Annotated in this window: 204 protein-coding genes, 3 tRNA genes, 2 pseudogenes and 1 riboswitch (2 of these 210 running past the window's edge); of the genes and pseudogenes, 119 read left to right on the top strand and 90 right to left on the bottom strand. The window is 72.2% G+C overall.

The window, feature by feature from the left end:
* Positions 1-91, top strand: partial view of a VOC family protein gene (locus FHS39_RS02300; RefSeq protein ID WP_184346044.1) — the final stretch only. The gene continues 695 nt to the left of window position 1, outside the view; the window shows 91 of its 786 coding nt (coding positions 696-786); its start codon lies off the left edge, out of view; the stop codon is at positions 89-91.
* 21 nt (positions 92-112) lie between these two features.
* Here FHS39_RS02300 and FHS39_RS02295 read toward each other — a convergent pair whose 3' ends face one another.
* Positions 113-754: a TetR/AcrR family transcriptional regulator gene (locus tag FHS39_RS02295; protein ID WP_184346043.1), complete on the bottom strand. Its 642-nt coding sequence runs from the start codon at positions 752-754 to the stop codon at positions 113-115.
* Positions 755-891: 137 nt separating this feature from the next.
* On the opposite strand from FHS39_RS02295, the gene FHS39_RS02290 reads away from it, so the two are divergent.
* Positions 892-1,287 carry a nuclear transport factor 2 family protein gene (locus FHS39_RS02290; RefSeq protein WP_184346042.1) on the top strand — a complete coding sequence of 132 codons (396 nt, stop codon included), beginning with the start codon at positions 892-894 and terminating at the stop codon, positions 1,285-1,287.
* A gap of 7 nt (positions 1,288-1,294) precedes the next feature.
* Here FHS39_RS02290 and FHS39_RS02285 read toward each other — a convergent pair whose 3' ends face one another.
* Together FHS39_RS02285 and FHS39_RS02280 are read right to left on the bottom strand one after the other, a co-directional pair.
* Positions 1,295-2,161 carry an alpha/beta fold hydrolase gene (locus FHS39_RS02285; RefSeq protein ID WP_184346041.1) on the bottom strand — a complete coding sequence of 289 codons (867 nt, stop codon included), beginning with the start codon at positions 2,159-2,161 and terminating at the stop codon, positions 1,295-1,297.
* A gap of 86 nt (positions 2,162-2,247) precedes the next feature.
* The gene (locus FHS39_RS02280; protein WP_184346040.1) at positions 2,248-4,617 is read right to left on the bottom strand and encodes a DEAD/DEAH box helicase; all 2,370 of its coding nucleotides are present in this window, start codon (positions 4,615-4,617) and stop codon (positions 2,248-2,250) included.
* Positions 4,618-5,134: 517 nt separating this feature from the next.
* Here FHS39_RS02280 and FHS39_RS02275 point away from each other — a divergent pair.
* Positions 5,135-5,881 (top strand): ferritin-like fold-containing protein, encoded by a 747-nt coding sequence (locus FHS39_RS02275; RefSeq protein ID WP_045931985.1) that lies wholly within the window; start codon positions 5,135-5,137, stop codon positions 5,879-5,881.
* Positions 5,882-5,932: 51 nt separating this feature from the next.
* Here the strand turns inward: FHS39_RS02275 and FHS39_RS02270 are convergent, their stop codons facing one another.
* From FHS39_RS02270 to FHS39_RS02255, 4 genes are all read right to left on the bottom strand, one after another.
* Positions 5,933-6,208, bottom strand: coding sequence for a hypothetical protein (locus tag FHS39_RS02270; RefSeq protein ID WP_184346039.1), 276 nt, complete (start codon positions 6,206-6,208; stop codon positions 5,933-5,935).
* 204 nt (positions 6,209-6,412) lie between these two features.
* Complete coding sequence (locus FHS39_RS25215; RefSeq protein WP_045931987.1) at positions 6,413-6,640, bottom strand: DUF3107 domain-containing protein; 228 nt, start codon at positions 6,638-6,640, stop codon at positions 6,413-6,415.
* A 179-nt stretch (positions 6,641-6,819) separates the two neighbouring features.
* Positions 6,820-7,458 carry a TetR family transcriptional regulator gene (locus tag FHS39_RS02260; RefSeq protein WP_184346038.1) on the bottom strand — a complete coding sequence of 213 codons (639 nt, stop codon included), beginning with the start codon at positions 7,456-7,458 and terminating at the stop codon, positions 6,820-6,822.
* 175 nt (positions 7,459-7,633) lie between these two features.
* On the bottom strand, positions 7,634-7,858 hold the full coding sequence (locus tag FHS39_RS02255; protein ID WP_045931988.1) for a hypothetical protein: 225 nt from the start codon (positions 7,856-7,858) through the stop codon (positions 7,634-7,636).
* Positions 7,859-7,996: 138 nt separating this feature from the next.
* On the opposite strand from FHS39_RS02255, the gene FHS39_RS02250 reads away from it, so the two are divergent.
* The 12 genes from FHS39_RS02250 (at position 7,997) to moeZ (ending at position 21,741) form a co-directional block, all read left to right on the top strand.
* Entirely contained in the window at positions 7,997-8,980 is a 984-nt protein-coding gene (locus FHS39_RS02250) for an alpha/beta fold hydrolase (protein ID WP_184346037.1), read from the top strand.
* Positions 8,981-9,104: 124 nt separating this feature from the next.
* Positions 9,105-10,214 carry a DUF3152 domain-containing protein gene (locus FHS39_RS25210; protein WP_425507725.1) on the top strand — a complete coding sequence of 370 codons (1,110 nt, stop codon included), beginning with the start codon at positions 9,105-9,107 and terminating at the stop codon, positions 10,212-10,214.
* A 79-nt stretch (positions 10,215-10,293) separates the two neighbouring features.
* Positions 10,294-10,386: an Ms4533A family Cys-rich leader peptide gene (locus tag FHS39_RS25785; protein ID WP_343069317.1), complete on the top strand. Its 93-nt coding sequence runs from the start codon at positions 10,294-10,296 to the stop codon at positions 10,384-10,386.
* A gap of 150 nt (positions 10,387-10,536) precedes the next feature.
* Positions 10,537-12,252, top strand: a complete 1,716-nt coding sequence (locus tag FHS39_RS02240) for an ABC transporter substrate-binding protein (RefSeq protein WP_184346036.1) — start codon at positions 10,537-10,539, stop codon at positions 12,250-12,252.
* Entirely contained in the window at positions 12,249-13,256 is a 1,008-nt protein-coding gene (locus FHS39_RS02235; RefSeq protein WP_343069316.1) for an ABC transporter permease, read from the top strand. The genes FHS39_RS02240 and FHS39_RS02235 overlap by 4 nt, the downstream gene beginning before the upstream one ends.
* On the top strand, positions 13,253-14,242 hold the full coding sequence (locus FHS39_RS02230) for an ABC transporter permease (RefSeq protein WP_045931991.1): 990 nt from the start codon (positions 13,253-13,255) through the stop codon (positions 14,240-14,242). The genes FHS39_RS02235 and FHS39_RS02230 overlap by 4 nt, the downstream gene beginning before the upstream one ends.
* Positions 14,239-15,858, top strand: a complete 1,620-nt coding sequence (locus FHS39_RS02225; RefSeq protein WP_184346035.1) for a dipeptide ABC transporter ATP-binding protein — start codon at positions 14,239-14,241, stop codon at positions 15,856-15,858. The genes FHS39_RS02230 and FHS39_RS02225 overlap by 4 nt, the downstream gene beginning before the upstream one ends.
* A gap of 161 nt (positions 15,859-16,019) precedes the next feature.
* Entirely contained in the window at positions 16,020-17,552 is a 1,533-nt protein-coding gene (locus FHS39_RS02220) for a DUF3492 domain-containing protein (protein ID WP_343069315.1), read from the top strand.
* Positions 17,549-18,667 carry a hypothetical protein gene (locus FHS39_RS02215; RefSeq protein ID WP_184346033.1) on the top strand — a complete coding sequence of 373 codons (1,119 nt, stop codon included), beginning with the start codon at positions 17,549-17,551 and terminating at the stop codon, positions 18,665-18,667. Before FHS39_RS02220 ends, FHS39_RS02215 begins: the two co-directional genes overlap by 4 nt.
* A 145-nt stretch (positions 18,668-18,812) precedes the next feature.
* Positions 18,813-19,727, top strand: a complete 915-nt coding sequence (locus tag FHS39_RS02210; RefSeq protein ID WP_045931994.1) for an NAD-dependent epimerase/dehydratase family protein — start codon at positions 18,813-18,815, stop codon at positions 19,725-19,727.
* On the top strand, positions 19,715-20,476 hold the full coding sequence (locus FHS39_RS02205) for a spherulation-specific family 4 protein (protein ID WP_184346032.1): 762 nt from the start codon (positions 19,715-19,717) through the stop codon (positions 20,474-20,476). The genes FHS39_RS02210 and FHS39_RS02205 overlap by 13 nt, the downstream gene beginning before the upstream one ends.
* Positions 20,477-20,562: 86 nt before the next feature.
* The gene (gene moeZ / locus FHS39_RS02200; RefSeq protein WP_045931995.1) at positions 20,563-21,741 is read left to right on the top strand and encodes an adenylyltransferase/sulfurtransferase MoeZ; all 1,179 of its coding nucleotides are present in this window, start codon (positions 20,563-20,565) and stop codon (positions 21,739-21,741) included.
* A 72-nt stretch (positions 21,742-21,813) separates the two neighbouring features.
* Here the strand turns inward: moeZ and FHS39_RS02195 are convergent, their stop codons facing one another.
* From FHS39_RS02195 to FHS39_RS02165, 7 genes are all read right to left on the bottom strand, one after another.
* Positions 21,814-23,358 carry an alpha/beta hydrolase gene (locus tag FHS39_RS02195; protein ID WP_184346031.1) on the bottom strand — a complete coding sequence of 515 codons (1,545 nt, stop codon included), beginning with the start codon at positions 23,356-23,358 and terminating at the stop codon, positions 21,814-21,816.
* Positions 23,359-23,387: 29 nt separating this feature from the next.
* Positions 23,388-23,639 (bottom strand): hypothetical protein, encoded by a 252-nt coding sequence (locus FHS39_RS02190; RefSeq protein ID WP_045931997.1) that lies wholly within the window; start codon positions 23,637-23,639, stop codon positions 23,388-23,390.
* 187 nt (positions 23,640-23,826) lie between these two features.
* Positions 23,827-25,389: an alpha/beta hydrolase gene (locus tag FHS39_RS02185; protein ID WP_184346030.1), complete on the bottom strand. Its 1,563-nt coding sequence runs from the start codon at positions 25,387-25,389 to the stop codon at positions 23,827-23,829.
* A gap of 100 nt (positions 25,390-25,489) precedes the next feature.
* Positions 25,490-27,424: an ABC transporter permease gene (locus FHS39_RS02180; protein WP_184346029.1), complete on the bottom strand. Its 1,935-nt coding sequence runs from the start codon at positions 27,422-27,424 to the stop codon at positions 25,490-25,492.
* The gene (gene modA / locus FHS39_RS02175) at positions 27,421-28,164 is read right to left on the bottom strand and encodes a molybdate ABC transporter substrate-binding protein (protein ID WP_184346028.1); all 744 of its coding nucleotides are present in this window, start codon (positions 28,162-28,164) and stop codon (positions 27,421-27,423) included. The genes FHS39_RS02180 and modA overlap by 4 nt, the downstream gene beginning before the upstream one ends.
* A 2-nt stretch (positions 28,165-28,166) precedes the next feature.
* Complete coding sequence (locus FHS39_RS02170; protein ID WP_045932001.1) at positions 28,167-28,559, bottom strand: TOBE domain-containing protein; 393 nt, start codon at positions 28,557-28,559, stop codon at positions 28,167-28,169.
* Positions 28,560-28,628: 69 nt separating this feature from the next.
* A complete protein-coding gene (locus FHS39_RS02165) occupies positions 28,629-31,349 on the bottom strand; it encodes a flippase-like domain-containing protein (protein WP_184346027.1) in 2,721 nt (906 codons plus the stop codon).
* 178 nt (positions 31,350-31,527) lie between these two features.
* Here FHS39_RS02165 and FHS39_RS02160 point away from each other — a divergent pair, with 178 nt between their 5' ends.
* The 5 genes from FHS39_RS02160 to nudC all read left to right on the top strand — a co-directional run bounded on the left by FHS39_RS02160 (position 31,528) and on the right by nudC (position 41,521).
* Positions 31,528-31,899: an MGMT family protein gene (locus FHS39_RS02160; RefSeq protein WP_184346026.1), complete on the top strand. Its 372-nt coding sequence runs from the start codon at positions 31,528-31,530 to the stop codon at positions 31,897-31,899.
* A gap of 222 nt (positions 31,900-32,121) precedes the next feature.
* Entirely contained in the window at positions 32,122-35,616 is a 3,495-nt protein-coding gene (locus tag FHS39_RS02155; RefSeq protein ID WP_184346025.1) for a UvrD-helicase domain-containing protein, read from the top strand.
* Positions 35,617-35,674: 58 nt separating this feature from the next.
* Entirely contained in the window at positions 35,675-39,100 is a 3,426-nt protein-coding gene (locus FHS39_RS02150) for a UvrD-helicase domain-containing protein (protein ID WP_184346024.1), read from the top strand.
* Positions 39,101-39,147: 47 nt separating this feature from the next.
* Positions 39,148-40,548 (top strand): dipeptidase, encoded by a 1,401-nt coding sequence (locus FHS39_RS02145; protein WP_184346023.1) that lies wholly within the window; start codon positions 39,148-39,150, stop codon positions 40,546-40,548.
* 43 nt (positions 40,549-40,591) lie between these two features.
* Positions 40,592-41,521, top strand: coding sequence for an NAD(+) diphosphatase (gene nudC / locus FHS39_RS02140; RefSeq protein WP_184346022.1), 930 nt, complete (start codon positions 40,592-40,594; stop codon positions 41,519-41,521).
* Between the two features lie 40 nt (positions 41,522-41,561).
* On the opposite strand, the gene FHS39_RS02135 is transcribed toward nudC, so the two are convergent.
* Positions 41,562-41,804, bottom strand: a complete 243-nt coding sequence (locus FHS39_RS02135) for a mycoredoxin (RefSeq protein ID WP_184346021.1) — start codon at positions 41,802-41,804, stop codon at positions 41,562-41,564.
* Between the two features lie 216 nt (positions 41,805-42,020).
* Between FHS39_RS02135 and FHS39_RS02130 the strand changes: the two genes are divergently transcribed.
* The 5 genes from FHS39_RS02130 (at position 42,021) to FHS39_RS02110 (ending at position 45,815) form a co-directional block, all read left to right on the top strand.
* A complete protein-coding gene (locus FHS39_RS02130; protein ID WP_343069312.1) occupies positions 42,021-44,225 on the top strand; it encodes an ATP-dependent DNA helicase UvrD2 in 2,205 nt (734 codons plus the stop codon).
* A 147-nt stretch (positions 44,226-44,372) separates the two neighbouring features.
* The gene (locus FHS39_RS02125; protein WP_184346020.1) at positions 44,373-44,678 is read left to right on the top strand and encodes a hypothetical protein; all 306 of its coding nucleotides are present in this window, start codon (positions 44,373-44,375) and stop codon (positions 44,676-44,678) included.
* Positions 44,679-44,810: 132 nt separating this feature from the next.
* A complete protein-coding gene (locus tag FHS39_RS02120) occupies positions 44,811-45,173 on the top strand; it encodes a WhiB family transcriptional regulator (protein WP_184346019.1) in 363 nt (120 codons plus the stop codon).
* A complete protein-coding gene (locus FHS39_RS02115; protein ID WP_184346018.1) occupies positions 45,170-45,496 on the top strand; it encodes a hypothetical protein in 327 nt (108 codons plus the stop codon). The genes FHS39_RS02120 and FHS39_RS02115 overlap by 4 nt, the downstream gene beginning before the upstream one ends.
* A 100-nt stretch (positions 45,497-45,596) precedes the next feature.
* Complete coding sequence (locus FHS39_RS02110; protein WP_425507724.1) at positions 45,597-45,815, top strand: hypothetical protein; 219 nt, start codon at positions 45,597-45,599, stop codon at positions 45,813-45,815.
* Between the two features lie 20 nt (positions 45,816-45,835).
* On the opposite strand, the gene FHS39_RS02105 is transcribed toward FHS39_RS02110, so the two are convergent.
* Together FHS39_RS02105 and FHS39_RS02100 are read right to left on the bottom strand one after the other, a co-directional pair.
* Entirely contained in the window at positions 45,836-47,200 is a 1,365-nt protein-coding gene (locus FHS39_RS02105; RefSeq protein WP_184346017.1) for an ABC1 kinase family protein, read from the bottom strand.
* Positions 47,193-48,371, bottom strand: coding sequence for a ThiF family adenylyltransferase (locus FHS39_RS02100; protein WP_184346016.1), 1,179 nt, complete (start codon positions 48,369-48,371; stop codon positions 47,193-47,195). The genes FHS39_RS02105 and FHS39_RS02100 overlap by 8 nt, the downstream gene beginning before the upstream one ends.
* Positions 48,372-48,712: 341 nt before the next feature.
* Between FHS39_RS02100 and FHS39_RS02095 the strand changes: the two genes are divergently transcribed.
* From FHS39_RS02095 to FHS39_RS02080, 4 genes are all read left to right on the top strand, one after another.
* A complete protein-coding gene (locus FHS39_RS02095) occupies positions 48,713-49,309 on the top strand; it encodes a SprT-like domain-containing protein (protein WP_184346015.1) in 597 nt (198 codons plus the stop codon).
* A gap of 106 nt (positions 49,310-49,415) precedes the next feature.
* Positions 49,416-51,119, top strand: coding sequence for a TerD family protein (locus FHS39_RS02090; RefSeq protein ID WP_184346014.1), 1,704 nt, complete (start codon positions 49,416-49,418; stop codon positions 51,117-51,119).
* Positions 51,120-51,154: 35 nt separating this feature from the next.
* Positions 51,155-51,838 (top strand): AIM24 family protein, encoded by a 684-nt coding sequence (locus FHS39_RS02085; RefSeq protein WP_184346657.1) that lies wholly within the window; start codon positions 51,155-51,157, stop codon positions 51,836-51,838.
* A 16-nt stretch (positions 51,839-51,854) separates the two neighbouring features.
* A complete protein-coding gene (locus tag FHS39_RS02080; protein ID WP_184346013.1) occupies positions 51,855-52,613 on the top strand; it encodes an AIM24 family protein in 759 nt (252 codons plus the stop codon).
* 71 nt (positions 52,614-52,684) lie between these two features.
* Here the strand turns inward: FHS39_RS02080 and FHS39_RS02075 are convergent, their stop codons facing one another.
* Together FHS39_RS02075 and FHS39_RS02070 are read right to left on the bottom strand one after the other, a co-directional pair.
* Positions 52,685-53,212: an NUDIX domain-containing protein gene (locus FHS39_RS02075; protein WP_184346012.1), complete on the bottom strand. Its 528-nt coding sequence runs from the start codon at positions 53,210-53,212 to the stop codon at positions 52,685-52,687.
* Complete coding sequence (locus FHS39_RS02070; RefSeq protein WP_184346011.1) at positions 53,209-54,663, bottom strand: zinc-dependent metalloprotease; 1,455 nt, start codon at positions 54,661-54,663, stop codon at positions 53,209-53,211. Before FHS39_RS02070 ends, FHS39_RS02075 begins: the two co-directional genes overlap by 4 nt.
* A 204-nt stretch (positions 54,664-54,867) precedes the next feature.
* Between FHS39_RS02070 and FHS39_RS02065 the strand changes: the two genes are divergently transcribed.
* From FHS39_RS02065 to FHS39_RS02050, 4 genes are all read left to right on the top strand, one after another.
* On the top strand, positions 54,868-55,992 hold the full coding sequence (locus tag FHS39_RS02065; RefSeq protein ID WP_184346010.1) for an NAD-dependent epimerase/dehydratase family protein: 1,125 nt from the start codon (positions 54,868-54,870) through the stop codon (positions 55,990-55,992).
* Between the two features lie 78 nt (positions 55,993-56,070).
* Positions 56,071-56,529, top strand: a complete 459-nt coding sequence (locus FHS39_RS02060; RefSeq protein ID WP_184346009.1) for a molybdenum cofactor biosynthesis protein MoaE — start codon at positions 56,071-56,073, stop codon at positions 56,527-56,529.
* Positions 56,530-56,679: 150 nt separating this feature from the next.
* On the top strand, positions 56,680-56,853 hold the full coding sequence (locus tag FHS39_RS02055) for a hypothetical protein (RefSeq protein WP_184346008.1): 174 nt from the start codon (positions 56,680-56,682) through the stop codon (positions 56,851-56,853).
* Between the two features lie 75 nt (positions 56,854-56,928).
* On the top strand, positions 56,929-58,020 hold the full coding sequence (locus FHS39_RS02050; RefSeq protein WP_184346007.1) for a YlbL family protein: 1,092 nt from the start codon (positions 56,929-56,931) through the stop codon (positions 58,018-58,020).
* An 18-nt stretch (positions 58,021-58,038) separates the two neighbouring features.
* Here the strand turns inward: FHS39_RS02050 and FHS39_RS02045 are convergent, their stop codons facing one another.
* Entirely contained in the window at positions 58,039-58,623 is a 585-nt protein-coding gene (locus FHS39_RS02045; protein ID WP_246469757.1) for a PPA1309 family protein, read from the bottom strand.
* Positions 58,624-58,767: 144 nt separating this feature from the next.
* Between FHS39_RS02045 and FHS39_RS02040 the strand changes: the two genes are divergently transcribed.
* From FHS39_RS02040 to FHS39_RS02025, 4 genes are all read left to right on the top strand, one after another.
* A complete protein-coding gene (locus FHS39_RS02040; protein WP_184346653.1) occupies positions 58,768-61,650 on the top strand; it encodes a UPF0182 family membrane protein in 2,883 nt (960 codons plus the stop codon).
* Positions 61,651-61,694: 44 nt separating this feature from the next.
* A tRNA-Met gene (locus FHS39_RS02035) sits at positions 61,695-61,768 on the top strand.
* 285 nt (positions 61,769-62,053) lie between these two features.
* Complete coding sequence (locus FHS39_RS02030) at positions 62,054-64,027, top strand: tetratricopeptide repeat protein (protein ID WP_184346006.1); 1,974 nt, start codon at positions 62,054-62,056, stop codon at positions 64,025-64,027.
* Between the two features lie 93 nt (positions 64,028-64,120).
* Positions 64,121-64,194 (top strand) — tRNA-Met (locus tag FHS39_RS02025).
* Between the two features lie 100 nt (positions 64,195-64,294).
* Here FHS39_RS02025 and FHS39_RS02020 read toward each other — a convergent pair.
* The gene (locus FHS39_RS02020; protein WP_184346005.1) at positions 64,295-64,711 is read right to left on the bottom strand and encodes a Fur family transcriptional regulator; all 417 of its coding nucleotides are present in this window, start codon (positions 64,709-64,711) and stop codon (positions 64,295-64,297) included.
* A gap of 162 nt (positions 64,712-64,873) precedes the next feature.
* Here FHS39_RS02020 and FHS39_RS02015 point away from each other — a divergent pair, with 162 nt between their 5' ends.
* Positions 64,874-66,358, top strand: a complete 1,485-nt coding sequence (locus FHS39_RS02015; RefSeq protein WP_184346644.1) for a catalase — start codon at positions 64,874-64,876, stop codon at positions 66,356-66,358.
* Positions 66,359-66,421: 63 nt separating this feature from the next.
* Here the strand turns inward: FHS39_RS02015 and FHS39_RS02010 are convergent, their stop codons facing one another.
* Together FHS39_RS02010 and hisN are read right to left on the bottom strand one after the other, a co-directional pair.
* A complete protein-coding gene (locus FHS39_RS02010; protein WP_184346004.1) occupies positions 66,422-66,823 on the bottom strand; it encodes a CBS domain-containing protein in 402 nt (133 codons plus the stop codon).
* A gap of 144 nt (positions 66,824-66,967) precedes the next feature.
* Entirely contained in the window at positions 66,968-67,762 is a 795-nt protein-coding gene (gene hisN, locus FHS39_RS02005; protein ID WP_184346003.1) for a histidinol-phosphatase, read from the bottom strand.
* Positions 67,763-67,898: 136 nt separating this feature from the next.
* Between hisN and FHS39_RS02000 the strand changes: the two genes are divergently transcribed.
* Positions 67,899-68,585, top strand: coding sequence for a TetR/AcrR family transcriptional regulator (locus FHS39_RS02000; RefSeq protein ID WP_184346002.1), 687 nt, complete (start codon positions 67,899-67,901; stop codon positions 68,583-68,585).
* Here the strand turns inward: FHS39_RS02000 and FHS39_RS01995 are convergent.
* From FHS39_RS01995 to FHS39_RS01980, 4 genes are all read right to left on the bottom strand, one after another.
* Complete coding sequence (locus FHS39_RS01995; protein WP_184346001.1) at positions 68,551-68,874, bottom strand: DMT family transporter; 324 nt, start codon at positions 68,872-68,874, stop codon at positions 68,551-68,553. The two genes, FHS39_RS02000 and FHS39_RS01995, sit on opposite strands and share 35 nt — an antisense overlap.
* Positions 68,875-68,961: 87 nt before the next feature.
* The gene (gene rsgA / locus FHS39_RS01990; RefSeq protein ID WP_184346000.1) at positions 68,962-69,969 is read right to left on the bottom strand and encodes a ribosome small subunit-dependent GTPase A; all 1,008 of its coding nucleotides are present in this window, start codon (positions 69,967-69,969) and stop codon (positions 68,962-68,964) included.
* A 17-nt stretch (positions 69,970-69,986) separates the two neighbouring features.
* Positions 69,987-71,333 carry a 3-phosphoshikimate 1-carboxyvinyltransferase gene (aroA, locus tag FHS39_RS01985; protein ID WP_184345999.1) on the bottom strand — a complete coding sequence of 449 codons (1,347 nt, stop codon included), beginning with the start codon at positions 71,331-71,333 and terminating at the stop codon, positions 69,987-69,989.
* 40 nt (positions 71,334-71,373) lie between these two features.
* Positions 71,374-72,087, bottom strand: a complete 714-nt coding sequence (locus FHS39_RS01980) for a M50 family metallopeptidase (RefSeq protein WP_184345998.1) — start codon at positions 72,085-72,087, stop codon at positions 71,374-71,376.
* 42 nt (positions 72,088-72,129) lie between these two features.
* On the opposite strand from FHS39_RS01980, the gene FHS39_RS01975 reads away from it, so the two are divergent.
* From FHS39_RS01975 to def, 8 genes are all read left to right on the top strand, one after another.
* Entirely contained in the window at positions 72,130-72,954 is an 825-nt protein-coding gene (locus FHS39_RS01975; protein ID WP_184345997.1) for an SOS response-associated peptidase, read from the top strand.
* Positions 72,955-72,971: 17 nt separating this feature from the next.
* A complete protein-coding gene (locus FHS39_RS01970; protein WP_184345996.1) occupies positions 72,972-73,637 on the top strand; it encodes an alpha/beta hydrolase family protein in 666 nt (221 codons plus the stop codon).
* A gap of 72 nt (positions 73,638-73,709) precedes the next feature.
* On the top strand, positions 73,710-74,555 hold the full coding sequence (locus FHS39_RS01965) for a sigma-70 family RNA polymerase sigma factor (protein WP_246469755.1): 846 nt from the start codon (positions 73,710-73,712) through the stop codon (positions 74,553-74,555).
* Positions 74,552-74,875, top strand: coding sequence for a mycothiol system anti-sigma-R factor (rsrA, locus tag FHS39_RS01960; protein WP_184345995.1), 324 nt, complete (start codon positions 74,552-74,554; stop codon positions 74,873-74,875). The genes FHS39_RS01965 and rsrA overlap by 4 nt, the downstream gene beginning before the upstream one ends.
* A gap of 204 nt (positions 74,876-75,079) precedes the next feature.
* On the top strand, positions 75,080-76,432 hold the full coding sequence (locus tag FHS39_RS01955) for an HD-GYP domain-containing protein (protein WP_184345994.1): 1,353 nt from the start codon (positions 75,080-75,082) through the stop codon (positions 76,430-76,432).
* Entirely contained in the window at positions 76,429-77,712 is a 1,284-nt protein-coding gene (locus FHS39_RS01950; protein WP_246469753.1) for an HD-GYP domain-containing protein, read from the top strand. Before FHS39_RS01955 ends, FHS39_RS01950 begins: the two co-directional genes overlap by 4 nt.
* Positions 77,713-77,976: 264 nt before the next feature.
* Positions 77,977-78,963, top strand: coding sequence for a hypothetical protein (locus FHS39_RS01945; protein ID WP_184345993.1), 987 nt, complete (start codon positions 77,977-77,979; stop codon positions 78,961-78,963).
* Positions 78,964-79,040: 77 nt separating this feature from the next.
* On the top strand, positions 79,041-79,679 hold the full coding sequence (gene def, locus FHS39_RS01940; protein WP_184345992.1) for a peptide deformylase: 639 nt from the start codon (positions 79,041-79,043) through the stop codon (positions 79,677-79,679).
* Between the two features lie 33 nt (positions 79,680-79,712).
* Here the strand turns inward: def and FHS39_RS01935 are convergent, their stop codons facing one another.
* The 8 genes from FHS39_RS01935 to FHS39_RS01900 form a co-directional block, all read right to left on the bottom strand.
* A complete protein-coding gene (locus tag FHS39_RS01935; protein WP_184345991.1) occupies positions 79,713-80,972 on the bottom strand; it encodes a sigma-70 family RNA polymerase sigma factor in 1,260 nt (419 codons plus the stop codon).
* Positions 80,973-80,990: 18 nt separating this feature from the next.
* A complete protein-coding gene (locus tag FHS39_RS01930; protein ID WP_184345990.1) occupies positions 80,991-81,419 on the bottom strand; it encodes a YciI family protein in 429 nt (142 codons plus the stop codon).
* A gap of 113 nt (positions 81,420-81,532) precedes the next feature.
* Positions 81,533-82,549 (bottom strand): ribonucleotide-diphosphate reductase subunit beta, encoded by a 1,017-nt coding sequence (locus FHS39_RS01925; RefSeq protein ID WP_184345989.1) that lies wholly within the window; start codon positions 82,547-82,549, stop codon positions 81,533-81,535.
* A complete protein-coding gene (locus FHS39_RS01920; RefSeq protein ID WP_184345988.1) occupies positions 82,549-84,939 on the bottom strand; it encodes a ribonucleoside-diphosphate reductase subunit alpha in 2,391 nt (796 codons plus the stop codon). The genes FHS39_RS01925 and FHS39_RS01920 overlap by 1 nt, the downstream gene beginning before the upstream one ends.
* 165 nt (positions 84,940-85,104) lie before the next feature.
* Positions 85,105-85,242, bottom strand: a riboswitch (cobalamin riboswitch).
* A gap of 165 nt (positions 85,243-85,407) precedes the next feature.
* Positions 85,408-87,039, bottom strand: a complete 1,632-nt coding sequence (gene mctP, locus FHS39_RS01915; protein WP_184345987.1) for a monocarboxylate uptake permease MctP — start codon at positions 87,037-87,039, stop codon at positions 85,408-85,410.
* On the bottom strand, positions 87,036-87,302 hold the full coding sequence (locus FHS39_RS01910; RefSeq protein ID WP_184345986.1) for a DUF3311 domain-containing protein: 267 nt from the start codon (positions 87,300-87,302) through the stop codon (positions 87,036-87,038). Before FHS39_RS01910 ends, mctP begins: the two co-directional genes overlap by 4 nt.
* Before the next feature lie 109 nt (positions 87,303-87,411).
* Complete coding sequence (locus FHS39_RS01905) at positions 87,412-88,395, bottom strand: radical SAM/SPASM domain-containing protein (RefSeq protein WP_184345985.1); 984 nt, start codon at positions 88,393-88,395, stop codon at positions 87,412-87,414.
* 145 nt (positions 88,396-88,540) lie between these two features.
* Positions 88,541-89,308, bottom strand: a complete 768-nt coding sequence (locus FHS39_RS01900; RefSeq protein ID WP_184345984.1) for a GntR family transcriptional regulator — start codon at positions 89,306-89,308, stop codon at positions 88,541-88,543.
* A gap of 245 nt (positions 89,309-89,553) precedes the next feature.
* Between FHS39_RS01900 and FHS39_RS01895 the strand changes: the two genes are divergently transcribed.
* The 5 genes from FHS39_RS01895 (at position 89,554) to FHS39_RS01875 (ending at position 95,470) form a co-directional block, all read left to right on the top strand.
* Positions 89,554-90,825, top strand: coding sequence for an extracellular solute-binding protein (locus FHS39_RS01895; protein ID WP_184345983.1), 1,272 nt, complete (start codon positions 89,554-89,556; stop codon positions 90,823-90,825).
* Positions 90,826-90,931: 106 nt separating this feature from the next.
* Positions 90,932-91,909, top strand: a complete 978-nt coding sequence (locus FHS39_RS01890) for a carbohydrate ABC transporter permease (RefSeq protein ID WP_184345982.1) — start codon at positions 90,932-90,934, stop codon at positions 91,907-91,909.
* Positions 91,906-92,736, top strand: coding sequence for an ABC transporter permease subunit (locus FHS39_RS01885; protein ID WP_184345981.1), 831 nt, complete (start codon positions 91,906-91,908; stop codon positions 92,734-92,736). The genes FHS39_RS01890 and FHS39_RS01885 overlap by 4 nt, the downstream gene beginning before the upstream one ends.
* Before the next feature lie 10 nt (positions 92,737-92,746).
* On the top strand, positions 92,747-94,240 hold the full coding sequence (locus FHS39_RS01880; RefSeq protein WP_184345980.1) for a glycoside hydrolase family 3 protein: 1,494 nt from the start codon (positions 92,747-92,749) through the stop codon (positions 94,238-94,240).
* 324 nt (positions 94,241-94,564) lie between these two features.
* Positions 94,565-95,470, top strand: coding sequence for a hypothetical protein (locus tag FHS39_RS01875; RefSeq protein ID WP_184345979.1), 906 nt, complete (start codon positions 94,565-94,567; stop codon positions 95,468-95,470).
* A gap of 5 nt (positions 95,471-95,475) precedes the next feature.
* Here FHS39_RS01875 and nagB read toward each other — a convergent pair whose 3' ends face one another.
* Together nagB and FHS39_RS01865 are read right to left on the bottom strand one after the other, a co-directional pair.
* Positions 95,476-96,261: a glucosamine-6-phosphate deaminase gene (gene nagB, locus FHS39_RS01870; protein ID WP_184345978.1), complete on the bottom strand. Its 786-nt coding sequence runs from the start codon at positions 96,259-96,261 to the stop codon at positions 95,476-95,478.
* Positions 96,262-96,341: 80 nt separating this feature from the next.
* On the bottom strand, positions 96,342-97,088 hold the full coding sequence (locus tag FHS39_RS01865) for an SDR family oxidoreductase (RefSeq protein WP_184345977.1): 747 nt from the start codon (positions 97,086-97,088) through the stop codon (positions 96,342-96,344).
* Positions 97,089-97,169: 81 nt separating this feature from the next.
* Between FHS39_RS01865 and FHS39_RS01860 the strand changes: the two genes are divergently transcribed.
* Positions 97,170-97,766 carry a TetR/AcrR family transcriptional regulator gene (locus tag FHS39_RS01860; RefSeq protein ID WP_184345976.1) on the top strand — a complete coding sequence of 199 codons (597 nt, stop codon included), beginning with the start codon at positions 97,170-97,172 and terminating at the stop codon, positions 97,764-97,766.
* 321 nt (positions 97,767-98,087) lie between these two features.
* A complete protein-coding gene (locus FHS39_RS01855; protein ID WP_184345975.1) occupies positions 98,088-99,557 on the top strand; it encodes a sensor histidine kinase in 1,470 nt (489 codons plus the stop codon).
* 121 nt (positions 99,558-99,678) lie between these two features.
* On the opposite strand, the gene FHS39_RS01850 is transcribed toward FHS39_RS01855, so the two are convergent.
* Both FHS39_RS01850 and FHS39_RS01845 read right to left on the bottom strand, forming a co-directional pair.
* Positions 99,679-99,936 carry a WhiB family transcriptional regulator gene (locus FHS39_RS01850; RefSeq protein WP_004937597.1) on the bottom strand — a complete coding sequence of 86 codons (258 nt, stop codon included), beginning with the start codon at positions 99,934-99,936 and terminating at the stop codon, positions 99,679-99,681.
* Between the two features lie 322 nt (positions 99,937-100,258).
* Positions 100,259-101,227 (bottom strand): diacylglycerol/lipid kinase family protein, encoded by a 969-nt coding sequence (locus FHS39_RS01845; RefSeq protein ID WP_184345974.1) that lies wholly within the window; start codon positions 101,225-101,227, stop codon positions 100,259-100,261.
* An 81-nt stretch (positions 101,228-101,308) separates the two neighbouring features.
* Here FHS39_RS01845 and FHS39_RS01840 point away from each other — a divergent pair, with 81 nt between their 5' ends.
* Positions 101,309-101,770 carry a hypothetical protein gene (locus FHS39_RS01840; RefSeq protein ID WP_184345973.1) on the top strand — a complete coding sequence of 154 codons (462 nt, stop codon included), beginning with the start codon at positions 101,309-101,311 and terminating at the stop codon, positions 101,768-101,770.
* Positions 101,771-101,799: 29 nt separating this feature from the next.
* Here FHS39_RS01840 and FHS39_RS01835 read toward each other — a convergent pair whose 3' ends face one another.
* The 4 genes from FHS39_RS01835 to FHS39_RS01820 form a co-directional block, all read right to left on the bottom strand.
* Positions 101,800-102,738 (bottom strand): RNA polymerase sigma factor SigF, encoded by a 939-nt coding sequence (locus FHS39_RS01835; RefSeq protein ID WP_343069309.1) that lies wholly within the window; start codon positions 102,736-102,738, stop codon positions 101,800-101,802.
* A gap of 16 nt (positions 102,739-102,754) precedes the next feature.
* Positions 102,755-103,171, bottom strand: a complete 417-nt coding sequence (locus tag FHS39_RS01830; RefSeq protein ID WP_184345972.1) for an ATP-binding protein — start codon at positions 103,169-103,171, stop codon at positions 102,755-102,757.
* Positions 103,172-103,369: 198 nt separating this feature from the next.
* Positions 103,370-103,915: a GNAT family N-acetyltransferase gene (locus FHS39_RS01825; protein ID WP_184345971.1), complete on the bottom strand. Its 546-nt coding sequence runs from the start codon at positions 103,913-103,915 to the stop codon at positions 103,370-103,372.
* A 38-nt stretch (positions 103,916-103,953) separates the two neighbouring features.
* Positions 103,954-104,214, bottom strand: a complete 261-nt coding sequence (locus FHS39_RS01820) for a UBP-type zinc finger domain-containing protein (protein ID WP_184345970.1) — start codon at positions 104,212-104,214, stop codon at positions 103,954-103,956.
* A 62-nt stretch (positions 104,215-104,276) separates the two neighbouring features.
* Between FHS39_RS01820 and FHS39_RS01815 the strand changes: the two genes are divergently transcribed.
* On the top strand, positions 104,277-105,875 hold the full coding sequence (locus FHS39_RS01815; RefSeq protein ID WP_184345969.1) for a Na+/H+ antiporter: 1,599 nt from the start codon (positions 104,277-104,279) through the stop codon (positions 105,873-105,875).
* Here the strand turns inward: FHS39_RS01815 and FHS39_RS01810 are convergent.
* Complete coding sequence (locus FHS39_RS01810) at positions 105,851-106,798, bottom strand: 1-aminocyclopropane-1-carboxylate deaminase/D-cysteine desulfhydrase (protein WP_184345968.1); 948 nt, start codon at positions 106,796-106,798, stop codon at positions 105,851-105,853. The genes FHS39_RS01815 and FHS39_RS01810 overlap by 25 nt on opposite strands.
* Before the next feature lie 46 nt (positions 106,799-106,844).
* On the opposite strand from FHS39_RS01810, the gene FHS39_RS01805 reads away from it, so the two are divergent.
* Entirely contained in the window at positions 106,845-107,756 is a 912-nt protein-coding gene (locus FHS39_RS01805) for a glutaminase (protein WP_184345967.1), read from the top strand.
* 239 nt (positions 107,757-107,995) lie between these two features.
* On the opposite strand, the gene FHS39_RS01800 is transcribed toward FHS39_RS01805, so the two are convergent.
* Complete coding sequence (locus FHS39_RS01800; RefSeq protein WP_184345966.1) at positions 107,996-108,934, bottom strand: beta-ketoacyl-ACP synthase III; 939 nt, start codon at positions 108,932-108,934, stop codon at positions 107,996-107,998.
* Positions 108,935-109,134: 200 nt separating this feature from the next.
* Positions 109,135-109,329: a Sec-independent protein translocase subunit TatA gene (tatA, locus tag FHS39_RS01795; RefSeq protein ID WP_184345965.1), complete on the bottom strand. Its 195-nt coding sequence runs from the start codon at positions 109,327-109,329 to the stop codon at positions 109,135-109,137.
* A gap of 232 nt (positions 109,330-109,561) precedes the next feature.
* On the opposite strand from tatA, the gene FHS39_RS01790 reads away from it, so the two are divergent.
* A complete protein-coding gene (locus tag FHS39_RS01790; RefSeq protein ID WP_425507723.1) occupies positions 109,562-110,998 on the top strand; it encodes an LCP family protein in 1,437 nt (478 codons plus the stop codon).
* A gap of 89 nt (positions 110,999-111,087) precedes the next feature.
* Positions 111,088-112,443 carry a hypothetical protein gene (locus FHS39_RS01785; protein WP_184345963.1) on the top strand — a complete coding sequence of 452 codons (1,356 nt, stop codon included), beginning with the start codon at positions 111,088-111,090 and terminating at the stop codon, positions 112,441-112,443.
* Between the two features lie 19 nt (positions 112,444-112,462).
* Here the strand turns inward: FHS39_RS01785 and mgtA are convergent, their stop codons facing one another.
* Together mgtA and FHS39_RS01775 are read right to left on the bottom strand one after the other, a co-directional pair.
* Positions 112,463-115,087: a magnesium-translocating P-type ATPase gene (gene mgtA, locus FHS39_RS01780; RefSeq protein ID WP_184345962.1), complete on the bottom strand. Its 2,625-nt coding sequence runs from the start codon at positions 115,085-115,087 to the stop codon at positions 112,463-112,465.
* Positions 115,071-115,469, bottom strand: a complete 399-nt coding sequence (locus tag FHS39_RS01775; protein ID WP_184345961.1) for a metalloregulator ArsR/SmtB family transcription factor — start codon at positions 115,467-115,469, stop codon at positions 115,071-115,073. The genes mgtA and FHS39_RS01775 overlap by 17 nt, the downstream gene beginning before the upstream one ends.
* Positions 115,470-115,611: 142 nt before the next feature.
* Between FHS39_RS01775 and FHS39_RS01770 the strand changes: the two genes are divergently transcribed.
* Complete coding sequence (locus FHS39_RS01770) at positions 115,612-115,875, top strand: GlsB/YeaQ/YmgE family stress response membrane protein (RefSeq protein WP_184345960.1); 264 nt, start codon at positions 115,612-115,614, stop codon at positions 115,873-115,875.
* Between the two features lie 25 nt (positions 115,876-115,900).
* Here FHS39_RS01770 and FHS39_RS01765 read toward each other — a convergent pair whose 3' ends face one another.
* The 4 genes from FHS39_RS01765 to sodN all read right to left on the bottom strand — a co-directional run bounded on the left by FHS39_RS01765 (position 115,901) and on the right by sodN (position 118,236).
* Positions 115,901-116,566, bottom strand: coding sequence for an HAD family acid phosphatase (locus FHS39_RS01765; protein ID WP_184345959.1), 666 nt, complete (start codon positions 116,564-116,566; stop codon positions 115,901-115,903).
* Between the two features lie 123 nt (positions 116,567-116,689).
* On the bottom strand, positions 116,690-116,902 hold the full coding sequence (locus FHS39_RS01760; RefSeq protein WP_184345958.1) for a DUF5133 domain-containing protein: 213 nt from the start codon (positions 116,900-116,902) through the stop codon (positions 116,690-116,692).
* 132 nt (positions 116,903-117,034) lie between these two features.
* Positions 117,035-117,649: a DUF3592 domain-containing protein gene (locus tag FHS39_RS01755; protein ID WP_184345957.1), complete on the bottom strand. Its 615-nt coding sequence runs from the start codon at positions 117,647-117,649 to the stop codon at positions 117,035-117,037.
* 191 nt (positions 117,650-117,840) lie between these two features.
* Positions 117,841-118,236 carry a superoxide dismutase, Ni gene (sodN, locus tag FHS39_RS01750; RefSeq protein ID WP_184345956.1) on the bottom strand — a complete coding sequence of 132 codons (396 nt, stop codon included), beginning with the start codon at positions 118,234-118,236 and terminating at the stop codon, positions 117,841-117,843.
* A 145-nt stretch (positions 118,237-118,381) separates the two neighbouring features.
* On the opposite strand from sodN, the gene sodX reads away from it, so the two are divergent.
* On the top strand, positions 118,382-118,837 hold the full coding sequence (sodX, locus tag FHS39_RS01745) for a nickel-type superoxide dismutase maturation protease (RefSeq protein ID WP_184345955.1): 456 nt from the start codon (positions 118,382-118,384) through the stop codon (positions 118,835-118,837).
* On the opposite strand, the gene FHS39_RS01740 is transcribed toward sodX, so the two are convergent.
* Entirely contained in the window at positions 118,738-119,370 is a 633-nt protein-coding gene (locus FHS39_RS01740) for a CGNR zinc finger domain-containing protein (protein ID WP_184345954.1), read from the bottom strand. The genes sodX and FHS39_RS01740 overlap by 100 nt on opposite strands.
* A gap of 223 nt (positions 119,371-119,593) precedes the next feature.
* Here FHS39_RS01740 and FHS39_RS01735 point away from each other — a divergent pair, with 223 nt between their 5' ends.
* Positions 119,594-120,076 carry a hypothetical protein gene (locus FHS39_RS01735; protein ID WP_184345953.1) on the top strand — a complete coding sequence of 161 codons (483 nt, stop codon included), beginning with the start codon at positions 119,594-119,596 and terminating at the stop codon, positions 120,074-120,076.
* Between the two features lie 77 nt (positions 120,077-120,153).
* Here FHS39_RS01735 and FHS39_RS01730 read toward each other — a convergent pair whose 3' ends face one another.
* From FHS39_RS01730 to FHS39_RS01720, 3 genes and pseudogenes are all read right to left on the bottom strand, one after another.
* Positions 120,154-120,915: an amino acid ABC transporter ATP-binding protein gene (locus FHS39_RS01730; protein ID WP_184345952.1), complete on the bottom strand. Its 762-nt coding sequence runs from the start codon at positions 120,913-120,915 to the stop codon at positions 120,154-120,156.
* A pseudogene (locus FHS39_RS01725) lies at positions 120,912-121,862 on the bottom strand (amino acid ABC transporter permease); the annotation flags it as partial. The pseudogene FHS39_RS01725 and the gene FHS39_RS01730, both read right to left, overlap by 4 nt.
* 412 nt (positions 121,863-122,274) lie before the next feature.
* A complete protein-coding gene (locus tag FHS39_RS01720) occupies positions 122,275-123,240 on the bottom strand; it encodes an ABC transporter substrate-binding protein (RefSeq protein ID WP_184345951.1) in 966 nt (321 codons plus the stop codon).
* A gap of 596 nt (positions 123,241-123,836) precedes the next feature.
* On the opposite strand from FHS39_RS01720, the gene FHS39_RS01715 reads away from it, so the two are divergent.
* The 3 genes from FHS39_RS01715 to FHS39_RS01705 all read left to right on the top strand — a co-directional run bounded on the left by FHS39_RS01715 (position 123,837) and on the right by FHS39_RS01705 (position 127,563).
* A complete protein-coding gene (locus FHS39_RS01715) occupies positions 123,837-125,045 on the top strand; it encodes a malic enzyme-like NAD(P)-binding protein (RefSeq protein WP_184345950.1) in 1,209 nt (402 codons plus the stop codon).
* A gap of 153 nt (positions 125,046-125,198) precedes the next feature.
* The gene (locus FHS39_RS01710; protein ID WP_184345949.1) at positions 125,199-126,161 is read left to right on the top strand and encodes a zinc-binding dehydrogenase; all 963 of its coding nucleotides are present in this window, start codon (positions 125,199-125,201) and stop codon (positions 126,159-126,161) included.
* Positions 126,162-126,168: 7 nt separating this feature from the next.
* The gene (locus FHS39_RS01705) at positions 126,169-127,563 is read left to right on the top strand and encodes a cellulase family glycosylhydrolase (protein ID WP_184345948.1); all 1,395 of its coding nucleotides are present in this window, start codon (positions 126,169-126,171) and stop codon (positions 127,561-127,563) included.
* A gap of 43 nt (positions 127,564-127,606) precedes the next feature.
* Here FHS39_RS01705 and FHS39_RS01700 read toward each other — a convergent pair whose 3' ends face one another.
* Together FHS39_RS01700 and FHS39_RS01695 are read right to left on the bottom strand one after the other, a co-directional pair.
* Positions 127,607-128,518, bottom strand: a complete 912-nt coding sequence (locus FHS39_RS01700) for a PadR family transcriptional regulator (protein WP_184345947.1) — start codon at positions 128,516-128,518, stop codon at positions 127,607-127,609.
* On the bottom strand, positions 128,518-129,351 hold the full coding sequence (locus FHS39_RS01695; protein ID WP_184345946.1) for a DUF4097 family beta strand repeat-containing protein: 834 nt from the start codon (positions 129,349-129,351) through the stop codon (positions 128,518-128,520). Before FHS39_RS01695 ends, FHS39_RS01700 begins: the two co-directional genes overlap by 1 nt.
* Positions 129,352-129,485: 134 nt before the next feature.
* Here FHS39_RS01695 and FHS39_RS01690 point away from each other — a divergent pair, with 134 nt between their 5' ends.
* The gene (locus FHS39_RS01690) at positions 129,486-130,286 is read left to right on the top strand and encodes a hypothetical protein (protein WP_184345945.1); all 801 of its coding nucleotides are present in this window, start codon (positions 129,486-129,488) and stop codon (positions 130,284-130,286) included.
* 32 nt (positions 130,287-130,318) lie between these two features.
* On the opposite strand, the gene FHS39_RS01685 is transcribed toward FHS39_RS01690, so the two are convergent.
* Positions 130,319-130,498 (bottom strand): DUF6104 family protein, encoded by a 180-nt coding sequence (locus tag FHS39_RS01685; protein ID WP_184345944.1) that lies wholly within the window; start codon positions 130,496-130,498, stop codon positions 130,319-130,321.
* A 137-nt stretch (positions 130,499-130,635) separates the two neighbouring features.
* Between FHS39_RS01685 and FHS39_RS01680 the strand changes: the two genes are divergently transcribed.
* The 7 genes from FHS39_RS01680 to fxsT all read left to right on the top strand — a co-directional run bounded on the left by FHS39_RS01680 (position 130,636) and on the right by fxsT (position 142,184).
* Entirely contained in the window at positions 130,636-131,019 is a 384-nt protein-coding gene (locus FHS39_RS01680) for a CU044_2847 family protein (protein WP_184345943.1), read from the top strand.
* Positions 131,016-133,157 carry a VMAP-C domain-containing protein gene (locus FHS39_RS01675; protein WP_184345942.1) on the top strand — a complete coding sequence of 714 codons (2,142 nt, stop codon included), beginning with the start codon at positions 131,016-131,018 and terminating at the stop codon, positions 133,155-133,157. The genes FHS39_RS01680 and FHS39_RS01675 overlap by 4 nt, the downstream gene beginning before the upstream one ends.
* Positions 133,158-133,314: 157 nt before the next feature.
* On the top strand, positions 133,315-134,319 hold the full coding sequence (locus tag FHS39_RS01670; RefSeq protein WP_184345941.1) for an AAA family ATPase: 1,005 nt from the start codon (positions 133,315-133,317) through the stop codon (positions 134,317-134,319).
* Between the two features lie 6 nt (positions 134,320-134,325).
* Positions 134,326-137,406 carry an SAV_2336 N-terminal domain-related protein gene (locus FHS39_RS01665; protein ID WP_184345940.1) on the top strand — a complete coding sequence of 1,027 codons (3,081 nt, stop codon included), beginning with the start codon at positions 134,326-134,328 and terminating at the stop codon, positions 137,404-137,406.
* Positions 137,407-137,511: 105 nt separating this feature from the next.
* Positions 137,512-137,784 carry a hypothetical protein gene (locus tag FHS39_RS01660; protein ID WP_184345939.1) on the top strand — a complete coding sequence of 91 codons (273 nt, stop codon included), beginning with the start codon at positions 137,512-137,514 and terminating at the stop codon, positions 137,782-137,784.
* A gap of 26 nt (positions 137,785-137,810) precedes the next feature.
* Positions 137,811-139,124 carry an aKG-HExxH-type peptide beta-hydroxylase gene (locus tag FHS39_RS01655; protein WP_184345938.1) on the top strand — a complete coding sequence of 438 codons (1,314 nt, stop codon included), beginning with the start codon at positions 137,811-137,813 and terminating at the stop codon, positions 139,122-139,124.
* 60 nt (positions 139,125-139,184) lie between these two features.
* Positions 139,185-142,184, top strand: coding sequence for an FxSxx-COOH system tetratricopeptide repeat protein (fxsT, locus tag FHS39_RS01650; RefSeq protein ID WP_184345937.1), 3,000 nt, complete (start codon positions 139,185-139,187; stop codon positions 142,182-142,184).
* Positions 142,185-142,297: 113 nt separating this feature from the next.
* Here fxsT and FHS39_RS01645 read toward each other — a convergent pair whose 3' ends face one another.
* The 4 genes from FHS39_RS01645 to FHS39_RS01630 all read right to left on the bottom strand — a co-directional run bounded on the left by FHS39_RS01645 (position 142,298) and on the right by FHS39_RS01630 (position 149,060).
* On the bottom strand, positions 142,298-146,116 hold the full coding sequence (locus FHS39_RS01645; RefSeq protein WP_184345936.1) for a multifunctional oxoglutarate decarboxylase/oxoglutarate dehydrogenase thiamine pyrophosphate-binding subunit/dihydrolipoyllysine-residue succinyltransferase subunit: 3,819 nt from the start codon (positions 146,114-146,116) through the stop codon (positions 142,298-142,300).
* A 249-nt stretch (positions 146,117-146,365) separates the two neighbouring features.
* Positions 146,366-147,469, bottom strand: a complete 1,104-nt coding sequence (locus FHS39_RS01640) for a HAMP domain-containing sensor histidine kinase (protein ID WP_184345935.1) — start codon at positions 147,467-147,469, stop codon at positions 146,366-146,368.
* Between the two features lie 47 nt (positions 147,470-147,516).
* Positions 147,517-148,254, bottom strand: a complete 738-nt coding sequence (locus FHS39_RS01635) for a response regulator transcription factor (RefSeq protein ID WP_184345934.1) — start codon at positions 148,252-148,254, stop codon at positions 147,517-147,519.
* An 89-nt stretch (positions 148,255-148,343) separates the two neighbouring features.
* Complete coding sequence (locus FHS39_RS01630; protein ID WP_184345933.1) at positions 148,344-149,060, bottom strand: spermidine synthase family protein; 717 nt, start codon at positions 149,058-149,060, stop codon at positions 148,344-148,346.
* A 223-nt stretch (positions 149,061-149,283) separates the two neighbouring features.
* On the opposite strand from FHS39_RS01630, the gene FHS39_RS01625 reads away from it, so the two are divergent.
* The 4 genes from FHS39_RS01625 (at position 149,284) to FHS39_RS01610 (ending at position 156,530) form a co-directional block, all read left to right on the top strand.
* Entirely contained in the window at positions 149,284-150,111 is an 828-nt protein-coding gene (locus FHS39_RS01625; protein ID WP_184345932.1) for a rhomboid-like protein, read from the top strand.
* A gap of 111 nt (positions 150,112-150,222) precedes the next feature.
* Positions 150,223-152,619 (top strand): endopeptidase La, encoded by a 2,397-nt coding sequence (gene lon / locus FHS39_RS01620; RefSeq protein WP_184345931.1) that lies wholly within the window; start codon positions 150,223-150,225, stop codon positions 152,617-152,619.
* Positions 152,620-152,658: 39 nt separating this feature from the next.
* Positions 152,659-153,537 carry an MBL fold metallo-hydrolase gene (locus tag FHS39_RS01615; protein WP_184345930.1) on the top strand — a complete coding sequence of 293 codons (879 nt, stop codon included), beginning with the start codon at positions 152,659-152,661 and terminating at the stop codon, positions 153,535-153,537.
* Positions 153,538-153,719: 182 nt separating this feature from the next.
* Positions 153,720-156,530, top strand: a complete 2,811-nt coding sequence (locus FHS39_RS01610) for a M4 family metallopeptidase (protein ID WP_184345929.1) — start codon at positions 153,720-153,722, stop codon at positions 156,528-156,530.
* Positions 156,531-156,604: 74 nt separating this feature from the next.
* Here the strand turns inward: FHS39_RS01610 and FHS39_RS01605 are convergent, their stop codons facing one another.
* Positions 156,605-157,450 (bottom strand): lysozyme, encoded by an 846-nt coding sequence (locus tag FHS39_RS01605; RefSeq protein WP_184345928.1) that lies wholly within the window; start codon positions 157,448-157,450, stop codon positions 156,605-156,607.
* A gap of 221 nt (positions 157,451-157,671) precedes the next feature.
* Here FHS39_RS01605 and FHS39_RS01600 point away from each other — a divergent pair, with 221 nt between their 5' ends.
* Positions 157,672-158,166: a MarR family winged helix-turn-helix transcriptional regulator gene (locus FHS39_RS01600; protein ID WP_343069304.1), complete on the top strand. Its 495-nt coding sequence runs from the start codon at positions 157,672-157,674 to the stop codon at positions 158,164-158,166.
* Between the two features lie 7 nt (positions 158,167-158,173).
* On the opposite strand, the gene FHS39_RS01595 is transcribed toward FHS39_RS01600, so the two are convergent.
* Positions 158,174-158,947: a protein phosphatase 2C domain-containing protein gene (locus FHS39_RS01595; RefSeq protein ID WP_184345926.1), complete on the bottom strand. Its 774-nt coding sequence runs from the start codon at positions 158,945-158,947 to the stop codon at positions 158,174-158,176.
* Between the two features lie 166 nt (positions 158,948-159,113).
* On the opposite strand from FHS39_RS01595, the gene FHS39_RS01590 reads away from it, so the two are divergent.
* From FHS39_RS01590 to FHS39_RS01570, 5 genes are read left to right on the top strand one after another with little or no spacing between them, the layout of a single operon-like run.
* Positions 159,114-161,759, top strand: a complete 2,646-nt coding sequence (locus FHS39_RS01590; RefSeq protein ID WP_184345925.1) for a nitrate- and nitrite sensing domain-containing protein — start codon at positions 159,114-159,116, stop codon at positions 161,757-161,759.
* Between the two features lie 26 nt (positions 161,760-161,785).
* Entirely contained in the window at positions 161,786-162,319 is a 534-nt protein-coding gene (locus tag FHS39_RS01585; RefSeq protein WP_343069303.1) for a roadblock/LC7 domain-containing protein, read from the top strand.
* Positions 162,316-162,747, top strand: coding sequence for a DUF742 domain-containing protein (locus FHS39_RS01580; protein ID WP_184345923.1), 432 nt, complete (start codon positions 162,316-162,318; stop codon positions 162,745-162,747). Before FHS39_RS01585 ends, FHS39_RS01580 begins: the two co-directional genes overlap by 4 nt.
* Entirely contained in the window at positions 162,728-163,360 is a 633-nt protein-coding gene (locus FHS39_RS01575) for an ATP/GTP-binding protein (RefSeq protein ID WP_184345922.1), read from the top strand. Before FHS39_RS01580 ends, FHS39_RS01575 begins: the two co-directional genes overlap by 20 nt.
* Positions 163,361-163,368: 8 nt before the next feature.
* A complete protein-coding gene (locus FHS39_RS01570; protein ID WP_184345921.1) occupies positions 163,369-164,634 on the top strand; it encodes a styrene monooxygenase/indole monooxygenase family protein in 1,266 nt (421 codons plus the stop codon).
* 7 nt (positions 164,635-164,641) lie between these two features.
* Here FHS39_RS01570 and FHS39_RS01565 read toward each other — a convergent pair whose 3' ends face one another.
* The 4 genes from FHS39_RS01565 to FHS39_RS01550 all read right to left on the bottom strand — a co-directional run bounded on the left by FHS39_RS01565 (position 164,642) and on the right by FHS39_RS01550 (position 168,068).
* Positions 164,642-165,790 (bottom strand): C40 family peptidase, encoded by a 1,149-nt coding sequence (locus FHS39_RS01565; RefSeq protein WP_343069302.1) that lies wholly within the window; start codon positions 165,788-165,790, stop codon positions 164,642-164,644.
* Between the two features lie 110 nt (positions 165,791-165,900).
* Positions 165,901-166,206 carry a hypothetical protein gene (locus tag FHS39_RS01560; protein WP_184345920.1) on the bottom strand — a complete coding sequence of 102 codons (306 nt, stop codon included), beginning with the start codon at positions 166,204-166,206 and terminating at the stop codon, positions 165,901-165,903.
* A gap of 62 nt (positions 166,207-166,268) precedes the next feature.
* Positions 166,269-167,006: a TetR/AcrR family transcriptional regulator gene (locus FHS39_RS01555; RefSeq protein WP_184345919.1), complete on the bottom strand. Its 738-nt coding sequence runs from the start codon at positions 167,004-167,006 to the stop codon at positions 166,269-166,271.
* 111 nt (positions 167,007-167,117) lie between these two features.
* A complete protein-coding gene (locus FHS39_RS01550; RefSeq protein ID WP_184345918.1) occupies positions 167,118-168,068 on the bottom strand; it encodes an AurF N-oxygenase family protein in 951 nt (316 codons plus the stop codon).
* A 195-nt stretch (positions 168,069-168,263) separates the two neighbouring features.
* Between FHS39_RS01550 and FHS39_RS01545 the strand changes: the two genes are divergently transcribed.
* Together FHS39_RS01545 and FHS39_RS01540 are read left to right on the top strand one after the other, a co-directional pair.
* Complete coding sequence (locus tag FHS39_RS01545) at positions 168,264-169,385, top strand: ferritin-like domain-containing protein (protein WP_184345917.1); 1,122 nt, start codon at positions 168,264-168,266, stop codon at positions 169,383-169,385.
* A gap of 163 nt (positions 169,386-169,548) precedes the next feature.
* The gene (locus tag FHS39_RS01540) at positions 169,549-170,352 is read left to right on the top strand and encodes a polysaccharide deacetylase family protein (protein WP_246469751.1); all 804 of its coding nucleotides are present in this window, start codon (positions 169,549-169,551) and stop codon (positions 170,350-170,352) included.
* 65 nt (positions 170,353-170,417) lie between these two features.
* Here the strand turns inward: FHS39_RS01540 and FHS39_RS01535 are convergent.
* Positions 170,418-170,489 (bottom strand) — tRNA-Arg (locus tag FHS39_RS01535).
* Between the two features lie 121 nt (positions 170,490-170,610).
* On the opposite strand from FHS39_RS01535, the gene FHS39_RS01530 reads away from it, so the two are divergent.
* From FHS39_RS01530 to FHS39_RS01410, 25 genes are all read left to right on the top strand, one after another.
* On the top strand, positions 170,611-171,102 hold the full coding sequence (locus FHS39_RS01530) for a response regulator (RefSeq protein WP_184345916.1): 492 nt from the start codon (positions 170,611-170,613) through the stop codon (positions 171,100-171,102).
* Between the two features lie 70 nt (positions 171,103-171,172).
* Positions 171,173-171,994 (top strand): ArgS-related anticodon-binding protein NrtL, encoded by an 822-nt coding sequence (gene nrtL / locus FHS39_RS01525; RefSeq protein WP_184345915.1) that lies wholly within the window; start codon positions 171,173-171,175, stop codon positions 171,992-171,994.
* A gap of 14 nt (positions 171,995-172,008) precedes the next feature.
* Complete coding sequence (lysA, locus tag FHS39_RS01520) at positions 172,009-173,403, top strand: diaminopimelate decarboxylase (protein ID WP_184345914.1); 1,395 nt, start codon at positions 172,009-172,011, stop codon at positions 173,401-173,403.
* A gap of 134 nt (positions 173,404-173,537) precedes the next feature.
* Complete coding sequence (locus tag FHS39_RS01515; protein ID WP_184345913.1) at positions 173,538-174,839, top strand: homoserine dehydrogenase; 1,302 nt, start codon at positions 173,538-173,540, stop codon at positions 174,837-174,839.
* Between the two features lie 35 nt (positions 174,840-174,874).
* A complete protein-coding gene (thrC, locus tag FHS39_RS01510) occupies positions 174,875-175,966 on the top strand; it encodes a threonine synthase (RefSeq protein WP_184345912.1) in 1,092 nt (363 codons plus the stop codon).
* A gap of 336 nt (positions 175,967-176,302) precedes the next feature.
* The gene (gene thrB / locus FHS39_RS01505) at positions 176,303-177,217 is read left to right on the top strand and encodes a homoserine kinase (protein ID WP_184345911.1); all 915 of its coding nucleotides are present in this window, start codon (positions 176,303-176,305) and stop codon (positions 177,215-177,217) included.
* Between the two features lie 422 nt (positions 177,218-177,639).
* Positions 177,640-179,682 carry a transcription termination factor Rho gene (gene rho / locus FHS39_RS01500; protein ID WP_184345910.1) on the top strand — a complete coding sequence of 681 codons (2,043 nt, stop codon included), beginning with the start codon at positions 177,640-177,642 and terminating at the stop codon, positions 179,680-179,682.
* Positions 179,683-180,003: 321 nt separating this feature from the next.
* The gene (locus FHS39_RS01495) at positions 180,004-181,119 is read left to right on the top strand and encodes an LCP family protein (protein ID WP_246469748.1); all 1,116 of its coding nucleotides are present in this window, start codon (positions 180,004-180,006) and stop codon (positions 181,117-181,119) included.
* Positions 181,120-181,273: 154 nt separating this feature from the next.
* Positions 181,274-181,498, top strand: coding sequence for a 50S ribosomal protein L31 (gene rpmE, locus FHS39_RS01490; RefSeq protein WP_184345909.1), 225 nt, complete (start codon positions 181,274-181,276; stop codon positions 181,496-181,498).
* Between the two features lie 103 nt (positions 181,499-181,601).
* Complete coding sequence (prfA, locus tag FHS39_RS01485; protein WP_184345908.1) at positions 181,602-182,681, top strand: peptide chain release factor 1; 1,080 nt, start codon at positions 181,602-181,604, stop codon at positions 182,679-182,681.
* A gap of 61 nt (positions 182,682-182,742) precedes the next feature.
* Positions 182,743-183,588 carry a peptide chain release factor N(5)-glutamine methyltransferase gene (gene prmC, locus FHS39_RS01480; RefSeq protein WP_184345907.1) on the top strand — a complete coding sequence of 282 codons (846 nt, stop codon included), beginning with the start codon at positions 182,743-182,745 and terminating at the stop codon, positions 183,586-183,588.
* Between the two features lie 53 nt (positions 183,589-183,641).
* Positions 183,642-184,289, top strand: a complete 648-nt coding sequence (locus tag FHS39_RS01475; RefSeq protein ID WP_184345906.1) for an L-threonylcarbamoyladenylate synthase — start codon at positions 183,642-183,644, stop codon at positions 184,287-184,289.
* A complete protein-coding gene (locus FHS39_RS01470) occupies positions 184,286-184,939 on the top strand; it encodes an arsenate reductase/protein-tyrosine-phosphatase family protein (RefSeq protein WP_184345905.1) in 654 nt (217 codons plus the stop codon). Before FHS39_RS01475 ends, FHS39_RS01470 begins: the two co-directional genes overlap by 4 nt.
* 97 nt (positions 184,940-185,036) lie before the next feature.
* Complete coding sequence (locus FHS39_RS01465) at positions 185,037-186,371, top strand: serine hydroxymethyltransferase (protein WP_184345904.1); 1,335 nt, start codon at positions 185,037-185,039, stop codon at positions 186,369-186,371.
* A 112-nt stretch (positions 186,372-186,483) separates the two neighbouring features.
* Positions 186,484-187,800, top strand: a complete 1,317-nt coding sequence (locus FHS39_RS01460) for an MraY family glycosyltransferase (protein ID WP_343069301.1) — start codon at positions 186,484-186,486, stop codon at positions 187,798-187,800.
* Positions 187,801-188,044: 244 nt separating this feature from the next.
* Complete coding sequence (locus FHS39_RS01455) at positions 188,045-188,482, top strand: Cg1360 family ATP-synthase-associated protein (protein WP_184345903.1); 438 nt, start codon at positions 188,045-188,047, stop codon at positions 188,480-188,482.
* Positions 188,483-188,746: 264 nt separating this feature from the next.
* On the top strand, positions 188,747-189,559 hold the full coding sequence (gene atpB / locus FHS39_RS01450; protein ID WP_343069300.1) for a F0F1 ATP synthase subunit A: 813 nt from the start codon (positions 188,747-188,749) through the stop codon (positions 189,557-189,559).
* A 76-nt stretch (positions 189,560-189,635) separates the two neighbouring features.
* The gene (gene atpE, locus FHS39_RS01445; RefSeq protein ID WP_087926250.1) at positions 189,636-189,887 is read left to right on the top strand and encodes an ATP synthase F0 subunit C; all 252 of its coding nucleotides are present in this window, start codon (positions 189,636-189,638) and stop codon (positions 189,885-189,887) included.
* Positions 189,888-189,928: 41 nt separating this feature from the next.
* Positions 189,929-190,492 (top strand): F0F1 ATP synthase subunit B, encoded by a 564-nt coding sequence (locus tag FHS39_RS01440; protein WP_425507722.1) that lies wholly within the window; start codon positions 189,929-189,931, stop codon positions 190,490-190,492.
* On the top strand, positions 190,489-191,304 hold the full coding sequence (locus FHS39_RS01435) for a F0F1 ATP synthase subunit delta (protein ID WP_184345901.1): 816 nt from the start codon (positions 190,489-190,491) through the stop codon (positions 191,302-191,304). Before FHS39_RS01440 ends, FHS39_RS01435 begins: the two co-directional genes overlap by 4 nt.
* A 120-nt stretch (positions 191,305-191,424) precedes the next feature.
* Positions 191,425-192,999: a F0F1 ATP synthase subunit alpha gene (atpA, locus tag FHS39_RS01430; protein WP_184345900.1), complete on the top strand. Its 1,575-nt coding sequence runs from the start codon at positions 191,425-191,427 to the stop codon at positions 192,997-192,999.
* A gap of 2 nt (positions 193,000-193,001) precedes the next feature.
* The gene (locus FHS39_RS01425) at positions 193,002-193,946 is read left to right on the top strand and encodes a F0F1 ATP synthase subunit gamma (protein ID WP_184345899.1); all 945 of its coding nucleotides are present in this window, start codon (positions 193,002-193,004) and stop codon (positions 193,944-193,946) included.
* Entirely contained in the window at positions 193,947-195,389 is a 1,443-nt protein-coding gene (gene atpD, locus FHS39_RS01420; RefSeq protein ID WP_184345898.1) for a F0F1 ATP synthase subunit beta, read from the top strand.
* A 113-nt stretch (positions 195,390-195,502) separates the two neighbouring features.
* The gene (locus tag FHS39_RS01415) at positions 195,503-195,877 is read left to right on the top strand and encodes a F0F1 ATP synthase subunit epsilon (RefSeq protein WP_184345897.1); all 375 of its coding nucleotides are present in this window, start codon (positions 195,503-195,505) and stop codon (positions 195,875-195,877) included.
* A gap of 118 nt (positions 195,878-195,995) precedes the next feature.
* Positions 195,996-196,445, top strand: coding sequence for a DUF2550 domain-containing protein (locus FHS39_RS01410; protein WP_184345896.1), 450 nt, complete (start codon positions 195,996-195,998; stop codon positions 196,443-196,445).
* A 147-nt stretch (positions 196,446-196,592) separates the two neighbouring features.
* Here FHS39_RS01410 and FHS39_RS01405 read toward each other — a convergent pair whose 3' ends face one another.
* From FHS39_RS01405 to FHS39_RS01395, 3 genes are all read right to left on the bottom strand, one after another.
* Complete coding sequence (locus FHS39_RS01405; RefSeq protein WP_184345895.1) at positions 196,593-198,635, bottom strand: glycoside hydrolase family 18 chitinase; 2,043 nt, start codon at positions 198,633-198,635, stop codon at positions 196,593-196,595.
* Between the two features lie 109 nt (positions 198,636-198,744).
* The gene (locus FHS39_RS01400; protein WP_184345894.1) at positions 198,745-199,443 is read right to left on the bottom strand and encodes a response regulator; all 699 of its coding nucleotides are present in this window, start codon (positions 199,441-199,443) and stop codon (positions 198,745-198,747) included.
* Complete coding sequence (locus tag FHS39_RS01395; RefSeq protein ID WP_184345893.1) at positions 199,440-200,624, bottom strand: sensor histidine kinase; 1,185 nt, start codon at positions 200,622-200,624, stop codon at positions 199,440-199,442. The genes FHS39_RS01400 and FHS39_RS01395 overlap by 4 nt, the downstream gene beginning before the upstream one ends.
* Before the next feature lie 148 nt (positions 200,625-200,772).
* On the opposite strand from FHS39_RS01395, the gene FHS39_RS01390 reads away from it, so the two are divergent.
* Positions 200,773-201,312 carry a hypothetical protein gene (locus tag FHS39_RS01390; protein ID WP_184345892.1) on the top strand — a complete coding sequence of 180 codons (540 nt, stop codon included), beginning with the start codon at positions 200,773-200,775 and terminating at the stop codon, positions 201,310-201,312.
* Positions 201,313-201,316: 4 nt separating this feature from the next.
* Here FHS39_RS01390 and FHS39_RS01385 read toward each other — a convergent pair whose 3' ends face one another.
* From FHS39_RS01385 to FHS39_RS01375, 3 genes are read right to left on the bottom strand one after another with little or no spacing between them, the layout of a single operon-like run.
* The gene (locus FHS39_RS01385; RefSeq protein ID WP_045932241.1) at positions 201,317-201,889 is read right to left on the bottom strand and encodes a cob(I)yrinic acid a,c-diamide adenosyltransferase; all 573 of its coding nucleotides are present in this window, start codon (positions 201,887-201,889) and stop codon (positions 201,317-201,319) included.
* A gap of 44 nt (positions 201,890-201,933) precedes the next feature.
* On the bottom strand, positions 201,934-202,689 hold the full coding sequence (locus FHS39_RS01380; protein WP_184345891.1) for an ABC transporter permease: 756 nt from the start codon (positions 202,687-202,689) through the stop codon (positions 201,934-201,936).
* Between the two features lie 12 nt (positions 202,690-202,701).
* Positions 202,702-203,490: an ABC transporter ATP-binding protein gene (locus tag FHS39_RS01375; RefSeq protein WP_184345890.1), complete on the bottom strand. Its 789-nt coding sequence runs from the start codon at positions 203,488-203,490 to the stop codon at positions 202,702-202,704.
* A gap of 79 nt (positions 203,491-203,569) precedes the next feature.
* On the opposite strand from FHS39_RS01375, the gene FHS39_RS01370 reads away from it, so the two are divergent.
* The 4 genes and pseudogenes from FHS39_RS01370 to FHS39_RS01355 form a co-directional block, all read left to right on the top strand.
* The gene (locus FHS39_RS01370; RefSeq protein ID WP_184345889.1) at positions 203,570-204,196 is read left to right on the top strand and encodes a TetR/AcrR family transcriptional regulator; all 627 of its coding nucleotides are present in this window, start codon (positions 203,570-203,572) and stop codon (positions 204,194-204,196) included.
* A 199-nt stretch (positions 204,197-204,395) separates the two neighbouring features.
* Entirely contained in the window at positions 204,396-205,244 is an 849-nt protein-coding gene (locus FHS39_RS01365; RefSeq protein ID WP_045932244.1) for a 3-hydroxyacyl-CoA dehydrogenase family protein, read from the top strand.
* Between the two features lie 141 nt (positions 205,245-205,385).
* Entirely contained in the window at positions 205,386-205,742 is a 357-nt protein-coding gene (locus FHS39_RS01360; RefSeq protein ID WP_184345888.1) for an STAS domain-containing protein, read from the top strand.
* Positions 205,743-206,017: 275 nt separating this feature from the next.
* Positions 206,018-208,615: pseudogene (locus FHS39_RS01355) on the top strand (ATP-binding protein); the annotation flags it as partial.
* A 72-nt stretch (positions 208,616-208,687) separates the two neighbouring features.
* On the opposite strand, the gene nucS reads toward FHS39_RS01355, so the two are convergent.
* Positions 208,688-209,350: an endonuclease NucS gene (gene nucS / locus FHS39_RS01350; protein ID WP_045932247.1), complete on the bottom strand. Its 663-nt coding sequence runs from the start codon at positions 209,348-209,350 to the stop codon at positions 208,688-208,690.
* Positions 209,351-209,562: 212 nt separating this feature from the next.
* On the opposite strand from nucS, the gene FHS39_RS01345 reads away from it, so the two are divergent.
* A complete protein-coding gene (locus tag FHS39_RS01345; RefSeq protein ID WP_184345886.1) occupies positions 209,563-209,955 on the top strand; it encodes an SCO5389 family protein in 393 nt (130 codons plus the stop codon).
* A 79-nt stretch (positions 209,956-210,034) separates the two neighbouring features.
* Here FHS39_RS01345 and FHS39_RS01340 read toward each other — a convergent pair whose 3' ends face one another.
* A complete protein-coding gene (locus FHS39_RS01340; RefSeq protein WP_184345885.1) occupies positions 210,035-211,060 on the bottom strand; it encodes an LLM class flavin-dependent oxidoreductase in 1,026 nt (341 codons plus the stop codon).
* Positions 211,061-211,262: 202 nt separating this feature from the next.
* Between FHS39_RS01340 and FHS39_RS01335 the strand changes: the two genes are divergently transcribed.
* On the top strand, positions 211,263-211,595 hold the full coding sequence (locus tag FHS39_RS01335; protein WP_184345884.1) for an ATP/GTP-binding protein: 333 nt from the start codon (positions 211,263-211,265) through the stop codon (positions 211,593-211,595).
* A gap of 38 nt (positions 211,596-211,633) precedes the next feature.
* On the opposite strand, the gene FHS39_RS01330 is transcribed toward FHS39_RS01335, so the two are convergent.
* The 8 genes from FHS39_RS01330 to mce form a co-directional block, all read right to left on the bottom strand.
* Positions 211,634-212,536, bottom strand: a complete 903-nt coding sequence (locus FHS39_RS01330) for an ABC transporter permease (protein WP_184345883.1) — start codon at positions 212,534-212,536, stop codon at positions 211,634-211,636.
* Complete coding sequence (locus FHS39_RS01325) at positions 212,533-213,693, bottom strand: ABC transporter ATP-binding protein (RefSeq protein ID WP_184345882.1); 1,161 nt, start codon at positions 213,691-213,693, stop codon at positions 212,533-212,535. The genes FHS39_RS01330 and FHS39_RS01325 overlap by 4 nt, the downstream gene beginning before the upstream one ends.
* 103 nt (positions 213,694-213,796) lie before the next feature.
* Positions 213,797-214,681 (bottom strand): hypothetical protein, encoded by an 885-nt coding sequence (locus FHS39_RS01320; RefSeq protein ID WP_343069297.1) that lies wholly within the window; start codon positions 214,679-214,681, stop codon positions 213,797-213,799.
* A 3-nt stretch (positions 214,682-214,684) separates the two neighbouring features.
* Positions 214,685-215,467, bottom strand: coding sequence for an ABC transporter permease (locus FHS39_RS01315; protein WP_184346623.1), 783 nt, complete (start codon positions 215,465-215,467; stop codon positions 214,685-214,687).
* A gap of 2 nt (positions 215,468-215,469) precedes the next feature.
* Positions 215,470-216,447: an ATP-binding cassette domain-containing protein gene (locus FHS39_RS01310; RefSeq protein ID WP_184345881.1), complete on the bottom strand. Its 978-nt coding sequence runs from the start codon at positions 216,445-216,447 to the stop codon at positions 215,470-215,472.
* A 148-nt stretch (positions 216,448-216,595) separates the two neighbouring features.
* Positions 216,596-217,534, bottom strand: a complete 939-nt coding sequence (locus tag FHS39_RS01305) for a coiled-coil domain-containing protein (RefSeq protein ID WP_045932255.1) — start codon at positions 217,532-217,534, stop codon at positions 216,596-216,598.
* A 124-nt stretch (positions 217,535-217,658) separates the two neighbouring features.
* Entirely contained in the window at positions 217,659-222,644 is a 4,986-nt protein-coding gene (gene scy / locus FHS39_RS01300; protein WP_221462261.1) for a polarized growth protein Scy, read from the bottom strand.
* Between the two features lie 161 nt (positions 222,645-222,805).
* The gene (gene mce / locus FHS39_RS01295) at positions 222,806-223,246 is read right to left on the bottom strand and encodes a methylmalonyl-CoA epimerase (protein ID WP_045932257.1); all 441 of its coding nucleotides are present in this window, start codon (positions 223,244-223,246) and stop codon (positions 222,806-222,808) included.
* A gap of 182 nt (positions 223,247-223,428) precedes the next feature.
* Between mce and FHS39_RS01290 the strand changes: the two genes are divergently transcribed.
* Both FHS39_RS01290 and meaB read left to right on the top strand, forming a co-directional pair.
* A complete protein-coding gene (locus tag FHS39_RS01290) occupies positions 223,429-224,640 on the top strand; it encodes an acetyl-CoA C-acetyltransferase (protein WP_184345880.1) in 1,212 nt (403 codons plus the stop codon).
* Positions 224,641-224,680: 40 nt separating this feature from the next.
* Complete coding sequence (gene meaB / locus FHS39_RS01285) at positions 224,681-225,634, top strand: methylmalonyl Co-A mutase-associated GTPase MeaB (RefSeq protein ID WP_045932259.1); 954 nt, start codon at positions 224,681-224,683, stop codon at positions 225,632-225,634.
* Between the two features lie 42 nt (positions 225,635-225,676).
* On the opposite strand, the gene FHS39_RS01280 is transcribed toward meaB, so the two are convergent.
* The 4 genes from FHS39_RS01280 to FHS39_RS01265 form a co-directional block, all read right to left on the bottom strand.
* Positions 225,677-226,153: a MarR family winged helix-turn-helix transcriptional regulator gene (locus FHS39_RS01280; protein ID WP_184345879.1), complete on the bottom strand. Its 477-nt coding sequence runs from the start codon at positions 226,151-226,153 to the stop codon at positions 225,677-225,679.
* Between the two features lie 93 nt (positions 226,154-226,246).
* Positions 226,247-227,017, bottom strand: coding sequence for an AIM24 family protein (locus FHS39_RS01275; RefSeq protein ID WP_045932261.1), 771 nt, complete (start codon positions 227,015-227,017; stop codon positions 226,247-226,249).
* Positions 227,014-227,664, bottom strand: coding sequence for an AIM24 family protein (locus FHS39_RS01270; protein ID WP_045932262.1), 651 nt, complete (start codon positions 227,662-227,664; stop codon positions 227,014-227,016). The genes FHS39_RS01275 and FHS39_RS01270 overlap by 4 nt, the downstream gene beginning before the upstream one ends.
* On the bottom strand, positions 227,664-227,734 hold the final stretch of the coding sequence (locus tag FHS39_RS01265; protein WP_184345878.1) for an AIM24 family protein. The gene runs 568 nt beyond the window's last position; the window shows 71 of its 639 coding nt (coding positions 569-639); the start codon falls outside the window, past its right edge; the stop codon is at positions 227,664-227,666. Before FHS39_RS01265 ends, FHS39_RS01270 begins: the two co-directional genes overlap by 1 nt.

Genomic DNA, 227,734 nt, shown 5'->3' with positions numbered 1-227,734 from the left:
GCCGGTCCACGGCCGGGTGGGCCGCGAGGCGACGCTCCGCGACCCGCAAGGCGGCCTGTTCACGGTCACCGAACGGGGCGACGGCTGCTAGGCCGCACACTCCGCCATCGGGTCAGAGGCCGCGTTCGACCATGTCGATGACGCGCCGGCCCGCGTCGTGGGCCTGGGTGGGGTGGAGGTCGCGGAGGGGGCCGTCGATGAGGAGCACGGCGAGGCCGTGGACCGCCGACCAGGCGAGGAACTCGGCGCCGGGGCGGCGGTCTTCGGGCAGGACGCCGGTCTCCACGAGGTTGTCGAGGGCGGCGCCGAGGAGTGCGTACGGCGTGAGGCCGCTGCCTCCGGCGGCGGTGTCGTCCTCGGCGTGGGCCAAGTCGCCGGGGACGTGGAAGGCGGTCCGGAACAGGCCCGGCTCCTCCTGGGCGAAGCGGAGGTATCCGGTGCCGACCGCGCGGAAGCGGCCCCGGGCGGCGGCCGCCGCGTCCGCGGCCGGCGGCAGGGCGGCCTGCTCGGCCTCGATGGTCCGGGCGACCCGGGCGATGGCGGCCTGTGAGACGGCGTGCAGCAGGGCCGCGCGATCGGCGAAGTGGCGGTAGGCGGCGTTCGGCACGACCCCGGCCTGCCGGGTCACGGCGCGCAGCACCACGGCTTCGGGCCCGCCCTCCCGGGCCAGTTCCAGCCCGGCCTTGATCAGCGCGTTGCGGAGGTCGCCGTGGCGGTAGGTGTCCCGCTTCGGCTTCTCGCTCTCTGCCGTCATCGCCAACTCTCCATGTGGACGGCGTCCACTTCTCTCGTCTAGGCTGTCGTGCGATCGAACCGGGGGGAGCGGATCACTGCGCCCTCCGAATGTGGACATCGTACACAAGGGTATTTCCCCGAACCGGAGGCCAGACGATGACCGTCACCACCCGCGATCTCTTCGAGCGCTACCACTCCTGCTGGGAGGCCCGCGACCCCGACCGGATCGCCGAACTCCACACGGACGGCTCGGTGTTCCACCTGCACTCGGGCCAGGACCCCGTGCGCGGGCGGGCAGCCATCCGCGAGGCGGCGGCAGGCATGTTCGAGTTCGTCCCCGACCTGGCGTTCGACTCCGTCTCGCTGCGCGTCGGGGAGGACTTCTGGGTTGCCCAGTTCAAGCTGACCGGGACGTCTGCGGCCGGCGCCATGGTCGACGTCGACCTCATGGACTACGTCCTGGTCGAGGGCGGGGCGGTGAAGGAGAAGCACTCCTACGTCGACGGAGCGGCGATGCAGGCCGCGCTGGCGCCCGCCGAGGTCGACGCGTAGGGGGCGCTTACGCGAGCCCGTTCCAGAACCGGACGAGCGCCTCGGCGGTCGCGGTCGGCCGCTCGGCGTTGGGGGAGTGTCCCGCACCCCGGATGACCGTCCGCAGCGCGGACAGCTCCTTCGCCATCGCGTCGATCTCCGGCACCGGCCAGGCGTAGTCCTGCGCGCCGGAGATGACGTGCTTGGGCAGCGGCACCCGGGCCAGTTCGGCGGTGCGGTTCGGCTCGACGGTCAACTGGTGCCCTGTGACGATGAGTTGTGCGGGAGCCGTGGCCAGCCAGCGGCGGTGCAGGAACTCCCTGAGCTCCGGAGGAGTGTCCGCGGCGGCCGAGTTCTCCGCGTCCATCCGCTGCATCTCCTGCCACACCTCCTCCATGCTCATAAAGCCCAGCGCCTGCCCGAGCATGCGGGTACGCGCCTGCTGCGACTCGGAAATGGCGGCCGGACCGCTGCTCATGACGGTCAGTGAGCAAAAGGGCGAGGCGTCGGTGAGCACGGCGGCACGGGCGATCTGCCCTCCGAGCGAGTGCCCCAGCAGGTGCAGGCGCTCACCGCCGCTGCGCAGCGCTTGCGCCTGCGCCAGCACGTCCCGCGCCAACTCGCGCTGTGCGTAGGCGGCCTCGTCGGCGGGCCCGTCGCTCTCGTGCTGCCCGCGCCCGTCCACGGCGACGGCGCGGTAGCCCGCGGCCGCCAGGGGCTCAAGGAGGGAGATGAAGTCCTCCTTGCTCCCGGTGAACCCCGGCAGCAGCAGCACGGTCCCACGGGCCCGCTCGGCCGCGGGGAGCGCGTCGTGCACGGCGAACTCACCGCGGTCGGTGACGAGCTGGTAGGCGCGGGCGCACGCGGGGAGGGTGAGGATGGGCGGCTTGCTCATGTGATGAGAGTAAAGGGGGCGGGGGAAACAGCGACGGCCGGTCACCCCGCGTGGGGGTGACCGGCCGTTACGCCGTTACGCCGACCTCAGCTCTCGGCGGCCGCAGCCTTCTTGACCGTGCGGGTGCGCTTGGGCTTGGCCTCAGCGGCTTCGGCACCGTCCACGGCCGCGACGGCCTTCTTGGCGGTGCGGGTGCGCTTGGGCTTGGCCTCGGCCGTCTCGACGGTCTCGACCGGCGCCACAGCCTTCTTGGCGGTCCGGGTGCGCTTCGGCTTGGCCTCGGCGGCCTCCGCGGTGTCCACGACGGCCTCGGCCTTCTTGGCGGCCGTGCGGGTGCGCTTGGGCTTCGCCTCGGCGGCCTCCGCGGTCTCGACCGCCGCGACGGCCTTCTTCGCGGTGCGGGTGCGCTTGGGCTTCGCCTCAGCGGCCTCGGCAGCCTCCGCCGTCTCGACGACGGCCGCGGCCTTCTTGGCGGTCCGGGTGCGCTTCGGCTTCGCCTCCGCGGCCTCCACGGTCTCGACGACCGCCTCGGCCTTCTTCGCGGCGGTACGGGTCCGCTTGGGCTTGACCTCGGCGGCCTCTGCGACCTCAGCCGTCTCGACGACGGCCGCGGCCTTCTTGACGGTGCGGGTGCGCTTCGGCTTGGCCTCGGCGGCCTCGGCGGTGTCCACGACAGCCTCGGCCTTCTTGGCGGCCGTGCGGGTCCGCTTCGGCTTGACCTCCGCGACCTCGACCGTCTCGACGGCCTCGACCGGCGCAGCAGCCTTCTTGACCGTCCGGGTGCGCTTCGGCTTCGCCTCCACGGCCTCTACGGTCTCCACGGCCTCAACCGCCTTGACCGTCTCGACGGCCTCGACGACCTCAACCGGCGCGACAGCCGCGGCACGCGTGCGGCGGCGACGTGGCACCTTCGGGGCCTCGGGCTCCACGGGCAGCTCAGGCGCGGCCGTCACCACGGGCTCGACGACGGCCACCGGCTCGACCGGCGCCACGGCCTCCGCCGCAACCGCCGCGACTGCGGCACCGGCACCGCTGCGCGTGCGGCGGCGGCGCCGCGGACGCACCGGCGTCTCCGGAGCACCGGCCGCAGCCGGAACCGAAGCGGAAACCGCCTCCACGGCCTCGGGCGCAACCGCAGCCGACGCCTCGGCCGAGAGCCCACCGCGCGTACGGCGCCGCTGGCGCGGCGTCCGCGTGCGCGCCGGGCGCTCCTCCGGCGCGGCGGCGGCCTGGGTACGGCCACGGGGACCGCGCCCGCGGCCGCCCGTCTCGCCCAGGTCCTCGATCTCCTCCGCGGCCAGTCCGGCCAGGGTCCGCTCGGCGCGGGGCAGGATGCCCTTCGTGCCCGCGGGGATGTTCAGCAGCTCGTAGAGGTGCGGGGACGTGGAGTACGTCTCCTCCGGCTCGTCGAACGGCAGCTCCAGCGCCTTGTTGATCAGCTTCCAGCGCGGGATGTCGTCCCAGTCGACGAGCGTGACGGCCGTACCCGACTTGCCCGCGCGGCCGGTGCGGCCGATGCGGTGCAGGTAGGTCTTCTCGTCCTCCGGCGCCTGGTAGTTGATCACGTGGGTGACGTCGTCCACGTCGATGCCACGGGCGGCGACGTCGGTGCAGACCAGGACGTCGACCTTGCCGTTGCGGAAGGCGCGCAGCGCCTGCTCGCGGGCGCCCTGGCCCAGGTCGCCGTGGACCGCGCCGGAGGCGAAGCCGCGGCGGGTGAGCTGCTCGGCGATGTCGGCGGCCGTCCGCTTCGTACGGCAGAAGATCATCGCGCGGTTGCGGCCCTCCGCCTGCAGGATGCGGGAGACCATCTCCGGCTTGTCCATGTTGTGGGCGCGGAAGATGTGCTGCGTGATGTTGGCGTGCGTCTGGCCCTCGTCGTCCGGCGAGGTGGCGCGGATGTGCGTGGGCTGCGACATGTAGCGACGCGCGAGCGAGATGACCGCGCCCGGCATGGTGGCCGAGAAGAGCATGGTCTGGCGCTTGGCCGGCAGCATCGTGATGATGCGCTCGACGTCCGGCAGGAAGCCCAGGTCGAGCATCTCGTCGGCCTCGTCGAGGACGAGCGCCTTGACGTGCGCGAGGCTCAGCTTCTTCTGGCCGGCGAGGTCGAGCAGTCGGCCGGGCGTGCCGACGATGACGTCGACGCCCTTCTTGAGGGCCTCGACCTGGGGCTCGTAGGCGCGGCCGCCGTAGATCGCCTGGACGCGGACGTTGCGGACCTTGCCGGCGGTGAGGAGGTCGTTGGTGACCTGCTGGCAGAGCTCACGGGTGGGGACCACGATGAGCGCCTGGGCGGCGTCGGTCAGCTGCTCGGGCTTCGCCCGGCCGGCCTCGACGTCGGCGGGGACCACGACGCGCTCCAGCAGGGGAAGGCCGAAGCCCAGCGTCTTTCCGGTGCCGGTCTTGGCCTGGCCGATGACGTCGGAGCCCGAGAGGGCGACCGGGAGCGTCATCTCCTGAATGGGGAACGGATGGACGATGCCGACGGCTTCGAGGGCTTCGGCGGTCTCTGACAGAATCCCGAGGTCTCGGAAAGTGGTCTTCAGGGTATTGCCTCTTCTGTGAGACGCGGCGCGAAGCGGCGAAGGGGGTCGTACGCGTTGATGTACTGACCGCGCCGGGTACTGACCCGGCCATGGGGGCCAGGGGGCGCGGGACCACTGCCTTCGCTCTTGCACACGTGCCGCGAGCGGATCCCTCCAGGTGTGCGTACGTCTCGTACGGCGCACCGCGCGGAGGGCGGTCGGTTTTGTGGAAGCCGATCGGGCCACCGACCGGGCATCCGCTGGAGCCCTGGAGACTCGCCTCCAGAAGACACAGCATGGGTGCGGCCCGCCGAATATTCGACCGGCCTTTTAGCACTGTACCCCGGAATCGCGCATCTGTGTCCGGACAATCCTGTGTCCGGTTCGCGAGGAAGTGGCTGACCAGGGGCTTCCTCCCGTTGCGCGGCGGGCTATCGTGCCCTTCATGGAGACGCCCGACACGCCCCAGAACGCCACCGAGCCCGCCGCCGAGCCCACCGGAATCGCCGCCCAGGACTGGGACCAGGCATCCGCCGACCCGCAGTACCGCGCGGCGGTCGTCGACCTGCTCGGCGCCCTCGCCTACGGCGAGCTGGCCGCCTTCGAGCGGCTCGCCGAGGACGCCAAGCTGGCGCCGACGCTGGACGACAAGGCCGCCCTGGCCAAGATGGCCGCCGCGGAGTTCCAGCACTTCCAGCGGCTGCGGGACCGGCTGGCGGCCATCGACGCCGAGCCGACGGGCGCGATGGAGCCCTTCGCGGCGGCGCTGGACGAGTTCCACCGCCAGACGGCGCCCTCGGACTGGCTGGAGGGCCTGGTCAAGGCGTATGTGGGCGACTCGATCGCCAGTGACTTCTACCGAGAGGTGGCGGCCCGGCTGGACTCCGACACCCGGGCGCTGGTGCTGACCGTGCTCGACGACACCGGGCACGCGACGTTCGCGGTCGAGAAGGTGCGCGCCGCGATCGAGGCCGAGCCGCGGGTCGGCGGGCGGCTCGCGCTGTGGGCGCGGCGGCTGATGGGCGAGGCGCTCTCGCAGGCGCAGCGCGTGGTCGCCGACCGTGACGCGCTGTCGACGATGCTGGTGGGCGGCGTGGCCGACGGCTTCGACCTGGCCGAGGTCGGGAAGATGTTCTCCCGGATCACCGAGGCGCACACCAAGCGGATGGCCGCGCTGGGTCTGGCGGCGTAACCGCCGCCGCGTCCCGGCCACAGCGCGCCCCCCGGCTCCGTCGGGCCCGTCTCAAGCCGTGGCTGATCGGCGGGCCGGGCCCGCCGGCCGCAGCAGCAGGGACACCAGGATGAGCGTCACGCCCAAGGAGGCCAGCAGCGTGGCCACCACATGGCCCGGCCCCAGCACCGAATGGGCCAGCAGGGCGCCGAACAGCCCGGCGCCCGGGCCCGTGGCCAGGACGAGCGGCCGGGAGCGGAACCGGCCGAAGCGCGCGGGAAGCCAGCGCAGGGCTCCGTAGGAGACGGCGAGGCCGATCAGGACCGAGCCGAGCGCTTCCAGGATCATGGGCATTCCCTCCCGTGCGATGGCCGAGAAGCCGGGGTGCAAATCGGTCGTAGCGGTCTTACCCCGGGACCGTGCGGAGCAACCCTCGCTCCGGATCTTCGTGTCGGGTGGGTGCCGGACACCCTCCGACACCCGGTACGACAACGGCGGGGCCCGGTGAATTCCACACCGGAGCCCCGCCGTTCACGTCTGGTCGACGATGGGTCACATCGCGCCGAAACCGACCTTGCGGACGGTGGGCTCGCCGATCTCCACGTACGCCAGCCGGTCGGCCGGCACCAGGACCTTGCGCCCGCGGTCGTCCGCCAGGCTCAGCAGCTGCGCCTTGCCCGCGAGGGCCTCGGCCACGGCGCGCTCGACTTCCTCGGCAGACTGCCCGCTCTCCAGAACGATCTCGCGGGGCGCGTGCTGCACGCCGATCTTGACCTCCACGGCCTGTCCTCCGAAGGTTGCGGCCCCCGGGGCGTGGCCCGGGGGAGGGGTGCGCGGCCAGCCGCGCCGTACGTCCCACACATTAGCCCGGTACGGGGGCGCACCGGCCCGGACCGGGCACGCTGGCAGCGAACACGGGCCCGGCGGCCAGGGCTCGGCGGCCCGGGCTCGGCGCCGGCTCAGTGCTGCTCGTGCGCGACCTTCGGGAAGCCCGCGATACCGCGCCAGGCCAGCGAGGTCAGCAGCTGGACGGCGGTGTCGCGCGGCACCGTGCTCCCGCTGGCCAGCCAGTAGCGCGCGACCACCTGGGAGACGCCGCCCAGGCCCACGGCCAGCAGCATGGCCTCGTCCTTCGACAGGCCGGTGTCCTCGGCGACGACCTCGCTGATCGCCTCCGCGCACTCCAGCGAGACCCGCTCGACGCGCTCGCGCACGGCCGGCTCGTTGGTCAGGTCGGACTCGAACACCAGTCGGAAGGCGCCGCCCTCCTCCTCCACGTAGGCGAAGTAGGCGTCCATGGTGGCGGCCACGCGCAGCTTGTTCTCGGTGGTGGAGGCGAGCGCGGTGCGGACCGCATGCAGCAGGTTCTCGCAGTGCTGGTCCAGCAAGGCCAGGTAGAGGTCGAGCTTGCCCGGGAAGTGCTGGTAGAGCACCGGCTTGCTGACGCCGGCGCGCTCGGCGATGTCGTCCATCGCCGCCGCGTGGTACCCCTGCGCCACGAAGACCTCCTGGGCCGCGCCCAGGAGCTGATTGCGTCGGGCTCGGCGCGGCAGGCGCGTGCCTCGCGGGCGCGCCTCGGTCTGCTCGATGGCTGTCACGCCGCCTCCCAATTCGTTTCCGTGCACGGTGTGCACCGCGCCCGCCATCGTACTTTTGGGTAACCGGGCCGTGCGTGGTCGGAGCGGAGAATTTCATGTGGCGGACGCTGTGGGAAGCCGACAAATCCCCGGCAATCCACCCAGGACTGCCCAGGCTGCCCCCGGTTCTCGCGGCTCAGCGGTAGTCGTCTTCGTCCAGCTCCACCACCCGGGCCTGCTCGGCGCGGTCCGCTTCGTTCGCAGCGGCCGGGTCGAAGTGGTGCAGCGGTTCGTCCCGGTGGGGTGCGACATCGGCGTGCTGCTCCTGGGCGTCGGCCTCGGGGGCCTCGACGTCGAACTCCGGGTCCTCCGTCTCGTCGTCTTCTTCGAACGTGTCCGGATCGGTCGGGTCGACAGGCATGCGGGATCCCTTTCCAGCATCCAGGATGGCGCCCTCTACTCCTTGGTACGAGCGTAGGAGACGCAGACCCGCGCCGCCAGGCGATCTGTGATCGCCGCCACAAGGGTTCCGGCGTGATCGTCTCGTAACATTGCCCGCATGTCATCGACCGAGTCGCCGGATGCCCGTGCCGTACCGGTGGTGCCGCCCACGCGGTCGTCGCTGGTCAACGAGGGGGAGGAGCTGCGCACGGTGGCCCTGCCCGGGCTGACGCTGGCCCTCCGGTCGCGCCGGCCCCGGCGCGCGGACCTGCCGCCCGCGCTCTTCGTCCATGGCCTCGGCGGCTCCTCGCAGAACTGGTCCGACCTGATGCCGCACCTGGCGGGCGACGTCGACGGCGAGGCGCTCGACCTGCCCGGCTTCGGCGACTCGCCGCCGCCGGGCGACGGCGACTACTCCATCACCGCCTATGCGCGGGCGGTGATCCGCTATCTGGACGCGAGCGGCCGCGGGTCCGTCCACCTCTTCGGCAACTCGATGGGCGGCGCGATCACCACCCGCATCGCGGCCGTCCGGCCGGACCTGGTCCGTACGCTCACCCTCGTCTCGCCCGCCCTGCCCGAGCTGCCGCCTCGCACCGCGCTGCCCACCGGGCTGCTCGCGATGCCCGGCGCGGTGGCGCTGTTCGCCCGGCTGACCAGGGAGTGGACGGCCGAGCAGCGCGCCCGCGACGTGCTCGCCCTCTGCTACGGCGACCCCGCCCGGGTGACCCCGGAAGGCTTCGCCGCGGTCGTCGCCGAGTACGAGCGGCGGCTGGAGCTTCCCTACTTCCGGGAGGTCATGGCCCGCTCGACGCGCGGCATCGTGGACGCGTACACGCTCGGCGGACAGCACTCGCTGTGGCGTCAAGCGGAAAAGGTTCTTGCCCCGACTCTGCTCGTGTACGGCGTGCGCGACCGACTTGTCTCGTACCGTATGTCCCGCCGCGCGAGCAAGGCCTTTCGCGACTCGCGGCTGCTGACGCTGGTGGAAGCGGGGCACGTCGCGATGATGGAGGACCCTGGCGCGGTGGCTCGCGCCTTCCGCGAACTCCTCGCGGACACCGCCACGACGTCTGAACGGAGCGCCCCGCCCCGTGGGTAAACACAGTGCACGCGCCGACCGGCCCCCTCGAGAGCCCGCCGCTGCCGCCCCCGGTACCGGCCGCAGACGCGCCCCCGACGCCCGGGGGGCCGCGCAGGCCCCCGGCCCCGGGCGACGGCGGGCCGTGGACCGGGACGACGGCGTGCACGCCGGGCCCACCGGAGCGGAAGCCACCCGGCCCTCGGCCCGGGGCGCCCACCCCGAGCAGCGCGATCCGGTGGCCGGCCGGCGCCTCATCGGCGCCCAGCGCGCCCACGCGGCCCCCGGGGCCGCACCGCACGGACCCACCCGCTACACCACGGGCCAGGCGTCCTTCCCCCTCCAGGCAGGCGGCGACGGCACCCCGGCCGCGCCCCGGCCCCGCGTCCCCGGCCAGCGCCGGGCCGCCGCGGGCTCCGGTCCCCGGGGAACTGGGAGCGGCATGGTGAGGACCGTGACCGGAGTGGCCGCGGCTCTGGTGACGGCGGTGCTGGCCGTCGTGGTGGCCGGACAGGTGGACGAGGGCTCGGACGGCAAGGCGCAGGCCCGCTCCATGGACGCCGACCGGCGGACGGAGCAGGACGCCGCTTCCCGCTCCGACAGCCGGCCGACGCCCAAGGGCGCAGCCGTGGTCCCCGCCACGTACGAAGAGAAGATGGCGAAGAAATACCCCCTGGATGCCACGGCGGGGGCGTCGGGTGAATTCCTGCCCGTGCCGGGGCACGACAAGGCCCCCGGTAAGGGTGAAGTTCTGCGTTACCGCGTTGACGTCGAGAAGGGGCTGTCCCTCGACGGCGGTCTCTTCGCCGACGCCGTGCACCGCACGCTCAACGACGACCGCAGCTGGGCCCACGACGGCAAGCGCACCTTCGAGCGGGTCTCCTCCGGCGACGCCGACTTCGTCATCACCCTGGCCAGCCCGCGCACCACGGCCGCCTGGTGCGCCAAGTCCGGCCTGGACACCACCGAGGACAACGTCTCCTGTGACTCCGCCGCCACCGACCGGGTGATGATCAACGCCTACCGCTGGGCGCAGGGTTCACAGACCTACGGCGACCGGATGCACGACTACCGGCAGATGCTGATCAACCACGAGGTCGGGCACCGGCTCGGCCACGACCACGAGTCGTGTGCCAAGGAGGGCGCCCTGGCGCCGGTGATGATGCAGCAGACGAAGTTCCTCACCACCGACGGAGCGACCTGTCGCCCCAATGCCTGGCCCTACCCGGACGCAAACACCGGTCCTGCGTCCTGAATCTCTCATCCTGAGACGATTCGTCTCTCCATTCGAGACGCTTTTGCCACTGGTTGAAAATTCGTCCAGTCTTCTGGGCATGTCGCACCACCACGCCCCCGCGAGCGCCGGCTTCGAGCTGGCGCTGATCGGCGTGGCCGCGCACGCGGTTGCCGACATTCTCTGTCGCTGATCACCGCCCATTCCCCGCGCACGTCGCGCCGTCACAGCGCCGCGTCCCCCGGGGGCGGTGCCGCGCGCGCCTGCGCCTGCTTCCCTGCCGCCTTCCGTGGATGCCTGCTGCTCTCCTTCCCCCGCATTCCCGCGAAAGGCTCTACCTGTCATGCGTCAACTGCCCCTCATATCCCGCCGCGTGGCCGCGGCCGCCGTCAGCGTGGTCCTCCTCGGTGGCGCCGCGGCGTGCGGGCCGAAGCAGGGCGGTGACGCTCAGGGCGGCGGCGGGGCGCCGAAGAAGGGCGGCACCCTCACCGTCCTCAACAGGGCGCCGCAGAAGCAGTTCGACCCTGCCCGCCTCTACACCTCCGGCGGCGGCAACATCCCCTCGCTCGTCTACCGCACCCTCACCACGCGCCACCGCGCGAACGGCGCCGAGGGCACCAAGGTCGTCCCCGACCTCGCGACGAGCACCGGCACCCCCAGCGACGACGCCAAGGTCTGGACGTACAAGCTCAAGGACGGGCTGAAGTACGAGGACGGCTCGCCCATCACCGCCGCCGACATCAAGTACGGCGTCGAGCGCTCCTTCGCGCCCGAACTCTCCGGCGGCGCCCCCTACTTGCGCGACTGGCTGATCGGCGGCGACACCTACCAGGGCCCGTACAAGGAGAAGAAGGGCCTCGACTCGATCGAGACGCCCGACGCGAAGACCATCGTCTTCCACCTCAAGAAGTCCGAGGGCGACTTCCCGTACTTCGCCACCTCCACCCAGTTCGCGCCCGTGCCCAAGGCCAAGGACACCGGCGCCAAGTACGCCGAGCACCCCGTCTCCTCCGGCCCGTACAAGCTGGTGAAGAACACCGGTGACGGGGAGCAGATGCTCCTGGAGCGCAACCCCGGCTGGTCGGAGGAGACCGACAAGGAGCGGCACGCCTACCCCGACCGGATCGAGGTGAAGTCCGGCCTCTCCTCGGCCGTCATCAACCAGCGCCTGTCCACCGGCTCGGGCGCCGACGCGGCCGCCGTGACCACCGACACCAACCTCGGCCCGGCCGAACTCGCCCAGGTCACCGGCGACAAGAAGCTCGCCGACCGGGTCGGCACCGGCCACTTCGGCCAGACCGACTACCTGGCCTTCAACCCCAAGGCCAAGCCCTTCGACAACCCCAAGGTGCGCGAGGCGATCTCCTACGCCGTCAACCGCACCAGCGTCGTCAACGCCGCGGGCGGCTCCTCGCTCGCCGAGCCCGCGACCACCTTCCTGCCGGACCAGAAGTCCTTCGGCTTCACGCCTTACGACCACTTCCCGGCGGGCGCCACCGGCAACCCCGCCAAGGCCAAGGAGCTGCTGAAGGAGGCAGGTTACGGCGACGGCCTGGAGATCACGCTGACGCACTCCACCGCCCAGAACTTCGAGACCAGCCCCGAGGTCGCCACGGCCGTCCAGGCCGCGCTCAAGGAGGCCGGGATCAAGGTCAAGCTGGAGGGCCTGGAGGACAACGACTACGACGAGAAGATCCACAGCGTCGACAAGCAGCCCGACCTCTTCCTCGCCCACTGGGGTGGCGACTGGCCCTCCGGCGGCCCCTTCCTGGCCCCCATCTTCGACGGCCGCCAGATCGTGAAGGACGGCGCCAACTTCAACACCGCCCGGCTCGACGACCCCAAGGTCAACGACGAGATCGACGCGATCAACAAGATCACCGACCATGACGCGGCGGCCGCACGCTGGGGCGCCCTCGACAAGTCGATCGGGCAGCAGGCGCTGACCGTGCCCCTCTTCCACCCCGTCTACAAGCGCCTGTACGGCAAGGACGTCAAGAACGTCGTCATCAGCAACTGGACCGGCGTCCTCGACATCTCGCAGGTCGCGGTCAAGTGACGAACACCCTGACGCTCCCGGAACCGGAGGCGGAGGCCGCACCGGCCCCCGCCTCCGGGGCCCGGCAGGTGCGGCGGCGGCTGCTCGCGCGCAAGTCCGCGCTCGCGGCCGCCGCCGTGCTGGGCCTGCTCGTCCTCCTCGCCCTCGGTGCGCCGCTGCTGGCCGCGCTGGAGGGCCAGGACCCCAATGCGTACCACGACACCCTCGTCGACTCCGCGCGCGGCGGCGTGCCGTTCGGCGGCTTCGGCGGCATCAGCGCCGAGCACTGGCTGGGCGTCGAACCGGGCACCGGCCGCGACCTGTTCGTACGGCTGCTGTACGGCGCCCGCATCTCGCTCACCGTCGCCCTCGGCGCCACGCTGGTGCAGGTCGTCGTCGGCGTCGCGGTGGGGCTCGGGGCCGCGCTCGGCAACCGCTTCACCGACAGCCTGCTCAGCCACGTCACCGACGTGATGGTCGCCATGCCCCTGCTGGTCTTCGCCATCGCGCTGGTGGCCGTCGTCCCGGCCGACTTCCCGCGCCCGGTTCTGCTCGTCGTCGCCATCGGCCTGCTGGCCTGGGGCGGCATGGCGCGGCTGGTACGCGCCCAGACACTGAGCCTGAAGAAGCTCGACTTCGTCTCGGCCGCCCGGCTGACCGGCGGCTCGTCCTGGCGGATCGCCCGGCGCGAGCTGCTGCCCTCGCTCGCCGCACCCGTGATCACCTACGCGGCCATCCTGCTGCCCACCAACATCGTGCTCGAAGCGAGCATGTCCTTCCTCGGAGTCGGCGTGAAGCCGCCCACCCCCTCCTGGGGGCAGATGCTCTCCACGGCCACCACCTGGTTCCGCGCCGACCCCCTGTACGTGCTGCTGCCGGCGCTGATGCTGTTCGTCACCACGCTCGCCTTCACCGTCCTCGGCGACGGGGTGCGCGCGGCGCTCGACCCGCGCGAGGCGTCCCGGCTGCGCGTCGGCAGGAGCAGGCGCACGTCCCGTACGAGCGGCGCGGGAGGCGCACAGTGACCGGATACTTCCTGCGGCGCGCCCTCGGCGCGGTCGTCGTCGTCCTCGTGCTCTCCGCCGTGGTCTACGCGACCTTCTACATCGCGCCCGGCGACCCCGCCCGCCTGGCCTGCGGCCCGCGCTGCAACCCCGAACAGATCCGCCAGGTCCGCGAGCAGCTCCAGCTCAACGACCCGGTGTACGTGCAGTACTGGCACTTCCTGCAGGGGATCGTCGCCGGGCACGACTACTCCACCGGCACCGGCGTGCTGCACTGCGACGCCCCCTGCTTCGGCCTGTCGTACCAGAACAACCAGCAGGTCACCGACCTCATCATCCAGCGGCTGCCCGCCACCGCCTCGCTCGCGACCGGCGCCATGGCCGTGTGGCTGCTGCTGGGCACCGGCACCGGCCTGCTCTCCGCCCTGCGGCGCGGCGGCGCCACCGAGCGCGTACTGACCTGGCTCACCCTCGCCGGGACGGCCACCCCGGTCTTCATCAGCGGCCTCGGCCTGCTGATGCTCTTCTGCGCCTACCTGGAGTGGCTGCCCTTCCCGTCCTACGTGCCGCTGACCGACGACCCCGAACAGTGGGCGTGGAACATGCTGCTGCCGTGGGCCGCCCTGGGCCTGCTCGAATCCGCCAAGTACGCCCGGCTGACGCGCAGTTCCATGCTGGAGACGCTGGCCGAGGACCACATCCGCACCTTCCGCGCCTACGGGATCGCCGAGCGGTCGCTCATCGGGCGGCATGCCCTGCGCGGCGCGCTGGCGCCCGTCATCGCGCTGTCGGCGGCCGACTTCGGGTCGATGTTCGGCAACGCGATGCTCACCGAGATGATGTTCGGCCTGCCCGGCATCGGGCAGCTGCTCGTGACCTCCACCCAGACCATCGACCTGCCGGTCGTCGTCGCCGTGGTGATGGTCACCGGGACCGCCGTCGTCATCGCCAACATCGCGGCGGACGTGCTCTACGCCGTCGCCGACCGAAGGGTGGCCCTGCGATGACGAGCGAACCCCTGGTCGCGGTCGACGGCCTGACCGTCGCCTTCCCCACGGCGGGCGACGGCGCCGTACGCGCCGTGGACGGCCTCTCCTTCGCGCTCGCCCCCGGCGGCGCGCTCGGGATCGTCGGCGAGTCCGGCTCCGGCAAGAGCACCGCGGCCTTCGCCCTGCTGGGGCTGCACCACGGCACGGGCGCCCGCGTCACCGGCTCGGTGCGCATCGCGGGCCACGACGTGCAGGCGGCCGAAGACGCCGAACTGCGGAGGCTGCGCGGGCCCGTGGCGGCCATGGTCTTCCAGGACCCGCTGTCCTCCCTCGACCCCTACCAGGCCGTCGGCGACCAGATCGCCGAGGTCTACCGCACGCACCGGCGCGACGCCTCCCGGCGCGCGGCGAGAGCACGTGCCGTCGAGGTGCTCGACCGGGTCGGCATCGCGGACGCGGCGCGCCGCGCCCGCTCCCGCCCGCACGAGTTCAGCGGCGGCATGCGCCAGCGCGCGCTCATCGCCATGGCGCTCGCCCTCCAGCCCCGCCTGCTCGTTGCCGACGAGCCCACCACCGCCCTCGACGTCACCGTCCAGGCGCAGATCCTCGGCCTGCTGCGCGAGCTGCGGGACGAGACCGGCATGGGCCTGATCCTCGTCACCCACGACCTGGGCGTGGCAGCCGGCAGCGTGGACGAGCTGCTGGTGATGAAGGACGGACGGGCCGTGGAACAGGGCCCCGTCCGCACGGTCCTCGACGCCCCGCGCGAGCAGTACACGCGCGAGCTGCTGTCGGCCGTCCCGCGCGTCAACGTGCGCCGTGCACCCCTGCGAGCCCCCGAGGCCGACGGCGCCGTCCTGCTCGAATCCACCGGCCTGCGCCGGGAGTTCGGGCGCGGCAAGCACGCCCTGACCGCCGTGGACGATGTGTCGCTGACCGTGCGCGCCGGGGAGACCGTCGGCGTGGTCGGGGAGTCGGGCAGCGGGAAGACGACGCTCGGGCGGATGCTGGTGCGGCTGCTGGAGCCCACCGGCGGCGAGCTGCGCTACCTCGGCCGCGACATCGGCGGTCTGAAAGAGCGTGAGCTCCGCGGCTTCCGCAGCGAGCTGCAGATGGTCTTCCAGGACCCGGTCTCCTCGCTCAATCCGCGCCGCAGCATCGGCGAGTCCATCGCCGATCCACTGCGCGCCCTGGGGAAGCTGAACGACAACCAGATCACGTCCCGGGTAAGGGAGCTGCTGGAGCGCGTGGGTCTCGATGCGGGCGCCTATCACCGCTATCCGCACGAGTTCAGCGGCGGCCAGCGGCAGCGCGTGGGCATCGCGCGGGCCCTGGCGCCGGAGCCGAAGCTCATCGTCTGCGACGAACCGGTCTCCGCGCTCGACGTCACGACACAGGCTCAGGTCGTCGCCCTGCTCGGCGAGTTGCAGCGGGACCTCGGTCTGGCGCTGGTCTTCATCGCCCACGACCTGGCCGTCGTCCGCCAGGTCAGCGACCGGCTGGTGGTGATGCGCGGCGGGCGCATCGTCGAGGAGGGCCCGGCCGACTCCGTCTACGAGCAGCCCCGGCACCCCTACACACAAGGCCTGCTGGCAGCCGTGCCGCTGCTCGAACCCGCCAAAGCCCCCGCATAGCGCGCAACAACGCCCCATCTGCGGGAAAGTCACGCCCGTTCACCCCTTCCGGTGGCGCGACGGACAACCGTCCGTCGCGCCACCGGCGAGCGCGCATAGCGTGCTCCCCGCTGCCGTAACGGCGGTTGCCGACAAGGGAGAACGGGGGTCCGTTCGTGCGCGTGGGACTGCTTTCCGAAGGCGGGTATCCGTACGCCGCAGGCGAGGGCGGGGAGTGGTGCGACCGGCTGGTGCGAGGCCTCGGCCAGCACGACTTCGAGCTCTACGCCTTCAGCAGCAGCGCCCGTCAGGAGGACAGCGGTTGGCCCGCCCTGCCGGGCAACGTCCGCAGAGTGCGCGTGGCCCCCTTGTGGGGCGGCCCCGCCCCCGGCTGCCCGCCGCGCGCCTACGGCACCTACGGCCGCGGCGAGCAGCGCCGGTTCGCCGCCCACTTCGGTGACCTGGCCGCCGCCATCACCCTCCCCGGCGACCAGGCGTACCGTTTCGCCGACGGCCTGGGCGCACTCGCCGACCTCGCCCGCGACGAAGGCGGCCTCGCCGCCGCCCTCCGCTCCGAAACCGCCCTGCGCGCCCTGGAGACCGCCTGCCGCGCACCGGGCGCCTCGCCCGCCGCCTACGGCGCCCGCGTCGCCGACCTCGTCGTCGTCTCCGGCCTCCTCGAGCGCGCCCTGCGGCCGCTCTCCCTGGACTGGTACGGCAGCGCCGACGGCGACCGCGGGCTCTCCGCCGTCGACCTGTGCCACGCCACCTCTGCCGGGCCCGTCGCGCTCCCCGGCCTGCTGGCCAAACGCTTCTTCGGTACCCCGCTGCTCGTCACCGAATACGAGGTCAGCCTGCGCGAGTACTACCTCTTCGGCCCCGCCGGGCTCTCCCTGCCCGTGCGCACCCTGTTCTCCGCCTTCCATAAACAGCTGGCCGCCCGCGTCTACGCCGAGGCCGCGCTGGTCACCTCCGGCGACGCCCACGGCCGACGCTGGCAGGAGCGCTGCGGCGCCGACCGCGCCCGGCTGCGCACCATCCACCCCGGCATGGACGCGAGCCTCTACGAAACCGTGGGCGAGGGCGGTGAGGAGGCCCCCGCCGCCGGCGCCCCCACCCTGGTCTGGGCCGGCGGCCGGGTCGAGCCGCACCTGTGGGAAGCCCTGGACGCCCTGCACGAGGCCGAGCCCGGCCTGCGCCTGAGAGTCGTCGGCGACCCCCCGGAACCCGACTGCGCACGCGAGGGGGTGACATACGGTCAGGCCATCGGGCCCGAGGACTACACGGCGGGCAGCGTCGTCCTCCTCTCCGGCGCCGTCGACGGCTTCCCTGCCGCCCTTGCGGAGGCGATGTTCTGCGGCCGGGCCACCGTCTCACCGGACGTCGGCGCCGTCCGCGAGATCATCGGCGGCACCGGCCTGGTCGTCCCCCCGCGCGACCCGCACGCCCTCGCCGGCGCCTGCCTCGCGCTGCTGCACGACCCCGCCCGCCGGGCCCGGCTCGGCGCCGCCGCCCGCGCCCGGGCCCTGGAACTCTTCACCGTCGAACAGAACGTGGCCGCCTTCGGCGCTCTCTACCTCGAAGTCCTCTCCCGCGCCCCCGTCCAGCACGCGTCCCCCGACCCCTCCCTGCCCTTCTCCCGGGCGGCCGGATCCCATCCGCCGCTCGCCTGGTCCCCGCGCTCCGCCTCCCCGACCTGGGCAGGGCGCCCATGACCATGTCGCTGCGGGCCGACAGCGCCCCCGCCCCCACCGCAGGCATATCCGAAGCCCCCGCCGCGGCTGCCGGGGACGCCCCGGCCGACCCGGTCAAGGCGCTCATCCGACAGCACCACGCGCTGTGCGCCGGCGCCATCGACTCGCTGGAGATCGCCGCGGGCCTGGAGGCCCGCGGCATCAGCGACCGGGTCGCGGCCGAGTTCCGCCACCGCGACGTCTTCTCCCTCGCGGAGGAGCTGCACGCGCGCGTGGACCGCGACGAGACCACGGTCGCCGGAGCCGTGCCGATGCCCGCCGCACCGCAGGCACCGGACGCCCGCGCACACCGCCACGGCCCCTGCGCGGTGCTCACCGGCGCCTGGGGTGCCACCGGTCCCGCGGCCTGGCTCTGGCTGACCGGCTACGCCCTCGTCGGCGACCAGATCCTGGCCGTGCTGCTGCACGGCCGCCGCGGCCGCTCCGTGCACGCCCTGGCCTCGCTCGCCCTGTCCACCGCAGCGCCCACCGCCCTCGCCCTGGCCTGTGCGGTGGCCCCCGCGGCCTGGTGCGCGCACTGGTTCGCCGCCCGCGCCAGGGAGGCGCTCGCGGACAGCCGGGGACTGGGCGAATTCGCGGCACGGGTACGGCCCGTCCTGCTGACCGCCGTCGCGCTGTTCCTCGGCGCGCTCTCGGCACTGCTGTGGCCCGCACGGACGGCGCTGCCGGCCGCCGCGCCACCGGGCGGATCCGCGCTCGCCTACGCGGCCGTGGCGGCACTGGGAGGACTGCTGTTCCTCTCCCGGCAGCTCGCCGCCCATGGCCTGCCCGGGCCCGCCGCCCGCGCGGGGCTGGCCGCAGCCCTGGCCGAAGCGCTGCCGCTGCTCGCCCTGCTCGCCGCCCGGCTGCCCGGCTGCGAGCCCCTGGGCTGGCCCGTCCGCTGGGCCGCGGAGGCCTACGGGCCCGCCGCCATACCGCTGGTGGCGTGCGCCCTGCCCGCCCTCGCCCTGCTGGCCCACGCCGTCCCCGCCCTGTCCCGGGCCTGTGTCCACGGACATGCCGGACCGCCGCACACCCCGCACCACCCGTGCGACGCCACCGACGACCTCGGAACCTCTCCACTGCCCACGGCCTGACCAACCGGCAGCAGCCCTCGCCCGGTGCCCGCACCCGCGGCGTCGCGGCACCCCGACACCCTGTCGCCGCACACCCTGTCAGAGGAGCAAGGAAGATGACCGTTCACCCCACCGGCAGCACCGGGCGAGAGCGAGGGCGCCAGCGATGAGAGTCCTGTTGCTCGGCGCCAACGGCTACCTCGGGCGTTTCGTCGCCGACCGGCTGCTCGCCGACCCCGCTGTCCAGCTCACCACGCTCGGCCGCGGCGACGACGCCGACGTCCGCTTCGACCTGGCCTCCGGCAGCCCCGGAGCGCTCACCCGCTTCCTCAACGCCGTCCACCCCGGCGTCGTGATCAACTGCGCGGGCGCCACCCGCGGCGGGGCCCGCGAGCTGACCCGGCACAACACCGTCGCCGTCGCCACCGTCTGCGAGTCGCTGCGCCGCAGCGGCTGCGGGGCGCGCCTGGTCCAGCTCGGCTGCTCCTCCGAGTACGGGCCCTCCCAGCCCGGCTCCTCCACCGCCGAGGACGCGGTGCCGCGGCCGGGCGGCCCGTACGGGGTGAGCAAGCTCGCCGCCACCGAGCTCGTGCTCGGCTCCGGGCTGGACGCCATCGTGCTGCGGGTCTTCTCGCCCGTCGGGCCCGGCACCCCGGCGGGCTCCCCGCTGGGGCGGCTCGCCGAGGCCATGCGGCGGGCGATGCAGGGCGGGGACAACGAACTGAAACTGACCGGCCTGGGCGTGCAGCGCGACTTCGTCGACGTCCGGGACGTCGCCCGTGCCGTGCACGCCGCCTCGCTCTCCGCGGCGCAGGGCGCCGTCAACATCGGTACCGGCCGGGCGGTGCGGCTGCGCGACGTCGCCGGTCTCCTCGCCCGCGTGGCGGGCTTCGGCGGCGCCCTGCACGAGCTGGACGACCCGCACCTGGGCAGTCCGCCCGCCTACCCCTACCCCGACGGCTGCGGCGGCTGGCAGCAGGCCGACGTGCGCACCGCCCGCGACCGGCTCGGCTGGCGGCCCCGCATCGGCCTGGAGGAGTCGCTGGCCGACATCTGGATGGAGGCGGCGTGTCGCATCTGATCTCGCCGGGCCACCGCCGCGCCCTGGCCGCCGGGAAGGTCCCGCTCCGCCTTGGCGTCCCCGGCTTCGCCCACCCCCTGGTGGCGCCCGTCGAGTGGGGCGGCCTCCAGCGGCCCGGCCTGCCGCTGGACTGGGTGGTGCTCGGCGGCGGCACCCTGGAAGGCGGCCCCGGCAGCCGCCCGGACCGCCACCGGCAGTCCGCCGTCGCCCCGCTGCGGGCGGCGGGCGTCCGGGTGCTCGGTCACCTGGACGTGGGGTTTGGATCCCGCCCGCTCGGTGAACTGCTCTCGGATGCGCAGCGCTTCCTCAACTGGTACAAGGTGGACGGTTTCTTGCTCGGCCGCGCTCCCTCGGACGCCGCCGGGCTCGCCGGGACCCGCCGCCTGGTGGGCACCCTGCGCACCGTCCTGGACGGCGCGTATCTGGTGCTGGTCCACGGCACCCACCCCTGTGCCGGATACGCCGCCCTCGCCGACCAGTTGGTGACCTTCTGCGGCCCGTGGTCCCGCTACCGCTGGTCCCAGACCGCCGAGTGGACCGCCGGGCACCCGCCGCGCCGTTTCTGCCACCTGGTGCACGGCGTGCCCCGCGACCGCCTCGACGAGGCGCTGCGCGTCGCCCGCTGGCAGGGCGCGGGCACGATCTACTTCACGGACCGCACCGACCACGACGGCCTCGACCCCTGGGAGTCGCTGCCCGGCTTCTGGGACGAGATCGTCTCGCGCGTCGGACCTGGTGTCTCGGAATGAGACGGGGCGTGGCAGTGTTACGAGGGAAAGGGCGCCCGGCCCTCGCCGGGACGTTCACGTATGTCCGACCGACCTACGGAGACCCCGTGTCGCTGCCACCCCTGGCCGAGCCGGCCGCCGAGCTCACCGTCGACGAGGTTCGCAGGTACTCCCGCCACCTGATCATCCCGGACGTGGGGATGGACGGGCAGAAGCGGCTCAAGAACGCCAAGGTGCTCTGTGTGGGCGCCGGCGGTCTGGGCTCGCCCGCCCTGATGTACCTCGCCGCGGCCGGAGTGGGCACGCTGGGCATCGTGGAGTTCGACGAGGTCGACGAGTCCAACCTGCAGCGCCAGATCATCCACAGCCAGGCCGACATCGGCCGCTCGAAGGCCGAGTCCGCGCGCGACTCGGTGCTGGGCATCAACCCCTATGTGAACGTCGTCCTGCACGAGACCCGGCTCGAAGCCGAGAACGTGATGGAGATCTTCTCCCAGTACGACCTGATCGTCGACGGCACCGACAACTTCGCCACGCGCTACCTGGTCAACGACGCCTGCGTGCTGCTGAACAAGCCGTACGTCTGGGGCTCGATCTACCGCTTCGACGGCCAGGCGTCCGTCTTCTGGAGCGAGCACGGCCCCTGCTACCGCTGCCTGTACCCCGAGCCCCCGCCGCCGGGCATGGTCCCCTCCTGCGCCGAGGGCGGCGTGCTGGGCGTGCTCTGCGCCTCCATCGGGTCCATCCAGGTCAACGAGGCCATCAAGCTGCTGGCGGGCATCGGCGAGCCGCTGGTCGGCCGCCTGATGATCTACGACGCCCTGGAGATGACCTACCGCCAGGTCAAGGTCCGCAAGGACCCCGACTGCGCGGTCTGCGGCGAGAACCCCACGGTCACCGAGCTGATCGACTACGAGGCCTTCTGCGGTGTCGTCTCCGAGGAGGCCCAGGAGGCGGCGGCCGGTTCGACGATCACTCCCAAGCAGCTCAAGGAGTGGATGGACGACGGCGAGAACATCGACGTCATCGACGTCCGCGAGCCGAACGAGTACGAGATCGTCTCCATCCCCGGCGCCCGGCTGATCCCGAAGAACGAGTTCCTGATGGGCACCGCCCTCCAGGGCCTTCCCCAGGACAAGAAGATCGTCTTGCATTGCAAGACGGGTGTCCGGTCTGCGGAAGTCCTCGCCGTGCTCAAGTCCGCGGGCTTCGCCGACGCGGTGCACGTGGGCGGCGGCGTGATCGGCTGGGTCCACCAGGTGGAGCCCGACAAGCCGGTGTACTGACCGAGAGAGTCGCAAGAAGGGGCGGCCTGCGCGCGCAGGCCGCCCCGTTCTGCATGGTCCTACGGCGTGGCCCTACGCGCAGGTCGTGCCCGCCGTCGGCACCTTGCCGTCGAGCAGGTAGGCGTCGACCAGGTTCGTCGTGCACGCGCTGCCCGTGTTGTACGCGCCGTGGCCCTCACCCTTGTACGTGACCTGGATGCCGACCCCGTCGCCCAGCTGCTGCGCCATCTGCCGGGCGCCCTCGTACGGGGTCGCCGGGTCGCCGGTGTTGCCGATCACGACGATCGGCGCGGCGCCCTTGGCGCTCACCTCGGGCGTGCGCCACTCGCCCTTGACCGGCCAGCCCGTACAGGCCAGCAGGGACCAGGCGGCCGACTCGCCGAAGACGGGTGATGCCTGGCGGAACTCCGGCAGCTGCCGCTTGACGTCGTCGACGGTGTAGCGCTGCTGGGCGTCGTCGCACGAGACGGCCCGGTTGGCCGCCTGGAGGTTGCTGTAGCGGCCGTCGGGGGAGCGGCCGGACATGGAGTCGGAGAGCAGCAGCAGGGTGTTCCCGGTGCCCTTGCGGATGGCTTCCGCGAGCCCCGCGGTCAGGTACTTCCAGGTGTCCTTGGAGTACAGGGCCGCCGCGATGCCGCCCACCGCCTGGTCCTGGGTGAGCTTGCGCCCCTGGGAGGTGGGGAGCGGGGTCTTGTCGAGGTTCTTCAGCAGGGTCGTGATGTCGTCCTGCGTGGGGCAGCCGATCGCGCCGCCTTCGGACGGACAGTCCTTGAGGTAGTCGTCGAGGGCGAGTTGGAAGCCCTTGGTCTGGCCGAGGTCGCCCTGGAGGGGGTCCTGGGTCGGGTCGACGACGGCGTCGAGGACCGCCCGGCCGACGCGCTCGGGGAACAAGTGGGCATAGACGCCGCCCAGTTCGGTCCCGTAAGAGATGCCGAAGTAGTGCAGCTTGTCGTCGCCGAGGGCGGCCCGTATCCGGTCCATGTCGCGAGCGGCGGCCGTGGTGCCCACGTGCGGCAGGGTCTTGCCGGAGTTGCGGGAGCAGGCGTCGATGTACGCCTTGTTGGCCGCCAGGGTCGCCTGGAGCTCGGTGTCGTCGTCCGGAGTGGCGTCGATCTGGGAGGAGGCGTCGAGCTCCTTGTCGCTCTGGCAGCGCACGCCCGCGCTCTCCCCGACCCCGCGCGGGTCGAAGCTCACCAGGTCGTAGCGGTCGCGCAGCTTCGCGTAGCTCTCGCTCAGGCCGGGCAGCGTCGCGATGCCGGAGCCGCCGGGCCCGCCGAAGTTGAAGACGAGCGAGCCGATGCGGTGCGCGGTGTCCAGCGCCTTGGCCCGGATCAGGGCGAGCTCGATCTGCTCGCCGTCCGGTTTCGCGTAGTCCAGCGGTACGGGGAGCTTCGCGCACTCCCATGCCTTGCCGGGCGCCTTGCCGCCGCCCTGCGCGGGGGTGGGGGCGGTGCACGGCTTCCACTGCAGCTGGACGCTCGCGGATCGGTCCTTGGTGTCGGCGTGCGCGTCGCCGTTCTTGCCGCTGCCACTGCCGCCGCCGCATCCGGTGGCGGTGAGGGCGACGGCGAGGGCGGCGGAGGCGAGGGCGGTGGCCCGTGGCCTTTCGGTACTCATTCCACCGACTCTACGGACGGATCCCGGATTCACACCGGCGTACCGTGGCGGTCGCCCGGAGCGCCGGGGGCGCCCGGGGTGCAGGCTCCGCCGAACGGGGCGCCGCCGGCCGGGCAGCGGGCGGGCTGGTCGGTCAGCGGCCGGGCCTGGGTCTGCCAGAGCGCTATCAGTGCGGCGAGCAGCGCCGCGATGGCCAGGGCGCCCGTGAGCAGCCGGGCCCGGCGTGCACCGCGTTGGGTGGAGTGCGTGCGGTTGGTGATCCGTGACGTTTTGTACGACACCTTGTCCCCCCGCCCGATCGTTTGCCAACTGGTCGAAGTCGCGCGGAACTTCCGCTGTGATTCCCCGGCGCCCGCACGGTGATGCGCCCGCCGAAGCCCCGCGGAACCTCTGTACGGGGGATCGTAGTCTGACCAACTGACATTCGAGCGGTGCCGTTAGTATTACCGGTGTGATGTGCTATGGGTGCTATGAGCACACCGTTCCGGCGCTCGGGAGGGTGCCGTCCAGCAGATACGCGTCGACCGCGCCCTTCACGCAGGGGTTGCCGCTGTCGTACGCCCCATGGCCTTGGCCACGGTAGGTGAGCTCCACGCCCACCCCCGGACCGAGCTCCCGGGCCATCTTCCGGGCTCCCTCGTAAGGGGTGGCCGGGTCGCCCGTATTGCCGACGACGAGGACGGGTGCGGCGCCCTTCGCACTCACATCGGGGGTCTGCCATTCGCCCTTTACGGGCCAACCGGTGCACTGGAGCAGGCTCCACGCCATGAACTCCCCGAAGACGGGGGAGGCTTTGCGGAATTCGTCCGTCCGCTCCTCGACCTGCGCGGCGGTGTAGCGCTGTGAGAAGTCGGCGCACGTGATGGCAGTGAGCGAGGACTGCAGGGTGCTGTAATGGCCGTCCGTGGAACGGCCGTTCATCGAGTCGGCGAGCGCCAGCAGGATCTTGCCGTCCCCGTTCTCCGCGTCCTCCACGCCCTCGGTGAGGTAGTCCCAGAAGTCCTTGGAGTAGAGCGACTGGGCGATGCCGCCGGTGGCCAGCGACTGGGTGAGGTCGCGGCCCTCGCTGCCCGGGATGGGGTGCTTGTCGAGCCGGTCGAGGAGCGCCTTGATCTGTGGCTCGGTGGGGCAGTTGTCGGAGGTCTGCCCGCAGGCCGCCAGGTAGTTGCCGAGCGCCAGCTGGAAGCCCCCGGCCTGGGCCAGGGCGCTCTGCAGCGGGTCGCTGGTGGGGTCGACGACCCCGTCGAGCATGGCGCGGCCGATGTTGCCCGGGAAGAGGTGGGCGTAGACGCCGCCCAGTTCGGTCCCGTACGAGACGCCGAAGTAGTGCAGCTTGTCGTCGCCCAGTACTTGGCGCATCAGGTCCAGGTCGCGGGCGGCGTTCGTGGTGCCCACATAGGGCAGGACGTGGCCGGAGCTCTTGGCGCACCCCGAGGCGTACTTGCCGACCCGCTCGACCAGGGCCTTCTCCTCGTCCTTGGTGGTCGGGGTGGCGTCCGCGGCGTAGTAGGCGTCGAGGTCCTTGTCGCTCATGCACGTCACGCCGCTGCTGCGGCCGACCCCGCGCGGGTCGAAGCTCACGAGGTCGTAGCGGGTGCGCAGATTGCGGTAGTCGTCGGCGAACGACGGGAGCGTGCTGACCCCGGAGCCGCCGGGTCCGCCGAAGTTGAACAGCAGCGAACCGATGCGCCGACTCGGGTCCGTGGCGCGGGCGCGGATGAGGGCGATGCCGACGCTGTCGCCGTTGTCCGGGTGGGCGTAGTCGAGGGGCGCGCGCATGGTGGCGCACTCCCATTCTTTGCCGGGGGGCTTGCCGGTGGCGCTGCCGCCCTCGGCCGCGGTCGGGGCCGTGCAGGTCTGCCAGGTCAGCTTCTGCCGGGGTGAGGCGTCCGGGCCGGCCGCGCTCGTCGTGTCCTGGCCGGTGCAGGCCGAGGTGGTGGCCGCCACGAGGGTGAGCAGGACGGCGGAGAGCAGGTGGCCGGCCCTGGGGCGTCTGGACACGGGGCCCTCCGGGGGTTGGTGGGTTTCCATCCTCCGGCGCGGGGTGAGGGTGTGCGCGGGGGGTGGCCCGGACGGGGGATGTTTGAGGTGCGGCTCCCGCTAAAGGGGCATCGCTACAGGGGCTCTCTCGCTAAAGAGGGACGAACGTGACCTCGGTCGCCTTTACGCTCACCCAGACCTTGGCGCCCTCCGCCAGGGCCAGCTCGGTCGCCGCCTGCGGGGTGATCTCCGCTACGACGTCCGTCGCGGCGTCCACCTGGACGCGCAGCCGTGCGCCCTGCGCGGTGATCTCCCGGACGGTGCCTTCCCAGACGTTGCGCGGGCTGCCTGCGGCGGGGCGGCCGACGTGCAGGGAGACGGCTTCGGGGGCGACCACGGCCAGGCCGGCGGTGGCGGCGCGGGGGAGGGGGTCGCCGCAGACGAGGTCCGTTCCCCCGGCGAGGAGCAGGGTGCCATGGGCGGTGCTCTCGCCGGGCCAGGCGTTGCGCCCCAGCATGCGGGCCACCCAGGGGGAGCGGGGGTGCCGGGTGAGCTCGGCGGGCGGGGCGTACTGCACGGTGCGGCCCTCTTCCAGGACGAGGACGTCGTCCGCCAGGGAGAGGGCTTCCACGGGGTCGTGGGTGACGATCAGGCAGACGCCGGGGAAGGCGGCCAGGTGGGCGCGGAGCGCGTGCCGGACGTGCGCGCGGGTGGACTGGTCCAGGGCGGCCAGCGGCTCGTCCAGCAGGAGCAGACGGGGGCGGGCAGCCAGGGCTCTGGCGAGGGCCACCCGCTGGGCCTGGCCGCCGCTGAGGTGGGCGGGTTTGCGGTGGGCGAGGCCGCCCACGGCCAGGCGGTCCAGCCAGATGCGGGCCTCCCGGCGGGCTCGGTGCGCGGGGACGCCCTGGGCGCGCAGCCCGTAGGCGGTGTTGGCGAGGGCCGTCAAGTGCGGGAAGAGGGCGCCGTCCTGCGGGACCCAGGCGATGCGCCGCCGGTGCGGGGGCGTGCCGGTCAGGTCCTGGGTGCCCACCTGGAGCGGGCTCGCTCCGGCCCGGTCGGTGAGGCCCAGCAGGGCGCGCAGGAGCGTCGTCTTGCCCGCGCCGTTGGGGCCCACCACGGCGATGGTCGTGCCTGCCGGGACGTCGAGCGCCGCGTCGACGGCGCCGGTGACGGTGGTCCGCAAGGGGTGTGGCTCGGGGTCGGCGTCGAGGGCGGGGCCGGGGTGCGGGGCCGGCTCCGGTGCCGCCACCTCGCTTGCCGCACTGCCGTCGGCGCCCTGCTTCCTCCCGAGCGCCGGCGGCTGGATCCAGCGGCCGCGCAGCGTGAGCAGGACCGTGACGGCGATGGCCAGGAGCAGCAGCGAGACCGCCGTCGCGCCTTCAGGGTCCTCTTGGAGGAGGAGGTAGACCTGGAGCGGCAGGGTCTGGGTGGTGCCCGGGAGATTGCCCGCGAAGGTGATCGTCGCGCCGAACTCGCCCAGCGCGCGGGCCCAGCACAGGGCGGTGCCCGCGATGAGGCCCGGAGCGACCATGGGGAGCGTGATCGTGCCGAAGACCCGCAGCGGGCTCGCGCCCAGGGAGGTGGCCGTCTCCTCGTAGCGGGGGTGCAGGCCCGCCAGCGCGCCTTCCAGGCTGATGACGAGGAAGGGCATGGAGACGAAGGCGGAGGCCAGTACGGCCGCGGGGGTGGTGAACGGCAGCGTGATGCCGAACCACGCCTCCAGCCACGGGCCCGCGATGCCCCGCCGCCCGTAGCCCTGAAGGAGCGCGACGCCCGCGACCGTCGGCGGGAGCACCATCGGCAGCATCACCAGGCAGCGGACCAGCGCCTTGCCCGGGAACTCCACGCGGGCCAGCAGCCACGCCAGCGGGACGCCCAGCACGAGGGAGAGCACGAGCGCCCACGCCGAGACCGTCAGGGACAGGGTGAGCGCCTGCAGCACCTCGGGTGACGACAGGCGGTCGGCCAGGGTGCTCCACGGGGTGCGCGCCAGGACCCCCGCCAGGGGCAGGAAGAGGAACGCCACCGCCGCCGCGGCCGGGATCGCCAGGGCCGGCGGGGTGCGGCGCCCGGCCTTCGCCGTCACGGCTGCTGGAAGCCCGCCGACACCAGCAGCTTGCGGGCTTCGGGCGAGCTCAGCCAGGTGACGAAGTCGGCCGTCTCCTTGGCGTGCTTGGCGTCCTTCAGGGTGGCTGCCGGGTACGAGGCCACCGCGTTCTGGGCGTCCGGGACGGTGACCGTGCCGACCTTGGCCGTCGCGGCGTCCGTGATGTAGACGATGCCGGCGTCGGCCTCGCCGAGCGCCACCTTGCTCAGGACCGCCCGGACGCTGGGCTCCTGGGAGGCCGGCTTGACGGTGACGTGCTGCCCGTCGAGCACCTTCTTGCTGTAGCGGCCCGCCGGGACCTCGGGGGCGGCCAGGACGACCTTGAGGTCGCTCTTGGACAGATCCGAGAGGTTCTGGACGTGCTTGGGGTTGCCGGGGGCCGTCACGATCGTCAGGCGGTTCTTCGCGATGACGGCCGGCTTGCCGGTCCGGGAGGCGAGGTCGTCCATCGTCTTGGTGTCGGCCGTCACCAGTGCGTCCGCCGGTGCGCCCTGGCGGACCTGGGAGGCCAGCTCCTGCGAGCCCGCGAAGGAGAACGTGAGCCTGGTGTCCGGGTGTTCCTTCTCGTAGACCGTCTTGGCCTGCTTGAAGACGTCCGTCAGGGAGGCGGCCGCCAGGACCGTGACGGTGGTGGGCTTCGTCTTTTCGTCCTTGCCGCAGGCGGTGGCCAGCGGTATCAGCAGCACTGCGGCCAGGACGAGGGGACGGCGTACGCGCATGGCTACTCCTGGACGCGGTCGATGTGCACGTTGGTGGCCTTCACCCGGGCCACCGCTTCCATCCCCACGGCGAGGCCCAGCTCTTCGACGGCCTCGCGGGTGAGCAGCGAGACCAGGCGGTGGGGCCCGGCCTGGATCTCCACCTGGGCGGCCACGTCGCCGAGCTTGACGGCGGTGACGATGCCGGGGAAGGCGTTGCGGGCGGTGGTGTACGCGGTCTCGTCCGCATCGCCCGCAAGGGCGGTGGAGAACGCGGCGAGGTCGGGGCCGTCGATGAGGCGCTTGCCCGTCTCGTCCCGGTGTGTGGGGATCCGTCCGGCGTCGGCCCAGCGGCGGACCGTGTCCGGGCTGACGCTCAGCAGACGGGCCGCCTGCCCGATGGTGTACGACCGCATGCGCGGCACCGTATGGCCATGTGGGACGCAGATGCAAGGCGGATCAGTGCCGGTGCCTCGCAGGTGCGGTCAGATCGCTCCCTTGCGGGTCAGATGGGTGAAGGAGATCCAGCCCGGCAGCACCGGGAGCCACAGGGTCATCAGGCGGAAGAGCAGGACGGCCGGGGCCGCCTGTTCGGCCGGCAGGCCCGCGAAGGTCAGGGCACCGGTCATGGCGAACTCGACCGCGCCCACGCCGCCCGGCGTCGGCGCCGCCGAACCCAGGGCGTTGGCGGTCAGGAAGACGACGGCGATGCTCGCGTAGCTCAGATCGCCGCCGAAGGCGCGGATCGAGGCGTCGAGGCACATCACGTTGGCCGCCGTCAGCAGCAGCATGCCGCCGATGCCCACGACCAGCTTCTGCGGGCGCTGCAGCACGTCCAGCATGCGCGGCACCACCCCGGCGAACAGCGAGCGGACGCGGGTCGAGACGAACTTGCGCAGGACCGGGATGGCGGCCACGACCAGCACCAGGACCGCCGCCGTCAGCAGGCCGCCGATCACGGTCCGCGAGGGGCCCAGGGAGGAGCTGCGCTCGGTTCCCGTCACATAGCCGAAGGACAGCAGGAGCATGATGTGGCAGGCCAGCCCGAAGAGCTGGGAGGCGCCCACGCTCGCCACGGCGAGGCCGGGCCGGACGCCGGAGCGCTGCAGGAAGCGGGTGTTGAGGGCCACGCCGCCGACCGCCGCCGGGGCGACGAGCTTGACGAACGACCCCGCCACCTGCGCCAGTACGGTGCGGCCGAAGGTCATCTTCTCCGGCACGAAGCCCAGCAGGCTCATCGCGGCGGCGACGTAGGACAGTGCCTGGAAGGCGACGGCCACGGCCACCCACGCCCAGTTGGCCTTGTCGACGAGATCGCCGAACTTGATGTGCGCGAGCTGGGAGAGCAGGAAGTACGCGGCGAACGCGCCCGCCACGAAGCTGATCAGGGTGCGCGGCTTGATGCGCTCCAGACGGACCGGCTCTATCGGCGCCTGCGGGCGGATCAGCAGCACCTGGCGGCGGATCTGGGCGAGGAGGTCCTCTTCGCGGGCCTCCTCCATGGCCTCGCCCATGGCCTTCTTCTCGGCCTGCCGCTCGGCCTTGAGCGACTTGCGGTCGCTGACCTCGGCCTTGGCCTCCTTGGCCAGACGGGCCGCCTCCAGGACCTTCTCGCGCTCGCGCTGGGCGCGCTCGCGGGCGAGCTGGCGCAGGGTCGCACGGCTGGTCCGGGTCAGGGCCAGGGGCTGCAGCAGCGGCAGGCTGTCGGCGATGGCGTCGGGGCCGAGGATGGCGACGCCGGTGGCCACGGCCCGTTCGGCGCCGACCCGCAGCCCGAGGGTGACCAGGAGCTGGGCCACGTCCATGCGCAGCACCAGGTCTCCGGCTGCGATCTCACCGCCGCGCAGGTCGGTCAGGACCACATTGCCGGAACGATCCACCAACAGGGCGTCCCCGTCGAGCCGGCGGTGGGCGATGCGGCGCGACTGCAGGGCGTGCACCTGGCTCCACGCGCCGGTCAGCAGCTCGTCGGTGATCTCCTCGGTGGCGGTGGCATCCAGGGTGCGGCCGCCGATGTGCTCGTAGACGAGCATGACGGCGTCCGGGCCGAGCTCGGAGGTGGCGATGAGCTTGGGCGCGTTGGCGCCCGCGGCGATGGCCGCGTACGCCAGCAGCGCCTCCTGTTCGAGCGCCTGGCGCAGGGACTGGAGGCTGCGGCGCTGGGTGATGCCGCGCAGGGCGAGGCGTTGCCAGAGCCGGTAGAAGAAGCCCTGGGCCTGGTGCTCGCGGTCGACGACCGTGACGTCCAGGGGCGGCCCGTCCTCCAGGGTGACGATGTAGCGGCGGCCCGGCTCCTGGTGCGGCTCGGTGATGCCGCCGTCCTCGGTGCGCAGGGCCGTGACGGGCTTGAAGCCGACCCGGCGCAGCCCGGCCAGCAGGTGCTGTCCGGTGGGGCGCACGTTCGGCGAGCCGACGGCGTAGAGCGTGCCGTAGGCGACCGTCCAGCCGATCAGCACGGTGGTGGCGATGGAGAACGGCGTGGTGTAGCCGTTGACCAGCACGGCGAACGCGTCGAGCAGCAGCACCGCCCACATCGCCACCCGCCAGCGGGGGCGGCGCGACATGCCGACGGCCGTCATATAGGCGATGACAGGCGCCAGATAGCCGTGCACCGGATCGGTGACGCCGCCGCTCGGGGAGGTCTGGGTGAGGGCGTCGCGGATCGAGGCGGGGGCCGTGTCGGCGACCCACAGGTCGGTGGCGAGCGAGACGCCGTGCGCGAGCACGGCGGCCAGTACGCCGTCGGCGATGCGCAGCCCGTCGCGTTTGACGAGCCGCTCGATGGCGAAGGCGACCGGGACGATGAAGATCGCGATGTTGGCTGCGAGGCCCGCGAAGTTCGCCAGCAGCTGGGGGGCGCGGCCGGTGCTCTCGCCGATGTCCTTCTCCAGGCCCTGCGTCGTGCCGTGGGCGAAGGCCGCGAGGGCGAGGACGAGGGCGATGCCGACGATGCCGAGGAACAGGCGCACCAGGTCGGCGGGGCGGTGGACGCGGGCGGGGAGCAGGGGCTCGTCGCCGGAGACCTTGTCGATGTGGACTTCGCCGCCTTCGCACTTGTACGCGCCCCGGCCGGGGGACTCTCCCGCCGCCTTCCCCTCGCCGGGGGTCCCGGAGTCACCGTGGTCGGGCAGCACCTCGGGAGCGCGCTCCCCCTCCGGAGGCTGCGCGCCCTGCTGCTTGTCGGTCTCTTCTCGGTCTCGTATCACCAGTCACCGCCCGGAAGATGGTGGCATGGCCCGGCCGGGCAAGGGGTTATCAGGGTGCATTTCGGGGGCGCGGACTTGCGGATCGTACGCCCTGTGCTGCGAAGACGCACTCTGCGTGATCACTCGGAATGGGGCTCTCCGGGCAGCACCGGGGGCGCTGTCGGTGGGGTGCGGCAGTATGGACCGGATGAGCGAGCTTCCTGATCGGCTGCCCGATTACGCGGAACGGGTGCTGGCCGTCGCCGAGCTGATCCCTCCGGGGAGGGTGATGACGTACGGGGACGTCGCCGAATGGCTGGGCGAGGGCGGCCCCCGGCAGGTGGGCCGCGTCATGGCGCTCTACGGCGGCGCGGTGCCCTGGTGGCGCGTGGTGCGCGCCGACGGAGTGCTGCTGCCCGGCCACGAGCTGCGCGCCCTGGCCCGCTACCGCGAGGAGGGCACCCCGCTGCGGGAGGCCGGCAGTTCGTCCGAAGGGCATCTGCCGCGGCTCGCGATGCGGGGGGCGCGCTGGGACGGTACGGGGGCGGAGGATGTGACTCCGCACACCTGAGACCCGGCGGGTCCCCGGGGCGGGCGAGCCGACGGCCGCCCTGTCGCCCCAAGGGCTCGGCCGAACGGATGAGGCCGTCACGGGGGGACGGCCACTCATGCGACTCCCTGCGCCCCACCGGCCTACTGGCGTAGCGTCGGGGACCGCCCTGCGCACCGGCCCGCCGCCCGGCACGGACGGCCGCACCACGAAACCGCACCTCCACCAGGACCGGCAACCCACGTGAGTTCCTCCCCCTCCTCCGGCTCTCCGCGTGCCACGCGGCAGCCCGCTTCGGGTACGTACCGCCTCGTACGCTCCCGTCCGGGCCCCGTGGCCCCTCCTGAGCTGGACGCACGCCAGCGTGCCGTGGTTGACCACGCGCAGGGGCCGCTGCTGGTGCTCGCGGGTCCGGGCACGGGCAAGACGACCACGCTCGTCGAGGCCGTCGCCGAGCGGGTGCGGCGCGGCGCCGACCCGGAGCGCATCCTCGTGCTGACGTTCAGCCGCAAGGCCGCGGTCGAGCTCCGCGACCGGATCGCGGCCCGGCTCGGCGGGGCGTACGGGCCGCAGGCGACGACCTTCCACTCGTACTGCTACGCGCTGGTGCGCGCCCACCAGGACGCCGGGCTCTTCGCCGAGCCCGCCCGGCTGCTGTCCGGCCCGGAGCAGGACGTCATGGTGCGCGAGCTGCTCGCGGGCGAGGTCGAGCTCGGCAGCGTGCAGTGGCCCGACGAGCTGCGCGCCTGCCTGACCACGCGCGGCTTCGCCGACGAGGTGCGGGCCGTCCTCGCGCGCAGCCGCGAGCTGGGCCTCGGCCCGCGGGAGCTCGGCGCCTTCGCTGCCCGCACCGGGCGGCCCGACTGGGGGGCGGCCGCCGCCTTCCTCGCCGAGTACCTGGACGTGCTCGACATGCGCGGAGTGCTCGACTACGCGGAGCTCGTGCACCGCGCCGTACTGCTCGCCGAGCGCCCGGAGCACGCGGCGGAGCTGGGGCAGGCCTACGACGCGGTGTTCGTCGACGAGTACCAGGACACGGACGCGGCCCAGGTGCGGCTGCTGCGCGCGCTGGCCGGGGGCGGCCGGACGCTGGTCGCCTTCGGCGACCCGGACCAGTCGATCTACGCCTTCCGGGGCGCCGACGTGGGCGGCATCCTCGACTTCCCGCACGCCTTCCCGCACCTCGACGGCTCGCCTGCGCCCGTCGAGGTGCTGACCACCTCGCGGCGCTCCGGCGCGGACCTGCTCGCCGCGACCCGGCTGCTCACCCGGCGCATGCCCCTCACCCGCCTCCCGGCGGAGGCGGTCCGCGCCCACCGCGACCTCGCGGCCGTCCACGAGGGCGGCCGGGTGGAGGCGTACACCTACCCGACGGCGGGAGGCGAGGTCGACAACATCGCCGACGTCCTCCGCCGCGCCCACCTGGAAGACGGCGTCCCCTGGCACGACATGGCGGTCCTGGTCCGAGCGGGCTCCCGCTCGATACCGGTCCTGCGCCGCGCCCTGACCTCGGCAGGCGTCCCGGTGGACGTGGACGGCGACGACCTCCCCCTCCGCCACGAACCGGCGGTGGCTCCACTGCTGACGGCTCTCAGGGCGGTAGCGGAGTCGGCGGCGGGGGCGGGGGTGCCGGTAGTGGACGGGGGTGCGGTCGGCTCGGCGGAGGCGGCCGAGGACGAACGGTGGGCACCCGCGCGTCCGGAAGGCGCCGACGCGGAGCCGACCGCGGACGGCGTCGCGGCCGGCTCGGCCGAGGTCGAGCCCGCCGAAGCCACCGCGCCGGACGGCGGCCCCGTGGGCCCTGCGACGCCTGATCCGGAGACCGTCACGGGTGGGCGGGTGGGCGTTGCCCCCGCGCGGTCCTGGCTCGCCCCCGAGACGGCGCTCGCCCTCCTCACCTCCCCCCTCGGCGGCATGGACGCCGCAGACCTCCGCAAACTGGGCCGCGCCCTCAGAGACGAAGAGCGGGCCGCAGGCCACCCCGTGCCGAGGCCCTCGGACGAACTCGTCGCCGAAGCCCTCGCCGAGCCCGAGCGCCTGGTCGCACACGACCCGGCGTACGCACGCAACGCCCAGAACCTGGGCAGACTCCTGCGCACCGCCCGCGAACTCCTCGCCACCGGCGGCACCGCCGAAGACGCCCTCTGGGCGCTCTGGGACGGCACCCCCTGGCCCGCCCGCCTCCAGCGGGCAGCGCACCGCGGCGGCGCCGCGGGCCGCAACGCCGACCGCGACCTGGACGCCGTGTGCGCCCTCTTCGAAACCGCCGCCCGCGCGGAAGAACGCACCGGCGGCCGCGGCGCCCTCAACTTCTTGGACGAGCTGGACGCCCAGGACATCGCCGCCGACACCCTCACCCGCCGCGCCGTGCGCCCCGACGCCGTACGGCTGATGACCGCCCACCGCTCCAAGGGCCTGGAGTGGCACCTCGTGGTCGTCGCGGGCGTCCAGGAGGGCCTCTGGCCCGACCTGCGCCGCCGCGGCTCCCTCCTGGAAGCCGACCGCATCGGCCGCGACGGGATCGCCGAACCCCTCAGCCCCGGCGCCCTCCTCGCCGAGGAACGCCGCCTGTTCTACGTGGCGGCCACGCGCGCCCGCGCACGCCTGGTCGTCACCGCCGTCAAGGCAGCGGCAGAAGACGGCGACCAGCCCTCCCGCTTCCTGTCCGAACTCGGCGTCGAGCCGACCGGCATAACGCAGCGGCCCACCCGCCCCCTCGCCGTCTCCGCGCTCGTCGCCGAACTGCGCGCCACCACCGTCGACCCCGCCGCCTCGAAGGAACTGCGCGCCGCCGCCGCCGAGCGCCTCGCCCGCCTCGCCGCGCTGCGCGACGACGAGGGCCAGCCGCTCGTACCCTCCGCGCACCCCTACCGCTGGTGGGGCCTGGCCGAACCCACGCACAGCGAGGCGCCCCTGCGCGACCCCGCACGCCCCCTCGCCCTGTCCGGCTCGGCCCTCGGCCAGCTCGTGGACACCTGCTCGCTGCAGTGGTTCCTGGGACGCGAGGTCAAGGCGGACGCACCCGCCAGCGCCGCCCAGGGCTTCGGCAACGTCGTGCACGTCCTCGCCGACGAAGTGGCCTCCGGCCGCACCCCGGCCGACCTCGCCGTCCTGATGGAGCGCCTCGACTCGGTCTGGGACGCGCTGGCCTTCGACGCCCCCTGGAAGTCGCTGCAGGAGAAGGAGAACGCCCGCGCCGCACTCGAACGCTTCCTGCGCTGGCACGTGATGGACCGCGGCGGCCGCACCCCCGTGGCCACCGAGCACCCCTTCGACGTCACCCTGAAGGCGGCCGACTACCAGGTGCGCGTACGCGGCTCCATGGACCGCGTGGAGCGCGACGAGCAGGGCCGCGCCTACGTCGTGGACTTCAAGACCGGCAAGGGCACCGTCTCCGGCAACGACGTGGAGCACCACCCCCAGCTGGCCGTCTACCAGCTCGCCGTCGAAGAGGGCGCCGTGGACGGCCTCTTCGGGGGCGTGCGCCCGGTGCCCGGCGGCGCCGAGCTCGTACAGCTGCGGCAGGCGGCGGCCAAGAAGGAGGGCGGCGACGCCCTGCCCAAGGTGCAGCCGCAGCAGCCCCTGGGAGAGGGCGAGTGGGTCGGCGAGCTGCTGGCCACGGCAGCGGGCCGGGTCCTGGAAGAGCGCTTCGCGCCGCGCCCCGGAACGCACTGCACCCACTGCTCGTTCCGCGCCGCGTGCACGGCCCGCCCGGAAGGCCGTCAGATTGTGGAGTGACCAGGCCCCGGGCCGGACGGACCACCGGCTGTCAGAGGCCCCCGTTAGCGTGGATGCCGTGACCCCCCGCCTGACCGACCCCGAGCAGCTCAAGGAGCTCCTCGGCATCCCCTTCACCGCCGAGCAGATGGCGTGCATCACCGCGCCGCCCGCCCCGCAGGTCATCGTGGCCGGAGCCGGTTCCGGCAAGACGACGGTGATGGCCGCGCGCGTTGTCTGGCTGGTGGGCACCGGACAGGTGGCGCCCGACCGGGTCCTCGGCCTGACGTTTACGAACAAGGCCGCCGGTGAACTGTCGGAGCGCGTCCGCAAGGCCCTCTCCGAAGCCGGCATCACCCAGGAGACCTTCGACGAGGAGGCGCCCGGCGAGCCGCGGATCTCCACCTACCACGCGTTCGCGGGCCAGCTGTTGAAGGACCACGGGCTGCGCATCGGCCTGGAGCCCACCGCCCGGCTGCTCGCCGACGCCACCCGCTTCCAGCTCGCCGCCCACGTGCTGCGCACCTCCCCGGGCCCCCACCCGGCGCTCACCCGCTCCTTCGCCGACCTCGTCTCCGACCTCCTCGCCCTCGACGCGGAGCTCGCCGAGCACCTCGTCGCCCCCGGGCAGCTGCGCGCCCACGACACCGGGCTGCTGGCCGCCCTCGACGGCGTCAAGCTCACCAACCCCGACCTGCGCAAGGCCCCCGAGACCGCCCGCGCCCGCCTCGAACTCCTCGGCCTGGTCGCCGCCTACCGCAAGGAGAAGCGCGACCGGGACCTCCTCGATTTCAGCGACCAGATAGCCCTCTCCGCCGAGCTGGCCCGCACCCGCCCGGAAGTCGGCCGGATCCTGCGCGAGCAGTTCCACGTCGTCCTCCTCGACGAGTACCAGGACACCTCCGTCGCCCAGCGGCTGCTGCTCTCCGGCCTCTTCGGCGACCGCACCGGGCACGCCGTGACCGCCGTCGGCGACCCCTGCCAGGCCATCTACGGCTGGCGCGGTGCCTCCGTGGCCAACCTCGACGACTTCCCCCGCCACTTCCCCCACGCCGACGGCAGCCCCGCCCGCCGCCACTCCCTCAGCGAGAACCGCCGCAGCGGCGGCCGCCTGCTCGACCTGGCCAACCGCCTGGCGGCTCCCCTGCGCGCCCGGCACGAGGGCGTCGAAGCCCTGCGGCCCGCCCCCGGCGCCGAGCGCGACGGCATCGTGCGCTGCGCCCTGCTGCCCACCCAGGCCGAGGAGCTCGACTGGCTCGCCGACTCCCTCGCCCACCTCGTGCGCACCGGCACCCGCCCCGGCGAGATCGCGGTGCTGTGCCGTACGGCCGCCGACTTCGCCCGGATCCAGGGCGCGCTCGTGGAGCGGGATCTGCCCGTGGAGGTCGTCGGCCTGTCCGGCCTGCTGCACCTGCCGGAGATCGCCGATCTCGTCGCCGTCTGCGAGGTGCTCCAGGACCCCACGGCCAACGCCGCGCTCGTCCGGCTGCTGATCGGCCCCCGCTGGCGCATCGGCCCCCGCGATCTGGCGCTGCTGGGCCGGCGCGCCCGTACGCTCGTGCCCTACGGCAGCGCGGGGGAGGACCCGGAGCGCCGGCTGGCCGAGGCCGTCGAAGGCGTCGATCCGGCGGAAGTGATCTCCATGGCCGACGCCCTCGACACCTTCCTGACCGACACCGCACCGGACGACGGCCTGCCGTTCTCCGCCGAGGCCCGCGTCCGTTTCGCCCGCCTCGCCGCCGAGCTGCGCGACCTGCGCCGGTCGCTGGCCGACCCGCTGATGGACGTCCTGCACCGGGTGCTCGGCACCACCGGCCTGGAGGTCGAGCTCGCCGCGTCCCCGCACGCCCTGGCGGCCCGCCGCCGCGAGACCCTCTCCCAGTTCCTCGACATCGCCGCGGGCTTCGCCGCCCTCGACGGGCAGGCCACGCTCTCGGCCTTCCTCGGTTTCCTGCGCACCGCCGCGCAGTACGAGAAGGGGCTCGACAGCTCGCTGCCCGGCGGCGAGGACACCGTCAAGATCCTCACCGCGCACAAGTCCAAGGGCCTGGAGTGGGACGTGGTGGCCGTCCCCGGGCTCGTCGCCAAGACCTTCCCCAGCGAGCAGTCCCGCGATTCCTGGACGGCCCAGCCGAAGGTCCTGCCGCACGCGCTGCGCGGCGACGCCGACACCCTCCCCGACGTCGCCGCGTGGAACGCCAAGGGCATGGCGGCCTTCAAGGAGGCGATGAAGGAACACCAGCGCACGGAGGAACTCCGCCTGGGCTACGTCACCTTCACCCGCCCCCGCTCGCTCCTGCTGGGCTCCGGCCACTGGTGGGGCCCCAGCCAGAAGCGCCCCCGTGGCCCCTCCGGCTTCCTCGACGCCCTGCGCGAGCACTGCGAAGCGGGCCACGGCGAGATCGAGGTGTGGTCGGACGCCCCCGAGGAGGGCACGGAGAACCCCGCCCTGGAGGAGGCCGCCACGGACCGCTCCTGGCCGCTCCCCCTGGACCCCGCCTCGCTGACCCGCCGCCGCGCCGTCGCGGACGCGGTCCTGGCCCGCCTGGACGGCCGGCGGGACGCGCCCGAAGAGCAGGTTCCGCTCCCCGAAGAAGAGGACCTCTTCCCCGAAGAGGAGCCCTTCCCCGAAGAGGAGCCCTTCCCCGAAGAGGAGCCCTTCGCCGAAGAAGAGCCGGAAGAAGACCTGCCCGACTGGGACAGCCTGCCGGCCACCCGCCCCGCGCAGCGGCCGTCGCCCCCCGCCGCGCACCCGCACCCGGCGCCGCTCACCCCCGAGGAATCCCGCCTGGCCGCCTCCTGGGACCGCGACCTGGACGCGCTCGCGGGCGAGCTCCGTCGCGCCCGCGCCACCGTCCGCGACGTGCCCGTGCCCGAGGCGCTGAGCGCCTCCCAGCTGGTGCGCCTCGCCGCCGACCCCGACGCCTTCGCGCGGGAGCTGGCCCGCCCCATGCCGCGCAGGCCGCAGCCCGCCGCCCGCCGGGGCACCCGCTTCCACGCCTGGGTGGAGTCCCGGTTCGAGGCGCTGCCGCTGCCCCTGCTCGGTCCCGACGAGCTGCCCGGCGGCGAGGAGGACGAGCCGGAGATCGCCGACGAGCGCGACCTCGCCGCGCTCAAGGAGGCCTTCGAGCGCACCCCCTACGCCCACCGCACGCCGTACCGCGTCGAGGTGCCCTTCCAGCTCACCCTCGCGGGCCGGGTGATCCGCGGCCGCATCGACGCCGTCTACCGCACGGACGCCCCGCAAGGTGACGGACGCAACAACGGGCGCGATAACGAGCCGGGCCCGGCCTACGAGATCGTCGACTGGAAGACCAGCCGCTCGCACGATGCGGATCCCTTGCAGCTCGCCGTCTACCGCCTCGCCTGGGCAGAACGGCACGGCCTGCCGCTGTCGGCCGTGAGCGCCGCGTTCGTGTACGTACGCGACGGCGAGACCGTCCGCCCGTCCGGTCTCCCCGACCGCGCCGGGCTCGAAAGGGTCCTCCTGGGGGAGGAAGGCTGAGGAAACCCGGTCTTGGTCACCCTGCGCGTCCGGATAGGCTCGACGTCATGAGCGACACCCCGGACAGCGTCGTCCGCGCGTACATCGACGAGCACCGCGCCGCGTTCCTCGACGACCTCGCGGACTGGCTGCGCATCCCCTCCGTGTCGGCCGACCCGGCCCACGCCGCCGACGTGCGCCGGAGCGCGGACTGGCTGGCGGCGAAGCTCACCGAGACCGGCTTCCCGACCGTCGAGGTCTGGGAGACCGACGGCGCCCCGGCGGTCTTCGCCGAGTGGCCCTCCCTTGAGGAGAACGCTCCCACGGTCGTCGTCTACGGCCACCACGACGTCCAGCCCGCCGCCCGCGAGGACGGCTGGCACACCGACCCCTTCGAGCCGGTCGTCAAGGACGGCAGGCTGTACGCGCGCGGCGCGGCCGACGACAAGGGCCAGGTCTTCTTCCACACCCTGGGCGTCCGCGCCCACCTGGCCGCCACGGGCCGCACCGCGCCCGCGGTCAACCTCAAGCTGCTCATCGAAGGCGAGGAGGAGTCCGGCTCCGAGCACTTCACCGAGCTCGTCCGCGCCCACGCCGACCGCCTCGCCTGCGACGCCGTGATCGTCTCCGACACAGGCATGTGGGACGAGAACACCCCGACCGTGTGCACCGGCATGCGCGGCCTCACCGACTGCCAGATCGACCTCTACGGGCCGGACCAGGACATCCACTCCGGCTCCTTCGGCGGCGCGGTGCCCAACCCGGCCACCGAGGCCGCCCGGCTGGTGGCCGCCCTGCACGACGCGGACCGCAAGGTGGCGATCCCCGGCTTCTACGACGGCGTGCAGGAGCTGACCGGCACCGAGCGCGAGCTCTTCGCCGAGCTGCCCTTCGACGAGAAGGGCTGGCTGCGCTCCGCCCACTCGCACGGCGCCCTCGGCGAGGCCGGCTACACCACGCTGGAGCGCATCTGGGCCCGCCCCACCGCCGAGGTCAACGGCCTGGGCAGCGGCTATCAGGGCCACGGCAGCAAGACGATCGTGCCGTCCACCGCCCAGCTCAAGCTGTCGTTCCGGCTGGTGGCCGGACAGGACGCCGACCGCGTCCAGCAGTCCGTACGCGACTGGGTGGCCGGGCAGCTGCCCGACGGCATCCGGCACGAGGTCGGCTTCTGGGGCGCGACCCGCCCCTGCCTGACCCCGCTGGACCACCCGGCCCTGCAGTCCGTCGTCCGGGCCATGGGCCGCGCCTTCGGGCAGAAGATCCGCTTCACGCGCGAGGGCGGCTCCGGACCCGCCGCCGACCTGCAGGACGTGCTCGGCGTGCCGGTGCTGTTCCTCGGCATCTCGGTGCCCTCGGACGGCTGGCACGCGCCGAACGAGAAGGTCGAACTGGACCTCCTCATGAAGGGCGTCGAGGCCGCCGCCCATCTGTGGAGCGACCTCGCCGAGAACATGCCCGCCCACTAGCGGGTAGCAAGATCACCATTCATAGGGGGAGTTGGAAGCAGCCGTGACCACCTGGACCGATTTCGCAGCAGCCCGGACCATCACGCTCAGCCAGGCGAGCGGCATCGACCGTGCCGCACACCACCGCCTCGACGAGGCGTGGCTCTCCGCGGCGTGGAGCCACCCCTCGACGCGGGTCTTCGTGGTCTCCGGCGGGCAGGCCCTGATCGACGACACCCCCGACGGCCGCACCGAGCTGGTGATGACCCCGGCCTTCGAGGCGCCCGTCACCGAGACGCACCGCTACTTCCTCGGCCAGGACGAGGACGGCGTGGCCTACTTCGCGCTCCAGAAGGACGCGCTGCCCGGCCGCATGGACCAGTCTGCGCGCCCGGCCGGGCTGCGCGAGGCGGGGCTGCTGCTGTCGCCGCGCGACGCCGGTCTGCTGGTGCACGCCGTGGCGCTGGAGAACTGGCAGCGCCTGCACCGCTTCTGCTCGCGGTGCGGCGAGCGCACGGTCATCGCCGCGGCCGGCCACATCCGCCGCTGCCCGGCCTGCGGCGCCGAGCACTACCCGCGCACCGACCCGGCCGTGATCATGCTGGTGACGGACGACCAGGACCGGGCGCTGCTGGGCCGCCAGATGCACTGGCCTGAGGGCCGCTTCTCCACGCTCGCGGGCTTCGTCGAGCCGGGCGAGTCCATCGAGCAGGCGGTGCGCCGCGAGGTCAGCGAGGAGGCGGGCGTGGTCGTCGGCGACGTGGAGTACGTCGCCAGCCAGCCCTGGCCCTTCCCCTCCAGCCTGATGCTGGGCTTCATGGCGCGCGCCACGTCCGCGGACATCCAGGTGGACGGCGAGGAGATCCACGAGGCGCGCTGGTTCTCCCGGGAAGAGCTGAGGGCCGCGTTCGACTCCGGGGAGGTCCTGCCTCCGACCGGCATTTCGATCGCGGCCCGTCTGATCGAGCTCTGGTACGGCGAGCCGCTGCCGTAGCGAGCTGCTGCCCCTGGCGGGCCGCGGTCGCCGCTGCGGCTCAGACCCCGATCTTGGCCTTCACCTGGGCCAGCGAGGGGTTGGTGAGCGTGGAGCCGTCGGGGAAGAGAACGGTGGGAACCGTCTGGTTTCCGCCGTTCGCCTTTTCGACGAAGGCCGCCGAGTCGGCGTCGAGCTCGATGTTGATCTCGTTGTACGTGATTCCTTCGCGGTCCATCTGGCCCTTCAGGCGGCGGCAGTAGCCGCACCAGGTGGTGCTGTACATCGTCACGCTGCTCGACATGCGACCTGCGCTCCTTTTCCTCGGTGGCGTTCCGGGGGTAGAACGCGCAACCCCCGGCAGCCATTCCCGCGCAGGCACGGGGAGGCACAGGCAGGCACAGCCGGGTACGGGGAGCACGTGCGGGCACAGGCAGCACAGACGGCATTAGTACGACCGCAGTGGCTCGCCTGTGGACAACATTCCCGGTCGCCTCCGTGAACCTGGCAGCATGGCGGGGTGACAGCAGCAACGCACTCCCCACTCTTCCCGCAGGTGCCGGGATCCGCCGAGGCGGTGCTCGACGGGCTCGACCCCGAGCAGCGCGAGGTGGCCACGGCCCTCGGCGGGCCGGTGTGCGTGCTGGCCGGCGCGGGCACGGGCAAGACGCGCGCGATCACCCACCGGATCGCCTACGGCGTGCGGTCCGGCGTGCTCCAGCCCGCGAGTGTGCTCGCCGTCACCTTCACCAACCGCGCGGCGGGGGAGATGCGCGGCCGTCTGCGGCAGCTCGGCGCGGGCGGCGTCCAGGCGCGCACGTTCCACTCGGCGGCCCTGCGGCAGCTGCAGTACTTCTGGCCGAAGGCGGTCGGCGGCGAGCTGCCCCGGCTGGTCGATCGGAAGGTCCAGGTCGTCGCGGAGGCCGCCGCCCGCTGCCGGATCCGCCTCGACCGCAATGAACTGCGGGATGTGACGGGCGAGATCGAATGGGCGAAGGTCACCCAGACCGTCCCCGAGGACTATCCGGCGGCCGCCGCCAAGTCCGGCCGGGAGGCCCCCCGCGACCCGGCCGAGATCGCCCGGGTCTACGGGATGTACGAGCAGCTCAAGCGCGAGCGCGGCGTGATCGACTTCGAGGACGTCCTGCTGCTGACCGTGGCCGTGCTCCAGGACCGGCACGACATCGCCGAGACGGTGCGCCGCCAGTACCAGCACTTCGTCGTCGACGAGTACCAGGACGTCAGCCCCCTCCAGCAGCGGCTGCTGGAGCTGTGGCTGGGCGACCGGGACAGCCTGTGCGTGGTCGGCGACGCCAGCCAGACCATCTACTCCTTCACCGGCGCCACCCCCGACCACCTGCTGAATTTCCGCCACCGTCACCCGCACGCCACTGTCGTCAAGCTCGTGCGGGACTACCGCTCCACACCCCAGGTGGTGCAGCTGGCCAACGGCCTGCTCTCCCAGGCCCGCGGCCGCGCCGCCGAGCACCGGCTGGAGCTGGTCTCCCAGCGCGGCCCCGGCCCCGAGCCGGTCTACGCCGAGTTCGCGGACGAGCCCGCAGAGGCCGAGGGCACCGCCCGCCGGGTCCGCGAGCTCATTGCCTCCGGGGTCCCGGCGAGCGAGATCGCGATCCTCTACCGCATCAACGCCCAGTCCGAGGTGTACGAGCAGGCCCTCGCCGATGCCGGGGTGCCCTACCAGCTGCGCGGCGCCGAGCGGTTCTTCGAGCGCCCCGAGGTGCGCGAGGCCGGGCTGCTGCTGCGCGGCGCGGCCCGCGCCGGGGGCCACTCCGACCCCCAGCTCGCCGACGTGGCCGATGTGCCGTCCCAGGTGCGCGCGGTGCTCTCCACCCGCGGCTGGACGACCGAGCCCCCCGCCGGATCGGGCGCCGTCCGCGACCGCTGGGAGTCCCTGGCGGCGCTGGTGCGCCTGGCCGAGGACTTCGTGCGGGCCAAGCCGGAGGCCACCCTCGCCGACCTCGTGGCCGAGCTCGACGAGCGGGCGAGCGCCCAGCACGCCCCCACCGTCGAAGGTGTGACTCTCGCCTCACTTCACGCGGCCAAGGGCCTGGAGTGGGATGCGGTCTTCCTCGTCGGGCTGGCCGAGGGCATGATGCCGATCACATACGCCAAGACGGACGAGCAGGTGGAGGAGGAGCGCCGGCTGCTCTACGTGGGCGTCACCCGCGCCCGGGTCCACCTCTGTCTCTCCTGGGCGCTCTCGCGCACCCCCGGCGGCCGCCCCTCGCGGCGCCCCACCCGTTTCCTCAACGGCCTGCGGCCCGGCTCGGCCGCGCCCCGCGCAGGCTTCGCGGCCGCGGCGGGCCAGGGCGGCATCGAGCGCGGGGTCAGGCCCAAGCGGCGGGGCTCGGCGCGCTGCCGGGTCTGCGGGCGCACGCTGACGGACGCCGGTGAGATCAAGCTGATGCGCTGCGAGGACTGCCCCAGCGACCTGGACGAGGGGCTCTACGAGCGGCTGCGCGACTGGCGTGCCGAGCAGGCCCGGCGGCTGGGCCAGCCCGCCTTCTGCGTCTTCACCGACAAGACGCTGCTCGCGATCGCCGAGGCCGTCCCGGGAACCGAAGCGGAGCTGGTGTGCATCTCAGGAGTGGGAGGACGCAAGCTCGGGAAGTTCGGCGCGGACGTCCTCACCCTGTGTGCAGGCGGAGACCCGGGTTCCGAAGATGCGTCTCACGATGCGTCGGAAGACTCTCCGGAAAAATAGTTTGCGCACGCGGAGGGCGTACCCATAGCCTTCCGAGCAGGGAAACAACGGTTCTTCCAAGATCCGTTGGCTCCGTGCTGTACTGAACCGAAAATCGTCGGACCGGTCTCGACCGGTCCCCTGAGACGCCGAGAGGAGGCGAAGACCATGATCAGCTTCATCACCAGCAGCAAAATGACCGATCGCCAGGTCTTTGCCGCACGCTCGCTCGGCGTCGCGCCCGTCACCGCCCTGTTCCAGGGCACCGGTCTGTCCGGAGCCGTCCCGGCTCTGCCGCTTCACCTCGAAGAGCGACCGACCAAGGCGTCCGCGGTAACGGCAGCAGCGCAGGCACAGGCACAGGCCTATGCCCCCGCAGCAGCGGCCAACGGCGCCGGTTCCCGGAATGAGCAGCACCAGCACCAGACGATGTGGGCCTTCCGTGGGCTCGAACCCTGGAGAGATCCAGCCTGATCGGCACGATCAGGTCGGCACCTTCCAGGGCCGCGGAACCCACACCGGGATCCGCGGCCCTTTTGCTTGCCCCCCATCCCGGGGGAAACCAGCCCGGCCACCAGCCGGAACAACAGACGAGGAAACGAAACCGTGCAACTCAAGGCACACACCCCGTCAGTAGCGACCGACCTGATCCCCCCGCCTGTCCCCACGGAGGACTCCTTGACCCCCCTCACCGCCCTCACCGACCTCGACGACGCCATCGAGAACCTCGGCGTGCCGGTCCCGTGCCGCAGCTACGACCCCGAGGTCTTCTTCGCCGAGTCCCCGGCCGACGTCGAGTACGCCAAGTCGCTCTGCCAGACCTGCCCGCTGCGCGCGGCCTGCCTGGCCGGCGCCAAGGACCGCCGTGAGCCGTGGGGCGTCTGGGGCGGCGAGCTCTTCGTCCAGGGCGTGGTCGTGGCCCGCAAGCGCCCGCGTGGCCGCCCGCGCAAGAACCCGGTCGCCGCATGAGCATCGCCGGCACCATCGACCGCCCCACCACGCACGACCCCAAGAAGCAGGATCCGACGATGCAGCGCACGTCCCCCGAGCCATTCGGCTCCAGCGCCCCCGTCCGCCACACCTCCGGTGCGACCGAGTCGCGTCAGAACAGGAACCTCGAAATGCAACTCATCCCAGAAGCCTTGGCCAGGGCCCATATGAACGACCACCTGCGGGAGGCCGAGTCCCAACGCAGGGCCGTGCATCTCGTCGCCGCCCGGCGGATGCAGCGCCGGGCCGAGCGCGCCTCGCGGCGCGCCCGCCGGGCCTTGGCCATGGCCGTGATGCAGTAAGCCCGCAACGGCCCGCGGGGTCCGTCCGTTCGGACCGGCCCCGCGGGCCGTTGGGTGCGTTGTCCGCGCCCGGCCCGCTCCCGGGGATATCGTCTGGGAGGTGGACCAGAGGACGCACAAACCAGCGCAGTTGGACCCCAAGGCCACCGAGCCCGCCGAACCCGTCGACTGTGCTCGCTGTGGCAAGCGCGCCGAGCACGGCGCACCGCCGACCTGGACCTGCTCCGTCGAGAACGGCAGCCGCCGGTATTTCTGCGACGACTGCGCCCGCGCCAACATCAGAGCCATCGAGGGGCGTCTCGACTCGTCCTGGTGGTGAGCGCCGCCGCCCCCAGGGGCTCAGGCGGGCGTGTCCTGGCTCCGGCTGTCCATCCCGAACCCGGGCACCCACTCCTCCATCTCGTCCCGCAGCCGCACCGTCGCGCCCAGCTGGCACAGCACCCCTATGGTGCTCGTCGTCACCCGGTGGATCAGCAGATACGCCGGGGGGAGGTTGAGCTGCCGGGCCAGCTGGTAGGCGGGGGAGCGGGGGTCGGCGATCCGGGTCGCCTGGGCGCGCATCCAGTCCCGGGTGAAGGTGAACTCCGCCACCCTCGCGGGCTCGATGATCGGCAGCAGATAATCGAGCACCGCCCCGGGGTCGAGCTCGATCTCCGGCCGGACGAACCCCTCGTCCCGCAGCAGCTCGTGGACGGCGTCCGCCTCGCCGTCCAGCGTCAGGCGCAGCGCCGTGCCGATCTCCACGGGCAATCCCTGCGGCAGCCGGTCGACCGTGCCGAAGTCCAGCACGCCCAGCCGCCACTTCTCGGGCGGGCCGTCGGGCGCGTCGCCGGTGAGCAGACGGAAGTTGCCCGGGTGCGGGTCGGCGTGCAGCAGGCCCGTACGGGCCGTGCCCGAGAAGAGGAAGCGCGCCAGCAGCTGGCCGGCTCGGTCCCGCTGCTCCGGGGTGCCACTCTTTATGACCTCGGACAGCGGCACCCCCTCCAGCCACTCCGTCACCAGCACTTGATCGCTCTGGTAGACCACGTCGGGCACCGTCACATCCGGGTCCCCGGCGAACTCCTCGGCGTGGGCTCTCTGGGCCCGCGCCTCCAGCTCGTAATCCAGCTCCTCCGAGACCCGGTCGCGCAGCTCGGCGATGAGCGGCTTGATGTCCATGCCGGGGATCAGCGGCCCCAGCAGCCGGGCGAACCGCCCCAGCTGGGTCAGGTCCGACAGCAGCGCCTCCCCGGCCCCCGGGTACTGCACCTTGACCGCGACCTCGCGCCCGTCGTGCCACACCGCCCGGTGCACCTGGCCGATCGAGGCCGCTGCCGAGGGCTGGTCCTCGAACTCCTCGAAGAGATCCCGCCAGTCCTCGCCGAGCCGCTCGGCCAGCGCCGTGTGCACGGACTTCACCGGCATGGGAGGCGCCGCGTCCTGAAGCTTGGTCAGCGCCGCCCGGTAGGGGCCGGCGATCTGCTCGGGCAGGGCCGACTCGAAGACGGACAGGGCCTGACCCAGCTTCATGGCGCCGCCCTTGAGCTGGCCCAGGGTCGCGAAGAGCTGCTCGGCCGTGCGCTGCTGCAACTCTGCGGCGATCAACTCCGCGGGTCGCCCGCCGATGCGTTTGCCGAGGCCGAGTGCCGTGCGCCCCGCGAACCCCAGTGGCAGCGCGGCCAATTTGGCCGTACGGGTGACCGCCTTGCGGGGTAGATCAGACATGCGCCCCTCCAACTCGCTGAACAGCCACGCCGCTGACGGCGGTTACCGGGTCATTGTCCCGTGCGACGCCCTCGCGGCCACGGGATCCGAGAGATCCCGCCGCGCCGCACGGGCACCGCGGATGCGGCTCGACGTGCCGGGGAGACCAGGCCGGACCCGGCAGTGCCAGCTCCAGGCGGACCCCCGCGCCCGCCGTGGAGCCACCGTCGAGGAAGGCCAGCGCCCGCGCCACGGTGAGCCCCGCCACGACCGTGGCCAGTGCCATGTCGCAAGACGGTACCCCCGGACCGCGGCCGGACCTCCACTGGGCGAGCATCCGGGGCCACGCCGAGTCCTGCTCGGCCCGGCCGTGCTCCAGGCAGCCCGCACAGGCCGATCCGCCCGGCAGCACCAACGGCCCCACCACGCCGGTGGCCTCAAGCACACCGGCGTACAAGTGCGGCGTCCCGGAGGCGAGGAGCTCCTGTGCCGCCCCGGGGTCGGGTGCGTAGGCCGCGAGCCCGTCGCGCGGGGTGAACAGCACCAGGCCCAGCGGGGGCTCGGCCTCGGAACCCCGGGCGCCCGCGCGGGCCCGGGACCGGGGCACGGGCGCCGCCTCCCGGACCACCTGCCGGGCCGCGGCATCGCGCCGCTCGCCGGTGCGGTCCGCGCCGAGCCCGGCCGGCCCCACGTCCCACGGCTCCACCCGGCCGCCGTCCACCACGTCGACCCTGCCCACCCCCGAGGCCGACAGCAGCGCCGCCACGGCCGCGCCCACCCGGCCCGCCCCGCGCACCTGCACGCGCGTCGACTGCCGGGCGGCCATCACCCGCATCGCCGCACCGGGCTCGCGGTGCAGCACGGAGAGCGAGGCCAGGTCCGGCCGCAGCCGCTCCAGCCCGGCGCCGCCCCGGTCGCGCAGGGCGACCGCTCTCTCGCCCCCGGCCCGCGCGTCGTCGATCAGCCCGGCCGCGGTGAGCCGCTCCACCACACCGTCCGCCCGCCCTTCCGGCAGCCCCAGCGCCTGCGCTTCCTCGCGCAGCAGCGGCAGCCCGCGCGCCCCGTCGAGCAGCCCCAGGAAGCACCCCGTGGCGGTGTCCACCGGACCCACCGTCACCGCGTGCGCGGGGGCCACCCCGAACTGCACGGTGTCGCGACTGCGCCAGGCGCGGCGCAGCACGGGCTTGACCATCGGATGCGAGGGAACCGGATGCGCGGGCCCCGGACCCGCAGGGCCCGGATGCGCGGGCTCGGGATGCCCGTGAACCGCAGGCCCGGCGCCCGGTTCCTCGACACGGTTCCGGGCGCGGTCGGCCCGCACGGAATGCGCATGCATGATTCCCCCCAAGGTCGGCCTGCGGCTCGATCGGCCTTCAGCATGCCGGGCCCGCGCCGTCACCGTGTGAAGTTGTCCACATGCACGCAGTGATTATCGTACTAACCTCTGCGCCACCTCTGCGCCCGCAGGGTGTTTCCCCCGACAACAGAAGGCGGGGCGGGACTTCGCCTGCACCCACCGGGTAACGTCGGGGCGTGCCCGTCGACCCACTGCACAGTGCCGCACGTCCGCCGCGCAGCGCGCCGATCCCGTTCTCGGAACGCCCGGAGGTCGGTGCGGTCGAGGTCCGCCGGAGCGCGCGCCGCCGCAGAACGGTCTCGGCCTACCGCGAGGGCGACCGCACCGTCGTCCTCATCCCGGCCCGCATGTCGGACGCCGAGGAGCAGCGCTGGGTGGGCTTGATGCTGGACAAGCTCGCGGCGCAGGAGAGCAAGCGGATGCCGGGCGACGCCGAGCTCGCCGAGCGGGCCGGGCGGCTGTCAGGGCAGTATCTGGGCGGGCGGGCCCGTCCGGCCACCGTCCGCTGGGTGACCAATCAGAACACCCGCTGGGGCTCGTGCACCCCCGCCGAGGGCAGCATCCGCCTCTCCCACCGGCTCCAGGGCATGCCCGAGTACGTCGTGGACTACGTGCTCCTCCACGAGCTGGCGCACCTGCTCGTCCCCGGTCACGGACCCGCCTTCTGGAGGCTGCTGGAGGCCTACCCGCGCACCGAGCGGGCCCGCGGCTACCTCGAAGGCGTGGTCGCCGCCGACCGCCTGCCGCACCTGCCCGCGGCCCGCACCGAGTAGCCTGTGGCAACCCCTGCCAGGCCCCGGAATCCATCCGAACCGCCGTCAGCCGTTAGCCTGGCGCAACGCATTCACCGCAGGTTCGGATGGGGGACGGTCGTCACGCATGTCCAGGGAATTCCAGCGTGGCCACAAGGCCAAGATCAGTGACCTGACAGCGGGTACCGATCTGTACGTGGGCGTGCAGATCTCCGGTCCCGGACTGTCCTTCGACATCAGCTGTTTCGGCCTCGACGCCGACGAGCGGCTCGCCGACGACCGGTACTTCATCTTCTTCAATCAGCCCAAATCGCCTGAAGAGGCCATTCAGCAACTCGGGGCGCAGGCCGGTGACACGGATTCGTTCCGGGTCACGCTCGACCGCATTCCCGCGCACATCCGCAAGCTGAGCTTCACGGCGACGGTCGACGGCGCGGGCCAGATGTCCCAGACCGGCCCCGGCTACCTCCGGCTCGTCGCGGGCGGCACGGAGGTGGCCCGCTACTCCTTCACCGGAGCGGAGTTCAGCACCGAGCGCGCGGTGATGCTCGGCGACATCTACCTCAAGGACTTCTGGCGGTTCGCCGCCGTCGGCCAGGGCTTCGACGGCGGCTTGGAGGCGCTGCTGAGGAACTTCGGCGGCGAGGTCCTGGAGGAAGAGGCGGCCCCCGAGGCGGCCCCCCAGGCCGCCGCCGCCCCACCCCAGGCGCCCGCGCCCGCCTTCGCGCCGCCGCCGCAGGCGAGCGCGCCCCCGGTCTTCGCGCCCCCCGGGGTCCCGCAGGCCGCTCCCGCGCCGCAGCAGGCCCCGACGCCGCCGCCCGTGCACAACTTCCCACCCCCGCAGGGCAGCACGCCGCCCCCGGCCGCCGCCGCGCCGCAGGTGCACGCCGCCCCGACGCTCGCCGCCCCCATAGCCCCGCCCGGCTACTTCGACGGCGCCTCCCACGCGGCCCCGGGCCACACTCCGCCCGGCGTCGTCCCGCCGCCCGGCCCGCCCGGCGTGCCGGGCCAGCACGCCCCGTACGGGCAGCACGCCGCGCCCCCGCAGGCGTACGCGCCCCAGCAGCAGCCCTACGGCATGCCCGCGCCCCCGCCCGTCCAGCAGCCGGCCCCGCCCGCACAGCCGTACGGCGTGCCGGCCCCCGTCACGCCCGCCCACGGCGCCGCCGCCCCCGGTGTGCAGGGAGCGCTGGAGAAGTACCGCGAGGCGCCCACCGGACAGCGGTGGACGCTGCAGAACTCCAAGCTCATGCGCGTCGACCTCGGCGTCGACCCGCAGCCCGTGCTCGCCCGGCAGGGCAGCATGGTGCTCTACCAGGGCAAGATCGACTTCGGCTACAAGGGCGCGGGCTTCATGGGCCGCATCGTGGGCAGTGCGACCGGCCAGGAGATGCAGCTGATGCGCTGCACCGGCCGCGGTCAGGTCTTCCTGGCCGAGAACTCCGCCAACCTGCACCCCATCCAGCTGGAGAACGACGCGATCTGCGTCGCCGCCGAATCGGTGCTCGCCTTCGACGAGTCGCTGCACTACGAGGTGCGCCGGATCGAAGGCCACGGCATCCCCGGCGGCGCGCTGTTCACCATGCAGTTCCAGGGCATGGGCACCGTCGTGGTCAAGACCCACGGCACCCCGGTGGTGCTGCCGGTCACCCCGACCACCTTCGCCGACAGCAACGCCATCGTCGCCTGGTCGGCCGGTGCGCAGGTCATCATTTCCAGCCAGGTGCGGCTGCGCCGCAATGCCTACCCGGGCCACAGCGGCGAGGCCGTGAACCTCCAGTTCCGTGGAGCTCCCGGCAACTTCATCGTCGTCCAGCCCTACGAGGTCTGAGGGAGCCCGTCATGCACCAGTCCATGAACCATTCCATGAACCAGCAGCCGTTCGCGGGCGCCGCCCCGGCCCAGCCCGCCGTGCGCATGGAGAACCACGGCAGCAGCATGCTCAAGGTCGCCATGCAGAGCGGCCACGACCTGTTCGCCCGCACCGGCTCGATGGTCGCCTACGAGGGCTACATCCAGTACGAGCCGAACGCCCCCGCCGTCCGCCAGCGGGCGTCCCAGTGGCTCACCGGCGAAGGCGCCCCCCTGATGCGGTGCAGCGGCGACGGACTGCTCTACCTTGCCGACTACGGCGCCGATGTCGTCTGCATCAACCTCAACGGGGACTCGATCTCCGTCAACGGCACCAACCTGCTCGCCTTCGACGCACACCTGCAGTGGGGCGTCGAGCGCGTCAAGGGCATGGCCAAGTTCGCCGGGCAGGGCCTGTTCAACGTCGGTGTCAGCGGCACCGGCTGGGTGGCGCTGACCTCGCGCGGCACCCCCATCGTCGTCGACTGCGGCGGCGGCGAGGACGAGACGTACGTCGACCCCGACGCCTTGGTCGCCTGGTCGACCAACCTGCGGATGAAGGGGAAGCGCAGCTTCAAGGCGTCCTCCCTGATCGGCCGCGGCAGCGGCGAGGCCTACCAACTCGGCTTCTCCGGCCAGGGATTCGTGGTCGTACAGCCCAGCGAGGACAGCACCGACCGGCTCCGGGCCCGGGGCTGAGGGAGAGCGAACAGACATGCAGAGCCCGCTTTTCGGCTGCACCGAAGCCCAGACGCAGGACCGCTACGCCCTGCAGAACTCGCAGATGCTGCGCGTCGCCCTCACCGGTCACGACGACGTCCTCGCCCGCAAGGGCGCGATGGTGGCCTACCAGGGCCTCATCGAATTCGACGCGGAGTACCGCACCCGCGGCCAGCAGTACGACCAGATGTACACCGGTGAGGGCCTGGACCTGATGCGCTGCTCCGGGCAGGGCACGGTCTTCCTGGCCAACCTCGCCCAGCACGTGCACGTGGTCGACGTCGACCACCACGGGCTGACCGTCGACGGCTCCTACGTCCTCGCCCTGGACTCCACCCTGCACTGGGACGCCGTCGCGGTGGACAGCCAGTACGGGATCGCCGGCGCCGGCGCGTACAACCTCAACATCAGCGGGCAGGGCAAGGTCGCGCTGATGACGTCCGGGAAGCCGCTGATGCTCGACGTCACCCCGGACCGCTACGTCTACGCCGACGCGGACGCCGTCGTCGCCTGGTCCTCCTCGCTGCGCGTCCAGATGCAGGCGCAGACCCACTCCTCGGGCCTCTGGCGGCGGCGCGGCAGCACGGGCGAGGGCTGGGAGCTCAACTTCATGGGCCAGGGCTACGCGCTCGTCCAGCCCAGCGAGCTGCTGCCGCCGCAGGGCGCGGAGATCGGCCAGGGCCTGATGGCCCAGTACGGCCTCGGCCAGCACGGCGCCCACGGCCAGAACCAGGGCAACATCTGGTCCAACTGACACCGCCGCGCACGCATGGGTAAGGGGCGACCGCAGTGGCGGTCGCCCCTTACGCCACGTCCTGCGAAGGCTTACGCCCCGAGGCGCGCCAGCGTCCGCTCCAGCAGCTGGACGACCGAGCCGTCCGCGACGCCGCCTACCTCGTCGTAGGCGAACCAGCGCAGGTCCAGCGACTCGTCGCTGATGGCCTCCACGGCACCCTCGGGCACCAGGGCCGCGTACTGCACGTCCAGGTGCCAGTGGCACGGCGCCGGGATCGGGTGCCGGTCCAGGCGCACCGGGCCGCCGGGCAGCAGCGTCAGACCGGCGATGCCGGACTCCTCCATGGCCTCGCGCAGCGCCGCCGCCTCGACCGTGGCGTCGCCCGGCTCGCAGTGGCCGCCCATCTGCAGCCACATCCGCAGCTTGCGGTGGAGGGTCAGCAGCACCCGGCCGCGCGACGGGTCGATGACCAGCGCGCTCGCCGTGACGTGCCCCGCCTGGCAGGGCTTCCACATCCCGTCCGGGTGGGCGGCCAGGTGGTCCAGGTAGAGCCCGCGCAGCTCCTCCTGGTCCCCGTACTCCTTGAGCACGAGGACCGCGTTCTCATGCAGGCTCACTTGTCGCCTTCGCCCTTTTCATCCTTGTCGACGTCACCGGACTTGCCGTCATTGCCGGGCTTGCCGGCCTCGTCGGACGTGCCCGCCGCGGAGCCCTTGGCCGCCTCGCCCAGCATCTTGTCCAGCTCGGAGAAGTCCAGCTGCTCGCGGTGGACGAAGCCGTCCGGGTCGTCCAGGTCGGCGGCCGTCGGCAGCATGTCGGGGTGCTCCCAGAGGCCGTCGCGGCCGTCCACGCCGCGCGCGTCCGTGAGCGAGGCCCACAGCCGCGAGGCGTCCCGCAGCCGCCGGGGCCGCAGCTCCAGGCCGATCAGCGTGGCGAAGGTCTGCTCCGCCGGGCCGCCGGAGGCACGCCGCCTGCGCAGCGTCTCGCGCAGCGCTCCGGCCGACGGCAGGTGCGGCGCGGCCGCGGCGTGCACCACGGCGTCCACCCAGCCCTCGACGAGCGCGAGAGCGGTCTCCAGACGGGCCAGGGCGGCCTTCTGCTCCGGGCTGTCCTCCGGCTGGAACATGCCCTGCTGGAGTGCGTCCTGCAGCTGCTCGGGGTGGCTGGGGTCGAGCTGGCCGACCACGTCCTCCAGCTTGGAGGTGTCGACCTTGATGCCCCGGGCGTAGCCCTCGACCGCGCCGAACAGGTGCGAGCGCAGCCACGGCACGTGAGCGAAGAGCCGCTGGTGGGCGGCCTCGCGCAGGGCCAGGTACAGCCGCACCTCGTCCTGTGGGACGCCGAGCCCGGAACCGAACGTCTCGATGTTGACCGGGAGCAGCGCCGCCTTGCCCGCGGGGCCGAGCGGAAGGCCGATGTCGGTCGAGCCGACCACCTCGCCCGCCAGCACGCCCACGGCCTGCCCGATCTGGGTGCCGAACATGGCACCGCCCATCGACCGCATCATCCCGAGCAGCGGGCCGGCCATGGCCTGCATCTCCTCGGGCAGCACATCGCCCATGGCGGCTCCGACGCGCTCCGCGACCGGGTCCACCAGGTCCTTCCACACGGGCAGGGTCGCCTCGACCCACTCCGCGCGGCTCCAGGCGACCGCCGTGCCCGAACCGGACGGCAGGGACGTCACACCGTCCAGCCACAGGTCGGCCAGGCGCACGGCCTCCTCGACCGCGGCCCGCTCGGACGCCGAGACGCTGGCGTCCTTGGTGCCGTCGGCGGTGCCCTGCGCGACCGTCTGCCGCGCGATGTCCTTGGCCATGTCCCAGTTCACCGGGCCGCCCTCGTAGGAGAGCATCTGGCCCAGCTGCTGGAAGGCGGCGCCCAGGTCGTTCGGGTTCATGGAACCGAACATCGCGGCGAACGGGTTGTCCCCGCCGCCCGCGGCCCCGCCGAACCCGAAGGGATTCGCGGGCCCCTGGCCGCCACCCTGGCCACCGCCCTTCTTCTTGCCGTCGTCGCCGCTCTCCGGCTCCTCCGGCGGAAGACCGAATCCGAATGGGGTGTCACTCACGGGTTTCCTCGGCTCGTAGGGCCGCCGGCTGTGCACCGGCGGCGAATGCCCGACAACACCACCAAGCGTAGACACCTCGCCGCTATCCGGGCTTGGTGCTCCGCTCGCCCGGGGCCTGCGGCAGGATGGACGTCACCTGGTACGTACGCGTCATGACACGGGTGATGCCGTGTACGCACTGAAGACAACCGCTGGAGATGCCCGGTGAGTTCCCCCGACCGAGAAGTTCGCGCAGCGCGAAACGGTTCCGCGCGAGACAGTACGACCCCGCACGGCCGACGGCCCGTCGTCGCGGTCACCGGTGCCGCGCGCGGCATCGGCGCCCTGCTCACGCAGAGACTCGCGGCATCCGAGGAGATCAAGCAGGTCCTGGCGATCGACGAGCGCCGCGGTGACGTCACCGAGGCGCAGTGGCACGTGCTGGACGTCCGCGACCCGGTGATCGCCGAGAAGCTGCGCGGCGCCGACGTCGTCGTCCACCTCGCGCTCGACCTCGACCTGGAGACCGATCCGGCCGCCCGCACCGCCTACAACGTCCGCGGCACCCAGACCGTGCTCACCGCCGCCGCGGCCGCCGGGGTGCACCGGGTGGTGCTGTGCACCTCCGCGATGGTCTACGGGGCCCGTCCCGACAACGACGTGCCGCTCGCCGAGGACGCCGAGCTGCGGGCCACCGCCGAGGCCACCGGCGTGGGCGACCTGATGGAGATAGAGCGGCTGGCCAAACGCGCGCCCCGCGCCCACCCCGGCCTGAACGTCACGGTGCTGCGCCCCGCCGTCCTCGTCGGCGGCACCGACACCGCCCTCACCCGCTACTTCGAGTCACCCCGCCTCCTCGTGGTCGCCGGATCCCGCCCGACCTGGCAGTTCTGCCACGTCGAGGACCTGGTGAGCGCCCTGGAATTCGCCGCCCTGGAGAAGGCCGAGGGGGATCTGGCCGTGGGCTGCGACGGCTGGCTGGAGCAGGAGGAGGTCGAGGAGCTGACCGGAATCCGCCGCATGGAGCTGCCCTCGGCCGTCGCCCTCGGCGCCGCCTCCCGGCTGCACCGCCTGGGCCTGACCCCCTCCCCGGCGGGCGACCTCGAGTACACGATGCACCCCTGGGTGGTCAGCGGCCACCGCCTGCACGACGCGGGCTGGCGGCCGCGCTGGACCAACGAGGAGGTGCTGGCGGAGCTGCTGGAGGAGGTCGCGGGCCGGCACACCGTCGCGGGCCGCCGCCTGGGCCGCAAGGACGCCACCGCCGCGGGGGCCGCGGGCGCGACCGTCGCCCTGCTCGGCACCGCCGCCCTGGTGCGCCGCGCCCGCAAGGCGCGCAGGCGGCTGTAGGACCGTACGGGACCGCCTGCCGGGGCTCGGCCGCACGGCCGTCTGCGCCCCGCGCCGGCCGTGCGGCACGATGGGGCCATGGCCCACACGCACGACCACCCCGGCGAGCTCGCCGCCGACGACCCCATACGCCTCCTCGCGATCCGGGAGACGCCGCTCTCCCTGGACGAGGTCTTCGCCGCCGTGGGCGACGACGCCGCGGGCGGCACGGCCCTCTTCGTGGGCACCGTGCGCGACCACGACGGGGGCACCGACGTCAGCGGGCTCGGCTACAGCGCGCATCCCTCCGCCGAGGCCGAGCTGCGGCGGGTCGCGGAGAAGACGGCCGCGGACTTCCCGGTACGGGCCCTGGCGGCCGTGCACCGAGTGGGAGAGCTCGCCGTGGGCGACCTCGCGGTCGTGGTGGCCGTCTCCTGCCCGCACCGGGCGGAGGCCTTCGAGGCCTGCCGCAGGCTGATCGACGACCTCAAGCGCGAGGTGCCCATCTGGAAGCACCAGAAGTTCGCGGACGGGACCGAGGAATGGGTAGGCATGTGAGGAGGGCCGGAATACGTCCGGTGCTTGCCCGGAAGTCCCCTTATGGTCCGCTTCTGGTTGCGTAACCGGCCCCCTGGCGTAAGCGTTGAGAGCGAAGACGACTAATCTGCTCATCGTCAGTTGCGATTGTGTAAGGGGTCGGAGGCCGGCATGGCGGCGCTCGCTTGGTTGCTGATTCCGGTTGCCGCGGCTGTCGTTGCCGCCCTGTGGGGCAGCTGGGCCGCCCGCAACCGCAAGGCCGGGGATGTCGCGGAGCTGGCAGGCTATGCGAAGTTCCGCGAGGCAATGGAACGCTCGGAGTCCGGTTCCGGACCCGCGGCCTAGCCGGGGACGCCCGTAGCTGCCCCGGACGGACCGCCCCGGAAGTGGACTGTCGGACCCGTCCCGTACTGTCGTTCCATGCCCCGCCGCACCGCGACGATGCTCGCCTCCCTCCTGATGCTGATCGCGCTGCTCTGCGCAGGCGTGCTGATCCCCGTCCCGTATTCGGAGATGTCTCCCGGGCCGACGGTCAACACCCTCGGTGAGCACGGCGGCGAGCCGGTCCTGCAGATCGCGGGGCACAAGACGTACCCGACCACCGGCCACCTCAACATGACCACGGTCCGCGTGACCGGCTCGCAGTACCGGATGAACCTGGTCGAGGCGGTCTACGGCTGGCTGGCCCACGACGACCTGGTGGTCCCGCACAGCACGCTCTACCCGGACGACAAGTCGCCGGACGAGCTCAACCAGGAGACGGCGGAGGAGTTCAGCCAGTCCCAGGAGTCCGCCAAGGTCGCCGCGCTCAAGCAGCTGGGCATTCCGGTGGGCTCGCGCGTGATCGTCTCCTCCGTGGTCAAGGAGACCCCCGCCGAGGGGCAGCTGCACGCGGGCGATGTGATCAAGGCCGTGGACGGCACCGAGGTCAAGCAGCCGGGCGATGTGGCCAAGCTCGTCACCAAGCACGAGCCGGGCCAGAAGGTGTCCTTCCTGATCGTTCCGGCCAAGGAGGCGGCCGCGGCCGAGAAGGAGAAGCGCGAGCCGAAGGTGCAGGACACGGTGGTGCTCACCGCCGCCAAGGCGCCCGACGGCAAGCGGGCCATGGTCGGCATCCAGGCAGGCACCGACCACACCTTCCCGTTCACGACCAACATCAAGCTGGCGGACGTCGGCGGCCCGAGCGCGGGCCTGATGTTCGCGCTCGGCATAGTCGACAAGCTCACCCCGGACGACCTCACCGGCGGCAAGTTCGTCGCCGGCACCGGCACGATCGACGACAGCGGCAAGGTCGGCCCGATCGGCGGGGTCGAGATGAAGACGGTGGGCGCGCGCGACAAGGGCGCGCAGTACTTCCTCACGCCCAAGGACAACTGCGCGGCCGCCGCCAAGGACAAGCCGGCGGGCCTGACCCTGGTCAAGGTCGACACCATAGGCGATGCCCTGAAGGCCCTGGAGAAGATCCGCAAGGGGGACTCGGCCGGCCTGCCGCAGTGCACCACGGCGGGCTAGCCGAGCCCCGGGGGCGGCTCAGTCCTCGAAGGTCGCGGCAAGTGCCTCCGCAAGGCCCGGCACCAGGTCGGCGCCGGTGAGGACCTCATTGGGGGAGTCCTTCTCACGCAGCCGCAGGGCGGACTCGCGGGCGCCGTCGCGCAGGACGGCCACGGTCATCCGCACCTCCTGCCGGTCGGGGTGCTTGGCCACCCACGCGGCCAGCTGCTTCTCGCTCATGCCGTGGGGCACGGACCCCTCGGCGGAGGGCGGCAGCATCTGCCGCTCCACGGTCAGGGCGCACCCCACCACGGCCTCCGGCCAGGCGATGGTGCCGAGGAACTTGTCCAGGGCGGTGCCGCGAGGCAGCTCGTCCTGTTCGATCGGGGTGTAGGAGGAAGTGGCCGAGGACGCGTCGTCGAGGCCGAGCTGGGCGGCCAGGCCGGGCTCCGTGGCCCTCAGCTTGGCCGTGTCGACCAGGGCGAAGAGCCTGGCCGGCTGGTCCCAGCCGAGGCCGGAGGCGTACTCGTCGATCTCGAGGACCGCACGGGTCAGGGGGGAGGCCGCCATGGGCGTGCCGGGCTCCTGGGAGCCGGGAAGGTTCGAACCGGTATTGCTGGACATGGTCAATATCGTGCCCTGAGAGGGGCCGAAATCGGGAACCGAGTAAAGCCTCGGTAAGTTGCCACAGTGGGTCCTACTATCGCCAGGGCCTGATCGACAGCTCCATCGACAGCGAACTTCGAGGTGCGCACCTTGGCTTTCCAGATGCCGGACCGCGGCGGAGGCCCGACAGGGCCACGGATCAGAGTCGGCCGACCGTCCCGGCGTGTCCGGACCCTGCTGATGACCCTGGGCGTACTGGCCGGGCTGGCCATGCTCTTCGTCATGTTCGCCGGGTTCTGGACGGACTGGCTCTGGTACCGCTCGGTGCACTACTCCTCGGTCTTCACCACCACCCTCGGCACCAAGATCGGCCTGTTCGCCGTCTTCGGCGTGCTGATGGCCCTGGCCGTGGGGACGAACATCTGGCTCGCCCACCGGCTGCGGCCGCCGCTGAGCGCGATGTCGGCGGAGCAGCAGAGCCTCGACCGCTACCGGATGAGCATCGCCCCGTACAAGAAGTGGGTGCTGCTCGCCGTCACCGCGCTGGTCGGCCTGGTGGCGGGCGCCTCCGCCGCCGGGCAGTGGCGCACCTGGCTGCAGTGGGTCAACGGCGTCTCCTTCGGGCAGAAGGACCAGCAGTTCCACAAGGACATCTCCTTCTACACCTTCGATCTGCCCTGGTACCGCTTCCTGCTGAGCTTCGGCTTCGCGGCGGCGGTCCTGTCGCTGATCGCGGCCGCCCTCGTGCACTACCTCTACGGCGGCCTGCGGCTCACCAGTCCGGGCGGGCGGGCCACCGCCGCGGCCACCGGCCATCTGTCCGTGCTCCTCGGCCTCTTCGTGACGCTCAAGGCCGTCGCGTACTGGCTGGACCGGTACGGCCTGGCGGTGAAGTCCAGCGGGCTCAAGTCCACCGACGGCTGGACGGGCCTGCGCTATGTGGATGCCAACGCCTATCTGCCCGCCAAGACGATCCTGTTCATCATCGCGCTGATCTGCGCGGTGCTGTTCTTCGCCACCCTCTGGCGGCGCACCTGGCAGCTGCCGGTGATCGGCTTCGGCCTGATGGTGCTCTCGGCGGTGCTCATCGGCGGGCTCTACCCGGCGATCGTGCAGAAGTTCCAGGTCCAGCCGAACGAGCAGGCCAAGGAAGCCCCGTACATCAAGAAGAACATCACCGCCACGCGCCAGGCGTACGGCATCGATGGTTCCCAGGTGCAGGATTACGCGGGCAAGAGCGACTTGAAGGGCCAGGACAAGGAGAAGCTGCGCGCCGCCGCGGACTCCACGGCGAGTATCCGCCTCCTCGACCCGAACATCGTCTCCCCCGCCTTCCAGCAGGAACAGCAGGTGCGCGGGTTCTACCAGTTCCCCTCCACCCTGGACGTCGACCGGTACACGGTCGGCGGCAAGGAGCAGGACACGGTCATCGGCCTGCGCGAGCTCAACATCAAGGGCATCCCCGAACACAACTGGATCAACGACCACTTCAAGTACACCCACGGGTACGGCGCCATCACGGCGAAGGGCACCTCCACCGACGATGCCGGCGCCCCCGAGTTCACCGAGAAGAAGCTGCCGACCGAGGGCGTGCTCGGCCCGTACGAACAGCGCGTCTATTACGGCGAGAAGACCACCCAGTATTCGATCGTGGGCGGTCCGCAGAAGGAGCTGGACCACCCCAGCGACAAGGGCGAGGAGAGCTACAGCTACCGCGGCAAGAGCGGGGTCAGCCTCTCCAATCCGGTCAACCGCGCCGCTTACGCCGTCGCCTTCGGGGAGCCGCAGATCCTCTACTCCGGTGCCATCGGTGAAGGCTCCCGGATTCTGTACAACCGCACGCCCAAGGAGCGCGTCGAGGCGGTCGCCCCGTGGCTGACCATCGACGGCGACGCCTATCCGGCGGTGGTCGACGGCCGTATCCAGTGGATCGTGGACGCCTACACCACGTCCAACGGCTACCCCTACGCCTCGCGCACCACCCTCGGCGACACCACGGCCGATTCGCTGACCACCGGCCAGCGTGCCGTGGTGGCCCAGCAGAACCAGGTCAACTACATCCGGAATTCCGTCAAGGCGACCGTCGACGCCTACGACGGCAAGGTCACGCTCTACCAGTGGGACACCAAGGACCCGGTGCTCAAGACGTGGATGAAGGCGTTCCCGGGCACGGTGAAGGCCAAGAGCGAGATCGGCTCCGCCCTGATGGACCATCTCCGGTACCCGCAGGACCTCTTCAAGGTCCAGCGCGAGCTGCTCACCCGCTACCACGTCACCGATCCGGGGACGTTCTACACCGGCAGTGAGCGCTGGCAGGTCCCCGACGACCCGACCAACAAGGACGGGAACGCGGTCCCGCCGTATTACCTGAGCATGAAGATGCCGGACCAGAAGCAGGCCGCTTTCTCGCTGACCACCACCTTCACGCCGAAGAACCGGCCCAATCTCGGTGCCTTCATGGCCGTCGACGCCAACGCCAAGAGCTCCGACTACGGGAAGATCAGAATTCTGAAACTGCCGTCGGAGACGACGGTCTGGGGCCCCGAGCAGGCGCAGAGCAAGTTCAACGGCGAGACGGCGGTGGCCGATCAGATCAACATCTGGAAGAAGGGCGACTCCGAGGTCGAGTACGGCAATCTGCTGACCGTGCCGCTCGAAGGCGGCCTGCTGTATGTGGAGCCGGTCTATCTGCGGGGTGCGGGCACGAATTACCCGCTGCTCAAGAAGGTTTTGGTGAACTACGGCGACAAGATCGTCTTCAAGAACACCCTCGGCGAGGCCCTCGACGAGATCTTCGGCGGCGCCGGGAAGGAGCCCGGCACCCAGCCCCCGTCCGGTGGCACCCAGCCCCCGTCCACCGAGAACCCGACCGTCAAGCAGGCCGTCAAGGACGCCCAAGACGCCTTCCAGGCGGGCCAGAAGGCGCTCGGCGACCAGGACTGGACGGCCTACGGCAAGGCCCAGAAGGACCTCAAGGACGCCCTCGACCGGCTGGCCAAGGCCGAGGTCAACGTCCCCGGGAGCAGCCGCCGGCCGGGCAGCTAGCGCCCGGCCCCGCCCCGCGCCGTGGTACGGTTGTTCCACAACGGCGCGGGGTGGAGCAGCTCGGTAGCTCGCTGGGCTCATAACCCAGAGGTCGCAGGTTCAAATCCTGTCCCCGCTACTGAAACAAGGCCCGGAGTTCTTCGACTCCGGGCCTTGTCGCGTCCCGGGCGCGGTCGTCACATGAACGGCCCGCGATCGTCGACCGCTTGCACCCGCCGGGACACGATCGAGCGGAAGACGGCCGCCCGCAGCCCGGCGCGCACGGTCTGTGCGGGTTATGTGCGGGGCTTTTGATTAGAGTTTGGAGCACCGCCGTGTCGGGAAGTCGGGAAGTCGACAAAACGCTGAAGTGACCTCACTGGCTGCGGTATTCCAGGTGTACGCAGGTTGCGGGAGTGCGACGATGGGACTTATGGGGGACAAGGCGAGGCTGTTGGAGACACATCGGCTTGTGGCCGCTCCCGGCAACGGGAGCCTCGGTGACGACCGGGACGCGTCGTCGCGCGATCCGGAAGCGGCAGCCGCCCCGGACGCCGCCAACAGCGCCTATGCCTCCTACGCGGCCGAGGCCGCCGACCTCGAACTCGAGACCGCCCGGCGCCGCGCCGCCGAGTCCGGCGACCCCGCCTCGCTGAGCATGCTCGGCGCCCTGCTGCTGCGCCGCGGCGACCTGGACGGCGCCGAGCGGCACCTGCGCGCGGCCACCGCCGAGGGCGACCGCTCCGCCGCCAACAACCTCGGCGTCCTGCTGCACCAGCGCGGCTACGCCGACGAGGCCGCCAGCTGGTGGCGGGTGGCCGCCGTCGCCGGATCGGCCGCCGCGGCGCACGCCCTCGGCCGCTACCACCGCGAGCGCGGCGACGAGCCTGCCGCCGAGTACTGGCTGCGCCAGTCCGCCGAGTCCGGGCACGCCCTCGGCGCGTACGCCCTGGGCGACCTGCTGGAGCACCGCAGCGACGTGGGCGCCGAGCGCTGGTTCCGCTCCGCCGCCGAGCGGGGCCACCGCGAGGCCGCCTACCGCCTGGCGCGGATACTCGACGGCCGGGCGCCGGGCGCCGCACAGGATGGCCTGCCCGGCGGGCTCGGCGGCGTCCTCGGGACCGTCCCCGCGCCGCGCCGGGTGTCCGTCGGCGGCGGCGACACCTCGGTGCGCGACCTGCGCGCCGCGGCCAGCGGCCGCCGTGACGACGGCCCGGCGGGCGAGGCCGAGCAGTGGTACCGGCAGGCGGCCGCCCGCGGCCACCGGCGCGCCGCCCTGCACCTGGGCACCCTGCTGGAGGCCCGCGGCGAGACCCAGGAGGCCGCCCGCTGGTATCTGACCTCCGCCAAGGACGGCGAATCGCGCGCCGCCTGCGCGCTGGGCTTCCTGCTGCGCGACGCCGGCGACACCGACAGCGCCGCGGTCTGGTGGCGCCGCGCGGCCCAGGAGGGCGACGGCAACGCCGCCAACGCCCTGGGCGCCCTCTATGCCGAGCGGGGCGAGTCCCAGCAGGCCGAGCGCTGGTACCGCACGGCGCTGGACGCCGGGGACATCAACGGCGCGTACAACCTGGGCCTGCTCTGCGCCGAGCAGGGCCGCACCGCCCAGGCCGAGCAGTGGTACCGCCGCGCCGCCTACGCCGGGCACAAGGAGGCCTCCAACGCGCTGGCCGTCCTGCTGCTCCAGGGCGGGGACGCGGCGGGCGCCGAGCCGTGGTTCTCCAAGGCCGCCGAGGCGGGCAGCGTCGACGCCGCCTTCAACCTGGGCATCCTCTACGCCGGGCGCGACGAGGAGCGCCAGGCCTTCCAGTGGTACGAGCGCGCGGCCGCCGCCGGGCACACGGACGCGGCGCTGCAGGTCGCAATGGTCCTGCTGCGCGACGGGGACGAGGAGGAGGCCGAGCGGCATCTGCGGGTCGCCGTGCGCGGCGGCAGCGCCGAGGCGGCCTTCCGGCTGGGCGCGCTGCTCGACCGCGACGAGGACTCGCGCTTCGAGTGCGAGGAGTGGTACGAGCGGGCCGCCCGGCAGGGCCACCGGCGCGCGCAGGTGCGCCTGGGCATGATCGTGGCCGAGCGGGGCGACGTGGTCGAGGCCGCCCACTGGTACCGCGAGGCCGCCGAGGCGGGCAGCCGCAACGGCGCCTTCAACCTCGGCCTGCTGCTGGCCCGCGAGGGCAGCGAGCCGGAGGCGGCGATGTGGTGGACCCGGGCCGCCGAGGCCGGGCACGGCCGGGCGGCGCTGCGCCTGGCGCTGCTGGCGGCCCGCCGCGGCGATCTGACCGCGGGGCGGCAGTGGTGTGCGCGCGCGGTGGAGCTGGGCCCGGCGGAGGTCGCCGAGCGCGCCGCCCGGCTGCGGGACGCGCTGGAGCAGGAGCTCTCGGGCGAGCGGTCGGCGTGAGCGGTGTGAGCAGCGTGGGTGGGGCCGGGCGCAGGGTCGGCAGTGAAGCCGTTTGCATGTGCGGTGACGGCCGGGTTAGAGTTGCTTCATCGACGCGGGGTGGAGCAGCTCGGTAGCTCGCTGGGCTCATAACCCAGAGGTCGCAGGTTCAAATCCTGTCCCCGCTACTGATACGAAGGCCCGGATCCTCAAGGATCCGGGCCTTCGTCGCGTTCAAGGCCTCTGGGCCGGGTGAACCCCCGCCCCCGAAGGCTCCCCCCGAAGCCGTCAGGCCGCCGCGCAGGCCGGGCAGAGGCCGCGGTAGGTCACCTCGACCGCTGCGACCTGGAAGCCGAAGCGCTCCTCGGCCGGCAGGCCGGCGATCAGGTCCCCCGAGGGGTGGACGTCGCGGATCGTGCCGCACCGGGAGCACACCAGGTGCTGGTGTGCGTGGTGGGCGTTGGGGTCGTAGCGCTTGGCGCGGCCGTCCGTGCTCACTTCCAGCACCTCGCCGAGCGAGACCAGCTCGCCGAGGGTGTTGTACACCGTCGCGCGCGAGATTTCCGGCAGCAGGTTCGCCGCCTTCGCGTGCACTTCGTCGGCGGTGTAGTGCACGTGGTCCCCGTCGAGCACTTCGGCGACGACGCGTCGCTGTGCGGTCAGCCGCCAGCCGCGTCCCCGGAGCCGTTCCAGCAGGTCACTCATGCCATTCACCCATCAGTCAGATAGCACCAGCGTAGCAGCGGCCCTTGTCCACCCATGGATCCAGTATTTATGTCAGGTCCATCTTGACTTAGACAAAGTCCAATGTAGGATCGGGTTCCGGCCGAAGCGCAGGGCGACCTGCCCAGCCGTGTGGCAGACGAGATGACGGAGGCGTACGTGTCGGTGCAGGACGAGACGACCACGGGCCCGCTGACGACGGAGTCCGGAGCTCCGGTCGCGGACAACCAGAACAGTGAGACCGCGGGCCTCGGCGGCCCCGTCCTGGTGCAGGACCAGCTGCTGCTGGAGAAGCTCGCCCACTTCAACCGCGAGCGCATCCCGGAGCGCGTGGTGCACGCCCGCGGCGCGGGCGCCTACGGCACCTTCACCGTCACCGCCGACGTCAGCCGCTACACCCGGGCGAAGTTCCTCTCCGAGGTGGGCAAGCAGACCGAAACGTTCCTGCGCTTCTCCACCGTTGCGGGCAACCTCGGTGCGGCGGACGCGGTCCGCGACCCGCGCGGCTTCGCGCTGAAGTTCTACACCGAAGAGGGCAATTACGACCTCGTCGGCAACAACACCCCGGTGTTCTTCATCAAGGACGCCATCAAGTTCCCCGACTTCATCCACACCCAGAAGCGCGACCCGTACACCGGCTCGCAGGAGGCGGACAACGTCTGGGACTTCTGGGGCCTGTCGCCGGAGTCGACCCACCAGGTGACCTGGCTCTTCGGCGACCGGGGCATCCCCGCCTCGTACCGCCACATGAACGGCTACGGCTCGCACACCTACCAGTGGAACAACGAGGCCGGCGAGGCCTTCTGGGTCAAGTACCACTTCAAGACCGACCAGGGCGTCAAGAGCCTCCCCCAGGACGAGGCGAACAAGCTCGCGGGCGAGGACCCCGACAGCCACCAGCGCGACCTGCGCGAGGCCATCGAGCGCGGCGACTTCCCGACCTGGACCGTCCAGGTGCAGATCATGCCCGCGGCCGAGGCGGAGAACTACCGCTTCAACCCCTTCGACCTCACCAAGGTCTGGCCGCACGAGGACTACCCGCCGATCGAGATCGGCAAGCTGGAGCTCAACCGCAACCCCGAGAACATCTTCGCCGAGGTCGAGCAGTCGATCTTCTCTCCGGCGCACTTCGTGCCGGGCATCGGCCCGTCCCCCGACAAGATGCTCCAGGGCCGTCTCTTCGCCTACGGCGACGCCCACCGCTACCGCGTCGGCATCAACGCCGACCACCTGCCGGTCAACCGTCCGCACGCCACCGTCGCCCGGACCAACAGCCGTGACGGCTACGCCTACGACGGCCGCCACGGCAAGGCCAAGAACTACGAGCCCAACAGCTTCGGCGGCCCCGTCGAGACCGGCCGGCCGCTGTGGCAGCCCCTTCCGGTGACCGGGTGGACGGGCAGCACCGCGGCCCCCTCGCACGCCGAGGACAACGACTTCGTCCAGGCGGGCAACCTCTACCGGCTGATGTCGGAGGAGGAGAAGGGTCGTCTGATCGCCAACCTCGCCGGCTTCATAGCCAAGGTGTCCCGCGACGACATCGTCGAGCGCGCGATCGACAACTTCCGCCAGGCGGACCCCGACTACGGCAAGCGGCTCGAGGCCGCGGTCCAGGCCCTGCGCGGCTGAGGGCGCTTGCCGTACCACCGGAGAGGCCGGACGCCAGTGGGCTCCGGCCTCTCCGGCCTTGCGTCAACCGGTCAGCACCCGGCTGCGCTCCCGGGTCGCGGCCCAGCAGCGGATGATGTCGCGGACCGACACCACGCCCACCGGCTCGTGCCCGTCCAGGACGATCAGATGCCGGAAGCCGCCGTCCGCCATCGCGGCGGCGGCCTCCTCCAGGGTCCACTCGGGGGTCGCGTAGACGACGTCGGTGGTGGTGTGGCCCTGTGCGGTCTCGCGGTCGGGATCCTGGCCCGCCCCTACCGCGTTGAGGACATCGCGCTCGGTCAGGATGCCGGGGCCCCCGGCGTCCGGATCGAGGACGACCGCGGCTCCGATCCTGCGCGCGGACATCAGCCGGGCCGCGTGCCGGAGGGTGTGTGCGGGGCCGATGGTGAGGACTACGGTGCTCATGGCGTCACGGACGAGCATGGCCTAAGCCACCTCCTTCGCCGACGAAGGCAGGGCCAACGAGGGCGTTCACATGTTCACAAGCGGTGAGGTGTCATCGTGTCAGCCCGTCCGACGGCAGACAAGGGGGCGCACGTCGGCCGCTTTGCCGCCCCTTTGCAAGCCCTAGCGCTGCAGATAGCCCAGCAGTTCGTCGTGCAGCAGCCCGTTCGACGCGGCGGCATTGCCGCTGTGCGGCCCCGGGCGTCCGTCCAGGCCGGTGAAGCGGCCGCCCGCCTCCTCGACGATGACGGCGTTCGCCGCCATGTCCCACAGCGACAGCTCCGGCTCCGCACAGATGTCCACCGAACCCTCGGCGACCATCATGTACGGCCAGAAGTCGCCGTAGCCGCGCGTGCGCCAGCAGTCCCGCGTCAGGTCCAGGAAGCCCGGCAGCAGCCCGCGCTCCTCCCAGCCCGACAGCGAGGAGTACGCGAAGGAGGCGTCCGCGATCCGGCCCACCCGTGACGCCTGGAGCCGGGTCGCCGAGGTCAGGCTGCGTCCGGTGTAGGCGCCGGAGTCCTTCGCGGCCCACCAGCGGCGGCCCAGGGCCGGTGCCGACACCAGCCCCACCACCGGGTGGTAGCCGCCCTCGCCCTGCACCATCAGCGAGATCAGCGTGGCCCACACGGGCACCCCGCGGACGTAGTTCTTGGTGCCGTCGATCGGGTCGATCACCCAGCGGCGCGGGCCCGTGCCCTCGCTGCCGAACTCCTCGCCCAGGACGGCGTCCCGCGGCCGGGCACGCTGGAGATGACCGCGGATCAGCTCCTCGGCGGCCTTGTCCGCCTCGGACACCGGAGTCATGTCCGGTTTGGTCTCGACCTTGAGGTCGAGGGCCTTGAACCGGTCCATGGTGGCCGCGTCGGCGGCATCCGCCAGGACGTGGGCCAGACGCAGATCATCGTGGTAGTCGGACATGACTTGCACATTACCCGTGGCCAAGGTCAGGTCACGTGCGGCGCGGCCCGCAGGGGCTCTTGACACCGTCTGGCGGCACGTCAATCCTTTGGCCTGGCCCCAACCGTCGTGCGGCCGTACGGCCGGGGAGGCGACGATGCCCGCGGCACGAGAGCTCTTGCTGGACGCGGCCTTCACGGCGCTCGGCGTCCGGCCCTGGAACGGGGTCCGGATGGTCGACGTCGCGGTCGCGGCCGGGGTGTCCCGGCAGACGCTGTACAACGAGTTCGGCAGCAAGGACGGGCTCGCGCGCGCCCTGGTGCGGCGCGAGGCCGAGACCTTCCTCGCCGCAGTGGAGCGCTCCCTGGCGGACACCGCCGCCCAGGGGGGCGCGGACGCCGGGGACTGCTGCGCCGCGGCCGCCCTGTGCACCCTGCGCGCCGCGCGCACCAACCCATTCGTACGAGCCGCCCTCACCGGATGTCGCGGCGAACGGCTCCCGGCCGCCGCGGCCCCCGCCGTCCCGGCGCCGCGCACCCCACCGCCCGCGCCCTGCTCCTTCCGCGGCGTGCCGCACTCGCCCGGCGCGCTGGCCGACCGGCTGCGCGACAGCGCGGCCGCCGCCGTCGACGGCGCACCGGGCGGCACGGGCGACCCCGGAAGCAGCACACGGCGCGCCTGCGAGGCGGCGGTCCGGCTCACGCTTTCCTACGTGCTCGCCCCGGCCGCCTCGGACGAGGAGGCGGCGCGCGAGGTCGCCTACCTGGTGCGCGTGCTGCTGGAGGCGGAGGACGGGCCGGCCGGAGCCGTCAGTGCGCCGAGCCCGACAGCTGGAGACCGATGACGCCCACGATCACCAGGGCGATGGAGACCAGCTTGAGCGTGGAGACGAGGTCGCCGAGGAAGACCATGCCGTAGATCGCGGTCCCCGCCGCGCCGATGCCCGTCCACACCGCGTAGGCCGGGCCCACGTCCAGCTTGCGCAGCGAGAGCGTGAGGAGGCCGAAGCTGCCCAGCGCGAAACAGGCGAAGGCGATCGTGGGCCACAGCCGGGTGAAACCGTGCGAGAGCTTGAGGCAGACGGCGAAGCCGGTCTCCAGCAGCCCGGCGACCACAACCAACAGCCACGCCATCGCACGCCTCCCGTTTGCCGGACCGCCCCGTCTGCCCCGGTGTCGTTGTTGCCCTTGCCGCAGGCGGTCACTCGCAAACGTAGGCGATCAGTCGCCTTCGCGCCGCTCCCGGGTCTCCAGCAGCCGGCGCAGCGAATACAGCCGCTGCGGGTCGGCGTGGCCGTCCGTCACCCACTGGTCCAGAGCGCAGTCCACCTCGTCGTGGCTGCATGCGCGGGGGCAGCCCTCGGTGCCCGGCTCCAGATCGGGGAAGGCGTGGATCACCCGGGACGGGTCCACGTGGTGCAGCCCGAAGGACCGTACGCCCGGGGTGTCGATGACCCAGCCCGAGCCGTCCGGCAGCGGCAGGGCGAGGGCCGAGGTGGTGGTGTGCCGGCCGCGGCCGGTGACCGCGTTGACATGCCCGGTGGTCCGCTGGCGGTCCGGCACCAGGGCGTTGACCAGCGTCGTCTTGCCGACGCCGGAGTGCCCGACGAACGCGGTGACGCGGCCGGCCAGCCGCTCGCGGACCCGGTCGGCGGCTTCTCCGTCGGCCAGCTCCTCACGGCTCGTCACCACATACGGCACACCCAGCGCACCGTAGGAGCTCATCAGATTTTCCGCCGAAGCCAGGTCCGACTTCGTCAGAACGAGCAGCGGTTCGAGCCCCGCGTCGTACGCGGCGACCAGACAGCGGTCGATCAGGCGGGGGCGCGGCTCGGGGTCGGCGAGGGCGGTGACGATCGCCAGCTGGTCGGCGTTGGCGACCACCACCCGCTCGTACGGATCGTCGTCGTCGGCCGTGCGGCGCAGCACCGAGCGGCGCTCCTCGACGCGGACGATCCGGGCGAGGGTGTCCTTGTCGCCGCTGAGGTCGCCCACGACGGCGACCTGGTCGCCGACCACGGCGCTCTTGCGGCCCAGTTCGCGGGCCTTCATGGCGGTGATGGTGCGGCCGTCGACGAGGACGGTCAGCCGGCCGCGGTCGACGGTGACGACGAAGCCCTCGGAGGCGTCCTCGTGCTTGGGACGGATGCTGGTCCGGGGGCGGTTGCCCTTGCGGTTGGGGCGGACGCGGACGTCGTCCTCGTCGGTGTGCTTGCCGTAGCGGCGCATGGGTCTTCCAGGGTCTCTCAGGCGCTCGGCACCGTCGTCGCCCCCGCGACGGATCCGAGCATTCCGGTCCACAGCTCCGGGAAGTCCGGGAGCGTCTTGGCGGTGGTGGCGACGTTCTCCACCTGGACGCCGTCGACGGCGAGGCCGATGACGGCGGCCGCGGTGGCCAGCCGGTGGTCCTCGTAGGTGTGGAAGACGCCGCCGTGCAGGGTGCGCGGGCGGATGCGCAGCCCGTCGGCGGTCTCGGTGACGTCGCCGCCCAGTTCGTTGATCTCCTTGGCCAGGGCGGCCAGCCGGTCGGTCTCGTGCAGCCGCAGGTGGGCGATGCCGCTCAGGACGGACTCGGAGTCGGCGAGCGCGGCGACCGCCGCGATCACCGGGGTGAGCTCGCCGACCTCGTGCAGGTCGGCCTCGATGCCGCGGATGCGGCCGGTGCCGGTGAAGGTCAGCCCCGCTTCGGTCAGCTCGCAGCTGCCGCCCATGGCGGTGAAGATCTCGCGCAGCGCGTCGCCCGGCTGGGTGGTGCGCTCGGGCCAGTCGGGGATGGTGACGCGGCCGCCGGTGACCAGCGCGGCGGCCAGGAACGGCGCCGCGTTGGAGAGGTCGGGCTCGACGACCAGGTCCCGGCCGAGCAGGGCGCTGGGGGAGACCCGCCACACGTTGGGCTCGCCGCCGGACTCCGGCGTGTCGACCTGGGCGCCCGCCGCGCGCAGCATGTCCACGGTCATCCGGATGTGCGGCAGGGACGGCAGCGCGGCGCCGACGTGACGCACCTCGACGCCCTGGTTGAAGCGCGGCCCGGACAGCAGCAGGGCGCTGACGAACTGCGAGGACGAGGAGGCGTCGATCTCCACCGGACCGCCGTCCAGCGCCCCGGCGCCGTGCACGGTCATGGGCAGGGCGCCCCGGTCGTTGTCGTCGATCCGGGCGCCCAGCGCGCGCAGCGCGTCGATCACTCCGTGCAGGGGGCGTTCGTAGCTGCGGGGGTCGCCGTCGAAGCGGACCGGGCCGTCGGCCAGGGTGGCGACCGGCGGCAGGAAGCGCATGACGGTGCCGGCGTTGCCGACGTCGACGGTCGCAGGGCCGTGCAGCCCGGCGGGGATCACGCGCCAGGCCTCGCCGGTGCCGTCGGGGCCCACGCCCTCCTCGATGCCCACGCCCAGGGCGCGCAGCGCCTCGGCCATCAGCACGGTGTCGCGCGAGCGCAGCGGGCGGCGCAGCCAGCCCGGCTCGGCGGCCAGGGCGGCCAGCACCAGGCCGCGGTTGGTGACCGACTTCGAACCGGGCACGGTGACGGTCGCGTCGACGGCTCCGCTTGCGAGCGGGGCGGGCCAGAGGTCGGTGTGCGCGGGGCTCTCGGTCATGCTCCTTACCTTAGTGGCTCGCTCCCCGTGACCGTCCGGGTCACAGGCCCAGCAGCCAGCGGCCGCCTCCCGCCAGCGAGCAGAGGGAGACGACGTGGAAGAAGAACAGCCACACCAGCGGGGGCACGTTCGTCAGCCGCGCCAGCTGGTCCGCGTCGGAATCCGGGGCCCCGCCGTGCCGTCGCTTGCGCTGCAGCTCGAAGGGCGGCCGCACCCCGCCCAGCAGCAGGAACCACACCACCGCGTACGCGAACGCCGCCTGCACGTGCGTCCCGGCCAGCCAGGACACCACCACGAACGCGCCCCCGGCGAGCACCACCGTCAGCACCCCGTAGGCGTTGCGGATCATCACGAGCATCGCGGCGAGCAGGGCCGCGGCGCCCCACAGCAGCGCCGTGGTGTGCCCGGCGGCCAGCAGCCAGGCCCCGGCCAGGCCGAGCAGTGAGGGCGCGGTGTAGCCCGCGGCGGCCGTCAGGATCATGCCCGGGCCGGTGGGCCTGCCGCGCGAGACGGTCAGTCCGGAGGTGTCGGAGTGCAGCCGGATGCCGTCCAGCCGCCGCCCGCACACCAGGGCCACCAGCGCGTGCCCGCCCTCGTGGGCGATGGTGACGGCGTTGCGGGTCACCCGCCAGACGCCGTACGGCGTGACGGCCGCCAGCGCGACGAGGCCGGTGACGACGGTCAGCCAGACCGGGGGGTGCGGCTGGACGCCGAAGACGCGGTCCCACAGGTCGGTGGCGGTGGTGCTGTCCATGGGGTGAGCCGCTCCTTGCGTCTTCGTGGCAGTGTGGCACTCATGTGCGGTCGATATGCGGCGAGCCGGAGACCGGAGGATCTGACCGGGCTCTTCGGGGTGGAGAAGTGGGAACCGGAGGAGACGCTTGCTCCGGACTGGAACGTGGCGCCGACGAAGAGCGTCTACGCGGTGCTCGAACGTCCTCTGAAAGACGCTGCCGAGCGGCGTCCGGTTCGTCAGCTGCGCGCCTTGCGGTGGGGACTGGTGCCGTCCTGGGCCAAGAACCCGGAGGGCGCCGCGAAGATGATCAATGCGCGGTCGGAGACGGTGCACGAGAAGCCGTCCTTCCGGCGGGCCTTCGAGACCCGGCGCTGCCTGCTGCCGGCGGACGGTTACTACGAGTGGGTCACCGGCGCGCAGGAGCGGGAGCTGGAGGAGCAGGGCCGCAGGAAGCGGACGCGCAAGCAGCCGTACTTCGTGACGCCGGCCGACGGCTCGGTGATGGCCATGGCCGGGATATACGAGTTCTGGCGCGACCCGACGCTGCCCGGCGACCACCCCCAGGCGTGGTGGGCCACGTGTTCCGTGCTCACCACGGACGCGGACCCGGAGCCCTTCGCGCAGCCGCACCCGGCGCTGGAGCCGGGGCCGCGGTCGCTGGCGGAGATCCACCCGAGGATGCCGCTGGTGCTGCCGCCCGAGCGGTGGGACGCGTGGCTGGACCCGGCGCGCACCGACGTGCAGGAGCTGCGCGTGCTGCTGGCGCCCCCGCCGTCCGGGCTCGTACGGGCCTACCCGGTCACCACGGCCGTCAGCGACGTGCGCAACAACGGCCCCGAGCTGCTGGAGGAGCTGGCGGCGCCGGAGGAGTCGACGCTGTTCTGAGCCGCGGGCCGGGCAGGATGGGGCGGGTGACGACCGAGAGTGTGCAGACCCCTGCCGGAGAAGCCCGCATCCACTGGTACCCGGCGGCTGCCTCGCCGCCGCGGCTCGTCCTTGCCCTCGGGCACGGGGCGGGTGGCGGCGTCGAGGCCCGCGACCTGCGGGCGCTCGCCGAGGCCCTGCCCGCCGACGGTGTGACCGTCGCGCTGGTCGAGCAGCCGTGGCGGGTGGCGGGCAAGAAGGTCGCCCCCGCGCCCAAGACCCTGGACGAGGCGTGGCGGGCGCTGTGGCCCGCGCTGGCGGCGCCGGGCGCCCCCGTCGTCGCGGGCGGCCGCAGCGCGGGTGCCCGGGTCGCGTGCCGCACCGCCGGGGAGCTCGGCGCCGCCGGGGTGCTCGCCCTGAGCTTCCCCCTGCACCCGCCGGGCAAGCCGGAGAAGACCCGGGCCGACGAGCTCACCGGCACCGGCCTGGCCACGCTCACCGTGCAGGGCGCCCGCGACCCGTTCGGCCGCCCCGAGGAGTTCCCGCCCGGCCACGAGCCCGTCGCGGTGCCGTACGGCGACCACGGCTTCGCGGTGCCGAAGAAGGCGGAGATCACCCAGGAGCAGGCGCTGGAGGTGATCACGGAGGCGGTCCGGGCGTGGCTGGCGCACCTTCCCACCGGCCGTTCCACGGAGCGGGAATGAGATCCACGGTGCGGCTGTTGTGGCACGTGTAGTTCACGCACCGGCACAGACGAAGGAATGGGAGCTCCCCGCATGGGTTCGATCGCATGCCCGTCCCGCCCGCAGACGGCCGACCTCGGATGGGCGGTCATGGGTGTGGCCCAGCCGGCCATGGCTGGAGCGGCGGGCGGACCGGATCGTCGTCTATTCTCCGATTCGAGCGGATCCGTTTCCGGTTCCGCCAGGGTGCTGGAGGAGGTGGGTCCGGTCACTGGGACCGACGTGGGGGCGGACGACAGCAGGCGGCAGCCCGAAACCGCGGTGGAGCGCAACCTGCGCTTCGAGCGCGACGCCCTGACCTTCCTGGACCAGATGTACTCGGCGGCCCTGCGCATGACGCGCAATGCGGCCGACGCCGAGGACCTGGTGCAGGAGACGTATGCCAAGGCGTACGCGTCCTTCCACCAGTTCCGGGACGGCACCAACCTCAAGGCGTGGCTGTACCGCATCCTGACCAACACCTTCATCAACTCGTACCGCAAGAAGCAGCGCGAGCCGCTGCGCAGCGCGTCCGAGGAGATCGAGGACTGGCAGCTGGCGCGCGCCGAGTCGCACATGTCGACGGGTCTGCGCTCCGCCGAGTCCCAGGCGCTCGACCACCTCCCCGACTCCGATGTCAAGGAGGCCCTCCAGGCCATTCCCGAGGAGTTCCGCATCGCGGTCTACCTCGCGGACGTCGAGGGCTTTGCGTACAAGGAGATCGCGGACATCATGGGTACCCCCATCGGCACGGTGATGTCCCGGCTGCACCGGGGCCGTCGGCAGCTGCGCGGACTGCTGGAGGACTACGCTCGCGAGCGCGGTCTGGTCCCCGCCGGGACCGCTTCCGCGCCGAATGGTTCCGACGAGTCGCACAATCGGAAAGGCTCGGACTCATGAGCTGCGGAGAGCCGCACGAGACGGACTGCTCTGAAGTCCTCGACCATCTCTACGAGTTCCTCGACCACGAGATGCCCGACGGCGATTGCGCCAAGTTCGAGGTGCACATCGACGAGTGCTCTCCCTGCCTGGAGAAGTACGGGCTCGAACAGGCGGTGAAGAAGCTCGTCAAGCGCTGCTGCGGCCACGACGACGTCCCCGCCGACCTGCGCTCCAAGGTCATGGGCCGGATCGAGCTGATCCGGTCCGGCCAGACCGTCCCCGAGCAGGACGTGGTGGCCGAGGCCAAGGCGGCGGAAGCCGCCGCCCAGCAGGACTGATCCGGCGGGCCGCGCCCGCGCGGCGGCCGCCGGAAACGGCGCGACAGTCTGTCGGCGTCACTGATCCAAACCACCGTACCGGGGAACGTCACCCGAACGGACGGTGCAATACCCGGATGCTGTATTCCGGGCCCGCGGCTGTGTCTATCCTCCCCATCCAGACCATCCAGGCGCCATGTCTGAAGGCACGGGGAGGGACGCGTCATGTGGGCACTTCCGGCGGCGGCGCGCGCGTATATCGCGTGCGCCGCGCTCGCCGCCGCGCTGTGCGCCGTGCCCGTCATACGGGACGGGTCGGCTGTGCCCTGGAAGGCAGCGGCCTTCCTCGCGGGCGTCTGCCTGACCTGCGCACGGCTGCCGCGCTGCCCGCTGCTGGTGCCCGTGCTGCTCGCCGGGGCGTTCCTGCTGCCTCCGGCCGCCGCCGGGCTCGTGGCCGTGCCGGGCGCGCTCGCCGGGCGGGTGGGGCGGCGCCCGGTGTGGGTGCGGCGGCTGTGGCACGCGGCCCAGTTCTCGCTCGCGGCCGCCGCGGCCTCGGCCGTCTTCGGCCGGCTGACCGGCGGCGCCCCCCGCGCGATCACCGCGGCCGGCTTCCCGGGCGCGCTGCTGCCCGCGCTGGCCGCCGCCCTCGTCTTCGCCCTCGTCGTCACCCTGCTCGACGGCGGCGCCCTCGTCACCGCCGAGGGCCGCTCCCCGCGCACCGCCTGGCGCGGCCCGCTGCCGGGGGCGCTGGTGCCCCCGCTGCTCAACGGGCCCACCGCGCTGACCATGGCCGTGCTGTGGCACAGCCCCTACGGCCCGCCCTCCGCGCTGCTGGTGCTGCTGCCGATGTCCGTCTCCGCCTGGGTGCTGGACCGCTGCCGCCGCGAGCGCGCCGCCCACCAGGCCACCGTCCGCGCGCTGGTGCAGGCCGTGGACCTCAAGGACCACTACACCCGCGGCCACAGCGAGCGCGTCGGCCGCGCCTCCGTGCTGATCGCCCGGGAGCTGGGCATCCACGGCGAGCGGCTGGAAGCCCTCCGCTTCGCCGGCATCCTGCACGACGTCGGCAAACTGGGCGTCCCCACCCGCCTGCTGCGCAAGGACGGCCCGCTCACCCCCGAGGAGCGCCGCGTCATCGAGCTCCACCCCGAGTACGGACACGAAATGGTGCGCGGCATCGGCTTCCTCGACGAGGCGCGGGCGGCGATCCTGCACCACCACGAACGCCTGGACGGCAGCGGCTATCCCTACGGTCTGACAGGCTGTCAAATCCCGGAATTCGCCCGGGTGGTGGCCGTCGCCGACGCCTTCGACGCCATGACCTCCACCCGCAGCTACAGCCGCGCCCGCCCGGTCCCCACCGCTCTCGACGAGCTCCGCCGTTGCGCCGGTAGCCAGTTCGACCCCCGGATGGTCTCCGCGCTCTCCCAGGCGCTCGACCGGCACGGCTGGCACCCCGCGGCGGCCCCCGAGCCGCCCGAACCCCCAGCTCCGGTCAGCCGAAACGTCCCTCTTGATCACTGCTCCGTCACCATCGCGGCCGACGGCCGCCCCGCCCGCCAGGGTGGCCACGCATGAGCGCCTGGCCCGGGGCGCTCACCTGGGCGCGCACGGTGCGTCACCGGCGCACGGGCCGTCCGTTCGTCCAGGGCGTGCACGCTGCCGCCGCTGCCGCGGCCCTCCTCGCGCTGGCGTGGACCGCCTGGCGCGGGGTTGCACAACCGCACATCGCGCTGGCGTACGGCGCGCTCATCGCGCTCGGCGAGGCCGCACGACGCCGCCCGCGCCCCAGCGCACAGGCGTGCGAGACCGCGCCCCTCGGCTCCGCCGGCACCCTCGCCTACGCCCTCCTCGGCGACGTCGGCGGCCAGCCCACCTCGCACGGCGTCCCCCAGGTCGTCGCCGTCGTCCTGGGCGCCACCCTGGCCGGCGCCGTCGGCCGCCCCCCGGCCGTCGACCGCCTGGCCCGCCGCGTCCTGGGCGCCGGCTTCGCCGCGACCTGCTTCCAGCCCCTGCACCACGTCGGCACCCTCGGCCACTGGCCCGCGCACAGCCCGTACTACACGCTGTGCCTGCTGTTCCTGCTCGTCCTGACCGCCCTGTGCGACGCCGTCCTGGCCGCCGCCCTCACCCACGCCCGCACCGGCGCCCCGTACGGCCCGGCCCTGCGCGAGGAGCTGCGCGCGCTGCCCGGCGTCGGCTCGGCGATCGGCGCCACCGGCGTGGTGATAACCGTCGCCGTCGCCGCCGCCGGGCTCTGGGCGCTGCCCGTCTTCTGCCTGCCCCTGCTGGTCACCCAGCTGTCCATCCACCGCTACGAGACCGTGCGGGCCACCCGCCGTCAGACCGTGGCCTCCCTGGCCCGTGCCACGGAGATCGCGGGCTACACCTCCGCCGGGCACGCCCGCCGGGTGGCGTCGCTCGGCCGGGCCGTCGGCCGTGAACTGGGGCTGCCCCCGGCCGAACTCGCCGTCGTCGAGGACGCGGCGCTGATGCACGACATCGGCCAGCTCTCCCTCCTGGACCCGGTGCCCGCCGGGGCCACCGAGCCCCTGCCGTCCGACGAGCGCCGCCGGCTCGCCCGGCTGGGCGCCGCCGTGGTGCGGCAGACCGGGGTGGACCCCGAAGTCGCCCTGGCGGTGGAGCAGCAGGCGGATCCCTACCGTGACCAGCCGATCGCCGCCCGTATCGTGCGGACCGTCAACGCCTACGACGACCTGGCCGAAGACCCGGCGTGCGGCCCCCTGCGCGCGCTGGAGCGGCTCCGCCTGGCGACCGCGCGCGACCACGAGCCCCGGGTGGTGGAGGCGCTCGCGGCGGTGCTCGCACGCGGCGGCCTGGCACCACCTGCCCTGTGAGAGTACGGGCGAACCGGGACTAGCCCGCCGAACCCACGGGTAATGAGCGGGCGTCCGAAGGGGCATGGTTGGATGCGAAGAGACGACGAAAATGGCGAGAATGCGGAAGTCGGGGGGTGTCGTGCGCGCTGGCGTCGGCAAGGAGGTGTGGTGGGCGCCGCTCCCCGGAGCAGTTGAGGTGTGGCAGGGCGCCGTCAGGGAGGACGGCGGCCGTCACCCGGCCCATCCGGCGTGGTTGCACGCAGAAACCGGCAGGCGGGAATCGTGAGGATCTTCGGCAAGGTACGGCACCGGCCTTCCGCCTCGTGGCGGCAGGCCACCGACCGTGCCTTCACTCTCATCGGCGACGGCCGGTACGAGGACGCGGGCGCATTGCTGACGCGCGCCGCCGACATGGAGCCGTGGCTGTCCGAGTCGTGGTTCAACCTCGCACTGCTGCACAAGTTCCGGCACGACTGGGAGCAGGCCCGCGCCGCCGGCCTGCGCGCCGTCGCGCTGCTGGACAGAGAGGCGGGCGCGCCGGACTGGTGGAACGTGGGCATCGCCGCCACCGCCCTCCAGGACTGGCCGCTGGCCCGCCGCGCCTGGCAGGCCTACGGGCTGCGGGTGCCCGGCGAGGGCGGCCCGGCCGCGGAGCCCGTCGGCATGGAGCTGGGCAGCGCGGCCGTCCGGCTCTCCCCGGAGGGCGAGGCCGAGGTGGTGTGGGGCCGCAGACTGGACCCGGCGCGCATGGAGGTCCTCTCCATCCCGCTGCCGTCCTCCGGCCGCCGCTGGGGCGAGGTCGTGCTGCACGACGGCGTCCCGCACGGCGAGCGGGTCACCGCCGCCGGGCCCTCCTTCCCCGTCTTCGACGAGATCGAGCTGTGGGCGCCCTCGCCCGTGCCGACCTGGGTCGTCCTCCTGGAGGCCGCCACCGAGGCCGACCGGGACGCGCTGGAGCGGCTCGCGGCCGACGCCGGTTTCGCCGCCGAGGACTGGTCCTCCTCGGTGCGCCTGCTGTGCCGCACATGCTCGGAGAGCCGGATGCCCAGCGACGAGGGCGACGGCGAGCACCTCGATCCGCACGACCACAGCGAGCCCGGCCACCCCGGCCCGCTGGGCCACCGCACGGCCGGCTCCGGCTCGCTGTGGGTGCCCGAGCGCGAGTGCGGCATCGCGGCCCCCGCGGGCCTGGTGCGCGGCCTGCTGGACGGCTGGGTCGCCGACAGTCCCGACACCCGGGAATGGCGGGATCTGGAAGAGGTCTGCTGAGGGGCCGCCGTGGCCCCCGTACCCTGTATGAACCTGTAGATAGCGTTTTCGGGTTGTGAGAGAGGCATACGGCGGACATGGCGCAGCAAGACACTGAGCAGCCGGTGAACGACGAGTCGAGCGAGTTCATCGTGGACACCGAGGACTGCGAGGCGCGTGAACTCGCGCACCGTGAGCGCGGCACCTCCCGCCCGATCACCGTCGTCGGCAACCCCGTCCTGCACAAGGAGTGCAAGGACGTCACCGACTTCGACGACGAGCTCGCGCAGCTCATCGACGACATGTTCGCCAGCCAGCGCACGGCCGAGGGCGTCGGCCTCGCCGCCAACCAGATCGGCGTCGACCTCAAGGTCTTCGTGTACGACTGCATGGACGACGAGGGCGTCCGGCACGTCGGCCACGTCTGCAACCCCGTCCTGGACGAGCTTCCGGCCGACCGCCGGGTCCTGGACGACTCCAACGAGGGCTGCCTGTCGGTGCCGACCGCCTACGCGGAGCTGGCGAGGCCGGATTACGCGGTGGTGCGCGGCCAGGACCTGCACGGCAACCCGATCGCCGTCGAGGGCACGGGTTACTTCGCGCGCTGCCTCCAGCACGAGACGGACCACCTGTACGGCTACCTGTACATCGACCGCCTCTCGAAGCGGGACCGCAAGGACGCGCTCCGGCAGATGGCCGACGGCACGCCGCGCTACCCGGTCGTCGCCAACGGCTGACGTCCCGTCCTCGGGCGCCGGGGCCGGCCGATGTCAGCCGGTCCGGCGCCCGGACGCCGCGGCGCGCTCCAGCAGCAGGGCGCGCTCGCGTTCGTTGCGCGTGAGTGTCGCCGCCCGCTCGAACTCCGCGCGGGCCTCTTCATGGCGGCCGAGCCGGTCCAGGAAGTCCCCGCGCACGCTCGGCAGCAGGTGGTAGCCCTTGAGCAGCGGCTCCGCCGCCAGCGCGTCCGCGAGCTCCAGGCCGGCCGCGGGCCCGTGGGCCATGCCCACCGCCACCGCCCGGTTCAGCTCCACCACCGGTGACGGCACCCGCCGGGCCAGTACCGCGTAGAGCGCGGCGATCCGCTCCCAGTCCGTCTCCTGCGCGGTGCGCGCCCGAGCATGGCACGCGGCGATGGCCGCCTGCAGCGCGTACGGGCCGAACGCGCCGCCCAGTTGCTCCGCGCGCTCCAGGGCTGCCAGGCCGCGGTGGATCAGCAGCCGGTCCCAGCGGGAGCGGTCCTGGTCGAGGAGGAGCACGGGTTCGCCGGACGGCCCGGTGCGGGCGGCCGAGCGGGACGCCTGGATCTCCATCAGGCCGACCAGCCCGTGCACTTCGGGCTCCTTGGGCATCAGCCCGGCCAGGATCCGGCCCAGCCGCAGCGCCTCCTCGCACAGCGCGGGACGCATCAGATCGTCGCCGGCCGTCGCGGAGTACCCCTCGTTGAAGATCAGGTAGACGACTTCGAGCACGGCCGGGAGCCGCTCGGCCAGCTGGTCGCCCTCCGGCACCTCGAACGGCACCTCCGCCTTGGCCAGGGTCCGCTTCGCCCGCACGATGCGCTGGGCCACGGTCGGCTCGGGGACCAGGAAGGCGCGGGCGATCTCGTCTGTCTTCAGCCCGCCCAGCAGGCGCAGGGTCAGCGCGACCCGCCCCTCCGTGGACAGCGCGGGATGGCAGGCGGTGAACACCAGCCGCAGCAGATCGTCCTCGATGGCGCCCTCGTCCGGCAGCGGCGGCTCCTGCCGCTCCGTCTCCAGCTCGTGCCCGAGCAGGGCGAGCTTGCGCGCATACGTCTCGTTGCGGCGGATCAGGTCGATCGCGCGGTGTTTGGCCGTGGCCATGAGCCAGGCGCCCGGCTTGTCCGGGACACCCGACTCCGGCCACTGTTCCAGCGCCGCGACCAGCGCGTCCTGTGCGAGCTCCTCGGCGATGCCGACGTCACGCACGATTCGCGTCAGCCCGGCGACCAGCCGCGCCGATTCGATGCGCCACACGGCGTCGATCGCGTGATGAGTGTCGGAAGCCGTCACGGCTCCCCATCGTAGGGACTACTGCGCGGCCTTCCGGCGCAGCTCGTCCCGCAGGGCCTCCTCACGCGCCGCATCCTCCGGCGAGAGGACGTCGGCGGGGAAGTCGCAGGGCTCGAAGATCTGCCGGACCTCGATCTCACCCTCCCCGAAGGGCACCCTGCGCGCCCACTCCAGGGCCTCGTCCAGGTCCTTGACCTGGATCATCCAGTACCCGGCGATCAGCTCCTTCGTCTCCGCGAAGGGCCCGTCGGTCACGACCGGCTTCCCGCCGGAGAAGGCGACGCGCGCGCCCTTCGACGAGGGCTGCAGGCCGTCGGCGGCGAGCAGCGCCCCAGCCTTGACCAGGCGATCGTTGTACTTCCCCATCTCGGCGATCATTTCCTTGGTCGGCAGCACACCGGCCTCGGACTCCTCGGTCGCCTTGACGAACATCAAAAAGCGCGGCATGACGACGTCTCCCGTTCAATCGAGGGCGGGCTGTTCCCAACCCTTCACCCATGCGTCGAACGGGAGACGCCGAAATCGACGTGTCGCGCGGAGTTCTTTGGAAGCGGGGTTCTTTAGAACTCGTCGTCGAAGGAGACCGAGCCCTCGACCGCCACCTGGTACGCGGACGCGCGGCGCTCGAAGAAGTTGGTCAGCTCCTGGACGTTCTGCAGCTCCATGAAGGAGAACGGGTTCTCCGAGCCGAAGACCGGCTTGAAGCCCAGGCGCTGCAGGCGCTGGTCGGCGACGCACTCGAGGTACTCGCGCATGGACTCGGTGTTCATGCCCGGCAGGCCCTCGCCGCACAGGTCGCGGCCGAACTGCAGCTCCGCCTCGACGGCCTCCTTGAGCATGTCGGTGACCTGCTGCTGGAGCTCGTCGTCGAAGAGGTCGGGCTCCTCCTGGCGGACGGTGTCCACGACCTCGAACGCGAAGTTCATGTGCATGGTCTCGTCACGGAAGACCCAGTTGGTGCCGGTCGCCAGGCCGTGCAGCAGGCCGCGGCTGCGGAACCAGTACACGTAGGCGAAGGCGCCGTAGAAGAACAGGCCCTCGATGCAGGCGGCGAAGCAGATCAGGTTGAGCAGGAAGCGGCGGCGGTCGGCCTTGGTCTCCAGCCGCTCCAGCTTCTCGACCTCGTTGATCCACTTGAAGCAGAACTGGGCCTTCTCGCGGATGGAGGGGATGTTCTCCACCGCGTCGAACGCCGCGGCGCGGTCGTCCGGGTCGGGCAGGTAGGTGTCGAGCAGCGTCAAGTAGAACTGGACGTGCACGGCCTCCTCGAAGAGCTGCCGCGAGAGGTAGAGGCGCGCTTCGGGGGAGTTGATGTGCTTGTACAGCGTCAGCACGAGGTTGTTGGCCACGATCGAGTCGCCGGTCGCGAAGAACGCGACCAGGCGGCCGATCATGTGCTGCTCGCCCGGGGACAGCTTGGCGAGGTCGGCGACGTCGGAGTGGAGGTCGACCTCCTCCACGGTCCAGGTGTTCTTGATCGCGTCGCGGTAGCGGTCGTAGAAGTCCGGGTACCGCATCGGGCGGAGGGTGAGCTCGAACCCGGGGTCCAGGAGGTTCTTCTGTTCAGCGGCGGACATTACTGGCAGGCCTCGCAGGACTCGGGGTTCTCAAGGGAGCAGGCGATGGCGTCCGCGTCGGGCGCGGCCTGCTGCACCGGGATGGTGGCGGGAGCGGCGGCACCGCCGGACGCCGCGCGGGCGATCCGGGTCGCCGGACGGGAGCGCAGGTAGTACGTCGTCTTGATGCCCTGCTTCCAGGCGTACGCGTACATCGAGCTGAGCTTGCCGATGGTGGGCGAGGCCATGAAGAGGTTCAGCGACTGGCTCTGGTCCAGGTACGGGGTGCGGGCCGCGGCCATGTCGATCAGGGCGCGCTGCGGGATCTCCCAGGCGGTGCGGTAGAGGTCGCGCACCTCCTGCGGGATCCACTTCATGTCCTGGATCGAGCCGTTGGCGTCGGTCATCGCGTCGCGGGTGGTGCGGTCCCACACGCCGAGCTGCTTGAGCTCCTCCACCAGGTAGGTGTTGACCTGCAGGAACTCACCGGAGAGCGTCTCGCGCTTGAAGAGGTTGGAGACCTGCGGCTCGATGCACTCGTAGACGCCCGCGATCGAGGCGATGGTCGCCGTCGGGGCGATGGCGAGCAGCAGCGAGTTGCGCATGCCGACCTCGGCGATGCGGGCGCGCAGCGCCTCCCAGCGGTCCGCCCAGCCGGCCACCGCGTTCGGGTAGTGGTCCGGGTGCAGCACGCCGCGGGCGGTGCGGGTCGCGGACCAGGCCGGGTGCGGGCCGTGCCGCTCGGCGAGGTCGGCGGAGGCCTCGTACGCCGCCAGCATGATCCGCTCGGAGATCCGGGTGGACAGCTCCTTCGCCTCGGCGGAGTCGAAGGGCATGCGCAGCCGGAAGAAGACGTCCTGCAGACCCATCAGGCCCAGGCCCACCGGGCGCCAGCGGCTGTTGGAGTTGCCGGCCTGCTCGGTCGGGTAGAAGTTGATGTCCACGACGCGGTCGAGGAAGGTGACGGCCGTACGGACCGTACGGTCGAGCTTCTCCCAGTCCATCTCGCCGTCGGCACCGAGGTGCTGCGCGAGGTTGACCGAGCCCAGGTTGCAGACCGCGGTCTCGCTGTCGTCGGTGACCTCGAGGATCTCGGTGCAGAGGTTCGAGGAGTGGACGACCTTGCCCTTCTCGGCCGTCTGGTTGGCGGTGCGGTTGGCGGCGTCCTTGAACGTCATCCAGCCGTTGCCGGTCTGCGCGAGGGTGCGCATCATCCGGGCGTACAGCACCCGCGCCGGGATCTGCTTGACGGCCTTGCCCTCGGCCTCGTACCGGCGGTACGCGGCGTCGAACTCGTCGCCGTAGAGGTCCACCAGGTCGGGGGTGTCGGCGGGGGAGAACAGGGACCAGTCCGCGTCGGCCTCGACACGGCGCATGAACTCGTCCGGGATCCAGTGCGCGATGTTGAGGTTGTGGGTGCGGCGGGCCTCCTCGCCGGTGTTGTCGCGGAGCTCCAGGAACTCCTCGATGTCCGCGTGCCAGGTCTCCAGGTAGACGCAGGCCGCGCCCTTGCGGCGGCCGCCCTGGTTCACGGCGGCGACGGAGGCGTCGAGGGTGCGCAGGAACGGCACGATGCCGTTGGAGTGGCCGTTGGTGCCGCGGATGAGCGAGCCGCGGGAGCGGATGCGGGAGTAGGACAGGCCGATGCCGCCCGCGTGCTTCGACAGCCGCGCCACCTGGTGGTAGCGGTCGTAGATGGAGTCCAGCTCGTCCAGCGGCGAGTCCAGCAGGTAGCAGGACGACATCTGCGGGTGGCGGGTGCCGGAGTTGAAGAGCGTGGGGGAGGAGGGCAGGTAGGAGAGCGTGCTGGTGAGCCCGTAGAGCTCGGCGACGTCGTCCAGGGCCCGCTCCGAGTGGTCCTCGGCCAGGCCGCAGGCCACGCGCAGCAGGAAGTGCTGCGGGGTCTCGATGACCTGACGGGTGTGCGGGTGGCGCAGCAGGTAGCGGCTGTGCAGGGTGCGCAGGCCGAAGTAGCCGAAGCGGTCGTCGGCACCGTCGGCGAGGGCGGCGTCGACCAGGGCGTCCAGGCGCTCGGCGTGCTCACGCACGAAGGCGTCCGTGTCGTCCGCGATCAGGCCCTCGCGGTGGCCGACGGCGACCGAGGCGGAGAAGGAGGTCGCGCCCTGTCCGGCGGCCTCCTCCGCGATGGCGAGGGTGAGCAGCCGGGCGGCGAGGCGGGAGTACTCCGGCTCCTCGGCGATCAGGCCGGCGGCGGCCTCGGTGGCGAGGGAGCGCAGCTCCGCCTCGTCCGAGGCGGCGCTGCGGCCGCGCAGCGCGGCGGCGGCGACCTTGCCCGGGTCGGTGGCGGGAAGGTCTGCGGTGAGATCGGTCAGGGTGCGCAGCAGCGCGGTCCCGGGACCGCCGGTCGCTTCCGCGTTCTCTGAGACCGGATCGGCGGGCGCGATGGTCACGTGTGGCTCTCCCTCGCTCGGCTGGGGTGGGCCGGGCGGGAGAGCGCGACGGGCGCACGCGCGGGCGTGCCACTTGCACCAGGGCATGCCGCGCGGGCGTCCATCGGCCCAACCCGCGGGGCCCGGACGAATTCAACGCCCATAGCCGAGCCAAGGGCAGGCTCGGTGGTGGGCGCGCTGTGCGCAGGTCCTCGGACTGGTGGTGCGTCGTAATGGTCGTAAGTACGCACACATACACCGTTGCGGGACAGTTCCGGATTTCCACCGGATTCCCCTGCGGCGACAGCGAGGACGAGCATACATCTAGTGCCGCCCCTCGTACGCGCCCCCACATGTTGTGTCGCCCCGTCATGAAGCAGTCGCGGAATGTGCTAACGGGCGGCGCCGGTGCGGCACACGGAAAGGGCCGCCACGCCCCCTGGGAGGGGGTGTGGCGGCCCTGTCGGGGCGGGTCGCCCTGGCGGTCCGCTAGTGGCCCGCAGGGGCCCCCGCAGTGGCCGGGGGGAGCTCCGTGCGGACGCCCGGGTCGCCCGCGTCGGCGGTGTAGTCCGAGGGCTTGGTCTGGTCGACGCCGTCGGGGGCCTTCACGGCCCGCAGGACGAACGTGGCCACGATCACGACGAGCACGTTGAGGGCGAAGGCGGTCAGCCCGATGTAGCCCTTCTCGCCGATGAACGGGATCAGGTTGGTGTTGCCGAAGTGATCCTGAGTGGCGCTGGGGGTGTCGTACGCCCGCCACGTGCCGTACGTCATGCCGGCCGCCCAGCCCGCGAGCAGGGCCCAGCGGTGGCACCAGCGGGTGAAGAGCCCGCCCACGAGTGCCGGGACGGTCTGCAGGATCCAGATGCCGCCGAGCAGCTGGAAGTTGATGGCGACCGTTTTGTCCATGGTGAGGACGAAGGCCAGGGCGCCGACCTTGACCAGCAGCGAGGCGATCTTGGAGACCTTGGCCTCCTGGGCGGGGGAGGCGTCGGGCCGCAGGAAGTCCTTGTAGATGTTCCGGGTGAAGAGATTTGCGGCGGCGATCGACATGATGGCCGCCGGGACCAGGGCGCCGATGCCGATCGCGGCGAAGGCCACACCGGTGAACCAGTCCGGGAACACATCCGCGAACAGCTGCGGAATAGCCAGCTGCCCGTTCTTCACCTTCACATCGGCGGCGATCGCCATGAAGCCCAGCATGGCCAGCAGCCCCAGCATCAGCGAGTACAGGGGGAGGATGGTGGTGTTGCGGCGGATGACATTGCGGCTGCGGCTGGAGAGGACCGCCGTCACCGAGTGCGGATACAGGAACAGCGCCATCGCCGAGCCGAGGGCGAGCGTGGCGTACGCCCACTGGGCCTGTGGCGCGGTGACGAGCGAGCCGCGCGGTTTCCCGGTCGCCGGGTTTTCGGCAGCGAACGCGTGACCGGCCTTGGCGAAGATGTGCTCGAAGCCGCCCAGCTTCACCGGGATATAGATGATCGCCACGATGATGACGATGTAGATGAGGGCGTCCTTGACGAAGGCGATCAGGGCGGGTGCGCGCAGTCCGGAGGAGTAGGTGTAGGCCGCCAGCACACCGAAGGCGATCAGCAGTGGAAGGTCCTTCACGAACCAGTTGGCGTTCGCGCCGCCGCCCACGCCCATCACGTCCAGAACGGCCTGTATTCCCACCAGTTGCAGGGCGATATACGGCATCGTCGCGAGAATGCCGGTGAGGGCGAGCGCCAGCGACAGCCCCTTGGAGCCGAAGCGGCCCCGCACGAAGTCCGAAGACGTCACGTACCCGTGCTTGTGCGCCACCGACCACAGGCGCGGCAGGAAGGTGAACACCAGCGGATAGCAGAGAATCGTGTACGGCACCGCGAAGAAGCCGGCCGCACCGCCCGCGTAGACGGCCGCCGGGACCGCCACGAAGGTGTACGCGGTATAGAGGTCGCCGCCCAGCAGGAACCAGGTCACCCAGGTGCCGAAGGAACGGCCGCCCAGCCCCCATTCGTCGAGACTGTCGGCGTTCTCCGCGCGCCGCCACCGGGAGGCCACGAAACCCATCACGGTCACGGCCAGGAAGAAGAAGATGAAGACGGCGAGTGCGACGCCGTTGACGCCGTTCTTCACTGCTCCTCACCGCCCCGGTGCGCCCGGACCGTCCGCTCGTGACGCCGGACGATGGTGTAGGCGACGACGGTGAGCAGCGTCGAAATGACCACCCACAGCATCTGGTACCAGTAGAAGAACGGTATGCCGATGAAGGCCGGTTCGACCCGGGAGTAGGAGCCGACCCACAGCATGGCCGCGAAGGGTATCGCCAGGCACACGCCCGCCACGACCAGCGGAATGGTCACGACCGGTTTGCGATTGCCCTCAGGTGGTTCCGACATGCGGTGACTCCGTCCCGTGTGCGATCACTTGCGTAATGCGCAGGAAATCTATGGGAGGGTGCCTCCGGACGTCACCCCCCGTCCGGATATCGGTATGGCAACGTCATGTTCAGACGAAGTCGGCGTGCAGGGTGGAGGGCACTTCGAGGGCGTACGCGCCCAGTGCCCGCTCCAGTGCCGCCCGGTCGCCGCGCACCTGCTCCAGCAGCGCGTTCTGCGGGCGGTAGCGGCAGGAGCGGCACGGCTCCCACTGCCGGGGGTCGGCGGCCTCCCAGCGCGTCCGTGGGCCGCCGCGCAGCACGTCGGCGTAGCCGGATTCGAGCGTATTGCCGAGGCTGTAACGGGAGTTCAGGTGGACCTGGGGGCAGGGGTAGAGCGTGCCATCGGCGGCGACGGTGGTGACGAAGCGGCTGTAGTGGCAGTGGTGGAATTCGCCGCCGTCTTCCGCGGTGGAGGGCAGGCAGACTTCGAAGGTCTCGGTGGCCAGCGCCGACGCCTCGGCCGGCCCGGCGCCGGTGCGGCCGGCCCGGCCCGAGAAGCGGATGTAGTGCGCCCCCGCGTCCCGGGCGGCGAGCGCCGCCGCCACGTACTCCTGCGGATTTCCCTTGCCCACCGCATAGTTGAGCCCGATACGAAAATCGGGATCGATGGCGGACTGCCGAAGCTTTCCGATGATTTCCAGGTACGAGGTGGGTGTGGCAGCCGAAAATTCGATGCGCACCCAGGTGTGTGTGGAGGCCACGCACTCCGCCATCTCGGGCCGGTGCAGCCGCGAGCCGTCCGTGAACACGCCGAGGCGCAGGCCCGACTCGTGGCCCGCGTCGCAGACGGCCGGGTATCCGGGATGGAGCGTGCACTCGCCGCTGCCGTGGAATGTCACGGCGCGTCCGCCGTGTGCGGCGAATTGCCGCAGCAGGGACACGGCGTCGCCGGTGGCGAGCAGCCGCCTGCCATGGTCCGCGGTGATGCCGAGACGCAAATGAACGGGGCTGACCTGCCGGCCCTCGGCGAATCGGCGGAGCAGCTCGCCGTGGGCGAGGACTTTCCGGGGAGAGTGCGCTTCGTAACTCCGCACGGAGGCGGCGTCGTTCATGGCATTCCTCTCGCAACTCTCGCAAGGATCTCGCAAGGCCAGAGGTCCGGCTCCGGGCGACACTATGAGCCGGGATGATGAGCGTCAATAGGTCTAGACCCGGCGGACAATGCGTCCGCCGGGTCTTTCCGCCATTCGGAGGTGTCTATTCCGTGGGGCGTTGCAAGCGGGCCACGAACTTGTAGCGGTCCCCCCGGTAAACCGAGCGCACCCATTCCACCGGGTTGCCGTCGGCGTCCAGGGAGTGGCGGGAGAGCATCAGCATCGGCAGGCCCACGTCCGTGCCCAGCAGGCTCGCCTCCCGCGGGGTGGCCAGAGAGGTCTCGATCGTCTCCTCCGCCTCGGCGAGGTGCACGTCGTAGACCTCGGCCAGGGCGGTGTAGAGGGAGGTGTACTTCACCAGGTTCCGGCGCAGCGCCGGGAAGCGCTTTGCCGACAAATGGGTCGTCTCGATCGCCATGGGCTCACCGCTGGCGAGCCGCAGCCGCTCGATGCGCAGGATGCGGCCGCCCACGGAGATGTCGAGCAGCCGGGAGAGGCGCTCGTCGGCGGTGACGTAGCCGATGTCGAGCAGCTGGGAGGTGGGCTCCAGACCCTGGGCCCTCATGTCCTCCGTGTAGGAGGTCAATTGCAGCGCCTGGGAGACCTTGGGCTTCGCCACGAAGGTCCCCTTGCCCTGGATGCGTTCCAGGCGCCCCTCGACCACCAGCTCCTGCAGCGCCTGCCGGACCGTCGTCCGCGAGGTGTCGAACTCCGCGGCCAGGGTGCGCTCCGGCGGCACGGGGGTGCCGGGGGGCATGGTTTCGGTCATTTCCAGCAAGTGACGTTTGAGCCGGTAGTACTTGGGGACGCGCGCGGTCCGCGCGCCTGCCGACGCGCCGCCGCTCTCCGCCGTACCACCCTCGGTCGCCATGGCCTGCCTTCCCGACTCCGATCCTGCTGCCGTCACCGGCGCTCCTCCGTCTTCCGCGGTCACATGGTGGCACGGGCAGAGCCCGAGGAGACCGTCAGACGCCCGGGTCGACCTCGAGGTGTCGGTCCGGTAACGGACCCGACAGCGACTCTTATACACCCTTGACACCCCAAAAGGTCTAGGCCAAGCTGCGGGGCACTGGTCTAAACCATTAAAGACCACATTCGGTCCTTGAGGAGAGTGCTGTGAAGCGTGGGCTCATAGCGGCGACAGGTGTCGCGGCCATGCTGGTGAGTGTTGCGGCCTGTGGATCCGGCAGCAGTGACAAGGATTCGGGTGCCGATGGTTCCCAGGCCAAGAGTCTGACCGTCTGGTTCATGGATGGCTCGAATCCGACGGGTTGGACCAAGGCGGTCCAGGCGGAGTTCGAACAGAAGACCGGTGCCAAGCTGAACATCCAGACCCAGAAATGGGACGGCATCCAGCAGAAGCTCACCACCGCCCTCTCGGAGTCCAGCCCGCCGGACGTCGTCGAGGTCGGCAACACCCAGACCCCCTCCTACGCCCAGACCGGCGGCCTCGCCGAGCTCGACGACCTGAAGAAGGAGATCGGCGGGGACTGGACCGACTCCCTCAACAAGCCGTCCGTCTTCGAGGGCAAGCAGTACGCCGCCCCCTGGTACGCCGCCAACCGCGTCGTCATCTACAACAAGAAGATCTGGGCGGACGCGGGGATCAAGGACACCCCCAAGACCCGCGACGAATTCTTCAAGGACCTCGACGCCATCCAGAAGAAGGGCGACGCCGAGCCGCTCTACCTGCCCGGCCAGAACTGGTACTTCTTCGACGGCCTGACCATCGGCACCGGCGCCGACCTGGTGAAGAAGGACGGCAAGAAGTACGTCTCCAACCTCGCCGACCCCAAGGTCGCCAAGGCCATGGACGTCTACAAGCAGTACCAGGCCTTCAGCAAGGCCCCCAAGGACAAGGACGAGGCCACCCCGCAGCAGGCCGACGTCTTCGCCAAGGGCAGGACGGGCGCCTTCATCGGCATGGGCTGGGAGGCGCAGACCGCCATCAAGGCGAACCCGGCCATCGAGAAGGAGATCGGCTACTTCACCATCCCCGGTGAGAGCGCCGGCAAGCCCGAGGGCGTCTTCCTCGGCGGCTCCAACCTCGCGATCGCCGAGGGCAGCAAGAAGAAGGACCTCGCCAAGGAGTTCCTGAAGATCGCGCTCTCCGACAAGAACGAGGCCGCGCTGGCCAAGGAGGTCGGCCCGATCCCCAACAAGGACGCGCTGCTGACCAGCCTCAAGGGCAACGCGGCCGCCGAGGCCGCCGCCCCCGCCGCCAAGGGCGGCGGCACCACCCCGCTGATCCCCGAGTGGGCCGAGGTGGAGAACGCCCCCAACCCGATCAAGGCCTACATGACCGCCGTCCTGAACGGAAAGTCCCCGGAGGACGCCGCCAAGCAGGTCGAGGCCGACATCAACAAGCGCCTCGCCCAGAAGCAGTAGCCGGCGAGGCAGCCACCACGAGCGGTTTCCGTACGCACCGGCCCGGCCGGTGCGTACGGAAACCGGCGCAAGCACCACCGTTCAACAGGGGAGAAGGCGGACGACGATGTCAGCGCAGACCGAAGAGGCGGCGGCCCAGGCCGCCCCCCGGACCGGCAAGGGCACCGCCCCGCCGCCCGCCTCCGGCCGCGGGGCCGGCGCCCGGGCCGTCCCCTATCTGCTGATCCTCCCCGCCGCCGCCGTCACCGTGCTGCTGCTCGGCTGGACGATGGTCAAGAACGGCCTGCTGTCCTTCCAGAACCTCGGCCGCCGCCAGCTGATCCGCCACATCACCGAGTGGACCGGCATCGACAACTACGGCAACGCCCTGGGCAGCTCCGAGTTCTGGCGGGTCACCGGCCGGTCCGTCCTCTTCACCGCCGCCAACGTCACCCTGATCATGGTGATCGGCTGCCTGACCGGCCTGCTCCTTGCCCGCCTGGGCACCAAGCTGCGGCTGCTGCTCTCGCTCGGCCTCGTCCTCGCCTGGGTCATGCCCGTCGTCGCCGCGACCACCGTCTTCCAGTGGCTCTTCGACCAGCGCTTCGGCGTCGTCGACTACCTCCTGGACCGGCTCGGCTGGCACGCGATGGCCCACTACAACTGGACCGGCAGCCAGTTCTCCACCTTCTTCGTGATCACCGTGCTGATCGTCTGGCAGTCCGTGCCCTTCGTGGCGATCAACCTCTACGCGGCCACCACCACGATCCCCAAGGAGCTGTACGAGGCGGCCTCCCTGGACGGCGCGGGCACCTGGAAGCAGTTCACCTCGGTGACCTTCCCCTTCCTGCGCCCCTTCTTCCTCGCCACGACCTTCCTCGAAGTCATCTGGGTCTTCAAGTCCTTCACCCAGGTCTTCGCGATCAACGAGGGCGGCCCCGACCGGCTCACCGAGACCCTGCCTGTCTACGCCTTCCAGGAGGGCATGGGCAGCCAGCACTTCGGCATGGGCGCCGCGATCTCCATCCTGACCATCGTGATCCTGCTGGCCCTGACGGCCTACTACCTGCGCCTGGTTCTCAAGCAAGAGGAGGACGAACTGTGAGGCGTTCGCTGTTCGGCCGCGTCTGGCCGGGGGCGACGGCGGTCGTCCTCTTCGCCGCCTTCGCGTTCCCCGTCTACTGGATGTTCGCCACGGCCTTCAAGGCCAACAAGGACATCGTCAGCGACACCCCGGTCTGGTTCCCCACCGCGCCCACCCTCGACCACTTCTCCAAGGCGGTCGCCGCGGACGGCTTCTGGACGTTCGTCGGCAACTCCCTGACCGTCACCCTGATCGCGGTCGCGCTGTCGCTGGTCATCGCGCTGCTGGCGTCCTTCGCCGTGGCCCGGATGCGCTTCAAGGGCCGCAAGAGCTTCATCCTGGTGATGATGACGGCCCAGATGGCCCCCTGGGAGGTCCTGGTCATCGCGTACTACATGATCGTGCGCGACGCGGACATGCTGAACAGCCTGGTGCCGCTCACCGCCATCTACACCGTGATGGTGCTGCCCTTCACCGTCCTGACGCTGCGCGGCTACGTCGCCGCCGTGCCCAAGGAGCTGGAGGAGTCCGCGATGGTCGACGGGTGCACCCGCACCCAGGCCTTCATCAGGGTGATCTTCCCGCTGCTCGCCCCCGGCCTGATGGCCACCTCGCTCTTCGGCTTCATCACCATCTGGAACGAGTTCCCGATGGTCCTGATCCTCAACAAGGACCCCGGGGCACAGACCCTGCCCGTGTGGCTCACCGGCTTCCGCACCACCTTCGGCGACGACTGGGGCGCCACCATGGCCGCCTCCTCGCTCTTCGCCGTGCCGATCCTCGTCCTGTTCGTCATCCTCCAGCGCAAGGCCGTGGGCGGTCTGACGTCCGGCGCCGTGAAGGGCTAGCACTTAACCCATGGACACGCTGAACCGCGACGCCCTCACCGTCCTCCAGCCCGGCTTCACCGGCACCACGCCCCCCGACTGGCTGCTGCGCCGGCTCGGCGAAGGGCTCGCCTCCGTCGGGCTCTTCGGCCGCAACATCGCCTCGCCCGAGCAGCTCGCCGCCCTCACCGCCCGCCTGCGCGCCGAGCGCCCGGACGTGCTCGTCGCCATCGACGAGGAGGGCGGGGACGTCACGCGCCTCGAAGTCCGCACGGGCTCCTCCTTCCCCGGCAACCTCGCCCTCGGCACGGTCGACGACACCGCCCTCACCCGGGCCGTCGCCCGCGAACTCGGCCACCGGCTGGCCGCCTGCGGCGTCAACCTCAACTGGGCGCCCTCCGCGGACGTCAACTCCGACCCGGACAACCCCGTCATTGGTGTCCGCTCCTTCGGCGCCGACCCCGCGCTCGTCGCCCGGCACACGGCCGCCTACGTCGAGGGCCTGCAGGCCGCGGGCGTCGCCGCCTGCACCAAGCACTTCCCCGGCCACGGCGACACCGCCGTCGACTCCCACCACGACCTGCCGCGCATCGACGCCGACCTCGCGACGCTCCAGGCCCGCGAGCTGGTGCCCTTCCGGGCCGCCGTCGCCGCCGGCACCAAGGCCGTGATGAGCGCCCACATCCTGCTGCCCGCGCTCGACCCCCGCCTGCCCGCGACCCTCAGCCCGGCCGCCCTGCACGGCCTGCTGCGCGCACCCGCCACCGACGGCGGCCTCGGCTTCGACGGCCTCGTCGTCACCGACGGCATGGAGATGCGGGCCGTGGCGGACGCCTACGGGATCGAACGCGGCAGCGTCATGGCCATCGCCGCGGGCGCCGACGCCATCTGCGTCGGCGGCGGCCTGGCCGACGAAGACACCGTGCTGCGGCTGCGCGACGCGCTGGCCGGAGCCGTCCGGTCCGGTGAGCTGGCCGAGGCGCGGCTCGCGGACGCCGCGGCACGGGTGCGCGCCCTGGCGCGCTGGACCTCGGGTGCGGGTGCGGTACTGGAGGGGACCGCGCCCGCACCCGAGGTGGGGCTGGAGGCGGCGCGCCGCGCACTGCGAGTGACCGCATCCGCGGGGTACGAGCCGCCGGCCGGGCCGGTGTACGTGGCCGCGTTCACGCCCGTCGCCAACATCGCCGTAGGGGACGAGACCCCGTGGGGCGTCGCGGCCGAGCTGGCCCGGCTGCTGCCGGGGACGGAGACGGGTACGTACGGGCCGGAGACGGCCGGTACGGAGAAGGTGCTGGCGGCTGCGGGGGAGCGGCGGATCGTGGCCGTCGTCCGTGACGTCCACCGTCACCCGTGGATGGCCCGCGCGCTCGGGATGCTGGTCGCTACGCGGCCGGACACGGTGGTCGTGGAGATGGGCCTCAACCAGGCCCCACCGGTGGGCGCCCTGCACGTGGCCACGCACGGCGCGGCCCGCGTGTGCGGGACCGCTGCGGCGGAGGCGATTGTGGGGGAATTCCGCCCCTGACCCGCCCTTTCGCCTTTTCGAGCGACCATAACAAAGCCCCGGCGAGGACGCCGGGGCTTGCTGGCAAGTAGCGCCTACGAGGCTTGGAAGTGTCCAGTCTTGATGCCGGTCAGGAAGGTCAACCAAGCTTCGCTGGACGATCCGGACAACGTCATCAATCGCGCACAATCGTTCAACTTGCCATGAAGTGAGCCCTAGTTACCCGAGTGTGCTCTACGGTTGCCCCACACCAAGCGACCCCCGAGCAGGCTGGCACCTGCACCGGGGGTCTACAGCCACCAGGAGACAGGCCTCCCAGGGATGCACCGGAATGCTAACGCCCCCATGCGCTTCTTCTCTCAAGTACCGAACGAAATCATCCGTCATCCGCGACTGTCCGGCGACGCCGTGCGGCTGCTGCTCTGGCAGCTCTCCCTGCCCGACGGACTCGACCAGCCGTTCTACGAGACCGCCAAGTCCGCCGGTATCAAGAAGACCGCCTTCACCCGCGCCAAGCGCCAGCTGATCGCCGAGGGCTACTTCCACGAGTGGCGGCTGCAAGGGCCCGACGGGCGATGGGCCACCGAGCAGCTGATCTCCAATGTGCCGCTCACCCGCGAGGAAGCGACCGCCCTTCTCGGCGGGAAGCAGCCGCCGAGTACCGCCGATCCGGCCCCCGGTGAGCCGTCGCGCCGGGCCGTCGGCCGTTCCCTTATGAACACCGAGGGGAACACCTCCCACCCTCCCCTCCCGCAAGAGGAGCCGGAGGAGGACGGGGAACCACCCGGCGCCCACACCGAGCGCGGTGCCCGTCTGCTCGCCGCCCTGGTCCGTACCGACCGGCGGCTGCGCCTCGGCAGGCGCGAGGTGCGGCAGCTCGCGCCGCTCGCGGGGGAGTGGCTCGTGCGCGGGGCCACGCCGGACGATCTGCACGACGCGCTGACCTCCGGGCTGCCGGAGCGGGTGCATTCCCCCGCCGGGATCCTTCGCGACCGGCTCGTACGCAAGATGCCCGAGCCCCGCTCCCACGCCCCGGCCCCCGGGCCCGTAACCCGCCCGCAGCCCCTGCAGGCCTGTGCGGGCGGCTGTGGGCGGGTCATCCGGCCCGTCGCGGACGAGACGCACTGCCGGGACTGCCGCGCCGAAGCGGCAGTGGCTGCCGCGGAGGCAGGGGAGTCGGGCGCCGTCGCCGCCACCCGGCGCGGCATGGCCGCGGTGCGGGCCGCAATGCTGGGCGCCTGCCTGCCCTGAGCCGGTTACAGCCCTTGCCAGGCCGGCTTGTTCGCGTACGTGTGCCGGAAGTAATCCGCCAGCTTGAGCTTGGAGGCCGCCGCCTCGTCCACCACGACCGTCGCGTGCGGGTGCAGCTGCAGCGCCGACGCCGGGACCAGGGCGGAGACCGGGCCCTCCACCGTCTGGGCCACCGCGTCGGCCTTGCCCGCGCCCGTGGCCAGCAGCACCAGGTGGCGGGCCTCCAGGATCGTGCCGATGCCCTGGGTGATGACGTGGTGCGGCACCTGGTCGATGTCGCCCTCGAAGAAGCGGGCGTTGTCCACCCGGGTCTGCTCCGTGAGCGTCTTGATGCGGGTGCGGGAGGCCAGCGAGGAGCACGGCTCGTTGAAGCCGATGTGCCCGTCGGTGCCGATGCCCAGCAGCTGGAGGTCCACGCCGCCCGCCTCGGCGAGCGCCCGGTCGTACGCCTCGCAGGCGGCCTGGACGTCCTCGGCGGTGCCGTCGGGGCCCATGAAGGCCCCCTCCGTCAGACCGAGCGGCTCGACGACCTGGCGCAGCACCACCGAGCGGTAGGACTCGGGGTGGTCGGCGGGCAGGCCGACGTACTCGTCGAGCTGGCAGATGCGGGCGCGCGAGGCGTCCACGGCGCCCGATCGGACCTGGGTGGCCAGCGCCTCGTAGACGGGCAGCGGGGTCGAGCCGGTGGCGACGCCGAGCAGGGCGTCGGGCTTGCGGCGCAGCAGCGCGGCGATGGCGTCCGCAATCAGCTCGCCGCCTGCCGTGGCGTCCGGAACGATGACAACTTCCACGCTGGGCCTGCCGATCTGGAGAGGGGTGTGGTATAGACCAATTTAGCGCCCCGGGGCCCGCACCTCAAACGCCGGACGCGTCAGAGCCCCAGCATCGCCCCGCCCGTCGCGTCGACCTCCTGGCCGGTGACCCAGCGCGCGTCGTCGGAGGCCAGGAAGGCGATCACGTCCGCAATGTCCTCCGGTCGGCCCACCCGGCCGAAGGCGGAGAAGCTCTCGCCCCACTCCCGCATCGCCGGGTCCGCGAGATAGGCCGCGAGGTCGGTCTCGGTGATCCCCGGCGTCACGGAGTTGACCGTGATGCCGCGCGGGGCCAGGTGCCGGGCGAGGTTGCGGGTGAGGGTGTTGACCGCGCCCTTGGCCATGACCGTCGCGGCGATCGCCGGGAGGGCGATCCGGCTGGGTCCGGTGACGTTGATGATGCGGCCGCCGTCGCGCAGCCGCGACAGGCCGTGCTTGGCGACGAAGAACGGGGCCTTCGCGTTGAGGGCGAACGCCGTCTCGAAGTCGGCCTCCTCCGTCTCCTCGACCGTCTTGAAGACGGCGAGACCGGCGTTGTTGACGATGACGTCCACCCCGTCCGCCTCGGCGTCGAAGGCGCGCCACAGCGCCTCGGCCGCGCCGGGCGCGGTCAGGTCCGCGCCGAGCATGAAGGCCGTGCCACCCGCCGCTTCGACGGCCGCCACCGTCTGCCGCGCCGCCTCCTCGTTCGAGCCGTAGTGCACGGCGACGCGCGCACCCTCCCGGCCCAGCCGTACCGCCGTCGCCCGCCCTATGCCCCTGCTGGCGCCGGTGATCAGTGCGGTCCTGCCCGTGAGCACGCCCATGGCCGCGCCCCCCATTTCTCTAGTGGTCGTTACAGAAAGGAACGTAACACATTCTCTAGCGACCGCTATAGAATTTGCGGCATGGCGACCAAACAGCGCGGACGGCCCCGCTCCTTCGACCGCGAGGCGGTGCTGGAACAGGCCCTGCGGATGTTCTGGACCAAGGGCTACGAGGCGGCCTCCGTCGCCGACCTGACGCGTGCGATGGGCATCGGCGCGCCCAGCCTGTACGCGGCGTTCGGCGACAAGGCGGGACTGTTCCGGGATGTCGTCGACCACTACATGGCGCACTACTGCGGCTACGCGGAACGCGCGCTGCGCGAGGAGCCGACCGCGCGGGCGGCCCTGGCGCGACTGCTGCGCGAGGCCGCCGCGGAGTTCACGACGGAGGGGCGGCCTCGCGGCTGTCTGGTCGTCTTCGCGGCGGACGACGGAACGACCGCTTCGGCAGAGGTGGAGCAGACCTTGCGCGAGCGGCGGCGGCAGTTCGCCGTGGGGCTGGAGGCCCGACTCCGGCAGGGCGCCGAGGCCGGGGAGCTGGGCGCGGAGGAGGTGACCGCGCTGGCGCGGTTCGCGCACGCCGTCTTTCAGGGCATGTCGCAGCAGGCGCGCGACGGCGCGCGGCGGGAGGAACTGGAGGCGGTGGCCGAGCGGGCCATGCGCGCGTGGCCACGGTGAGGTGACGGGCGGCCGCGAGGGCCACTTCGGGCCGCGGCGACCGGCCGGGACCCTCAACCCGGTCGGTGCCGCAGCCCGGAGCCGTATCGGCCGGTCCGGGGGCGCGGGGTGTGCGGGCCCCGCAGCCGGACGGGCCGACGTCAGGCCGCGGCGCGGTCAGGGCAGAGAGCGTCCGGCCTCGCTCCCTCCCCTTGTGCGGAGGGGACGGAAGCTTTACCTGTTCATTGTGGACTAGACCACTCGTCGCTGTCCATGCCTTCGCCCCGAGGGCGCGGACCCGTCGCCGGCGCGGGCGCGAGTAGGCTCACCACCGTGCCCTCCATGAACGACCTCGTACGTCAGCACACCGCCCTCGACGACTCCGATCTCGAGTGGCTGCACCTGCTGGTCTCGGAGTGGCAGTTGCTCTCCGACCTCTCCTTCGCCGACCTCGTGCTGTGGGTGCCCACCCTCGACGGCACCCGCTATGTCTCGGTCGCGCAGATGCGGCCCAACACCGGCCCGACCTCCTACCAGAACGACATGGTCGGCCACCTCGTGCCGCGCGGCCGCCGCCCCATGCTCGACGCCGCCCTCGACGAGGGCCGGATCGTGCGCGAGGGCGATCCGGAGTGGCGCGAGGAGGTGCCGGTGCGGGTGGAGTCGATCCCGGTGCGCCGGGACGGCCGGGTGCTGGGCGTCATCGCCCGCAACACCAACCTGCTCACCGTGCGGACCCCCAGCCGGCTGGAGCTCACCTACCTGCAGAGCGCCTCCGACCTGGCCCAGATGATCGCCAGCGGGGCCTTCCCCTTCCCCGGGCAGCAGGTCGACATGGACGCCTCGCCGCGCGCGGGCGACGGCCTGATCAGGCTCGACGCCGACGGCATCGTCCAGTACGCGAGCCCCAACGCCCTCTCCGCCTATCACCGGCTCGGCCTCGCCGCCGATCTCGTGGGGCATCATCTGGGCGAGACCACCGCTCAGTTGGCGCCCTCGCGCGCACCCGTCGACGAGGGGCTCGCCAAGCTGGCCAGCGGCTGGGCGCCGCGAGAGTTCGAGGTCGAGGCCAACGACGGGGTCATTCATCTGAGGGCGATCCCGCTCAAACCCAAGGGCAGCCACATCGGTTCGCTCGTACTGCTGCGCGATGTAACCGAACTGAGACGTCGCGAGCGCGAGTTGATCACCAAGGATGCGACCATCCGGGAGATCCACCACCGGGTGAAGAACAATCTCCAGACCGTGGCCGCCCTGCTGCGGCTGCAGGCCCGCCGGATCGGCTCGCCCGAGGGCCGGGAGGCGCTGGAGGAGGCGGTGCGGCGGGTCGGGTCCATTGCGATCGTGCACGAGACGCTGTCGCAGAACCTCGACGAGCGGGTGGAATTCGACGAGATCGCCGACCGGGTCCTCGCCATGGTCGCGGAGATCTCCCCGGGCCGGGTCGCCGCCCGGCGCACGGGCCGCTTCGGCATCCTGGACGCCGAGGTCGCCACCCCGCTGGCGATGGTGCTGACGGAGCTGCTCCAGAACGCCCTCGAACACGGCTTCGGCCCGGGGGATCAGGGCACGGTCGAGGTCACCGCCGTGCGCGGCGACACCCGGACCGAGGCCCGGCTGCTGATCTCGGTGCAGGACGACGGCCGCGGCCTGCCGGAGGGCTTCGACCCGCAGCGCGCGGGCAACCTCGGGCTGCAGATCGTACGCACCCTGGTCGAGGGGGAGTTGGGCGGAAGCTTCGACATGGTGCCCGCTTCCGGGCAGGGAACGCGCGTCGTCCTCGACATTCCGGTGCGCGCCGGGAAGTCCTGACGCACGCCGACGGCGGAAAGCACTGAGCCCCGGACCTCTTCGTGAGGTCCGGGGCTCAAAGCTTCGCTGTGCTAAAGCACGGGGATACTGCGCGCTGCGGCTCGGGGGCCGAGGGGCTTCGTCAGGCGGTCGCGTTGCGCGCCCGGTTGCGAGCGGCGCGGCGCTTCATCGCGCGGCGCTCGTCCTCGCTGAGGCCACCCCAGACGCCGGAGTCCTGGCCGGACTCGAGTGCCCACTGCAGGCACTGCTCCATCACGGGGCAGCGGCGGCAGACGGCCTTGGCTTCCTCGATCTGCAGCAGCGCAGGACCGGTGTTGCCGATGGGGAAGAAGAGCTCGGGGTCTTCCTCGCGGCAAACGGCGTTGTGACGCCAGTCCATGGCTGCTCCATCTCCTCGTGTTACGGCTACGTGGCTTGTGAATGTGAACGCTTTCACGAATCCCCCCGCAAGGGAAGGGCCGAAGCCCAGTCGCGCAGACTGGTGCGGTCCAGGAAGTAAAGGAGGGGGTTCGGGCTCTTCGGGGAAGCCGTGATGGCGGGCTGTCCCGATCGCCATGAAGAGACTCGCAAACCTCGGCGGCGGATACAACCCCTTCTGGAAAGTTTTTTTGATTCCTCGGTGTCGGCTAGGTCACAGCCGTCATTCCAGTGGGTGGAACCCAGTCTAAACGTTCGAGTGAAAGGACTTTAGGCCCTAGCACTCACACAATCACACGCAGTGCACGGCGAACGCCTGTGAACGTCACGCTCGTACGGAGCCCAAGGTGGTCGCCGTCCATCTGGAACGGCAGGGGAGCCTGCGAATGCAAGGTGAAAGAGGTCTGGTCATGCAGTGACACAGTGTGTTTGCCCTCGGGTCCGCGCTCCGGCGTCGAGGTCAGCAGCTGGGTGCCGTAGCGGGTGGCCGTCAGCGTCGACAGCTTGGTGAATCCGAGCACGTCAAGGGCGGTGTCGAAGGATGCCCGCGGCAGCGCGTAGACCGGCCGGTTGCCCAGATAGGTCCAGGGCGCGGTGTTGCAGATTATCGACATGACGAGATTTTCGAGTGGCTCCTCGCCAGGCCGTTCGAGGGTGAGCGTGCCGTGCCGGCGGTTCGGTTCGCCGAAGAACTGACGCATCACCTGTCGCACGTACAGGGAGTGTGTCGAACGCTTGCCCCGCTGGCGCTGTTGCTCCACTCGGCCGACGACCCCCGCGTCGAACCCGAAGCCGGCGCAGAAGGTGAACCAGCGCGGGGGCACCCCCTCGTCCTCCGTGCCCGGCGTGCCGGCCGCGAGGCCCAGGCCCACCGTGCGCTCGCGGCCCTCGCGCAGCGCGTCCAGCAGGGCGCCGGTCGCCTCGACGACGTCGTTGGGCAGGCCCAGGGCGCGGGCGAAGACATTGGTGGAGCCGCCGGGCACCACGGCCAGCCGGGGCAGGCCCTCCGGATCCGGGCCGCCGTGCAGCAGTCCGTTGACCACCTCATTGACCGTGCCGTCCCCGCCGAGCGCGACGACCAGCTCAGTGTTCCCGCCCTCCGCCGCTCTGCGGGCCAGGTCGCGTGCGTGCCCCCGGTACTCGGTGGTGGCGACGTCCAGCTTCAGGTCGCTGGCCAGGGCGTGCGCCAGGACATCGCGGGTACGGGCACTGGTGGTGGTGGCCGAAGGATTGACCACGAGAAGCGCACGCATGCGCGCCAGCCTACCTACCTGTCGGTACACACCGACTCCAGGCCCCGGCTTCCGAAGACGTCATGCGGCTACCCTGCTGGGGTGAGCAGCAAGCAGTCCGCCCCGAAGAACGCCCGCAAGGGCGGCACCCCCCGCACCCCCGAGCCTGCCGCCCCGCGCCCGGCGCGGCTGACGGCAGCCGCGGCGCTCGCCGCGCTGGAAGGCGTGGCCATCCTCGCCGGGGGGATCTATCTGCTGGTCATGGGGGTGACGGGCACGCCGGACAGCGCCCGGCAGGCCGTGACGGGCGGGCTGACCGTGATCGCCCTGGCGGCGCTGCCGCTGCTGGCGGCGCGCGGCTTGTGGCTGCTGCGCCGCTGGAGCCGCGGGCCCGCGCTGGCCACCCAGATCATGGCGCTGCCGGTCGCCTGGACGCTCGCGAGCGCCGGCGGCGCGCTGATCGCCGCGGGCGTGGCCCTCGGGCTGGTCGCCGTGGCCGCGCTGGCGCTGCTGGTGAACCCGACGGCCACCCAGGCGCTCGGCATCGGCCCGCGCGAGGGCTGACCGCCGCCGCCCGGGCTCCTACTCCTCGATCACTCCTCGATGAGCAGCCGGTCCCGGAGCTGGGCGAGGGTGCGGGCCAGCAGCCGGGAGACGTGCATCTGGGAGATCCCCACCTCCTGGGCGATCTGCGACTGGGTCATGTTGCCGAAGAACCGCAGCAGAAGGATCTTCTTCTCGCGCGGCGGGAGGTCCTCCAGCAGCGGCTTGAGCGACTCGCGGTACTCGACGCCCTCCAGCGCCTCGTCCTCCGCGCCCAGGGTGTCCGCGACGGCCGGCGACTCGTCGTCGGTGTCGGGGACGTCCAGCGAGAGCGTGCTGTAGGCGTTGGCGGACTCCAGGCCCTCCAGCACCTCCTCCTCCGAGATCCCCAGGTGTTCGGCCAGCTCGTGCACCGTGGGGGCGCGGCCGTGCCGCTGGGAGAGCTCGGCGGTGGCGGTGGTCAGTGCCAGCCGCAGCTCCTGGAGCCTGCGCGGCACGCGCACGGCCCAGCCCTTGTCGCGGAAGTGCCGTTTGATCTCGCCGACGACCGTGGGCGTGGCGTAGGTGGAGAACTCCACGCCGCGGTCCGGGTCGAACCGGTCCACCGACTTGATCAGGCCGATGGTGGCCACCTGGGTCAGGTCGTCGAGCGGCTCGCCGCGGTTGCGGAACCGCCGCGCCAGGTGCTCCACCAGCGGCAGGTGCATCCGCACCAGGTGATTGCGCAGCTCGGCCCGCTCCGGCGAGCCGTCCGGCAGGCTCCGCAGCTCGACGAAGAGCAGCCGGGCACCGCTGCGGTCGTGGGGATCGGGATGCTGATGCCACGACTGGTGCTGGACATGATCCATGTGGTCCGCCCGCTCTGGTGGGTCGCTCGCCTCGCCCGGCTCGGGACCTGCCTGGCCCGGCACACCGCCCGCCGGATGCGGCCGGGCAGGCTGCTGCGGGATGGCCGGGGTGCGCACTCCCCGCGATGACGCAGTACTCACGGAGCCCCCTCTTCCGTCACGGCTGTCCGGGGCTGGCGCCGCGCTTCTTGTGCAGGCTGATGCTGACCGTACGGTCGTCCGCGACGGTGGAGTCGACCTCACCGGCCAGGGCGGAGAGCACCGTCCAGGCGAAGGTGTCGCGCTCGGGTGCGCGGCCGTCCGTGGTGGGTGCCGAGACGGTCACCCGCAGTGCGTCGCCGACCAGGCGGAAGACGCAGCTGAGAACGGAGCCGGGAACGGCCTGTTGCAGCAGGATCGCGCAGGCCTCGTCGACGGCGATGCGCAAGTCCTCGATCTCGTCGAGGGTGAAGTCCAAGCGGGCCGCGAGGCCGGCTGTCGCCGTCCGCAGCACCGACAGGTAGGCACCCGCAGCGGGCAGCCGGACTTCCACGAAGTCCTGGGTCGTCCCAGGCTCGCCTGCGATTGGGGACACCCTCACCTCCAAGGTGGCACAAGCTTCTTGAGCTGTTGGGAGCGCCGGCCCGCCGCCCTCGCGGGGAGGGCGGAGCGGCCCGGTGCGGCACATGGTCCGGCTGAGACGCTATCGCGATCCGCGGCTGAGCGCCGCAGGCCCACGACTGTCACTCATGGTAAACCCATGAGTACGCACAGTGGCTAGAGGCTTGCGTCTTCAAATCGAAAGAGCAATCGCCTTGTTGGGATTTTCGTCACTGTGCGCGAGCGCCGCAAGGGTCTGGAGCGGCTCACCCTGAAGCCTCTGCACCGTCCACCCGTCCATGGGTTGGGCGCCTATGGATGCGTAGAACGCGATCGACGGCTCGTTCCAGTCCAGCACTGACCACTCGAAACGCCGGTAGCCGCGGTCGACGCAGATCCGGGCGAGGGCCGCGAGGAGCGCTTTGCCGTGGCCGGCGCCGCGGGCGTGCGGCCGTACGTAGAGATCCTCCAGGTAGACACCCTGTGTGCCCGTCCAGGTGGAGAAGTTGCGGAACCAGAGCGCGAAGCCGACGACTTCGCCGCCCGCGCCCGGACCCGCTTCTCCCGGATCGTCACTCTCCGCTATCAGCGCGTAGACCGCGGGATCCTCTCCGAAGAGCGCCTCGTGCAACTGCTCCTCGGTGGCCTCGGCCTGCTCCAGCTCCCGTTCGTACTCCGCCAGTTCGCGGACCATCGCATGGATGACGGGCACGTCGGCCGGTGTCGCGGATCGGATCATGCGTGCATGCTAGCGGGCGCCGCCGACAACGCCAGGGCTCAGACGATGTGCTTGTCCACGTAGCACCAGCGCCACGTCTGGCCCGGCTCGTAAGCGCGCATCACCGCATGCCCGGTCTCCTCGAAGTGTGCGGTGGCGTGCTGATACGGCGAGGAGTCGCAGCAGCCCACGTGTCCGCACACCAGGCACAGCCGCAGCTGCACCGGGTGGCTGCCCGCGGCCTCGCAGTCGGGACAGGTGACGCTCAGCGCCGCGGGCTCGGGGCGCGGCAGCTCGGCAAGGTGCGAACACTCGATCATGATTGCCAGACTAGAGCGCACGGTCCGGATTGCGCGGTCCGGTCTGCACGGGCGGAGGACCGATGGACGTCATGCCACTGCTGATGCTGGTCGCGGGGAGCGCCGCCATCGCCGGTGCCGCCCGCCGCACACCCGTGCCCGCGCCGCTGCTGCTGGTCGCGGCCGGGCTCGTCGCCTCCTACGTGCCCGGGGTGCCCGCCTACACGCTCGACCCCGGCATCGTGCTGCCCCTGCTCCTGCCGCCGCTGCTGCACACCGCCGCGCTCGACAGCTCCTACCTGGACCTGCGGGCCAACGTGCGGCCGGTGGCGCTGCTCTCCGTCGGCTACGTCCTCTTCGCCACCCTCGTCGTCGGCTACGTGGCCCACCTGCTGGTGCCCGGACTGCCCGCGCCCGCGGCCCTCGTGCTCGGCGCGGTCGTCGCCCCGCCGGACGCGGTGGCCGCCACCGCCATCGCCCGCCGCCTCGGGCTGCCTTCGCGGATCACCACCATCCTTCAGGGCGAGTCCCTGGTGAACGACGCGACCGCCATCACCGCCTACAAGGTCGCCCTCGCCGCGGCCCTCGGCGCGAGCGCCACCTGGACGCACGGCATCCGGGAGTTCACCGTCGCGTCCGTCGGCGGCATCGGGGTCGGCCTGGTGCTGATGGTGCCGATCCACTGGCTGCGCAAGCGGCTGCGCGAGCCGCTGCTGCAGAACACGCTCTCCCTCCTCATCCCGTTCGTCGCCTACGCCGCCGCCGAACAGGTCGAGGCCTCGGGCGTGCTGGCCGTCGTGGTCGTCGCCCTCCACCTCGGCCACCGCTCCTGGCAGGTCGACTTCGCCACCCGGCTCCAAGAGGCGGCGGTCTGGCGGATGGTGGCCTTCATCCTGGAATCCACCGTCTTCGCCCTCATCGGCCTCCAGCTGCCCGTGGTGCTGCGCGGGCTCGGGGCGTACGGGACCGGGCGGGCCCTCTGGTACGCCGTGGCCGTCTTCCTCGCGGTCGTCGCCGCCCGCTACGTATGGGTCTTCCCGGCCACCTTCCTGCCGCGCGCCCTGTCCGCGCGGATCCGCGCGCGCGAGCCGGACACCACGTGGAAAGCGCCCGTCGTGGTCGGCTGGGCGGGGATGCGTGGCGTCGTCTCCCTGGCCGTGGCCTTCTCCATCCCGGTGGCCGCGCACGGGCAGCCCTTCCCCGGCCGCAACCTGATCCTCTTCCTCACCTTCGCCACCGTGATCGGCACCCTCGTCGTCCAGGGCCTCACCCTGCCGCCGCTCATCCGCAGGCTGCGGCTGCCCGAGCCCGACCCCGCCGCCGTCACCCTCGCCGAGGCCCAGGCCCAGAGCGAGGCCTCGGCGGCCGCCGAGGCCCGCCTGGAGGAGCTCCTCGCCGACGAGCGCAACGTCCTGCCGCAGCCGCTGGCCGACCGGCTGAGCGCGGCCATGGAGCGTCGCCGCAACGCGGTCTGGGAGCGGCTGGGCGCCGTCGACGAGCGGACGGGGGAGTCGGTGGACGACACCTACCGCCGCCTGGCGAGGGAGATGATCGGGGCCGAGCGGGCGGTCTTCGTGGAGCTGCGGGACGCCCGCCGCATCGACGACGAGATGCTGCGGACGCTGCTGCGCCGCCTGGACCTGGAGGAGGCGGCGGCCTACCGGGAGGAGTCCGCCGGCTGAGCCGGGGCCGCCCCGGTGACCACCGCCGCCACCGTCGTGCCCGGCGCGAACGCGCCCTCCTCGGCGAGCGTCGTCAGGCCCAGCAGCATCTTCGCCACGTACAGCCGCTCCAGCGGCAGCCCGTGCCGGGCGGTGAAGTCGTCGGCGAAGGCGTCGAGCTCGGGGGAGGTCCTGGCGTAGCCGCCGCAGTGGAAGCGCTCCTCCAGCAGCCAGTCGCCGCGCACCCCGCCGAAGGCCTCCTGCTGCAGGCGGCGGATCTCGGCGCCCAGGAAGCCGCCCTTGAGCACGGGGAAGCCGATCGCGCGCTGTCCCTGCTCCAGCCCGGCGGCCAGGCCCGCGAGGGTGCCGCCGGTGCCGCAGGCGACGCCCACGACGTCGGCGGCACCGCGCAGTTCCCGGCCCAGCGCCGCACAGCCGAGGGCGGCCGCGGCGTTGCTGCCGCCTTCGGGGATCACCAGGCAGTCCTCCGGCGGCGCGAGCGAGGCCAGTACCTCCGGCTCCGTCTTGCGGCGGTAGGTCGCGCGGTCGACGAAGCGCAGCTCCATCCCGTCCGCTGCGCAGCGCGCCAGCGACCAGTTCAGCGGCCGGCCCGCGAGCTCGTCGCCGCGGACGACGCCGATGGTGGCGAAGCCCAGCAGGCGCCCGGCGGCGGCCGTGGCCCGCAGGTGGTTGGAGTAGGCGCCCCCGAACGTCAGCAGCGTGTGCCGCCCGTCCTGCGCCGCGGCGCGCAGGTTCGGCTCCAGCTTGCGCCACTTGTTGCCCGGCAGGTCGGTGTGTATCAGGTCGTCCCGTTTGAGCAGCAGCCGCAGGCCGCGCCGCGCGAACCGCTCGTCCGCCACTTCCCGGAGCGGGGACGGCAGCTGGGGGCCAAGGGATGCCGGCGTGGCCGAGCCGGAGGGGTTGTGCCTGGTCACACCCCTCATTTTGTACCCTTGGCGCGCACCGGGAGCGAACAGAAAGCGTGCAGCAGTGGACTACCAGGCCGTACTCGAAGAGGTCGCCGCTTTCGCACGTCCGCTGGTCGGCCGCGGCCAGCCGGCGGATTACATCCCGGCCCTCGCCGAGGTGGACACCGGGCACTTCGGGATGGCCGTCGCCGACGTGGACGGCGGGGTGTACGGCGTGGGCGACTGGGAACGGCCGTTCTCCGTGCAGTCCATCTCCAAGGCGTTCAGCCTCGCGCTGGTCCTCGCCGAGGGCGGCGACCGGATCTGGGAGCGGGTCGGCACAGAGCCCTCCGGCAACCCCTTCAACTCCCTGGTGCAGCTGGAGTACGAGCACGGGATCCCGCGCAATCCGTTCATCAACGCCGGGGCGCTGGTCGTCACCGACCGGCTGCAGACGCTCACCGGCGACGCCAGCACCACGATGCTGGAGTTCCTGCGGGCGGAGAGCGGCAATCCGGAGGTCTCCTTCGACCCGGCCGTGGCCAAGTCGGAGTCCGAGCACGGCGACCGCAACGCGGCGCTGGCCCACTTCATGGCCAGCTACGGCAATCTCGACAACCCCGTGCCGACCGTCCTGGAGCACTACTTCTGGCAGTGCTCCATCGAGATGAGCTGCAAGGACCTCGCCCTGGCGGGCGGCTTCCTGGCCCGGCACGGGCTGCGGTCCGACGGCACCCGGCTGCTGCCGCGCCGGGAGGCCAAGCAGATCAACGCGGTGATGCTCACCTGCGGGACGTACGACGCCGCCGGGGACTTCGCCTACCGCGTGGGCCTGCCCGGCAAGAGCGGCGTGGGCGGCGGCATCGTGGCGGTGATACCGGGCCGCTGCACGCTGTGCGTGTGGAGCCCGGGGCTGGACGCCCGCGGCAATTCGGTCGCGGGCGTCGCCGCGCTGGACCACTTCACGACGCTGACCGGATGGTCGGTGTTCTAGGGCGTGTCCGATGGGTCAGCACAGGCCCCGCGACTCCCCCAGCTACCGCTGGGAGGTGCCCCCAGCACGGCACCTCGCCGCGTTGTCGCATGACCCGAGTACGCCCAGTACGCGGGTCATGCTCCGCCTTGCGATGCTCCCCCAGCTACCGCTGGGAGGTGCCCCCAGCGCCAGACGCCGCGGGACCCGCACTGACCCATCGGACACGCCCTAGGGCTTTCCCCAGTGCCCCCGCGGCGTCACGGGCAGCGGATGACCTGCCCCGCGTAGGAGAGGTTCCCGCCGAACCCGAAGAGCAGCACTGGCGCGCCCTTGGGGATCCGGCCCGTCTCCACGAGCTTGGACAGGGCGAGCGGGATGCTCGCCGCGGAGGTGTTGCCGGACTCCGTCACATCGGTGGCGACGACCGCGTTGACCGCGCCCAGCCGGCGTGCGACCGGCTCGATGATCCGCAGGTTGGCCTGGTGCAGCACGACCGCCGCCAGGTCCTCGGGGGTCACGCCCGCCCGCTCGCAGACCGTGCGGGCGATGGGCGGGAGCTGGGTGGTGGCCCAGCGGTAGACGGACTGGCCCTCCTGGGCGAAGCGGGAGGGGGTGCCCTCGATGCGGACGGCGTGCCCCATCTCGGGGACCGAGCCCCACACCACGGGGCCGATCTCCGGCTCCGCGGAGGCGGTCACGACGGCGGCGCCCGCCCCGTCGCCGACCAGGACGCAGGTGGTGCGGTCGGTCCAGTCGGCGACGTCGGTGAACTTCTCCACGCCGATGACCAGCGCGTTCACCGCCGACCCGGCGCGGATGGCGTGGTCGGCGGAGGCCAGGGCGTGGGTGAAGCCGGCGCAGACGACGTTGAGGTCCATCACGGCGGGCGAGCCCAGGCCCAGGGCGGCGGCGACCCGCGCGGCCGTGTTGGGGCTGCGGTCGACGGCCGTGCAGGTGGCGACGAGCACGAGGTCGATGTCGGCGGCGGCGAGCCCGCTGGCCGCCAGCGCCTTGGCGGCGGCCTCGGTGGCCATCGCGGCGACGGTCTCGCCGGGCTCGGCGATCCGGCGGGTGCGAATGCCGACGCGGGTGCGGATCCACTCGTCGCTGGTGTCGACCAGGCCGGCGAGATCGTCGTTGGTCAGCACCTTTGCGGGCTGGTAATGGCCGAGGGCGAGTACGCGTGACCCGGGCATCGGCGGTCCTCCAGCGACTGGTACGGGTGATACGGCACTGACCAGTCTTGACGCCGTGCGGCCGGGATCCGGTATGTGATCCGCCAATGTTCCGGCGGGTAACTCGTGAGATCCGCACAGGGCCCGTCCGCTGCGGCGGCCGGGCCCGTCGTGCGTGCGGCGGGGTCAGCGCGGGGCGAGCGCGCTCCGGAGGCCGGTGATCACCGGGCGCTGTCGGCCGCGGCGTGGGTCGCGGTGGGGCTCTCGTCCTTCATCGCCTTGGCCTCGCTCTTGAGGATGCGCATGGACTTGCCGAGGGCACGGGCGGTGTCGGGCAGCTTCTTCGACCCGAAGAGCACGACCACCACCAGCACGACCACCAGGAGGTGCCAGGGTTCCAGGGCGTTGCGCAGCACGGCGGCCCCACCTTTCTTCTGCGTTTCGACTTCCGATTACGGGCTACCGGCACCGTAACGGCTCCCGCTCAGAATACTTGCTAGATTGCGCAACTGGACAACCCAAGTCCGTGGCCGGACGTCTTACCCGGCGAGGGGATGCGAAGCGGGGGAGTGGATTGAGGACGGGGATATGACGGGCAGGCGAGGCAGGTCCGGGCACCGGCGCATGCGGACGGCTGCCGTCGTCGCAATGTCGTTCTTGGTGCTGCTGGCTGCGGGGGCGGGGTGGCTCTACCTCAAGCTCAACGGCAACATCAACACCTTCGACGCGGGCGGGCTGTCCAAGGACCGCCCCGGCGCCGGAGCGGGCGGGCAGAACGTCCTGGTCATCGGCTCGGACTCGCGCTCGGGCGACAACAAGGCCCTGGGCGGCGGCGAGGGCGACGTGGGCCGCTCAGACACGGCGTTCCTGCTGCACGTCTACGGGGACCGCAAGCACGCCATCGCCGTGTCCGTCCCCCGGGACACGCTCGTGGACATCCCGCCGTGCAAGCTGCCCGACGGCAGCTGGACGCAGGAGCAGACCCATGTGATGTTCAACTCCGCCTTCTCCGTCGGTGATTCGCCGAAGGGCAACCCCGCCTGCACGCAGAACGCCGTCGAGAAGCTGACGGGGCTGCGCGTCGACCACACCGTCGTCGTGGACTTCTCGGGCTTCTCCGCGATGACTTCGGCGGTCGGCGGGGTGAACGTCTGCGTACCGCAGGACGTGTACCAGGGCGACCTCAACCCCAACCTCGGCTCGCGCGGCGACCTCATCTTCCACAAGGGGCAGCAGAGTGTCTCCGGCGCCAAGGCGCTGGACTACGTGCGGGTGCGTCACGGCATCGGGGACGGCAGCGACATCGGGCGGATCCAGCGACAGCAGGCCTTCGTCTCCGCCATCATGAAGAAGGTGCGCTCGGAGGGCTTCAACCCCACCACCCTGGTGCCGCTCGCCGACGCGGCCACCAAGTCGATGACCGTCGATCCCGGGCTCGGCACGGCCGAGAAGATGCTCTCCTTCGCGATGTCGCTGAAGAACATCGACCTGCACGACATCAAGTTCGTCACCTTGCCCTGGCGTTACGACGGAAACCGGGTCGCCGTCGTGCAGCCCGACGCCGACGCGCTGTGGGCGTCCTTGAAGGCGGACCGCACGGTCGACGGCAAGAACGCCGCGAAGGGCGGCAAACAGGACGACAAGGGCGGTAACTCCCCCGCGACCCCCACGCCTTCGTCCTCGGGCCCCGTCTCCGGTGATGGCATCGAGGTCTCCGTGGCCAACGGCACGACCGTCAACGGCCTCGCCGCCCGCGCCTCCGCCGCGCTGCGCGGCCATGGCTTCACCGTCACCTCCACCCGCACCGCCACCGGCCGCGACGAGGGCATTACGGTGATCGAGTTCGGGCCGGGCCAGGCGGAGCACGCACGGACGCTGGCGCGGCTCTTCCCCGGGGCGTACGTACGAGGAGCCGCCGCCGACGGCATCGCGGTCACCCTGGGCCGCGACTACGCGGACGCCCCCTCCGCGGAGCCCTCGGCGACGACGGCCGCGCCGAGCGCGCCCGCGACGCTCTCCCCGGACGTCGCACGGAGGGCCCGGTCGGCCGACGACGACCCCTGCGCCAACCTCTCGTACGGATGAGCGGGCCGCGAGGGAACCGTAATGCCTGTTAAATTCGTTTTTGTGGTAAGTGCAGAGTAAGCCGTCGTTCTTCTTCGAGGAGCTCCGCCATGTCCGCCACACCCCGGGCGCTGCCCAGGCCACTGCTGGTCCTGATCGCCGCCCTCCTCGCGTTGGCAGGCGCGGCGCTCCGGCCCCCGCCCGCACATGCCGACACCGCGACCACCGGCCTGAACACCGTGGCTGCCGCGCTCCGGAAGGGGCCCGTCTACGTCGACCCGAGGGCCTCCGCACAGCTCCCGGACTCCGACGCCAAGGCGCTGGCGAACAAGATCAAGGACGCGGACCGGCCGGTCTTCGTGGCCGTGCTCCCCGCGAGCCCCGAATACCCCAAGGACACGGTCTTCCAAGACCTGCGTTCCCTGGTCGGCGTCGCGGGCGTCTACGCCGTCCACCTCGGCGACGGCTTCAATGCCAAGGCCGACGCCCGGGTCATGTCCCACAACGCCGTGAACAACCTCGTCGGCGCCGTCCACCGCTCCGGCGGCGACGCCAAGACGCAGCTGAACGCCTTCGTCGACGAGGCCCTGCGGACCGCCAAGGGCCACGCCCCGGACTCCTGGGGCGGCGGGCACGGCGGCATCGGCGCCGCCGGGCTGATCACCGGCGGCGCGATCGTCGTCGCCGGAGGCGCGGGCGCCTACGCCCTCTTCCGGCGCAACAAGCGCAAGCGGGAGGAGCGCGAGCGCGCCGAGCTGGACGCGCTGCGCGTCGTGGTCGACGAGGACATCACCGCCTTCGGCGAGGAGCTCGACCGGCTGGACTTCAAGCCCTCCGAGGCCGGTGCGACGGACGAGATGCGCCGGGACTACGAGCGGGCGCTGGACACCTACGAGGAGGCCAAGTCCAAGATGGCGGCCGCGGGCAAGCCGCAGGACGTCAAGGGCGTGACCGAGTCCCTCGACGAGGGCCGCTTCGCGCTGGCCACCCTCGCCGCGCGGCGCACCGGGGCGCCGCTGCCCGAGCGGCGGCTGCCCTGCTTCTTCGACCCCCGGCACGGGCCGTCCACCCAGGACGTGCAGTGGGCCCCGCCGGGCGGCGCGATGCGGACCGTACCGGCCTGCGCGGCGGACGCGGCGCGGGTGGCCGAGGGCGAGGAACCGCTGGCCCGGCAGGTCCAGACGGCGGCCGGACCGCAGCCGTACTGGAACGCGGGCCCGGCCTACGGACCGTGGGCCGGCGGCTACTTCGGCGGCGGGCTGCTGCCCGGCCTGCTCGTGGGCACCGCACTGGGCGGCCTGCTCAGCGGCCCCTCCTACGCGGCACCGTCCTCCTTCGACAGCGGCCCGGACGGCGGCGACTACACGGGCTCGGACTTCAACCCGGACGATTTCGGCGGAGGCGGAGGCGGCTGGGGCGACGGCGGCGGCGGTGGTGGCGGCGACTTCGGGGGCGGCGGCTGGTGAAGCGGGCCCGCCGCCCGGCTCAGGCGGCCGGCTGGCGGTCGGCGCGGGCGCGCGCGACCGCCAGCCCGGCCCCGTACAGGGCCAGGACCAGGGCCAGCAGCCCGTAGTACACGGGCGGCAGACCGGTCATCGACAGGGCCGCGCCCACCGGGGACAGCGGCAGCAGCAGGCCCACCACCGCCAGGCCGGTCACGGCCGGCAGCACCGGCCCCGCCGCCCGGCCCTCGGCCGCACGCCGGCCGGACCTCAGCAGCAGCATCACCATCCCCTGCGTCAGCAGGTTCTCCGTGAACCACCCGGCATGGAACGCCTCCTGCCCCCCGTGCCCGCCCAGCGACCGCACTGCCAGCGCCAGCACCCCGAACGTGGCGAGGTCCGCGGCCGCGTTGAGCAGCCCGAAGCCCGTCACGAAGCGCAGCAGCGCCCGCGGGCGCAGCACGGCCGGCCGCTCCCCGGCCCCGGCGCCCGGCTTGTCGAAGGCGAGGGCGAGCTGGGCCGCGTCGAAGAAGAGGTTCTGCACCAGCACCTGGGCCGGCAGCATCGGCAGGAACGGCAGCACCAGCCCCGCCACCAGCATCGCGATCACGTTGCCGAAGTTCGACGACAGGGTGATCCGCAGGTAGGAGGCGATGTTGGCGCTGCTGCGCCGCCCGGTCACGATCGCCCGCTCCAGGGCGGTGAGGTCCTTGGAGGCCAGCACCACATCGGCCGCCTCGCGCGCCACGTCCACCCCGTCCCGCGGGCAGACCCCCACGTCGGCGGCGCGCAGCGCGGCCAGGTCGTTGACCCCGTCGCCCAGGAAGCCGGTGGTGTGGCCGCCCTCCCGCAGCGCCCGGACGATGCGGGCCTTGTGCTCGGGGGCGCAGCGGGCGAAGACCGTCGTGTCCGTGGCGAGGCGGGCCAGGGCGGTGTCGTCCAGGGTGTCGATGCGGTCGGCGGTGACGACCTCGCCGGGGTCCAGGCCCAGTTCGCGGCAGACCCGGGCGGCGGTGCCGGGGTGGTCGCCGGTGAGCACCTTGACCGTGACGCCGCGGCGCGCGAGGCGCTCCACCGCCTCGGCGGCGCTCGGCGCGGGCGCGTCGCTCAGCCCGACGAAGCCGGTGAAGGTCAGGTCGTGCTCGTCGCCGGGGGCGTACGGGCGGCTGCGCGCGGGGCGTTCGGCGCGGGCCACGGCGAGCACGCGCAGCCCGCCGTCGGCCAGCGCGCGGGCGCGCCCGGCCAGCCGCTCGCGCTCGGCGGCGTCGAGCGCGCACCGGTCCAGGACGTCCTCGGGGGCGCCCTTGACCACCAGCGTGTGGGTGCTCGCCAGGGCGAAGCGGGGGTCGCCCGGGCGCCGGACGACGGCCGTGGACAGGCGGCGGCCGGGCCCGCAGGGGAGCGCGTCCACCCCCTCGTACTCCTCGCCCGGGTCCGTGCCGAAGTCCGCGGCGGCGGTGTCGAGGACGGCCTCGTCCAGCGCGTCGGGCGCGGGCAGCTCGGCGAGGTGCAGGGTCCACAGGGCGTTGACGGCGGCCCAGTGCAGCACGGCGGGGTCGGGGCGGCCGTCGGCGTCCTCGCTGACGGCGAGGACGGGCCGGTCCTCGGTGAGAGTGCCGGTCTTGTCCACGCACAGCACGTCCACGGCGCCGAGGTCGTGCAGCGCGGGCAGCCGTCTGACGATCACCTCGCCGTCGCGCGCGAGCAGCGCCGCGCCGCGGGCCAGGGCGGTCGTCACGATCACCGGCAGCATCTCGGGCGTCAGACCGACCGCCACGGCGACGGCGAACGGCATCGTCTCCAGGCCGCGCCCGTGCAGCAGCGCGTCCGCGATCAGCACCAGGGGAGCGGTGAGCAGCATGAACCGGATGAGGGTCCAGGCGATGCCGTTGACCGACCGGTCGAAGGGCGTGGCGGTCCGCCGGCCGCGGCCGCGCAGGCCGTGCTCCGCGGACAGGGCGCCGGAGAGCACGGTGTCGCGCCCGGTGGCGACGACGACTCCGCTCGCGGTGCCGGAGACCACGCTGCTGCCCTGGAAGCACAGGTGGGGCCGGTCGAAGCCGGATCCGCCGCCGTCGGGGCCGGGCGGTGTCTCGGCCGATTTCCGCACCGGTGCCGACTCGCCGGTCAGGGCGGCCTCGTGGACGGTCAGCCCGGTGGCGCGCAGCAGACGCAGGTCCGCGGGGACGAGGTCGCCGGGGGCGAGGAGCACCAGGTCGCCGGGGACCAGCTGGTCGACGGGGACCTCACGGGCCGTCGGCGGCGAGGCGTCCGTGGCGCGGCGGCGGACGGTGGCGGTGGCGGCCAGCAGTTCGCGCAGGGCGGCCGCCGAGCGGTCGGCGCGGTGCTCGCCGGTGGCGCGCAGCACACAGCTGACGGTGACCAGCACGGCGATCACACAGGCGGTGCCCCAGGCGGCCAGCACGGCCGAGACCAGGCCGAGCCCGACGAGCACGGCCGTGAAGGGGTCGCGCAGGCTGCGGGCGAACCGGCGGGGCCAGGAGGCGGGCCGCCTGCCGGGGAAGGTGTTCTCGCCGTGGCGGGCCAGGCGCTCGTCCGCCTCGGCCTCCACCAGCCCGCGCGGCCCGCTCTCCAGCGCGCGCAGCACCTCCAGGTCGCTGCCGCCGGGTCCGGGGGCCGCCGTACGGGCCTCAGGCGCCCAGGCCACGGAGGGTTCCGGCCGCGGCGCCCGCGTCGGCTTCGGCCCGGCGGTCGGCGAGCTGGCCGACCATGAGCCGGACGATGGTCACCACGTCGGGGTCGTCCACCAGGTAGACCACCCGGCGGCCTTCGCGGCGGGACCGCACGAGCCCGGCCAGCTTCAGCTTGGCCAGGTGCTGGCTGATGGCGGGCAGCGCGCCGCCCACCCGCTCGGCCAGCCCGCTGACGTCGCTCTCGCCCTGGGCCAGCGCCCAGACCAGGTGCAGGCGGGCGGAGGAAGCGAGCAGCCCGAAGGCGGCGGCGGCTTCCGCCAGCACCTCCGCCGAAGGGTCTTCCGGGTCGTCGAAGGACCCTTCGAAACTTCCGAAGCTCCCGACGCCTGCCGTCACTGTCGCTCTCCCGTCCCCAGCGGGCGTCGTCACGCCCGGGAAGGCCCCAGTCTAGGCGGGGCCGCCGGGTCCCCCGGCCTGACATGCACGTGCCGGGACATGGGCAGGTGTACCGGCAGGAACCGGCTGCAAGGGGGAGGTCATGGCAATCTCAGGAGTTATCAGTGCGATCGTGATCGGCGCCGTCATCGGTGTGCTGGGGCGGCTGATCGTGCCGGGGCGGCAGCACATCGGGGTGCTGTCCACGGTGCTGATCGGCATCGTGGCGGCCTTCGTCGGCGCGGTCATCGCCCACGCCCTGCACGTGGACCACACCAAGGGCGTGGACTGGATCGAGTGGATCATCCAGATCGGCCTGGCGGCGCTGGGGGTGGCCGCGCTGGACCGCTACAAGTCCCGGCACTGACGCACGCCGACGGCGTCGGGTGCGCTCAGGAGAGCTTGCCGTCGTAGTCCGGCAGCTTGAAGGTCCGCTCCGCGTGCCCGCCGGTCAGGTCGGTGGTGTTGTTCCCGATGTTGGCGATGATCGTGTAGCCCTTGGCCTCGATCTCCGCCCGTTTGGCGGTCTTGTACGTGCTCACCGCTTCGAAGAGGTCGGGCAGGTGACGCACGTACAGGCCGCCCACCGGGTAGCCGACCTTGCGCAGGTTCCACTCGGTGACGGAGTCCAGGATGCCGGGCCGGGCGGTGACGAAGAAGATGTCGGCCCCGCGGGAGTGCGCGTAGCGGGTGAGGTCCAGCACCGGCTTGACGGCCGGGGTGGGGATGGCCGCCCAGTGGAAGTCCGTCTCCAGCGAGGTGTTGTCGATGTCGAGCACGATGGCCTGCTTGTGGCCGTCCGCGTGCGCGGTGCGCTCGGTGACGTAGGGGGTGGCCCGGTCGACGACCGCCTGCACGTCGCGCTGCCAGGTGTCGTAGTCGACTCCCTTGAGGCCGGCGGTGCCGGAGGTCGCGGGCTGGGCGGCGGCGGTGGTGGCGGCGGGCGCGGCTGCGCTCGCGGGGGCGGCGGTCGCGCCCAGGACGGTCACGGCGGCGAGGGCGGCGACGGCCGTGGCGGCGGTGCGGCGCGTCCAAATCGAAGCGGTCGAAGCGGTCATGCGTGGCATGATCACGATCGACGGTAGCGGTAAGGAAACGTTTTCCTGGACGGACGGTGACGTGCGGGGGACGGTACGGGCCGTGCGCCGGGCGGCCCGTACCGCCGCCGCTCCGCGGTGATCTCAGGCCGCCGGCGCGAGGGCGCCGGTGCGGGCGAGCAGCTCCCGCGCCGCCGCGAGCGCGTCCTCGACGCGGCGGGTGCCGGTCGAGACGCATAGCGTGTAGGCGGTGTCCTCGACCTGCCGCCGCACGGCCGGGTCGCCCTGGTCCGCGGCGGTGGCGGCGGCGTACCGCTCGACGAGGTTGCGCAGTACGGCGGGGTGGGCCATCAGCATGGGAGTGCTCCTCGGGTCTGCAGGGTGCGCTGTGGTCAGCCGGTCGCCCGCCATGGGATCACGGCCGGGCCCGGCTGCCACCCCAAGTCCGTTGAACACGCAAGGAGTTCGTCACTTCTGTCGCTAGTCAGGTCAGCGCGGCGGGGGCAGCGTCGGGAAGCCGGAGGGCAGTGGCGGCATGTCCGTCGGGCCCGCCGGCAGGTCCGTCGGCATGGGCGGCAGCGCCGGCATGGACGGGGGTGTCGGCAGCGCCGGCAGGCCGGTGGGGCCCTCTTCCGGGCGGTTGTCGGGGACCGTGGGGATGTGCTTGCGCTCCTTGTTGATGTCCGACATGCCCTGGGCGACGGTGAAGAAGATGCCCGCCACCGCCAGGGACACCAGGGTGAAGAACGCGCAGAAGCCGATCTGCACCGCAGCCCTGGCCTTGACCCTGCGGTCCCCCGGCGGCAGGGCCGTCGCCCGGTCGGGCCGTCCGTGCGGATAGCGCACGACGACCGGGTCCCCCTCGAAGACGGTCGCCGAACCGTCCTCCTCGAACCGCCGCTGCTCACCGTCGGGGCCCGTGAACTCGTACACGTGACGCAGCTCGCTCGACGAGGAGCGCTGGTGCCCGCGGCGCCAGACGGTCGTCACAACGTACGTGCGCACGCACCGCCCCTCGGCGGTGAGCCCGCTGTTCCACGCCGCCTTGATGCGGTGCAGCCGGAGGTACGAGAACACTGCGGCGGTGACGGCCCCGACCGCCATGAGCCCGGGTATAGCAGCAAAGAGAACCTTGAACATAAACCCTCGTCAGCTGGATGTTTGTAGACATCCAACCGGATCGGGCCTGGTCTAGGCCATAGCTGAAACCACTAGACGAAACGGGCGTACACGCACGAAGGGCCCCCGGCTCTACAGCCGGGGGCCCTGTCGCTGACACTGCCGTCAGGCGGGCGTCACGCCTTCTTGGTCTCCCAGAAGATGCGGTCGATCTCCGCGATGAGCTCCAGCGCCTTCTCGCCCGTCTTGGGGTCCGTGGAGGCCTTGGCGGCGCTCAGGGCCTTGAGGGTGTCGTTGACGAGCTGGTGCAGCTGGGGGTACTTCTCGAAGTGCGGGGGCTTGAAGTAGTCGCTCCACAGCACCGAGATGTGGTGCTTGGCGAGCTCCGCGCGCTGCTCCTTGATGATCGTGGCGCGGGCGCGGAAGTGCGCGTCCTCGTTGGCCTGGTACTTCTCCTGGACGGCCTTGACCGACTCGGCCTCGATGCGGGCCTGGGCCGGGTCGTACACACCGCAGGGCAGGTCGCAGTGGGCGCTGACCTTCACCTTGGGGGCGAACAGGCGGGAGAGCATGTGCTGTCCTTCCTCGTGATCGTCTTCTCAGGTGCGAGATTACTCGGTGTGGGAAGGCTTTTCTCGGGTGCCCCGGGGGCTCGGGACAAAAGTCCGATGTCAGTCTGGGACCCCGGGCGGAGGATACGGACGCGGAGGTGCCGTGGTGCAGGAGCAAGTGGACGAGCGCGGGCATGAGCTGGACCGCGAGCGTCGCGGACTGCTGCGGATCGGGATTGCCGAGGTCTACAACCCGTCGATGGTGCCGACCCTGAATCCGGGGGACCAGCTGGTCGTCCGGTACGGCGCCGCGGTGCGGCCGGGTGATGTGGTGGTGCTGCGGCATCCCTTCCGGCAGGACCTGCTGATCGTCAAGCGCGTGGTCGAGCGGCGCGAGGGCGGCTGGTGGGTGACGGGGGACAACCCCCTGGTGGAGAACGACAGCCGGGAGTTCGGCACCGTGCCCGACGAGTTCGTCGTCGCCCGCGCCTGGCTGCGGCTGCGCCCGCCGCCGCAGGCCGGTCAGCGCTCGGCGACCGCGCTGCTGTCCTGGCTGGCGTCGGCGGCCAGGCCCGTGCGCGCCGGTGAGCGCTCGCTCTCCAGGCGCTTGCGGGCGCGGTAGGCCGCGACGTTCGCACGGGTGGCGCAGCGGTCGGAGCAGTAGCGGCGCGAGCGGTTGGTCGAGGTGTCCAGGTAGGCGTTGCGGCAGGGCGCGGCCTGGCAGATGCCGAGCCGGTCGACGCCGTACTCGGTGAGGTGGACCGCGAGCCCCATGCAGGCCGTGGCCGTGTAGTTGGCGCCGGCGCTGGCCGCGTGGTCGGCGATGTGCATGTGCCACTTGGGCCGGCCGTCGTCGTCCCGGTGCTCGTGCCCGGAGATCTGGGGGCTGACGGGGAACTCCATCAGCAGCGCGTTGAGCAGGTCCACCGCCCGGACCTCGTCGCCCTCGGCGGCCGCCTCGAAGACCGCACGCAGCCGCACCCGCACCGCGCGCAGCCGGGTCAGGTCGCCGTCGGCCAGCCTGCGGGCCATCTGGGTGCTGGTGCCGAAGAGCTCGCGCACGGCCTCCAGCGAGGTGAGCGTGTCGAGGCCGCGCGACGGCTGCTCGCTGTTGACCAGCCGGACGGCGTAGTCCGAGTAGTAGGCCAGTTCCACGTGTGGTCCCTCTGCCGGCGTGCCCGCGCGGTCGGGGTCACGAGTAGGTAATGGACGGATGTAGATCGAGCGTATTACACGGACGTGTGGCCGTCAGGAGGCCGTCCGGGGGAGGACGAGCGCGAGCCGGAGGGGTCATGTCCGCAAACGCTATGTCGTCATGTACATGCGAGCGCTACCCTTGCGCCGTCCTGCCGGGAATGTGCCACCTGGGGAGCGGATCGTGAGCGCACACGGGGAGCCCGTCTTACCGCACCCGCGCCGCACGGCGCGGGCCGTCGCCCTGCTGACCGCCCTGCTGGTGCTCGCGCCGGTACGGGCCGCGGCGGCGCCCGGCGACGGACCGCCGGACGGACCCCGGCTGGTCCTTGACGAGGCATCGGTCGAAGTGGGGGACACGGCGGGCATCGCCGTCGAGGGCATGACCGGGCGCTGGGACGAGCTGGTGGTCACTTCCCCCGCGCTGACAGGCACCTTGCGCCTGACCCCCGAGACCAAGGGGGCCTCGCACTCGGCGAGCCCTCGGATGCCGCAGTCCCTGATACGGGTCCGCAGCGGCATCCCGCCCGGGACCTACCCGATCACCGCGGATTCTGGTCATCGTCCTACTTCGCCACATCCTGCGGCGGCGCACTGCTCAGAGCAGCCCGGAGAACCGCTTCCTCCCGGGCGTGAACGCCCGGGGTTCCGCGCTAGATCATGCTGAAAACGCCAGCGGCGGTACGGAAAGTCATCCGTACCGCCGCTTCGCCGTATCCGTTTCCTCAGCGCACCTCGGACAGGTCAGAGCACCTTGGACAGGAAGGACTTCGTCCGCTCGTGCTGGGGGTTGGTGAGCACCTCGCGCGGGTTGCCCGACTCGACCACGACGCCCTGGTCCATGAAGACGACCGAGTCGCCGACCTCGCGGGCGAAGCCCATCTCGTGGGTGACGACGATCATCGTCATGCCGTCCTCGGCCAGGCCCCGCATGACGTCCAGGACGTCGCCCACGAGCTCGGGGTCGAGCGCCGAGGTCGGCTCGTCGAAGAGCATCAGCTTGGGCTCCATCGCCAGCGCGCGGGCGATGGCCACGCGCTGCTGCTGGCCGCCGGAGAGCTGCGAGGGGTAGTTCTCCGCCTTGTCCGCCAGGCCGACGCGGTCGAGCAGCTTCAGCGCCCGCTCCCGGGCGACCGCCTTGGACTCGCCCTTGACCTGCATGGGCGCCTCCATGATGTTGGCGACCGCGGTCATGTGCGGGAAGAGGTTGAAGCGCTGGAACACCATGCCGATGTCCCGCCGGTTCTGCGCGACCTCGCTGTCCTTGAGCTCGTACAGCTTGTCGCCCTTCTGGCGGTAGCCGACCAGCTCGCCGTCGACGTAGAGCCGGCCCGCGTTGATCTTCTCCAGGTGGTTGATGCACCGCAGGAAGGTCGACTTGCCGGACCCGGACGGGCCGATGAGGCAGAACACCTCGCGGGGGGCGACCTCGAGGTCGATGCCCTTGAGGACCTGGACGGCGCCGTAGGACTTGTGGACGCCCTCGGCCTTCACCATCGCGTTCATGCGGTGACGCCTCCCTTGGAGCGGTTGCCGAAGGCGGACAGGTTCGCCCGGATCTTCTGCCACGGAGTGAGCGGCAGGCTGCGCAGCGAGCCGCGGGCGTAGTGCCGCTCCAGATAGAACTGACCGACGCTGAAGATGCTGGTCAGGATGAGGTACCAGGTGGCCGCGAGGAAGAGCATCTCCACGGTGGCGCCGGTGGTCTGGCCGATGTCGGACGTGGAGCGCAGCAGCTCCAGGTACTGGGCTGCGCTCGCCGCCAGCGACGAGGTCTTGAGCATGTTGATGAACTCGTTGCCGGTCGGCGGCACGATCACCCGCATGGCCTGCGGCAGCACGATCCGGCGCAGGGTCTTGGCCTGGCTCATGCCCAGCGCGTGCGAGGCCTCGGTCTGGCCCTCGTCGACGGACTGGATGCCGGCCCGCACGATCTCCGACATGTACGCGGCCTCGTTGAGCCCCAGGCCGAGCAGCGCGGCCATGAAGGGGGTCATGAAGTCGCTCATCTCGTCCCGGTAGATCGGGCCGAGGTTGATGTACGGGAAGATCAGCGCGAGGTTGAACCAGAGCAGCAGCTGGACGTAGACCGGGGTGCCCCGGAAGAACCAGATGTAGAGCCAGGAGACCGAGGAGGTCACCGGATTCTTCGACAGCCGCATCACGGCCAGCACGATGCCGAGCACCAGGCCCAGTGCCATGGAGAGCACCGAGATCAGGACGGTCTTGCCGAGACCGGAGATGACGTTGGAGTTGAAGAGGTAGTCCGGGATGGCGTGGTAGTGCACGTTCGCCGAGGCGAAGGCGTTGACCAGCAGTCCCAGCAGGGCGAGCACGACGACGGCGGCGACCCAGCGGCCGTAGTGGCGCACGGGGATGGCCTTGACGGCCTCCGGCTCGACCGCCGTGGCGGTGGCGGTCTTGGCCTTGCCCTTCGCGGGCTCGGGCTCCGGGTCGTCCTTCGGGTCGTCGCCCTTCGGGTCGTCCGCGGGGTCGTCCTTCGGCTGGGGCTTCGGGTCGCCCTCCGGGTCGGCCTCAGGCTCGGGCTCGGCCTTCTCGGCCTCCGGCTCGGCCTTCTCGGCCTTGTCGCCCTCAGGCTTCTCGGCGTCGGGCTTCGCAGCCTCTGCCTCCTCGGCGTCGGCCTTCTCGGTGTCAGCCTTCTCGGGCTTCGCAGCCTCAGCCTTCTTGGCCTCAGGCTTCTTGGTGTCAGCCTTCTCGGCCTTCGGCTCGGGCTTCGCAGCCTCGGCCTTCGGCTCCGGCGGGGTGCCGTCGGCGTCCGGCTTGTCGGGCTTGTCGGCGGAATCAGTCACGGGTATGGCCTTTCAGCGGTCCGTACGAGGAAGGGATCGCAAGCGCGGTCAGCGGTCAGGAACCGCCGTTGACCTTGGCTTCCTTGATGGCGCCCGCCTCGACGCCCCAGGTCTTCAAGACCTTGTCGTACGTACCGTTCTTGAGGGTCGCCTCCAGGGCCGCCCGGAGGGCGTCCCGCAGCTGTGCGTTGTCCTTGGCGACGGCGATGCCGTACGGGGCGGCCTCCACCTGGTCGCCGACCGCCTCGAAGTCGTTTCCGCCACCGGAGGTCTTCACCGCGTAGGCAGCGACGGGGAAGTCGCTGGAGACGGCGTCGACGCCGCCGGCCTTGAGCCGGGTCTGGGCCTCGAGGTCGGTGTCGAAGGCCTCGATGCTGATCTTGCCCTTGTTGTCCTTCTCGCACTTGTCGGACTGCGACTTGGCCATGTCGTCCGAGACGGTGCCGCGCTGGACGGCGACCTTCTTGTCGCACAGGTCGTCCCAGGACTTGATGTCCTTGGTGTCGCCCTTCTTGGTGTAGATCGACACGCCGGCCGTGAAGTAGTCGACGAAGTCGACGCCCTCGCCGACCTTCTTGTGGGTCTTGGGGTCGACGCCCTCCTGCCGGTCCTTGGTGTCGGTCATGGCCGACATGGCCATGTCGTAGCGCTTGGAGCGCAGACCCGTCAGCAGGGTGTCGAAGGTGCCGTTCTCGAACTCGAACCGCACGCCGAGCTGCTTGCCGAGCGCGGCGGCGATGTCGGGGTCGATGCCGACGGTCTTGCCGTCCTTCTTGAATTCGACCGGAGGGTAGGCGATGTCGGAGCCGACCTTGATCACTCCGGCGTCCTGGATCTTCTTCGGCAGCTTGCCGAAGAGCGGAGCGGAGGAGCTCTTGGTCGTCTCACCGGCTTCGTTGCCGGTCTTGTTGCGCTGGTCGCCGCAACCGGTCAGCAGCAGGGCGCCGGCGACCGCGATCGCGCCGGCGGCGGCCAAACGATTCCTGGCAGCAGCCGGGCGAGAGGTGGTGCTTGCGGTCATTGCTGGTTCCTCCTGCAGGTGAGGGGATAGCCGACTGGAAAACACTTTGAACACATGCCCTGAACACACGTGTTTTTGCGGTCCCGACAAGGCCAAAGCACACTTCCTCGTGTGCCGCGACCTCGTGCGGTGTGCGCATCTTGCCATCCGGACTGCCCCATTCGGGGGGCCAGCGATGTCAAAATCGGATAACAGGTGATCGCTGTGCGGTTACCGGGTGGTTCCAGGCCATGAGTACACGGTTCCCGGTCGGCCGCCACCTCTTCGCGAGACCCACGTCACGTCCGTTGTGTCTCACTCCATGGACATCCGGCCGGTCCGGCCACCCGTTGGCATGGTTTCGACGCGATCGTGCCCGCCCGGGCGCCGTCCCGGCCGGATCCCGGCCCCGTTCACGCCGGGAACTCACTCGTCGGCCGTAGCGCTCATCCGGTAGAAATGCGAGTCACACCCCTCACCCGGGGCCTTGGGCGCACATGTGGCGCGCCCGCGAGTGTCCGTTCGTACCACCTCTGTCACGGACACGGTGCCCGACCCGCTCCACAACCACGGGGGCGGTTACCCTCGACAGCAATTCGACAAAGGGGTCAAGAAAAGTGGCAGCGGAGATCGTGAATCCTCGCAGCGACAGTGGTGCGGACGAAGGCGAGCAGTTCTTCGATCCGGCCTTCGCGCTGCACCGGGGCGGCAAGATGGCCATCCGGGCAACCGTTCCCGTGAAGGACAGGGACGATCTGTCCCTCGCCTACACGCCGGGCGTCGCCAAGGTGTGCAGCGCCATCGCGGAGAAGCCGGAACTGGTGCACGACTACACCTGGAAGTCCCAGGTCGTCGCGGTGGTGACCGACGGCAGTGCGGTGCTCGGGCTCGGGGACATCGGTCCCGAGGCGTCCCTGCCCGTCATGGAGGGCAAGGCGATCCTCTTCAAGCAGTTCGGCGGCGTCGACGCCGTGCCGATCGCGCTCGACTGCCGCGAGGTGGACGAGATCGTCGACACCGTGGCCCGCCTCGCGCCCTCGTTCGGCGGCATCAACCTGGAGGACATCTCCGCGCCGCGCTGCTTCGAGGTCGAGCGCAAGCTCCAGGAGCGCCTGGACATCCCCGTCTTCCACGACGACCAGCACGGCACCGCCGTCGTCACCCTCGCAGCGCTGCGCAACGCCGCGCGACTGACCGGGCGCACGCTCGGCGAGCTGCGTGCGGTGATCTCCGGTGCGGGCGCGGCCGGAGTGGCCATCGCCAAGATCCTGGTCGAGGCCGGCATCGGCGACGTGGCGGTCTGCGACCGCAAGGGGATCGTCTCCCTGGACCGCGCCGACCTGACGGACGTCAAGCGGAATCTGGCCGGATTCACCAACAAGGCCGGCCTCTCCGGAACGCTGGAGACCGCGCTGGACGGCGCCGACGTCTTCATCGGCGTCTCCGGCGGCACCGTCCCCGAGGCCGCGGTCGCCACCATGGCCAAGGAAGCACTGATCTTCGCGATGGCCAACCCCACGCCGGAGATCCACCCGGACGTCGCCCACAAGTACGCGGCCGTGGTCGCCACCGGCCGCAGCGACTACCCGAACCAGATCAACAACGTCCTCGCCTTCCCCGGCATCTTCGCGGGCGCCCTCCAGGTGCGTGCCTCGCGGATCACCGAGGGCATGAAGCTGGCGGCGGCGGAGGCGCTGGCCGCGGTGGTGGCGGACGAGCTGAGCGCCGACTGCGTGATCCCCTCGCCCTTCGACGAGCGCGTCGCCCCGGCGGTCACGGCCGCCGTGGCCGCGGCCGCCCGCGCCGACGGCGTGGCCGGGCGCTGAGCCTGCCGTCCTGACGAACGCCGGACGGGCCCGAACGGGTCCGTCCGGCGTTTTCGTGTTCCCGGGCCCGGCATCCGCCGCCGGACGGGACGCGGCGTGTGTCACACCGCCGTGAGGTTCCGCCGTGCGCGCCCCCGGGTCTAGGTTCGGATCATGTTCGCCGCCTATGCCGCACGCATCGACCGTGACCAGCCGCTGAACGGCCTCGTCCTGGGGGAGCGCCCCGAGCCCGAGGCGCGGCCCGGCTGGACGACCGTCAACGTCAAGGCCGCCTCGCTCAACCACCACGACCTGTGGTCGCTGCGCGGCGTGGGGCTCGGTGAGGAGGCCCTGCCGATGATCCTCGGCTGCGACGCCGCCGGGACCGACGAGGACGGCAACGAGGTCGTCCTGCACTCCGTCATCGGCCAGAGCGGCCACGGCGTGGGCCCGGACGAGCCGCGCTCCATTCTCACCGAGCGCTACCAGGGCACCTTCGCCGAGCGGGTCTGCGTGCCCACCTGGAACCTGCTGCCCAAGCCGCAGGAGCTCTCCTTCGAGGAGGCCGCCTGCCTGCCCACCGCCTGGCTGACCGCCTACCGGATGCTGTTCACCAACGCGGGCGTGCGCCCCGGCCAGAGCGTCCTGGTCCAGGGCGCCGGCGGCGGGGTCGCCACCGCGGCGATCGTGCTGGGCGCCGCGGCCGGGCTGCGGATCTTCGCGACCAGCCGGGACGAGGCCAAGCGCAAGCGGGCCGTCGAGCTCGGTGCGGAAGCCGCCTTCGAGCCGGGGGCGCGGCTGCCGCACCGGGTCGACGCCGTCATCGAGACCGTGGGCGCCGCCACCTGGTCGCACTCGGTCAAGTCCCTCAAGCCCGGTGGCACGCTCGTCATCTCCGGCGCGACCAGCGGCCCCAACCCGCCGGCCGCCGAGCTCACCCGGATCTTCTTCCTGGAGCTGAAGGTCGTCGGCTCGACCATGGGCACCAAGGAGGAGCTGGCGGACCTGCTGAGCTTCTGCGCGGCCACCGGTGTCCGCCCGGTGATCGACTCCGTGCTGCCGCTGGACCGGGCGCGCGAGGGCTTCGAGAAGATGGCCGGTGGCGACCTGTTCGGAAAGGTCGTCCTGACGGTATGAACGGCGGATGCCGAAGAGACGTCTCTGCACGGCGGGGCCTGCGCTGGCCGCGGCCCTGGCACTGCTCGTACCCGGCACCGCACAGGCACGTCCGCAAGCGCCGCCGCCGCTGACCGACGAGCGCGGCCGCGCGCTCACCCTGCACGGATGGAACCTCGCGGACAAGGACCACCGCGGGGAGGACGCCCTGTCGGGCATCACCGAGCGGCACCTGCGCGACATGGCGGGCCGGGGGTTCAACCTCGCCCGCCTGGCCGTCTTCTGGGACGACCTGGAGCCGCGGCCCGGCCGGTACAGCGAGCGCTATCTGAGGAAGATCGAGCGGATCCTGGACTGGGCGCACACCTACCGCATCCGGGTGGTGGTCGACGCCCACCAGGACGTCTACGGGCCCGGGTTCGGCGGCCACCGCGGCATCCCGGAGTGGGCCACGCGCACCGACGGCCTGCCGTACCGGCCCCACCCCGACGACTGGTTCGCGGAGTACTTCGAACCGGGCGTGCAGGCCGCCTTCGAACACCTCTACGGCGACGCGGACCTGCGGCGCGCCCAGGCCCGGATGTGGCAGGTGCTCGCCGGCCGGCTGGCCGACCATCCCGCCGTGTTCGGCTACGACCTGATCAATGAGCCGATGGGCAGGCTCCTTCCGGGCGAGGACCTGCCGACCGCGGCGCGGCGCGTGGAGTCCACCCGGTTGACGCCCATGTACCGGCGCATCGCCGAGGCGATCCGCCGCGTCGACCGCAAGCACTGGCTGTTCATCGAGCCGACCCCGGCGGCGGGTGAGGGCATCCCCACCGGTCTGGGCCGCATCCCCGACCCCAAGGTCGTCTACGCCCCGCACTTCTACAACGCCGCCATGGAGGCCGGGCGCGACTACGACCCCGCCTCCGGCTGGCTGGAGCGCTACGAGGCGGCGGTGGTCCGCTATCCGCGCGAACACCGGCTGCCGGTGGTGGTCGGCGAGTGGGGCCCGCTGAACAGCGCGCTGCCGCACATGGGGCGCTTCTACGAGGACGCGCTGGCGTCGATGGGCCGCTACGCGTCGGGGTGGGCGAGCTGGGAGTGGTGTTACGGCGGTGCGTACTGCGCACTGGACGGGAACGGGCGCTTCCAGGCGAACAAGGAGCGCACGGCCTCTCCGTATGCGGCCGCTGTGGCGGGGGAGGTCCGAAGTGCCTCGTACGAGGCCGGTCGCTACCGGCTGGAGTACCGGGCCCGCGGGGGCGGGGTGACGGAGGTGTCGGTGCCGCCGGGGCCGGGCGGTTGGGCCGTGCGGGTGTCGGGCCCGGTCCGTGCCGACGCCGCGGTGGTACGGCCCGGGGAGCGGCGCACGGTGCGCGTGCGCGCAACGGGGCCGGGTGCGGTGACGGTGACGGTCCTCGAACGCCGGACGGCCTGATCCAGGCGTGTCCGGCGTCCGGGGACGACGTGCGTCGGCGCGATCAGGGGTGCGCCCGCAGCGCCTCGCTCACCCGAGCCGCCGTCTCCGTCAAATGGGTGCGGATCTCGGCCAGTTGATGGGCCGTGACCCCGTGGTCCCGCGCCGCGTCGCGGACCCCGTCCCGGAAGCGGTCCAGCAGCCGGTCCAGGTCGCGGGCGGGGTCCTTGGACAGGATGTCGTCCGCCCGCTCGACCGTGATCGTCGGAGCCGGGGCCGAGGCCGCAGGCCCCCGGCCGGCCAGCGCGCCGAGCTCCTGGGCCAGGGTGCTCACACCCTCGACGATGCCGGTCGGCCAGTCGCCGTGCTGCGCGTGCTCGCGGACCTCCTGCTGCACCCGCTCCGTGATGCGCCGCACCTCCTCCCGCGCGTTCTCCTGCGCCTTGCGCGCCTGGCGGCGGGCCGTCTGCGCGTCCTGGCGGGCGCGGCGGCTCTCCTCCTTGGCGCGGCGGGCCTGCTCCATCCACTCTTCCTTGGCCTTGCGCAGCTCCTCCTTCGCGCCGGCCAGGTAGTCGCCGCCCGGGTCCGTACGGGTCTGGGTCGCGGCCTCGCGCATCTGGCGGCGCAGGTCCTCCGCGCCGCCGCGCACGTCCTCCTGGATGTCGGCGGCGAGCGCGGCGAGGGAGTCGCGGATCTCCAGTTCGAGATCGGCCAGCTCGCCCCCGCGGTCGGCGAGTTCGGCCCGCCCGGCGTCGGTGATGGAGTAGACCTTGCGGCCGCCCTCGGTGGTGTGGGTGACCAGGCCCTCGGCCTCGAGCTTGGCGAGGCGGGGGTAGACGGTGCCGGCGGAGGGTGCGTACAGCCCCTGGAAGCGCTCCTCCAGCAGGCGGATGACCTCGTAGCCGTGGCGCGGCGCCTCGTCGAGCAGCTTGAGCAGGTACAGGCGGAGGCGGCCGTGGGCGAAGACGGGGGGCATCAGAGGACCTTTCCCTGGGTCGGAGGCTTGCGCAGGAGTGCGACCGCTCCGGAGACAGTGGTGAGTTTGAGCTGGCCGCCGCCCGACCCCAGCCGGCCGGTGATGCGCTTGGCGCCCCACTGGCCGCTGATCCGCAGGTCTTCGAAGGCGCACGAGACGGCGCCGGTGGTGGTGTTGGCGTCCACCTCGGCGTCGACCGGCTGCGGCAGCCGGATCGCGATCTCGCCGGAGACGGTGGTGAGGGCGAGGGAGGGCTGCCGGGCGTCGGCGGCGAGATCGACGGTCATGTCGCCGCCGACCGAGTCCGCCTTGACCGCGGGTGCCGTGCTCTCGATGAGCGTCAGGTCGCCGGAGACGGAGTTGAAGCGCAGCTCGCCGCCGAGCGCCTGGGCCTCCAGCCGCCCGGAGACCGTGTCGGCGCGCACCGGCCCGCTCACCCCGACGAGCGTGGTGTCGCCGGAGACGCCGCGGACCTCGGTGGCGCCCGAGATGCCCGAGACGACGGCGGTCGCACCGACGACCCCGACCTCGACGCGGGTGGCGGTCGGCACCGAGAGGGTGACCGTGACGCTGCGCCGCCATCCCTTGACGTCGAACCACTTGAGGAAGCCCTTCCAGGGCAGGTCGTCGTAGGTGACGGTGAGGATGCCCGCCTCGTGGGTGACCACCAGCGGCGGCCCCTCGATGTGGGACAGCTCCAGCCTGGCGGGCCCGGAGTCGGTGCCCACGACGTTGACGGTGCCGCTGACGATGCGCACGTTCAGCCCGGTGACGGGCTCTTCGATGGTGAGCTTCTGCGGTTCGGCGAGTGACCACTCGGACTGGGCCGGCATGCGGAGCCTCCTGCGTAAGGGCGAACGGCACAAGGGCACGAGGCCCTCGACGCAACATATCGCGTATCTCGATAGACACGATATATCGCGGGCTCGGGAAGTCAAGGGGCCCTGAGGTGGCATAGCGTTGGTGCATGTCCGCTACTGATCACAGCCCGGCGGCGGGGGTCCTGCTGCTCTGCCGGGCCGAGCCCCACCGCGTCCGACCGTCCGCGCAGTTGCTGCGCGAGCCCCTGCTGCTCGCACCGGCGGGCGACTGGAGCGTGCTGGTGCCGGGCCGGGACTCCTGGCGGGAGGAGGACGCCAACCTCGCCGCCGTGACGGCCGAGTGGGCGCACGCGCTGACCGTCGCCGAGCCGTGGCCGGCGGTGGGCCTGTGGTGGGACGAGGAAGGCGCGGGCTTCGTGGTGGCGGCGGGCTTCCGCCGCACGGCCGGATACACCTGGCTGGCGGACGGCTCGCCGCTCGGCGACGAGAGCGCGATGACGGCGCTGCGGGCCCGGCTCGGGCTCGACCCGGTCTTGGATGCGGCCGCCTTCGACCGGCTGACGCGGCCGGATTCGGACGCGGACGCACCGGCCCGGGTGCTGGGGCTGATCGCCGTGCTCGCCCGCGCGGGCCTGCGCCTGCCGCCGGGGCTCGCGCCCGGTACGAGCGCGCAGTCGCTGCGGGACGCGGTGGGGATGCTCGCCTCGGCCGAGGCGGTGGAGTGGCCGGGCTGGCGGCAGGCGGTGCGCACCGGCCTCGACGGCGAGTGGATATGGGGCACCAAGGCGCGGGCCCTCGGCGGGGCCGAGGTCGCGGTGGGGCTGGGGCTGCTCGCCCTCTCCCGGCGGAGGCGCGGGCGCGCCTGGCAGGTGGCGGGCGCGGCGCTGTTCGCCGACGGCGCCCTGACCCTGGCCTACGACGCGTGGCGGGGGCGCCGGAAAGGCTGAGCCGCCCGGCCGGCGCCCGCGGAGCGGGAGTCCTACTCGTCGTCCTCGTCGTCCAGGCGGGCCAGCCAGGTCGCCAGGCGCTCCACCGGCACCTCGAAGTCCGGGTTGAGGTCGACGAACTCGCGCAGGCGCTCGGCCACCCAGCCGAGGGTGACCTCCTCCTCGCCCCGCCGGTTCTCCAGCTCCTCGATGCCGCGGTCGGTGAAGTACAACGTGAACTCCGTCAGGAATAGTCGATGGTCATACCCAGAATAGGCGTGACCGTATCCGTCCCGGCCCCTCGCGTCCGTGCCGTGCGGGCACTAGCCTGCTGTGCCTGCTGGAGGGACGCGGTAGCGGGGGGTGGCGCGTGGCTGACGGGATCACACAAGTCAGGCTCGACGACGGCACGGTCGTCTGGGCGCGGGTGACGGAGGCGCAGGAACTCGGGGGACACGGCGGCGGGGGCTTCGAGGACTCCAGCGCCGCCCAGCGGGTGGCCGACCTGGCGGGCGGCCTCGCCGACACCGTGCGCGGAGTTGCCGACTCCGTGCGCATGGGGCTCGCCGCGGCCCGGCCGGACGAGGTGTCCGTGGAGTTCGGCATCGAGCTGTCCGCCAAGGCGGGCCGCGTCATCGGCCTGCTGGCCGACGGCGAGGGCAAGGCGGCCGTCACCGTGACCCTCACCTGGAACGAGCGCCGGGCGGAGGGGACGCCCGCCGGTCCGGCGCCCGCGACCCCCGGTACCCCTTGAGCGCCCTGGACGGCACCGCGCGCCGGGCCGTCGTGCGCATTTCCGCGCCCGGCGGCGGGTATGACCGCAGCGGTGCCCGGTTCTGGGGCAGCGGCTTCTTCATCGCCCCCGGGTGGGTGCTGACCTGTGCCCATGTCGTGGGAAACGGCGGTGGTGACGTGCTCCGCGGCGATACGGCCATCGACGTCACCGACTGGCGCGACCGCACCACCAAGGGCCGGGTGGCGCTCGCCCTGCCGCTGCCCGACGACCCCGACCTGCCGCCGCGCCGCTGGCCGCTGCCCGACCTCGCCCTGGTGGAGGTGGCCGGCGCCGAGGACGCCGAGTGCCTCTGGCTGAGCGACCGCTCGGCGGTCGTCCCCGCCCCGATCACCCTGTACGGCTGGTCGCAGGAGATGGGCGAGCTCGCCCCCCGCTTCGGCGTGGGCACCGCCAGCGGCGGTGACGGCAGCGACGGCAGCGCCATGCTGCTGCGCGGCGAGATACCCGTCGCCGGATGCTCGGGCGGGCCCGTCGTGGACACCGGCCGCGGCGCCGTCATCGGCCTCAGCAAGGGGCGCGGCCAGGACACGGCGGGCCTCGCCGTGCCCGTCACCGCCCTGCGCCGGATCGCCAACGACCGGCCCGGCCGCGACCGGCTGCATGCCATCATCCGCGCCCACGACCGCCACCACCTGCGCCGCTACCAGACCGTCGGCACAGGCGGCAGCTGGACGGGCCTGCAGCAGGCGCTGCGCGCCCTACCCGCCGACGGCTTCACGCCCGTCCTGCGCACCCACCTCTTCGCCCGGCTCGCCGAGCTCACCCCGCCCCGCACGCCCGGCGAGGTGATGCTGCTGGTCGAGGAGGCCAAGCGCCGGGTGATCCAGGCCCCCTACCAGCCCGGCGTCGAGCACGACCCGCGCGCCTGGCGGGAGGGCGTGGGCCTGCTCTACGACCTGCGCGACGGCGGCCCCGCCAAGGAGCCGGGCCAGGCCCCCGGCCGGGATCTGGAGCTGGAGGCGGTCCTGCTCTACGCGTCCCGGGTGGCCGCGGCCGTCAGTAGGCAGCAGCAGCCCGCCGACGCCGAGCCGCTGCGCGAGCTGGGCAACTGGCTCACCACCCACGCCGAGCCGCTGCCCGACGTCATCCGCGAGGAGATCGACCAGATCCTGCACGGTGGCGCCGTGGACGGCCCCGAAGACCCCGGGCCGGCCCCGCAGGGCAAGGTCGAACTGCGCAAGACCCGGCGCCGCGACGTGGCGCCCGGCGTGCCCGACGAACGCGCCCGCGCCGATGTGATCGTCGAGGTCGACCCCCTGCTCTACGGCAGCCGTTACCCCTGGCGGGTGAAACTGCTGCGCGAGGACGGCCTCGTCACCCCCCTCTGCTCCGACGAGGAGGGCGTCCCCCGCCACCGGCTGCACGAGGCGCTGCGCGAGCCGATCGCCGAGGCCCTGCGCCAGGGCGACGTGGGGGAGCACCTGGCGGCCGTCCACGTGGTGCTCCCGCGCGAGCTGTTCGACGAACCGCTGGACTCCTGGCGGCTGTCGCCGCCGGGCGCCGAGGACGACGGGATCGACCCGCACACCATGCCGCTCGGGCACCGCCGCGTGGTCGTCGTGCGCGACCGGCGCCGTCGCGACTTCCCGGCGATACCGGAGTGGCGCAGGCGCTGGAGCGGGATGGCCCGGGGCCCGCTGACCGCGGTGCCGCTGCGCCGGGAGGTCCCCGTCAAAGGGCACGACGGGCCGGGCCGGGAGAGCAGGCACGCGGCCTACGGGCGGCTGTCCGACGTCGCCGACACGGCCGTGCCCGTCTTCTGCGGCGAGGTGGCCACCGGAGCGGGGGCCAGCGCGATGCAGGCGGCGCTCGCGGCCGGCCACGCCGTGGTGATCTGGCGCAGATGCGCCACCGGTCATACGGATTGCGCCGAATTTCACCGGCAGGTGTCCCGGCTCGTGTGCGAGGCCGAGACCGCCGAGGGGCTCCACCGCCGCATCCGCAACCTCCGGATCCGCTGCGGCGACCCCGACGCGCCCGACCCCGAAGTGCTCTGGGCTCAGTCGATTGCCCTGCTCTTCGACTCGCCCGACAGCCCACCGCTGCCCGACACGCCGCTGCACGCCCCCGGCGCGCGGCCCGGCGGCGCACCATGACGGCACGTCAAACAGTTGACAGCAGGCGGCAGAAGGGGTCGGCAGGCAGACCTCGGGCCGGTACCTTCGAGCGGGGAGGCAAGCAGGTACCGGCACGGACCTCGGGGCCCCGGGTGCAGCACGCCCCGACGTCACCACCAGCGACGAGGAGCCCAGTGTGAACGATTGGCGCATCTACCGGGGAGCCGGCCTGCCGCACGACGGGATCCGGCGGCTGCCCCCGCCCCCGCCCTGGCGGGACTTCGCCTCCGCCGGGCCCGACACCGGAGCGGACACGGACGCCAGTGCCGCCCGCAGGCTCGGAGTGCTGCGCCGCCTGGTCGAGAACCACCACCCGCGCCCCGAAGAGGTGGAGGCCGTCAACGCCGCCCTCTACCTGCGCCGTCCACTGCTGGTCACCGGCAACCCCGGCACCGGCAAGTCCACGCTCGCGCACGCCGTCGCCTACGAACTGGGCCTGGGCAGGGTGCTGCGCTGGCCTATCGTCAGCCGCTCCGCCCTGCGCGACGGGCTCTACCACTACGACGCCATAGCCCGCCTGCAGGACGTCCAGCTGGAACGGGCCGGCGGCGAGGAGGGCGAGCGCCGCTCCATCGGCTCGTACGTGCGCCTGGGGCCGCTCGGCACCGCCCTGCTGCCGGTGTCCAAGCCGCGCGTGCTGCTCGTCGACGAGCTCGACAAGAGCGACCTGGACCTGCCCAACGACCTCCTGAACGCCCTGGAGGAAGGGGAGTTCCACCTCCCGGAGCTGGAGCGCATCGCCGACCGCGAGCCCGACGTGGAGGTGCTCACCGACGACGGCGGGCGGGCCGTCGTGCACGGCGGCCGGGTGCGCTGCACCACGTTCCCGCTGATCGTGCTCACCTCGAACGGCGAGCGCGACTTCCCGGCCGCCCTGCTGCGCCGCTGCATCCAGCTCGACCTGGAGGCGCCCGGCGAGGAGCAGCTGACGGCCATGGTCAGAGCCCACCTGGGCGACGACGCGGTGACCGACGGCGACGCGCTCATCCAGCGCTTCCTCGACCGGGAACCCGGCGAGGTCATCGCCGCCGACCAGCTGCTCAACGCCCTCTTCCTCACCCAGCACGCGCCCCGCACCGAACGCGTCACCCGCGAGCGGCTCGCGGACATGCTCATGCAACCACTGGACCGTCCGAGGTGATGAAAGATGACGGCGCCCCACGGCCCACGGCTGGGGCAACTGGTCGCCCGGCTGCGGACGGCGGCCCTGGACCTCACGGCGGAGGAGCTCGCCGACGCCGTCTGGCTGGCCCAGTGGGTCACCGCGGCCGGGCAGCCGGACGGCGGGCGGCACCCGGCCGCCGAGGCCGGGCGGCCCGCCGCGCACCCCACCCCTGACGAAGCGCCGTGGCAGCCGCCGGACGCCGCCCCGCGCCCGGCCCAGGGCCAGGGCCCCCGCGGGCGCACGCGCCGCGCCGAGGCCTCGGGACCGGTCTCGCTCTACGCGGAAGGCAGCCACCCGCAGGCCGTCGACGCCACCTTCCCCATACGCGTCCCCATGGCCGCCTCCCTGCCCGGCCTCCTGGGCCTGCAGCGCGCCCTGCGGCCCCTGCGCGGCTACCGCACGCTCGCCGCGCCCGTGCGCGGCCCCCTCGACGAGAACGCCACCGCCGAGGACGGCGCCCGCACCGGTGTCCTGGACCCCGTCTACCGGCCCGGCGAACGGCGCGCCGCCTCCATGCAGCTGCTGATGGACACCTCCCCGTCCATGGTGGTCTGGGAGCGGATGCTGGAGGAACTGCGCCAGACCTGCGCCCAGTTGGGTGTCTTCCGCGACGTCCGCGTGCGCTATCTGCACCGCGACGCCGACGGCACGCCCCTGATCGGCACCACCGCCGCGCCCGGCACCGCCGCCCACCACCGGCCGCGCCCCGCCGACCAGTTCCGCGACCCCACCGGCAGCCGCCTCACCCTGGTCATCAGCGACTGCGTGGGCCCCCTGTGGCAGGAGGGGCGCGCCCAACGCCTGCTGCACCACTGGGCGCTGACCTCGCCGCTGGCCATCGTCCAGCCCCTGCCGCCCCGGCTGTGGCCGCGCACCGCGCTGCCTGCCGAGGCGGGTCTCCTCACCCGCGACCCCGCCACCGGCGGCAAGCTGCGCTTCGACCCCGACGGCTACGGCCCGCCGCCCGGCCCCGGCGCCCTGCCCGTACCGCTGCTGCTGCCCACCGGCGAGGCGCTCGGCACCTGGGCCCGGCTGCTGTCCGGCCCCGGGCGCACCGTCGTGCACGGTGCCGCCGGATGGCTGCTGCCCGACCACCCCGCCCGGACCGGGCCCGCGCCCGGGGGGCAGGACGCCCGCGGCGCCGACGAACTGCTGCGGGCCTTCCGGGCCGGCGCCTCGCCGGGTGCGCTGCGCCTCGCCGTCCACCTGGCCGCGGTGCCGCTGACGCTGCCCGTGATGCAGGTGGTGCAGCGGGCCATGCTGCCCGACACCGGCCCCATGGAGCTGGCCGAAGTGCTGCTCAGCGGCCTGCTGTGGGAGCTGCCCGCCGGCTCGGCCCCGGACGACGTCACCGGCCCGCGCTACGAATTCGCCGACGGCGTCCGCGAGATGCTGCTGCACGACCTCGACCAGAGCGCGGCGGCCCTCGTGCTCAAACACTGCTCGGACTACGTCGAACGCCACTTCGGCAAGGGCGCCCGCAACTTCTCCGCGCTCGCCGCCGCCCAGCTCTCCGGCCGGCCCGCCGCCCAGGAGGCCGTGCCGCCCGAGGCCGCCCTCGCCGCCGAGCCCGAACTCTTCGCCAAGGTCCCCGCCCGGGTGGTCCGCTGGTACCAGCCCGTGCCCGCCGTCGGCGGCCCCGTCGGCGAAGCCGAACGGCTGCTGCGCCTGTGGCACGTCCAGGCCGACCCCACGCTGCTGCACGAGGCCCGCACCCACGCCGAACCGGCCGCCCGGCGACCACTGGACGCCGACGACCCGGCGGAGGACATACGCGCCCGCATCGTCCTCGGCGGCGTGCTGCGCGCGCTGGCCGGGACCGAGTCCGTACGCCACGACACCGACCGGCTGCACACCATCCTGACGGAGGCCGTCACCCTGCTCAGCGAGGCCTACGACCACACCGAGCCGGGCACGGACCGGCACACCGAAGCCGCCCTGGAGCTGGCCGCCGTCCACCACGCCCGCTGGTCCGCCGACGGCGACCGCGCCCACCTGCTGGCCGCCGAGCGCATCCTGCGCACCCTGCCCGCCGGCACGGCCGTGCGCCACCTGCGGCTGGGCCGGGTGCTCCTCGCCCTGGCCCGCGGGGTCCCCGGCGGCCGTCCGTACCCCACGGATCCGTACGGCGTGGACCCGTACGCCACCGAGGCGGCCGCCGAGTTCACCGCCGCCTGCCGGATCCTGGAGGAGGCCGACGCCCCCGCCGTGCAGCGCTGCGCCGCCCTCCTCGACCTCGCCCGGGCCCTGCGCCTGTCCGCCGCGCCCGCCCCCGACGTCCTCGGCGTGCTGGCCCGCGCCGAGGAGGCGGCCGCCGACGACGCCCAGCGGCTGCGCTGCCGCACCGAGCAGGCCCGCGCCCACGCCGGTGCCGCCGCATGGCCCGAGGCCGACGAGGCGTACGCCGCGGCCGTCTCCCTCACCGGACCGCACAGCGTCCGGCGCTGCGAACTGCTCGTGGAGTGGGGCGAGTCGCTGCTGCGGCGCGCCGCGGACACCACCCGCCCCGAAACGGCCCCGCGCCCGGAGCGGATCGCCCGCGCGGAGGGCGTGCTGCGCGAGGCCTTCGCGGTCAGCCCGTCGAAGTCGCCGCTGCGTTCGCGCACCCAACTCCTGCTGGGCCGCGCCCTGGTGCTGCGGTTCGGCAGGCAGGGCTTCCTGCCCGACCTCTACGAAAGCTGCCACCTGCTGGAACAGGCGGCCCGCCGCGCCCCGGACGGTGCCCTGCGGGCCGAGGCATGGCTGGAGCTGGGCACCGCCCGGCTGGCGCTGGCCGAGCGGGCGGGCACGGTGCCGGTGGCCGACGCGGCGGCGGCCTTCGACACCGCGGCCAAGGAGGCCCGGCGCGTGCCCGGCGAGGACGGACCGGGCTCGGTGACGGCCGCCCGCGCCCTGCACCGCTACGGCGCGGCCCTGGAGCGCATGGGGCTGCCCCGGGCGGCCCTGGCCGCCTACCGTGACGCGCAGCGCGAATGGCGGGAGCTGACCTCCCGGCTGGCCGAAGTGGACTGGGCCGAGGTCCAGACCACCCGGCAGTGCGTCGCACGCCTTACCGGCGGATGACCGGACCCGGTCCGAACGTGTTTCCGCTTTACGGGCGTTGGGAAGAACCGTGCAGCCGCGCGGGCCGTTCCTGGCGGAAGGCTGCGCGGCAGGGAGGAGAAGAGGGTGCTCAAGCACACGAACACCGCTCCGGCCGGTCACCACGCCGACCCGGCGGAGGAATCCGGCCGCGCGGCGGCCACGCCACCACTGCCCGACCTCGGCTCTACGGACCTGCGGACCCTGCGCGCCACCCAGGACCCGGCCCTGGCGGCCGCGGTCGAAGGCGCCCTGCTGAACACCGCCTCGCTCGCCGACATCTGGTACTCGGGCGGCGGCGAGGCCGGCGCCCTGCGCGAAGCCGACCCGGCCGTCACCCGGCGGGATCCGGACAACTAGTGCCGCGCGCCGGAGGGAGGGACGGCATGACCGCGGAGCGCCCGGGCCCCGCGGCCCTGGCGCGCCTGGCGCGGACCCGGTCCGCCCCCGGCGACCGCACCCTGCTGCTGGACGCCGCCCACAGCCGCCGCCTGGTGCTGCTCAAGGCCCTGCTGACCCGCCTGGAGCGGCAGCCCGCCGCCGTCGGCCCCGGCACCCGGGAGCGCTTCGAGAGCCACTGGCGGCTGCTGGAGCGCACCGAGGCCCGCCACCCCGGCCCGGTCCGCGAGACCTTGGGCTACCCGTCCGTCGGGCACTGGCTCGCCCGCGCCCTGGCCGCCCCCGACGGCGAGGCCCTCGGCCGCCTTCTCGGCCACTTCGGCACCCTCGCCGCGGCCGCCGCCCTGCGCGCGGGCGAGGACTTCACGCTCCGCCTGGCCGCACCCGGCGGCGCCCTCGCGCTCCCCGGCATCGGGCTCGCGACCGGCTGCGCCGACGCCTTCCGGATCACCGCGCGGGGCCACACCGCCCGGCTGACCGCCGACGGGCGCGGCACCGGGCCCCTGCTGCGACGAGCCGGCGGCCGCATCCGGGGCACCGGCCCCGGCTGGCGGGGCCTGCACAGGCTGCCCGGCAGCGCCGCCTGCCTCGACGACCTCGACCCCTACCGCGCCCCGGCCGAGGGCGTGGGCCGCCGTTCGGTGCCCGCCGCCGCCAGGTCCGAGACCGCCGACGACCCCTGGCTGCCCCGCTGGCGCGCCGCTCTGAGCCTGCTGAGAACGGCCGACCCCGAGCGCGCCGCCGAGACCACCGCCCTGCTGCGCTCCCTCGTCCCGCTCGCCGGCGCGGATGCCGGCGGCGGCCCCGCCACCGCCATGAGCGCCACCTTCCGGGCCGCGCCCGGCGCGGTGCTCGCCACCCTGCCGGGAACCGCCGCCGACCTCGCCGACGTCCTCGTCCATGAAACCCAGCACAGCAAGCTGTCCGTGCTGCACGACCTAGTCCCGCTGTTCGAAGCCGGGCCGGAGGCGGCCTACCGGGTGGCCTGGCGAGCCGATCCCCGGCCCTTCGCGGGCGTCGTCCAGGGCACCTACGCCCACCTGGCCCTGGCCGACTTCTGGGCTCGCACGGCGCGGCTGCGGGCGCTCACGCCCACCGCACGGCGCGGTGCCGTGACGCGCCGTGACTCATACCGCCGACAGGTCGCGGAGGCGCTGCCCATCCTGCTTGAATCCAGTGAACTGACTCCCGCAGGCAGGGAGTTCGCGGTAGGCATGGAACGGCACCTCGCCGCTCTGGGGCGGGCAGGCGGGCTGCCGACGGTGATCGGCGGTGCGTCACCGCCTGGTGACGTACGGTAATCTTGCGGCCCGTCGGCCCTCCCGGCCGACGCGGGTACGAGGGACAAGGGAGACGTGCGCATGGCCACGCAGCGCCCATCGGCCGGGGACAGCCGGCACTTCGTCGTCGTCTTCGCCGGATTCCACCGGCCGTGGGCCACCTGGATCGCCCACCGCCTGGAGAGCCACGGCCAGAGCGTCCACCTGCACCGCTGGGACCCACCGCGCGAGGTCCCCCTGGAGACGGCCATCGGCGATCTGCTGCTGGCCCCCGGACGCCTCCTGCTCGTCCTCAGCGACTGGTTCTTCCAGCTCGGGCCCCGCCGCGAGGGGGAGTGGAGCGAGGCCCTGCGCGGCATCGTCGCCGCCAACGCCGACCGGTTCGCGGCCGTCAACCTCACCAACCGCGCCCTGCTGCCCGCCACCGTCGTCCTCAAGCCGGTCGACCTGTGGGGCATCGGCGCCCAGGAGGCCGAGCGCCGCCTGCTCACCCGCCTCGAACTGCCCACCGGGCCCGCCCGGCGCACGCTGCCCGCCGGCCCCGGCTCCCGCTACCCCAACGACCCCCCGGCCGTCTGGGGCGAGGTCCCCCGCCGCAACGTCCGCTTCACCGGCCGCGACGACCTCCTCAACCGCCTCCAGGAACACCTCACGGACGCCACCCAGGGCACCGCCGTCGTCGCCCTCCTGGGCATGTCCGGCATCGGCAAGACCCAGCTCGCCGCCGAATACGCCCACCGGTTCAGCTCCGACTACGACGTCATCTGGTGGGTCAACTCCGACACCCGCGGCACCCAGCGCGAACGCCTGGGCGAGCTCGCCCCCGAGCTCGGCCTGCCCAGCGGCTCCGAGCCCGGCGAGCGCATCCGTGCCGTCCAGGAGGCGCTGCGCCGCGGTGATCCGTACGCCCGCTGGCTGCTCATCTTCGACGGCTGGGACGACATCGAGGGCGGCGTCGACCTGCTGCCCGAAGGCCCCGGACACGTACTGATCACCTCCCGCAACCGCAGCTGGAGCGAGTGCGGCATCACCTTGCTCGAAGTCCCCGGCTTCGACCGCGGGGAGAGCACCAGCTACCTGATGCGCCGTGCGCCCCGCATCACCGCCGAGCAGGCCGACGAGGTGGCCGCCGAGCTCGGCGACATCCCCCTCGCGCTCGTCCAGGCCGCCGCCTGGCTCGGCGAGTCCGACATGGACGTCGCCGAATACCTGCGCATGGTGCGCGACGGAGAGCTGTCCGGCCTCGCGGACCAGGGCGACTTCGACGGTGTGCCGCGCTCCTCCCTCACCTCCTGGTCGATACTGATCAACCGGCTGCGCGAGGCCCAGCCCCACGCCGTGGAGCTGCTGTCCCTGTGCGCCTCCTTCGCCCCCGGCCGGATCCCCATCGGCCTCGTCCGCCACCTGCCCGCCGCCGACCTGCCTGAGAGCCTCACCTGGCTCGCCACCGACCTGCCCAGCTGGACCAGGGCCCTGGACACCCTCGTCAACTACTCCGTCTTCACCCGCGACTCCCGCACCACTGTCACCGGCGACGACCCCGGCCCCGAGCAGGAATCCGTGCACATGCACCGGATCGTCCATGACATCGTCGGCCGCCTCACCTCGGCCGAGGAGCGCAAGCTGCACCGCCGCGTGGTGCGCCGCATGCTCGCCGCCGCCGACCCCGGCAACCCCCAGGACAGCCGCCTGTGGCCCCGCTACGCCGAGCTGCTGCCCCACCTGGAGCCCTCCGGCGCCCTCGTCAGCAGCGACGCTCGGGTCCAGGAGACCGTGCTCAACCTGCTGCGCTACTGCCACCGCAGCGGAGAGTTCCGCGTCGGCGTGGAGCTCGCCGAACAGGTCCGCGAGCACTGGTCGGAGATGTTCCCGCCCGAGCACCCGCGGATGCTCGACCTCGCCAACCAGCAGGGCAACATCCTGCGCTCCTACGGCCACTTCCGCCCCGCCTACGAACTCGACCGCGAGCTCCTCGAACGGCTGCGCACCGCCTCCGGCGTCGACGGCACCGCCCTGATGACTGCCACCAGCTGCCTCGCCGCCGACCTGCGCTACCTCGGCCAGTACTCCGAAGCCCTCCAGATCCAGCGCGAGGTCCTGGAGTCCGCCCTCGAACTCCTCGGCCCCGACGACTACGCCACCCTCCTCGCCCAGCACAACCTGGGTGTGAGCCTGCGGCTGCTCGGCCGCTACGCCGAGGCCTACGACATCGACCTCGAAACCCTGCGCAAACGCGAGACGCAGCTGCGCGCCCGGCACGCGGCCACCCTCGTCTCCGGCATCGCCTGCGCCCGCGACCTGCGCCTGATGGGCCGCTACCGCGACGCGCTGGCCCGCCAGGAGCTCGGCATGCGGCTGCACATCCAGGTCCTCGGCCCCCAGCACCCGCAGACCCTGCGCGCCCGGCACAACCTCGCTCTGTGCGAGCGCCGGGCCGGCGTCCTGCAGAACATGGGCGAGATGATGGCCAGCCTGCTGGAACAGATGGAACAGGTCCACGGCCGCAAGCACTACGCCACCGTCGGCCTCGTCGTCGACTACGGCAACTTCGCCCGCGAACACGGCGACCTCGACCACGCCAAGGACCTCATCGCCGAGGGCGAGAGCGCCTTCCGCGAACTCCTCGGCCCCGCACACCCCATCAGCACCGGCATGCTCTCCAACACCGGCCTGGTCCTGCAGGCCGCCGGGGAGCGGGCCGAGGCCCTCACCATGTTCGAGGCCGCTTACGCCGGCCTGTCCGCCACCCTCGGCGAGGACCACCCCTGGGTGCTGGGCTGCGCCCTCAACGCCGCGGCCGGCCGCAACTTCGCCGGCCGCCTCGACAGCGCCCAGGAGCTCAGCCGCGGCACCCTGCGCCGGGCCCGGCGCGCGCTGGGCGAGGACCACCCGTTCACCCTGTCCTGCGAGGTGGCCCTGGCCATGGACCTACGGGGCCTGCGCGAGCACGAGGAGGCGGGCAAGGTCGAGGAGGACGCCCTCCAGCGCTTCACCCGCACCCTGGGCGCCCAGCACCCCCACACGGTCTCGGCCCGCCACCGGGTGCGCCCGTACTGGGACTTCGAGCCGTACATCGGCTGAATTCCAGCCCGTCCGGCGATTGAGGACCGGGGGCCGGGGCGGAGCCCCGAAAAACGACGGGGGGCCCGCACCGAAATCGGTGCGGGCCCCCTCACAACCGGGCCGGACGGCCACTACGCGTCGAAGACCTCCGCGACCAGCGCAGCCTGCTCCGCCTGGTGCCGCTTGGCCGAGCCGACCGCCGGGGAGGAGGAGTGCGGCCGGGAGATCCGGCGCAGCCGCTCCGCCGCCGGGACGTCGGCGCCGACCGCCAGGTCCAGGTGGTCGATCAGGTTGAGCGCGATGAACGGCCACGCACCCTGGTTCGCCGGCTCTTCCTGTGCCCACAGGTACTTCTCGGCGTTCGGGTACTTGGCGATCTCCGCCTGGAGCTCCGCACCCGGCAGCGGGTACAGGCGCTCGATGCGGACGATCGCGGTGTCCATGGCGCCGCGCTTGACCCGCTCGGCCTCCAGGTCGTAGTAGACCTTGCCGGAGCAGAAGACGACCTTGCGCACGTCATTGGCGTTGACGGTGGCGTCGCCGATGACCGGGCGGAACTCGCCGCTGGTGAACTCTTCCGCCTTGGACGCCGCGGACTTCAGACGCAGCATCGACTTCGGGGTGAAGATGATGAGCGGCTTGTGGTGCGGGTTGTGGACCTGCCAGCGCAGCAGGTGGAAGTAGTTCGACGGCAGCGTCGGCATGGCGACCGTCATGTTGTTCTGCGCGCACAGCTGGAGGAAGCGCTCGACGCGGGCCGAGGAGTGGTCCGGGCCCTGGCCCTCGTAGCCGTGCGGCAGCAGCAGCGTGACGCCGGAGGTCTGGCCCCACTTCTGCTCGGAGGAGGAGATGAACTCGTCCACGATGCTCTGGGCGCCGTTGACGAAGTCGCCGAACTGCGCCTCCCACATCACCAGCGCGTCCGGGCGGGCCAGCGAGTAGCCGTACTCGAAGCCCATCGCCGCGTACTCGCTGAGCAGCGAGTCGTAGACGTTGAAGCGCGCCTGGTCGTCGGAGAGGTAGAGCAGCGGGGTGTAGTCCTCGCCGGTCTCCCGGTCCACCAGCACCGCGTGGCGCTGGCCGAAGGTGCCGCGGCGGGAGTCCTGGCCCGCCAGGCGCACCGGGGTGCCCTCCATCAGCAGCGAGCCGAAGGCGATGGTCTCGCCCATGCCCCAGTCGATGGTGCCGTCCTCGATGCTGGCGGCGCGGCGCTGCAGCTGCGGCACCAGGCGCGGGTGCACCGTGACGTTCTCCGGCGTGGTGACCTGCGACTCGGCGATCCGCTTGAGGACCTCCTGGGAGATCGCGGTGTTCACCGCGACCGGGAAGCCGTCCTGCGGCGCGGCCGGGACCTCGGCGGGGGCGGGGGTCGTGTCGGCGTCCCGGACCTCGACGAAGACCTTCTCCAGCTGGCCCTGGTAGTCCTGCAGGGCCTGCTCGGCCTCTTCCAGGGTGATGTCGCCGCGGCCGATGAGCGACTCGGTGTAGAGCTTGCGCACCGAGCGCTTCTTGTCGATCAGGTCGTACATCAGCGGCTGGGTGAACGAGGGGTTGTCCGACTCGTTGTGGCCCCGGCGGCGGTAGCAGATCAGGTCGATGACGACGTCCTTGTTGAACGCCTGGCGGAACTCGAAGGCGAGCCGCGCGACGCGGACCACGGCCTCCGGGTCGTCACCGTTCACGTGGAAGATCGGCGCCTCGATCATCCGGGCGACGTCGGTGCAGTACATCGACGAGCGCGAGGACTCCGGCGGCGCGGTGAAGCCGACCTGGTTGTTGATGACGATGTGCACGGTGCCGCCGGTGCGGTAGCCGCGCAGCTGCGACATGTTGAGCGTCTCGGCCACCACGCCCTGGCCCGCGAAGGCCGCGTCGCCGTGGAGCTGGATCGGCAGGACGGTGAAGTCCGTGCCGGCCTTGCCGATGATGTCCTGCTTGGCACGGGAGATGCCCTCGACGACCGGGTCGACCGTCTCCAGGTGGGAGGGGTTGGCGGCCAGCGAGACCTTGATCTGCTCGCCGTCCAGGCCGGTGAAGGTGCCCTGGGCGCCCAGGTGGTACTTCACGTCGCCGGAGCCGTGCATCGACTTCGGGTCGAGGTTGCCCTCGAACTCGCGGAAGATCTGCGCGTAGGACTTGCCGACGATGTTGGCCAGCACGTTCAGGCGGCCACGGTGGGCCATGCCGATGACGGCCTCGTCCAGGCGGGACTCGGCGGCCGCGTCCAGCACGGCGTCCAGCAGCGGAATGACGGACTCGCCGCCCTCCAGGGAGAACCGCTTCTGGCCGACGTACTTCGTCTGCAGGAAGGTCTCGAAGGCCTCCGCCGCGTTCAGGCGGCGCAGGATCCGCAGCTGCTCCTCGCGCTCCGGCTTGGCGTGCGGGCGCTCGACGCGGTCCTGGATCCACTTGCGCTGCTTGGGGTCCTGGATGTGCATGAACTCGATGCCGGTGGTGCGGCAGTACGAGTCGCGCAGCACGCCGAGGATGTCGCGCAGCTTCATCATCGACTTGCCCGCGAAACCGCCGACCGCGAACTCGCGCTCGAGGTCCCACAGGGTCAGCCCGTGCTCGGTGATGTCGAGGTCGGGGTGCTTGCGCTGGCGGTACTCCAGCGGGTCGGTGTCGGCCATGACGTGGCCGCGGACCCGGTAGGAGTGGATCAGCTCGAAGACGCGGGCGGCCTTGGTGACGTCGTCGTCGTGCGAGGCGTCGATGTCCTTGAGCCAGCGGACCGGCTCGTAGGGGATCCGCAGCGACTCGAAGATCTCGTCGTAGAAGCCGTTCTCGCCCAGCAGCAGCTGGTGCATGATCCGCAGGAACTCGCCGGAGGCGGCACCCTGGATGACCCGGTGGTCGTAGGTCGAGGTCAGGGTCATGACCTTCGAGATGCCCATCTTGTTCAGGGCGTCCTGCGACGTGCCCTGGAACTCGGCGGGGTAGTCCATGGCACCCACGCCGATGATGAGGCCCTGGCCGGGCATCAGGCGCGGCACGGAGTGCACGGTGCCGATGCCGCCGGGGTTCGTCAGCGAGGCGGTGACCCCGGTGAAGTCGTCCATCGTCAGCTTGCCGACGCGGGCGCGGCGGACGATGTCCTCGTAGGCCTGCCAGAACTCGAAGAAGTTCAGGGTCTCGGCCTTCTTGATGGCCGCGACCACGAGCTGGCGGTCGCCGCTCGGCTTCACCAGGTCGATCGCCAGGCCCAGGTTGACGTGCTCGGGCTTGACGAGGGTCGGCTTGCCGTCCCGCTCCGTGAAGGAGTGGTTCATCGACGGCATCAGCTTCAGCGCCTGCACCATGGCGTAGCCGATGAGGTGCGTGAAGGAGACCTTGCCACCCCGGGCGCGCTTGAGGTGGTTGTTGATGACGATGCGCTGGTCGAACAGCAGCTTCACCGGAACGGCGCGGACGGACGTGGCCGTCGGCAGCTCCAGCGAGGCGTTCATGTTCTTCGCGACGGCGGCCGAGGGGCCGCGCAGCACCTGGTACTCCGCGCCGGTCGCGGGCTCGGCCGGCTTGGCCGGTGCGGGCTTGGCGACGGCGGGCTTCGTCGGGGCGACGGCCGGGGCGGCCTGCGCGGGCTTCGCCACCGGCGCGGCGGGCGCGGCCGGAGCGGGCGCCGGGGCCACGGGCGCAGCCGCAGCAGCGGGCGCGACCGGAGCAGCCGGGGCCGCGGGCGCGGCCGGCGCGGCGGGGGCCGGGGCGGCGGGGGCCGGGGCGGCCTGCGGAGCCGTGCCCTCGATCACCGCCTTCGGCGGAGTGGTGCCCGGCTTGTAGTCGGCGAAGAAGTCCCACCAGGCACGATCAACCGAATTCGGGTCCTGGAGGTACTGCTGGTAGATCTCGTCGACGAGCCACTCATTGGGACCGAACACGTCAGCAGGGCTCTTGCCCTGCCCGTCTTGATCGGTCGAGATGCTCGAGTTACTGGGGGACTGTGGCGACACGGCGGCAACCGCCCTCTTCCGCTTCACAAGGTGGTGGACAGCGGGAATAAAGGCTACGCCTGTCCGGACCCCTGATGCAGGCCACCCGGGCCAGCCGTAGCCTAAGTCACACTCACCGCGGGGTTTCGGGGCATGACAGGGCGGGAAAACCCGGGGGTTCTGATTGGTTCAGGTTCTCCGGGATTTCCTGGGTAAGCGGCATCCTGCCCCACATCCGGGTGAATGTGTGCTCCCACCACCGACCCTACGTCAGGTCGCCTCCCGCGGCCCGCCCGGAAGAGTGACCCGGATGCGGCACCCCCGCGGGGACTCGGCCACGCCGATGCTCCCGCCGTGCAGGTCCACCGCCCAGCGGGCGATCGCCAGCCCCAGGCCCGTACCGCCGTCGCTGCCCGGCCCCTGGCCCTGCTTTCCGGTGCAGCCGCGGTTGAAGCGCTCGAAGACCCGGTGCCGCTCGGACTCCGGGATGCCGGGCCCCTCGTCCACCACCTCCAGCGCCAGCGACTGGGCGCCCTCGCCGCGCCGGGCCCGCACGGTCACCCGGCCGTGCGGGGGACTGTGCTTGACGGCGTTGTCCACCAGATTGGCCACCACCTGGTGCAGCCGTTCGGCGTCGGCGTGCGCCGTCAGCTCCGGCGGCGAGACGTCCAGGTGCAGGTGGACGTCCTTGCGGGCGCGCGGCGAGGAGCCGCTGGCGCAGGCCATCCCGGCCTCCTTGAGCACCCCGGCCAGATACGGCCACACCTCGAAGCGCCGGGCGTGCAGCGGCACCACCCCGTTGTCCAGCCGCGACAGGTCCAGCAGCTGCTCCACCAGGCGGCCCAGCCGCTCGGTCTGGCGCAGCGCGGTGCGCATCGTCTCCGGGTCGGCCGCCGAGACCCCGTCCACCACGTTCTCCAGCACGCCCCGCAGCCCGGCGATCGGGGTGCGCAGCTCGTGCGAGACGTTGGCGACCAGCTCCTTGCGGTGGGTGTCCACCGCCGCCAGGTCGGCCGCCATGCGGTTGAACGCGTCCGCCAGGTCGCCGAACTCGTCGCGCCGCCCCACCCGCACCCGCCGGCTGTAGTCGCCCCGGGCCATCGCCCGGGTGACCGCGGTCATCTCGTCCAGCGGCGCGGTCAGGCCGTGCGCCACGAACTGGGTGATCAGCAGCGAAGCGATGATCGAGAAGACGGTGATCACCCGGATCTCGGTCGCCGAGTGGATGGCGACGAAGACCAGGAACGTGGTGATCACCACCGACCCGACCACGAGCGCGCCCAGCGCGGCCTTGACCGACCGGTACGGATCCAGCGGCCGCAGCGCCTCCCACACCCGGCTCCCCAGCCCGGGGCCGGGCCCTTCCCTGCTCATGCGGTGTCTTCACTCATTCGCTTCTCCGCCCGCCGTGCGTGCGTCGCTCATGCCGCGGGTGTCTCCAGCGCGTACCCCACGCCGTGCACCGTACGGATCCGCTCCGCGCCGATCTTCCGGCGCAGCGCCTTGATGTGGCTGTCCACCGTCCGGGTGCCGGAGGCGTCCGCCCAGTCCCACACCTCCGCCAGGAGCTGCTCGCGGGAGAGGACCGCGCGCGGGGTGTTGGCCAGGCACACCAGCAGGTCGAATTCGGTGGGCGTCAGATGCACGTCACCGCCGCGCACCCGCACCCTGCGCTGCGCGTGGTCGATCTCCAGCTCGCCCAGGCGCAGGATGCCGCTGCGCGGGGTGTGGGCGGCGAGCGTCGCCCGCTCCACCCGTCTCAGCAGCACGTGCACCCGCGCCGCCAGCTCCCGCATGGAGAACGGCTTGGTCATGTAGTCGTCCGCGCCGACGCCGAGCCCGACCAGCATGTCGGTCTCGTCGTCGCGGGCAGTGAGCATCAGCACGGGCACCGGCCGCTGCGCCTGCACCCGGCGGCAGACCTCCAGCCCGTCGAAGCCGGGCAGCATGATGTCCAGGACCAGCAGGTCCGGCTGCCACGCCTCCGCCGTGTCGACGGCCGCGGGCCCGTCGCCCGCCGTGCGTACCTGAAAGCCCTCGGCCCGCAGCCGGGCCGCGATGGCGTCGGTGATCGTCCGGTCGTCCTCGACGACCAGCACCCGGCGCTGTGCCCCGGCAGCGGCCGCGGCGCCGTTCGGGCCGATGTGTGTGTGCTCCATGCGCCCCGCCCCTAGCGTCTTCCCGTGCCCTGGTTCCTGCCAGCCCTGCAGCTGTGGAAGGCAGGGTACGGGCACCCGGGCGGGCGCGGCTACGCGGCGCGTACCGCGAGGTGAACGACGTCCGGGACGCCTCGGGCAACGGTGATCTCTTTGGTTTTTACCCCGGCGAATCCGGCATTCCGGAGGGCTTCCTCGAAGGGGGCGGAGGGCTGTGCGGACCACACGGCGAGCACCCCGCCGGGCGTGAGCCGCTCCCGGCAGGCGGCCAGCCCGGCGGGGGAGTAGAGGCCGTCGTTGTCCTCGGTGACGGTCCAGTCGGGCCCGTTGTCGATGTCCAGGCACAAGGCGTCGTAGACGGCATCCGCCGTGTACACATGGGCGACGAGGTCGGTGTGCAGGATCTCGGTGCGCGGGTCGGCGAGCGCCTCGCCCGAGATCGCCGACAGCGGTCCGGTGCGGTGCCAGTCGATGACCGCCTGCTCCCGCTCGACGACGGCGATCCGGCCCCAGCGCGGCTCGGCGGCCGCCCGGGCCAGGGAGAAGCCCACCCCCAGCCCGCCGATCAGCACGGACGGGGCCGGGCGCGCGGCCGGCAGCGCGGCGAGCGCGGCGTCCACCAGCAGCCGCTCGGAGCGGCCGTCGGCGGTGTCCATCAGGAAGCAGCCGTTGGCGATGATCTCGTAGACGGCCGGGTCCGCCCCTCTGCGCCGGAGCACGACCTCCCCGTACGGGCCTTCGCGGCGCTCCACGGTGACGGGCGGCTCGTCGCCGCCGCGAGGGCTTAAATCGAGGTACGGGACGGTCATGCGGGCCCTGCCTTCCTGCACGGTTCGGTACTGCACATAGGAACCCGGCCGACGCGGCCGGGCGTCAAGAAGTCGACAACGGTGACGGGAGTCACGGCCAGAGGTTGATCCGGCGCCCGGCTGTGCACCTTAATGTTCCTAGCGCGGGCGGCGGTTGGACCGCTCCCGGACAGCAGGCTGCTCCCTGACAGCAGGAAGTGCCCGGCGAAAGGGGCCCGGCCGAGTGACCGCGGTTGACGCCGACCCGAGTGCGGCCCCCCGGCGGCCGCGATGGCGCCGCGCCCGCTCCGCCCTCGGCCGCGCCGCCCGGCTGCTGCCCACCCCGCTCGGCACGCCCTTCACCTTCTGCTACGGCCTGATCCTGCTGGGCACCGCCGTCTACGCGGACTTCGGCGACCAGGCCACCGTCCATCAGCTGTTGCGCGAGTCCAGCACGGACGCCGCGCACCTGGCCGACCAGCCGCTGCTGGTGCTGATCGCCAGCGCCCTGTGGGTCGCGGGCGGCCTCTACTCGGTGTACGGGCTCGCCTTCGGGCTGGTGGTGAGCGCCCTGGAGCGGCGGGTCGGGGCGGCGCGCACGGCCGGGGTCTTCCTGGTGGGGCACGTCCTGGCCACGCTCGCCACCGAGCTGCCGGTGGCGGGCGCCGTGGCCGCGGGGCGGCTGCCGGAGGCCTCGCTGCACCGGCTCGACTACGGCATCAGTTTCGGCCTGATGGCCTGCGTGGGCGCCCTGGCCGGGCTGCTGCGGCCGGCGGCGAAGTGGACGCTGCTGGGTGTGGCCGGTGCCATGTGCGCCCGGGACCTCACCGAGCTCGTGGACCCGCTCTCCAGCTGGGGCCACCCCATCGCCCTGCTGACGGGGATCGCCTGCCGGTCGCTGCTGCGCGATGAGGAGCGCCCGCCGGGGCCGGGGCCGTCGGCGTCTGCGGAAGAGCCGGTGGCCGTGCCGACCGTGCCCACCGTGCCCGTACCGACCGTGCCGGCTCCCCGGGTGCCGGAGCAGCGCACCGAGGCCGCCCCCGTCGCGCCGGGCGCCGTCCGCGATCGTTGATCGCTCACAGCGAACGCAGAGCCGGGAACATCAGACCCTCCCCGGGCATTGAACAGGCACTGGCTCAGCCTTGAGTCGGCTGCGCTCAATTTGCCTGCCGAAGGGGAGATCATGGCTTCGACGTCCACACCGCTCACCCTGCCCGTGCTGCCGCTCGACGACGAGGTGGTGCTGCCCGGCATGGTCGTACCGCTGGACCTGACCGACGCGGAGGTCCGGGCGGCCGTCGAGGCGGCCCAGGCAGCGGCCTCCGGCGGCGCCAAGCCGCGCGTGCTGCTGGTGCCCCGGGTCGATGGGACGTACGCCGGGGTCGGCGCGCTGGGCACGGTCGAGCAGGTGGGCCGGCTTTCCGACGGCGACCCGGGCGCGCTCATCCGCGGCGTGCAGCGCGTGCGCATCGGGGCCGGTACGACGGGGCCCGGCGCCGCGCTGTGGGTCGAGGGCAGCCGGATGGAGGAGATCACTCCGGACCCGCTGCCCGGTGCGGTCAAGGAGCTGATGAAGGAGTACAAGGCGCTGGCCACCAGCTGGCTGCGCAAGCGCGGCGCCTGGCAGGTCGTCGACCGCGTCCAGCAGATCGAGGACGTCTCCCAGCTCGCCGACAATTCCGGCTACTCGCCCTTCCTCACCGTGGCCCAGCGCGTCGAGCTCCTGGAGACCGCCGACCCCGTCGCGCGGCTCAAGCTCGCCGTGAAGTGGCTCGGCGACCACCTCGCCGAGCAGGACGTCGCCGAGTCCATCGCCAAGGACGTCCAGGAAGGTGTCGACAAGCAGCAGCGCGAGTTCCTGCTCCGCCGCCAGCTGGAGGCCGTCCGCAAGGAGCTCGCCGAGCTGGGCGGCGGCCCGGAGAGCGAGACCGAGGACTACCGCGCCCGCGTCGAGGCCGCCGACCTGCCTTCGACGGTCCGCGAGGCGGCGCTCACGGAGGTCGGCAAGCTGGAGCGCGCCTCCGACCAGAGCCCCGAGAGCGGCTGGATCCGCACCTGGCTGGACACGGTCCTGGAGCTGCCCTGGAACGAGCGCACCGAGGACGCCTACGACATCCCCGGCGCCAAGGCCGTGCTCGATGCGGACCACGCGGGCCTGGAGGACGTCAAGGAACGGATCATCGAGTACCTGGCGGTGCGCAAGCGGCGCGCCGACCGGGGGCTGGGTGTGGTCGGCGGGCGGCGCGGGGGCGCGGTGTTGGCGCTCGTCGGCCCGCCCGGCGTGGGCAAGACTTCCCTCGGTGAATCGGTCGCCCGCGCCATGGGCCGCAAGTTCGTCCGGGTCGCGCTCGGCGGCGTCCGCGACGAGGCGGAGATCCGCGGCCACCGGCGCACGTACGTCGGCGCGCTGCCCGGCCGCATCGTCCGGGCGGTCAAGGAAGCCGGCTCGATGAACCCGGTCGTCCTGCTCGACGAGATCGACAAGGTCGGCTCCGACTTCCGCGGCGACCCGGCCGCGGCCCTGCTGGAAGTCCTCGACCCCGCACAGAACCACACCTTCCGGGACCACTACCTGGAGGTCGAACTCGACCTGAGCGACGTGGTCTTCCTCGCCACCGCCAACGTCCTGGAGGCCATCCCCGAGGCGCTGCTGGACCGCATGGAGCTGGTCCGCCTCGACGGCTACACCGAGGACGAGAAGGTCGTCATCGCCCGCGACCACCTGCTGCGCCGCCAGCTGGAGCGGGCCGGCCTGGAGCCGGGCGAGGTCCGGCTGGAGGACGGCGCCCTGCGCAGGCTCGCCGGCGAGTACACCCGCGAGGCCGGCGTACGGAACCTGGAGCGCGCCATCGCCCGGCTGCTGCGCAAGGTCGCGGCCAAGCACGAACTCGGCGAGCAGGAGCTCCCCTTCACCATCGGCGCGGACCAGCTGCGTCCGCTGATCGGGCGGCCGCACCACACGCCGGAGTCCGCGCAGGACCCCGCCGAGCGGCGCACCGCCGTCCCCGGCGTGGCCACGGGTCTCGCGGTCACGGGGGCGGGGGGTGACGTGCTGTTCGTCGAGGCGTCCCTCGCCGATCCGGAGACCGGCGGCGCGGGCCTGACCCTCACCGGCCAGCTCGGCGATGTGATGAAGGAGTCCGCGCAGATCGCCCTGTCCTTCCTCCGCTCCCACGGCGCCGAACTGGAACTGCCGGTCGGCGACTTCAAGGAGCGCGGCGTCCATCTGCACGTCCCGGCGGGCGCGGTCCCGAAGGACGGCCCCAGCGCCGGCATCACCATGACCACGGCCCTGGCCTCCCTCCTGTCCGGCCGCCAGGTCCGCCCGGACGTGGCGATGACGGGCGAAGTGTCGCTGACGGGGCGGGTGCTGCCGATCGGCGGCGTGAAGCAGAAGCTGCTCGCCGCGCACCGGGCAGGCGTCAGCACGGTGATCATCCCCAAGCGGAACGAGCCGGATCTGGACGATGTCCCGGCGGAGGTGCTGGAGAAGCTGGACGTCCACGCCGTCTCGGACGTCCGCCAGGTCCTGGAGCTGGCGCTGACGCCGGCGACGGCGGAGGTGGCGGTCGCCGCATAGGCGGGGAATGCGGGGACCTGACGGGGTGTTGGCTGCAACATGACCAACTCGGTATCCCGCCTGATCCGCCCGTCGGATCTCCGCTCCCTGCACCTCGGCGACACCAAGGTCACGTTCGTGCCGGACGGTGCCGCCCAGATCTCGCCGCGCGGCTGGTTTCCCACCACCACCGACGAGGACTGGGCGGCCCACCCCGAATACCTCGACGACTCGGGCTATCTGGTGGGCAGCGTCGGCGGCTTGCTGGTGGAGCACGGTGACCGTGCCCTCCTGATCGACGTGGGCTTCGGCCCCCAGCCCCGCCCGGCCGTGCCGGGCGGCCGCCTCGGCGAGATATCCGGCGGCGCCATGCTGGACAGCCTCGCCCGGCTCGGCCGCACCCCGGCCGACATCGAAGCGGTCGCCTTCACCCATCTCCACATCGACCACATCGGCTGGGCCTGGCTGCCCGTCCCGGGCACCGGCACCCTCGCCTTCGCCCACGCCGACCACCTGGTGGCCGAACCGGAGTGGACGCACCGTCACCTCCTGGAGCAGCACGGCATCACCAAGGAGATGACGGCGCTGATGGAGCCCAAGGTCCGCACCGTGGCGGAAGGCGAGGAGATCTTCCCCGGCGTCCACGTCATGCTCACCCCCGGCCACACCACGGGCCACGCCGCGTACGTCGTCACGGGCGGCGGCCGGCGCCTGATCGCCTTCGGCGACGCGATGCACTCCCCGGTCCAGGCGGACCGCCCCGAATGGCCGGCGGCCGTCGACCACGACCCGGAGGAGGCCGCGGTCTTCCGCCGCCGCCTGGTCGAGGAGATGTCCGAGCCGAACACGCTCGGCTTCGGCGCCCACTTCGCGGACGTGGTCTTCGGCCGCGTACGGACCGACGGCGAAGGCCCGGCCTGGGAGCCCGTCGACGCCTGACCCGCGCCGTGCCGCACGGTCCCCCCACGGGGGTGGGGGACCGCGCGGCACGGGCCGCGCACAGCCACCCGCTACCCGGCCGAAAGTCGCCCCCCGGACCGTACGCACCATTGATCCCCCGCCGTCTCACGGCTTGCATATGCCGCGACCGCAATACATGGCACGTACGGAGGGGGAACTCCTTGCGTAAGCCCAGAGCACGTTCCGCGAGATCCGCCGGCAGAACTTCCGGCATAGCAGGGGCGGCAGCGCTGATCGGTGCTGCCGCCCTTGTCGTGTCCGCGGTGCCGGCGCAGGCGGTGTCCGGTGGGGGCGACCCCGTCGAGGTGATTCCGGGGAAGGGAACCTCCACCCCTTCCCTGGTCGACGGCATCCGTGAGGGCGCGAAGGCCACCGGCAGCGCCGCCGACGCCGCCCGTGGGCACCTCGCCGACAAGAAGAGCCGCTACCGCATCGCCGATCCCGGCCGCGACCTCAAGCCCGTGCAGACCGTCAGCACCGGCACCTCCGAGACCGTCCGGCTCCAGCAGAAGCACCGCGGCGTCGACGTCCTGGGCGGACAGTACGTCGTCCGGATGGAGAAGAAGGACGGCAAGCGCGTCGTCACCGGCACCTCCGGCAAGTACTTCACCGCCCTGAAGGCCGACACCAAGGCCGACGTCGGCGAAGACCTCGCCGTGCGCCGCGCCGTGGCCGCGACCGCCGCGCAGCTCGGCGGGAAGCGGCTGGCGAAGCCGGAGCAGGACGCGAAGGCGCCCGCGCTGACCGGCACCGCCCGCGGCCTGGTCGTCCTCCCCCGGGGAGCGGGGGTGCTCACGCAGCACGTCACCGTCCGCGGCACCGACCCGGCCACCGGCGAGCCCGTGCTGCGCGAGGTGTACGTCGACGCCAAGGCCGGATATCCGGTGCTGCAGTACAGCGGGATCAAGACCTTCGGCGCCCCCAAGTCCGCCAAGTCCGCGCAAGCGGCGAAGGCGAAGGCCGCGGGCGGCGACGAGGGCCACCACCCCGGCGTCGCCGGCTCCGGCGTCAAGTACGACGGCACCACCGTCGAGCTCGGCCTGTTCTTCGACACCGCGCGCGGCGAGTACATCATGCGCGACCACGCACGGATGTGGGACACCAGCAAGAACCTCATCAGCACCTGGGACGCCCGCGGCAAGGACGTCGGCGAGGCGTCGGGCCGCTGGCCGGACGGCATCAAGGAGTTCGGCTCGCCGAACCCCGCCTTCGGCAAGGACGCCACCGAGGCGGGCGCGGTCGACGCGCACTGGGCCGCCGGCAAGGTGTACGACTACTACCGCAAGGTCCACGGCCGCGACGGCCTCGACGGCCGCGGCGGGACGATCAACTCCCTGGTGGGCGTGACCTACTTCGGGCTGCCGTACGTCAACGCCTTCTGGGACGGCACCAAGATGGTGTACGGCGGCGGCGACAAGGAGTACAAGACGCTCTCCGCCGACCTGGACGTCGTCGGCCACGAGATGACGCACGGCGTCGTGGAGAACACGGCGAACCTGGTCTACGCCGGCCAGTCGGGCGCCATGAACGAGGCCCTCGCCGACTACTTCGGCAACGCCATCGCCGTGGACGCCAAGGGCATGTCCATGGACGACCCGGAGGCGGGCCTGCTCGGCGGCGACCTGTGCCGGACGAAGTCCCGCCGGGAGTGCGCCCTGCGCGACCTCAACGACGGCGCGACGACCTCCAAGAACTTCCTCGGCGTCGGCTTCGGCACCGACAACGGCGGCGTCCACCTGAACTCCACCATCTTCTCGGGCGCCCTGTGGGACATCCGCGAGGATCTCGGCCGCACCCTGGCCGACCGGATCGCCTACAAGGCGCTCACCCAGTACATGACCCCGCTCGACGGCTTCACCGAGGGCCGCAACGCGGTGCTCGCCGCCGCGAGGGACCTCAAGGTCTCCGCCAAGGAACTGAACACCGTCAAGCGCTCCTTCAACGCCCACGGCATCGTCCCCAACTGGGAGGAGGCCCTCGGCGTCGACAGTGACCAGCTGCTCGGCAAGCTCAACACCGCGGGCTCCGGCGTGGGCGCGGGCGGCGGCTGGTGGGCCACCAGCAAGTCCAACGACGACGGCACCGAGGCGTACTCCATCTGGGCCGGGCGCACGGACGGCTCGGGCGCACCCAAGCTGATCAGCCCCAATGACGGCCGCTACCACGTGAACCCGGCGACCGACGGGAAGACCGTGGTGTGGGCGGCGTACGGGACGGCCGGGGTGGACGTGCTCTCCCGGCCGCTGGCCGGCGGACCGGTCAAGAAGCTCTACAGCACGAGTACGGACGACATCGCCGGGCTGCGCGTCGAGGGCGCGGTGACGGTCTTCGAGAAGATGAACCTGTTCGGCGGCCGCCATGTGGGTTACCTCAAGGCGGGCGACAAGGAGCCGACGTGGGTCGACGGCGGCGGCGCGGACGTGGGCTCGGCCCTGCCGTCCCTCTCGGGCGGCCGGATCGCCTACGCGAAGGCCTACCAGCAGGACGGCTCCTTCACGACGGGCGTGGAGGTGCTGGACCTCAAGGACGGCAAGAAGACCCTGATGAAGCAGCTGGGCACGGTGCAGGGCATCGGCCAGACGGGCATCACGAGCCGGTACGTCTTCTGGCTGGCCGACGAGGTGCTGGACCAGGGGCAGGCGGCGGTGCGCCGCGCCGGCCTCGACGGCTCGGATGTGGTGGACATCCGCAAGGAGACCGGCGAGGGCGCCCTCATTCCGGTCGGTCTGACGGCCTCCGAGACGGCGGTGACGGTCACTTCGCAGCTGCCGGACACCAAGTACCGCAACGAGACCATGTCCAAGCTGTGGCAGCTCTCCACGGACGGCTCCGTGGCGGGCCGGGTCTCCTGCAACCGCGGTGAGCAGGTCTCGGCCGCGGCGGCCGGGGACCGCCGGGTGGTGTGGATCGACGGCACCACCGGCTCCACCGACCTGGTCACCCGCAACCGCCCGGCGGGCAACTGCGGCTGATCCCGAGGCATGGCTGTGGGCCCCCGGCGCCGATGCGCCGGGGGCCCGGTGCCCGTGCCGGGGACCCGACCGCGTCAGCCGTTGGCGAGAGCTTGGAGCCTGCTCAGCGAACCGTTGAAGCGGTTGTGGTCACCGACGGTCGGGCCCGAGTCGGTGTACTGCCATATCGTGTGGAAGTCCCAGCCGTAGGGGAGTTCCCCCGCCGAGGAGGAGTACCGCGGAATCCACAGCGGATTCACCGAGCCGAAGCCACCGTTGTTGCCGGTGCACTTCTTCCACCAGGTGGTGGAGGTGTAGATCACCGCGTCCCGCCCGGTGCGGTAGCGGTACTGGTCGACGAAGTCGCCGATCCATCTGACCAGCTCGGACGCGCTCATGTCGTAGCACGTGTCGCCGTACGGGTTGTACTCCATGTCGAGTACGCCCGGCAGCGTCCTGCCGTCCCGCGACCAGCCACCGCCGTGGTCGGCGAAGTAGTTCGCCTGGGAGGTGCCGCTGGAGTTGTCGGGGAGGGCGAAGTGGTACGCGCCTCGGATCATGCCCCTGTCGTAGGAGCCGTTGTACTGCTGGGTGAAGTAGGGATTGGTGTAGCTCGTGCCCTCGGTGGCCTTGGCGTAGGCGAAGCGCACGCCGCTGTTCCACAGTGAGGACCACGAGACGCTGCCGTTGTGACTGCTGACGTCGACGCCCTCGACGGACGCCGTCAGCTGTGCGGCGGCGGACGGCCCCGCGCCGTCCTCGTGAGCGCGGATGGTGACGCCCATCCAGTCCCGGTCGGGGTGGACGGGCCGTTTGACCCCGCCCGCCGTGGCGGTGCCGGGCAGAGTGACGAGTAAGGCTAGTACGGCCAGGAGCGAGATGAGGCCGGCCGCCAGTGTGGGGGGAATTCGGCGGGCTCGGCCGGAGTGGTGCTCGGGCATGACGTGCCTCCGAGGCCATGGTGGGGGGAATGGAGCCGCGGCGCAATGCACGCCGCATTGGTGTGACCATGTCATTTATGAAGCTACGGGCGTAGATGTGCCCCGCGATAGAGGCCCGGGGTGCTGCCGTTGGTCTAATCCTGCGAAATACTGTCCGAACTGCGGCGACGAAACGCCGTGTGTTTAAGTTTTCAGCGAATGAAAGCCGGAGAGGTCCTGACGTGCAACAGACCAGCGCCCCGCCCCCCGAGGAAGGCGGTCCGGGTTCCGCGGACGGCAGTGGTGTGGACCACCCCTTCCTCGCCCTGGAGCGCGAACTGTCCGTCTTCCTGCGCCGGGCCCGCGCCTCCTCCGGCGAGATGGCCCGCGAGGTCCACCCCGAGCTCGAGCCCGCCGCCTACGGGCTGCTCGTCCGTCTGGTGGACGCCGGGCAGCAGCGCGCCACCGACCTCGCCGCCTACTTCGGCGTCGGCAAGGCCACCATGAGCCGCCAGCTGCGCGCCCTGTGCGACCTCGGCCTCGTCACCCGCGCCCCGGACCCGGCCGACGGCCGGGCATCCCTGGTCGAGCTCACCGACGAGGGCCGTGAGCGCTTCACCCGGGTGCGCGACGCCCGGCGCGCGCAGTACATGCGCAAGCTCGCCGCCTGGGACCTCGCCGAAATCGCCGAGCTGGCCCGGCTGCTCCACCAGATGAACGAGAGCGCCGAGTCCTGACCGCGGCTCACAGCTCGGCGTAGAGCACCGCCGCGTCGTCGTGCGTCTTGCCGCGGCGGAACGCCCGCCGCTCGGGGTCCGCCAGCTCCGCAGAACGCACCCGGTCCACCAGCGCCTGCGGCCCCTCCTTCGCCAGCACGGCGAGGCACTGAGCCCAGCCGCCCGCACGGAACACCTCCACCCAGCGGGCCGCCCCGTCGGTGAGCGCCGCCAGGGCCCGTACGTCCGTACGCGCCGTGCTGCCCGTCACCGCGCGGGCGGCCGCGGCCGGGTCGGCCGCCGCCGTGAAGAAGCCCCCCTCGGCATTGCGCCGGGCGTCCGTCACCCGCTCCACGGCGGCCAGTTGGGCGATGCGGTCGTCCAGCACGGCCGCCACCGAGCCGTCCACGCCCTCGATCAGCAGCACCGAGTCGGACAGCACCAGGTGCTCCACCCGCTGCTCGTCCCAGCGCGCCACCACGACCGTGGCCTGCGGGGTGCGCCGGTGCGACAGGTCGCACCCCTCGCCGTGCGCCTGCGCGGTCCGGGCGATCGCCTCCGACAGACACTGCTCCAGTGTCAGCTCACGCTGGGAGACCGCGAGTTCGAGCAGGGCGCCGCCCAGCCGCGCCGTGAACCACGCGACCGTATGCACACACCCCGTGACCCCGTCCGGCGGTGGCGTCACACCGTCCAGCAGCACCAGGGCGCCCCCGGCCCCCGAAGCGGGCACGGCAACTGACGCGAAATCCTCGTTTGGACGGCCCGGATCCCCTGGCTGAGTGGCGAGTTCGATGCGCATGCGGCCAGTGTGCCGGATGCCCGAATTTCCCCGGCCATTGGCGCGCATCCTTCCGGCGGGCCAGGCGGTTTACGTGGTGGGGCACTTGCCGGGGGGATGCGCGGCGGGTGCCACCGGGCAAGGGGCCACCAGAGGTGGGACGGACGACTGCAGATTGTGAGCACCGGTGCGAAAGAAGCGGCTTCGCGGCGGCCAGCGCGAACAGCAGACCACAGGCGTACCGGAGCGCACCGCCCGGGTGAGCAACCGGCTCGTCGCCTCCGTCACGTTCGTCTCGCTGACGGTGCTCGGCGCGAGCGCCTTCGGCGTCGCCGACGCCATACGCGACCTCTCCGAATCCCGCAGACTGGCCCAGCTCGCGACCACCGGCAGCGCCGCCGTGGCGCTCGCCCACTCCTTGGCCGACGAGCGTGACGCCATGACGGAGTACGTGGCGGGCGGCCGCGGCGCGGCGGCCACCGACGCCTCCGGCACCCCGGCCGCCACCGGCGTCACCGAGGACCAACGCGCCCGCGTGGACCGGCAGATCGCGGAGTTCCGCGCCTCGGCGTCGCCTTCCGTGCGCAGCCGGCTCGACGGGCTGCCCGAGGTGCGCCGACGCGTGCTGGCCGGGCCCGGCGACGCCCTGGCCGCCTTCACCGCCTACACCGCCGCCGTGCAGGCCCTGCACCAGACGGCGGCGACCCTCGCCCACCGGCTGCCGGCCCGCGCCCAGGACGCCGAGGGTGCGGCCCTGCCCCCGCTCGGCCGCGCCGTCGAGCAGGCCTCCGCCACCCGCGCCCTGCTGCTGGGCGCACTCGCCGCGCACGACGGCCAGGACGCGCTCGCCACCGGCGCCAAGACCGCCCGCGTACGGGAACAGGCCGCGCTCGCCGACTTCCGCCAGCTCGCCCCGGCCACCCTGTGCGAGGAGTACGCCCACACGGTCACCGGCCCCCAAGTCGCCGCCGCCGAGGCGCGGCTGGACCGGCTCGCCGTCAGGCCGCAGACCACGGCGGCCGAGGCGGCACAGCAGGGCCCCCTGCGGGCCGCCCTGACCACCCGCATCGAGCAGATGCGCGGCGTCGAATCCACCCTCGCCACCGAGGAGATGGCCCGCCTCGCCCGGCTGCGCGACCACGACACGGTCGCCCTGGAAGTGCGCGGCGCGCTGGCCGGGCTGTGCTTCCTGCTCGTCCTCGGCACCGGCATCCAAGCCGCCCGCTCCGTCACCCGCCCGCTGGCCGCCCTGCGGCTCGGCGCCCGCCGGGTGAGCGCCGACCCGCTGCACCAGGAGCCCGTCTCCTTCACCGCCGGCCGCGACGACGAATTCGCCGAAGTCGTCCGCTCGGTCAACGTCCTGCACGGCGCGGTCGTCCGGCAGCGCGAGCGCATGACCCTGCTGGAAGGCGAGCGCACCCGCCTCGACGGCGCCCGGCAGGACCTCGCCGAGGAGCGCGACGCACTGCGCGTGCGCCACCACGAGCTCGCCGAGCGGCTGGAGGGCCTCTCGGGCCGGTTGCACGCCACCTTCGTCAGTCTCTCCCGGCGCACCCTCGGCCTCGTCGAGCGCCAGCTGACCGTCATCGAGTCCATGGAGGCCCACGAGGCGGACCCCGACCGCCTGGAGGTGCTCTTCAAGCTCGACCACCTCGCCACCCGGATGCGCCGCCACAACGAGAACCTGCTGGTCCTCGCCGGTGCCGAACACCGCAGCGGGCACGTCGGCGCCGTACCCCTGCTGGACGTCCTGCGCGCGGGCGTCAGCGAGATCGAGCGCTACGAGCGCGTGCGCATCCACTCCCTCCCGGCGCGCGCCCAGGTCGCCGGCTTCGCCGCCGACGACGTCAGCCACCTGGTGGCCGAACTCCTGGAGAACGCCACGGTGTTCTCCCCGCCCGACGCGGCCGTGCAGGTCTCCGGCTGGCTCCTGGAGAACGGCGAGGTCATGCTCTCCGTCCAGGACGAGGGCATCGGCATGGCCCCCGAGCGGCTGGACGAGCTCAACGCCCTGCTCGCCGAGGCCGACCCGGACCCCCAGCGCCGAGGGGACCCCTCCGCCCTCGGCCGCCGGATGCCCCCGGCGGCCGGTCAGGAACAGCCCGTCATGGGCCTCGGCCTGTACGTCGTCGCACGCCTCGCCGCACGCCACGGGGTGCGGGTGCAGCTGCGCGAGCAGCGGCCCGGCGGCATCACGGCCGTCGTGGTCCTGCCCAGCCACATCCTGCCCGCCGACCCCCCGGCGATGAGCGACGGCGGCACCGCCGGACACATCCCCGGCCCGGCGCTGCGGGTGGACATGCCCGGAGCCGTCGCCGAGGCCAACTCCCATACGCTTCCGGGCCGCCCCTACCGCCCGGCCGACGCACCACCGCCCCGGCCCACGGGCGCGATGGACGACGAGACCATCCAGCTCTCCACGGTGAAGAGGAGCGACCTCCGGTACGGCGCCGGCCGCCACGCGCGCCCGGCCCACCCGGCCGCGTCCCCGCCGGCCCCGCGCCGCGAGGCCGCACCCGCCCGCGAGGCGGCACCGGCGCCCGGCCCGCTCACCGGCGGCCCCGTCCCCACGCCCCCGGTCTCCGGCCCCGTCACGGGCAACGGACTGCCCAAGCGCACCCCCCGCGTCGTGGGGCAGAAGCCGGTGCCGCTGACCGTGCGGCAAGGCGTCGACGCGGAGGCGCTGCGCCGCAAGCTCGCGGGCTTCCAGCAGGGCGCACGGAACGGACGCCTGGACGCCGAGGCCGAGTTGACCGGCCGCGAACGTGGTACTGATCGGAATCGAGCAGGGGCGCCGGACGAGGGCGGCACTGTCGAGGAGGCACGCGGTTGACTGCAATTCCCCGGGGGGCGACCCCCGTGAGCCCCGCCGGCACCACGGGCGTGACCGCCTATGGGCTGAGCGACGAAGCCCGCAATCTGCACTGGCTGCTGACCGACCTGGTCGAGGAGGTGCCCGGCGTGCTGTCCGTCGCCGTGGTCTCCTCCGACGGCCTGCTGCTGCTCTCCTCCGCGGCCGAGTACGGGGAGCACCGCGAGTGCCCGGACCACCCGGCCGGGCACCCCGCGCCGCACAGCGGCAGAAGCGAGGAGGGCCCGCGCGGCTCCACCGCCGACCTCGCCACGATCGTCGCGGGGCTCGGCAGCCTGACCACGGGCGCGGCCGCCCTGATGGACGGCGGCACGGTCAAACAGACGATGGTCGCGATGGAGGGCGGCGGCCTGTTCGTCATGACCATCAGCGACGGCTCGCTGCTGGGCGTCCGCACGGCACCCGACTGCGACATGAGCGTCGTCGCCTACCACATGGCCCTCTTCGTCGGCCGCGCCGGACACGTCCTGACGCCCGAACTCCGCAGGGAGCTCCGGCAGTCCGTGGAGGCGGCCGGATGACGGCCGCGGGGACCCTGCGGGGCGGCCGGGCCGGCACGGCACCGGACGGCTGCCAGGCCGCGCGTGTGCGCCCGTACTCGCTCACCGGCGGGCGCACCCGCTTCGGCCACGTCCTGCTCGTCGAGACCTTCGTGGCGGCCCTGGACGCCTGGGAGGAGGAGCAGGAGCGGGCGGACGGCGGCACGGGCCCGGCCCCGCTCGCGGCCCGGGTCGTGCCCGAGGTCCGCGCCATCGTCGGGCTGTGCCGCAGACTGCGCTCGGTCGCCGAGGTGTCCGCGCTGCTCAAGATGCCGCTCGGCGTCGTGCGCGTCCTCCTCGGCGACCTCGCCGACCAGGGAAGGATCCGCGTCTACGGCACCGGTTACCCGGACGGCCGGCCCGACCGCGCACTGCTCGAAAGGGTGCTGAGTGGACTACGCAGGCTCTGACACGACCACGGGAGCCCCCATCCCCGGCCAGGCACGCAGCTGGCAGACCGACCTCTCCCGGGCCCCCTCCGTCACGAAGATCGTCATCGCGGGCGGCTTCGGCGTCGGCAAGACCACCTTCGTCGGCTCCGTCTCCGAGATCACCCCGCTGCGCACCGAGGCCGTGATGACGACCGCGGGCGAAGAGGTGGACGACCTCTCCGACGTCCCCGACAAGTCGACGACCACGGTCGCCATGGACTTCGGCCGGATCACCCTCGAAGCCGACCTGGTGCTCTACCTCTTCGGCACGCCAGGCCAGAAGCGCTTCTGGTTCATGTGGGACGACCTGGTGCGCGGCGCCATCGGCGCGGTCGTGCTGGTCGACACCCGGCGGCTCGCGGACTGCTTCCCCGCGCTCGACTACTTCGAGAGCGGCGGCCTGCCCTACGTCGTGGCCGTCAACCACTTCGAGGGCACGCCCCGCTACGCGCCGGAGGCGGTGCGCGAGGCGCTCTCGCTCGCCGCGGACGTGCCGGTCGTCGTCATGGACTCCCGCGACCGCATCACCGTCGTCGAGACGCTGCTGACCCTGGTGGGGCGGGCCCTGCTGGTCACGGCCGAGCGGAGCTGAGCGGCACCATGCGCAGGATCCTGATAGTCGGAGCCGGCCAGTCCGGCCTGCAGCTGGCCCTCGGCCTCCAGGCCAAGGGGTACGACGTCACCGTCGTCTCCAACCGTGCGCCCGAGGAGATCCGCGCCGGACGCGTGATGTCCACCCAGATCATGTTCCGCACGGCCCTGCATTACGAGCGCGAACTGGGCCTGAACTTCTGGGAGTCGCTCGCCCCGCCCGCGCTGGGCCTCGGCGTCTCGGTCGCCGGGAACGTCCCCGGGATGCCCGGCATCCGCCGCCTCGTCGACTGGGTGGGCCGGCTCGACGGCTACGCCCAGTCCGTCGACCAGCGGGTGAAGATGCCGGGCTGGCTGGAGACCTTCGCCGAGCGCGGCGGACGGCTCGTCGTCCACGGGGTGACCGTCTCCGACCTGGACTTCCTCGCGCCCCGCTACGACCTGGTGCTGGTCGCGGCGGGCAAGGGCGAGCTGGTCTCGCTCTTCGCCCGCGACCCGGCCCGCTCCCCGTACACCACGCCCCAGCGCTCGCTCGCCCTCGCCTACGTCCACGGCCTGGGCCCGCGCCCGGAGCACCCCGAGTACGACGCGGTGCGCTGCAATCTGGTGCCGGGCGCCGGGGAGCTGTGGGTCATCCCCACGCTCACCACCTCCGGCCGCGCCGACATCCTCTTCTGGGAGGGCGTCCCGGGCGGCCCCCTCGACGTCTTCCAGGACGTCGAGGGCCCCGGCGAGCACCTGACGCGCACCCTGGAACTGCTGGAGTGGTTCGCCCCGTGGGAGTACGGGCGCGCCACCGCCGTGGAGCTCACCGACGCGGGCGCCACCCTGGCCGGGCGGTACACCCCGGCCGTCCGCGACCCGGTGGGGCGGCTGCCGTCCGGCAGCCCGGTGCTCGGCGTCGCGGACGCGGTCGTCGTCAACGACCCCTTGACCGGGCAGGGCTCCAACTCGGCCGCCAAGTGCGCCGCTTCGTACCTCGCCTCGATCGTCGAGCGCGGCGAGGAGCCCTTCGACGCGGAGTGGATGCGGGGCGCCTTCGAGCGGTACTGGGCCACGGCACGGCACGTCACCCGGTGGACCAACGCCATGCTGGCGCCCACCGCCGGGCACGTGCGCAGCCTGCTCGGGGCGGCGGGCGGGCTGCAGCCGGTCGCGGACCGGTTCGCCAACGGCTTCGACGACCCCTCGGACTTCGAGGACTACTTCTTCGACGCCGCGAAGGCCGAGGCGTACGTGACGCAGGTGGCGGCCGCGGCCGCCACCAGGGGCTGATGCCCGGCTACCGTCCGGGCGCCCCCGCCGACCCGTACCCGGCGTCGGAGCCGGACCCGGCCCCCTCCGGCAGCGCCGGCGGCACGTACGAGGCCAGCGACGCCTGGCCCGCGTCCGGACGGACGGCGCCCAGCAGTGGGTTGGCGGCGATCGGGGACACCTTGACGTAGCCGCCGGGCCGGGGCGCCTGCACCACCTGTCCGTTGCCGATGTAGAGCGCGACGTGCGTGGCGCCCTCGAAGTAGATGATCAGGTCGCCGGGGCGCAGCTGGCTCAGCGGCACCCTCGGCAGGCTCTTCCACTGCTCCTGGCTGGTGCGCGGGATCTCGTCCCCCGCGTGCGCCCACGCCTGGGAGGTCAGGCCGGAGCAGTCGAAGGCGTCCGGCCCCGCCGCGCCCCAGATGTACGGCTTGCCGATCTGCCGGAACGCGTACTCCAGCGCCCTGCCGCCCGCCGCGGAGGGGGTGCGGGAGCCGCCGAGCGTACCGGAGGAGAGCAGCTTCGCCTGGGCCGCGCCGATGTCCTTCTGCTCCAGCCGCCGCAGCTCGGCGAGCTGCTCGCCGGTGAGCGAGGACAGCAGCCGCTCGACCTCGTCGAGCCGCTTGCGCACGTCGTCGCGCTGCCGCTTCTGGGTGGCGGCCAGGGCCTGCTGGACGTTGAGCGCGTCGCGGGCCTGCGAGGCGAGCTTCGCCGTCCGGCTGGCGCCCGCGGAGAGCCGGTCCACGGTGGTGGCCCGCCGCCCGGCGGCGCGGTTGATCTCGTGGCCCTGGTCCAGGGCCTGCTGGGGGTCGCCGCTGAGCAGGAACCGCATGTACGGGGAGAGGGCGCCGCCGCCCCCCGTGCGGTACTGCTCTCTGGCGAGTCTGCCCGCGTCGTTGCGGCCGGCGTTGAGGGCGATGCGGGCGGTGGCGAGGTCCTCGCCGAGCCGGTCGACCTCGGTGCGCTGCTTCTTGAGCTTCTCCTCGGTCGCGTTGTATGTCTCGGTGGCCTCCTCGGCCTTCCGGTACAGCGTCTGGAGCCGGTTCAGCAGCGCGCTGACCGTCTGGCCGGGCGGCGCGGCGGGGGCCGCGGCCACCGGCTGCGCGGGCAGGGCGAGCGCCGCACCGACGGCCATCACCGCCGCCGTGCAGACCGACCGCACAAACCGTCCTGACACGGGCTCACCTCCGGTAGTGGGCAGGGCCGCGCGTGATCGTGCCCCGGGAGGGATGGTGCCATGCGCGATATGACTAATGGGAGTGGTGTGGGCGAAACCGCCCAACGTGCTCACTCTCCCGTTGACCCACCGTCACCCGACCGGCCGCCGGGCTTCGCCCACGGCCACTTCGGAAGGTGCCCGCCCGGCTTCCCCTCCGGGTCGAAGGCGTACTTCCACCCCTTGGGCAGCCCCAGCCGCCGCGTGGTGGCCGAGGGCACCCGGCGGTAGACGTACACGGTGGGTGCCCCGCCCTTCTCCGCGGCCGGTACCGGTACCTCGTACGTCTTCGGCGGCAGCCCGTTGAGCCCGACGAGCACCGGCAGTACGCGCCCGTCCAGCGGCCCGCCCTCGAAGTGTGTGTTTTCGCTCCTCACGGAACCAGTCTCCGCCACCCGCCACGGCCGGACGGCAGCAGGTGGCGCGGATACGCTCCCCGTCACCCGGACAGGCCCGGCAGCAGATGCTCCGCCCCCGCCACCACCGGTGCCACCCGGCGGGCCAGGTCGCCCATCGGCCCGTCCGGCGGCTCCAGGGCGAAGGCCGCGCGGGCCACCTCCGCCGTCTGGGGGTCGCTCGCCGCCGTGACGGTCAGCAGGGCCGTGAAGTGGTCGACCAGCCAGTCGCGCAGCTCGGCCGCGGGCGGCCGCTTCCCTTCGTCCAGCCAGATCAGGGAGGCCGCCTCCACGGCCGTGATCCAGGTGCGCACCATCATCCGCAGCCGCGCCCCGGGGTCCGGGACGGACAGGTGCCGGAGGATCTGCCGGGCGGCGGCCCGGCGGACCTCGTCGACGATCGCGCCGGTGCGCGAGGTCTCGGCGACGCTGCCGCCCTGCAGCAGCGCGCTGAACCCCGCGTCGTGCTCGTCGACGAAGGCGAGGTAGCGGTCGAGGACGGCACCCAGGCGGGTGGTCAGCGGGCCGTTCTCCGGTTCGGCGAAGCACAGTTCGAGATCGTTGGCCGCGCTGCGCAGCGCCGCCTCGTACAGCTGGGTCTTGCCGCCGGGGAAGTAGCGGTAGACCAGCGGCCTGGAGACCGCGGCGGCCGCCGCGACGTCGTCGAGGGAGACGTCCTCGGGGGCCCGGTGCGCGAAGAGGCCCAGGGCTGCGGTGATGAGCTGGGCGCGGCGCTCGGCGACGCCGAGCCTGCGGTACGAGGCGGTTCCGCTGCCGGTCATGCACGGCAGGGTAACCGCCAGGCGAGGGGTATCAGGGCGGCGGGTGATCAGGGCGCCTGGGGATCAGGGCGGCGGGCGGTCAATGCGGCGGGTGATCAGGCCGACGGGCCATCAGGCCAGCAGGCCGGAGCTGTGCCACAGCCGGCGGCCGACGCCGCGCAGCACGCCGATCTCGTCCAGGAAGCCGGTCAGCCGCCGGGCGCCCGCCTGCATCACCGCGCGCCGGTGGGCGCTGGCCCTGACCTGGGCGACGGCTGCGCGGCGGTCGAGACCGACGGCGGCGTAGACGGCGGGGTTGACGAAGGCGATGGAGAAGACGCGCGCCGCCTCGCCCGCGCTCACCCGGGTCAGCTCGCGCTCCCAGCGCGGCGCGGTGACCATCTGGCGCCGCAACTCCTCGCGCGCGTAGCGCACGTGCCGGGCCTCCTCCACGACGTGGATGCGGGTGACGCCGCGCACCAGGGGCTGGACGCGCTCGTCGGGGAAGGTCAGCCGCTGCATGTAATCCAGGATCTCCTCGCCGAGGAGGGTGCAGGCGAAGGAGCCGGGTGTGGTGGAGACGGTCTTCAGCACGCGCGCGAGGTTGTGGTGGAGCCGGGAGACCGGGTAGGCGGGGGAGCCGCCGTGCCGGATCAGACGGGCGAACATCGTGGAGTGGCGGCACTCGTCGGCGATCTCGGTGAGCGCGTAGCGGACGTGTGCGCTGGTCACCGGCTTGTCGTAGATGTGTCTGACGAGCAGCTGCATGAGGATGATCTCGAACCAGATGCCCAGCGAGGCGAGCGAGGCCGCCTCGTGCCGGGCCAGTTCCCTGCGCTGCTCCTCCGGCATCCGCCGCCACAGCGGGGTGTCGTAGAGGGAGACGAGCTCGGGGGGCCAGTACCACTTGCCGGGCTCGGGGGGTGCGTCCCAGTCGAGTTCGGTGTCGGGGTCGAAAGAGTGTCTGGCGGATGACTGGAGCAGCCGCTCGGCGACCCGTTCGCGGTCCTGGAGGGGGCCGAGCGCGTCCTGGAGCCGCTGTGGCAGGTGCCGGTCGGGCTGCCGGTCGGGCGCGGTCGTCATGGCCGATTCCACCTATCGTCGGGTTACCCGCGGTACGGTCTTTATGAGACTGCTTGTCAGCAAGGGGCGTCAACCCCCTTGCCGGACCGGCCCCGAGCCCTCACCGGGCCGTCGGGGCACGCTTGTTGACCACGCGGTAACCCCCGTGTGAGCCTGCACAACACCCATGCGTGCAAGGGAACAGGAGGCGCGACGATGTCGACGCGCGAGCTCTACGCACACGACCCGGGCGGCCCGGTCTGGGAGGTCCCGGCCGCCGGAGCGGCCCGTTTCGGCTGGGATTACGACGACGGACGCGAACGGCTGCTCGCCCTCTACCAGAAGGGCAAGGACAAGCAGTGGAATGCCGCCAAGCGCATCGACTGGGACCTGGAGAGCGACCCGTACGACCCGCTCGGCGTGCCCGACGAGAGCCTGGTCGTCCACGGCACCCCGTACTGGGACAAGATGAGCGAGGCCAACAAGCGCGATCTGCGCCGCCGTTACGCCTCCTGGCAGTTCAGCCAGTTCCTCCACGGCGAGCAGGGCGCGCTGGTGTGCGCGAGCCGCATCGTGGAGTCCGTGCCCGACCTCGACGCGAAGTTCTACTCCGCGACCCAGGCCATGGACGAGGCCCGGCACGTGGAGATCTACAGCCGCTTCCTGCACGAGAAGATCGGCCTGCTCTACCCGGTCAACCCCAACTTGCAGTCGCTGCTGGACGACACCCTGCGCGACTCCCGCTGGGACATGCCCTACCTCGGCATGCAGGTCCTCATCGAGGGGCTCGCCCTCGCCGCCTTCGGCATGCTGCGCGACACCACCGGCAAGCCGCTGCCGAAGCAGATCCTCGCCTACATCATGCAGGACGAGGCCCGGCACGTGGCCTTCGGCCGCATGGCCCTGCGCGACTACTACCGGCAACTGTCGGACGTCGAGCTGCGCGAGCGCGAGGAGTTCGTCATCGAGGGCTGCTACCTGATGCGCGACCGGCTGCGCGGCGAGGAGGTGCTCCACGACTTCGGTATCCCGCCCGCCGACGCCGAGGAGCTGTGCGAGCGGTCCGAATTCCTGCAGCTATTCCGCAAGTTGCTGTTCAGTCGCATCGTGCCGTGCGTGAAGGACATCGGCCTGTGGGGCGAGAGGTTGCAGCGGGCCTATGCGGACATGGGCGTCTTCGAACTGGGCGATGCCAACCTCGATCTGCTGATGGCCCAGGACGAGGAGATCGCCGAAGAGCTCGACGCACGGAGGTTCAAGGAAGAGGAGGCCGCGCGCACGGCGGAGGTCGCGGAGGCGATCGCGCAGGGGGCGCGGGAGACGGTCGCGGACGGATAGTCGCGGACGGATAACAAACCTGCGCTTACGAAGGACGTTTCAGTCACTCGGTGCCTGTTTTGCCATGGTTGTGTGAGCGAAGGCTCAATTCGGAACGCCTTGCGGTAGATGGGCGTCTACGCGGGCAGGACACAGGCAGCGGCGCGAGGGGGAGTGGAACGTCATGGCTCGACTGACTGCCCGTAAGCGAAAACTGACGATCGCGGCGGCATCCGTTCTGGCGCTCGCCGGAGTGATATCGGGAACGGTGGCCATGGCCACCCAGGACTCCGGCGGCGCACCGGGGCACGCCCGGGGCCCGTCCCCGGACGGCAGGGCCGGCACCCCCGGCATACCGAGCGCCTCCGTCTCCCGTGGCCCGGTCTCCCCGGAGATCTCCCACGACGCGGAGGACCCGGGCAAGGTCGTCAACCTCACCATCGACGACGGCCCGGACCCGGTGTGGACGCCCAAGGTGCTGGACGTCCTCAAGAAGTACGGCGCCAAGGCCACGTTCTGCATGATCGGCCCGCAGGCGAAGGCCCGCCCGGACCTCGTCAAGAAGGTCCTGGCCGCCGGCCACCGGCTCTGCGACCACTCGGTGGACCACAACACCGCGATGGACAAGCGCTCCGAGGACTACCAGCGGCAACAGATCCTCGACGCCCAGAAGATGATCGAAGACGCCGCGGGCCCGGGCGTCCCGGTGCTCTACTACCGGGCCCCCGGCGGCGCGTTCACCCCCTACAGCCGCAAGCTCGCCGCGGACCACGGCATGCGGCCGCTCGGCTGGAACGTCGACACCCACGACTGGCAGCGCCCCGGCACGGAGCGCATCGTGGAAACGGTCGAAAAGGAACTGCGCGAAGGCCCCACCATCCTCTTCCACGACGGCGGCGGCGACCGCAGTCAGACGGTCGCGGCTCTGGAGGAAACCCTGCCGTGGCTGAAGAACCAGGGGTACGGCTTCAGCTTCCCCAAATCCTGAAAACGCGAAGACCCCGGCCTCAGCGTTTCCGCTGGTGACGGGGTCTTTGGGCACCTTATGCAAGGTGCCCCCGGCAGGATTCGAACCTGCGCACACGGCTCCGGAGGCCGTTGCTCTATCCCCTGAGCTACGGGGGCGTGTCCGCCGCGTTTCTGCGGCGACGGGAAGAACATTACCAGCTACCCGAGGGTGTCCGGCAACGGGTGATCGTCGGGCGGTGGGGGAGGGGAGGGGAAAGCTCGCTCGGGCGGGGTGGAAGTGGGGAAAACCCGGACGCAGGGCGGGGGGCGCGCCTACTCTCGGGGTGTGCCTGGCTTGTCCGGCCGGGTCCTTGTTGTCGACGACAACAGGGTCATCCGGCAGTTGATTAGGGTCAACCTCGAGCTCGAAGGCTTCGAGGTCGTGACCGCGGCCGATGGTGCCGAGTGCCTGGAGATCGTGCACCGGGTCCGGCCCGACGTGGTGACCTTGGACGTCGTCATGCCCCGGCTCGACGGGCTGCATACCGCCGCGCGGCTGCGTGCCGACGCGCGGACCCGGGACATACCCATCGCGATCATCAGCGCCTGCACCCAGTTCGAGGTGGACGGCGGGCGCTCCGCCGGGGTGGATGTCTTCCTCGCCAAGCCCTTCGAGCCCGCCGAGATGGTGCGGATCGTACGGGCGCTGGCCCGCCGCTGCGGGGGAGAGGGCGAGCAGGAGCAGGCCGCCCCCGGCGATGCCGAACCGGTGGTCCGTCACGCGGGATGAAACCGCGGATGAAACCTGCGGATGAAACCTGTTCGCGGAGTGACCCCCCTCCTCCCCTAGGCTTGCTCCCGTGACACCCGCCGATCTCACCCGCACCGTGTTGCACACCGTGCGCTGCGCCGTCGAGGCCGACGAGCTGCGCGCCGCCGTGCCCACGCGGGTCACCGTGCGGGTGCCGCCCCGTCCGGGATGCGGGGACTACGCGACCAACGTCGCCCTCCGGCTCGCCAAGGACACCGGCCGGCCCGCCCGCGAGATCGCCGAAGTGCTGCGCCGCCGCCTGGCCCGCGAGCCCGGCATCGCCCGGGTCGAGATCGCTGAACCCGGCTTCCTCAACATCACCTTGCAGGGCTCCTCCTACGTACGGCTGGTGCGCGGCATCCTCGACGGGGAGGGCGCCCCCGGCGAGAGCCTCCCGCTGCACCCCGACCCCGGCCTCGTACGCCGGCTCGGGCCGGACGCCGCGCGGTGGGCGCAGGTCAGCCCGCCCGGACTCGACCACGACCTGCTCCTCGTCCAGCGCGAGAGCAACCCCCTCTTCCGCGTCCGCTACGCCCACGCCCGCACCCGCGCCCTGCTGCGCAACGCCCGTGACCTGGGCTTCGAGCCACTGCCCGGCGAGCTCGACGACAGCGCCGCCGCCCCCCTCCTCGCCGCCCTCGGCGACCACCCCCGCATCACCGCCACCCGCGCCCCCGACCGGCTCGCCCGGCATCTGGAGAGAGCCGCCGACGCGTTCCTGCGGTGGCAGGCGGACAGTCCCACGCTCCCCCGCGGGGACGAGAAACCCTCGGCCGTTCACCGCGCCCGCCTGGCCCTCGCCGAGGCCACGGGCAAGGTGCTCGCCGACGGCCTGACCCAGCTCGGCATCACCGCACCCGCACATCTCTGAGGGGACAGCCACTCATGAGCCGCTCCGCCCACCCCGCCGGACCCCGCTACGCCGACGTGCTGCACGAGGGCCACTACACCCCGCCGCCCGCCGACCTCAACGCCCTCGACCCGCGCGTGTGGTCCCGCACGGTCACCCGGAACGCCGACGGCGTCGTGACCGTGGGCGGCCGCAGCGTCACCGAGCTCGCCGAGGAGTTCGGCACCCCCGCCTACTTCCTCGACGAGAGCGACTTCCGGGCCCGCTGCCGTGCCTGGCGCGACGCCTTCGGGCCCGAGGCCGACGTCTTCTACGCGGGCAAGGCCTTCCTCTCCCGCGCCATCGTGCGCTGGCTCAAGGAGGAGGACCTCAACCTCGACGTCTGCTCCGGCGGCGAGCTCGCCACCGCCCTCGACGCCGGAATGCCCGCCGAGCGCATCGCGCTGCACGGCAACAACAAGTCCACCGAGGAGATCACCCGCGCCGTGGAGGCCGGGGTCGGGCGGATCGTCCTCGACTCCTTCCAGGAGATCGTGCGCGTCGCGCACATCGCCGAGCGGCTCGGCAAGCGGCAGCGCGTCCAGATCCGGGTGACCGTCGGCGTCGAGGCGCACACCCACGAATTCATCGCCACCGCCCACGAGGACCAGAAGTTCGGCCTCGCGCTCGCCGGCGGGCAGGCCGCGGAGGCGGTCCGCAGGGCGCTCAAGCTCGACGGCCTGGAGCTGGTGGGCATCCACTCCCACATCGGCTCGCAGATCTTCGACATGGCCGGATTCGAGGTCTCCGCCCGCCGCGTGGTGCAGCTGCTCGCCGAAGTCCGCGACGAGCACGGCGTCGAGCTCCCCGAGATCGACCTCGGCGGCGGCCTCGGCATCGCCTACACCTCCGAGGACGACCCGCGCGAGCCGCACGAGATCGCCACGGCCCTGCGCACCATCGTCACCCGCGAGTGCGCGGCCGCCGGCCTGGCCGTACCGCGGATCTCGGTGGAGCCGGGCCGGGCCATCGTCGGCCCCACGGCCTTCACGCTCTACGAGGTGGGCACGGTCAAGGAGCTCCCGGGCCTGCGGACGTACGTCAGCGTCGACGGCGGCATGTCCGACAACATCCGTACCGCGCTCTACGACGCCGAGTACTCCGTCGCCCTGGTCTCCCGCAGCTCCACCGCCGAGCCGATGCAGGTCCGCGTCGTCGGCAAGCACTGCGAGTCCGGCGACATCGTCGTGCGCGACGCCTTCCTCCCCTCCGACGTGGCCCCCGGCGACCTGCTCGCCGTCCCCGCCACCGGCGCGTACTGCCGCTCGATGGCGAGCAACTACAACCACGCGCTGCGCCCGCCCGTCGTCGCCGTCCCCGAGGACGGCAAGGCGCGCGTCATCGTCCGGCGCGAGACGGAGGAGGACCTCCTCCGCCTGGACGTCGGCTGACGACCAAAGAAAGCCGACCGAAGAAAGCCGGCGAAAGAAAACGGAAACAACGGTCTCGGATACTGGACCGGGGGACGAAACCCCCGTCCGGTGAGTGAGACTGGTGTACCACCGAAGACGAGAAACGAGGTCGGATGATGCGTACGCGTCCGCTGAAAGTGGCGCTGCTGGGCTGTGGAGTGGTCGGCTCCGAGGTGGCGCGCATCATGACGACGCACGCGGACGACCTCACGCAACGCGTCGGCGCCCCGGTCGAGCTCGCCGGGATCGCCGTCCGGCGCCCCGGCCGGGTCCGGGACGGGGTGCCCGCGGAGCTGATCACCACCGACGCCACCGCGCTCGTCAAACGCGGCGACATCGACGTGGTCGTCGAGGTCATCGGCGGCATCGAGCCGGCCCGTGCGCTGATCACCGCCGCCTTCGAGCACGGCGCCAGCGTCGTCTCCGCCAACAAGGCGCTGCTCGCCCAGGACGGCGCCGCCCTGCACGCGGCGGCCGAGCAGCACGGCGCGGACCTCTACTACGAGGCCGCCGTTGCGGGCGCCATCCCGCTGGTGCGCCCGCTGCGCGAGTCCCTCGCGGGCGACAAGGTGAACCGGGTGCTGGGCATCGTCAACGGCACCACCAACTTCATCCTCGACAAGATGGACTCCAGCGGCGCGGGCTACTCCGAGGCGCTGGACGAGGCCACCGCGCTCGGCTACGCCGAGGCCGACCCGACGGCCGACGTCGAGGGCTTCGACGCCGCCGCCAAGGCCGCGATCCTCGCCGGGATCGCCTTCCACACCCGGGTGCGCCTCGACGACGTCTACCGCGAAGGCATGACGGAGGTCACCGCCGCGGACTTCGCTTCCGCGAAGCAGATGGGCTGCACCATCAAGCTGCTGGCCATCTGCGAGCGGGCCGCCGACGGGCGGTCGGTCACCGCCCGGGTGCACCCGGCGATGATTCCGCTGGGCCACCCGCTGGCCTCCGTGCGCGAGGCGTACAACGCGGTGTTCATCGAGGCCGAGGCGGCCGGGCAGCTGATGTTCTACGGTCCGGGCGCGGGCGGTTCGCCGACCGCCTCGGCGGTTCTCGGCGACCTCGTCGCGGTCTGCCGCAACAAGCTCGCCGAGTCCACCGGACCCGGCGAATCCGCTTACACCCGGCTGCCGGTGAGCCCGATGGGCGAGGTGGTCACGCGCTATCACATCAGCCTCGACGTCGCCGACAAGCCCGGCGTCCTGGCCCAGGTCGCCACCGTCTTCGCCGAGCACGGCGTCTCCATCGACACCGTCCGCCAGCAGGGCAAGGACGGCGAGGCGGCCCTCGTCGTGGTCACCCACCGGGCCGCCGACGCCGCCCTGTCGGCGACGGTCGAGGCGCTGCGCAAGCTGGACACGGTGCGCGGGGTGGCGAGCATCATGCGGGTCGAAGGCGAAAAGGGCGAGTAGGGCGAGCACGCCCAGCCAAGGGAGTTACGAAAGCAATGTCTGCCAACATCAGCCGCTCCGGCGCCTCGGGCACCCATCAGTGGCGCGGCATCATCGAGGAATACCGCGACCGTCTCCCGGTCACCGCCGAGACGCCGGTCGTCACGCTCCGCGAGGGCGGCACCCCGCTCGTGCCCGCGCAGGTGCTCTCCGAGCGCACCGGCTGCGAGGTCCACCTCAAGGTCGAGGGCGCCAACCCCACGGGCTCCTTCAAGGACCGCGGCATGACGATGGCCATCACCCGCGCCAAGGAGGAGGGTGCCAAGGCCGTCATCTGCGCCTCCACCGGCAACACCTCCGCCTCCGCGGCGGCCTACGCCGTACGCGCCGGCATGGTCTGCGCCGTGCTGGTGCCGCAGGGAAAGATCGCGCTCGGCAAGATGGGCCAGGCGCTGGTGCACGGCGCCCGCATCCTCCAGGTCGACGGCAACTTCGATGACTGCCTGACGCTGGCCCGCTCGCTCTCCGACAACTACCCGGTGGCGCTGGTCAACTCGGTCAACCCGGTCCGCATCGAGGGACAGAAGACCGCGGCCTTCGAGATCGTCGACGCGCTCGGCGACGCCCCCGACATCCATGTGCTGCCGGTGGGCAATGCGGGCAACATCACGGCCTACTGGAAGGGCTACCGCGAGTACGCCGCGGACGGCATCGCCTCCCGCACCCCGCGCATGTGGGGCTTCCAGGCCTCGGGTTCGGCGCCCATCGTGCGCGGCGAGCCGGTGAAGGACCCGCACACCATCGCCACCGCGATCCGCATCGGCAACCCCGCCTCCTGGCGCTTCGCCGAGCAGGCGCGCGACGAGTCGGGCGGCCTCATCGACGAGGTGACCGACCGCCAGATCCTCGCCGCCTACCGGCTGTTGGCCTCGCAGGAGGGCGTCTTCGTCGAGCCCGCCTCGGCGGCCGGCGTGGCCGGTCTGCTCAAGGCGGCCGAGCAGGGCAAGGTGGACCCGGGCCAGCGCATCGTCTGTACGGTCACGGGCAACGGCCTCAAGGACCCGGACTGGGCGGTGGCCGGTGCGCCGCAGCCGCTCACTGTCCCGGTGGACGCGGCGACCGCCGCCCGGAGCCTGGGCCTGACCTGACGGCCGTGCGCCTTCGCGTCGCCGCCCCGCGGCGACACGGCGGCGCACAGCACGACCCGGGAATTCCCGGACGGGCCGAATCCGGCCCGTTCGGGGCGGTTCCGGGGGCGCCAGGGGGCATGAAAACGGCCCACCTTGCCGCAAACCCGGCGCGCCGCAGGCGACACGCATCGTGCGCCTCCCGTGCGCCCTATGTCGCCACAGAACCTTCCTTCGATAGGCTGTGCTCACACCGCCCCGCCGCAGACCGTGCCGCCCTCCACGCGGCATTGCCGTCACGGCCCTTGCGGATGTCGCACGCCATGCCAAGGCCACACCAAGGAGAGTCATCGAGCGATGGCCGGTCCCGCGTTCCGCGCCGCCGCCGTCCGAGTGCGCACCCCTGCCACCAGCGCAAATCTCGGTCCCGGCTTCGACGCCCTCGGTCTGTCCCTGGGCCTCTACGACGATGTCGTCGTCCGGGTGGCCGAATCCGGTTTGCACATCGACATCGCCGGCGAGGGTGCCGAGACGCTGCCGCGTGACGAGAGCCATCTGCTCGTACGCTCCCTGCGCACCACCTTCGACCTGCTCGGCGGGCAGCCGCGCGGCCTGGAGGTCGTCTGCGCCAACCGCATTCCGCACGGCCGGGGGCTCGGTTCCTCCTCCGCCGCGATCTGCGCGGGCATCCTCGCGGCCCGCGCGGTGACCATAGGCGGCGCCGAGAGGCTCGACGAGGCGGCCATGCTCGAGCTGGCCACCGAAATCGAGGGCCACCCCGACAATGTCGCCGCGTGCCTTCTCGGCGGATTCACCCTGGCCTGGATGGAGTCCGGAGTCGCCCGGGCCATTCGGATGGACCCGGCGGATTCCATCGTTCCGGTGGTCTTCGTGCCGTCCAGAGCCGTGCTGACCGAAACCGCGCGCGGGCTGTTGCCGCGCAGCGTCCCCCATGCGGACGCGGCCGCCAACGCCGGGCGCGCGGCGCTGCTCGTCGAGGCCCTGACCAGGCGCCCCGAGCTGCTGCTGCCGGCCACCGAGGACCGGCTCCACCAGGAATACCGCGCTCCGGCGATGCCGGAGAGCGTGGCCCTGGTCAACCGACTGCGGGCGGACGGCGTTCCCGCAGTCATCTCCGGCGCGGGCCCCACGGTGCTCGCGCTGGTCGAGGACGGTGCGGCCGACAAGGTCGCACGACTGGCGGGAGAGGGCTGGGCGGCCAACCGGCTGACCCTCGACGCCGGGGGGACGAGCGTGCTGCCGCTCGCCTGACCAGTGGTGTCCGGGGTGCGGCCCCGGACCCGCGAAAAACGCGGTTGCCGTTCTTGGAGAGGGGGAATGTTTGTGGGATCCGGTAGTGTTAACCTCAAGTCTGCACTCGAAGCCACATCGGCTCGGTGTTGTGTGTCCCGATCAGGGACCGCTTTTCTTCCGGGAGCCTCCCAAACTGCCTGAGCAGCCTGCCTGAGCAGCTTCGAGCACGCTCCGGAATCGGCGTGGGCGACATGAGTGAAGCGTTTATGTCGTGTCCTTCTCTCATTCTTCACGTCGGCACCAATGCACTGAATTCTTCCGCCGTATAACACCGGCGGACCACCGCCCCGGCCCGGTCCGCATACAAGGACCGCAGCCGGACAGCACGACCGGTCGCCGAGCCAGACAGGCCGACGCCCGCTCCAGGGAAGGACCCCTTCGTGAGCGACACCACCGATCTGATGGGCGTGACCGCCGACAGCTCTTCTGTCGGCAATGCCTCCGCGCCCGCCACGGACGCTCCCGCCGCGCCTGCCACCGGTGCTGCCACCGCCCCCAAGCGGCGCCGCTCGGGCACGGGCCTCGACGCCATGGTCCTGGCCGAGCTCCAGCAGCTCGCTTCCGGCCTCGGCATCAAGGGCACCGCGCGGATGCGCAAAGGCCAGCTGATCGAGGTCATCAAGGAGAGGCAGGCCGGCGGTTCCGCCGCGCCCGCCAAGACCGCCGAGCCGGCCGCTGCGGCCGCCGAGACCAAGCCGAAGCGCCGTGCGACCTCCAAGGCCCGTACGGGTGAGGCCGCGGCCGAGAAGTCCGCCGAGAAGGCCGCTGCCCAGCAGCAGATCGAGATCCCGGGCCAGCCGGGCGGCGACGAGGCTCCGGCGGGCGAGCGCCGCCGCCGTCGTGCCACCGCGCCCACCGGCAGCCCCGAGCCGGTCGCCGAGGCCGCTCGCACCGAGGTCCGTACCGAGGAGCGCGCCGAGGCCAAGGCCGAGACGGCGCTCGACGGCGCCGAGGGCAAGGCCGCCAAGGGCGGCGAGCGCCAGGAGCGCGGCCAGAAGGGCGAGCGCCGCGAGCGTGGCGAGCGTGGCGAGCGTGGCGAGCGTGGCGAGCGTGGCGAGCGCCAGCGCGACCGTGACCGCCGTGACCGCCGTGACGGCGACGCCGGCCAGCAGGGCGCGGGCCGTCAGCAGCAGCGCGACGCCGGCCGTGGCCCCCAGGGCGGTCCGCAGGACGAGGACGACTTCGAGGGCGGCCGTCGTGGCCGTCGCGGCCGCTACCGCGACCGCCGTGGCCGCCGTGGCCGCGAGGACTTCGCGGGCGAGCCGCAGGTCTCCGAGGACGACGTCCTGATCCCGGTCGCGGGCATCCTGGACATCCTCGACAACTACGCCTTCATCCGTACCTCCGGCTACCTGCCGGGCCCGAACGACGTCTACGTCTCCCTGGCCCAGGTCCGCAAGAACGGCCTGCGCAAGGGTGACCACGTCACCGGTGCGGTCCGTCAGCCGAAGGACGGCGAGCGGCGCGAGAAGTTCAACGCCCTCGTCCGTCTGGACTCGGTGAACGGCATGGCGCCCGAAACCGGCCGCGGCCGCCCCGAGTTCGGCAAGCTCACCCCGCTCTACCCGCAGGACCGCCTGCGGTTGGAGACGGACCCGGGCGTGCTGACGACCCGCATCATCGACCTGGTCGCCCCCATCGGCAAGGGCCAGCGCGGTCTGATCGTGGCCCCGCCGAAGACCGGCAAGACCATGATCATGCAGGCGATCGCCAACGCGATCACCACCAACAACCCCGAGTGCCACCTGATGGTCGTCCTGGTCGACGAGCGTCCGGAAGAGGTCACCGACATGCAGCGGTCGGTCAAGGGCGAGGTCATCTCCTCGACCTTCGACCGTCCGGCCGAGGACCACACCACCGTCGCCGAGCTCGCCATCGAGCGTGCCAAGCGCCTGGTGGAGCTGGGCCACGACGTGGTCGTCCTGCTGGACTCGATCACCCGTCTGGGCCGCGCCTACAACCTGGCCGCCCCGGCCTCGGGCCGCATCCTCTCCGGTGGTGTCGACTCCACCGCGCTCTACCCGCCGAAGAAGTTCTTCGGTGCCGCGCGCAACATCGAGGACGGCGGCTCGCTGACCATCCTGGCCACCGCGCTGGTCGAGACCGGCTCGCGCATGGACGAGGTGATCTTCGAGGAGTTCAAGGGCACCGGCAACATGGAGCTCAAGCTCGACCGGAAGCTCGCCGACAAGCGCATCTTCCCGGCCGTGGACGTGGACCCCTCCGGCACCCGCAAGGAGGAGATCCTGCTGGGCAGCGAGGAGCTGGCCATCGTCTGGAAGCTCCGCCGGGTGCTGCACGCGCTCGACTCGCAGCAGGCCATCGAGCTGCTTCTCGACAAGATGAAGCAGACGAAGTCCAACGCCGAGTTCCTGATGCAGATCGCGAAGACCACGCCCGCCCCGGGCAACGGCAACGACTGATCCGCAAGGACCGCACGGCAGACCTCCCCGTCACCTCGGTGACGGGGAGGTTTTGCTTTGTGCTCGCGCGGTGCTCGACCCGTCGTGATCTTTCCGTGACAATCTGAGATTTGTGCCACAGGCCTCCCGGCCGTCCCGGGCCGGGTCCGGCGTCGGTGATCTCGGCGAAACCGCAGGTGGTGGCGGGTTCCGAGGTCCGGCACTCACTCTTTCGAGGGGGTCGGTTTTAAGACGGCTCTAAGAATCCCCTGTGCAACCCTGGCGCAAGCTACCCCGTCTGAAAGGGGCAGCGACAGGAGCAGCGCAAGGATCGAGGAGCACATGGCCGACGACAGCATGAGCACGCCGACGGGTTCCGCCCGTCGCCGTGCGGGCGGGCGCGGCCGTCGACGCAAGCCCCCCGTCCGCCGCAAGGGCTGGCGAATAGCCATCTGGAGCCTGGCGGCCCTGGTGGTGCTCGGCGGCACCGGGCTGGGCTTCCTCTACTTCAAGCTCAACGGCAACCTCAACAGCGTCGACATCAACGCGGCGCTGGGCAAGGACCGCCCGGTGAACGTCGACAACGGCTCGCAGGACATCCTCGTCCTCGGCTCCGACTCCCGGGCCGGCGCCAACGGAAAGTACGGCCGGGACGAGGGCAGCTCCCGCTCCGACACCGCGATGATCGTCCACATCTATGCGGGTCACAAGCAGGCCAGCGTGGTCAGCATCCCGCGCGACACCATCGTCCCGCGCCCCTCGTGCACCACGCCGGAGGGCAAGACCAGTCCGGCCGTGAAGCACGCGCAGTTCAACGAGGCGTTCACGGTGGGCGGCGCGGCCTGTGCGGTCAAGACCGTCGAGGCGATGACCGACATCCGCATGGACCACTACCTGGAGGTCGACTTCGCCGGCTTCCAGAAACTGATCGACAAGCTGGGCGGCGTCGAGGTCACCACCACCAAGCCCATCCACGACAAGTGGAGCCACCTCGACCTGTCCGCGGGCACCCACACCCTCGACGGCGAGCAGTCCCTCGGCCTCGTGCGCACCCGCCACGGCGTCGGCGATGGCAGTGACCTGGGCCGGATCAAGCTCCAGCAGGCCTTCATCAAGGCACTGATGAACCAGGTGAAGTCCGTCGGCATGTTCAGCAGCCCCACCAAGCTCTACGGGCTGGCCGACACCGCCACCAAGGCCGTCACCACCGACCGCGAGCTGGGCTCGCTCGAGAAGCTGTACTCCTTCGCGAGCGGACTCAAGGGCATCGGCTCCAGCGACATGCACATGGTGACGCTGCCGGTGGGCGACGACCCCGTCGACCACAACCGCGTGATCCCGGTCCCCGAGGCCAGCGCGCAGATCTGGAAGGCGCTCCGCGCCGACCAGCCCATCCCCGAGTCCGCCGTCAAGGCGGGAGCGGGCGCCACCACGGACGCCGACGGCGTCGTGAAGTAGCCGTCCCCCCGGCCCGGAACCGGGGGGAATAACCGGCCGCCACCCCCCGTTTTGGGGGATACGGCCAGTACTGGCAGACTGGTACGTCGGCCCCGGTTCACGTAAGGCAATCCCGCCTCTACGACCCGGTGCCCTCCCGAAACTAGGAGATCCCTTGAAGCGCGACATCCACCCGGAGTACGTCGACACCCAGGTCAGCTGCACCTGTGGCGCCTCCTTCACCACCCGTAGCACCGTCGCCGACGGCACCATCCGTGCCGACGTGTGCTCCGAGTGCCACCCGTTCTACACGGGCAAGCAGAAGATCCTCGACACCGGTGGCCGTGTGGCGCGGTTCGAGGCCCGCTTCGGCAAGAACGCCGGGTCGGCCAAGAAGTAGCGACCCGCAGCGCCGGTTCCCGGTCGTCCCGCGCACGCGCGGGCGACCCGGACCGGCGCTTTGTCGTCCAGCAGGCCCGTCACACTTCCACTGAGGAAACCCCATGTTCGAGGCAGTCGAGGAACTGATCGGCGAGCACGCCGACCTCGAGAAGCGGCTCGCCGACCCCGCCGTGCACGCGGACCAGGCCAACGCCCGCAAGCTCAACAAGCGCTACGCCGAGCTGACCCCGATCGTCGGTACCTACCGCTCCTGGAAGCAGACGGGGGACGACATCGGCACCGCGCGCGAGCTCGCCGCGGACGACCCCGACTTCGCCGCCGAGGTCAAGGAGCTGGAGAAGCAGCGCGAGGAGCTCACCGAGCGCCTGCGCCTGCTGCTCGTGCCCCGCGACCCCAGCGACGACAAGGACGTCATCCTGGAGGTCAAGGCGGGCGCGGGCGGCGACGAGTCGGCGCTCTTCGCCGGCGACCTGCTGCGCATGTACCTGCGCTACGCCGAGCGCGTGGGCTGGAAGACCGAGATCATCGACGCCACCGAGTCCGAGCTCGGCGGCTACAAGGACGTCCAGGTCGCGGTCAAGACCAAGGGCGGCAACGGCGCCACCGAGCCCGGTCAGGGCGTCTGGGCCCGGCTGAAGTACGAGGGCGGCGTCCACCGCGTCCAGCGCGTGCCCGCCACCGAGTCCCAGGGCCGGATCCACACCTCCGCCGCCGGCGTGCTCGTCACGCCCGAGGCCGAGGAGATCGAGGTCGAGATCAACCCCAACGACCTGCGCATCGACGTCTACCGCTCCTCCGGCCCCGGCGGCCAGTCGGTGAACACCACCGACTCCGCGGTGCGCATCACGCACCTGCCCACCGGTGTCGTCGCCTCCTGCCAGAACGAGAAGAGCCAGCTCCAGAACAAGGAGCAGGCCCTGCGCATCCTGCGCTCGCGGCTGCTGGCCGCGGCCCAGGAGGAGGCGGAGAAGAACGCCGCGGACGCCCGCCGCAGCCAGGTCCGCACGGTGGACCGCTCGGAGAAGATCCGCACCTATAACTTCCCGGAAAACCGCATTTCGGACCACCGGGTCGGCTTCAAGGCGTACAACTTGGACCAGGTGCTCGACGGAGAGCTCGACCCGGTGATCCAGGCGTGCGTCGACGCCGACTCCGCCGCCAAGCTCGCCGCCGCGCAGTAGCCGCCGACCGGCGGCCGCACCGCGGCAACACCTTGCAGGAACGGAACGTGGAGGAAGCCCAGTGAACCTGCTGCTCGCCGAGGTGGCACAAGCCACCCAGCGGCTGGCCGACGCCGGCGTGCCTTCCCCGCGCTTCGACGCGGAGGAGCTCGCCGCCTTCGTGCACGGCGTCAAGCGGGGGGAGCTGCACACCGTCGCCGACGCCGACTTCGACGCCCGCTACTGGGAGGCCGTCGCCCGGCGCGAGGCCCGCGAACCGCTCCAGCACATCACCGGCCGCGCCTTCTTCCGCTACCTGGAGCTCCAGGTCGGACCCGGCGTCTTCGTGCCCCGCCCCGAGACCGAGTCGGTCGTCGGCTGGGCCATAGACGCCGTGCGCGCCATGGACGTCGTCGAACCCCTCATCGTCGATCTGTGCACCGGCTCCGGCGCCATCGCCCTCGCCCTCGCCCAGGAGGTGCCGCGCTCGCGCGTGCACGCCGTCGAGCTGGACGAGAGCGCCCTGGGCTGGGCCCGCAAGAACGTCGAGGGCTCCCGCGTCCAGCTGCACCACGGCAACGCCCTGACCGCGCTCCCCGAGCTCGACGGCCAGGTCGACCTGGTGATCTCCAACCCGCCGTACATCCCGCTGACCGAGTGGGAGTACGTCGCCCCCGAGGCCCGCGACCACGACCCCGAGCTCGCGCTCTTCTCCGGCGAGGACGGCCTCGACACCATCCGCGGCCTGGAGCGCACCGCCCACCGGCTGCTGCGCCCCGGCGGCGTCGTCGTCATCGAGCACGCCGACACCCAGGGCGGCCAGGTGCCGTGGATCTTCACCGAGGAGCGGGGCTGGGCCGACGCGGCCGACCACCCTGACCTGAACAACCGCCCCCGCTTCGCCACCGCGCGAAAGGCGACGCCGTGACCGCGGCACCCCAGACAACTGCCCTGTTTGCCCCGTACGAGGAGGTCCGTTAGATGGCACGGCGTTACGACTGCAGCGACGCGACCGACCGCAAGACCGGTCTGCGCGAAGCAGCCGCCGCGGTTCGCCGCGGCGAGCTGGTCGTGCTGCCCACCGACACCGTGTACGGCATCGGGGCGGACGCCTTCAGCCGGGAGGCCGTCGGCGACCTCCTGCAGGCCAAGGGCCGCGGCCGGGGCATGCCCTCGCCCGTCCTCGTCGGCTCCCCGAACACCCTGCACGGCCTCGTCACCGATTTCTCCGAGCAGGCCTGGGAGCTCGTCGATGCCTTCTGGCCCGGCGCGCTCACCCTCGTCGCCAACCACCAGCCGTCGCTGACCTGGGACCTGGGCGAGACCCGCGGCACCGTCGCGGTGCGGATGCCCCTGCACCCCGTCGCCATCGAGCTGCTCACCGAGTTCGGCCCCATGGCCGTCTCCAGCGCCAACCTCACCGGCCACCCGGCCCCGCAGAGCTGCGACGCCGCCCAGGAGATGCTCGGCGACTCCGTCTCCGTCTACCTCGACGGCGGCCCCACCCCGGCCGACGTGCCGTCATCCATCGTGGACGTCACCGGCAAGGTGCCCGTCCTGCTGCGCGCCGGCGCCATCAGCGCCGAGCAGCTCCGCGAGGTGGTACCCGATCTCGAGGTGGCCAATTGATCGCCCCACAGGGGCGTGGCATAGCGGGACCGGACGACCATACGGACACATTCCGCATCCTCCACGTCAGCACCGGCAACGTCTGCCGCTCGCCCATCACCGAGCGGCTGACCTTGCACGCCCTCACCCACCGGCTCGGCGACCCCATGGCGGGCGGCCTGGTGGTGGAGAGCGCCGGCACCTGGGGTCACGAGGGCGCGCCCATGGAGGCCCACGCCGCCACCGTCCTGGCCGACCTCGGCGCCGACCCGCACGGCTTCATCGGCCGTGAGCTCCTCGACGAGCACGTCATCCGCGCCGATCTCGTCCTGACCGCCACCCGCGACCACCGCGCCCAGGTCATCTCCATGGGCCACTCCGCGGGCCTGCGCACCTTCACCCTCAAGGAGTTCACCCGGCTGGTGCGCGCCATAGACCCCGCGACCCTGCCCGACCCCGAGCAGGCCGGCGGCGTCGTCGAGCGCGCCCGCGCCCTGGTCCAGGCCGCCGCCGCCCTGCGCGGCTGGCTGCTGGCGCCCAACGCGGAGGCCGACGAGGTCCACGACCCCTACGGCGCCCCGATCACCTTCTTCCGCTCCATCGGCGAGGAGATCAACCTGGCCCTCGACCCGGTCGTCACCGCCCTCACCGGAGTCCCGGCCCGGGCCTGAGCCCCGGCCGGGCACGCGCCGCACCGGGCGCCCGCCCCGCCGCGGGCCTACATTGGGTGCAGAGCCCATCGCACCCGCCCACAGCTCGGAGCCGGCGATGTCTGTCACCCCCGCGCCCACCCGGGGCGCCAGCACGGCCACGGAGCGCACCCCCCGGGTGACGGCCGGCGCAGCCGCTCACCCCGGGCCCCACCCAGGCTGGGAGTCCGGCTTCGGCGAGCTGCTGCACCGGGACCCCGAGATCGCCGGCCTCCTCCTCGGCGAAGCCGACCGGCAGTCCGCCGGCCTCCAGCTCATCGCCGCCGAGAACTTCACCTCGCCCGCCGTCCTCGCCGCCCTCGGCTCCCCGCTGGCCAACAAGTACGCCGAGGGCTACCCCGGCGCCCGCCACCACGGCGGCTGCGAACTCGTCGACCTCGCCGAACGCATCGCCGTGGACCGCGCCAAGGCCCTCTTCGGCGCCGAGCACGCCAACGTCCAGCCGCACTCCGGCTCGGCCGCCGTGCTGGCCGCCTACGCCGCCCTGCTGCGCCCCGGCGACCCGGTGCTCGCCATGGCCCTGCGCCAGGGCGGGCACCTCACGCATGGCTCCGCGGCCAACATCTCGGGCCGCTGGTACGACTTCACCGGCTACGGCGTCGACGCCCGGACCGGGCTCGTGGACTACGCGCAGGTGCGCGCCCTGGCCCGCGCCCACCGGCCGCGGGCCATCGTGTGCGGCTCGATCTCCTACCCCCGGCACATCGACTACGCCCGCTTCCGCGAGATCGCCGACGAGGTGGGCGCCTATCTGATCGTGGACGCCGCGCACCCCATCGGCCTGGTCGCCGGGGGAGCGGCGCCGAACCCGGTGCCGTACGCCGACGTGGTGTGCGCCACCACGCACAAGGTGCTGCGCGGACCGCGCGGCGGGCTGATCCTGTGCAGGGTGCGCCTGGCGGAGCGGATCGACCGGGCGGTCTACCCCCTCACCCAGGGCGGGGCGCAGATGCACACCATCGCGGCGAAGGCGGTCGCCTTCGGCGAGGCCGCCACCGTCGCCTTCACCGCCTACGCCCATCAGGTCGTCGCCAACGGCAGGGCGCTGGCCGCGGGGCTGGCCGCGGAGGGGCTGGATCTGGCCACTGGGGGCACCGACACCCACCTGATCACCGCGGACGTCGCACCGCTGGGCCTGGACGCCCTCACGGCCCGTGCCCGGCTCGCGGCGGCCCGGGTGGTCCTGGACACCTGCGGACTCGCCCACGCGCCCGTACGCGGCCTGCGGCTGGGCACCGCGGCCGTCACCACCCAGGGCATGGGGGAGGCCGAGATGACCCGCATCGCGGAGCTCCTGGGCACCGCGCTGCGCGGGGGCGACACCGGTCACATGGCCCGTGCCGGGGTGGCCGAACTGGCGGGGAGGTTCCCGCCGTATCCCGCCCACATGTGATCATTTGCAACCGGCGGGATGGCAGGGGCGTCTCTGCGTGCATTCACCGATCGGGGGCGGACGCGAATATGGTGTGGGGCTGTGATGTCCAGCGAGATCCCTGGGGCAGCCCGTGCGTGAATACCTCCTGACGTTGTGCGTCACCGCGGCGGTCACCTATCTGCTGACGGGGCCGGTGCGGAAGTTCGCCATCGCGGCCGGCGCCATGCCGGAGATCCGCGCGCGCGACGTGCACCGGGAGCCGACGCCACGGCTGGGCGGCATCGCGATGTTCGGCGGCCTGTGCGCGGGCCTGCTGGTGGCCGCGCACCTGTCGAACCTCAAGCACGTCTTCGAGCTGTCCAACGAGCCGCGCGCGCTGCTGTCGGGCGCCGGGCTGATCTGGCTGCTGGGCGTGCTGGACGACAAGTGGGGCGTGGACGCCCTGGTCAAGCTGGGCGGGCAGATGATCGCCGCCGGTGTGATGGTGCTGCAGGGTCTGACGATCCTGTTCATCCCGGTGCCGGGCGTGGGCACGGTCTCGCTGACGCCGATGCAGGGCACGCTGCTGACCGTCGCCCTGATCGTCATCACCATCAACGCGGTGAACTTCGTCGACGGCCTCGACGGCCTGGCGGCGGGCATGGTGTGCATCGCGGCCGCGGCGTTCTTCCTCTACGCCTACCGGATGTGGTTCGGGCACGGCCTGGAGGCGGCCGCTCCGGCGACGCTCTTCGCGGCCGTGCTGATGGGCATGTGCCTGGGCTTCCTGCCGCACAACATGCACCCGGCCCGGATCTTCATGGGCGACTCCGGCTCGATGCTCATCGGCCTGGTGCTGGCCGCCGGCGCGATCTCCATCACCGGCCAGGTCGACCCGGACGCGCTCGCGCTGTGGGCCGGTTCGGAGCGGGCCGCGGTGCACGCCACGGTGCCGGTGTACATCCCGCTGCTGCTGCCGCTGACGGTGATCGCCGTGCCGGTCGCGGACCTGCTGCTGGCGGTGGTGCGGCGCACCTGGCAGGGGCAGTCGCCGTTCGCCGCCGACCGCGGGCACCTGCACCACCGGCTGCTGGAGATCGGGCACTCGCACAGCCGGGCGGTGCTCATCATGTACTTCTGGTCGGCGCTGATCGCCTTCGGCGCGGTGGCCTACTCGGTGAACTCGGCCAGCATGTGGATCCTGCTGCTGGTCGTGGTGCTCAGCGCGGTCGGCCTGGTGCTGCTGCTGATGCCGCGCTTCACCCCGCGCGCGCCGCGGTGGGCGGAGCGCTTCGTTCCGCCGCGCTACCGGCGCAAGGCCGTCCGCGAGGTCCCGGCGGCGGTGCAGCCGTCCGCCGAGGACGGGGAGGAGCGGCGCGAGCCCGTGCCGGCGGGGCTGCACGGGGCGACCGTCATCGGCGACCGTTCGCGCTTCGCCCAGGGACGCAAGACAGTCGGAAACCGGTGACTATTAGCAGGGAACGGCAGGCCCGTCAGCTCGCTGACCAGCGCCTTGACCCTTGCGTGTGACATGCGCCACGCAATGTAGGTAAAGACCTCATCAAATAGTTTGTGATACCGTTCACGAAACCCGGAGTTAGAGCCGAAGGACCGTAAGTGCGGCGGTCCTTCGTCACGAGCCCTGCCTCGGCCCGGGGATACGCTCGTCCACGACGAATCGTTGCTTCCGACCTTCGCCGGAGAAACCCTTCATGCAGTCCAACGACGCCCGAACACTTCTGCAGTGCGCCGTCCCGACCGCCGTTGCCGGCGTCGTCGCCGTCGCTGCGGGCTTCGCGCTCGCCGGGGGCAAGGGTGCGATCGGTGCCGCCGTCGGCACCGTCGTCGCCGGCGGAGTCATGGCGCTGGGGCTCTACGTCCTCCAGCGCACAGCCAAGTCGTTTCCGCACCTGTTCCAGGCCATGGGCCTGGTGCTCTATGTGACGCAGTTCCTGATCTCCGCCGTCGTTCTCGCGGTCTTCCGGGACACGTCGCTCTTCAACACCCGCGCCTTCGCGTTTTCGCTGCTCGCCGCGGTGCTCGTGTGGACCGCCGCGCAGACGCGCGCCCATCTCAAGGCCAAGATTCTTTATGTGGATCCGGACGCCGCCGAGGCCGGGAAGTCCACGCCTGCCGGATCCACGACGTGACCGGTAGGGCCGGGATAAATGCTCGCGTGCTCACCTGCTATCGTCCGGTGCCATCTGAGGCACAGTGGGCGCAGGCGGCTGAACTCCCGAGTTTCCCGGGACGGAATCGGCGGTCCATGCAGCTGATGCCAGTTACGCCGACCGGTTTCGAGCCGGTCACCTGCCCCCCCATCCGCAAGACCAGTCCAGTGCCGTTCCGCGGCTGTGCGCCGCGCCGACACAACGAGGTTGCCGTACCCATGCGCCACGCTGAAGGAGCTCGCGGTGAGTGCTGACCAGACGCTGCTCGCCTTCGAGACCGATTGCCACATCTTCGATGGGTGCGGCTTCCCGGCTCCAGGCCTTCACTCGTTCCTGTTTGAGCCGATCTTCAGCATTGGCGGTATCGACTTCAACAAGCCGATGCTGCTGGCCGTGCTGACCACGGTCATCGTCATCGGTTTCTTCTGGGCGGCATTCGGCAAGGCCAAGGTTGTCCCCGGCAAGCTGCAGATGGTGGGCGAGGCGGGCTACGACTTCGTGCGCCGCGGCATCGTCTACGAGGCGCTCGGCAAGAAGGAGGGCGAGAAGTACGTCCCCTTCATGGTCTCGCTGTTCTTCTTCGTCTGGATCATGAACCTCTGGTCGATCATCCCGGTCGCCCAGTTCCCGGTCACGTCGATCATCGCCTTCCCGGCGGCGCTCGCCCTGATCGTCTACGTCCTGTGGATGTTCCTGACGTTCAAGAAGCACGGCTTCGTCGGCGCCCTGAAGAACATCACCGGCTACGACAAGTCGCTCGGCGGCGTTCTCCCGCTGGCCGTGACCCTGGAGTTCTTCTCGAACGTGCTGGTGCGGCCGTTCACCCACGCCGTCCGGCTCTTCGCCAACATGTTCGCCGGCCACCTGCTGATCCTGATGTTCACCATCGCCAGCTGGTACCTCCTGAACGGCATCGGCATCGCCTACGCCGGCGTCTCGTTCGTGATGACCATCGTGATGACGGCCTTCGAGCTCTTCATCCAGGCCGTCCAGGCGTACGTCTTCGTCCTGCTGGCCACCAACTACGTCCAGGGCGCGCTCGCCGAGCACCACTGAGCACCTCGCCTGCCCAGTCCAACAATCGTCCGGTGGCCAACCCCCACCGGTCCGTGAAAGAGAAGGAAGAACGAGCATGTCTGCTGCTCTCCAGACCATCGCCGCTGGTGTCGAGATCAAGGGCAACCTGGGCTCGATCGGCTACGGCCTCGCCGCGATCGGCCCCGGCGTCGGCGTCGGCATCGTCTTCGGTAACGGCACCCAGGCGCTGGCCCGTCAGCCCGAGGCCGCCGGCCTGATCCGCGCCAACCAGATCCTCGGCTTCGCCTTCTGTGAGGCGCTCGCCCTGATCGGTCTGGTCATGCCGTTCGTCTACCCGTCTGCCTGATCGCAGCCTGACGACCACTTTTTTCGACGAAAGGCACTGATGTGTACGGCCTGAATTTGGCGTCTGGAGGGGAAATGGAAAACCCCCTCCTCCCGCCGATCCCAGAGCTCGTCATCGGTCTGGTCGCCTTCCTCATCGTCTTCATCTTCCTGGGCAAGAAGCTCCTTCCGAACATCAACAAGGTTCTGAACGAGCGCCGGGCGGCCATCGAAGGCGGCATGGAGAAGGCCGCAGCCGCGCAGACCGAGGCCCAGCAGGTGCTCGAGGACTACCGGGCGCAGCTTGCGGACGCCCGCCACGAGGCCGCGCGTCTGCGTCAGGAGGCGCAGGAGCAGGGCGTCGCGCTGATCGCCGAGATGCGGTCCGAGGGTCAGCGGCAGCGTGAGGAGATCATCGCTGCCGGCCACGCCCAGATCGAGGCCGACCGCAAGGTCGCCGCGGCCGCGCTCCGCCAGGACGTGGGCAAGCTCGCCATCGACCTGGCCGGCCGGGTCGTCGGCGAGTCCCTCGCGGACTCCGGCCGGCAGAGCCGCAGCATCGACCGCTTCCTCGACGCGCTCGAGGTCAAGTCGGCCGACGTGACGAAGGCCGAGGCGAACCGATGAGCGGAGCGAGCCGGGAGGCCCTGGCCTCCGCACGAGAGAGCCTCGACGCGCTCGCGGACAACACGTCCGTGGACGCGGCCAAGCTCGCCGAGGAGCTCGCCTCCGTCACCGCGCTGCTCGACCGCGAGGTGTCGCTGCGTCGGGTCCTCACCGACCCGGCGCAGCCCGGCGAGGCCAAGGCCGAGCTGGCCCGGCGCCTGCTGGGCGGGCAGGTCGGCGGCGAGTGCACCGACCTGGTCGCGGGCATGGTCCGCTCCCGCTGGTCGAGCTCGCGCGACCTGGTGGACGCCATGGAGGAGCTGGCCGCCGGTGCCGACCTGATCGCCGCCGAGCGCGCCGGTGATCTGGACGACGTCGAGGACGAGCTGTTCCGCTTCGGCCGGATCGTCGCCTCCAACCCGCAGCTGCGTGCCGCGCTGGCCGACAAGGTCGCCGACAAGGCGGCCAAGTCGGGTCTGCTCCGCGAGCTGCTGGGCGGGCGGGCCAACCCGGTCACCGAGCGTCTGGTCGTCCGCCTGGTGACCGCGCCGCGTGGCCGTAGCCTGGACGGTGGGCTGAACACCCTCTCCAAGCTGGCCGCCGACCGCCGGGACCGCATGGTCGCGGAGGTCACCTCCGCGGTGCCGCTGAGCGACGAGCAGAAGCAGCGCCTCGGCGAGGCGCTCGGCAAGCTGTACGGACGGCGCGTCCACCTCAACCTGGACATCGACCCCGAGATCCTCGGTGGTGTCCAGGTGCGGATCGGCGACGAGGTCATCAACGGCACCATCGCGGACCGGCTCGCCGAGGCGGAACGTCGGATGGCCGGCTGACCAGCCACCAACTCAAGAGCATGTACTGACGGCCCGAGTTGGGCCGACGGTGTCCTCTGGGGGACAGTCCCCAGACCCCCAGAATTACTTCGGGCCCAACAAGGAGAGCAGGGAACCCAGATGGCGGAGCTCACGATCCGGCCGGAGGAGATCCGGGACGCACTGGAGAACTTTGTCCAGGCGTACAAGCCGGACGCGGCCTCGCGCGAGGAGGTCGGTACGGTCAGCGTTGCCGGCGACGGCATCGCGAAGGTCGAGGGTCTTCCCTCGGCCATGGCGAACGAGCTGCTGCGGTTCGAGGACGGAACCCTCGGTCTCGCCCTCAACCTCGAGGAGCGCGAGATCGGTGCGGTCGTCCTCGGCGAGTTCAGCGGCATCGAGGAGGGCCAGCCGGTGCAGCGCACCGGTGAGGTGCTCTCCGTCGCGGTCGGCGAGGGCTACCTCGGCCGCGTCGTCGACCCGCTGGGCAACCCGATCGACGGCCTCGGCGAGATCACTGGCATCGAGGGCCGCCGCGCCCTCGAGCTGCAGGCCCCCGGCGTCATGGTCCGCAAGTCGGTCCACGAGCCGATGGAGACCGGCTACAAGGCCGTCGACGCCATGACCCCGGTCGGCCGTGGCCAGCGTCAGCTGGTCATCGGCGACCGCCAGACCGGCAAGACCGCGCTGGCCGTCGACACGATCATCAACCAGCGCGACAACTGGCGCTCCGGCGACCCGAAGAAGCAGGTCCGCTGCATCTACGTCGCCATCGGCCAGAAGGGCTCCACCATCGCGTCCGTGCGCGGTGCGCTGGAGGAGGCCGGCGCCCTGGAGTACACGACGATCGTCGCGGCTCCCGCGTCCGACCCGGCCGGCTTCAAGTACCTGGCGCCGTACACCGGCTCGGCCATCGGCCAGCACTGGATGTACCAGGGCAAGCACGTCCTGATCGTCTTCGACGACCTGTCGAAGCAGGCCGACGCCTACCGTGCCGTCTCGCTGCTGCTGCGCCGCCCGCCGGGCCGTGAGGCCTACCCGGGTGACGTCTTCTACCTGCACTCGCGTCTGCTGGAGCGCTGCGCCAAGCTCTCCGACGAGATGGGCGCCGGCTCGATGACCGGTCTGCCGATCGTCGAGACCAAGGCGAACGACGTGTCGGCGTTCATCCCGACCAACGTCATCTCCATCACCGACGGCCAGTGCTTCCTGGAGTCGGACCTCTTCAACGCCGGTCAGCGCCCCGCGCTGAACGTCGGTATCTCGGTCTCCCGTGTCGGTGGCTCCGCCCAGCACAAGGCCATGAAGCAGGTCTCCGGCCGCCTCCGTGTGGACCTCGCCCAGTACCGCGAGCTGGAGGCGTTCGCCGCCTTCGGTTCCGACCTGGACGCGGCCTCCAAGGCCTCGCTGGAGCGCGGCAAGCGCATGGTCGAGCTGCTGAAGCAGACGCAGTACGCCCCGTACTCCACCGAGGACCAGGTCGTCTCCATCTGGGCCGGCACCACCGGCAAGATGGACGACGTTCCGGTCGAGGACATCCGCCGCTTCGAGCGCGAGCTGCTGGACTACCTGCACCGCGAGCACAAGGGCCTGATGACCAGCATCGTCGAGGGCGGCAAGATGTCCGATGACACGCTGCAGGCCCTGGGCGACGCGATCGCGTCCTTCAAGCAGCAGTTCGAGACCTCGGACGGCAAGCTGCTGGGCGAGGGCTGAGCATGGGTGCCCAGCTCCGGGTCTACAAGCGACGGATCAAGTCCGTCACTGCGACCAAGAAGATCACCAAGGCGATGGAGATGATCGCCGCCTCGCGCATCGTCAAGGCACAGCGCCAGGTGGCCGCGTCCACTCCGTACGCCAGTGAGCTCACCCGGGCAGTGACCGCGGTTGCCACCGGCTCCACCACCAAGCACCCGCTGACCACCGAGGCCGAAAGCCCGGTGCGGGCCGCGGTTCTGCTCGTCACGAGCGACCGCGGCCTGGCGGGCGGCTACTCCTCCAACGCCATCAAGGCGGCGGACAAGCTCACCGCGCAGCTGCGCGCGGAGGGCAAGGAGGTCGTCCACTACATCGTCGGCCGCAAGGGTGTGGCGTACTACGGCTTCCGGGAGCGTCCGGTCGCCGACTCGTGGACCGGCTTCACCGACAGCCCGGTGTACGCCGACGCCAAGAAGGTGGCGGGCCCGCTGATCGAGGCCGTCCTCCGGGACACGGCCGAGGGCGGCGTGGACGAGCTGCACATCGTCTTCACCGAGTTCGTGTCGATGATGACGCAGACCCCGGTCGAGAAGCGGCTGCTGCCGCTCAGCCTCGAGGCGACGGCCGAGGCCGATACCTCAGCGGCTGACGCCGCGGTGTCCGCGGTCAAGGACAAGATCCTGCCGCTGTTCGACTTCGAGCCGTCGGCGGAGGGCGTGCTCGACGCGCTGCTGCCGCGGTACGTCGAGTCCCGGATCTACAACGCTCTGCTGCAGGCCGCCGCTTCCGAGCACGCGGCCCGCCGCCGGGCGATGAAGTCGGCGACCGACAACGCCGAAGAGCTCATCAAGTCGCTCACGCGACTTGCCAATGCGGCCCGACAGGCCGACATCACCCAGGAAATCAGCGAGATCGTCGGTGGCGCCAGCGCCCTGGCCGACGCGACCGCGGGGAGTGACCGATAAATGACCACCACTGTTGAGACGGCCGCCGCCACGGGCCGCGTCGCCCGGGTGATCGGCCCGGTCGTCGACGTGGAGTTCCCCGTCGACGCGATGCCGGAGATCTACAACGCGCTGACCGTCGAGGTCTCCGACCCGGCCGAGGCCGGCAAGAAGAAGATCCTGACGCTTGAGGTCGCGCAGCACCTGGGCGAGGGCCTGGTCCGCGCGATCGCGATGGAGCCCACCGACGGCCTGGTCCGCCAGGCCGCGGTGACCGACACCGGCGACGGCATCACCGTCCCCGTCGGCGACGTCACCAAGGGCCGGGTGTTCAACACCCTGGGCAAGATCCTGAACGACCCCGAGGCCGAGTCCGAGGTCACCGAGCGCTGGTCCATCCACCGCAAGGCCCCGGCGTTCGACCAGCTCGAGTCGAAGACCGAGATGTTCGAGACGGGTCTGAAGGTCGTCGACCTGCTGACCCCGTACGTCAAGGGCGGCAAGATCGGTCTGTTCGGTGGTGCCGGTGTCGGCAAGACCGTGCTGATCCAGGAAATGATCATGCGTGTGGCGAAGCTGCACGAGGGCGTTTCCGTCTTCGCCGGCGTCGGTGAGCGCACCCGTGAGGGCAACGACCTCATCCACGAGATGGCGGACTCCGGCGTTCTGGACAAGACCGCGCTGGTCTTCGGCCAGATGGACGAGCCCCCGGGCACCCGTCTGCGCGTGGCCCTGGCCGGTCTGACCATGGCGGAGTACTTCCGCGATGTGCAGAAGCAGGACGTGCTGTTCTTCATCGACAACATCTTCCGCTTCACCCAGGCCGGTTCCGAGGTCTCGACCCTGCTCGGCCGCATGCCGTCCGCGGTGGGTTACCAGCCGAACCTCGCCGACGAGATGGGCCTCCTCCAGGAGCGCATCACCTCGACCCGTGGTCACTCGATCACCTCGATGCAGGCGATCTACGTCCCCGCGGACGACCTGACCGACCCGGCCCCGGCGACGACCTTCGCCCACCTGGACGCCACGACCGTTCTGTCGCGTCCGATCTCGGAGAAGGGCATCTACCCGGCGGTCGACCCGCTGGACTCGACGTCCCGCATCCTGGACCCGCGCTACGTCGCGCAGGACCACTACGACACCGCCATGCGGGTCCGTGGAATCCTGCAGAAGTACAAGGACCTCCAGGACATCATCGCGATCCTCGGCATCGACGAGCTCGGCGAAGAGGACAAGCTGGTCGTCCACCGCGCCCGCCGCATCGAGCGCTTCCTGTCGCAGAACACCCACGCCGCGAAGCAGTTCACCGGTGTCGACGGCTCCGACGTGCCGCTGGACGAGTCCATCGTCGCGTTCAACGCCATCGCCGACGGTGAGTTCGACCACTTCCCGGAGCAGGCGTTCTTCATGTGCGGTGGCCTGGAGGACCTCAAGGCCAACGCCAAGGAGCTGGGCGTCTCCTGAGCCTCGTGCTCGTGTGACCGGGGGCGGGGCACTCCCGCCCCCGGTCCGTACGTCCCCTATTCTTTGACCCATCACCCGTCGGACCCGGCGGGTGTCAGACCCGAGGAGCCACGTTGGCTGCTGAGCTGCACGTCGAGCTGGTCGCGGCGGACCGAAGCGTCTGGTCCGGCGAGGCCAACCTGGTCATCGCGCGCACCACATCGGGTGACATCGGCGTCATGCCCGGCCACCAGCCGCTGCTCGGTGTGCTGGAGTCCGGCCCGGTCACCATCCGTACCGCTGAGGGCACCGTCGTCGCCGCGGTGCACGGCGGATTCATCTCCTTCGCGGACGACCAGCTCTCGCTGGTCGCCGAGGTCGCCGAGCTGGCCGACGAGATCGACGTCAAGCGTGCGGAGCGGGCGCTCGAGCGCGCCAAGTCGGAAGCCGACGCGGCCGCCGAGCGCCGCGCGGACGTCCGTCTGAGGGCGGTCACGGGCGTTCACTAGCCCGGCCCGCTTTCGAGAACGACCCTCAGCCGCGGACCGCCTGGAACAAACCAGGGCGGTCCGCGGCTGAGGCAATGCAGGTGCGGTTGCTCTAGATGATGCGAGGAGGTCGGTGGAGATGGTCCTCGCTCTGCTCGTGAGCGGCATCGTCGTTCTGCTGGTGCTGATGGGGCTCTTCGTCTTCGGGCTGCGCAGGCGGCTCATCCAGCGGTCCGGCGGCACGTTCGACTGCAGCCTGCGCTGGAACATCCCCGAGGACGACCCCGAACCGGCCGGCAAGGGCTGGATCTACGGCGTCGCCCGCTACAACGGTGACCGGATCGAGTGGTTCCGGGTCTTCTCGTACGCACCGCGCCCGCGCCGGGTGCTCGAGCGCGACTCCATCGAGGTCCTCCAGCGCCGCACCCCCGAGGGCGAGGAGGAGCTGGCCCTGCTCTCCGACGCCATCGTCCTGGTCTGTCTGCACCGTGGCACACGCCTGGAGCTCGCCATGAGCGAGGACGCCCTGACAGGCTTCCTGGCCTGGCTGGAGGCGGCGCCGCCGGGGCAACGGGTGAACGTGGCGTAGGCCGCCTTCCGGGCGCGGCGCCTTTCCCACCCACCCGTTACCCGGGGGTGCAGGGGGCGAAGCCCCCGCCCGGGGTCCGGGGCGGAGCCCCGGTGAGGGCCTTCGGGGGCGAGGCCCCCGAAGAAACGGGAAGGGGCGGGTCTGGGGCTAACTCAGCCCGCTGTCGACGGCAGTCATGAGCGTGCCGCTGTCGCCCGACATCTCCCAGATCATCACGCCCAGCAGCTTCTTCGACTTGAGCCAGGCAGTCTTCTTGCCGATCGACCACGCATCGTCGAACGTCCACCACTGCCCGCCCGCACCCGTATAGCCGTACGCCGCCACCGCCTGCTCATCGTGGTACACGGTCAGCCCCGGCACCGACGCGAGCAGATTGTCGTAGCCGCGCGTGCCCGACTCCTCCGGGAACTGGCCCGGCGCCGCGCCGCCCGCCGATTGCCACACACCGTGCTCGCCCCCGTCCGCGACCTGCTGCCAGCCGCGCCCGTAGAAGGCCAGCCCCAGCGCCAGCTGATGCGGATCGACGCCCGCGTCGAGATAGGTCTGCACGGTCTTCTCGACGCTGAACCTGGTGGCGTACGGATCCTTGGCGTCCTGGTAGAGGTTGCCCTGGTGGCCGGTGCGGTTGGGCTCCCAGCTGTTGTCGCTGCCGGAGCCGTGGAAGTCGTAGCCCTGGACGTTGGCGAAGTCCATGTAGTCGAAGACGCTGGGCGTGCCGTCCTTGGTGGTGATGTCCCAGCCCGCGTCGATCTTGGCCGGGTCGGCCGGGGTGAAGGCGGTGAGCAGGTACTTCTTTCCGGTGCTCTGGCCCAGCGCGTCCAGCTGCCGGCGGAACTCGGCGAAGAGCAGGGTGTTGTTCGCCTTGTCGTCCTTGGAGACGTGATTGCCGGCGTGGCCGTCGGAGCCGGGCCACTCCCAGTCGATGTCGAAGCCGTCGAAGACCCCGGCCGCCGTCCCGGCGCCGCCGCGTCCGTTGCTCACCGGCAGATCGCCCTTGATGTACAGGTCGATGCAGGACTGGACGAACTTCTTGCGGGAGGCGTCGGTCCTGGCGACGTCGGAGAAGTACTTGCTGTAGGTCCAGCCGCCCACCGAGATGTTGATCTTGAGGTTGGGGTACTTGGCCTTGAGCTTCTTCAGCTGGTTGAAGTTGCCCGCCAGTGGCTGGTCCCAGGTGTCGCCCACGCCGTCGACGGACTCGCCCGCGGCGAAGCCCTTCTCGTAGTCCGCCCAGGAGTCGCCGGCCCCGTCGCCCTGGCTGGGGTCCTGGGGGTTGGGGGTGGTGGCCTTGGTGACGCCGTTGAGACAGGTGAGGTTGTTCGGGTCGATGTTGGAGAAGGCGTAGTTGAGGTGGGTGAGCTTGGCCGCGGCGCCCGTGGAGTCGAGTGACTTGACGGTGTAGCCGCGTCCGTAGATGCCCCACTGCACGAAGTAGCCGACCTTCGCGTAGCCGTCCGTGGGCGGCTGTCCGCCGCCGCCGGTGGTCTTCACGGTCAGCGGGGGGCTCGCCGGGCCGGTCTGGTCCGCGCTGTCGCGGGCGACGACCGTGTATGTGTACGAGGTGCCCGGGGTGAGGCCGGTGTCGGTGTAGGCGAGCTTGACGACCGTGGCGACCTTGGCGCCGCCCCGGTAGACGTCGTAGTTCTTGACGCCCTTGTCGTCGGTGGCGGCGGCCCACTTGAGCCCGACGGACGTGTCGCCCACGGCCGTGGTCTGCGGGGTGCCCGGGGCGGAGGGCGGCTGGTCGCCGGGGGCGGAGCCGCCGTCGCAGCTGCCGCCGCCCAGCTTGCAGCCGGCCGGGTCGCCGTCGCCCGCGGCGACGAAGCCGAAGGTGACGGCCGCGCCGGGGGCGATGGTGCCGTTGAACTCCCGGTTCTTGGCGGTGTAGTGACCGCCGGAGGAGGTGACGAGCGCGTCCCAGTAGGAGCCGACGGTCGTGGTGGCGGGGAAGTCCCACTCGACGGTCCAGCCGTTGACGGCGGTGGTGCCGGTGTTCTTCACCGTCCACTCGCCCTGGAAGCCGGTCCCCCAGTCGGAGGTCTTGGCGAAGGTCGCCGTCGCCGAGGGCGCGGCGTGGGCCGGGGCCGCCAGGCCGATGAGAGCGGCGGCCGGGAGTACGAGCGCGGCCAGGGCCGCGACGGTTCTTCCGGCGATGGTGCGCCTGGTGCGTCCTAACGTTCCTGTGCTCAAGGGTTTTCTCCTCGAGTGAGGTCGCAGTGGGTGGGGGGTGCGCGGATGTGGGGTCCACGGGTGTGGGGGGTGGACTGTGAGGGGAGCGTAAGAAGGTCCGTACCAACGGTCAAGAGGTCTGGACCAGACCCAATTCCTGTGCCAGTACGGCCGCTTGCACCCTGCTGCGCAGCGTCAGCTTTGCCAGCAACCGGCTGACGTGGGTCTTCACCGTCGCCTCCGCCATGTGCAGCCGCCCGGCGATCTCCGCGTTCGACAGCCCTTCGCCCAGGCAGCCCAGCACCTCGCGCTCCCGCCGGGTGAGCGACTCCAGCGCCTCGGCGCCGGGCCCACCCGGGGTGCGTACGGGCGCGGGGCGGGCGAATTCGGCGATCAGGCGCCGGGTGACGGCCGGGGCGATCAGGCCCTCGCCGCGCGCCACTGTTCGTACGGCCGTGACCAGGTCCGCCGCCTCGCTGTCCTTGAGCAGGAACCCGGCGGCGCCCGCGCGCAGTGCCCCGAAGACGTATTCGTCCAGGTCGAAGGTGGTCAGCACCAGCACGTCGGCGAGGTGCTCGGCGGTGATCCGGGCGGTCGCCGAGACCCCGTCCAGGCGCGGCATCTGCACGTCCATCAGCACCACGTCCGGCCGCAGTTCGCGGGCCAGCCGGACGGCCTCCTCGCCGTCGGCGGCCTCCGCGACGACCTCGATGCCGGGGGCCGAGCGCAGGATGAGGACGAGCCCCGAGCGCACGGCGGCCTGGTCCTCGGCGACGACGACCCGGACGGGCCCTGCCGCGCCGCGGTCCGCGTCCGGGGCGTCCGTCATGGTGATTCCTCCTCGTCCACGGGCAGTTCGGCCCGTACTTCCCAGCATGCGGCGTCCGTCGGCCCCGTCGCCAGCTGCCCGCCGAGCAGGGCCACGCGCTCCCGCATGCCGACAAGCCCGGCGCCGGCGCCCGGCGCCCGCGCCGCCGGGATGTCGCCCAGCGGGCTGGTGACCTTGACGGTCAGCGGCCCGGGGGCCGTGAGTTCGACCGTCACCAGGCCGGGGGCCGCGTGTTTGACGGCGTTGGTGAGGGCTTCCTGGACGATGCGGTAGGCGGCCAGTTCGACCGGTTTGGGCAGTGGCGGCGCGGGCGGGCGCCCGTCGCGCAGTTCAAATGCGAGCCCGCTGTCGCGGCCCGCTGCCCGCGCCTGGTCCAGCAGGACGTCCAGAGCCGCGAGCGTCGGGGCGACGGCGGGTCCGGCGCAGCCGTCCTCCCGGCGCAACAGGTCGATGAGACGGCGCATTTCGGTCAGCCCCTGGACGCTGTTCTCCCGGATGACGGCCAGTGCCTCGCGGGACGCCTCGCTCTCGTCGATCGACAGCGCCGCCGTGGAGTGGATGGCGATGGCCGACAGGTGCCCGGCCACCATGTCGTGCAGCTCGCGCGCCATCCGGGCGCGCTCCGCGCCCACCGCCTCGCGCCGGTCCAGCTCGGCCATCAGGGCCGTCCGCTCGGCGGCCAGCAGGGCGGCCTGGGCGGCGTCGCGGTGCACCCGCACCCCCACGCCGGTCCAGGCGGGGACGATGAGGACGAACCCCAGCGCGATGCCCACCAGCAGCGCGGACGGCTCCCGCAGCAGCGCCACGGCCAGCAGCGTCCCCAGCACGGTGACCAGTTCGGTGGCGCGCGGGATGCGGCGGTAGGCGGTGTGCGGGCCGTACAGCACGGCCGCGTAGACGAGGTCGGTGAACATGCCGACGTTGGCGACGAGGCTGCCCGCGCAGACGTCCAGCGCGAGCGCGGCCGTGCCGATGGCCAGCCCCGCGAGCGGGGCGCTGCGGCGCAGCAGTTCGGCGCCGGCCATGGCGGTCAGCGCCGTCAGGGCGAGCCACTGCGGCACCGGTGCGGCCGGCCGGCTCTGCAGGCCCAGCGCGTACAGCAGCGCGCCGCCGAGCAGCCCGGCAAGGGCGGCGAGCACCGCGGCCCGGTCGGGCCTGCGGGGGAGGAGTCGGACCGGCATGGCTCCATCACAGCACGTGGGAAGGGGTGCGGACGTCCTTCGCCGGTGGCCTCCGAGTACATCGAAGGATGCAGTCCCACCTCGTCGCGCACGACGAGGCGCGGGCGCGGGCGGGCGGCGAGGCTGGGGGAGAGGGAGAGGAGAGACCGTGATCGTCACGCTGATCGTCGCCTGCGAGGTGGGCTTCTGGGCGGTGCTGGCCGCCGGGCTGAGCCTGCGCTATCTGGCGCGGATGCCGCGGGCGGGGGTGGCGGTGCTGCTGCTGGAGCCCCTGCTGGAGCTGGTGCTGCTGGTCGCCACCGCCGTCGACTTGAAGAACGGCGCCACCGCGGACTGGAAGCACGGCCTGGCGGCGGTCTACATCGGGTACTCGGTGGGCCTCGGCCACTCCACGATCACCTGGGTCGACCAGCGCTTCGCCCACCGCTTCGCGGGCGGCCCGCCGCCGGTGAAGCCGCCCAAGTACGGTGCGGAGCGCACCGTGCACGAGTGGAAGACGGCGGGCCGCTGGATCCTCGCGGCGGTCGTCGCGCTCGGCCTGCTGCAGGTGGCGGCCTGGTACGTGGGCGGCTCGGGCGACACCAGCTCGCTGCGGGCCTGGCAGACGAAGATGCTGCTGGTGATCGGCATCAACCTGGCCATCGCGGTGAGCTACACGATCTGGCCGAAGCAGCAGAAGTCCACCTAGGGGCTCAACGGTTCTCGCCGGGCACCCACAGCACGTCGCCGACCTCCTGATTGGCCGCTCGCGCCAGAATGAACAGCAGGTCGGACAGCCGGTTCAGATAGGTCGCCGTCAGCGGGTTCATGATGTCGCCGTGCATCTCCAGCGCCGCCCACGTCGAGCGTTCCGCGCGGCGGACCACCGTGCACGCCTGGTGCAGCAGCGCCGCACCCGGTGTGCCCCCGGGCAGGATGAAGCTTCGCAGCTTCTCCAGCGGTTCGAGGAAGTGGTCGCAGTCCGCCTCCAGCTTGTCGATGTAGGACTGCTCGACGCGCAGCGGCGGGTACTTCGGCTCCTCGACCACCGGCGTGGCCAGGTCGGCGCCCACGTCGAAGAGGTCGTTCTGGACTCGTACGAGCACCTTGACGATCTCCGCGGGCAGCTGCCCCAGCGCGATGGCCACCCCGATCGCGGCGTTGGCCTCGTTCGCGTCGGCGTACGCCGCGATGCGGGTGTCGGTCTTCACGGTGCGGCTCATGTCGCCGAGGGCGGTGGTGCCGTCATCGCCGGTGCGGGTGTAAATGCGCGTCAGGTTGACCATGGGTACGAGCCTAGCCAGTCGCGGCTCCCCGTACCCGGGAAGGATCAGCCGGCCGAGTGCCGGAAGCGGTGTGCGCCCGTCGCGAGGGAGACGCCCAGCAGGGCCGCGGCCGCCAGCGTGCCGTACAGCAGCGCGGGCGACCCGTAGTCGCCGGCGAAGGCGGCCCGGACCGCGTCCACCAGGTAGCGCAGGGGCATGAAGTGCGACAGCGCGTCCAGCCAGGCCGGGGCGAGGGACATGGGCAGCAGGAGGCCGGACAGCAGCATCGCCGGCATGTTGACCGCGTTGACGACCGGGGCGAACGCCTGGGGGACGGCGGCCTTCATGGCGAGCGTGTAGGAGAGCGAGGCCAGCGACAGGGCCAGCACGGCGGTGAACGCGAAGCCGATGAGGATGCCGGGCAGCGGCGCCCGGAGCCCCATGGCGAACGCCACGAGCACGAGCAGCACCGACTGCACGGTGAGCAGCGCGGCGTCCCGCAGCACGCGGCCCAGCAGCAGGGCGACCCGGCTGACGGGAGTGACCCGCATCCGCTCGACGATGCCGTGCTGCTTGTCGATGATGAGGCCGAGGCCGGCGAAGGACGCGCCGAAGAGCGCGAGTTGCAGCAGCAGGCCGGGGACCAGGACCTGCCAGGAGTTCCCGGCGCTGCCGAGGCGCATGTCGGTCAGCAGCGGGCCGTACAGGACGAGGTAGAGCGCGGGCATCAGCGCGCCGAAGGACATGGCGGCCTTCGAGCGCAGGCTCTGGCGGGCGTAGCGGCCGAAGACCAGGGCGGTGTCGGAGAGCAGGGTGCGCACGGTTACGGGCTCCTAGACGGCGACGGGGACGGTGTCCTGCGGGGCCGGGCGGCGCCCGGTGATGGCCAGGAACGCGTCCTGGAGGGCGGCGTCGGGCGAGCCCGCGTGGCGGGTCTTGAGCTCGGCCGGCGTCCCTTCGGCCACGACCGTGCCGCGGTCGACGACGACCAGCCGGCCGGCGAGCGCGTCGGCCTCGTCGAGGTAGTGGGTGGTGAGGAAGACGGTCGTGCGCCACCGGTCGCGGATGCGGCGTACGAGGTCCCACAGATCGGCGCGGCTGCCGGGGTCGAGGCCGGTGGTCGGCTCGTCGAGGAAGAGCACCGCGGGCCGGTGCGTGAGGGCCATGGCGATGTCGAGCCGCCGTCGCTGCCCGCCGGAGAGCGCCGCGCAGCGCCGGTCGAGCAGCTCGGTCAGGCCGAGCTCGTGGGCCAGTTCGTCCGCGCGCTCCTGGGCCCGCTTCGCGGGCAGCCGGTAGAGCCGCCCCTGGGTGACGAGCTCCTCGCGCACCGAGACCGTGGGGTCGACGCCGCCGGACTGGGCGACGTAACCGATGTGCCGCCGCACGCCCTCGGGGTCGCGGACGAGGTCGCACCCGGCGACGGTCGCCGTGCCGCCGGTGGGCGCGAGGAGGGTGGTGAGCATGCGCAGCGTGGTCGTCTTGCCCGCTCCGTTCGGGCCGAGGAAACCGAGGATCTCGCCGCTCCGCACGCTCAAGTCGATGCCGCGCACGGCATCGACGGGGCCGCGCGGGGACGCGAAGGTCCGGGCCAGCCCGGACGTGGAGATGCTGATGCTGTCCATGCCGCAAGAAAAGCAGAGTCATTGAAAGTTTGCAATGACTCCAAGTTTTCAGCGGCCCCAGCGAAGCTACGATGGGGGCATGGCGGAAGGGCTCAGGGAGCGCAAGAAACGGCAGACCAGGCAGCACATCTCGGATGTCGCGACCGGCCTGTTCCTGGAGCGCGGCTTCGACGCGGTCACGATCGCGGAGGTCGCGGCGGCGGCGGAGGTCTCCGTCAACACCGTCTACAACTACTTCCCGGCGAAGGAAGACCTCTTCCTCGACCGCGAGGACGACGCCATCGGCTGGCTCGCGTCGGTGGTCCGCGGCCGTCCGCCGGGCGAGCCGGCCGCCGCCGCCGTGCTGCGCGCCCTGCGCGCCGAGATCGTGGCCGTCTCGCCGCGCCTCGGGCTCATCGACGGCTACGACCGCTTCATGCGCGTCATCGACGAGTCGCAGGCCCTGCGCTCCCGCGTGCTGGACCTGCGCCGCCGCTCGGCGCAGGCGCTGACCGCCGTCCTCGTGGGGGAGAGCGGCGAGGACGGGCCGCTGCCGGGGCTGGTGGCCAGTCAGCTCGGCTGGGTGCAGGCGCACGTCGTGGAGTTCGTCCAGCACGAGCTGGTGGCGGGCCGCACGGCGGCCGAGACCTCGCGCGCGGCGCTCGGCCTGCTGGACGAGATCGAGGGCCTGCTGAGCGAGAAGGTGCTGGCGTACGCCCCCGCCTAGCGCGCGACCCATGTGACTTATGAGGCCCAAGTGTCTCAACTGCGCCATGGTGCACAGGCTGTGGCCGTCTCAGTGTGATGTCCGTCAAATGGGACGTGACGCGCATCTCTTACCGCCCAACGGCGCGCCCGTGAACGCTAAGGTCCGGGCCGAGAGCCGTATATGAACAGGCATGGGCACAGGGAGTAAGGGGACAGCAGTGGCCAAGAAGCTCGCCGTCATCGGGGCCGGACTGATGGGCTCCGGAATTGCGCAGGTCTCTGCTCAGGCCGGGTGGGACGTCGTGCTGCGGGACGTGACGGACGCCGCGCTCGCGCGGGGGACGGACGGCATCAAGGCCTCGTACGACAAGTTCGTCTCCAAGGGCAAGCTGGAGGCCGCCGCGGCCGAGCAGGCGCTGGCGCGGATCACCACCACCACCGACCTGGACGCGGCCGCCGACGCCGACATCGTCGTCGAGGCGGTCTTCGAGGACATCGACACCAAGCGGGACATCTTCCGCACCCTGGACGCCCTGGTGAAGGACGAGACGGTCCTGGCGTCCAACACCTCCGCCATCCCGATCACCAAGATCGCGGCGGCGACGCGGCGCCCCGAGCGGGTCGTCGGCGCGCACTTCTTCTCGCCGGTGCCGATGATGCAGCTGTGCGAGCTGGTGCGCGGCCACAAGACCAGCGACGAAACGCTCGCCGCCGCCCGGGAATTCGCCGAGGGCGTCGGCAAGACCTGCATCGTCGTCAACCGTGACGTGGCCGGATTTGTCACCACCCGGCTGATTTCGGCGCTCGTCGTCGAGGCGGCCAAGCTCTACGAGTCCGGCGTGGCCAGCGCCGAGGACATCGACATCGCCTGCAAGCTGGGCTTCGGGCACGCCATGGGCCCGCTGGCCACCGCCGACCTGACGGGCGTGGACATCCTGATGCACGCCACGCAGAACATCTACACCGAGTGCCAGGACGAGAAGTTCGCCCCGCCGGAGCTGATGCGCCGGATGGTGGACGCGGGCGACCTCGGCCGCAAGAGCGGTCAGGGCTTCTACCAGCACTGACGAGCCGACAGCTACCAAGTTCACCCGCCAGGGTGAACTTGGTATCGGTTCGCTTACAGGCGGCAACTTTGTGGTGTGAGAGGCAGTCAGTTCTTTAGAGCAGAGCCACATCCACATCAGGCATCACTCCCGGGAGCGCATATGCACATCAGGGGCGACCACGCCGAACTGGTCGTCGGGGGACGCCTCGACGTCCGCAGCGCGGCGGACGCCCGTACGGTGCTGCACTCCGCCCTCGACGCGGGCCGGGGCGACCTCGTCCTCGACCTCACCGAGCTCGACTCCTGGGACGCCACCGGGCTCGGCGTCATCATGGGCGCCCACCGCCGCGCCGGGCGCACCGGCCGCCGGCTCGTCCTGCGCGGGGTGCCCGACCGGATGCAGCGCCTGCTCGTCGCCACCCGGCTGCACCGCATCCTCGCCATCGAAGGCACCCTCGGCGAGGGCCTCGAGGACGGCGTCCCGGCGGCCCCCTCCCAGCCCCTGCCCCGCGTCTGACGCCCCCTGAGGCCAGCGCGCCGGGCGGTTGCGGTGAGCCCCCTGCGACGCAAGTACCCCGATCCTCATGAGACTGTGACGTCCCATGGCGCCGTGGCACCCTCCGGGTCGTAGATACTGTGCCAAGGTCTGTTCGGTTTCCCGCCGCCACGAAAGCCCACGGCGGGCACCGGACCGTCAAGTGACGGCTCGGGCGGCAGCTCGCGGCCGGAGGTCGAAGGAGTGCGGACAGGCCGAGGGCACGACGGCACGCCACGCATTGGGGGCTCTGAACCATGGACCCGACGAACCGGGAATCCGGGGAGAACCACAACGACGAGCAGGCTCCCGCTCCCGCCGACGGCGGCGAGAAGCGGCGCCCGCCCCGGCAGGCCCCGGTACCGGAAGCCGGCGGCCAGGGCCCGGTGCGCGTCGTCCAGCTCGTGAGCGGTGACTACCTCCTCACCGTCAACCCCGTCGACGGCAGCGAAATAGAGCCCTGCCCGCCCGGCAAGCTGCCCGCCCGGGCCCGGCGGCGCGATGCCGACGGGCGCGAGGCGCTGCGCCGCGCCGCCGCGCCCCCGCCGCCCGCCCGCCCCGCCGGGCCCGACATCCCGCTGGTGGGCCGCCAGGAGGAGCGCGAGAGACTGGCGCGCCTGCTCTCGCGCGGCCGCTCCGTGCGCCTGACCGGCCCCGCCGGCTCCGGCCGCAGCGCCCTGCTGGACGCCGTCGCCGAGGACTGCGCCGAGCTCGCCCCCGACGGCGTCGTACGGCTCGGCGGCCGCCACCGCACCGCCGCCGACCTGCTCCAGGAACTGTTCGCCACCGTCTACGACGCACCTCTGCACCGCCCCGACCGCGCCGCCCTGCTCGCGGCCGTCCAGGAGATCGGCGCCGTCGTCGTCGTCGACGACCTGGAGTTCGGCGGCAGCGCGCTCGACGAGCTGCTCGACGCGACCCCCGAGTGCGCCTTCCTGCTCGCCGCCACCCCCGACGTGGCCGCACCGTCGGCCGACTCGCACCTGGAAGAGGTCTTCCTCAACGGCCTCGACCGCACCGGCTGCCTGGAGCTGCTGGAGCGGGCCGTGGACCGGGCGCTGACCGACGAGGAGGCGGACTGGGCGGCGGACCTGTGGTTCGAGTCCGAAGGGCTGCCGCTGCGCTTCGTCCAGGCGGGCGCCCTGCTGCGGCACCGCGACGCCGGGTCCGCCGACCCGGCCGATGTCGAGGAGTTCGGCGTCTTCGCCGAGCGGCCCTACGCCGAAGGGTCCGACGGTCCCGCCGAAGCCGCACCGCTGCCCACGCTCGCCCAGGCCGCCGCCCCCGCCGCGCTGCTCGTCTCGCGGCTGAGCAAGGCCGCCCGCGAGACGCTGCGCTTCGCGCTCGCGCTCGGCGGGGAGCTGCCCCACCAGGCACACCTGCCCGCCCTCGCCGGGGACACCCACGCCGACGCGGCCATCGGCGATCTGCTCGCCTGCGGCCTGATCAGCACGGTGGGCGCCCACTACCGGCTGGCGGCGGGCGTCGCCGACCAACTGCTCGCCGAGGGCTACGGCACCGACGCCGTCTCCCTCGCGCTCTCCGCCGCCCAGCACTACGCCTGGTGGGCCGGCCACCCCTCGGTCACCCCCGAGCGGATCGCCGTCGAGGCGGACACGATCCTCGCCGCCATGGGCGCGCTGGTCTCCGACGGCGAGGCCGGGCACCGGGCCGCCGCGCTGCTGCTGGCCCGCACCGCCGCCCCGGCGTTCGCGGCGGCCCTGCACTGGGGCGCCTGGGAGCGCAGCCTGCGCTGCGGCCAGGAAGCGGCCCGGCGGGCGGGCGAGGTGGGCGAAGAAGCGTATTTCCACCATGAGTTGGGCGTATTGGCGCTGTGCAGCGGCAATCTGGACCGGGCCCGCGCCGAGCTGGAGGCGTCCATCGGGCTGCGCGGCGTGCTCGCGGACAAGCGCGGCGCGGTCGCGGGCCGGCGCGCCCTCGCGCTCGTCGCGGACCGCTCCGGCCTGGCCATGGGCGCCCGCCCGGCCCCCGCGCCCGGCCCCGGCGGCGTGCCCCGGCCCGTACCGCCCCTGCCGCCGATGCGCGGCACCGTGGGCAGCCAGACGCCCGCGGGCGAGGAGATCCCGGCCGCGCGCAGCGAGGAGTCGGCGGCACCGCCCGCCAAGCCCGTGCCCAGGCCCGTGCCCAGGCCCGTGCCCGCCGCCCCGGCCGAGGTCACCACCGCGATCATCAACCGGGTCCCGGCGCCCAAGGCCCCGCCGCACACCCCGGCGGCCCCGCGGTCGTGGACGCAGAAGCTGATGGCGGGCGGCAACCGGCGCAATCTGGCCGCGGCAGGCGCGGGCGCCGTCCTCGCGGCCGTGCTCGCCGCCGTCGTCACCCTCGGCTCGGCCTCCGGCGGCAGCGACAACAAGCACTCGGACACGGTCAAGCCCGGCCAGTCCGCCTCCGAGCAGGACGGCGACAAGGGCCTGAGCGCCGACGAGCCGGCCGCGGGGGAGAGCGGCGCACCCCAGGTGCCCGGCAAGCCCCGCAAGCCCGGCCAGTCGCCCGGCGCGGGCGGCGCCCCGAGCTCCCCGGGCGCCACCGGCAGCGCCTCGCCCTCCGCCCCGGGCAGCAGCGGCCCGGCCACGCAGTCGCCCACGCCCACGGGCGGGCCGACGCACGGCCCCACGCACTCGCCCACCAGCGACCCCACGGGGAATCCGACCTCGTCCGGGCCGACGTCGGGGCCGACGGGCTCGCCCACCAAGCCCACCGAGCCGACGATCACGCCGCCGACCCAGCCCACGGCGGGCGGCAGCTCCAACTCGGCGAGCGGCCCGGCACCGGGCGGGACCCCCTCGCGGGGCAGCGGCAGCGGCAGCACGGGCAGCGGCACACCGGTCGCCTGACCTGGACGGAAGAAGGGGCCCGTACGGAAACGTACGGGCCCCTTCGCTGTGCGCCGAGGTGAGGACAGAGCCTCAGAACAGCCGCAGCTTGTCGTCCTCGATGCCGCGCAGCGCGTCGTAGTCCAGCACCACACAGCCGATGCCGCGGTCGGTGGCGAGCACCCGGGCCTGCGGCTTGATCTCCTGGGCGGCGAAGATGCCGCGCACCGGAGCGAGGTGCGGGTCGCGGTTGAGGAGCTCCAGGTAGCGGGTGAGCTGCTCCACACCGTCGATCTCGCCGCGCCGCTTGAGCTCCACGGCCACCGTGGCGCCGTCGGCGTCCCGGCAGAGGATGTCCACCGGGCCGATGGCCGTCGGGTACTCGCGGCGGATCAGGGTGTACCCCTCGCCGAGGGTCTCGATGCGGTCCGCGAGGAGCTCTTGGAGGTGCGCTTCCACGCCGTCCTTGATGAGGCCCGGGTCGACGCCGAGCTCGTGCGAGGAGTCGTGCAGCACCTCCTCCATGGTGATGATGAGCTTCTCGCCCGCCTTGTTGATCACCGTCCACACGCTGTCGTCGCCCTCCTTGAGGGTGCACGGCGGGGACATCCAGTTGAGGGGCTTGTAGGCCCGGTCGTCCGCATGGATCGAGACGCTGCCGTCCGCCTTCACAAGGATCAGACGGGGAGCCAAGGGCAGGTGGGCGGTGAGCCGGCCCGCGTAGTCCACGGAGCAACGGGCGATGACGAGACGCATGGTGTGCCACGCTACTCGACTCCCGGCACTCCACGCGATTCGCCCTGGATGGGCCCCTTCGGCTTTGGCCAGTTGTATGTGCGTTCTCCTGGTGGGGCAGGGGTGGCCGGATTACCGTTGAAGCGGGCGGTCGTCGTACGGGCACAGGGCGTCGTCGTCCGCTCGCCCATCCCGTAAGACCCCGCTGGCGTGGGGTCGCGAGAGGAGAACCCATGTCGCTCGACGTCTCACCGGCCCTCCTTGATCAGGCCGAGCGAGGCGAGGTCGACGAAGCCGATTTTGTCGACTGCGTCCGGACCTCCCTGCCTTACGCATGGGAGATGATCAGCTCCCTGGTGGCCCAGCTCAGGGTCGACGGCGGTGAGTTCGCCGACAACCGGACGCCGCCGCCGGACGAGCAGGCGCGCGGGCAGCTGCTGCGCGCCCTGGCGAGTGACGCGATCCGCGGTGCGCTGCAGCGACACTTCGGGGTCCGCCTGGCGTTCCAGAACTGCCACCGCGTGGCGGTCTTCCCCCTCGACCCTTCGGCGGACGAGCGCCTGGCCCGCTTCACCTCGGCCAGAGGGCAGCTGCTGAACCAGTCCCCCGAGCTCCGCGACTGCTGAGGCGCCTTGTGCTGCCGCTCCGGCCGGGGAAGGTGCGACGGACAAGGGGCGGCAGCCCGACCGGGCCCGGGCCCGGGAGTCAGCCGAGCAGGGGCAGCACTTCCCCGCCCAGCCTGCGGAGGTTGTCCTCGGTGGCCGCGAGGTCACCGGAGCCCTCGGCCAGCAGGGCGAAGCGGTTGATGCCGGTGCGCTCGGAGGTGGCCGCGAGCCGGTCCGCGCACAGCCGGGGCGTCCCCACCGGATGGAGGGCGCAGAGCAGCTCGGTGTACTCGTGGGGGTCGCGCATCCGGCGCTGCCGGCCGTCGACCGTCACATGGGCGGAGAGGCCGTGGTGCAGCCATCCGGGCATCGTCTTGAGCAGCGTCTGTGCCGCCTCGAAACTGCGGTCCGCGATCTGCACCACACCGGCCGCCACATGCCCGGCCGCCGCCACCTTCTCCGGCGGACTGCCCGCCTCCAGGGCGCACTTGCGCCACAGGGTGACCATCTCCGCCTTCTCCTCGTCCGTGCTGTGCATGCCCAGCAGCATCGGCAGGCCGTGCGCCGCCGCCAGCCGCACGCTCGGGGGTGAGGTGCAGGCGACGACCACCCCGGGCCCGGCGGAGCCCAGCAGGTCGTCCGGGCGGGGCACGACCGGCACCTCGCGGAAGGCGAACCGCTCCCCGATGCTGCCCACCCGGGGCTCGCGCAGCCAGCGCATCAGCAATTCGAGGGATTCGGGAAACCCCTCTTCGTAGGCCGCCAGGCCCGAGTTGAACACTTCGAGGTCGACCCAGGGGCCGCCGCGGCCCACCCCGAGGGTGAACCGGCCGCCCGACGTCAGATGCAGCATCGCCGCCTGCTCGCCGAGCGTGACCGGGTGCACGTTCGGCAGGACGCTCACGGCCGTGCCCACCCCGATGGTGCGGGTGCGGCCCAGCAGCAGGGCGGCCAGCGTCACCGCCGAGGGGCAGACCCCGTACGGCACGAAGTGGTGCTCAGCCACCCAGACCGCGTCCAGCCCGGCCTGCTCGGCGACCTCCGCCGAGCGCACGGCCCGGTACAGCGCCTCCCCGTGGCCCTGGCCCGGGAACTGGGCGGCCAGGACAAAGGCTCCTACGCGCATCGCTCTTGTACCTCCTAGCGACCGACGCGGCATCCCCCTGGAGGCATTAACGCCCGACACGTGCCGAAGGTACGGCCGGGCGTGAAGTTTTCATGATGATCGGAGAGGAGGCGCCATAACGGCTGCGGACGGCGGGCCAAGCGGGTGACGGTGACGCGTACGCTGGTCACGGCCCGTAGCTTCCCAACACCCGAGGTGCCCCGTGTCCCCGCGCCGAAACCGCCCGCGAGGCGGTGCCGAGAGTCAAGCCCCCACCCCGTACCAGGGCGGTGGCGACCGCTACGGCCTGGAGCGCACGGAGGACTGGCAGGGCGAGGAGTGGGCGGTGCGCACGGTCGGCGGCGGCTCGGCGACCAAGCACTACCGCTGCCCCGGCTGCGACCAGGAGATCCCGCCCGGGGTGCCGCACCTGGTGGTCTGGCCGCGGTTCGGCGGCGGCGTCGAGGACCGGCGGCACTGGCACAAGTCCTGCTGGAACGCGCGAGACCGCCGGAGCGCCCGGCTCCAGCGGTCTCGCAATGCGCCGCGGTACTGACGAACTCGCGGCCTTCGGTGGTCCTTTGCGCCCGGCGGCTACGAATCCCGCTGCACCAGCGAGGCGTAGGCGCCCAGCAGCCCGGCCGCGGCCAGGCCCAGCATGATCCACAGCGGCGTCCAGCCGGAGATGCCGTTGGAGGCGCCGGAGCTGTAGAGCACGGCCAGCTGGTTGGGCACCGAGTAGACCAGCATGGCCTGCCGGACGTCCGCGAGGCTGGAGCTGAACATGAACATCGCCAGGACCAGCGGCAGCAGCATCACGCCCAGCATCACCGTGATCGCCCCGGCCGAGTGCCGCAGCAGCGTGCCCACCGCGAGCGCCAGCAGGCCCAGCAGCGCCAGGTAGAGGCTCACGCCGACCGTCGCCTTGAGCCACTCCGTGCCGCTCGGGGCGTGCGCCACCAGGTCGCCCACCAGCATCGAGTCGACGATGGAGACGAGCGTGGTGCAGACCAGGGTGATGCCGAAGACCAGCAGGAAGAAGACGATCGCCTTGGCCGTCAGCACCCGGCCCCGGTCCGGGCAGGCGGTCAGCGTGGTGCGGATCAGGCCGGTGCCGTACTCGGTGGAGATCGTCAGCACGCCCAGCGTGATCACGCAGATCGTGCCGAGCAGCACGCCGTAGAAGCCGAGGATGAGCAGCGGCGTGTCGGGCTTTTCCCCGGTGTGGGCCGAGCCGCTGACGACCGCGCCGGCCAGCAGCCCGATGCCCAGGACCAGGGTGACCATGACGCCGAGCGTCCACATCGTGGACCGGACGGACCGGATCTTCGTCCACTCGGAGGCGATGGCGCCGCCGAGGGTGGCCTTGCGGACCGGGATCGGCGAGACGTAGCCGCCCGCGGGCGCCTGGCCGGGCCAGTAGCCCTGCGGCTGGCCCTGCGGCGGGAACTGGGGAGCCTGCTGCGGGGGCGCGGGGTGCTGCTGCGGGGTGGTCATCGGGCGTCCTCGCTGTCGCGCTTGGTCAGATCGGCGGGGGCGGGTACGGATGCGGGCGCGCTCGGCGGCACGGGCGGGGCGGCCGGCGCGGCGGCGACGGGCTGGGCGTAGGGGTTGGGGCGCTCGCCCTCCAGGACCGGGTAGGCCGTCTCCTGCCAGCCCTGCTGCGGCATCTGCGGCATCGCGGGCATCTGGTGGCCGAACGCCGGGGCGGGCGGCTGGAATCCGGCGCGCTGGTCGTCGGTCGAGCGGTAGTCGACGGCGCCCTGCGTCATCCGCATGTACGCCTCTTCCAGCGAGGCCTGGTGGGGGGAGAGCTCCCACAGGCGCACGTCCGCGCCGTGCGCGACGTCGCTGATGCGGGGCAGAGGCAGGCCCGTCACCCGCATTCCGCCGTCCTGCTCGGGCAGCACCCGGCCACCCGCCTCGACCAGCGCGGCCGTGAGCTTCTCGCGCTGCTCCGGCTCGCCGTCGGGCGTGCGGACGCGGGCGAAGTCCGCGGAGTTCGCGGAGATGAAGTCCTTGACGCTCATGTCGGCCATCAGCTGGCCGCGGCCGATGACGATGAGGTGGTCGGCGGTCAGCGCCATCTCGCTCATCAGGTGCGAGGAGACGAAGACCGTCCGGCCCTCGGCCGCCAGCCGCTTCATCAGATTGCGGACCCAGAGGATGCCCTCGGGGTCGAGGCCGTTGACCGGCTCGTCGAAGAGCAGCACCTGCGGGTCGCCGAGCAGCGCCGCCGCGATGCCCAGGCGCTGGCCCATGCCCAGGGAGAAGCCCTTGGAGCGCTTCCGGGCCACGTCCTGCAGGCCGACGACCCCGAGCACCTCGTCGACCCGGCTTGCCGGGATGCCGGAGAGCTGGGCGAGCGAGAGCAGGTGCAGCCGGGCGCTGCGGCCGCCGTGCACCGCCTTGGCGTCGAGCAGCGCACCGACCTGGCGGGGGGCGTTGGGCAGCTGGTGGAAGGGCCGGCCGCCGACCGTCACGTATCCGGAGGTCGGCCGGTCCAGGCCGAGGATCATCCGCATCGTCGTCGACTTGCCCGAGCCGTTCGGGCCCAGGAAGCCGGTGACGGCGCCGGGCCGCACCTGGAAGGTCAAGTTGTGCACGGCCGTCTTGGCGCCGTAGCGCTTTGTCAGGCCGACTGCCTCGATCATTCTCCGCCCCTCGCGAGCTCGTCGGGCAAAAGCCCCCGTAAGGGTAAGGAGCTTAGTCGAGGGGTTGACGGTTCCATCCGGGCTGAAAGGCGGGCGCCGGCCGTCACAACGGCCAGGGCGAAGGTCCCGGCAGCTCGTCGTGGCACAGCGCCGCGCCCACGGGCTCCTGCACCGGGGGAAGGCCGCACTCCTCGAGCGTCCAGCCCTCCTCCGCGAAGATCCCGGTGCCCTCCGCCCGCACCACCGGGTCGGCGGCCGCCAGCCGCACCCAGGAAGCCGGGTCGGGGCCGAGCAGCCGGTGCAGCCGGGGCGATGCCAGCAGCGCGGCGAGCAGGGCGCTCTGGTCCCGGCCGCCGGGGCGGGGCGCCCCGGTGCGGGGGTCGGTGAGCACGCCGTACTTGCTGACGTACACGTACGCCCCGCCGAGCCGCTCCCCGGACGGCATGGTCATCACGAACCGCTCGCCGGGCAGCAGGACGCGCCGGTAGCAGCCCTCCGTGACGTCCACGGCCGCGAGCTGGGCCGCGTCCAGCCAGCTGACGACCAGCAGCCGTTCGGCGTCCGGGTCCGCGTAGGGCGCGGCCGCCACGTACCCGGCGCGGCCGATGTGCCCGGAGCAGCCCACGCCGATGCCGCGCACCCGCACCGGGACCATGGGCACGGTGGCGTCCAGGCCGCAGGCGGCGAACTTGTGGGCGAGCTGGGCGGGGCAGGCATTGGAGCCGACGGCGAGGACAGGGTGGCGGCGGCCGGTCACGGGCCCGCCGAGGGCGGCGAGGACGTGGTCGAGCTCGCGCACCCGGCCGTCGTGGTCCAGTGTCCAGGCGCCCAGCGGCAGCGGCCGTACCGCGAGCGCCAGCAGCTCCGGGCCGGTGAGCAGGGAGGGCTCGGGCGCCGGGCGGCCGGGGTAGGCCAGAGGCTGCTGCGCGGGCACCACGTCCAGCCCCAGCGCGGCCAGCGTGCGCGGGTTCGCCGGGGGCGGCGCCACGGGCTAGGCGTCGCGCTTCTTGAGCAGGACGTACGCCCCTACGAGCGCGGCCACCACCCACAGCACCATGATCGTGAAGCCGCCCCAGGGCCCGTAGGGGGCCTCGCTGTCGTAGGTGACCACCTGCATGATCTTCTGCCCGGCCTGGTCCGGCAGGTAGCGGCCGACCTTCTGGGTGGCGGGGACGTGGCCGAGGATGTTGGAGATCAGGAAGAAGAACGGCATCAGAATGCCGAGCGCCAGCATGGGGCTGCGCAGCATGGTGGCGACGCCCATGGAGAAGACGGTGATCAGCGTCATGTAGAGGCCGCCGCCGATGACGGCGCGCAGCACTCCGGGATCGCCGAGCGATGCCTTGAGGCTGCCGAGCATCGCCTGGCCGAGGAAGAAGGAGACAAAGCCGGTCAGCATGGCGACGGCGAATGCGAACAGCGTCGCCATGACGATCTTGCTGAAGAGAAAGATGCCGCGCTGCGGAACGGCGGCGAGCGAAGTGCGGATCATTCCGGTGCTGTATTCATTGGAGACCACCAGCACCCCGAAAACGATCAATGCGAGCTGGCCGAGACCCATCCCCGCGAAACTCGTGAACGTCGGATCGAATGTGATCTTGTCTTTCGGTGGCAGATTCTCGAAGTTCTTCTTCGTCAAAGCGCTGATCAGAGCGCCGAGGGCGACCGTCACCACGAAGGCGATGCCCAGCGTCCACACCGTGGAACGCACCGATTTGATCTTTGTCCATTCCGACTGCAGGACCTGCTGCACCGCGGTCACGGGCACCGCCATCGTCACGATCCCTTCTTCCGCCAGTCGTCCCCCCAGCCCGCGCCCGGCGGCGGCGCCCCCGAGCCCGCCGGGCGGCCGTCGTGCGCGTGGTACTCCACCGACTCGGCGGTCAGCTGCATGAAGGCCTCCTCCAGGGAGGCCCGCTGCGGGCTCAGCTCGTGCAGCACGAGCTGGTGCCGCGCGGCCAGCTCGCCCAGGTGCGCCGCGTCCTCGCCGTTCACGTGCAGCGAGCCCTCCTCACCCGGCACGGCCGTGATGCCCGCCCCCGACAGCATGTCCCTGAGGCGCTCCTGCTGCGGCGAGCGCATCCGCACGTACGACCGGGAGTTCTCCGCGATGAAGGCGGCCATCGAGGTGTCCGCCAGCAGCCGCCCCTGCCCGATGACCACCAAGTGGTCGGCGGTCAGCGCCATCTCGCTCATCAGGTGCGAGGAGACGAAGACCGTGCGCCCCTGGGCGGCGAGGTTCTTCATCAGATTGCGGATCCAGTGGATGCCCTCGGGGTCGAGGCCGTTGACCGGCTCGTCGAACATCAGGATCTGCGGGTCGCCCAGCAGCGCCGCCGCGATGCCCAGGCGCTGGCCCATGCCGAGCGAGAAGCCCTTGAAGCGCTTTTTGGCCACCGAGGTGAGGCCGACCGTGTCCAGCACCTCCCGCACCCGCGCGCGCGGGATGCCGTTGCTCTGCGCCAGGCACAGCAGGTGGTTGAAGGCGCTGCGGCCGCCGTGCGCGGCCTTGGCGTCGAGCAGGGCGCCCACCATCTTCAAGGGGTCGTGCAGCTGCCGGTAGTGCTTGCCGTCGATGAGGACCGTGCCGTCGGTCGGATTGTCCAGGTCGAGCACCATCCGCATGGTCGTCGACTTGCCCGCGCCATTGGGGCCCAGGAAGCCCGTGACGAGGCCGGGGCGCACGGTGAAGGTGAGGTGATCCACGGCGAGCTTGTCGCCGTAGCGCTTGGTCAGCCCCGCAAGCTCGATCATTCAGCCACGGTAAGGGCGCCCGTGGCCCCCCGCCACCGGTACGAGGCCCTCCGGGACAACCCCAGCGCGCCGTGCGCCACCCCAAGCGGCACACGACGCGCTGAGCACACGCTCCCCGTTGACGACCGACCCCGCGCGACCCCGCGCCTCAGCGGCTCTGCTGGGCCGGGACGCCGCGCGAGATCGGCTCGTCGTCCCCGGGCACGCCGGCCGCGGCCACGGCCGCGCCGGTCAGCGTCGCCAGCATCTCGCGGACGTTCGTCAGCTGCGCGTTGATGCTGTCGCGGCGGTTGGTGAGCGCCGCCAGCTCCCGCTCGGACTCGCTGCGGATGCGGTCCGCCTTGGCGTTGGCGTCCGCCACGATGTCCTCGGCCTGGCGCTGCGCGGTCTCCACCGTCTGCCGGGCCCGGCGCTCCGCGTCCGTCCGCAGCTTCTCGGCCTCCAGGCGCAGCTGCTCGGCCCGGTGCTCGATCTCCGCCAGCCGCTTCTCCGCCTTGGCCTGACGGGAGGCCAGGTCGCGCTCGGACTGCTCGCGGCGCTTGGCCAGATTCGTCTCGAAGTCGGCGGCCGCCTGCGCGGCCTTGGCGCGCGTCTCCTCGAAGAGGGCATCCGCCTCCTCGCGCTTGGACTGCGCGTCCTTCTGCGCCTCGGCACGCAGCGTGGCGGCGTCGCCCTTCGCCTTCTCGACGATCCGGGCGCCCTCGTCCTCCGCCTTGGCCTTGCGGTCCGAGGCGAAGGACTCCGCGTCGTTGCGCACCTGCTGGGCGGCCGACTCGGCCAGCTCGCGGTGCTGCTCGGCCGCGCGCCGGGCCTCCTCACGCAGGTCCTTGGCCTCCTCCTCGGCCAGCCGGAGGATCTTCTCGACCCGCGCGCCGAGCCCCGCGTAGGAGGGCTCGGCGTCATTGATCTGTGCCTGAGCGTTCTGCGTCTCGAGGTGCAGCTCCTCGATGCGCTTTTCCAGCGAGGTGATCCGTGCCAGTGCGCTGTCACGGTCCGCTACGAGCTTCGTAATGCGGTCGTCCACCTGGCCGCGGTCGTATCCACGCCGCACCAACTCGAAGCCGAAGGGGGAGGAAGTGTCGCTCATGGGGTTCCTGTCATTGGAGAACCGGTGAGGTGATGGAGGAATCCTAGGGGCGTGAGCGGCGTGTCATCGAGCAGATGGTTATAGATAGTTGGGGAATCCGGAAACCGACCCCTCGATTGAGTGGCTACTTCCGGTCCTGCTTGCCACCCGATCGAGTTGCGCCGACACCGGCCGCCGCCTTCACCCCGCCCTCCTTGGATCCGCCTGCCCCGGGGGACTCAAATGATTCCAACGCTTCCAACACGTCCTGGACACGGGAAATCTCGGCCTGAATGTCCTCACGACGGCGGACCAGCACCTCCAACTCCCGCTTTCCTTCGTCGATAAGGCGCGCAGCCTCCTCCCGAGCCTCGGTGCGCAGGCGCTCGGCGTCCCTTACGGCGCCCGCCTTCTTCTGCTCGGCCTCCTTGATCAGGCCATCCGCCTTCTTCACGGCGGTGATGCGCACCTTGCTCGCCTCGCTGCTGGCGTCCGACAGCAGCTTCTCCGCCTTCTCCTCGGCGTTCGCCAGCTGCTCGGTGGCCGCGGCCACCAGCTTGTCGCAGCGCTCGCCCGCGGACTGCATCGCCTCGGACGCCTCCCGGCGGGCCCGCTCGTGCAGCTCCTCGACCTCGCCCTCGATCCGGCTGCGCAGCTCCTCGGCACGGTCCCTTATGCCGGTCGCGTCCCCACGGGCCTCCGCCAGCAGGGTGTTGGCGTCCGTACGGGCCTGCTCGACCAGGGCGTTGCCCTCGCCGGTCGCCTCCGCGACGATCCGATCGGCCTCCCGGCGGGCCGCGCCCACCATGGCATCGGCCTGCTCCTCGGCGGCCGCGGCCGCCCGCACCGCCTCCTCCTGCGCCTTGGCGATCAGCGCGTCCGCCTGCTCGGCGGCGTCGGCCAGCTTCCTGGCACCCGCGTCGCGCGCCTCGTCGACCGTCCGCTCGCCCTCGGCACGCGCCTCGGCGCGCAGCCGCTCCGCCTCCATGACGGCGTCGGCCTTGAGCTTCGCGGAGTCCGCACGCGTGCTGTTGGCGTTCTCCTGCGCGGCCGACAGCGCCTCGGCGGCCTCCAGGGACATCCGCTCCGCCTCGGCCGTGGCCTCGGCGATGAGCTGATCGGCCTGCTCGGCAGCCTCGGTGCGCCGGGCGCCCGCGGCCTCCCGCGCCTCGTCCAGCACGCGGCTTGCGTCCTCGTGCAGCCGCTCGGCCTCCGCGTTGGCCTCGGCGACCGTCCGCTCGGCCCGCTCCACGGCCTCCGCCCGGAGCGCCTCGGCGGCCTCGCGGGCCTCCTCCTCCATACGGGTGGCCTCGCGCAGCGCCGCCTCGGCTGCCTCCGCGGCCTCCGCGCGCAGCTTCTCCGCCTCGGCAGTGGCCTCGGCGATCAGCTGGTCGGCCTGCTCGGCCGCCTCCGTACGCCGCGCGCCCGCGGCCTCACGGGCCTCGTCGACGATGCGGTTCGCATCGTCCTGCGCCGAAGAGGTCAGCTCCTCCGCCTCGTTGATGATCCGCTCGGCCTCGGCACGCCCCTCCGAACGGATCTTGTTCGCGTCCTCGCGGGCCTCGGCGCGCGTACGCGCCGCGTCCTGCTCGGCCGACGCCAGCGCGTCGGAGGCGTCCGTACGCATCTGCTGCGCCCTGGCGGAGGCATCCGCCACCAGCCGCTCGGACTCGGTCGTCGCCTTGTCGACGACGGCATCCGCCTTCTGCGTGGCCTGCGCCTTGTACTCGGCCGCGGCCGAGCGCAGCCGCTCCGCCTCCGCACCGGCCTCGGCGATCAGCTCGTCGGCCTGCGCCGCCGCCTCCGTGCGGTGCACGCCCGCAGCCTCGCGGGCCTCGTCGAGGGTGCGGGCCGCGTCCGTGCGCACTCGCTCGGCGTCGGCCTCGGCCTCGGCCCGGTGGGCTTCGGCCGCCTCGCGCGCCTGCTCCTCGAAGCGCGCCGCGTCCTTCCTGGCGGCCTCGACCATCTCGGCCGCGTCGGCGATCAGCCGGTCCGCATCCGCGGCCGCCTCCGCCCGGTGGCCCTCGGCCGCCTCGCGCGCCTCGTCGAGGGTGCGGGCCGCCTCGGTGCGCACTCGCTCGGCGTCGGCCTCGGCCTCGGCGCGGTGTGCCTCGGCCGCCTCGCGCGCCTGCTCCTCGAAGCGCGCCGCGTCCTGACTTGCCGACTCGACCAGCTCCGCCGCCTCCGCGACGAGCCGCTCGGCCTCCGACGTGGCCTCCGCGATGAGCTCGTCCGCCTGCGCAGCCGCCTCGGTGCGGTGGACGCCCGCGGCCTCCCGCGCCTCGTCCACCAGCTGCTCGGCCTCGGCACGCAGCCGCTCGGCGTCCGCGCCGGCCTCGGCCCGGTGCGCCTCGGCCGCCTCGCGCGCCTCGTCGACCAGGCGGGCCGCCTCCGTACGGAGCCGCTCCGCCTCCACGCCGGCCTCGGCGATCAGCTCGTCCGCCTGCGCGGCAGCCTCCGTGCGCCGGGCGCCCGCGGCCTCCCGCGCCTCGTCCAGCACACGGCTCGCGTCCGTACGAAGCCGCTCGGCCTCCTCGGTCGCCTCGGCGACCGTCCGCTCCGCCAGCTCCTTCGCGGCCTCCGCCTGCGACTGGGCCTCGGCACGCGTACGCGCCGCGTCCTCCCCGGCACGCTCCCGCTCCGCGTACGCCTCCGCACGCACCCGGTCCGCCTCGATCTGGGCGTCGGTGACGGTGCGCTCCGCATTGTGCTCGGCGGCCGAACGCAGCCCGGCGATCTCCTCCTCGGCCTGCTCGTGCAGACCCGCCACCGCATCGCGCACCTGCTGCGCGGTCTGCTCGGCCGCGGCCACGAGCTCGCTCGCGCGCTGCTCGGCCTCCTCGACCAGGCGCCGGGCCTCCTCCTGCGCCTGCTCGACCCGCGTCCGCGCCGAAGCCAGCAGCTCCTCGCTCTGCTCGCGCGCCGCCTCGCGCTCCGCCTGCGCCTCACTCCGGGCGTCACCGAGCAGCTCCTCGGCCTCACGGCGGCGCCGCGCGGCCTCCTCCTGCGCGGCGGCCAGCGCCTCGGCGGCCTCCGTCGCCGTCCGCTCGGCGGCCGCATTCGCCTCCGCCCGCATCCGGTCGGCGGTCTCCTGCGCCTCCGAGCGCAGCCGCTCGGCCTCCTCCTCGGCCTCGCCCAGCAGCCGCGCCGCCGTGGCCTCCGCCTCGGAACGCGCCGCCGTGGCCTCCGCCGCGGCCTCGGAGCGCAGCTGCTCCGCCTCCGTCTCGGCCTGCGCCTGGAGCGTACGGACCCGCTCCGCCGACTCCGTGCGCAGCTTCTCCGTCTCCTCGGCGGCCTCCCGGCGCAGCCGCTCGGCCTCGGCCCGCGCCTCGCGCAGCGCCGTCTCGGCCGCCTCGACCCGCTGATCGGCCTCGCCGTGCAGCCGGGCCAGCTCCGCCGCGGCCTCCTCGGCCCGCGCCTGCGCGGCCCGCTCGGCCTCCTCACGCGTACGCCGAGCCGCCTCGGACGCCTCCTCGCGGGTGCGCCCGGCGTGGTCCTCGGCCTCCTCGGCCATCTCCTCGGCCTCGGTGCGCGCCCGCTCCAGCAGCTCCTCGGCCTGCTTGCGCAGGCTCGCGGCGCGCTCGGCGGCCTCGGTGCGCAGCCGCTCGCTCTCCGTGCTCGCCCCGGTGCGCGTCTCCTCCGCGTCCGCCTTGGCCTTGACCAGCAGCTCCTCGGCGGTCTTGGCCGCCTCCTCGATCTGCTGCAGCGCCTCGCGCCGCGCCTCGCCCCGGATCCGCTCGCCCTCGGCGACCGCATCGGCCCGCAGCTGCTCGGCCTCCCCGCGCAGCCGCCGCGCCTCCTCCTGGAGCTCGACGGTCTTGGCGCGGTACTCCTTGGTGTCGTCCTTCGCCGCGCCCTTGAGCTGCTCGGCGGTGTCCGCGGCCTGCTCCCGCAGCCGCTCGGCCTCGGACTCGGCCTCCTTGCGGATCCGCTCGGCCTCGGCCGCGGCCGCCTTGGTGGCGGCCTGGGCGTCCTCGGTCGCCTTGGCCAGCACCTCCTCGGCCGTGCGCGCCGCCTTGGCGAGCGCCGCGGCGGAGTCCTCGGCGACGGCGCTGCGCGCCTTCTCCGCGGCCTCGGCCAGCATCCGCTCGGCATCCGCGGTCGCATCGGCCCGCAGCTGCTCGGCCTCGGCGCGCAGCGCCTCGGACTCCTTGGTGGCCTCACTGACCAGCCGGGCGATCTCGGCCCTGGCCGTACGGGTGCGCTGCTCGTTGTCCGACTCGGCGCTCGACAGCCGCCGCGAGGCGGCGTCCTTCGCCTCGGCGACCAGCTTCTCCGCCTCGGCCCGCGCCTCGCGCAGCGCCGCATCGGCCTCCTGGATGCGCGCCTCGGCGGTCCGCGTCATCTCGGTCGCGGCCGTACGCGCCTGGTCCGACTCCGCGCTCGTGGCCGACCGCAGCTGCTCGGCGTGGTCGGTGGCCTCCTGCGCCTGCGCGGAGGCGGCCGTCAGCAGCCGCTCGGCGTCCGTGCGCGCCCGGCGCAGGATCGCTTCGGCTTCGGCACGCGCCTCCTCGGCGGCGGCCCCGAGCCGGCCGCTGGCCTGCTCGGTCAGCCGCTGCGCCTCGGTGCGGGCACCGGCCAGCGCCGCCTCGGCCTCGGCCCGGGACTCCTCCAGCAGCCGCCGGGCCTGTGCCTCGGTACGGGCGCGCAGCTGCTCCGCCCAGGCGACGTTCTCGTTGACGTGCGACTCGACGGTGCGGCGGCGCTCGTTGAGCTCCTCGTCCAGCCGCTGGCGGCGCGCGACCGCCTCGGCATGCAGCTCCGACTCCATCCGGGCCTGCCGCTCGGCGTGCTCCTGCAGCAGCCGCTGCGTCTGGGCACGGGCCTCGCGCAGCTCGCGCTCGGCATCCGTGCGCAGCTGTTCGGCCTGGATCTGCGCATTGCGCAGCAATTGCTCGGCTTGGTAGCCGATGTCCGCCGAGTCATAGGCGGGACGGTGGGCGAGATTGCGCCGCGCCTCGTGGAGCTTGGCGCGCAACACCTCGACCTGGTAGCCGAGGTCGTCGGCGTGCTGGACCGCCTTCTCCCGCTCGGTCTTCAGCCGCTCCATCTCGGCCTCGAACTTCGAGAGGTGGTCGACTTCCGCCCGTTGACTCTCCTGGCGCTCGTAGCCCCGCACAGCGCGGTCCATCCGTCCCCTGGTCGCGTCGGCGGCCGGCCCCGTACTGCGTCGGTGGTGGAACCCGGAGCCCGCCCTTCCGAAGAAATGGTGTCAGATCATCGGTACAGCCCGGTCCGGGGCCCACCCGTACCCGGCCGAACCTGCACTCTACCGGCCGGGGAAGGGGAGGGTCAGTGCTCCGCCTGTGCATCAGGCGCGGAGGTGACGAGTTCCGTCAGCACTCCGTGGCAGTCCTTCGGGTGCAGGAAGGTGATCCGGGAGCCCATGGAACCCGTACGCGGTTCGTCGTAGAGGACGCGCACGCCCTTGCCCCGGATCGCCTCCGCATCGCCGTCCACATCGGCCGTGCCGAAGGCGATGTGGTGCACCCCTTCGCCGTTCTTGGCAAGCCACTTGCCGACGGCGGAGTCCTCGCGGGTGGGCTCCAGCAGCTGCAGATAGGAGGCGCCGCCGTCGGACGTCCCGTTGATTTTGAGCATGGCCTCGCGCACGCCCTGCTCCTCGTTGACCTCGCTGTGGAACACCTCGAAGCCGTACGTGGCACGGTAGAACTCGACGGTCTTGTCGAGGTCGAAGCAGGCGATCCCGATGTGGTCGATTCGCGTCAGCATGGGTCCAGTGCACCGCCGCGCGGGGTGGTTACGCAACGTGCGCGCGATCACACCTTCCGCCCGGTGACCGGGCGCGGACTGCTCAGTACATTGACGGAAACCGTCGTGCTGCGATCTCCGGGGGATGAACCTCCGGACCCCCGGCCGGAAGAGCCGGCCGCCACCGTCGAAGGAGCCGCCCCATGACTGGTATCAACGGCAATACCGGCAACACCTCCGTGATCGTCGCGGGCGCCCGTACGCCCATGGGCCGGCTGCTGGGCTCACTGAGCAGCTTCTCCGGCGCCGACCTGGGCGGATTCGCCATCAAGGCCGCCCTCGACCGGGCGGGCATCGGCGGCGACCAGGTGCAGTACGTGATCATGGGGCAGGTGCTGCAGGCGGGCGCCGGGCAGATCCCGGCCCGCCAGGCGGCCGTCAAGGCCGGCATCCCGATGAACGTGCCCGCGCTGACCGTCAACAAGGTGTGCCTCTCCGGCCTGGACGCCATCGCCCTGGCCGACCAGCTCATCCGCGCGGGTGAGTTCGACATCGTGGTCGCGGGCGGCCAGGAGTCCATGACCAACGCCCCGCACCTGCTGCCCAAGTCCCGCGAGGGCCACAAGTACGGCGCCATCGAGATGCTCGACTCGATGGCGCACGACGGGCTCACCGACGCCTTCGAGAACGTCGCGATGGGCGAGTCCACCGAGAAGCACAACACCCGCCTCGGCATCCGCCGCCCCGAGCAGGACGAGATCGCGGCCCTGTCCCACCAGCGGGCCGCCGCAGCCCAGAAGAACGGCATCTTCGAGGCCGAGATCACCCCGGTGGAGATCCCGCAGCGCAAGGGCGACCCGGTGATCTTCAGCAAGGACGAGGGCATCCGCCCGGAGACCACCGTGGAGTCGCTGGGCAAGCTGCGCCCCGCGTTCGCCAAGGACGGCACGATTACCGCCGGCACCTCCTCGCAGATCTCCGACGGCGCCGCGGCCGTGGTCGTGATGAGCAAGGCCAAGGCCGAGGAGCTGGGCCTGGCCTGGATCGCCGAGATCGGCGCGCACGGCAATGTGGCCGGGCCCGACAACTCGCTGCAGTCCCAGCCCTCCAACGCCATAAAGCACGCGCTGGGCAAGGAGGGCATCGGCATCGAGGACCTCGACCTGATCGAGATCAACGAGGCGTTCGCGGCCGTTTCCGTGCAGTCAATGAAGGATCTCGGCGTATCGCCGGAAAAGGTGAACGTCAACGGCGGCGCCATCGCGCTCGGCCACCCGATCGGCATGTCCGGCGCCCGCATCGTGCTCCACCTCGCGCTGGAGCTGCGCCGCCGCGGCGGCGGGACCGGTGCGGCCGCGCTGTGCGGCGGCGGCGGCCAGGGCGACGCGCTGATCCTGCGCGTACCCGGCAACTGACCCGTCGAAAGCGGTAGATAACAGCTAGATAGGAGCAGTCATGGACGTCCCCACCCTGGTCGAGCAGGCCCGCGCGGGCCGGCCGCGCGCCGTCGCACGGCTGATCTCACTGGTGGAGGGGGCGTCCCCGCAGCTGCGCGAGGTGATGGCGGCGCTCGCCCCGCTGACGGGCGGGGCGTACGTCGTGGGCCTGACGGGCTCACCGGGCGTCGGCAAGTCCACCTCCACCTCGGCCCTGGTGACCGCCTACCGGCGGATGGGCAAGCGGGTCGGCGTGCTGGCCGTCGACCCCTCCTCGCCGTTCTCGGGCGGCGCCCTGCTCGGCGACCGGGTCCGGATGTCGGAGCACGCCTCCGACCCGGGCGTCTACATCCGCTCCATGGCCACCCGCGGCCACCTGGGCGGCCTGGCCTGGGCCGCCCCGCAGGCGATCCGGGTGCTGGACGCGGCGGGCTGTGACGTGATCCTCGTGGAGACCGTGGGCGTCGGGCAGTCCGAGGTGGAGATCGCCTCCCAGGCCGATACGTCCGTGGTGCTGCTGGCGCCGGGCATGGGCGACGGCATCCAGGCCGCGAAGGCCGGCATCCTGGAGATCGGCGACGTCTACGTCGTCAACAAGGCCGACCGCGACGGCGCGGACGCCACGGCCCGCGAGCTCAACCACATGCTGGGCCTGGGCGAATCCCGCGCCGCCGGCGACTGGCGTCCGCCCATCGTCAAGACGGTCGCGGCCCGGAGCCAGGGCATCGACGAGGTCGTCGAGGCCCTGGAGAAGCACCGCGCCTGGATGGAGGAGCACGGCGTCCTCGCCGAACGCCGCCTGGCCCGCGCGGCACACGAGGTGGAGACGATCGCGGTCACGACCCTGCGCGAACGCATCGGCGACCTCCGCGGCGACCGCCACGTGGCGGCCCTGGCCGAGCGCGTGGTCGGCGGCGAACTGGACCCGTACACGGCGGCGGACGAACTGGTGGCGGGGCTGACGGAGAGCTGAGGACGGGCCACGCCACCCCAGTGGCGTGGCCCCCTTACGCGCTCAGCACTTCCCCCGCGATGCCCGCAGGTGCTTCGCCACCGGCGCGAGGGACTCCCGGAGGGCCTTGAGCTCCTCCGCCGACAGCAGGTCGATGAAGTGCTGGCGCACGGACGCCACATGGTGCGGGGCCACTTCGCGCATCGTGTCCCAGCCCTGTTCCGTCAGCACCGCGAACAGGCCCCGGCGGTCGGACTCGCAGTTCTCGCGCCGTACGAGGCCGGCGTTCTCCATGCGCGTGATCTGGTGCGACAGACGGCTCTTGGACTGCAGAGTGGCGGTCGCGAGATCGCTCATCCGCATCCGGTGGTCCTCCGACTCCGAGAGGTTGACGAGGATCTCGTAGTCGTTGTTGGTGAGGCCGAAGGGCTGGAGGTCCCGTTCGAGCTGGTGCATCAGCAGGCGGCTGACGTCCAGGTGGGTGCGCCAGGCGCACTGTTCCTCGTCGCTGAGCCAGCGGGTGCCGTTCTCGGTGTCCATGAATGGATTCTACCTAAGAGGTTGAAAAATTAACTAAAAGGGGAATGTCGGCGCGGGGTCAAGCGTTCGACGTCACACTCTGCAGGGTACCGCTCACAGCCCGAAGCGGCGCTGGAGGTCCCCGAGCTGCCCCGGCAGGCGCGGGGCCACCGACTGGTTTCCGCCACTTCCCCCGTGCGGGACGCCCGCCTCGTCCGGTGGGCCCTCGCCCGTGGCGATCTCGTCCATCAGCTTCTCCGAGGACTGCAGGAGCACGGTCCCGGCGCCGACGAACTCGAATTGGTGCTCCTCGCCGGAGGCGCCGCCCAGTCCCGTCAGCCGCCGTACGCCGCCCATCACACCGCGCAGGTACTGGTGGTCGTAGTGGTGGCAGGGCGCCGGGCAGTCCGCCCACCCCACCAGCGCCTGCGGGTCCACCCGGATCGGGGGCTCCACGAAGACCACCGGCCCGTTGGAGGCCGCCACGAACTTCCCCGTGCCGATGAGCGTCAGGAAGCCGGGGATGATCGACTGCTTGAGCGACAGCGACGGTTCGAACGCCAGCAGATTCCCCGAGCGCACGGTCAGATTGCCGTTGTCGAGGTCGTAGGAGTTGACGTCGAAGGAGCGGTCCGCCAGCAGCATCTTGCCCTGCCCCTCGGCGACCACCCAGTCCGCGGCGTGCAGCGGGGAGTGGAAACTGCCCGCGATCAGCCGGTCCAGGGGGCCGTGCCCGATGCCGTGGAAGCTGATCTGCCCGTAATAGGCAATCATCTTCCCCTTCTGCAGGAACCACTGACCCTTGAGGTCGACGCTGAAGGCGTACGGATTGACGTTGTCGTCGACCGGCAGAGTGGTCGCGTCGTGAATGACCGGCCCGTTCAAAGCTTCTCCTCCGACGCCTGTACGTACACCGTGCCGTTGCCCGACAGCTCGAGGCGGAAGGCCTCGCCGCTGCCGCGGCCGACGACCTCGCGCCAGCCGATGGCCGCCGACAGCTTGTTGCGCACCTCACCCCTGTGGGCGACGTAGGCCTGCGGGTCGACCGTGACGGGGCGCTGGGGGGTGATCGGCAGCTCGATGAAGCCGCCGTGGGCCATCACGGCGACCGCGCCGTGGCCCTTGAGGGTGGTGGTGAACAGGCCCTGGCCGGTCACCTGGCCGCGCACCATGCCCATCACGCCGCCCTGGGACCCCATGAACATCGTGCCCTGCTGGAGCGAGCCGTCGAAGGCGAGCAGCCGGTCGGCCTCCACGTACAGGGTGTCGCCGGTCATTTCGATCACGTGCACGTGGTGGCCGCCGTGGCCGAACATCACCGTGCCGCTGCCCTCGACCGTCATCAGCGGCGTGGCCTCATTGGCGATCCGGCGGCCGATCATGCTCATCACTCCGCCCTGGCCGCCGGTGATGCTCGGGGTGAAGGAGACGTCGCCCTTGTAGGCGAGCATCGCCCCGCGCTGGCTGAACAGCCGCTGGCCCGGCACCACCTGGGCTTCGACCATCCGCGAGTTCAAGAGCCGGAAGGGCATCAGAGGTCACCCCCGATGGTGTTGCGCTCGCTGGGCTGCACATAGACCAGCCCCTCGCCCTCGAAACGGA

Origin of the sequence: Streptomyces olivoverticillatus, from assembly GCF_014203555.1 — a bacterium.
GTDB lineage: Bacteria > Actinomycetota > Actinomycetes > Streptomycetales > Streptomycetaceae > Streptomyces > Streptomyces olivoverticillatus.
The sequence above is the reverse complement of the archived record's forward strand: the minus strand, read 5'-3'. Positions and strand labels throughout refer to the sequence as shown.

Excerpts from the sequence above, each read along its gene's own strand:
- FHS39_RS02100 (WP_184346016.1), bottom strand. The coding sequence starts at position 48,371 with ATGGTCAAGCCCGTGCTGCGCCGCGCCTGGCGCAGTCGCGACACCGTG.
- FHS39_RS01875 (WP_184345979.1), top strand. The coding sequence starts at position 94,565 with ATGCGCTTCTTCTCTCAAGTACCGAACGAAATCATCCGTCATCCGCGA.
- FHS39_RS02045 (WP_246469757.1), bottom strand. The coding sequence starts at position 58,623 with ATGTCCAGCAATACCGGTTCGAACCTTCCCGGCTCCCAGGAGCCCGGC.
- FHS39_RS02290 (WP_184346042.1), top strand. The coding sequence starts at position 892 with ATGACCGTCACCACCCGCGATCTCTTCGAGCGCTACCACTCCTGCTGG.
- FHS39_RS01605 (WP_184345928.1), bottom strand. The coding sequence starts at position 157,450 with ATGCCCGAGCACCACTCCGGCCGAGCCCGCCGAATTCCCCCCACACTG.
- FHS39_RS01330 (WP_184345883.1), bottom strand. The coding sequence starts at position 212,536 with ATGACCACCCCGCAGCAGCACCCCGCGCCCCCGCAGCAGGCTCCCCAG.
- nucS (WP_045932247.1), bottom strand. The coding sequence starts at position 209,350 with ATGCGTCTCGTCATCGCCCGTTGCTCCGTGGACTACGCGGGCCGGCTC.
- FHS39_RS01825 (WP_184345971.1), bottom strand. The coding sequence starts at position 103,915 with ATGATCCGATCCGCGACACCGGCCGACGTGCCCGTCATCCATGCGATG.
- FHS39_RS01630 (WP_184345933.1), bottom strand. The coding sequence starts at position 149,060 with ATGACCGTCCCGTACCTCGATTTAAGCCCTCGCGGCGGCGACGAGCCG.
- FHS39_RS01900 (WP_184345984.1), bottom strand. The coding sequence starts at position 89,308 with ATGGCGACCGAGGGTGGTACGGCGGAGAGCGGCGGCGCGTCGGCAGGC.
- FHS39_RS01360 (WP_184345888.1), top strand. The coding sequence starts at position 205,386 with ATGCACATCAGGGGCGACCACGCCGAACTGGTCGTCGGGGGACGCCTC.
- FHS39_RS01475 (WP_184345906.1), top strand. The coding sequence starts at position 183,642 with ATGGCACGGCGTTACGACTGCAGCGACGCGACCGACCGCAAGACCGGT.
- FHS39_RS01765 (WP_184345959.1), bottom strand. The coding sequence starts at position 116,566 with ATGACCGCTTCGACCGCTTCGATTTGGACGCGCCGCACCGCCGCCACG.
- FHS39_RS01810 (WP_184345968.1), bottom strand. The coding sequence starts at position 106,798 with ATGAGGGGTGTGACCAGGCACAACCCCTCCGGCTCGGCCACGCCGGCA.
- FHS39_RS01720 (WP_184345951.1), bottom strand. The coding sequence starts at position 123,240 with ATGACCGCAAGCACCACCTCTCGCCCGGCTGCTGCCAGGAATCGTTTG.
- FHS39_RS02020 (WP_184346005.1), bottom strand. The coding sequence starts at position 64,711 with ATGAGTGACCTGCTGGAACGGCTCCGGGGACGCGGCTGGCGGCTGACC.
- FHS39_RS01345 (WP_184345886.1), top strand. The coding sequence starts at position 209,563 with ATGTCGCTCGACGTCTCACCGGCCCTCCTTGATCAGGCCGAGCGAGGC.
- FHS39_RS01955 (WP_184345994.1), top strand. The coding sequence starts at position 75,080 with ATGTGGGCACTTCCGGCGGCGGCGCGCGCGTATATCGCGTGCGCCGCG.
- FHS39_RS01865 (WP_184345977.1), bottom strand. The coding sequence starts at position 97,088 with ATGGGCGTGCTCACGGGCAGGACCGCACTGATCACCGGCGCCAGCAGG.
- FHS39_RS01340 (WP_184345885.1), bottom strand. The coding sequence starts at position 211,060 with ATGCGCGTAGGAGCCTTTGTCCTGGCCGCCCAGTTCCCGGGCCAGGGC.
- FHS39_RS01815 (WP_184345969.1), top strand. The coding sequence starts at position 104,277 with ATGGACGTCATGCCACTGCTGATGCTGGTCGCGGGGAGCGCCGCCATC.
- aroA (WP_184345999.1), bottom strand. The coding sequence starts at position 71,333 with ATGACCGAGAGCCCCGCGCACACCGACCTCTGGCCCGCCCCGCTCGCA.
- FHS39_RS02115 (WP_184346018.1), top strand. The coding sequence starts at position 45,170 with ATGAGCATCGCCGGCACCATCGACCGCCCCACCACGCACGACCCCAAG.
- thrC (WP_184345912.1), top strand. The coding sequence starts at position 174,875 with ATGTCTGCCAACATCAGCCGCTCCGGCGCCTCGGGCACCCATCAGTGG.
- FHS39_RS01425 (WP_184345899.1), top strand. The coding sequence starts at position 193,002 with ATGGGTGCCCAGCTCCGGGTCTACAAGCGACGGATCAAGTCCGTCACT.
- FHS39_RS02215 (WP_184346033.1), top strand. The coding sequence starts at position 17,549 with ATGACCATGTCGCTGCGGGCCGACAGCGCCCCCGCCCCCACCGCAGGC.
- FHS39_RS02185 (WP_184346030.1), bottom strand. The coding sequence starts at position 25,389 with ATGGAAACCCACCAACCCCCGGAGGGCCCCGTGTCCAGACGCCCCAGG.
- FHS39_RS01855 (WP_184345975.1), top strand. The coding sequence starts at position 98,088 with ATGAACGACCTCGTACGTCAGCACACCGCCCTCGACGACTCCGATCTC.
- FHS39_RS01880 (WP_184345980.1), top strand. The coding sequence starts at position 92,747 with ATGGACACGCTGAACCGCGACGCCCTCACCGTCCTCCAGCCCGGCTTC.
- lon (WP_184345931.1), top strand. The coding sequence starts at position 150,223 with ATGGCTTCGACGTCCACACCGCTCACCCTGCCCGTGCTGCCGCTCGAC.
- FHS39_RS01980 (WP_184345998.1), bottom strand. The coding sequence starts at position 72,087 with ATGGACAGCACCACCGCCACCGACCTGTGGGACCGCGTCTTCGGCGTC.
- FHS39_RS01665 (WP_184345940.1), top strand. The coding sequence starts at position 134,326 with ATGACGGCGCCCCACGGCCCACGGCTGGGGCAACTGGTCGCCCGGCTG.
- FHS39_RS01570 (WP_184345921.1), top strand. The coding sequence starts at position 163,369 with ATGCGCAGGATCCTGATAGTCGGAGCCGGCCAGTCCGGCCTGCAGCTG.
- def (WP_184345992.1), top strand. The coding sequence starts at position 79,041 with ATGGCGCAGCAAGACACTGAGCAGCCGGTGAACGACGAGTCGAGCGAG.
- FHS39_RS01515 (WP_184345913.1), top strand. The coding sequence starts at position 173,538 with ATGATGCGTACGCGTCCGCTGAAAGTGGCGCTGCTGGGCTGTGGAGTG.
- FHS39_RS01640 (WP_184345935.1), bottom strand. The coding sequence starts at position 147,469 with ATGAGCAGGGAAGGGCCCGGCCCCGGGCTGGGGAGCCGGGTGTGGGAG.
- FHS39_RS02010 (WP_184346004.1), bottom strand. The coding sequence starts at position 66,823 with ATGCTCGTCCGTGACGCCATGAGCACCGTAGTCCTCACCATCGGCCCC.
- rsgA (WP_184346000.1), bottom strand. The coding sequence starts at position 69,969 with ATGCGCCGCTACGGCAAGCACACCGACGAGGACGACGTCCGCGTCCGC.
- FHS39_RS01310 (WP_184345881.1), bottom strand. The coding sequence starts at position 216,447 with ATGATCGAGCTTGCGGGGCTGACCAAGCGCTACGGCGACAAGCTCGCC.
- FHS39_RS01280 (WP_184345879.1), bottom strand. The coding sequence starts at position 226,153 with ATGGACACCGAGAACGGCACCCGCTGGCTCAGCGACGAGGAACAGTGC.
- mce (WP_045932257.1), bottom strand. The coding sequence starts at position 223,246 with ATGCTGACGCGAATCGACCACATCGGGATCGCCTGCTTCGACCTCGAC.
- FHS39_RS01785 (WP_184345963.1), top strand. The coding sequence starts at position 111,088 with ATGTCCGCCACACCCCGGGCGCTGCCCAGGCCACTGCTGGTCCTGATC.
- FHS39_RS01890 (WP_184345982.1), top strand. The coding sequence starts at position 90,932 with ATGTCAGCGCAGACCGAAGAGGCGGCGGCCCAGGCCGCCCCCCGGACC.
- FHS39_RS01760 (WP_184345958.1), bottom strand. The coding sequence starts at position 116,902 with ATGCTGATGGCCCACCCCGCCGTACTGCGCAACCTCGTCGAGCGGTAC.
- FHS39_RS02125 (WP_184346020.1), top strand. The coding sequence starts at position 44,373 with ATGATCAGCTTCATCACCAGCAGCAAAATGACCGATCGCCAGGTCTTT.
- FHS39_RS02040 (WP_184346653.1), top strand. The coding sequence starts at position 58,768 with ATGCCGGACCGCGGCGGAGGCCCGACAGGGCCACGGATCAGAGTCGGC.
- FHS39_RS02250 (WP_184346037.1), top strand. The coding sequence starts at position 7,997 with ATGTCATCGACCGAGTCGCCGGATGCCCGTGCCGTACCGGTGGTGCCG.
- modA (WP_184346028.1), bottom strand. The coding sequence starts at position 28,164 with ATGCGCGTACGCCGTCCCCTCGTCCTGGCCGCAGTGCTGCTGATACCG.
- FHS39_RS01905 (WP_184345985.1), bottom strand. The coding sequence starts at position 88,395 with ATGAACGACGCCGCCTCCGTGCGGAGTTACGAAGCGCACTCTCCCCGG.
- FHS39_RS01635 (WP_184345934.1), bottom strand. The coding sequence starts at position 148,254 with ATGGAGCACACACACATCGGCCCGAACGGCGCCGCGGCCGCTGCCGGG.
- FHS39_RS02210 (WP_045931994.1), top strand. The coding sequence starts at position 18,813 with ATGAGAGTCCTGTTGCTCGGCGCCAACGGCTACCTCGGGCGTTTCGTC.
- FHS39_RS01400 (WP_184345894.1), bottom strand. The coding sequence starts at position 199,443 with ATGACGGACGCCCCGGACGCGGACCGCGGCGCGGCAGGGCCCGTCCGG.
- FHS39_RS01710 (WP_184345949.1), top strand. The coding sequence starts at position 125,199 with ATGTTCGCCGCCTATGCCGCACGCATCGACCGTGACCAGCCGCTGAAC.
- FHS39_RS01965 (WP_246469755.1), top strand. The coding sequence starts at position 73,710 with ATGGGTTCGATCGCATGCCCGTCCCGCCCGCAGACGGCCGACCTCGGA.
- scy (WP_221462261.1), bottom strand. The coding sequence starts at position 222,644 with ATGGACCGCGCTGTGCGGGGCTACGAGCGCCAGGAGAGTCAACGGGCG.
- FHS39_RS02145 (WP_184346023.1), top strand. The coding sequence starts at position 39,148 with ATGAGCGACACCCCGGACAGCGTCGTCCGCGCGTACATCGACGAGCAC.
- FHS39_RS01435 (WP_184345901.1), top strand. The coding sequence starts at position 190,489 with ATGAGCGGAGCGAGCCGGGAGGCCCTGGCCTCCGCACGAGAGAGCCTC.
- FHS39_RS01995 (WP_184346001.1), bottom strand. The coding sequence starts at position 68,874 with ATGGCGTGGCTGTTGGTTGTGGTCGCCGGGCTGCTGGAGACCGGCTTC.
- FHS39_RS01970 (WP_184345996.1), top strand. The coding sequence starts at position 72,972 with ATGGGGCGGGTGACGACCGAGAGTGTGCAGACCCCTGCCGGAGAAGCC.
- FHS39_RS02060 (WP_184346009.1), top strand. The coding sequence starts at position 56,071 with ATGGCCCACACGCACGACCACCCCGGCGAGCTCGCCGCCGACGACCCC.
- FHS39_RS01495 (WP_246469748.1), top strand. The coding sequence starts at position 180,004 with ATGGCCGACGACAGCATGAGCACGCCGACGGGTTCCGCCCGTCGCCGT.
- FHS39_RS02160 (WP_184346026.1), top strand. The coding sequence starts at position 31,528 with ATGGACCGGATGAGCGAGCTTCCTGATCGGCTGCCCGATTACGCGGAA.
- FHS39_RS02225 (WP_184346035.1), top strand. The coding sequence starts at position 14,239 with ATGACGAGCGAACCCCTGGTCGCGGTCGACGGCCTGACCGTCGCCTTC.
- FHS39_RS01465 (WP_184345904.1), top strand. The coding sequence starts at position 185,037 with ATGTCTGTCACCCCCGCGCCCACCCGGGGCGCCAGCACGGCCACGGAG.
- FHS39_RS01700 (WP_184345947.1), bottom strand. The coding sequence starts at position 128,518 with ATGCCCCCCGTCTTCGCCCACGGCCGCCTCCGCCTGTACCTGCTCAAG.
- FHS39_RS01395 (WP_184345893.1), bottom strand. The coding sequence starts at position 200,624 with ATGCCGGTCCGACTCCTCCCCCGCAGGCCCGACCGGGCCGCGGTGCTC.
- FHS39_RS01845 (WP_184345974.1), bottom strand. The coding sequence starts at position 101,227 with ATGCGTGCGCTTCTCGTGGTCAATCCTTCGGCCACCACCACCAGTGCC.
- FHS39_RS02135 (WP_184346021.1), bottom strand. The coding sequence starts at position 41,804 with ATGTCGAGCAGCGTGACGATGTACAGCACCACCTGGTGCGGCTACTGC.
- FHS39_RS01455 (WP_184345903.1), top strand. The coding sequence starts at position 188,045 with ATGCAGTCCAACGACGCCCGAACACTTCTGCAGTGCGCCGTCCCGACC.
- FHS39_RS01975 (WP_184345997.1), top strand. The coding sequence starts at position 72,130 with ATGTGCGGTCGATATGCGGCGAGCCGGAGACCGGAGGATCTGACCGGG.
- rsrA (WP_184345995.1), top strand. The coding sequence starts at position 74,552 with ATGAGCTGCGGAGAGCCGCACGAGACGGACTGCTCTGAAGTCCTCGAC.
- FHS39_RS01910 (WP_184345986.1), bottom strand. The coding sequence starts at position 87,302 with ATGTCGGAACCACCTGAGGGCAATCGCAAACCGGTCGTGACCATTCCG.
- FHS39_RS01555 (WP_184345919.1), bottom strand. The coding sequence starts at position 167,006 with ATGACCGGCAGCGGAACCGCCTCGTACCGCAGGCTCGGCGTCGCCGAG.
- FHS39_RS02105 (WP_184346017.1), bottom strand. The coding sequence starts at position 47,200 with ATGTCTGATCTACCCCGCAAGGCGGTCACCCGTACGGCCAAATTGGCC.
- FHS39_RS01690 (WP_184345945.1), top strand. The coding sequence starts at position 129,486 with ATGTCCGCTACTGATCACAGCCCGGCGGCGGGGGTCCTGCTGCTCTGC.
- FHS39_RS01540 (WP_246469751.1), top strand. The coding sequence starts at position 169,549 with ATGGCTCGACTGACTGCCCGTAAGCGAAAACTGACGATCGCGGCGGCA.
- FHS39_RS01370 (WP_184345889.1), top strand. The coding sequence starts at position 203,570 with ATGGCGGAAGGGCTCAGGGAGCGCAAGAAACGGCAGACCAGGCAGCAC.
- FHS39_RS02240 (WP_184346036.1), top strand. The coding sequence starts at position 10,537 with ATGCGTCAACTGCCCCTCATATCCCGCCGCGTGGCCGCGGCCGCCGTC.
- FHS39_RS02280 (WP_184346040.1), bottom strand. The coding sequence starts at position 4,617 with ATGACGCTCCCGGTCGCCCTCTCGGGCTCCGACGTCATCGGCCAGGCC.
- FHS39_RS02090 (WP_184346014.1), top strand. The coding sequence starts at position 49,416 with ATGTCCAGGGAATTCCAGCGTGGCCACAAGGCCAAGATCAGTGACCTG.
- meaB (WP_045932259.1), top strand. The coding sequence starts at position 224,681 with ATGGACGTCCCCACCCTGGTCGAGCAGGCCCGCGCGGGCCGGCCGCGC.
- FHS39_RS01615 (WP_184345930.1), top strand. The coding sequence starts at position 152,659 with ATGACCAACTCGGTATCCCGCCTGATCCGCCCGTCGGATCTCCGCTCC.
- FHS39_RS02000 (WP_184346002.1), top strand. The coding sequence starts at position 67,899 with ATGCCCGCGGCACGAGAGCTCTTGCTGGACGCGGCCTTCACGGCGCTC.
- FHS39_RS01850 (WP_004937597.1), bottom strand. The coding sequence starts at position 99,936 with ATGGACTGGCGTCACAACGCCGTTTGCCGCGAGGAAGACCCCGAGCTC.
- FHS39_RS01950 (WP_246469753.1), top strand. The coding sequence starts at position 76,429 with ATGAGCGCCTGGCCCGGGGCGCTCACCTGGGCGCGCACGGTGCGTCAC.
- FHS39_RS01375 (WP_184345890.1), bottom strand. The coding sequence starts at position 203,490 with ATGGACAGCATCAGCATCTCCACGTCCGGGCTGGCCCGGACCTTCGCG.
- lysA (WP_184345914.1), top strand. The coding sequence starts at position 172,009 with ATGAGCCGCTCCGCCCACCCCGCCGGACCCCGCTACGCCGACGTGCTG.
- FHS39_RS01655 (WP_184345938.1), top strand. The coding sequence starts at position 137,811 with ATGACCGCGGAGCGCCCGGGCCCCGCGGCCCTGGCGCGCCTGGCGCGG.
- FHS39_RS02295 (WP_184346043.1), bottom strand. The coding sequence starts at position 754 with ATGACGGCAGAGAGCGAGAAGCCGAAGCGGGACACCTACCGCCACGGC.
- FHS39_RS01580 (WP_184345923.1), top strand. The coding sequence starts at position 162,316 with ATGACGGCCGCGGGGACCCTGCGGGGCGGCCGGGCCGGCACGGCACCG.
- FHS39_RS02285 (WP_184346041.1), bottom strand. The coding sequence starts at position 2,161 with ATGAGCAAGCCGCCCATCCTCACCCTCCCCGCGTGCGCCCGCGCCTAC.
- FHS39_RS01695 (WP_184345946.1), bottom strand. The coding sequence starts at position 129,351 with ATGCCGGCCCAGTCCGAGTGGTCACTCGCCGAACCGCAGAAGCTCACC.
- hisN (WP_184346003.1), bottom strand. The coding sequence starts at position 67,762 with ATGTCCGACTACCACGATGATCTGCGTCTGGCCCACGTCCTGGCGGAT.
- FHS39_RS01545 (WP_184345917.1), top strand. The coding sequence starts at position 168,264 with ATGTCGACGCGCGAGCTCTACGCACACGACCCGGGCGGCCCGGTCTGG.
- FHS39_RS01595 (WP_184345926.1), bottom strand. The coding sequence starts at position 158,947 with ATGCGCATCGAACTCGCCACTCAGCCAGGGGATCCGGGCCGTCCAAAC.
- sodN (WP_184345956.1), bottom strand. The coding sequence starts at position 118,236 with ATGCTCTCCCGCCTGTTCGCCCCCAAGGTGAAGGTCAGCGCCCACTGC.
- FHS39_RS01790 (WP_425507723.1), top strand. The coding sequence starts at position 109,562 with ATGTCGTTCTTGGTGCTGCTGGCTGCGGGGGCGGGGTGGCTCTACCTC.
- FHS39_RS01705 (WP_184345948.1), top strand. The coding sequence starts at position 126,169 with ATGCCGAAGAGACGTCTCTGCACGGCGGGGCCTGCGCTGGCCGCGGCC.
- FHS39_RS02270 (WP_184346039.1), bottom strand. The coding sequence starts at position 6,208 with ATGATCCTGGAAGCGCTCGGCTCGGTCCTGATCGGCCTCGCCGTCTCC.
- FHS39_RS01385 (WP_045932241.1), bottom strand. The coding sequence starts at position 201,889 with ATGGTCAACCTGACGCGCATTTACACCCGCACCGGCGATGACGGCACC.
- FHS39_RS01550 (WP_184345918.1), bottom strand. The coding sequence starts at position 168,068 with ATGACGACCGCGCCCGACCGGCAGCCCGACCGGCACCTGCCACAGCGG.
- FHS39_RS02015 (WP_184346644.1), top strand. The coding sequence starts at position 64,874 with ATGACGGAGGCGTACGTGTCGGTGCAGGACGAGACGACCACGGGCCCG.
- FHS39_RS02055 (WP_184346008.1), top strand. The coding sequence starts at position 56,680 with ATGGCGGCGCTCGCTTGGTTGCTGATTCCGGTTGCCGCGGCTGTCGTT.
- FHS39_RS01270 (WP_045932262.1), bottom strand. The coding sequence starts at position 227,664 with ATGCCCTTCCGGCTCTTGAACTCGCGGATGGTCGAAGCCCAGGTGGTG.
- FHS39_RS02275 (WP_045931985.1), top strand. The coding sequence starts at position 5,135 with ATGGAGACGCCCGACACGCCCCAGAACGCCACCGAGCCCGCCGCCGAG.
- FHS39_RS01860 (WP_184345976.1), top strand. The coding sequence starts at position 97,170 with ATGGCGACCAAACAGCGCGGACGGCCCCGCTCCTTCGACCGCGAGGCG.
- FHS39_RS02255 (WP_045931988.1), bottom strand. The coding sequence starts at position 7,858 with ATGCCTGTCGACCCGACCGATCCGGACACGTTCGAAGAAGACGACGAG.
- FHS39_RS02030 (WP_184346006.1), top strand. The coding sequence starts at position 62,054 with ATGGGACTTATGGGGGACAAGGCGAGGCTGTTGGAGACACATCGGCTT.
- FHS39_RS02170 (WP_045932001.1), bottom strand. The coding sequence starts at position 28,559 with ATGCGGTCGTACACCATCGGGCAGGCGGCCCGTCTGCTGAGCGTCAGC.
- FHS39_RS01410 (WP_184345896.1), top strand. The coding sequence starts at position 195,996 with ATGGTCCTCGCTCTGCTCGTGAGCGGCATCGTCGTTCTGCTGGTGCTG.
- FHS39_RS01770 (WP_184345960.1), top strand. The coding sequence starts at position 115,612 with ATGGCAATCTCAGGAGTTATCAGTGCGATCGTGATCGGCGCCGTCATC.
- atpE (WP_087926250.1), top strand. The coding sequence starts at position 189,636 with ATGTCTGCTGCTCTCCAGACCATCGCCGCTGGTGTCGAGATCAAGGGC.
- FHS39_RS01305 (WP_045932255.1), bottom strand. The coding sequence starts at position 217,534 with ATGAGCGACACTTCCTCCCCCTTCGGCTTCGAGTTGGTGCGGCGTGGA.
- fxsT (WP_184345937.1), top strand. The coding sequence starts at position 139,185 with ATGGCCACGCAGCGCCCATCGGCCGGGGACAGCCGGCACTTCGTCGTC.
- FHS39_RS02195 (WP_184346031.1), bottom strand. The coding sequence starts at position 23,358 with ATGAGTACCGAAAGGCCACGGGCCACCGCCCTCGCCTCCGCCGCCCTC.
- FHS39_RS01290 (WP_184345880.1), top strand. The coding sequence starts at position 223,429 with ATGACTGGTATCAACGGCAATACCGGCAACACCTCCGTGATCGTCGCG.
- atpA (WP_184345900.1), top strand. The coding sequence starts at position 191,425 with ATGGCGGAGCTCACGATCCGGCCGGAGGAGATCCGGGACGCACTGGAG.
- FHS39_RS02080 (WP_184346013.1), top strand. The coding sequence starts at position 51,855 with ATGCAGAGCCCGCTTTTCGGCTGCACCGAAGCCCAGACGCAGGACCGC.
- FHS39_RS01925 (WP_184345989.1), bottom strand. The coding sequence starts at position 82,549 with ATGTCCGCCGCTGAACAGAAGAACCTCCTGGACCCCGGGTTCGAGCTC.
- FHS39_RS02085 (WP_184346657.1), top strand. The coding sequence starts at position 51,155 with ATGAACCAGCAGCCGTTCGCGGGCGCCGCCCCGGCCCAGCCCGCCGTG.
- prfA (WP_184345908.1), top strand. The coding sequence starts at position 181,602 with ATGTTCGAGGCAGTCGAGGAACTGATCGGCGAGCACGCCGACCTCGAG.
- FHS39_RS01325 (WP_184345882.1), bottom strand. The coding sequence starts at position 213,693 with ATGATCGAGGCAGTCGGCCTGACAAAGCGCTACGGCGCCAAGACGGCC.
- FHS39_RS01800 (WP_184345966.1), bottom strand. The coding sequence starts at position 108,934 with ATGCCCGGGTCACGCGTACTCGCCCTCGGCCATTACCAGCCCGCAAAG.
- FHS39_RS01820 (WP_184345970.1), bottom strand. The coding sequence starts at position 104,214 with ATGATCGAGTGTTCGCACCTTGCCGAGCTGCCGCGCCCCGAGCCCGCG.
- FHS39_RS01730 (WP_184345952.1), bottom strand. The coding sequence starts at position 120,915 with ATGAACGCGATGGTGAAGGCCGAGGGCGTCCACAAGTCCTACGGCGCC.
- FHS39_RS25785 (WP_343069317.1), top strand. The coding sequence starts at position 10,294 with ATGTCGCACCACCACGCCCCCGCGAGCGCCGGCTTCGAGCTGGCGCTG.
- FHS39_RS02050 (WP_184346007.1), top strand. The coding sequence starts at position 56,929 with ATGCCCCGCCGCACCGCGACGATGCTCGCCTCCCTCCTGATGCTGATC.
- FHS39_RS01930 (WP_184345990.1), bottom strand. The coding sequence starts at position 81,419 with ATGCCGCGCTTTTTGATGTTCGTCAAGGCGACCGAGGAGTCCGAGGCC.
- atpD (WP_184345898.1), top strand. The coding sequence starts at position 193,947 with ATGACCACCACTGTTGAGACGGCCGCCGCCACGGGCCGCGTCGCCCGG.
- FHS39_RS01315 (WP_184346623.1), bottom strand. The coding sequence starts at position 215,467 with ATGGCGGTGCCCGTGACCGCGGTGCAGCAGGTCCTGCAGTCGGAATGG.
- FHS39_RS01755 (WP_184345957.1), bottom strand. The coding sequence starts at position 117,649 with ATGGCGGTCGGGGCCGTCACCGCCGCAGTGTTCTCGTACCTCCGGCTG.
- thrB (WP_184345911.1), top strand. The coding sequence starts at position 176,303 with ATGGCCGGTCCCGCGTTCCGCGCCGCCGCCGTCCGAGTGCGCACCCCT.